The sequence below is a fragment of the Gimesia sp. genome (assembly GCF_040219335.1).
Taxonomy (GTDB): Bacteria; Planctomycetota; Planctomycetia; order Planctomycetales; family Planctomycetaceae; genus Gimesia.
On sequence record NZ_JAVJSQ010000015.1, the window covers coordinates 230,686 to 457,692 of the forward strand.

Annotated in this window: 171 protein-coding genes (1 of these 171 only partly in view); 87 read left to right on the plus strand and 84 right to left on the minus strand. The window is 53.8% G+C overall.

Annotated elements, in window-relative coordinates:
- Both RID21_RS13680 and RID21_RS13685 read right to left on the minus strand, forming a co-directional pair.
- Positions 1–437, minus strand: partial view of an HAD family hydrolase gene (locus RID21_RS13680; protein WP_350189700.1) — the 5' portion only. 259 nt of this gene lie to the left of the window's left edge; only the first 437 of its 696 coding nucleotides appear in the window; it begins with the start codon at positions 435–437; the stop codon falls past the left edge of the window.
- Positions 438–490: 53 nt separating this feature from the next.
- Positions 491–1,327 (minus strand): ExeA family protein, encoded by an 837-nt coding sequence (locus RID21_RS13685; RefSeq protein WP_350189702.1) that lies wholly within the window; start codon positions 1,325–1,327, stop codon positions 491–493.
- Between the two features lie 210 nt (positions 1,328–1,537).
- Between RID21_RS13685 and RID21_RS13690 the strand changes: the two genes are divergently transcribed.
- Positions 1,538–2,254 carry a 16S rRNA (uracil(1498)-N(3))-methyltransferase gene (locus RID21_RS13690; RefSeq protein WP_350189704.1) on the plus strand — a complete coding sequence of 239 codons (717 nt, stop codon included), beginning with the start codon at positions 1,538–1,540 and terminating at the stop codon, positions 2,252–2,254.
- A gap of 7 nt (positions 2,255–2,261) precedes the next feature.
- On the opposite strand, the gene RID21_RS13695 is transcribed toward RID21_RS13690, so the two are convergent.
- Both RID21_RS13695 and RID21_RS13700 read right to left on the minus strand, forming a co-directional pair.
- Entirely contained in the window at positions 2,262–2,642 is a 381-nt protein-coding gene (locus RID21_RS13695) for a DUF5658 family protein (protein ID WP_145438474.1), read from the minus strand.
- A gap of 47 nt (positions 2,643–2,689) precedes the next feature.
- The gene (locus tag RID21_RS13700) at positions 2,690–3,655 is read right to left on the minus strand and encodes a sugar phosphate isomerase/epimerase family protein (RefSeq protein WP_350189706.1); all 966 of its coding nucleotides are present in this window, start codon (positions 3,653–3,655) and stop codon (positions 2,690–2,692) included.
- Positions 3,656–4,042: 387 nt separating this feature from the next.
- On the opposite strand from RID21_RS13700, the gene leuS reads away from it, so the two are divergent.
- Entirely contained in the window at positions 4,043–6,967 is a 2,925-nt protein-coding gene (leuS, locus tag RID21_RS13705; RefSeq protein ID WP_350189708.1) for a leucine--tRNA ligase, read from the plus strand.
- A gap of 132 nt (positions 6,968–7,099) precedes the next feature.
- Positions 7,100–7,612, plus strand: a complete 513-nt coding sequence (locus RID21_RS13710; protein WP_350189710.1) for an SMI1/KNR4 family protein — start codon at positions 7,100–7,102, stop codon at positions 7,610–7,612.
- A 73-nt stretch (positions 7,613–7,685) separates the two neighbouring features.
- Here the strand turns inward: RID21_RS13710 and RID21_RS13715 are convergent, their stop codons facing one another.
- Positions 7,686–8,021: a hypothetical protein gene (locus RID21_RS13715; RefSeq protein WP_350189712.1), complete on the minus strand. Its 336-nt coding sequence runs from the start codon at positions 8,019–8,021 to the stop codon at positions 7,686–7,688.
- Between the two features lie 268 nt (positions 8,022–8,289).
- On the opposite strand from RID21_RS13715, the gene RID21_RS13720 reads away from it, so the two are divergent.
- Together RID21_RS13720 and RID21_RS13725 are read left to right on the plus strand one after the other, a co-directional pair.
- Positions 8,290–8,676, plus strand: a complete 387-nt coding sequence (locus tag RID21_RS13720) for a DUF4303 domain-containing protein (protein WP_350189714.1) — start codon at positions 8,290–8,292, stop codon at positions 8,674–8,676.
- A gap of 132 nt (positions 8,677–8,808) precedes the next feature.
- Positions 8,809–9,153, plus strand: a complete 345-nt coding sequence (locus RID21_RS13725; protein ID WP_350189716.1) for a hypothetical protein — start codon at positions 8,809–8,811, stop codon at positions 9,151–9,153.
- 116 nt (positions 9,154–9,269) lie between these two features.
- Here the strand turns inward: RID21_RS13725 and RID21_RS13730 are convergent, their stop codons facing one another.
- The 6 genes from RID21_RS13730 to RID21_RS13755 form a co-directional block, all read right to left on the minus strand.
- Positions 9,270–9,977 carry a hypothetical protein gene (locus RID21_RS13730; protein ID WP_350189718.1) on the minus strand — a complete coding sequence of 236 codons (708 nt, stop codon included), beginning with the start codon at positions 9,975–9,977 and terminating at the stop codon, positions 9,270–9,272.
- A gap of 221 nt (positions 9,978–10,198) precedes the next feature.
- Positions 10,199–10,594 (minus strand): hypothetical protein, encoded by a 396-nt coding sequence (locus RID21_RS13735; RefSeq protein ID WP_350189720.1) that lies wholly within the window; start codon positions 10,592–10,594, stop codon positions 10,199–10,201.
- Between the two features lie 201 nt (positions 10,595–10,795).
- Positions 10,796–11,839 (minus strand): ankyrin repeat domain-containing protein, encoded by a 1,044-nt coding sequence (locus RID21_RS13740; protein ID WP_350189722.1) that lies wholly within the window; start codon positions 11,837–11,839, stop codon positions 10,796–10,798.
- 414 nt (positions 11,840–12,253) lie between these two features.
- Positions 12,254–14,692, minus strand: coding sequence for a hypothetical protein (locus RID21_RS13745; protein ID WP_350189724.1), 2,439 nt, complete (start codon positions 14,690–14,692; stop codon positions 12,254–12,256).
- A 1,406-nt stretch (positions 14,693–16,098) separates the two neighbouring features.
- Entirely contained in the window at positions 16,099–18,564 is a 2,466-nt protein-coding gene (locus RID21_RS13750; protein ID WP_350189726.1) for a helicase HerA domain-containing protein, read from the minus strand.
- A 96-nt stretch (positions 18,565–18,660) separates the two neighbouring features.
- The gene (locus RID21_RS13755) at positions 18,661–19,125 is read right to left on the minus strand and encodes an acyl-CoA thioesterase (protein WP_145180376.1); all 465 of its coding nucleotides are present in this window, start codon (positions 19,123–19,125) and stop codon (positions 18,661–18,663) included.
- 123 nt (positions 19,126–19,248) lie between these two features.
- Here RID21_RS13755 and RID21_RS13760 point away from each other — a divergent pair, with 123 nt between their 5' ends.
- Together RID21_RS13760 and RID21_RS13765 are read left to right on the plus strand one after the other, a co-directional pair.
- A complete protein-coding gene (locus RID21_RS13760) occupies positions 19,249–20,166 on the plus strand; it encodes a carbohydrate kinase family protein (RefSeq protein ID WP_350189728.1) in 918 nt (305 codons plus the stop codon).
- A 59-nt stretch (positions 20,167–20,225) separates the two neighbouring features.
- The gene (locus RID21_RS13765) at positions 20,226–21,062 is read left to right on the plus strand and encodes a peptidylprolyl isomerase (RefSeq protein WP_350189730.1); all 837 of its coding nucleotides are present in this window, start codon (positions 20,226–20,228) and stop codon (positions 21,060–21,062) included.
- 12 nt (positions 21,063–21,074) lie between these two features.
- Here the strand turns inward: RID21_RS13765 and RID21_RS13770 are convergent, their stop codons facing one another.
- The 3 genes from RID21_RS13770 to serA form a co-directional block, all read right to left on the minus strand.
- Positions 21,075–22,388, minus strand: a complete 1,314-nt coding sequence (locus tag RID21_RS13770) for a homoserine dehydrogenase (RefSeq protein ID WP_350189732.1) — start codon at positions 22,386–22,388, stop codon at positions 21,075–21,077.
- A 228-nt stretch (positions 22,389–22,616) separates the two neighbouring features.
- Complete coding sequence (locus tag RID21_RS13775) at positions 22,617–23,267, minus strand: HNH endonuclease (protein ID WP_350189734.1); 651 nt, start codon at positions 23,265–23,267, stop codon at positions 22,617–22,619.
- Positions 23,268–23,580: 313 nt separating this feature from the next.
- Entirely contained in the window at positions 23,581–25,206 is a 1,626-nt protein-coding gene (serA, locus tag RID21_RS13780; RefSeq protein ID WP_350189736.1) for a phosphoglycerate dehydrogenase, read from the minus strand.
- 311 nt (positions 25,207–25,517) lie between these two features.
- Between serA and RID21_RS13785 the strand changes: the two genes are divergently transcribed.
- Together RID21_RS13785 and RID21_RS13790 are read left to right on the plus strand one after the other, a co-directional pair.
- The gene (locus RID21_RS13785) at positions 25,518–26,912 is read left to right on the plus strand and encodes a TAXI family TRAP transporter solute-binding subunit (protein WP_350189738.1); all 1,395 of its coding nucleotides are present in this window, start codon (positions 25,518–25,520) and stop codon (positions 26,910–26,912) included.
- A 50-nt stretch (positions 26,913–26,962) separates the two neighbouring features.
- On the plus strand, positions 26,963–27,637 hold the full coding sequence (locus RID21_RS13790; RefSeq protein ID WP_350189740.1) for a hypothetical protein: 675 nt from the start codon (positions 26,963–26,965) through the stop codon (positions 27,635–27,637).
- Positions 27,638–27,649: 12 nt separating this feature from the next.
- Here RID21_RS13790 and trmB read toward each other — a convergent pair whose 3' ends face one another.
- Positions 27,650–28,279, minus strand: coding sequence for a tRNA (guanosine(46)-N7)-methyltransferase TrmB (gene trmB, locus RID21_RS13795; RefSeq protein WP_350189742.1), 630 nt, complete (start codon positions 28,277–28,279; stop codon positions 27,650–27,652).
- 126 nt (positions 28,280–28,405) lie between these two features.
- Between trmB and RID21_RS13800 the strand changes: the two genes are divergently transcribed.
- Complete coding sequence (locus RID21_RS13800; RefSeq protein ID WP_350189744.1) at positions 28,406–28,966, plus strand: CinA family protein; 561 nt, start codon at positions 28,406–28,408, stop codon at positions 28,964–28,966.
- A gap of 438 nt (positions 28,967–29,404) precedes the next feature.
- Positions 29,405–31,774 carry a HEAT repeat domain-containing protein gene (locus RID21_RS13805; protein ID WP_350189746.1) on the plus strand — a complete coding sequence of 790 codons (2,370 nt, stop codon included), beginning with the start codon at positions 29,405–29,407 and terminating at the stop codon, positions 31,772–31,774.
- Between the two features lie 87 nt (positions 31,775–31,861).
- Here RID21_RS13805 and RID21_RS13810 read toward each other — a convergent pair whose 3' ends face one another.
- Positions 31,862–32,248 (minus strand): hypothetical protein, encoded by a 387-nt coding sequence (locus tag RID21_RS13810; RefSeq protein ID WP_350189748.1) that lies wholly within the window; start codon positions 32,246–32,248, stop codon positions 31,862–31,864.
- 269 nt (positions 32,249–32,517) lie between these two features.
- Between RID21_RS13810 and RID21_RS13815 the strand changes: the two genes are divergently transcribed.
- Both RID21_RS13815 and RID21_RS13820 read left to right on the plus strand, forming a co-directional pair.
- Entirely contained in the window at positions 32,518–34,191 is a 1,674-nt protein-coding gene (locus tag RID21_RS13815; RefSeq protein WP_350189750.1) for an NAD+ synthase, read from the plus strand.
- 50 nt (positions 34,192–34,241) lie between these two features.
- Positions 34,242–36,584, plus strand: coding sequence for an exo-beta-N-acetylmuramidase NamZ domain-containing protein (locus RID21_RS13820; protein WP_350189752.1), 2,343 nt, complete (start codon positions 34,242–34,244; stop codon positions 36,582–36,584).
- 24 nt (positions 36,585–36,608) lie between these two features.
- Here the strand turns inward: RID21_RS13820 and ppk2 are convergent, their stop codons facing one another.
- Positions 36,609–37,526 carry a polyphosphate kinase 2 gene (ppk2, locus tag RID21_RS13825; protein ID WP_350189754.1) on the minus strand — a complete coding sequence of 306 codons (918 nt, stop codon included), beginning with the start codon at positions 37,524–37,526 and terminating at the stop codon, positions 36,609–36,611.
- A gap of 402 nt (positions 37,527–37,928) precedes the next feature.
- Between ppk2 and RID21_RS13830 the strand changes: the two genes are divergently transcribed.
- A complete protein-coding gene (locus tag RID21_RS13830) occupies positions 37,929–38,750 on the plus strand; it encodes a hypothetical protein (protein ID WP_350189756.1) in 822 nt (273 codons plus the stop codon).
- Between the two features lie 20 nt (positions 38,751–38,770).
- Here the strand turns inward: RID21_RS13830 and RID21_RS13835 are convergent, their stop codons facing one another.
- From RID21_RS13835 to RID21_RS13850, 4 genes are all read right to left on the minus strand, one after another.
- Entirely contained in the window at positions 38,771–39,448 is a 678-nt protein-coding gene (locus RID21_RS13835; protein WP_350189758.1) for a dual specificity protein phosphatase family protein, read from the minus strand.
- 116 nt (positions 39,449–39,564) lie between these two features.
- Complete coding sequence (tatC, locus tag RID21_RS13840; protein WP_350189760.1) at positions 39,565–40,509, minus strand: twin-arginine translocase subunit TatC; 945 nt, start codon at positions 40,507–40,509, stop codon at positions 39,565–39,567.
- Positions 40,510–40,798: 289 nt separating this feature from the next.
- Positions 40,799–42,592 (minus strand): zinc ribbon domain-containing protein, encoded by a 1,794-nt coding sequence (locus RID21_RS13845; protein ID WP_350189762.1) that lies wholly within the window; start codon positions 42,590–42,592, stop codon positions 40,799–40,801.
- 208 nt (positions 42,593–42,800) lie between these two features.
- The gene (locus RID21_RS13850; protein WP_350189764.1) at positions 42,801–43,664 is read right to left on the minus strand and encodes a tetratricopeptide repeat protein; all 864 of its coding nucleotides are present in this window, start codon (positions 43,662–43,664) and stop codon (positions 42,801–42,803) included.
- A 539-nt stretch (positions 43,665–44,203) separates the two neighbouring features.
- Here RID21_RS13850 and groES point away from each other — a divergent pair.
- The 4 genes from groES (at position 44,204) to RID21_RS13870 (ending at position 48,560) form a co-directional block, all read left to right on the plus strand.
- On the plus strand, positions 44,204–44,521 hold the full coding sequence (groES, locus tag RID21_RS13855; RefSeq protein WP_145036124.1) for a co-chaperone GroES: 318 nt from the start codon (positions 44,204–44,206) through the stop codon (positions 44,519–44,521).
- 98 nt (positions 44,522–44,619) lie between these two features.
- Positions 44,620–46,221 (plus strand): chaperonin GroEL, encoded by a 1,602-nt coding sequence (gene groL / locus RID21_RS13860; RefSeq protein ID WP_350189766.1) that lies wholly within the window; start codon positions 44,620–44,622, stop codon positions 46,219–46,221.
- 269 nt (positions 46,222–46,490) lie between these two features.
- Complete coding sequence (locus RID21_RS13865) at positions 46,491–47,747, plus strand: argininosuccinate synthase (protein ID WP_350189768.1); 1,257 nt, start codon at positions 46,491–46,493, stop codon at positions 47,745–47,747.
- A gap of 117 nt (positions 47,748–47,864) precedes the next feature.
- On the plus strand, positions 47,865–48,560 hold the full coding sequence (locus RID21_RS13870) for a metallophosphoesterase family protein (protein WP_145036131.1): 696 nt from the start codon (positions 47,865–47,867) through the stop codon (positions 48,558–48,560).
- A 27-nt stretch (positions 48,561–48,587) separates the two neighbouring features.
- Here RID21_RS13870 and RID21_RS13875 read toward each other — a convergent pair whose 3' ends face one another.
- On the minus strand, positions 48,588–50,006 hold the full coding sequence (locus tag RID21_RS13875; RefSeq protein WP_350189770.1) for an aldehyde dehydrogenase family protein: 1,419 nt from the start codon (positions 50,004–50,006) through the stop codon (positions 48,588–48,590).
- Between the two features lie 344 nt (positions 50,007–50,350).
- On the opposite strand from RID21_RS13875, the gene RID21_RS13880 reads away from it, so the two are divergent.
- Positions 50,351–50,782, plus strand: a complete 432-nt coding sequence (locus tag RID21_RS13880; RefSeq protein ID WP_350189772.1) for a hypothetical protein — start codon at positions 50,351–50,353, stop codon at positions 50,780–50,782.
- A 24-nt stretch (positions 50,783–50,806) separates the two neighbouring features.
- On the opposite strand, the gene rlmN is transcribed toward RID21_RS13880, so the two are convergent.
- The 3 genes from rlmN to RID21_RS13895 all read right to left on the minus strand — a co-directional run bounded on the left by rlmN (position 50,807) and on the right by RID21_RS13895 (position 55,544).
- Positions 50,807–51,913, minus strand: coding sequence for a dual-specificity RNA methyltransferase RlmN (gene rlmN / locus RID21_RS13885; RefSeq protein WP_350189774.1), 1,107 nt, complete (start codon positions 51,911–51,913; stop codon positions 50,807–50,809).
- A gap of 205 nt (positions 51,914–52,118) precedes the next feature.
- Positions 52,119–54,035, minus strand: coding sequence for a hypothetical protein (locus RID21_RS13890; RefSeq protein WP_350189776.1), 1,917 nt, complete (start codon positions 54,033–54,035; stop codon positions 52,119–52,121).
- Positions 54,036–54,344: 309 nt separating this feature from the next.
- Positions 54,345–55,544, minus strand: coding sequence for a DegT/DnrJ/EryC1/StrS family aminotransferase (locus tag RID21_RS13895; RefSeq protein WP_350189778.1), 1,200 nt, complete (start codon positions 55,542–55,544; stop codon positions 54,345–54,347).
- Between the two features lie 594 nt (positions 55,545–56,138).
- On the opposite strand from RID21_RS13895, the gene RID21_RS13900 reads away from it, so the two are divergent.
- Positions 56,139–56,417, plus strand: a complete 279-nt coding sequence (locus RID21_RS13900) for a ferredoxin family protein (RefSeq protein WP_145180423.1) — start codon at positions 56,139–56,141, stop codon at positions 56,415–56,417.
- Between the two features lie 68 nt (positions 56,418–56,485).
- On the opposite strand, the gene RID21_RS13905 is transcribed toward RID21_RS13900, so the two are convergent.
- A complete protein-coding gene (locus RID21_RS13905; protein ID WP_350189780.1) occupies positions 56,486–57,454 on the minus strand; it encodes a dihydrodipicolinate synthase family protein in 969 nt (322 codons plus the stop codon).
- A 100-nt stretch (positions 57,455–57,554) separates the two neighbouring features.
- On the opposite strand from RID21_RS13905, the gene RID21_RS13910 reads away from it, so the two are divergent.
- Complete coding sequence (locus RID21_RS13910) at positions 57,555–58,985, plus strand: sulfatase family protein (RefSeq protein ID WP_350189782.1); 1,431 nt, start codon at positions 57,555–57,557, stop codon at positions 58,983–58,985.
- The gene (locus tag RID21_RS13915; RefSeq protein WP_145438528.1) at positions 58,985–59,200 is read left to right on the plus strand and encodes an RNA-binding S4 domain-containing protein; all 216 of its coding nucleotides are present in this window, start codon (positions 58,985–58,987) and stop codon (positions 59,198–59,200) included. Before RID21_RS13910 ends, RID21_RS13915 begins: the two co-directional genes overlap by 1 nt.
- Here RID21_RS13915 and RID21_RS13920 read toward each other — a convergent pair whose 3' ends face one another.
- Positions 59,201–59,341, minus strand: coding sequence for a hypothetical protein (locus tag RID21_RS13920; RefSeq protein ID WP_197993777.1), 141 nt, complete (start codon positions 59,339–59,341; stop codon positions 59,201–59,203). It abuts the gene before it with no gap.
- Positions 59,342–59,459: 118 nt separating this feature from the next.
- The gene (locus tag RID21_RS13925; protein WP_350189784.1) at positions 59,460–62,045 is read right to left on the minus strand and encodes a hypothetical protein; all 2,586 of its coding nucleotides are present in this window, start codon (positions 62,043–62,045) and stop codon (positions 59,460–59,462) included.
- Between RID21_RS13925 and RID21_RS13930 the strand changes: the two genes are divergently transcribed.
- Positions 62,032–62,445, plus strand: coding sequence for a hypothetical protein (locus RID21_RS13930; RefSeq protein WP_350189786.1), 414 nt, complete (start codon positions 62,032–62,034; stop codon positions 62,443–62,445). The two genes, RID21_RS13925 and RID21_RS13930, sit on opposite strands and share 14 nt — an antisense overlap.
- Positions 62,446–62,451: 6 nt before the next feature.
- The gene (locus tag RID21_RS13935; protein WP_350189788.1) at positions 62,452–63,747 is read left to right on the plus strand and encodes a glycoside hydrolase family 15 protein; all 1,296 of its coding nucleotides are present in this window, start codon (positions 62,452–62,454) and stop codon (positions 63,745–63,747) included.
- 25 nt (positions 63,748–63,772) lie between these two features.
- Here RID21_RS13935 and RID21_RS13940 read toward each other — a convergent pair whose 3' ends face one another.
- From RID21_RS13940 to RID21_RS13960, 5 genes are all read right to left on the minus strand, one after another.
- Positions 63,773–64,942 (minus strand): GTPase, encoded by a 1,170-nt coding sequence (locus RID21_RS13940; protein WP_350189790.1) that lies wholly within the window; start codon positions 64,940–64,942, stop codon positions 63,773–63,775.
- A gap of 6 nt (positions 64,943–64,948) precedes the next feature.
- Positions 64,949–65,779: a type III pantothenate kinase gene (locus RID21_RS13945; RefSeq protein ID WP_350189792.1), complete on the minus strand. Its 831-nt coding sequence runs from the start codon at positions 65,777–65,779 to the stop codon at positions 64,949–64,951.
- A 24-nt stretch (positions 65,780–65,803) separates the two neighbouring features.
- Positions 65,804–66,154, minus strand: coding sequence for an exodeoxyribonuclease VII small subunit (locus RID21_RS13950; RefSeq protein WP_145438537.1), 351 nt, complete (start codon positions 66,152–66,154; stop codon positions 65,804–65,806).
- A gap of 57 nt (positions 66,155–66,211) precedes the next feature.
- A complete protein-coding gene (xseA, locus tag RID21_RS13955; protein WP_350189794.1) occupies positions 66,212–67,423 on the minus strand; it encodes an exodeoxyribonuclease VII large subunit in 1,212 nt (403 codons plus the stop codon).
- 64 nt (positions 67,424–67,487) lie between these two features.
- On the minus strand, positions 67,488–68,270 hold the full coding sequence (locus RID21_RS13960) for a sugar phosphate isomerase/epimerase family protein (protein WP_350189796.1): 783 nt from the start codon (positions 68,268–68,270) through the stop codon (positions 67,488–67,490).
- A gap of 227 nt (positions 68,271–68,497) precedes the next feature.
- Here RID21_RS13960 and RID21_RS13965 point away from each other — a divergent pair, with 227 nt between their 5' ends.
- Positions 68,498–71,179, plus strand: coding sequence for a hypothetical protein (locus tag RID21_RS13965; RefSeq protein ID WP_350189798.1), 2,682 nt, complete (start codon positions 68,498–68,500; stop codon positions 71,177–71,179).
- Positions 71,180–71,188: 9 nt separating this feature from the next.
- Here the strand turns inward: RID21_RS13965 and scpB are convergent, their stop codons facing one another.
- The 13 genes from scpB to hpf form a co-directional block, all read right to left on the minus strand.
- Positions 71,189–71,884 (minus strand): SMC-Scp complex subunit ScpB, encoded by a 696-nt coding sequence (gene scpB, locus RID21_RS13970; RefSeq protein WP_350189800.1) that lies wholly within the window; start codon positions 71,882–71,884, stop codon positions 71,189–71,191.
- A gap of 199 nt (positions 71,885–72,083) precedes the next feature.
- Positions 72,084–73,835, minus strand: coding sequence for a hypothetical protein (locus tag RID21_RS13975; protein WP_350189802.1), 1,752 nt, complete (start codon positions 73,833–73,835; stop codon positions 72,084–72,086).
- A gap of 377 nt (positions 73,836–74,212) precedes the next feature.
- Complete coding sequence (locus RID21_RS13980) at positions 74,213–76,177, minus strand: prolyl oligopeptidase family serine peptidase (protein WP_350189804.1); 1,965 nt, start codon at positions 76,175–76,177, stop codon at positions 74,213–74,215.
- Positions 76,178–76,245: 68 nt separating this feature from the next.
- On the minus strand, positions 76,246–78,021 hold the full coding sequence (locus RID21_RS13985; protein WP_350189806.1) for an SLC13 family permease: 1,776 nt from the start codon (positions 78,019–78,021) through the stop codon (positions 76,246–76,248).
- Between the two features lie 40 nt (positions 78,022–78,061).
- On the minus strand, positions 78,062–79,048 hold the full coding sequence (locus RID21_RS13990) for a 3'(2'),5'-bisphosphate nucleotidase (RefSeq protein WP_350189808.1): 987 nt from the start codon (positions 79,046–79,048) through the stop codon (positions 78,062–78,064).
- 119 nt (positions 79,049–79,167) lie between these two features.
- Complete coding sequence (locus tag RID21_RS13995; protein ID WP_350189810.1) at positions 79,168–80,214, minus strand: Gfo/Idh/MocA family protein; 1,047 nt, start codon at positions 80,212–80,214, stop codon at positions 79,168–79,170.
- Between the two features lie 242 nt (positions 80,215–80,456).
- A complete protein-coding gene (lpxB, locus tag RID21_RS14000) occupies positions 80,457–81,626 on the minus strand; it encodes a lipid-A-disaccharide synthase (RefSeq protein ID WP_350189812.1) in 1,170 nt (389 codons plus the stop codon).
- 254 nt (positions 81,627–81,880) lie between these two features.
- Complete coding sequence (gene rplU, locus RID21_RS14005) at positions 81,881–82,252, minus strand: 50S ribosomal protein L21 (RefSeq protein ID WP_145036180.1); 372 nt, start codon at positions 82,250–82,252, stop codon at positions 81,881–81,883.
- A gap of 249 nt (positions 82,253–82,501) precedes the next feature.
- Positions 82,502–84,058: an Rne/Rng family ribonuclease gene (locus RID21_RS14010; protein ID WP_350189814.1), complete on the minus strand. Its 1,557-nt coding sequence runs from the start codon at positions 84,056–84,058 to the stop codon at positions 82,502–82,504.
- Positions 84,059–84,914: 856 nt separating this feature from the next.
- Positions 84,915–86,678 (minus strand): phosphoenolpyruvate--protein phosphotransferase, encoded by a 1,764-nt coding sequence (gene ptsP / locus RID21_RS14015; protein ID WP_145036184.1) that lies wholly within the window; start codon positions 86,676–86,678, stop codon positions 84,915–84,917.
- 75 nt (positions 86,679–86,753) lie between these two features.
- Positions 86,754–87,098, minus strand: coding sequence for an HPr family phosphocarrier protein (locus tag RID21_RS14020; protein WP_350189816.1), 345 nt, complete (start codon positions 87,096–87,098; stop codon positions 86,754–86,756).
- A 177-nt stretch (positions 87,099–87,275) separates the two neighbouring features.
- Positions 87,276–87,749, minus strand: coding sequence for a PTS sugar transporter subunit IIA (locus RID21_RS14025; protein WP_145036190.1), 474 nt, complete (start codon positions 87,747–87,749; stop codon positions 87,276–87,278).
- A 203-nt stretch (positions 87,750–87,952) separates the two neighbouring features.
- The gene (gene hpf / locus RID21_RS14030; protein WP_145036192.1) at positions 87,953–88,327 is read right to left on the minus strand and encodes a ribosome hibernation-promoting factor, HPF/YfiA family; all 375 of its coding nucleotides are present in this window, start codon (positions 88,325–88,327) and stop codon (positions 87,953–87,955) included.
- A 357-nt stretch (positions 88,328–88,684) separates the two neighbouring features.
- Here hpf and RID21_RS14035 point away from each other — a divergent pair, with 357 nt between their 5' ends.
- Complete coding sequence (locus tag RID21_RS14035) at positions 88,685–88,981, plus strand: FmdB family zinc ribbon protein (RefSeq protein ID WP_145180468.1); 297 nt, start codon at positions 88,685–88,687, stop codon at positions 88,979–88,981.
- 22 nt (positions 88,982–89,003) lie between these two features.
- Positions 89,004–89,804, plus strand: coding sequence for a Kelch repeat-containing protein (locus RID21_RS14040; protein WP_350189818.1), 801 nt, complete (start codon positions 89,004–89,006; stop codon positions 89,802–89,804).
- A 33-nt stretch (positions 89,805–89,837) separates the two neighbouring features.
- Here the strand turns inward: RID21_RS14040 and RID21_RS14045 are convergent, their stop codons facing one another.
- The 4 genes from RID21_RS14045 to RID21_RS14060 form a co-directional block, all read right to left on the minus strand.
- On the minus strand, positions 89,838–91,367 hold the full coding sequence (locus RID21_RS14045; RefSeq protein WP_350189820.1) for a polysaccharide biosynthesis/export family protein: 1,530 nt from the start codon (positions 91,365–91,367) through the stop codon (positions 89,838–89,840).
- Between the two features lie 75 nt (positions 91,368–91,442).
- A complete protein-coding gene (locus RID21_RS14050) occupies positions 91,443–92,267 on the minus strand; it encodes a hypothetical protein (RefSeq protein ID WP_350189822.1) in 825 nt (274 codons plus the stop codon).
- 550 nt (positions 92,268–92,817) lie between these two features.
- On the minus strand, positions 92,818–94,962 hold the full coding sequence (locus RID21_RS14055; protein WP_350189824.1) for a diguanylate cyclase: 2,145 nt from the start codon (positions 94,960–94,962) through the stop codon (positions 92,818–92,820).
- Positions 94,963–95,356: 394 nt separating this feature from the next.
- A complete protein-coding gene (locus RID21_RS14060; RefSeq protein WP_350189826.1) occupies positions 95,357–96,142 on the minus strand; it encodes an IclR family transcriptional regulator in 786 nt (261 codons plus the stop codon).
- Between the two features lie 147 nt (positions 96,143–96,289).
- Between RID21_RS14060 and RID21_RS14065 the strand changes: the two genes are divergently transcribed.
- The 4 genes from RID21_RS14065 to RID21_RS14080 all read left to right on the plus strand — a co-directional run bounded on the left by RID21_RS14065 (position 96,290) and on the right by RID21_RS14080 (position 103,747).
- Positions 96,290–99,349, plus strand: a complete 3,060-nt coding sequence (locus RID21_RS14065) for a DUF1553 domain-containing protein (RefSeq protein ID WP_350189828.1) — start codon at positions 96,290–96,292, stop codon at positions 99,347–99,349.
- Between the two features lie 7 nt (positions 99,350–99,356).
- The gene (locus RID21_RS14070; RefSeq protein WP_350189830.1) at positions 99,357–100,835 is read left to right on the plus strand and encodes a DUF1501 domain-containing protein; all 1,479 of its coding nucleotides are present in this window, start codon (positions 99,357–99,359) and stop codon (positions 100,833–100,835) included.
- 174 nt (positions 100,836–101,009) lie between these two features.
- On the plus strand, positions 101,010–102,356 hold the full coding sequence (locus RID21_RS14075) for an NAD(P)/FAD-dependent oxidoreductase (RefSeq protein ID WP_350189832.1): 1,347 nt from the start codon (positions 101,010–101,012) through the stop codon (positions 102,354–102,356).
- 92 nt (positions 102,357–102,448) lie between these two features.
- Positions 102,449–103,747, plus strand: coding sequence for a hypothetical protein (locus tag RID21_RS14080; protein ID WP_350189834.1), 1,299 nt, complete (start codon positions 102,449–102,451; stop codon positions 103,745–103,747).
- 8 nt (positions 103,748–103,755) lie between these two features.
- Here the strand turns inward: RID21_RS14080 and RID21_RS14085 are convergent, their stop codons facing one another.
- From RID21_RS14085 to proC, 7 genes are all read right to left on the minus strand, one after another.
- The gene (locus RID21_RS14085) at positions 103,756–105,120 is read right to left on the minus strand and encodes a DUF1501 domain-containing protein (RefSeq protein ID WP_350189836.1); all 1,365 of its coding nucleotides are present in this window, start codon (positions 105,118–105,120) and stop codon (positions 103,756–103,758) included.
- A gap of 122 nt (positions 105,121–105,242) precedes the next feature.
- On the minus strand, positions 105,243–106,571 hold the full coding sequence (locus tag RID21_RS14090; RefSeq protein ID WP_350189838.1) for a metal ABC transporter permease: 1,329 nt from the start codon (positions 106,569–106,571) through the stop codon (positions 105,243–105,245).
- Positions 106,571–108,073 carry a metal ABC transporter permease gene (locus tag RID21_RS14095; protein WP_350189840.1) on the minus strand — a complete coding sequence of 501 codons (1,503 nt, stop codon included), beginning with the start codon at positions 108,071–108,073 and terminating at the stop codon, positions 106,571–106,573. Before RID21_RS14095 ends, RID21_RS14090 begins: the two co-directional genes overlap by 1 nt.
- A complete protein-coding gene (locus RID21_RS14100; RefSeq protein ID WP_350189842.1) occupies positions 108,070–108,885 on the minus strand; it encodes a metal ABC transporter ATP-binding protein in 816 nt (271 codons plus the stop codon). Before RID21_RS14100 ends, RID21_RS14095 begins: the two co-directional genes overlap by 4 nt.
- 56 nt (positions 108,886–108,941) lie before the next feature.
- A complete protein-coding gene (locus RID21_RS14105; RefSeq protein WP_350189844.1) occupies positions 108,942–109,931 on the minus strand; it encodes a metal ABC transporter solute-binding protein, Zn/Mn family in 990 nt (329 codons plus the stop codon).
- 117 nt (positions 109,932–110,048) lie between these two features.
- The gene (locus tag RID21_RS14110) at positions 110,049–112,826 is read right to left on the minus strand and encodes a prolyl oligopeptidase family serine peptidase (RefSeq protein WP_350189846.1); all 2,778 of its coding nucleotides are present in this window, start codon (positions 112,824–112,826) and stop codon (positions 110,049–110,051) included.
- Positions 112,827–112,983: 157 nt separating this feature from the next.
- Positions 112,984–113,808 carry a pyrroline-5-carboxylate reductase gene (gene proC, locus RID21_RS14115; RefSeq protein WP_350189848.1) on the minus strand — a complete coding sequence of 275 codons (825 nt, stop codon included), beginning with the start codon at positions 113,806–113,808 and terminating at the stop codon, positions 112,984–112,986.
- Between the two features lie 304 nt (positions 113,809–114,112).
- On the opposite strand from proC, the gene RID21_RS14120 reads away from it, so the two are divergent.
- The 8 genes from RID21_RS14120 to RID21_RS14155 all read left to right on the plus strand — a co-directional run bounded on the left by RID21_RS14120 (position 114,113) and on the right by RID21_RS14155 (position 125,002).
- Positions 114,113–114,934, plus strand: coding sequence for a menaquinone biosynthetic enzyme MqnA/MqnD family protein (locus tag RID21_RS14120; protein ID WP_350189850.1), 822 nt, complete (start codon positions 114,113–114,115; stop codon positions 114,932–114,934).
- The gene (mqnC, locus tag RID21_RS14125) at positions 114,903–116,033 is read left to right on the plus strand and encodes a cyclic dehypoxanthinyl futalosine synthase (protein ID WP_145180498.1); all 1,131 of its coding nucleotides are present in this window, start codon (positions 114,903–114,905) and stop codon (positions 116,031–116,033) included. Before RID21_RS14120 ends, mqnC begins: the two co-directional genes overlap by 32 nt.
- A gap of 154 nt (positions 116,034–116,187) precedes the next feature.
- On the plus strand, positions 116,188–116,958 hold the full coding sequence (locus tag RID21_RS14130) for an ATP-binding cassette domain-containing protein (protein ID WP_350189852.1): 771 nt from the start codon (positions 116,188–116,190) through the stop codon (positions 116,956–116,958).
- Positions 116,955–119,486, plus strand: a complete 2,532-nt coding sequence (locus RID21_RS14135; RefSeq protein ID WP_350189854.1) for an ABC transporter permease subunit/CPBP intramembrane protease — start codon at positions 116,955–116,957, stop codon at positions 119,484–119,486. The genes RID21_RS14130 and RID21_RS14135 overlap by 4 nt, the downstream gene beginning before the upstream one ends.
- 71 nt (positions 119,487–119,557) lie before the next feature.
- A complete protein-coding gene (locus tag RID21_RS14140) occupies positions 119,558–120,784 on the plus strand; it encodes an amidohydrolase family protein (RefSeq protein ID WP_350189856.1) in 1,227 nt (408 codons plus the stop codon).
- A gap of 175 nt (positions 120,785–120,959) precedes the next feature.
- A complete protein-coding gene (locus RID21_RS14145) occupies positions 120,960–122,855 on the plus strand; it encodes a hypothetical protein (RefSeq protein ID WP_350189858.1) in 1,896 nt (631 codons plus the stop codon).
- A gap of 144 nt (positions 122,856–122,999) precedes the next feature.
- Positions 123,000–124,181, plus strand: a complete 1,182-nt coding sequence (locus RID21_RS14150; protein WP_350189860.1) for a hypothetical protein — start codon at positions 123,000–123,002, stop codon at positions 124,179–124,181.
- A gap of 23 nt (positions 124,182–124,204) precedes the next feature.
- Complete coding sequence (locus RID21_RS14155; RefSeq protein WP_350189862.1) at positions 124,205–125,002, plus strand: class I SAM-dependent methyltransferase; 798 nt, start codon at positions 124,205–124,207, stop codon at positions 125,000–125,002.
- 11 nt (positions 125,003–125,013) lie between these two features.
- Here the strand turns inward: RID21_RS14155 and RID21_RS14160 are convergent, their stop codons facing one another.
- Both RID21_RS14160 and RID21_RS14165 read right to left on the minus strand, forming a co-directional pair.
- The gene (locus RID21_RS14160) at positions 125,014–125,547 is read right to left on the minus strand and encodes an adenine phosphoribosyltransferase (RefSeq protein WP_350189864.1); all 534 of its coding nucleotides are present in this window, start codon (positions 125,545–125,547) and stop codon (positions 125,014–125,016) included.
- Positions 125,540–127,270: a serine/threonine protein kinase gene (locus RID21_RS14165; protein ID WP_350189866.1), complete on the minus strand. Its 1,731-nt coding sequence runs from the start codon at positions 127,268–127,270 to the stop codon at positions 125,540–125,542. Before RID21_RS14165 ends, RID21_RS14160 begins: the two co-directional genes overlap by 8 nt.
- A 136-nt stretch (positions 127,271–127,406) precedes the next feature.
- Between RID21_RS14165 and RID21_RS14170 the strand changes: the two genes are divergently transcribed.
- Complete coding sequence (locus RID21_RS14170) at positions 127,407–127,802, plus strand: sirohydrochlorin chelatase (protein ID WP_350189868.1); 396 nt, start codon at positions 127,407–127,409, stop codon at positions 127,800–127,802.
- Between the two features lie 84 nt (positions 127,803–127,886).
- Here the strand turns inward: RID21_RS14170 and RID21_RS14175 are convergent, their stop codons facing one another.
- Positions 127,887–128,810, minus strand: a complete 924-nt coding sequence (locus tag RID21_RS14175) for a DUF1573 domain-containing protein (protein ID WP_228030689.1) — start codon at positions 128,808–128,810, stop codon at positions 127,887–127,889.
- Between the two features lie 1,083 nt (positions 128,811–129,893).
- Here RID21_RS14175 and RID21_RS14180 point away from each other — a divergent pair.
- The 7 genes from RID21_RS14180 to RID21_RS14210 all read left to right on the plus strand — a co-directional run bounded on the left by RID21_RS14180 (position 129,894) and on the right by RID21_RS14210 (position 141,572).
- On the plus strand, positions 129,894–130,685 hold the full coding sequence (locus RID21_RS14180; protein ID WP_350189870.1) for a hypothetical protein: 792 nt from the start codon (positions 129,894–129,896) through the stop codon (positions 130,683–130,685).
- A gap of 242 nt (positions 130,686–130,927) precedes the next feature.
- The gene (gene lpxK, locus RID21_RS14185) at positions 130,928–131,986 is read left to right on the plus strand and encodes a tetraacyldisaccharide 4'-kinase (protein WP_350189872.1); all 1,059 of its coding nucleotides are present in this window, start codon (positions 130,928–130,930) and stop codon (positions 131,984–131,986) included.
- Between the two features lie 313 nt (positions 131,987–132,299).
- A complete protein-coding gene (locus RID21_RS14190) occupies positions 132,300–133,073 on the plus strand; it encodes a hypothetical protein (protein WP_350189874.1) in 774 nt (257 codons plus the stop codon).
- Positions 133,074–133,178: 105 nt separating this feature from the next.
- Complete coding sequence (locus RID21_RS14195; RefSeq protein ID WP_350189876.1) at positions 133,179–135,353, plus strand: outer membrane protein assembly factor BamB family protein; 2,175 nt, start codon at positions 133,179–133,181, stop codon at positions 135,351–135,353.
- A gap of 58 nt (positions 135,354–135,411) precedes the next feature.
- Positions 135,412–136,014 (plus strand): peroxiredoxin, encoded by a 603-nt coding sequence (locus RID21_RS14200; RefSeq protein ID WP_350189878.1) that lies wholly within the window; start codon positions 135,412–135,414, stop codon positions 136,012–136,014.
- A gap of 160 nt (positions 136,015–136,174) precedes the next feature.
- On the plus strand, positions 136,175–136,882 hold the full coding sequence (locus tag RID21_RS14205) for a hypothetical protein (protein ID WP_350189880.1): 708 nt from the start codon (positions 136,175–136,177) through the stop codon (positions 136,880–136,882).
- Positions 136,883–136,988: 106 nt separating this feature from the next.
- Entirely contained in the window at positions 136,989–141,572 is a 4,584-nt protein-coding gene (locus tag RID21_RS14210) for an outer membrane protein assembly factor BamB family protein (RefSeq protein ID WP_350189882.1), read from the plus strand.
- A gap of 69 nt (positions 141,573–141,641) precedes the next feature.
- Here RID21_RS14210 and RID21_RS14215 read toward each other — a convergent pair whose 3' ends face one another.
- Positions 141,642–142,622 (minus strand): AAA family ATPase, encoded by a 981-nt coding sequence (locus RID21_RS14215; protein ID WP_350189884.1) that lies wholly within the window; start codon positions 142,620–142,622, stop codon positions 141,642–141,644.
- Positions 142,623–143,068: 446 nt separating this feature from the next.
- Here RID21_RS14215 and RID21_RS14220 point away from each other — a divergent pair, with 446 nt between their 5' ends.
- The 17 genes from RID21_RS14220 to RID21_RS14300 all read left to right on the plus strand — a co-directional run bounded on the left by RID21_RS14220 (position 143,069) and on the right by RID21_RS14300 (position 160,540).
- Positions 143,069–143,548 carry a CBS domain-containing protein gene (locus tag RID21_RS14220; RefSeq protein ID WP_145036263.1) on the plus strand — a complete coding sequence of 160 codons (480 nt, stop codon included), beginning with the start codon at positions 143,069–143,071 and terminating at the stop codon, positions 143,546–143,548.
- A 236-nt stretch (positions 143,549–143,784) separates the two neighbouring features.
- Entirely contained in the window at positions 143,785–144,345 is a 561-nt protein-coding gene (gene frr / locus RID21_RS14225; protein WP_145036265.1) for a ribosome recycling factor, read from the plus strand.
- 142 nt (positions 144,346–144,487) lie between these two features.
- Positions 144,488–145,675 carry a phosphoglycerate kinase gene (locus tag RID21_RS14230; RefSeq protein WP_350189886.1) on the plus strand — a complete coding sequence of 396 codons (1,188 nt, stop codon included), beginning with the start codon at positions 144,488–144,490 and terminating at the stop codon, positions 145,673–145,675.
- 237 nt (positions 145,676–145,912) lie between these two features.
- Positions 145,913–146,710 carry a phytanoyl-CoA dioxygenase family protein gene (locus RID21_RS14235; protein WP_350189888.1) on the plus strand — a complete coding sequence of 266 codons (798 nt, stop codon included), beginning with the start codon at positions 145,913–145,915 and terminating at the stop codon, positions 146,708–146,710.
- A gap of 27 nt (positions 146,711–146,737) precedes the next feature.
- A complete protein-coding gene (gene queG, locus RID21_RS14240) occupies positions 146,738–147,898 on the plus strand; it encodes a tRNA epoxyqueuosine(34) reductase QueG (protein WP_350189890.1) in 1,161 nt (386 codons plus the stop codon).
- 146 nt (positions 147,899–148,044) lie between these two features.
- The gene (dapB, locus tag RID21_RS14245; RefSeq protein ID WP_350189892.1) at positions 148,045–148,848 is read left to right on the plus strand and encodes a 4-hydroxy-tetrahydrodipicolinate reductase; all 804 of its coding nucleotides are present in this window, start codon (positions 148,045–148,047) and stop codon (positions 148,846–148,848) included.
- Positions 148,849–149,150: 302 nt separating this feature from the next.
- Positions 149,151–149,753 (plus strand): hypothetical protein, encoded by a 603-nt coding sequence (locus tag RID21_RS14250; RefSeq protein ID WP_350189894.1) that lies wholly within the window; start codon positions 149,151–149,153, stop codon positions 149,751–149,753.
- A 56-nt stretch (positions 149,754–149,809) separates the two neighbouring features.
- Positions 149,810–150,637 (plus strand): ExeA family protein, encoded by an 828-nt coding sequence (locus RID21_RS14255; RefSeq protein ID WP_350189896.1) that lies wholly within the window; start codon positions 149,810–149,812, stop codon positions 150,635–150,637.
- Positions 150,638–151,109: 472 nt separating this feature from the next.
- Positions 151,110–152,291 (plus strand): elongation factor Tu, encoded by a 1,182-nt coding sequence (gene tuf, locus RID21_RS14260; RefSeq protein WP_350189898.1) that lies wholly within the window; start codon positions 151,110–151,112, stop codon positions 152,289–152,291.
- A 257-nt stretch (positions 152,292–152,548) separates the two neighbouring features.
- Positions 152,549–154,327 (plus strand): two-component system histidine kinase PnpS, encoded by a 1,779-nt coding sequence (gene pnpS, locus RID21_RS14265; protein WP_350189900.1) that lies wholly within the window; start codon positions 152,549–152,551, stop codon positions 154,325–154,327.
- A 249-nt stretch (positions 154,328–154,576) separates the two neighbouring features.
- Positions 154,577–155,581 carry a PstS family phosphate ABC transporter substrate-binding protein gene (locus RID21_RS14270; protein ID WP_350189902.1) on the plus strand — a complete coding sequence of 335 codons (1,005 nt, stop codon included), beginning with the start codon at positions 154,577–154,579 and terminating at the stop codon, positions 155,579–155,581.
- A 101-nt stretch (positions 155,582–155,682) separates the two neighbouring features.
- Positions 155,683–156,573, plus strand: a complete 891-nt coding sequence (gene pstC, locus RID21_RS14275) for a phosphate ABC transporter permease subunit PstC (RefSeq protein ID WP_350189990.1) — start codon at positions 155,683–155,685, stop codon at positions 156,571–156,573.
- Positions 156,570–157,448, plus strand: a complete 879-nt coding sequence (gene pstA, locus RID21_RS14280; RefSeq protein ID WP_350189904.1) for a phosphate ABC transporter permease PstA — start codon at positions 156,570–156,572, stop codon at positions 157,446–157,448. The genes pstC and pstA overlap by 4 nt, the downstream gene beginning before the upstream one ends.
- Positions 157,449–157,650: 202 nt before the next feature.
- On the plus strand, positions 157,651–158,433 hold the full coding sequence (gene pstB, locus RID21_RS14285) for a phosphate ABC transporter ATP-binding protein PstB (protein ID WP_149340869.1): 783 nt from the start codon (positions 157,651–157,653) through the stop codon (positions 158,431–158,433).
- Between the two features lie 4 nt (positions 158,434–158,437).
- Entirely contained in the window at positions 158,438–159,109 is a 672-nt protein-coding gene (phoU, locus tag RID21_RS14290) for a phosphate signaling complex protein PhoU (protein ID WP_350189906.1), read from the plus strand.
- Positions 159,110–159,142: 33 nt separating this feature from the next.
- Positions 159,143–159,856, plus strand: a complete 714-nt coding sequence (locus RID21_RS14295) for a response regulator (RefSeq protein ID WP_350189908.1) — start codon at positions 159,143–159,145, stop codon at positions 159,854–159,856.
- Positions 159,857–160,252: 396 nt separating this feature from the next.
- Positions 160,253–160,540, plus strand: a complete 288-nt coding sequence (locus RID21_RS14300; protein ID WP_187781996.1) for a (2Fe-2S)-binding protein — start codon at positions 160,253–160,255, stop codon at positions 160,538–160,540.
- 5 nt (positions 160,541–160,545) lie between these two features.
- On the opposite strand, the gene bfr is transcribed toward RID21_RS14300, so the two are convergent.
- From bfr to RID21_RS14315, 3 genes are all read right to left on the minus strand, one after another.
- Complete coding sequence (gene bfr, locus RID21_RS14305) at positions 160,546–161,016, minus strand: bacterioferritin (protein ID WP_145180556.1); 471 nt, start codon at positions 161,014–161,016, stop codon at positions 160,546–160,548.
- 206 nt (positions 161,017–161,222) lie between these two features.
- Entirely contained in the window at positions 161,223–162,038 is an 816-nt protein-coding gene (locus tag RID21_RS14310) for a 3-keto-disaccharide hydrolase (RefSeq protein WP_502892615.1), read from the minus strand.
- Between the two features lie 257 nt (positions 162,039–162,295).
- Positions 162,296–162,532, minus strand: a complete 237-nt coding sequence (locus tag RID21_RS14315; protein WP_145036299.1) for a hypothetical protein — start codon at positions 162,530–162,532, stop codon at positions 162,296–162,298.
- A 637-nt stretch (positions 162,533–163,169) separates the two neighbouring features.
- Between RID21_RS14315 and RID21_RS14320 the strand changes: the two genes are divergently transcribed.
- The gene (locus RID21_RS14320; protein ID WP_145036301.1) at positions 163,170–163,367 is read left to right on the plus strand and encodes a cold-shock protein; all 198 of its coding nucleotides are present in this window, start codon (positions 163,170–163,172) and stop codon (positions 163,365–163,367) included.
- 8 nt (positions 163,368–163,375) lie between these two features.
- On the opposite strand, the gene RID21_RS14325 is transcribed toward RID21_RS14320, so the two are convergent.
- A complete protein-coding gene (locus tag RID21_RS14325; protein WP_350189910.1) occupies positions 163,376–164,248 on the minus strand; it encodes a fumarylacetoacetate hydrolase family protein in 873 nt (290 codons plus the stop codon).
- Positions 164,249–164,546: 298 nt separating this feature from the next.
- Here RID21_RS14325 and purM point away from each other — a divergent pair, with 298 nt between their 5' ends.
- The 3 genes from purM to RID21_RS14340 all read left to right on the plus strand — a co-directional run bounded on the left by purM (position 164,547) and on the right by RID21_RS14340 (position 167,851).
- Positions 164,547–165,623 carry a phosphoribosylformylglycinamidine cyclo-ligase gene (purM, locus tag RID21_RS14330; RefSeq protein ID WP_350189912.1) on the plus strand — a complete coding sequence of 359 codons (1,077 nt, stop codon included), beginning with the start codon at positions 164,547–164,549 and terminating at the stop codon, positions 165,621–165,623.
- Between the two features lie 427 nt (positions 165,624–166,050).
- On the plus strand, positions 166,051–166,569 hold the full coding sequence (locus tag RID21_RS14335) for a PAS domain-containing protein (RefSeq protein ID WP_350189914.1): 519 nt from the start codon (positions 166,051–166,053) through the stop codon (positions 166,567–166,569).
- Between the two features lie 37 nt (positions 166,570–166,606).
- On the plus strand, positions 166,607–167,851 hold the full coding sequence (locus RID21_RS14340; RefSeq protein ID WP_350189916.1) for a methyl-accepting chemotaxis protein: 1,245 nt from the start codon (positions 166,607–166,609) through the stop codon (positions 167,849–167,851).
- Between the two features lie 7 nt (positions 167,852–167,858).
- Here the strand turns inward: RID21_RS14340 and RID21_RS14345 are convergent, their stop codons facing one another.
- The 3 genes from RID21_RS14345 to RID21_RS14355 all read right to left on the minus strand — a co-directional run bounded on the left by RID21_RS14345 (position 167,859) and on the right by RID21_RS14355 (position 170,846).
- The gene (locus RID21_RS14345) at positions 167,859–169,088 is read right to left on the minus strand and encodes a hypothetical protein (protein WP_350189918.1); all 1,230 of its coding nucleotides are present in this window, start codon (positions 169,086–169,088) and stop codon (positions 167,859–167,861) included.
- Between the two features lie 117 nt (positions 169,089–169,205).
- Entirely contained in the window at positions 169,206–169,556 is a 351-nt protein-coding gene (locus RID21_RS14350; RefSeq protein ID WP_350189920.1) for a hypothetical protein, read from the minus strand.
- A gap of 129 nt (positions 169,557–169,685) precedes the next feature.
- Entirely contained in the window at positions 169,686–170,846 is a 1,161-nt protein-coding gene (locus tag RID21_RS14355) for a XylR family transcriptional regulator (RefSeq protein WP_350189922.1), read from the minus strand.
- A 267-nt stretch (positions 170,847–171,113) separates the two neighbouring features.
- On the opposite strand from RID21_RS14355, the gene RID21_RS14360 reads away from it, so the two are divergent.
- Both RID21_RS14360 and RID21_RS14365 read left to right on the plus strand, forming a co-directional pair.
- Positions 171,114–172,229: a Gfo/Idh/MocA family protein gene (locus RID21_RS14360; protein ID WP_350189924.1), complete on the plus strand. Its 1,116-nt coding sequence runs from the start codon at positions 171,114–171,116 to the stop codon at positions 172,227–172,229.
- Between the two features lie 67 nt (positions 172,230–172,296).
- On the plus strand, positions 172,297–177,522 hold the full coding sequence (locus RID21_RS14365; RefSeq protein WP_350189926.1) for a PVC-type heme-binding CxxCH protein: 5,226 nt from the start codon (positions 172,297–172,299) through the stop codon (positions 177,520–177,522).
- 51 nt (positions 177,523–177,573) lie between these two features.
- Here RID21_RS14365 and RID21_RS14370 read toward each other — a convergent pair whose 3' ends face one another.
- Positions 177,574–178,410 carry a sugar phosphate isomerase/epimerase family protein gene (locus RID21_RS14370; RefSeq protein WP_350189928.1) on the minus strand — a complete coding sequence of 279 codons (837 nt, stop codon included), beginning with the start codon at positions 178,408–178,410 and terminating at the stop codon, positions 177,574–177,576.
- A 148-nt stretch (positions 178,411–178,558) separates the two neighbouring features.
- Here RID21_RS14370 and RID21_RS14375 point away from each other — a divergent pair, with 148 nt between their 5' ends.
- Together RID21_RS14375 and RID21_RS14380 are read left to right on the plus strand one after the other, a co-directional pair.
- Entirely contained in the window at positions 178,559–180,337 is a 1,779-nt protein-coding gene (locus RID21_RS14375; protein ID WP_350189930.1) for a tetratricopeptide repeat protein, read from the plus strand.
- Between the two features lie 362 nt (positions 180,338–180,699).
- Positions 180,700–181,218 (plus strand): hypothetical protein, encoded by a 519-nt coding sequence (locus RID21_RS14380; protein ID WP_350189932.1) that lies wholly within the window; start codon positions 180,700–180,702, stop codon positions 181,216–181,218.
- 3 nt (positions 181,219–181,221) lie between these two features.
- Here RID21_RS14380 and RID21_RS14385 read toward each other — a convergent pair whose 3' ends face one another.
- A complete protein-coding gene (locus RID21_RS14385; protein WP_350189934.1) occupies positions 181,222–182,067 on the minus strand; it encodes a SirB1 family protein in 846 nt (281 codons plus the stop codon).
- Between the two features lie 316 nt (positions 182,068–182,383).
- On the opposite strand from RID21_RS14385, the gene tyrS reads away from it, so the two are divergent.
- Both tyrS and RID21_RS14395 read left to right on the plus strand, forming a co-directional pair.
- Positions 182,384–183,607 carry a tyrosine--tRNA ligase gene (gene tyrS, locus RID21_RS14390; RefSeq protein ID WP_350189936.1) on the plus strand — a complete coding sequence of 408 codons (1,224 nt, stop codon included), beginning with the start codon at positions 182,384–182,386 and terminating at the stop codon, positions 183,605–183,607.
- Between the two features lie 182 nt (positions 183,608–183,789).
- Positions 183,790–184,866: a Gfo/Idh/MocA family protein gene (locus RID21_RS14395; RefSeq protein WP_145036334.1), complete on the plus strand. Its 1,077-nt coding sequence runs from the start codon at positions 183,790–183,792 to the stop codon at positions 184,864–184,866.
- Positions 184,867–184,942: 76 nt separating this feature from the next.
- Here RID21_RS14395 and RID21_RS14400 read toward each other — a convergent pair whose 3' ends face one another.
- Positions 184,943–185,575: a CPBP family intramembrane glutamic endopeptidase gene (locus RID21_RS14400; RefSeq protein WP_350189938.1), complete on the minus strand. Its 633-nt coding sequence runs from the start codon at positions 185,573–185,575 to the stop codon at positions 184,943–184,945.
- Between the two features lie 285 nt (positions 185,576–185,860).
- Here RID21_RS14400 and RID21_RS14405 point away from each other — a divergent pair, with 285 nt between their 5' ends.
- The 4 genes from RID21_RS14405 to RID21_RS14420 are packed head-to-tail and all read left to right on the plus strand — an operon-like array spanning position 185,861 to position 190,741.
- Positions 185,861–186,910 (plus strand): rod shape-determining protein, encoded by a 1,050-nt coding sequence (locus RID21_RS14405; RefSeq protein WP_145180594.1) that lies wholly within the window; start codon positions 185,861–185,863, stop codon positions 186,908–186,910.
- 18 nt (positions 186,911–186,928) lie between these two features.
- Entirely contained in the window at positions 186,929–187,894 is a 966-nt protein-coding gene (locus tag RID21_RS14410) for a rod shape-determining protein MreC (protein WP_155364238.1), read from the plus strand.
- A 14-nt stretch (positions 187,895–187,908) separates the two neighbouring features.
- Positions 187,909–188,448 carry a hypothetical protein gene (locus RID21_RS14415; protein ID WP_350189940.1) on the plus strand — a complete coding sequence of 180 codons (540 nt, stop codon included), beginning with the start codon at positions 187,909–187,911 and terminating at the stop codon, positions 188,446–188,448.
- Positions 188,449–188,488: 40 nt separating this feature from the next.
- Positions 188,489–190,741, plus strand: coding sequence for a peptidoglycan D,D-transpeptidase FtsI family protein (locus tag RID21_RS14420; protein ID WP_350189942.1), 2,253 nt, complete (start codon positions 188,489–188,491; stop codon positions 190,739–190,741).
- Positions 190,742–190,753: 12 nt separating this feature from the next.
- Here the strand turns inward: RID21_RS14420 and RID21_RS14425 are convergent, their stop codons facing one another.
- The 5 genes from RID21_RS14425 to RID21_RS14445 all read right to left on the minus strand — a co-directional run bounded on the left by RID21_RS14425 (position 190,754) and on the right by RID21_RS14445 (position 196,276).
- Positions 190,754–192,430, minus strand: coding sequence for an alkaline phosphatase (locus tag RID21_RS14425; protein WP_350189944.1), 1,677 nt, complete (start codon positions 192,428–192,430; stop codon positions 190,754–190,756).
- A gap of 180 nt (positions 192,431–192,610) precedes the next feature.
- Positions 192,611–193,486: an STM4011 family radical SAM protein gene (locus tag RID21_RS14430; protein ID WP_350189946.1), complete on the minus strand. Its 876-nt coding sequence runs from the start codon at positions 193,484–193,486 to the stop codon at positions 192,611–192,613.
- Complete coding sequence (locus RID21_RS14435; protein ID WP_350189948.1) at positions 193,477–194,796, minus strand: STM4012 family radical SAM protein; 1,320 nt, start codon at positions 194,794–194,796, stop codon at positions 193,477–193,479. The genes RID21_RS14430 and RID21_RS14435 overlap by 10 nt, the downstream gene beginning before the upstream one ends.
- Complete coding sequence (locus tag RID21_RS14440) at positions 194,793–195,608, minus strand: STM4013/SEN3800 family hydrolase (protein WP_350189950.1); 816 nt, start codon at positions 195,606–195,608, stop codon at positions 194,793–194,795. The genes RID21_RS14435 and RID21_RS14440 overlap by 4 nt, the downstream gene beginning before the upstream one ends.
- Positions 195,605–196,276: an HAD family hydrolase gene (locus RID21_RS14445; protein ID WP_350189952.1), complete on the minus strand. Its 672-nt coding sequence runs from the start codon at positions 196,274–196,276 to the stop codon at positions 195,605–195,607. Before RID21_RS14445 ends, RID21_RS14440 begins: the two co-directional genes overlap by 4 nt.
- Before the next feature lie 178 nt (positions 196,277–196,454).
- Between RID21_RS14445 and RID21_RS14450 the strand changes: the two genes are divergently transcribed.
- From RID21_RS14450 to glnA, 3 genes are all read left to right on the plus strand, one after another.
- The gene (locus tag RID21_RS14450; protein WP_350189954.1) at positions 196,455–197,393 is read left to right on the plus strand and encodes an STM4015 family protein; all 939 of its coding nucleotides are present in this window, start codon (positions 196,455–196,457) and stop codon (positions 197,391–197,393) included.
- Between the two features lie 19 nt (positions 197,394–197,412).
- Positions 197,413–198,573, plus strand: a complete 1,161-nt coding sequence (locus tag RID21_RS14455; protein WP_350189956.1) for an STM4014 family protein — start codon at positions 197,413–197,415, stop codon at positions 198,571–198,573.
- Positions 198,574–198,727: 154 nt separating this feature from the next.
- Complete coding sequence (gene glnA, locus RID21_RS14460; RefSeq protein ID WP_145180613.1) at positions 198,728–200,140, plus strand: type I glutamate--ammonia ligase; 1,413 nt, start codon at positions 198,728–198,730, stop codon at positions 200,138–200,140.
- A 27-nt stretch (positions 200,141–200,167) separates the two neighbouring features.
- Here glnA and RID21_RS14465 read toward each other — a convergent pair whose 3' ends face one another.
- The 5 genes from RID21_RS14465 to RID21_RS14485 form a co-directional block, all read right to left on the minus strand.
- Positions 200,168–202,555, minus strand: coding sequence for a right-handed parallel beta-helix repeat-containing protein (locus tag RID21_RS14465; RefSeq protein WP_350189958.1), 2,388 nt, complete (start codon positions 202,553–202,555; stop codon positions 200,168–200,170).
- Between the two features lie 249 nt (positions 202,556–202,804).
- Positions 202,805–205,711, minus strand: coding sequence for a beta strand repeat-containing protein (locus RID21_RS14470; protein WP_350189960.1), 2,907 nt, complete (start codon positions 205,709–205,711; stop codon positions 202,805–202,807).
- Between the two features lie 214 nt (positions 205,712–205,925).
- Positions 205,926–209,288: a right-handed parallel beta-helix repeat-containing protein gene (locus RID21_RS14475; protein WP_350189962.1), complete on the minus strand. Its 3,363-nt coding sequence runs from the start codon at positions 209,286–209,288 to the stop codon at positions 205,926–205,928.
- Between the two features lie 377 nt (positions 209,289–209,665).
- Positions 209,666–213,280: a cytochrome c biogenesis protein gene (locus tag RID21_RS14480; protein ID WP_350189964.1), complete on the minus strand. Its 3,615-nt coding sequence runs from the start codon at positions 213,278–213,280 to the stop codon at positions 209,666–209,668.
- A gap of 63 nt (positions 213,281–213,343) precedes the next feature.
- Positions 213,344–214,471: a hypothetical protein gene (locus tag RID21_RS14485; RefSeq protein ID WP_350189966.1), complete on the minus strand. Its 1,128-nt coding sequence runs from the start codon at positions 214,469–214,471 to the stop codon at positions 213,344–213,346.
- Positions 214,472–215,493: 1,022 nt separating this feature from the next.
- Between RID21_RS14485 and RID21_RS14490 the strand changes: the two genes are divergently transcribed.
- Both RID21_RS14490 and RID21_RS14495 read left to right on the plus strand, forming a co-directional pair.
- Positions 215,494–217,278, plus strand: coding sequence for a thioredoxin domain-containing protein (locus RID21_RS14490; RefSeq protein WP_350189968.1), 1,785 nt, complete (start codon positions 215,494–215,496; stop codon positions 217,276–217,278).
- Between the two features lie 190 nt (positions 217,279–217,468).
- On the plus strand, positions 217,469–219,529 hold the full coding sequence (locus RID21_RS14495; RefSeq protein WP_350189970.1) for an isochorismatase family protein: 2,061 nt from the start codon (positions 217,469–217,471) through the stop codon (positions 219,527–219,529).
- A gap of 268 nt (positions 219,530–219,797) precedes the next feature.
- On the opposite strand, the gene RID21_RS14500 is transcribed toward RID21_RS14495, so the two are convergent.
- A complete protein-coding gene (locus RID21_RS14500) occupies positions 219,798–220,712 on the minus strand; it encodes a radical SAM/SPASM domain-containing protein (protein WP_350189972.1) in 915 nt (304 codons plus the stop codon).
- A gap of 275 nt (positions 220,713–220,987) precedes the next feature.
- On the opposite strand from RID21_RS14500, the gene pyrF reads away from it, so the two are divergent.
- Genes pyrF through RID21_RS14515 form a run of 3 tightly spaced genes read left to right on the plus strand, consistent with a single transcriptional unit; the run spans position 220,988 to position 223,597 of the window.
- Positions 220,988–221,929 (plus strand): orotidine-5'-phosphate decarboxylase, encoded by a 942-nt coding sequence (gene pyrF / locus RID21_RS14505; RefSeq protein WP_350189974.1) that lies wholly within the window; start codon positions 220,988–220,990, stop codon positions 221,927–221,929.
- Complete coding sequence (locus RID21_RS14510) at positions 221,926–222,561, plus strand: DNA-3-methyladenine glycosylase family protein (protein ID WP_350189976.1); 636 nt, start codon at positions 221,926–221,928, stop codon at positions 222,559–222,561. The genes pyrF and RID21_RS14510 overlap by 4 nt, the downstream gene beginning before the upstream one ends.
- 34 nt (positions 222,562–222,595) lie before the next feature.
- On the plus strand, positions 222,596–223,597 hold the full coding sequence (locus tag RID21_RS14515; RefSeq protein WP_350189978.1) for a YhdH/YhfP family quinone oxidoreductase: 1,002 nt from the start codon (positions 222,596–222,598) through the stop codon (positions 223,595–223,597).
- Between the two features lie 83 nt (positions 223,598–223,680).
- Here the strand turns inward: RID21_RS14515 and RID21_RS14520 are convergent, their stop codons facing one another.
- A complete protein-coding gene (locus RID21_RS14520; RefSeq protein ID WP_350189980.1) occupies positions 223,681–224,478 on the minus strand; it encodes an HpcH/HpaI aldolase family protein in 798 nt (265 codons plus the stop codon).
- A gap of 62 nt (positions 224,479–224,540) precedes the next feature.
- Positions 224,541–224,885 carry a cupin domain-containing protein gene (locus RID21_RS14525; protein ID WP_350189982.1) on the minus strand — a complete coding sequence of 115 codons (345 nt, stop codon included), beginning with the start codon at positions 224,883–224,885 and terminating at the stop codon, positions 224,541–224,543.
- 501 nt (positions 224,886–225,386) lie between these two features.
- Between RID21_RS14525 and RID21_RS14530 the strand changes: the two genes are divergently transcribed.
- Entirely contained in the window at positions 225,387–226,493 is a 1,107-nt protein-coding gene (locus tag RID21_RS14530; protein ID WP_350189984.1) for a mandelate racemase/muconate lactonizing enzyme family protein, read from the plus strand.
- Positions 226,494–227,007 lie beyond the last annotated feature (514 nt).

Genomic DNA, 227,007 nt, shown 5'->3' on the forward strand with positions numbered 1-227,007 from the left:
TCGTTACGGTCAGCGTGATGATCGCCGTAAGCACCAAATTCGAAAAAGTGGTGCAGATCGTAATGCGTCAGTTTCTGATGCGCGCCCTGCTCAAAATTTCCGGTCAATAAACCCAGGTCGACATGCTCGTGTTCGGCCAGGGTATCCAGAATTTCGCGGATGCCCGGCAGCACGCGTCCCTGGCGGGTCTTCAGATTGGAGGCCAGCAACCTGAGATAACCTGCTTCGAAACGCTTGCGGTTGGCACTGGTGTTTTCGATCTTAAAGTATTCAAACAGATCGACCATGATCGAGTGATCGGTGCGGCCGGCCGTCGGGATGCCCTCGATGGGGGCGGCTACCTGAAATTCGTCTTCCAGCATGTGCAGGATTGAATGCTGACCGGCGCCGCCGGAGTCAATAAGCGTACCATCAATGTCAAACAGGCAGATGTGCATGATGCGTCAGGGTTTCTGTCAAAGAATAAGGGGCTGTTTTGTCTGCCCTTATTCTATACACCCTGGATGGCTTCGGAAATGCGGTTGACGTGTGCAGGTGCACCATTAATTTCACGTTGTGCCCTGCGGATCACTTCGGCGTCGATTTCGTTCAGATTCTGTTCATATCCAGCGAGCAGTGCCAGATCACAGATTTGATTGATTCGGGTCGGGAATCCGTGTGTGGACCGGTGAATTTCTTTAATCGCATCTGTGGTGAAGACCGCGTCGGCACAACCGGAGAGGCTCAGGCGATGCTGAATATAATTTTCGGTCATTTCCGAATCCAGGGCCGTCAGTTCGATCGACAGATCGGAAATCTGTGCGGCACGCTCGGCCTGGGGCGAGTTGGCTTCGTCCATTGTCAGCACAAGCGAGAGACTGGGAAACTGCTGATTGCCGGTGTGCAACAGACGCTCGATGGCGTGCAGTGCCTCCAGGCGGCTCAGATCAACGTGATCTAGCAGCAGCAGGAGTCGACCCTGGGTGAGTTGCATGCCGGTCAGACAGTCGGTGAGCTGTCTCCAGAGCTGAGGCAGCGGGGTCTCATGGGCAGGGCCGAGACGCAGTTGGGCACAGAGTTGCCAGAGAAACTCTTCTTCTCCGAGTCCCAGCAGGTCCAGGTATTCACACTGACAGGAACTGCGGGTCAGAATCTGCTGACAGGCTTTTAACGTGAGTGACTTTCCTGTGCCGGAAGGACCGCTAAACAGACTGCATTTTTTCTGTTCCTCTGCCACGAACAGCAGACGGGCCAGGGCCTCTTCATGGAGTTCACTTTCGAAGAACAGCGCCAGATCCTGTTGTTGAGAAAAGGGTGCCTGTGACAAATTCCAGAAGTCGTAGTACATGATTGAAGTTGACCCGATGAAAATGATGTTTGAACAGATTTGCTCAGATTCTCTGGTCCCGCTGTTACGGAATCCTGCCTTATTGTTAAAATCGGCCAATGACTACTATCGGCATGACCGAACCGTGGCTGCTGAGTTCATTTTCCTCAACTTGCGTAAATTAAAGCCGCACAGTCTCTTCATCAATCAGTGATTTCTTGAGAAACATTCATGACGCATCGTTTTTTTTATGAAGGTTCTTTGGACGACGCGCTCCTCCAACTGGACGGGAGTGAGGCCCATCATCTGCTGCACGTGTTGCGGATGAAGGTGGGGGATGAGGTCCTGCTGTTTAACGGCACCGGAATTGAAGCTGAGGGGCAGATTGAGAAAACGGGGCGGAAAACGGTCGATATCAAGGTCGTGCGTCGTCATGAAATCGAGGCTGAGACACAGGTTCCCCTGATTTTGGCGACCGCGGTTCCCAAGGGAGATCGCTTTCGCTGGCTGGTCGAAAAAGCAGCCGAACTGGGCGTCACCAGGCTCGTCCCCCTGACTACGGAACGGAGCAGCGTCGATCCGGGTGAGAACCGATTGAAAAAATTACAACAGACGATTGTGTCTGCAGCGAAACAGTCGGGCCAGATTCGACTGATGGAGCTGGCCCCGTTACAGCCGTTGAGCGACTTCGTCAAGGAGATCGACCCGGCAGAGCAGCAACTGCTGATCGCCGATCCGCAGGGATCCGCGTGGACGGAACTGAATCTGTCTGAATCGGAGACATCCGCAGCCGGTGTTGTGATTCTGATCGGCCCCGAAGGGGGCTTTTCTGCTGAAGAAGTTCAGGCGGCTGAAGACGCCGGGGCGCAGGCGGTTCAGATCAACGCGGGAATTCTGCGGATTGAGACGGCAGCGCTCCTGATGGCAGGCCTGGTTCGCTTGCCTTAGAGCCTCGTTATTTAAACAAGTAGCCCGAACGCATCAGTAGCACGAAGCTGTAGATGACGACGCCTGCGACGATCAGCGAGCCGAAGTTCAACAGCTTGCGACCGGTCTCCATTTTCTTGCGAGCCACGATCTGGGCAATCACCGTCACCACCGCCACCAGGGAGAACTTGAAGTAGACCATCCCCCGGATGCCCCAGTGGGCGATGAAGTAGTTGGCCAACTGATTGGACTCGCGGAAACTTCCGGTGACCAGCAGCAGGTAGGTCATAAACACATCCAGTGCATTGACCAGGATAAAGATGCAGGTCTCCCGCTCCAGAGGAAGTTGATTCCCCAGGAACGAGCGGCCTGATTTTTTTTCATTGGGTTGCGGATCGGTTTCATCCATGATGGCGTCTCATGCGACCTGATGGGGTATGGGCGGAACGAGTTCCTTCAAACCAGCTTGCGCAGCTGTTTGATGTAGCCGGGAATTGCTTCTTTGGGTGGTTCATCAGCTTCATACTCCAGGACGATGAAGTTCTTGTAGTTTGCGTCCTTGAGAATTTTCACGATCCGGGGAATGTCGGCCGGTTTTTCTTCCCCACGGGCACCCATCTCGACTTTGATCTGGGCATTGATCGCCAGGGGAGCGATCTTTTCCAGGTCTGCGTAGGGATGTTCGGTGCGGAAGTTACCGCTGTCGAAGTTCACGCCAAAGTTAGGCGATTTGTTGATGCCATCGATAATACGCATCATCTGTTCCGGGGTGGAAGTAATGCCGCCATGATTTTCCAACGCGAGGCTGACGCCTTTCTGTTCCGCATACTTCAGCGATTCGTTAATCCCTATCTGGCACATCTTGATGGCTTCTGCTTCGTTGCCTCCCTTGGGAACACGACCGGCGAAGATCCGGATGACGGGCGCGCCCAAAATAGCGGCGTAGTCGATCCAGTTGCGGGTCATTTCCAGCTGTGCGTCGCGGGCATCGCCTTTGGGCAGACAGAAGTCGTTGCCGATGGCGGTGCCGGAGACTTCCATGCCCAGAGAGCCGACGAGATCCTTCGTCTCTTTCAGATAGTCTTCACTGACCGGGTTGGGGAAGTAGTAGCTGGTCAGCTCGCAGCCATCCAGTTTCAGCTCGCCGCAGTAGCGAACGAAATCCATGATATCCATGGTGGCGGGAGTTTTGCGTTTGCGGGGCGTGGGCCAGTATTTCTGCAGATCCCGGTTGAAAGAATAGGCGGCCAGACTCAGTTTGAGATGTTCGGGTGCCGTTTTTTTCTGAACACCGGCGGACAAAACGGTGTCTGTGAACAAAGAACCTGCTGCGAGGGCACCGAAACCGGCCAGTGAGGCTGATTTCAGAAATTCGCGTCTGCTGGTTTCCTGGTTGAATTGGGTCTCTGAAGGAACTGCCATTATGTTTACTCCCGGTCTGAGCCGTGTTCTAGATCGCGTCGCATTAACCATAGCGTTTTCAAATTAATCTACTCGGTCCAAACGGTCCTGGAGACGCTACAGTAAAACTGGACACAGTTTAAGTGTCAAAAATCGGATTGTTCTGGGGCGGATTCTAAGCCCGTCCATTTTGACAAATCGAGGACTGTAAAGAAACCCTCGATCTCAAAAACAGGCAGAATTGCAAAGTTTCCGAGGATAGCTAAACTTACTCTATTCTTGTAGATATCACTGACAGCCAACCTGTCTGTCTGTTACCCTGTACGACCAGGAAAACGTTTCCAGGCTGTTGAATTTTAAATCTTTGACCGGGCCCGTGTGCCCAACGAATCAGGAAGACCGGATACCATGCCTCGCTATGACGCCAAGCGGATTGAAACCAAATGGCAAGCCTATTGGGACCAGCACGAAACCTTCAAAACGGGAGACTTTGTTGAAGGGAAAGACAAGCTGTATGTTCTCGATATGTTTCCCTATCCGTCGGGCGATGGCTTGCACGTGGGGCATCCGGAAGGTTACACCGCCACCGATATCGTCTGTCGTCATGCCCGTATGCAGGGGAAGCAGGTCTTGCACCCCATGGGCTGGGATGCCTTCGGCTTGCCCGCGGAGCAGCACGCGATCAAAACCGGCACCCCGCCACGGATTACGACGCAGAAAAACATCGACACCTTCCGCCGCCAGTTGAAGATGCTCGGCTTCAGTTACGACTGGAGTCGTGAATTCTCCACGACCGATCCCGATTACTTCCGCTGGACGCAGTGGATCTTTTTGCAGTTGTTCGATTCCTGGTTCGACAGTGAATGCAAGTGGACCGGGCCGGACGGGAAAGAACGCACGGGTCGGGCTCGTCCCATCAGCGAATTGCCGATTCCTGAGAAAGTGCAGGCCGCGGGAGAAGAAGCGGTCCGTCGTTACCAGGATCGTCAGCGACTCGCTTACCAGCATGAAGCGCCGGTCAACTGGTGCCCGAAGTTGGGAACCGTGTTGGCGAATGAAGAAATCATCGACGGCAAGAGCGAACGGGGCGGCCATCCGGTCGAGCGGGTCCCCTTGCGGCAGTGGATGTTGCGGATCACCAAGTACGGCGATCGTCTCGTGGACGGACTCGAAGGTCTCGACTGGTCCGATTCGATCAAGTCGCTTCAGACCAACTGGATTGGCCGCAGTGAAGGGGCCGAGGTTGATTTCTTTATCGGCTCGGGAGACCCGGAAGCAGACGTCTATGAGGAATTTGACAACTGGAAAGCGAAGCGTCGCTCAGCAGGCTTTCCGGAAGATCAGGAAGAGGATGTTTTACGGGTTTATACAACCCGTCCGGATACGTTGTACGGAGCCACCTACATGGTGTTGGCGCCCGAGCATCCGTTTGTCGATCGTCTGACCGCAATCGAACAGGAAGAGGCGGTGGAGGCCTATCGGAAACAGGCGGCCCTTAAGAGTGACCTCGACCGGACCGATCTCGCCAAGGAGAAGACAGGCGTCTTTAGCGGCAACTTTGCGATCAATCCCGTTAATGGTGCGCCGATCCCGATCTGGATTGCCGACTATGTCTTGAGCAGCTACGGCACCGGTGCCATCATGGCGGTTCCCGCACACGACTTGCGGGACTGGGAATTCGCGGTGAAATTTGATCTGTTGATCATACCTGTCGTGGAACCGCCGGCTGACTATGAACCGACAAAGGATGAACTGGCTTTAGAAGCCGAAATCGATGGTGAGAAACGCACGCCCTTTTCCGGGTTGGGGACGGCGATTCATTCGCGTGAATTTAACGGCACTCCGACGGCCGAATTCAAGAAACAGATTACCGCGGATCTCGTCAGTCAGGGCGTGGGCAAAGGGGCCGTCAATTACCGGTTGCGGGACTGGCTCTTCAGTCGTCAGCACTTCTGGGGCGAGCCGTTCCCGATCTGGCATGAACTCGATGCGGATGGCAACATCACCGGTTTGATGCGGGCCGAGGCGGCGGAGAATTTGCCCGTCGAACTTCCCGAGTTGAAAGAATTCAAGCCGACAGGCACTCCGGAACCGCCGTTGTCTGTCGCCCCTGAAGAGTGGTTGTACAAAACCGACGCGGACGGCACGCGCTTGATGCGGGAAGTCAACAGCATGCCGCAATGGGCGGGATCCTGCTGGTACTATTTGCGGTATGCCGATCCGAAAAACGGGGAGCGGTTTATTGATCCCGAGATTGAAAAGCAGTGGTTGCCCGTCGATCTCTACATCGGCGGTGGTGAGCACGCGGTGTTGCACCTGCTCTATGCCCGTTTCTGGCATCAGGTGTTGTTCGACCGTGGTTATGTGACCTGCCCCGAACCGTTCCAGAAGCTCGTGAACCAGGGGATGATTCTCGGCGACGTCGAGTTGACCGGCTTCCAGAAAACCGACGGCTCCTGGATCTCCGCGAAAGACGTGGAAGAATCGGATGAGTCCGACACGAAATGGGCCATTAAGAACTCAGGTGAACCAGCCACGCCGATCAAACTCGAATCGGAACAGGTTGAAAAAGCGGGCGAAGATTTCGTGCTCGTGGGTGAACCGGAGATCTTCGTCAACAGCCGCGCGCATAAGATGTCGAAGTCGCGAGGCAACGTGGTCAATCCCGACTTTGTGGTGGACGAGTACGGTGCCGACTCCTTGCGGATGTACGAGATGTTTATGGGGCCACTCGAAGCGACCAAGCCCTGGAGCATGAGCGGCGTGGACGGCGTCTGTCGTTTCCTCGGTCGCGTCTGGCGATTGATCATCGATGAACGTGCCGAAGAGTTGCAGTTGAACGAGAGCGTGACCGACGCAGATCCCTCGGAAGAACAGTTGCGGATTCTGCACAAGACCATCAAGGCGGTGACCGCAGATATCGAGAAGCTCTCGTTCAATACGGCCATCAGCCGCATGATGGAATTCGTGAACGCGATGGGGCAGCAGAAGACGCGTTCGCGTTCGGTGCTTTCTGATTTCCTGCTGTTGCTCTCCCCGTTCGCACCACACATCGCCGAGGAACTCTGGAGCATCCTCGGTCATACCGAGTCGCTGGCCTACGCCGACTGGCCGCAGTATGACGAAGCGTTGCTGCAGGAATCGGTGGTCGAAGTGCCGGTGCAGGTGAATGGAAAATTGCGATCCAAGATCTCGGTTGCCGCCGATGCGGACCAGGCAGCGATGCAGCAGGCCGCGGAGCAGGACGAGACCATCGCCAAATACCTGGAAGGCAAGACGATCGTGAAAGCGGTCGTGATTCCGGGCCGGTTGATCAACTTCGTGGTGAAGTAAGCGGCGGCGAACCGGAGAGCAGCCAGAGGCAGACTTTCAGCCGAGCAGGTTCCGCTGGAGCAGCGGGACCTGCTGCGCTGTTGTTGCGGCTGTGGAAAAATGAAAAAACTGACCTTTTGGGGTATTTAGTTTATGTTAGGCCCTCAATCATTTATACAGAGGTTAATCGCATCAAAAGTAGCGAAACCACATCAGATCCGAGGATGTTCAGAATCGGAGATCAAACGGATTTGTGATGCATCTGCTTTGCCGCTCCCCAATGCATATTTAGAGTTTTTAAGGGTCGCTGGAAAAGGTGCAGGCCGTTTCATGTGGGAAGTCAATCAATATTATGATGATATGCTAAAACTTAATTATGAAGCTGAGGATACACTCGATATTTTTGAAAAAGGTAAATTAATACTACCAAAAAATGCTTACGTATTTTCAATGCGATATGGGGAACAGTTTCTGTTTTTTATTGCTGATGGCACAAGCGACAACCCTTCTGTTTTTTACTATTACGAAGGAGATGGCAAATTTACGGATCTAAAAAAAACGTTCTGGGATGTCATCGAAGGCGAACTGGTAGAGTGGGAAGAAGATTTTCGAAAATCAGGTGATGATCCAAATTCAGCTATTAATCTGTTTTGGAATATGGAGTAAAAAAGTTGCAAGAAATTAAATACGAGCCCCGAAGACGGTTCCTGTTACCTTTTGTCTCTGCAAGATATTGCGGTCAGTTTAGCTCTTTCCACACACCAACACAGATCTTTCCGATGCAGAGGCCGATACCGATGGGCAGCACGGTGATTACCAACCAGAACGTCTTGGGCGTTAGCGTGACAAGTAAGCCGATGACGAGCGACAAAAAGATGGCCTCACCGATGTTTTCAATCGTGAATACGCCCAAGACGGCGGCAATCCCCGCGATGCAGGCTGCGATGGCCGCAGCCTGTGGTAATAGCCAGAACGAGCAGATGCCGAACGTGCCGATCACAGCCACCAAGAATGCAACCGTGTAGACACGCCATGATGGTTCGGGATGCTCAAACTGTTTTTCGGAGTCAGTCATGCGCGAGCTAACGATTGTTAGGCAGAATTTGATTCTGTCTGTCAATCTAGCAGGAGTTTTGTCTAATATCAATAAAAACTTGATGAGCTTGCTTTCGCAGCGGAATGATACAGAATAACAAACGGTGTCAGGAACAAATCGTGGCAAAGCAACACTGGAGCGGATAAATGCTTGAGGGACTGGCGGACCTATTTGAAACTGAGGTCAGAACGACATGCCGACGGTATGATGAGCTGGCACCTCAGGACCCGCTATCGGCATCGGTCTCATGTGTGACGACGGGATCAGCAGTTTTGCCTCGTACCTTCTGTCCGCATCAATGCTCCCGGCAGAGGCGGCAGCGGATTTCCGGTTTAATCCGCTGGACTGGGAACCCTGCAGCGAGGTACGAGAGTTGGCCGAGGTCAATCTGCTCCTGCAACAGGTTCGGAGTGAAGTCGATGATTCGAATTTCCCACAATACGCGCGTCGTGTGTTTGACGCCTGTATTGAAGCGCTGGCTCGACTGAATTTACACGATCGATACGGCTCGGAATTGTTCATTACCATGGGCGGCGTTGATCCGACAGACCTTCTGGAGCACGAGGAATACCGTTTTGTGGAACGGGTGAATCGTCCCGCTACTTATGAGGCCTGGCTGCGTGATTACGCCTAGAAGTTCAATTCTCCATCGGAATTTCTTCGGATCAAACCGGCATTCGGTATTGAAGACTTTGGAGCTTAAGATTCCAATAGAGTGAGGCACTTTACTTCGATTCGCATTCTGAATTGCACAGGAGAGGTTCCGATGTTTCACAAGTCTCACATGGATTCATATAACCACCAGTTTCCTCATGACACACAAGGGTTTGTTCCTCACCCCGGCGATCATTGGCGGGACATGAATTTTGAGCAGGAAGGGCTGGATCCTGATGAGGAGGGGATCTCTGTGGAAGAACACGACCGCCGCGTGGCCTATCTCAATTCCACCTGGTGGCCGGAGGTGCTGAAGCGTGTGGAGGAGGAGAAGCAACGCCTGGAAACGGAGCACGGGGAAACCTTCATCCAACATTGGAAGCACGTACTGGAAGTGCCGTCGTCCCACCCGCACGGCTTCGGTGTGGGCAATCAAGACACCGGGATCGACGACTAGGGATCCAGACGAAGAACCTTAAGTCGAGGTCGTTTAACGGAGCAGTTATTTTGAATGCGGGGGCGACCGCGGGTACGTGTGTGACGCTCCAGTGAGGATCGGGTGGCGTTGGTAATTCAGTTTTCTTTTCTACCTCTATCAAGTTGAAAAGAAATTGCTTCTTTAATCCAAGCCGTAAACTCTAGATCCGTACTGATAAGTTCTTCTTTGTCAATCTTGTATTCCCACACAATTCCGTCACAGTCAAGTAGTTTTGCAGTAGCCCAATAATCAATTTGAAACAATAGCATATGTCTTAATTGTGCCAGCATTTCTAAATCAATGATTGGCCTGCATTCTTCATCATATAAAGAAAGTGACTCGTGTCGCAGCCATTCACTGCATGGTAAAAGAAAAGCGGGCCTTTCCAGACTTTCAAAAACGAGCCCAGGCCATGCTTCTGTAAACGAAACAAAGGCACTTGAAATAGAAAACTTTAATGATTGTTCAATCAAGCCCCAATCAGGTGAGGATAGATCAAGTCGACATGCAATTTGTGGTTCTGTTTCGAAAACAACATACCAACTAGGTGAGTTGATCTCGAGATCTTCTGGCTCGATCTTTTGAAGAGTTATACGGCAATCAGCAGCTGCCTGAGCTGTCCGATTAAATATTATCTCGCCCCCTTTCACATTCAGGTCATGTGGCAAGGCGGAAGGACATGCAAGCCAATCAGAAGAAGATGTCGGAAAGCCAAGCTTCTTGAGTTCTGCTTGTGATGTTGGTCTCGTTATAACAATATGAGCAGCGTCTAGAATGTTATTCCACATCCTATTGATCGGCATTAGAATTGTCCTGTTAATAACCTATTGGTGTATGTGTTTTGTCATAATGCAGAAAATTATTTATTAGCTGATACCATTTTCCGTAAAGTCCAAGAGGGAAAGTCCCTCTCACATGGGGACGAATAAAGGGAGCAAGTCTCTCTTTTAGACGTTAAAAAGATGCCAGAAACGAATTGCGAGATTAGATAACGATTCCTGACACCTTTTTGTGGCGCTGAGTCTTACCAGACTTCTTCCGTGTACGCACACGGCGGTTGCAGGTTGTCGGGGTCGATTGGGTAGGGCATCAGCGGGGAATTGTGTTCCAGCAGATCCACCAGCACATCGACAAATCCTTTGTCCTCCAGCAAAATCATTTTAGCATTCGAGAAATGATAAAACACACAATCCCAGTCATCCGGCTCCCCCAGCGTGCGCCAATTGAAAAAGTCGCCGTCCGGTGTCGTTCCCCATCCGAGCAGTCCTTCCGGTTCCGGATAGCCCTGGAATGGGTGGTTGTTGCCTGACTGCCGATCGTCGTTGTAGCGTCGTGTGGCTGTCGCGATCCAGGTCGAAACGTCTGAGACCTCCCGCAGGTTCCAGATGATTATGCTGCCGCACTCGCCGCCTGAGGGCATGATGCATCCGGACCGTACGTATCAATGAACTGCTTGTAATCGGCCGGCAGTGAAAGACCGAGTTCCGACTCGACGGTCTGCCAGGTTCTTTTAAAACTGTGGGGGTTTGCTGGAGGTGGTAGTAATTCTAGCAGACGTTTCCAATGATCCATCTTGATTGATTCCTGTCGGGATACTTTGAGTCAAAAAGTAAAGAAGGTCTTATGATTCAACTGTTGCTCCTGCCGCTTTGAGCATCTTGCAGATTATCTTACTTTGCCTTGCAAGCTGAAGAGCAGTCTTTCCATTTGGAAGCTGGTCATTTGGATCGGCTCCATGTGCGAGCAGGATTCGTACTCGATCTTCAAATTTTCGATTACTCGCCAGTAACAGTGGGGTCCACCCATCCTCATCCTTGCAAGAAACTTTGGCTCCCGCAGAAAGTAGGATTTCAACACAATCTGGTGCATAGTCTGATGAAGCAGCGAGTTGAAGGGCGGTACGCCCCTCTGGTCCTTCGAAGTTTGGATCAGCCCCGGCATGCAGAAGAATCTTAACCAGTTCTTCGTCGCAAGCCGTTTCAATCGCTGCAATCAGCGGAGACTCTCCATTTGGTAAAACAGCGTTCGGGTCCACTCCTTCGTTAAGAAGCTGGCGTGTTTTCTTCTGATCCAACATCAGAATCGCTTCCAGCAATGGTGGCCACTTTGAGGCATCATATGGTTTCCTGGGTTTGAAAAAGATTTCGCCGGATCTCTCTTGAAACCAGGCAGAATCTAATTCGAGTCCAAATTCATCTACCTGGCCGGAAAATAATTGAACTAAAAATCCTGAGAGTGAAGTATCATAACGCACGAATTTTCGATCCCCAGTAATAAATATGACAGGCCAGGAATCAGGACTCCCATTGGTTAACCAGCAGAATTGCCGACGGGACTCATCTGCTCCCCAGGTAAAAAGTCCAGGAGAACTGGGGAATACATCGAATGGTGAGCCATGATATTCGAGGATTCTCTGCATCTCGACTACATCACGCTTGAAAGGTCTGGCAAATGGGTTAAATACCCTTAGTGAAAAAATCCCCGAGGAATCCTTGAAAGTTCCGCTTCCGTATGTCAAAGCAAAGTCTCGCAAGTCATTTGGCAATATGATTCCCATCTCGCTCTGAATGACATCCCATTGACCGGGTTGCTCAATCTCAGTGAGTTGTTGTGGAGGAGGTACTAGTTCGATCAGTTGTGATAGATCGTTTCCGTTCTCATTCACTGCAATTTCCCAAATTTCAGAGGAGTAAAACAGGGGGTGGGAATCGAATACGGGTATTATGATTACTGCTTTAGCAAACTGTTTTCATCAGCTTAACGATTTTCAGCTACAGGGTCGAGTTTCTTTTTTGTAAAATGCTTGGTTTGGTCTTTGACTGGGGTTCCCTGGGGAGCCTGTATTGAAATCTCAGTCGCCAGGCGGGCGGACACATGGGGCCGCACCCTACGTTTGGGGTGGCTCGGTTGTGGATTGATTTCGTGAGCTGTGACCTCCTGCTCGCTGCGCTCGGCCCGGGTTTCATCCGGGCTCGCCCCTTTTACTTTTCCGTTCTGCCGAGTCAGATCGCCCGATGATAATTGAATTGAGGGTTACACTCTGTGCAACCACTATTGAAATGGCTCAAGATCGCGCTGTTTATCGCAGAAGAAGTTCCAAATCAGGTCGCTGAGTTTTCAATGGAGCAAGTTCGTTTACATTGATGTTCGCTGGGATGATGAGCGTTTTCAGATTCGGAAGCATTCGCAACTGATTCAAACCGGCTGCGGTGATCCTGGTATCATGAATGTCCAGGACTTCCAGACTCCACATGGCAGTCAGTTCTGAGAGACCGGCGTCGGTAATTGGATTCCCCCACAGCGACATCCTTTTGACATCCTTCAGAATCCCAATTTCATCGAGTTGTTGATCGGTGATTCCGGTCTCTGCCAGATAGAGGCGATCAATATTTCCAGCCCAGCGAAGTTGTTTGATGAGGTCGTCGGTGACGGGATGACCTTCGAGATGCACGTAGGTGATCCCGCTGAATTGAGCCTGTTTGATTTTCGCTCCTGCGGCTTTCAGTTGCTCTGAAATCTCTTTGAGCCGTTTTGTGGGGTCGTCATACTTTTGTGGTTTTGCCTTGGAGGTTGGGGCGAGATTGGGGATGTCGCGCTGTGGTAACTTTCGTAGTTCTGCTTTGAGGTTCAAGTCGTCCGCAAGCGATTGAGTGAGTGCTTTGCCGACCGCCTGCGGCCTGGTGATCGAATCAGTGAAGTCGGCTCCGTAACTGACTTGTAGCGTCCCCGGGACTCGACTTGTTGCGCGGCGTAATCCACCGGGCGATCCGTTCACGAATCCGGATTTCGTTTTAATCAGCCAATCATCAGAGTCGTAAAAGAGGAACAATTCTGCCTCCAGATCACCAGTCAGAGTCTGTTCAAAGCCGACAGAGTCACTGACAGTCTCCACCGATTGACGTGGAGGTCCTGGTGAACCTGCGATGAGAAGTTGACCAGGGTGAAAGAGAAATTTTGCCCACTGGCTCAACGAAGTCGCGCGCGAGTAAAGAGTCTCATTTTCTTCCAGATCGAAGAAGCTCAGCTTGCCGCGACTCGGAATGTATCCGGCAATGCTGCCATTCCTGTTCCAGAAGAGATGTTGCCCGGGTAAGTCGGCGCGGTTTTGTTCGAGATCGTCAATTGCCAGTAAAGAAGTCGTGTATTGCATAGTCGAACCGTTGGCTGGCAATTTGTTTCTGATCAACTTATAGGAAGTTGCTGTAATCAAATTCCCTGACGGATTAACGCCGCCGACTCCGATTCCTGAATCAGGAAACATCCTCGTTTGCAGCGACCCTCCAGTCCTGGCATCGATCACTCTGATCTCGTCAATGCCGGCACTACCATCGTTGCCTGGTGTCAGTGCAGCGACGATTTTCGATTCATCTGAGTTCCAACCGGCGTAGATGACTGCTTTGCTCGATCTGGCATAGTCTCGTTCAATTTTACCAGTCTGAAGATTCCAGATGAGAATCCCTCCACCGTTTCCGTCATACCAGTCTCCCACTGAGATAAGCACGTGTTTCCCAGCTTTAGAAAACTGAGCAGACGTGAATGCCCCTTCAAAGTAAGAGTCTCCTTTTTCTCTTTGCAGTGATTGCAGGACCTCGCCTGAGGTCAGGTCCATGATTCTTAATTCATTATCCCGAAGAAGTACTTTGTCTTCAGTTGGATGAAAAGAGCCATAGTCGATATTCTTCAAATGATATTTCAACTCCCCCAGTTTCAGATCCCAGATGGCACTGGGTTGCCCCGGATTCCCCCAGCCTGATTTGCCTGTCAGCAGCCAGCGACCTGATGGCGAGAATGCCAGGGGAAGATGGTATGCTGCCGCAAACAACGACGTCTGGGTGGGGATCTCAATCGTAGGAGAATTCGGTAGCGGTCCGTGCAGGCTTATGGTTTTCTGCTTCGAATCAACGTGCAACCGCCAATGATTCCTTGTGACCCACCAGCGATTGTCTGTTGATGACTGATAGGTCGGCCATTTCTCTTTGGGAGGGGCTTTTTCATGCCGATCCAAGGGCCAGAGTTCCACTTTTCCCTGGGGGTAATTCAACAAAATCTCATCATTCACAAAGTCGGCATCAAGTGCAGTTCGTGGAATAGAGAGCAAGGGAAATACCGTCGCTGTCTCCCAGACGATCACGCGCGGTGTGTACCAGAATTCGCCTGATCCGATGGTGAGAAATCTGCTACCATCGTCGTTGAACTCAACGGTGCGAATTGTAATGGGAGAACAGAACCGTTGTTGTACCTTACCTGTTTTTAGATTCCACAGAATTCCAATGTTACCAGAACCTGCTAACAAGAATTGTTGATCAGGTGAGAGCTTCGCTGCGCTGATTTCTCCCTCTGTCGGAAATTCGTTAAGAGTTTCGCCTGTTTCCAGATTCCAGACACGAATCGTTTCTGGTCCGCAGGAAGCGACGAAAACTGGCTGCCCGTCGTTGATCAACAGGATGTTGGAATAATTAGAGTATTTATACCTGGTGAGGTCGATATCGCGAATGACTTCTCCATTCCGCTTATTCAACAGCCTCACCATCTCTGATGACTTCAATAACACGCGACCGTTTTGCAAGAACCTGGCAGAGAAATTTCTGGTGTTGAACGGATACTGCCGCAACGCGAGTCCCGTTTTCACATCCCACAAAACAGCACTTGCCTGATGTCTCGTCAGCAGATGTCCTGATTCAGGGTCATAGTCGTCAACACGATCGGCAGATGCAAGCCCCCATTGCTGAATGAAGAGTTCCTGTTCCGCAGCGCAAGAATTCCTTGCAAGAGTGGCGATGAACAAAATTAAGCTGATTTCCAGAGTACGATTCCAGGAAAGCATCTCACACTCCATGAAAAATAAATGCCGTGCCATGTCGAGCTTGAAATCTCATATGACAATTTACGTCTGCTGCTCTATTGATGAATTTTGGGGTGATGGCGATCACGGGAGTGCGACAACAGAGCACATAACAACACTCCCAGCCCTTAATTTCAAACTTGACGAAGCACCAGATTGAGATCCATTCTTTGTTGGTGTGCACTGCTTTCGCAATCCATCTTCCTTCAGCTTAGCAATTTTCAGCTACAGGGGTGAGTTTCTTTTTTGTAAAATGGTTCGTTTGGTCGCTGGTTGAGGTTCCTGTGGTTGACTGCATTGAAATCTCAGTCGCCAGGCGGGCGGACACATGGGGCCGCACCCTACGGTTTGGGGTGGGGGGGCGAACGTGGCTTGATTTTGTTAGCTGTGACTTCCTGCTCGCAGCGCTCGGCCCGGGTTGTATTCGGGGGCGCCGGTTCTGGATTTGGGGGCGTGCTGGCGATCATCGTTTCAACCGGGGCTAATGCCCTGCGGCTAATTGGTTTTTATTGCAGTCCGGGTTCCTGACAAGACGGGGGCAGGATTGCTTCGGCTGCTGTTCATTTCCGGTTTGGGGTGGGTGGTTCGAACGTGGCTTGATTTTGATAGCTGTGACCTCCTGCTCACGGGGCTCGCCCCGAATTGCATTCGGGGTTACCCGGTTATTTGAACTGATTTCCTGAATTTCAGACTTTCGTTGTCATGTTGTGTGATCTTGCTGAATGGCTTGTGGGGGTCAAGGGGAATTGTGCTTTGATTCTGATTTGAAAGGGGGGGAGTTGCTGGTGAGTGTCGCGCGAAATGCTCTGAAAGTGCTCCGAAATGATTTGAAATTCTACGAGACATCGGGAACCGGTTCCGTTTGTGCTGGTGAAAAACTGGAAAAATCGACGGCGATTCAGGTGGATCTGAGTCACTGGTGCATCGTGTTCCAGTGCTCGCATCGTCCGCCTCGCGCGCGAAGCACAATTGCGATAAATTACGGTTCGGGAAGAGCCGATCAAGGTCAAACTGTTCAGGGAAATGGAACAGAAGGGAACTGGAAATCGTGAGGTTGTTCTCAAGCCGACTGACGGGGACGCCTAACGGACGTCCCTTTGGTAGAGGGGTTCGCTGATGCCGGTGGCTTCGTCGACGGACCAGGGGAGCCAGGTGAAGGCGACTTCGTTGATCATCAGGTCGGATTTGCGGGGGCGGACGAGGTACTCTTCGATTTCGAGGTCTTCGGGACGGATGGGGGCTTCGAGCGCATCCAGTTCCTGCTGGAACTCGGCTTCGAGCTCCTCGTATTTCTGCTGCTGGACTTTGAGGGCTTCCTTGGCGCGTTCGATGTCGTCGTATTCCTTCGCGGCGCGACCGACGCTGCGGGCCGCGGTGGAGGCTTTGCGGACGTTCGTCGCGCTGGCAATTTTACGACCCATGATAGCACCAAAGATGGTGGTGCCGATGGAGAGGAAGGAGCTCATTTTTTTGTCGCTGTACTGGGACTCTTCGCGGGCCACGCGTTCTTCTGCGGTGCGAATGCGGTTCTGGATGGTCTCGAGTTTGGAAGCGTATTTCGCGCGGAGTTTTTCGATCTGCAGATCGCGTTCTTCGCGCAGGAGCAGTTTGAGCCGGGCGCGGAAGTCGGCTTCGGTTTCGTCCGGATCGGAATAGAGTTTGGGATCGGCGCTGAACCAGAGTTTCAGCGGTCGTTCCTGGTAGAGGTAGTTCTTCAGATCTTTTTCCCAGGTGGTGTATTGTTTGTTGCGAGTCAGAGCGGTGTCGACGGCGGAGAAGCGGGCCTGGTCTGCGGGCTGGTCCTGGTAGTCGAGATCGCCGACGGGGATGGGGGGGGCCTCTTCCCAGAGGCTCTCGGGGACATCGCCGGTGAGGGAGATCAACAGAGCGACATCCTGCCAGAGGTCGACTTTCGATTTGGCATCCGCATAGCGAAGCTTCGCCAGGCCGAGCACACCGGGCCGGTAGACCAGTCTGCTGCCCTGGGGGAGCATGCTGGAGGCGCGGAAGACGCGTTGTTTGATGTCGGGGGGGATCAACGGTGGCTGATCGGGCTCGGCTGCGGTTGTGGGTTCGGCGGTGCTCGGGGCGCTGGTGACCGTGGTTAGCGTTTCGTCGGCGAGCGCCTGCTTGCGGGGATCCATGAGGGTCTGGATCTGTGTGCGGGTCAGGGGGCCACGGAGGTACGAGAGGGCCCAGCGGGTGTGGAAGACGACAGGGGCATCTTCATGAACGTTATGCAGCAGGAAGACGCGGCTACCGAGGTCAGAGAGGATGGCTTCCATCTGCTGACGGTGGAACTGGCTGCCTGCGGTTCCCGAGGCGCTTTCCAGGCCGTCCAGGACGCGGGCTTTGTCTCGCTCGGTCTGCAGACGACCGATGAACCAGGTGCCTGTATTGGAGAGCCCTTTGTAGTCGAGGTCGACGGGGTTCTGGGTGGAGAGGACGACGCCCAGTCCGAAGGCGCGGGCCTGTTTGAGCAGGGTCAGCATGGGCGTTTTGGAAGGGGGATTCGCGGTCGGGGGGAAGTAGCCGTAGACTTCGTCCATGTAGAGGATGGCGCGGAGGCTGGACGTTCCCGACTGGCTGCGGACCCAGGCCAGGACTTCGTTGAGCAGGACGGTGACGAAGAACATCCGCTCGGAATCCGAGAGGTGGGCGATGGAGAGGATCGAGATGCGTGGCTTGCCTGCGCGGGTCGTCAGCAGGTTGGCGATGTTGAGTGCTTCGCCCTGCATCCAGGCTTCGAAGCCGGGGGAGGCGAGCAGGTTGTTCAACTGCAGGGAGAGGGCCATGCGGTCTTTGGCGGGGTAGAAGGTTTCCAGGTCGAGGAATCCGATCTTGTCGAAGGGGGGCGCCTGGATTTCCTGAATCAGGCTGGCGACCGAGAGGTTGCGTTTCTCTTTCCAGGCCTGGTTGAGCAGATTGGAGATCAGAATATGTTCGCGGCTGTTGATCGGGTCGGCATCGATTTTGAGCAGGGCCAGCAGTCCGGAGACGGCGGAGAGGATCCGATCCCGCAGGGCGTCGCTGTCATTCAGGACCGCATCGCTGGGGGCGTCGAACGATTTGAGGACCGAGATGGGGAGTCCGGCGCTGCTGCCCGGCGTGTAGATGGCCATGTCGACGGCGTCACGGAGCCGGGCGATGCGGTCGGCATCCTGCTGCCAGTCGGCGAGGCCTTTCTTCCAGAGGTCCGCGGTTGCGCGGGCGTATTCATCGGGTGTCTTCCCTTTGCGGACCGCTTCGCTTTCTTCGATCCAGGGGCGGAAGTCGGCCGGTTTCAGATCGGGGAAGTTGAGCAGCAGGTTGCCGAGGTCCCCCTTGGGGTCGATGGCGATCACGGGGATGTCGTCGATGGCGGCTTCTTCGAGCAGCGAGAGACAGAGGCCCGTCTTGCCACTGCCGGTCATGCCAACACAGACCGCGTGGGTCGTGAGGTCTTTGCTGTCGTAGAGGACGAGGTTGTCGGTGAGCGACCCGGTGGGGAGATCGTATTCTTTACCGAGGTAGAAGGCGCCTAGTTTCTCATAGGGTTGGTCAGTCATGGCACACCGTGATGGGCAACGGGAAGTGTGATCGGGAAGGCTCGCTGTTCCAGGGAGCTCTGATTGTTAATAGGGTAGCAGGCCGCGATCGAGAAATCACGTTTTGTCCGTGAACTTCTCGGAAAATGCAGTCTGCTCGGGGGCTTCTTCATCGGAGACGACGGAGAAACATTCCGAGACCTCAGTGGGGATGCGGCAGGGGGAGAGGGACTGGTAATTCACGAAGGCCCAGTTGGTCTCTGCCCGAACGAGCAGTTCGGAATCAGCGGGACGGATGATGCGATATTTGCGCAGGGATTTGACCTTCTGCAGATTCGAGATCCAGGTTTGCACGATGATTTCCTGATCGACGAACGCGGGCTGCAGGTATTCGATGAAGTGACTGCGGGCGACCCAGCCGATTCCCTGTTCGCGATAGCGACGGGCGGGCCAGCCGTTGGCACCGGAGTGAGCGACAGCGGCGTCCTGCAGCCATTTGAGGTAAACGACATTGTTGACGTGGCCCAGTCCGTCGATTTCATCATTGGTCACCAAATGATGGTATTCATAAATACGATGCATGGAATTTATATCCCGGAATATGGTATGGTATCAGCAGAGATGAACTGAAATGCTGTTGGACGGGTTTATTGAATTACTGATCAACAGTGTAATTGAAATCAACAAGAATGGAATCGGAGTTCCATGAATAATTCTGCGTCACTCCCGCTGGTAATTGGTTTAGGTGAATTACTCTGGGATTGTTTTGGTGATGACCGCCGTCCGGGCGGGGCACCTGCGAATGTCGCTTTTCAGGCTAATCAACTGGGATGCAGGGGGACCGTTGTCACGCGCGTCGGCCAGGATGATCTGGGTCGGGAACTACTCGATTTTCTGAATAAACAAGAGCTCTCCACGGATTACGTGCAGGTCGATGAGAACTACCCGACCGGCACGGTGACGGTGGAGTTCACCGACGCCAACGATCCGCAGTATACGATTCACGAACAGGTCGCCTGGGATCATCTTGACTTTACCGCTCCGCTGGCGACACTGATGGGGGGCGCCCGGGCCGTGTGCTTTGGAACACTGGCACAGCGCGAAGCCGACTCGCGAGAGGCGATTCATCAGTGCCTGGCAGCGACCAGCGATGACTGCCTGGTGGTCTACGATATTAACCTCAGGCAGAAGTATTACAACCGGGACTGGATCGAGCGATCACTTAAGGCGGCCCGTGTTGTCAAGCTGAACCAGGATGAGGTCGAGGTTCTGTCGGAGCTCTTGGGAGTCTCTCAAGACGACCTGCAGAAGTTCGCGAATCAGGTGCAGGCAGATTACGGAGTCGAGGCGATCTGTATTACCCGCGGTTCAGAGGGATGTCTGATCTACACGGAAAGCGAAGTCTATGATATTCCGGGAACGCCGGTCGAAGTGGCTGATGCGGTGGGAGCCGGCGATGCGTTTACCGCGGCCCTGATTTCGCGACGCCTGTTGGGCTGGCCCTGGGATCGGGCAGCATTGTTTGCCAATCGTGTGGGAGGCCTGGTGGCCAGTCAATCCGGGGCGATGCCGGTGTTGCGGGATGAGTTCGAGCAACTCAGCCGGGAAATCAAAAACAGTTAAGAGAGCTTAATCAGTTGCATTTTATTGAATTCAGTCAGATAAACTTAAGGAAAGATTTGATGTTACGTATCACCCTCTTCGCGTTATGCCTGTTGCTGCCCTGTCTGGTGGGATGTACCAGTGAAACTCCCACGGCCGGCGATGCCGAAGTTCCCGAAGCGGCTGGTGAAAAGCCGGTAACCTCGGATGCCGAAAATTTTCAGGTTCTCTTAAACACCACCAAAGGCGACATCCTGCTGGAAGTACATCCCGCCTGGTCACCTCGTGGGGCAGAGCGGTTCAAGAAGCTCGTCGAAGAAGGTTTTTACAACGATGTGGCTTTCTTTCGCGTGATCGACGGCTTCATGGCCCAGGTGGGGATTCAGGGTGATCCCGCCGTGCATGCGAAGTGGGCCGATAACAATATCATGGATGATCCGGTGATCGAGTCCAACAAACGCGGGTATGTCTCGTTTGCGAAAACAGGGATGCCGGATTCCCGTTCCACCCAGTTCTTCATCAACTTTGGTGATAACTCCAATCTGGACAACATGGGCTTTTCTCCTTTCGCGAAGGTAATCAAAGGCATGGATGTCGTCGATTCGCTTTACAATGGTTACGGTGAAGGGGCTCCCGGAGGAGCAGGTCCCGATCAGATGCGGCTTCGTGCTCAGGGGAATGCATACCTGAAACAGGAATACCCGATGCTGGACTACATCAAAAAGGCGACCGTTGTCGGCGAGAAGCCGGCTGAGGGAGAAGCGAAGCCCGAAGCTGAGAAAGCGGACGGTGAAAAACCAGCCGAGAAAGAAGCGGCGGAAAAGCAGCCTGAAACCAAGGCTGAGGAGAAGCCCGAGGAGAAAAAAGAAGCAGCAGCCAAACCGGAAAAAGAGGCTGCTGCTGAAAAGAAAGAGTAAGGCTGAGACAGATCAGTCGTTGACCGGCATCCGGACAAAGGGAGAGCGGATACAGTCAAGCTGATCCAGCTCCCGGCTGGCTGCCTGGAAACGACCTTCGGTGGTCTGGTGAGTCATGATCACCAGAGGCACAATCGAATAGCTTTCATTGGGATCGACTTCCGGTGCCTCATGCTGAACCAGGCTGGCGATACTGATTTCATGATCGCCCAGCACGTTCGTAATATCTGCCAGAACGTGCGGGCGGTCTTCTACATTCAGCCGCAGGAAGTAGCGACGTGAAATCTCTTCACGCGGCATGATCTTGATATCGTGCCGGGGATTCCACAGGTCCAGTCGCGGAAATGTGAGTGCCGCCCGTCCGACGGCGACATCGATCAGATTCGCGACGACTGCGGAGGCTGTTGCCATCTGTCCGGCTCCCATTCCCGAGAGCCAGATCTTGCCGACCGCATCGCCTTCGAGGGCGATTTTGTTGTAGGCGTCTTCGACATGAGCCAGCGGATTGTCGTTGCGGATCAGAGTCGGCTGGGCATGCATTTCCAGTTGACCATCGATCAGATTGGCGACCGCCAACAGTTTGACGGTGTAGCCGAGTTCGTCGGCGTATTTCAGATCCGCCAGGGATAGCGTATCGATTCCCTGTCGCAGGAACTGATCCAGGCTGACTTTGATACCCAGTGAGAGCTGCACGAGGATCCCCAGTTTCTGGGCTGCATCGGTGCCATCGACGTCCATCGCAGGGTCGGCTTCCGCGTAGCCGATTTCCTGGGCACTTTTGACGGCGTCATCGTAGCTGACATCGTGGGAAAACATCTGAGTCAGGATGTAGTTGCTGGTACCGTTCAGAATCGCTTCGATGGAAGTGATCTGGTTGGCGGACATCGCCTGGGTGACTGTTTCAATCAGAGGAACACCGCCGGCGACGGCTGCTTCGAAGCAGATGCAACGTCCGAGTTCCCGGGCACGCTGATAAAGGCTTTCCCCTTTTTCGCAGAGCAGGGCTTTGTTCGCCGTGACGACATCTTTACCGCTTTCCAGGGCACGCAGCATGATGTCGTAAGCGGGATCAATTCCCCCCACCAACTGGATGATGACATCGATGGAATCGTCATTCAGGACGGAGTCAATATCGTCGGTCAGGACACCCTCAGCCAGCTCAATATTACGGGACCGGGAGAGGTCGCGTACGACGGCCCGTTTCAGATGAATCGGCCGCCCGGCGCGGGTGGTCATCTGCTCGGCTCGTTCCAGAAGAATTTTTGCGACACCGCTACCAACGGTTCCCATGCCAATAATGGCGACGTTTAACGGAGAAGACGACATTCCTGATTCCTGAGGCTTTCTGGTGCGTAGACTTTCAGCGGGGATGTTGATTATTCGTCTCGTAATATAGACGGTTGAGAGAGCCAGTGGAACCATGGCCCGTAAATTCAGCACAAATCGAGCGGAGGAACAGAGGGGATATGTCGATTATGCGGGAGCTGGTGACAGGATCTGAGTGCGGGAGAGGCTGGTAAAGCAGGGGCAGGCTAAGGGGCTGGAGCGGAATGATCAGTCACAGTTGATGAGTTCTTTGGTGCCGACAAAATTTTTCCAGCATTCATATTTCGCCTGTTTCACCTGCTGCAGGAGTACCGGATTCCGGCTGGGCTTGGCCGGTTTCTGCAGAAGTTTCATGCCGGCCTGGGTCGGGGTGCGGCCCCCTTTTTTGGTGTTACAGCGACGACAGGCACTGACAATGTTTTCCCAGCTCATGCCGCCGCCATGCGAGCGGGGGATGACATGGTCCAGGCTGAGTTGTTTGACGTTGAATTTCTTCTGGCAGTACTGACAGCGATAACTGTCGCGGATGAAAATGTTTCGTCGATTGAACTTGATGGTATTGTTGGGGATGCGGTCATAGCGGAGTAACCGGACGACGCGGGGGACCTGGATTTCGTAATTGACGGTGAGAATCCAGTCTTCGAGATCGCTGCGTTCGCTGAACTCCGAACGTAATTCGCTGATTTCGATCCAGGAGCTGAAGTCGTAGTTCATGAAGGTGCCATCTTCGACACTGATGACCTCAGCGATATCTTTGCTGAGCAGGCAGAAGGCCCGCTTGGCAGAGATCACGTGGACTGGCGAATAAGTCTTATTGAGCGCCAGTACGCTCGCCTGCATGGCACTCGAGAGCGCCTTCCCGGAAGTTGCTGAAATCATACGCCGCCCACCCTCCAGATCTCTGAGCAAGGTTATGGCAAACTTTAAGGTACTATAAGAACCGAAGCGACTTAAGTAGATTCAACTATTCGAATTGTCGGGAATGATAACCTAACAGATTCCGCAGTCAATTGGAATTTGTGGAATAAACTCAATTAGGCAGGTACGTACCTCTATCGCAGATATTTTATGCAGGAGGGACCCTGGGGTTCAAATACTTTCCCGGGACTGGGCGGATTTTTCGCTGAAATGGCTAAGCCGCTTCATCGGCTATAAAAAGAACTGATGAAGCGGCTATTAAGCCTGTATGAGCTTACTGCAACCAGGAAAGAGGAGCGGTGGCTGGTGGCATTTTGATGAGTTTTACGCAGGAAACATCTTTGTGGCTGGAGACTTCCGCAATGGCTTCGTCAGGAACATCACCGTCCACGTTCAGCACAGCGATCGCTTCACCTCCGGGCTGATTCTGGAGACGTCCCAGAGCCATGTGGGCGATGTTGACTTTGTGGTTACCGAGCACGGTGCCGATGTAACCGATCAGGCCGGGCACGTCATTGTGACGGTAGATCAGCAGGTTGCCATCGAGATAGCCATCGAGGTAGAACTCATCCAGTTTGGTGAGACGCAGGAAGTCCTGGCCGAAGATAGTACCGGCGGCGGAAAACTTGCCATCCTCAGTCTCAACGGTAGCAGAGATCAGGGTGGAAAGCGTGCCGACTTCGGTAGACTTGTCTTCGGAAATGTCGATGCCCCGATCTTTGGCGAAGACGGTGGCATTCACGATATTGATTTCGGCTTCGAATGAATTGGAGAGCAGACCGGCAGCAAAGCTGGATGTGATCAGCTTGGTCTGCTTCTCGGCAACTTCGCCCCGGTACTGGATCTGTACCTTTTTGAGACTGCCTGAGGTCTGTTGTGACAGGAACAGTCCCAGGCGATGTCCCAGTTCGATGTGCGGTTTGAGGTCCGCCATTTCCGCACCGGAGACCGGAATCATGTTGATGGCGTGCCGGATTTCGTTCTTCGTCAGGAAGTCGGTGATGATCTCGGCTGCTTCCAGGGCGACCATCTCCTGAGCTTCGTCAGTCGATGCACCCAGGTGAGGTGTGGCCAGCATGTTGGGAGCGTCGATCAGGCGACGGTTTTCCGGTGGCTCCTGGGTGAATACATCACAGGCAGCGCCGGCAACTTTGCCGGATTCCAGAGCGTCTGCCAGATCGTCTTCGTTGATGATTCCACCGCGGGCACAGTTGATGATTCTCACTCCGGGACGCATGGTGGCGATCCGCTCAGCGTTGATCAGGTCGCGGGTTTCGTCAGTCAGCGGAGTGTGCACGGTCAGGAAGTCACAGTGTTTGACGATCTCGTCGACTTCTTTGTAAAGCTCGATGCCGTACTCGGCAGCACGTTCGGCTGACATGAATGGATCATAGCCGATGACTTTCATTTCCAGTCCCTGGGCCCGCTGGGCGACAGAGAGACCAATTCGACCCAGACCAATGACGGCCAGAGTCTTGCCGGCGACCTGGGTTCCAGTCAGTTTTTTGCGCTCCCACTTGCCCTCTTTCATGGTGGCATAAGCGGGGCCGATGTTCCGGGCGAGGGCCATCATCAGGGCGATGGTCTGCTCTGCAGTACTGGTGGTGTTTCCGGCGGGGGTATTCATGACGATGATGCCCTCGCGAGTCGCAGCGACGCGGTCGATGTTATCGACACCCACGCCGGCCCGGACGATGGCTTTCAAGCGGGGCTGCCCCTGGAGAATCTCTTCGGTCAGCTTGGTGGCACTGCGAATGATGATACCATCAGCGGACTTGAGTGCTTCCCGTACTTCTTCCGGCGAGAGGCCGGAACGAACGTCAACTTCGATTTCCGGGTTGTCTTCGAGGATTTTGAGACCAGCTGGCGAAAGATTGTCCGTGATCAGGACTCGGTACATGGAATTCACTCACTTATTCAAAATAAGGGATACAGGGCAGGGGAGTTACAATAATCCCCTCATGATACAGAGGTATCGTCCCTTAGCATAGTTCGCCAAAAAATAGCGCCAAGGCAAATGACACTGCAAACTGGGGAATTCAGCAAACAGTTTCAGCACCCCGGGCGTCTGATCCGTTTCTCTGTAACTGAAGCTGCAATTTCCTGCTGAAAAGCAGATAACCGGCCTCAAAACGGGTATGATATTCTGTGCACATTTTACCGTTGGTTATCCGTATTACTATTTTTGAGAATACATCGAAGAAGTGACATATGAGACGTACTATCCTCAAGATCCTGGTTGTCGTTCTCCTGATCTCTCTGCCGGTAATTTTGCATCAGACCTACCGCTGGATGACCGCCTTACCCGATCGGATTACCATCGCCGCCGGTCACCCGGAAGGGCGTTATTACGGGGTCGCAGAACAGCTCAAAGCAAGGTTGCAGGAACAGTTACCGATTGAAGTCGAAATCCTGCAGACAGAGGGTTCGCTGGAGAATATGAAGTTGCTGAGATCAGGCAAAGCCGATCTGGGATTTTACCAGCCGGGGGCTGAGTATGTACTGATCGAACGCAAGCCCGGGCCCGCGGCTCCCAGGCAGGCTGGTCCAGTTGAGACGGACGAAATCTGTTTCATCGCCAATCTGTTTTCCCAGGCCGTGCATGTGATTGTACCCCTCGATTCTGAAGTCAGAAATGTGAATGATCTGAAAGGCAAACGGGTTGCGATCGGGCAGCCGGGCTCAGGCGATCTGGCTGCCAGCTTGCCTTTGCTGGAGCATCTCCAGCTGGACCTGGATGAAATCAAGCCTGCCTACCTGTCGTATCTGGAGATCGAAGAGGAGTTCGGTGAGAACAAGCTGGATGCCGCTATCGTGACGGTTGGTGTAGAAGCGCCGCTCTTACAGAAACTGCTGCAGACCGGTCAGTATCGTCTGCTCGAAATTCCGTATATCGGTGCCCTGACGCGGAGGGAAACTCAGTTCTATCCGTATGAGATCCCGGCAGGCATGTATTCCCGAAAACAAAGCGTCGTACCCGAGCGGAACCTGCCCACGGTCGCCTGTGGTGCTCTGCTGCTTACCAGGGAATCGGTTTCGGACGATCTGATTACGGAGGTAACAACACAGGTACTGCATCAGAATTTTTCCCGGCAGGTGCATCTGAATGAGCTGTCCGCCAAGGGGCAGACCTTCGCCCGCGAGAACCAGGGGTTTCCCATGCACGATGGGGCAGATCATGTCTACAACCCGGAGCTCAAGCCGTTTATGAATTCCGAATTCGTCGAGGCGACCGAAGGGATGCGTTCCTTCATCGTATCCATACTGATTGCCGGTTACTTGCTGTTCCACTGGTTTAGGAAACGCCGAGAAAAATCGAAAGAACATCGACTGGACAGCTACATCAGGCAACTGGTTGAGATCGAGAATCAGCAGATGAAATTCGATGGCAATAAGCTGCAGGATGGTCCGGCTCTCATCGCGTTGCTGGATGACGTAACCAGCCTGAGACAGCATACGCTAAAACAGTTTTCTGCTCACGAGTTGAATGAGGATCGGGCGACAGATGTCTTTCTGGAAATGTGTCACGCATTGAGTGACAAAATTAACGCGAAACTTTTAGGCTGGAAAATTGACCGGCTGGGTGAGAAGATAAAGGACGATTGAACTCTTTCTCTAATGCCGTTTATTCAAGGCTACCCGCCCGGAAGCAGACTATGCTGGCTAATGCCAACCTGATTAATGTGTTACTCATGCTGGCGGTCATGTTCGTCGGCTACCTGTTTATATTGATCCCGATTCTGATCTATTATGCGATTCAGCACATGCGGTCTCCCCAGCTGATCCTGATGCCCGAGGAGGAAGTCTACGATTACTATACCGGTAAATGCGGTTCGGAATCGGAGTGGGCCCGCTCCCGCCAGTTTCAGGAAGCCGGCGTTTATCGCTGGCAGCAGAATTTTATTCTGGTATGGGAACACGTCGAGAGTGCCACCTATTTTCAGGTGACCCTCTCTCCTTACGGGCGGTTCCACAATTTCACGACTCTGTTTGCGGAAGATTATTCACTGCTGACTGCCAATGACCGGGAGTCTCTGATTTTTCCCGCGCCGCCCCGCCGTTTCGTGCAGTCGTTCGGCATTGAACAGATCGAGCCCCTGTATGAGAAGCATGCGTCAGCGGTGGAAGATCTGATCCGGATCAAGCATCTGGAACTGTGTCAGGAGTTTCCGGAGTTTGAAGAATCCTATCTGGCGAGCATGCAGCGCCAGCACGAGCACGTGCGGTCGGTAATGTTTTATCCGGTGCGCGGAATCTGGTGGTATCACATCGATCGGCGGTCCCGGTTTAACCGCCCGATCGATCTACAGCAGGCGGTGCTGGACAACTGAAGTCGTTGTGAATTACTTGCTGAGTTCCCAGAGTCCGCGGTGAATAATCCAGCCTTCCTTGCGTTTTTTTCGTTCAAAGCTGGTCTGGAAATCCATGTCATGTTCCGGGAGTTTTTCCTCGGGGGCTTCCCGTTTGATGAACTGGGGGGCGTGATCCATCAGGTTAACCACCCGCTCGTAGTATTCTTCCACGTCCGTCCAGAAGTGCAGCTCACCGCCATTCTTTAAAGCTTTGGTGACCCGTTCCACAAACACGTCGGTAAAAATCCGGCGTTTGTGATGACGCTTCTTCCACCAGGGATCGGGAAAGTAGACATGTACTTCAGAAACAGAAGAGTCGTGAATGAACTTGTCGAAAGCAACCCTCGCATCTCCCCCCAGCACACGTGCATTGGGACGCTCGGCCTTCAGTAACCGCGTTGCAGCGCGACGTCCCTCGCGGTAGTCGATCTCCATCCCCAGAAAGTTTTTCTCCGGGTGCTCACCGCTGGAATTGAACAGAAACAGACCGCGGCCGGCACCTACGTCCAGAACCACCGGATTGTCATTGCCAAAAAAGGCAGCCCAGTCGAAGGGACCTTCCAGGTCTTCGAGAGTCTGAAAATAGGGTTTGAGGTCTTTGGTCGGTTTCGAACGCGTCATCATGGATTCGTTGTGTTATCGCAGGTGAAGTAAAGGAAATTATTTCTGGTTAGCACACTGTAGAATAGATGGGATGTTGTGTAAATTATCAGCAGAGCCGCAAACGCTGTTTTTGGAGAGATCTGCATGTTTCCCGAGTTTTTGATCCAGTCTGCTGAGGAAGTCAAATCGGCTCTGTCCCGTAACGACCGGAGACTCGTTCTCGCAGAGAGTTGCACCGGCGGACTCGTGGCGACGCTGATGACCAGCCTGCCGGGGATTTCTGATTATTTCTGTGGCTCAGCCGTGGTCTATCGCTGGGACACCAAAATGAAGTGGCTGGGAGTACAGGCGGAGACGTTGAACCAGTTTACCGATGTCAGTCGCGAGACGGCCCGGGAAATGGCTTTGGGTGTCCTGCAGGAAACTCCCGAAGCGACTCTTTCCGCAGCGATCACGGGGCATTTGGGGCCTGGTGCCCCCGAGTCTCAGGATGGGCTCGTCTGTATTGGTATCGCCCGACTGACTTCCAGCGATCTTGCGGTGACGCCGGAACTGGTGTCTGTCGAGGCGCTGCAAAGTGATGCGCTGATCTCAAGTGGACCGGTACAGAATCATCCCGCAGACGGGCTCACGCTGCGCCAGCGTCGCCAGCTGGCAGCCGCCGATCAGATGCTGAAACTGATCGCCAAAGCACTGGAAAGCTGAGGGATATGCCTGGCAGGGTACCGGTCGGCAGATTCGGAATAACCGTCAAGGTTTAACTCTTCGGAAATGTTGTCCTGGTTTGGACACGCGTTACAGCCGGCGCTTCCGGCACGATCTTCATGACAGGTGCGATATTCTGTACTTCCCTTTACACCGGCGCAACGTGAATAACCGAACTATTCATAAAGCCGTGAGTTGTCGTTGCAGGTGGCTTACCTGTTACATTCGCTACGAGCGAGAACCGGACAGGAATCCCTGCACCAGCGACAGCTTGAACTGACTCTCAAAATATCTCAGTCATTCGTGCTCACGAGACGGCTAACCTGAACTAATCGCTCTCGACTCTATTTATTCGAGGATTTCAAAATGAAGCGCTGCAGTATTTGGGCCGCAGTTCTTTCAGCGTCTGTTGCTGTTCCATTTGCCGGTTGTACTCATATGCCCACAGCCATGCTCCCAGCCTCCGCGAAGGCCAAGGTACTGGACAGCAAGATGGAGGTCGCTCAGAATCTGGAAAACAAAAAAGAATTAAAAAAGGCGAAGGAAACCTACGAAGACATCTTCGAAGCGGATCCCAAACGGGCCTTGGCGTGTCACCGCCTGGCGATCGTAAGTTATCGCGTGGGTGAGCGGGAAGAAGCTCTGGAGTACTTCAAAAAGGCGGAAGCACTGACACCGGAGAATCCGGAACTGTTGAGTGACTACGGCTATGCTTTGTACAAGATGAAAAAGCTGAACGAAGCCGAAAAGGTTCTGCAGAGATCCGTCAAGCTGGAGCCAGACAACGAACGCGCCGTGACGCGTCTGGCCACGGTTCTGGGAACCCAGGGGAAAATGCACGAGAGCTATACGCAGCTGTGTAAAATCAGCACCCCCGCCGAAGCCCACGAGATCGTCGCTCATCTGCACGCTCAGCGTGGTGAAAAACGTGAAGCCCTGGAACGCTATCAGCGATCGCTGGCAATGAGCCGGATGGCAGCTGGTGAAAGTGGCGGCTTGAAACGGGGTTCTGCTGAATTCAAACAGAATGAAAAACTGCTGAAACGCGTGCAGATGAATATCGCACAGTTATCCGCAGATCCTGCATTGAAATCGGCCAAACCGGATGTGCAGATGGCACAGCATTCGCGATCTGATGCTGCCAAATCCAAGCTGGAAACAGCGAGTGCAGAACAGAGCTCGTTCCGTAAATTTGAAGTCGCTCAAAAAACAACACTGAAACAGAAACCGGCACCCAAACCCGAACCCACCAGAGAAGACTTCGAGCCCAAAACCGAAGTGGCAGCGACCAATGATTCTCCTTTCCAGGTGATTCGTGATCGCATCGGTAAAAAATCTTCAAAGCAGGATGTCGAGAATCCGTTCCTGGCCGACCCGAGTCTGAGCGAGCCTGCATTTGAGCAGGAACCAATGGAAGTTGCCGAGGTCAAATCGGAAAAGACACCGATGAAATCTCAGGTAGACGACTCAGCACAAAAACGGGAACAGGCAGGTTCCAGACTGAACGAGATTCTGGCCCAGGCTGAAAATCGTTCCCAGCCGGAAGAAGAAGTCACCTTCAGGAGACTGACTGACGAAGCGGTCGCCCAGATGGAATCCGCGAGTCAAGCAGAACGGCAACCGGTTCGGAATGCCGAAGTCCGGGAAACACAGGTCGCTCAAGTGACTGAAAAACCGGCTGCAACTCAGCCCACGCACAAACGTTCTGCTTACGAACTGATGCGGGACCTGCAGACTGAGTTAATCGCTGATTTCACACCGGCTGATGAGCAACGGGTACAGGTTACACCAGATTTCCGACAGGTCGCACAAAGCGAAATGCCACGGGAAACAGAGAATACGTTCGAGCGTCAGCAGCGTGAAGCTGTCAGCAACTCGCCCTTTGAAGATGCTGAAGTGGCCCAGATCGGAACCTGGAATCCCGTCGATCCGAAATCAAAATCGGAACAGGGAAAAATCAGTACGGTTTCCCGGCAGTTCGAAGTTGAGCCGGTACAGCCCAGCCAGAAGCCGATTGTGCAGAACGTGAGTCTCAGCCAGCCTAAGCGGGAAGTCGTACCTCCCAATTCGGCAGCCGCTCTCTGTCCCAATGCCAGCGGTGAAGTCCTGTACCTGGTCAAACAGCTGGATTCCAGCGATGTGCCCGAACTGAAGCAGGCAGTCCAGCGACTGGGGGCAATGGAAGCTGAAGCAATCGCTTCGGTTCCCGCTCTGCGTTCTCTGTCACTGCATGAGAATATGGGCGTGCGGATTCAAAGTGCGTTCTCATTATGGAGAATCGAAGGGAATACGGATGATTCCGTGCCGACTTTGATTGAAGCCATGAATTCCCAGGTGGAAAGTGATCGTTCTTTCGCGGCAGCTGTGCTGTCACAGATTGGTCATCAGTCACAGGAACTGACACCGATTCTGGTTCGCTCACTCTCGGACAGCAATCCTTACGTTCGCCTGCATACGGCTGAACTGCTGGCTCGGAATCCGGACTGGAAATATCAGGCTCATAAGACACTGTCAGACTGCCTGATGTCCAAAGATGTCAACATTCGTTGGCTGGCCTGCTACAGCCTGGCTGATCTGCAACCGGAAGATGACCGTGTCGTAGCGGCCCTCTCGCTGGCTCTGCAGGATAAAGCAAGTCAGGTGCGTGCGGGAGCCGCTTATGCACTGGGAGAGATTGGGCCCTTCGCTCACAAATCAATTCCAGAACTGCAGAAAGCACGGTTTGATACGAACTCAGACGTTCGAACCGCAGCCCGTAATGCCTTGACCCGGGTAAGCCATCGGATCAATGCTCCTTCAGCCAACTGATTGAGTATGTGCTAAAAAGCTCCGAACGGTTTCAGATTCGCGAAAGCAATCTGGAACCGTTTTTTTATGCCCGTCTGAAACCAGAGTTCAGCGATTCTGGAATGCGGTCAGTTGAGGCATCTCAGCCTGACGGTCAGCGTTATGCAGGGGAGTTGCACTGGCCACACGCTGAGGCGGGGGGCATTGCGGGTTGCTGGTCAGATGGCGTTCCAGCCGGCCCTCGAGTGCCTCTTCTTTCTGTTCCAGGATCTGCTGCCGACGTTTCCGCTCGCGGGAATCGGCCAGCGCACCCAGTCCAAAGTATGAGATGACGCCGAAGACGCCCATCATCAGGAACGAACTGTTAGCAGGCACGGATGAAATATTTCCCGTGGCCATACCCAGAATAAAGATACTGATAATCAGGATCGAGGTATGGCTCAACAATGGTCGCCCATTTGCCTGTGATGAAGCTCTTTTTCTAGAATGTGTCATAAGAGATCTCTGTCCCGGGATACTTTGTAAAGGGGAATCAATCTATAATGAGCCTCAACAAATGGCCCTGTTCCCTTGAGAGATGTAGTTCTACTCATCTAAACTTAGGTCGCGTGTCCGCGGTGGTCAAAAAAAAGTCCTGGATTTAGCCTGAAATCAGGAAATTCCTTTGTCTGCTGGCTGAATTACAGCAAGTTTGGATTCCCCTGGCGTTCAGGTCCGTAGGATCCGAATATCTGATGCATCTGTTGCAGGAGTGAAGAGCGTCCGTGAAAATTGCCTTGGCCCAGCTGAACCCGACGGTAGGTGACCTGCGCGGAAACTGTCAGCGAATCTTGGAAGCAGTGCAACGAGCTGAACAGGCCGGCGCTGAACTGGTCCTGTTTTCGGAACTGGTTGTCTGCGGATATCCCCCCAAAGACATCCTGTTGAGAGAAGGTTTCATCGCAGCATGTGACCGGGCAGTAGAAAAACTGGCACAGGATATCCCCGCCAATATCGGCGTGATTGTAGGACATCCGACCGGACGAGATCTTCCCGGCAGACGCATGGCAAACGCGGCCAGCCTGCTCTGTCAGGGAGCTGTCGTGGAATGCGTGCACAAGCTGCTGTTGCCTAATTACGATGTCTTTGATGAACAGCGCTATTTCCGCCATGCCGAGCTGGAGCAGATCCGCCCCGTCACTTTTCGTGGGCTCAAACTGGGCCTGCATATCTGCGAAGACGCCTGGTGGGGGCAACCCGATACCTTTTATCATGATCAGCCGGTGCAACTCCCCGATCCGGTTCGAATCCTCGCCGAAGCCGGTTCCGATCTGCTGATCAACATCTCTGCCAGTCCCTTTGAAATCGACAAACGAAAACGACGGCAGCAGATCATTCAGTCGCATGTGGATCGTTACTCAATCCCTTACCTGTTCGTCAACCAGGTGGGGGGCAACGATGATCTGGTGTTTGACGGACATAGCTTCGTCCTCGATCAGAACAGTCAGCTTCAATTACAGATGGCCGGTTTCAAAGAAGATCTGCAGCTGTTTGATACTGAGGCGGTCGTTGAATCGCCTCTCGAAATTTCACCCCTGTCCCGCGAAGAGCAGTTGTTCGATGCCCTGGTGCTGGGCCTGCGGGATTATATGCAGAAGTGTGGATTCACCGATTGCGTTCTTGGCCTTTCGGGGGGCATCGACAGCGCCCTGGCCGCAGCGGTCGCAGCCGAGGCCATCGGCCCGCAGCACGTGCATGGTCTGCTGCTCCCCAGTCGATACAGCAGCGATCACAGTGTGGCGGATTCACTGGCACTGGCGGAGAATCTGGGCATCAATTATGAAACCGTGCCCATTGATTCAGTGCATCAGGCTTTTGAGAATCTGCCTGTTATCGGCGATGATTTACGCGAAGCACCTGCAGGGCTGGCAGATCAGAACCTGCAGGCGCGTATCCGCGGCGCCAATGTGATGGTTCGTAGCAATCAACATGGCTGGATGGCTTTAGCGACCGGTAACAAGAGCGAACTGGCCATGGGATACTGCACGCTGTATGGCGACATGGCCGGAGGTTTCGCCGTACTCTGTGATGTGCTGAAATGTGATGTCTACCTGGTTTCGCGTTATGTTAACCAGCGCGCCGGCCGTATTGTGATTCCGGAGAACATTCTGGATAAGGCACCCAGTGCAGAGCTGGCACCGAATCAGGTCGATCAGGACTCACTGCCACCTTATGATGTTCTGGACGGGATTCTGAAAGGTTTGATCGAAGACGAACGTTCCGTGCGGAGCATGTCGGAGCAGTATCCACGTGAGACCGTTCAATGGGTTGCCAATCGCCTGGATCGGAATGAATTTAAACGTCGACAGATGCCACCCGGCATTAAACTGTCAGCCCGGGCATTCGGATCAGGTCGTCGTATGCCGATGGCGGCCCGCTTTCACTGGGACGAAGAGTAAGTACTGAAGCATCAATGGAATTCAATTCGCTGGTTAGTAGAGAGTTTTCTATGAAGTATTTCATCCTGTTTATCACCTGCCTCCTGTTTCTGTCAGCAAGTCTTCCCGAGGTTCGCTCGGCTGAACCAACCCGACTGCCGCATGCTCAGGCAGCAGCGGGGATGAACCCACAGAGGTTGTCTGAGATTGACTTTGTCGTCGAGCGTGGTCTGGCGCGAGATTCGATGCCCGGCGCCGTGGTGCTCGTGGGATATAAGGGCAAAATTGTTTTCCTCAAAGCCTACGGCTATCGTCAGGTGAAACCCGAAAAACGGGCCATGACGACAGATACCGTCTTTGACCTGGCCTCCCTGACAAAACCGATCGCGACCGCGACCAGCGTGATGAAGTTAATCGAGCAGGGGAAGTTGAAGCTCAGTGATCCAGTATCGAAATATATTCCGGAGTTTGCCGCCAACGGCAAGCAGGATATTACCATCTATCAGCTGCTGACCCATCAGGGAGGCCTGATCCCGGATAACTCCATCAAAGATTATCTGGATGGTCCTGAAACCGCGATGCAGAAGATTTATGCTCTCAAACTCTACTATGAACCGGGAACACGGTTTGCCTACACCGATGTCGGCTTCATCCTCCTGGGAGATATTGTGAAACGAATCAGCGGAGAATCGGTGCATGAGTTTTCTCAGAAAAACGTTTTCCAGCCGCTGGGGATGCAGGAAACCGGGTACCTGCCGGCAGACGAACTGAAACAGCGGGCCGCGACAACGCAGGAACGGGACGGACACTGGATGCAGGGGGAAGTTCATGATCCGCGTGCATATCGACTCGGAGGCGTCGCCGGGCATGCGGGACTATTTTCGACTGCCGAAGATCTGGCGGTCTACGCCCAGATGATGTTGAATCAGGGAAGCCAGAATGGTACCCGTGTTCTGAAACCGGAAACGATCGATCTCATGACGCGGGGCTATCCTGTCGTCGATGACATCCGGGGTCTGGGTTGGGACAGCCTGTCGCGTTATTCCTCGAACAGGGGCGACCTGTTTTCCCCACGCGCGTTCGGGCATGGCGGATTCACGGGAACTGCGATCTGGATGGATCCCGTTCAGGACCTGTTCGTGATTTTTCTCAGCAACCGAGTACACCCCGACGGGAAAGGCTCTGTCAATTCTCTGGCGGGACGGATTGGTACGATTGCCGCTGCTGCGATTACCGGACAACCGGCAGCGACTGCGGAAGTCAAAGTTGCCTCAAAAGCCAGCCTGGATGTGCTGACCGGAATTGATGTCCTGAAGCGGGAACAGTTCAAGTCATTAAATGGAAAACGCATTGGCCTGATCACGAATCATACCGGGCTCACCCGCGAGGGGGAGAGTACGGTGCAGGTTCTCAATGACGCACCACAGGTGCAGTTGAAAACCCTCTTCAGTCCCGAGCATGGCTTTGCCGGTAAACTGGACGTGTCGAAAATCGGCGATTCCACTGACGCAAAGACGGGGCTGAAAATCTTCAGCCTGTACGGCAAAACGCGAACGCCTACGCCGGAAAGTCTGCAGGATCTGGATGCGCTGGTGTTCGACATCCAGGATATCGGAGCGCGGTTTTATACATATATCTCTACGATGGGGAATGCGATGCGGGCTGCAAAACAGCAGGGCATCAAATTTATTGTGCTGGATCGGCCGAACCCGATCAATGGCGTCGATTACGCAGGACCCGTGCTGGACGAAGGAGCTCAATCGTTTGTCGGTTACCACCGCATACCCGTGCGTCATGGCATGACTGCGGGCGAACTGGCCCGGATGTTCAATACGGAAATGCAGATCGGCGTCGACCTGCAGGTCATCAAGTTGCAAAACTGGAAGCGGGACATGTATTACGACGAGACCGGGCTGACCTGGGTCAACCCGTCGCCCAATATGCGGAGTCTGAATCAGGCCGTCCTGTATCCCGGGATCGGTTTACTGGAGACGACAAATCTGTCGGTTGGACGTGGAACGGATACGCCCTTCGAATGGATCGGGGCTCCCTGGCTGAAAGGCATGCAGCTGGCTGAAGCGTTGAACCGGTCGGGATTGCCGGGTGTACGATTTGTGCCGGTTGAGTTCACTCCGGAATCGAGTAAATTTTCCGGGGAACTGTGTGGCGGTGTGAATTTTATTGTCACCGACCGGGAGCAGTTTCAACCCGTGCAGACCGGCTTGGAGATTGCCATCCAGTTAAGGAAACACTTTCCACAGGAGTGGGAGACACGGAATTTCAATCGATTGCTGGGAAATCAGCGTGTCTTTGATGCTGTGCTGCAGGGAGAGTCTCTGATGCAGATCCGCTCTGGCTACCAGCAGGATCTGGCAGAGTTCGGCGTACGGCGGGCCAGGTATCTCATGTATTAAAGTCGGACCAAGGATCAAAGCAGTCTACCACTCACTGGTGTCGTAGATGACTTCCTTGGACCCAATGATGGCAGAATCGAAGGCCGACACCAGGCTTTCATCCTTGTGTGGATAGTTAATCGCGTTCAGCACATAACGAATGCAGTTCAGCCGGGCGCGCTTTTTGTCGTCGGAACGAATGACAGTCCACGGACAGGCTTTGGTATCCGTCGCCATGAACATCGCATTCTGGGCATTGGTGTATTCGTCCCACATGCCCAGGCTCTTGACATCGATAGGGCTGAGTTTCCACTGCTTCAGTAGATCGGTTTCTCGTGACTTGAAACGGCGGTACTGTTCCTCGCGGCTCACAGAGAACCAGAGCTTGAACAGGTGAATGCCCGAATTCACCAGCATGTTTTCCAGCTGTGGCGCCTCACGGAGAAAGGTATGGTGCTCGGTAGGGCGGCAAAACCCCATCACCGGTTCGACGACGCCCCGGTTGTACCAGGAACGATCAAAGAAGACGATTTCTCCCTCAGTGGGTAAATGCTCGATGTACCGCTGGAAATACCATTGGCCTTGCTGGGTATCGCTCGGTTTGGGCAAAGCGACAACCCGGGCACCTCGGGGATTGAGGTGTTCGGTGAAACGTTTGATCGTGCCCCCCTTGCCGGCGGCATCCCGTCCTTCAAACAGTAACACAATCCGTTCGCCATTCAGTTCGACCCAGCGCTGCAGTTTTAACAGTTCAATCTGCAGCGGCACTAACAGTTCTTCGTATTCCGGTCGTTTTAGTTTCTGGCGATAGGGGTATTTCTCGCAGAGGATATCCCGTTTATGCGCTGCTTTTACCTTGTTCCGGATTTCTTCCGGTACGACATCCTGGGGAAGTTTCCGATGCCAGGTGACCGGCATGAGCGCCGCTTCCTGTTCCTGTTTGTCTGTTTTGGACGAGCCCATGCTGATTCCTGTTCTGCTGAAGTGATACCGGCTGTGGAGAGATGAACAGTAAACTTTATTATGAAGATCCTGTGAGAAAAGTGGAACCGGATTTCGGGTCGTGAGCCGGGTTTGAATTAAAAGGGACGTTGTTTGTTATGTAAGTCGCTTTTATTTATAGAGATAAGTGCTTCGGTGCTGCTGGTCGATTTGTGAAGTTGTCAAGACAGAACGGGGCCTATGATCGCCAACTTCCTCTTGCAGTAAAACGGGCTTTTTTTTACGCTCCCGCTCTCATCTCTCAATTCTTACCCGAAGTACATTCAAAAACACTCACTCTGAACAGACTGAAACCGTGCAGCTTTTCTGCTGCCGACGGTAGCACTCCGTCTCTCTGTTTCAAATCAGGAAAGTATATCTGATATGTGGAGACCACTTCTCATCACAGGCATTCTGGCTGTTGTGCAGCTTGCGGGAAGCAATACCGGTATCGCCCAGGAATTTCGCATCCGGACGACGGTGTATCACCATCAGCCGCAGATCGATCCGACAATCGTCTCGCGGAGTGTTTCCATCTTTCATGCAGAGAAGGTTTACGATCATGTCGACGGACTCGGAGAAGTCACCATTTTCGAGCCGGCCCGGAAACGTCTGATGATTCTGAACGAATCGCGGATGATTAAAACCGTGATCAACTTTGATGAAATCAAGAATGTGCTCAACGTCGCCCAGCATCAGACTCAGGAATACATTCACGATCAGCTCAAAGTCCAGGGAAGCCAGGGAAAGAAGATTGCCTCCGAACTGCAGTTCCAGCTGGAACCACAGTTCAATATTCAGTTCGAGAACAACAAAAATCTGCTGACTCTGGACAGCAAGCTGATTACCTACCGCGTGCAGTGCGTCACACCTGATCAACAGGACGCTGTGGAAACCTACCTGCGTTTTGCAGACTGGATGGCACGCCTGAATTACGTGCTGCACCCTTACACGCTGCATCCCACTTCACGGATTACGCTGAACGAAGAGCTGCGAAGCCGCAAGAAACTGCCCATCGAAGTGGAACTGCAGACTCGCATGGAAGACCCGCTTCACCTGCGTGCCGAGCATAAAATTCACTGGAAGCTGGACCACAAGGATCGTGGCCTGATCCATCACTGGGAAACCCTGCGTAAGAATAAAGATGTAAGCTCCATCACTCTGCAGGAATATCTCCGCAATCAGTTCGCGAATCTGCGGAAGTAATAGAGCTGATTTTCACAGCGTTACTTCCCAATCACAGGAATCTCGGCTGGCGGCTCATACCAGTCGACTTTCTGTTCGAGCCGTTTGGAAAGCTCTGCCAGATTCTGGTTCAGGTAATTGATGAGTGCCTGGTCTTTGTGTGGTTTCCAGTCATAGAGCAATAGTTCCCGATACGCTTCTTCAGGAGACTTTTTCTGGACCAGCATGCGATAAGCGGCGACAACACCACCGGTTCGCTGTGCACCAGCGGCACAGTGGACCAGAACCGGTTTACCCGCTTTTTCACAGCGCATGAGTTCAGCGACCGCTTCCGCGTAATCGTCAACATCACCTGTTCCGTCGCCAATCAGATGCAGCACCTGGTGGTCGATGTGTAATTTCTTCGCCGTTTCGACTTCGGTTTTCAGGAAAGGCTTCTGTAAGTCGCTGCCGTTGAGCGCGATGACCTTTTCGATTTTGTTTTCACGCAGCACAGGCTCAATCAGGTGACTGGAGATCTGGCCGCTACGGTAGATTTTGCCTGGTTCTACGACGCCAAAGCGTTTCGCTACCAGGCGGTCTTCCAGCAGACCCTCCCAGAGTAGTACTCCGCCACCGATCAGTGCGCACACCAGAAGGGAGAATTTAATCAGTTTATGCCGCCGGACTGGTTTTTCGGTGGTTTGCACAGCTGCATCCTGCTCAGTGCTGGTACTCATGGTCTTCCTCATTGATTCGAGTACGGTATCGCGTTTTTCGGGGAATCCTCACCCCGGGCTGAAAGCATTGTAGTCCAACCTCGCGCCGTCTGAACAGGGGAAAATCAGCCCCTGTTTCAGGGGGAATCTGGCGATTCAAAGGGGCTGGCGTTGGCGCTGGGGAAATATTTGCACATCGCGATTCCCAGTCCATAAAGCAGTAATAATGGCAGCATCATCAGCAGCATACTCATCGGATCCGCGGGGGTCATCAGCATCGAGATGATGGAAATCACGAGGATGGCCATCCGGGTTTTCTCGATGTAATCTTTGACCTCGAAGACGGAGATCCGTTCCAGGAAGAGCATAATCAGCGGTAACTGGAAGCTCAGACCGAACATCAGGGGGAGTGTAATCGCAAAGCTGATCCATTCCGAAAGCCGGATCTGCGGATTCACACCCAGGAGTTTATTGAACCCAAGCAGGAAGTTGAGCACAAACGGAAAGACCGCATAGAAACAGAACAGGGCACCACCGAGAAACAGAAAGATACTGATCGGGAGGTAGATATAGACATACTTGCGTTCATGAGGGTAGAGCCCCGCAGCCACAAACAGCCAGATCTGATAGATCACCCAGGGACTGGCCAATACCAGACCGGCGACAAAAGAAACCTTGAGGTAAATCGTGGTAAACGCTTCCTGAACTGCCAGTGTTACCGGCTCTGCCATCGTGTCTTCGATGTTGTTGATCCGGTGCTGATAGTCCTGGAGAATCTTCTGCAGTGCCTTGTTTTCAGCAGTGGGGTTCTCCTGGGCACTCAGGCTTGCGATCAGGTCTTCAATGCTTTTCTGCTGTTCTGGCGACTCTTCTTCGGGGAGCTTGTCCAGATTGTACTCTTTCAAAGCAGAGTCGATGGGAGCCCGCACCACTGCAACGATTTTATGTCCGATAAACAGGGCCAGGACCACACAGATCGCCAGTCCAATTAATGCCTTCCAGAGGTGGATTCGCAGGGCTTCGAGGTGATCTCCGAAGCTCATCGTCGATTCGTCAAATAGATCGTGAGACTGTGGTTTCATCAAACTATGTCATTCTGGAGTGACCAATGCCCGGCGGTACCACGATCAACAGCTTGACTGTAAGGTGAACGGCCATGGCATCGATGAGATGAGTGGGTATGGTTCAGAACAATTGGGATACTGTCACTGGCTCCCGGCAATCCAGCTCGCTTCAGGAACTGAATCAGGAGTACCCACTCTGGTTGCCCGCTGGATGAGCAGGAGGGAAGAGCGGTCAATACTGACTTTATTGTAAACAACCAGACAGGGCTGTCAACCAGCGACTACCGACTGAGGCCGATTTCCGTGATTATGGGACCGCTGGTTCGGCCGGTGCTGCATCAACTGCAGGGTCAGCAGGACCCTCACCAGCATCAACAGCGGCGGGTTCTGCGGCCGGATCTTCCGGGGCCTGAGCGTTCGCATTATTATTCAATTCAGTGAAGATCATGCTGACGGCATGATAGACGAGTCCAATTTGAGTGAGCGTACTGGCTATGAAAAACAGGGTCCAGAGCATCATCGTGCCACCGATTTCCTTGTCTTTCTTGGCATAGATCCAGCCCATGACATATGCGTAAATTGAGACAAAGAAACCCAGAATTGCAAATCCCAGCCCTTCTTTCTGCTTGATCTGGGCAAGCACATTGAACAGACAGCCGATCTGAGCGACCCCCATAATGATGAGCAGAACACGCAACAGAAGCAGGGGCATGAGGGGAATCAGGAAGAACATCGCAATCCCGACCACCACACCGATCCCGATTCCGACCAGCGAAAGCTGCCAGCGGGGAGTCGGGGGGCCCGTTTTCTCCCGTTCGGCTTTCGAAACGTATTTGACTTCTTCGAGCTTGGTGATCAGTTGTAAATCCGGTTTGCAATGGACGGCCAGCAAGCCATTCACCCGGGCATTGTAAATCAGAGTCGGGGCATAAAACGCACAGGCGAACAGCCAGAGAATCGAAGGCAAGATCAGCACTTTGGGCTGCAATTCAACTGGCTTTTTGCCAACCATGGGGCCTTCGACAAAATCTTCGATCTTGTTTTCATCGGCCCATTCTTTGGCGTCATTATCGGCAGCGACGGCCGAGTTATAGCGGACGTTTGAGAAAAATGTATCCAGGTCACTACCGGAAATGGCTCCGATGGCCGCCAGACAACCGAGGGCCGGCAATGTTGTGACAAAGAAGACAAAGCACCAGAACAAGGCTGGTTTCGCGAGAGTTAAAAACACTCTGCCCAGTTTATGAACCAGCCAGCCCGGTGTGGAATCGGCCACAGTCATATGAGGCATCGCCAGGGGAAACATCAGAAATGTCGGTATGAATCCAACGGCAATCAACGCGGCACCGATGGGAATCGATCCGTTAGTGATATAGTAATAGCCGATGGTGCCAAACACGGCCTGTGCAGGCAAACTGAACAGTACGATCCAGAAAATGAACTTCATTCCCAGGGCCGAACAGAGGAAGAAGTCAAAGTTGATCCGTTTGAGTTTATCTTTCTTCTGCAAGGCGTAGCGAACGACTTCGGTCTGAATAAACCAGATCCAGCCTGGAACTGCCATAATGGAGACAAAGGCAATGAATCCCCAGAAAGCTCTCGGTGGAGTCCGATGGCACCAGAACATCATGAAGATGGCACAGAAGAAGAGTGTGCTGGCGATAAACGAATACAGAAAAGTTTTGGTTGCCAGCCCCTTATGATTTCCCAGAAACGTATAAGCATCGCCCCAGGATTTCGAGTAGAACTCTTCGATCGCCGGGCCTTTTCGTCTCCGTTTTTTACGGGTCTTTTCGCTCAGACGACCGGTGGTCAGGTTCACGCCACAGTTGGAGCATTCAATATCTTCTTCATCCGCATCGTGCCCGCAACGGGGACAGATCCGGGCTTCCTTGTCCTCAATCTTATCGATATCAAAACTGGCCAGAAAATCATCCGTGTCCGCTGACTTGCTGGCAGTGGCGGCCCGTTTCTTCCGCTTCTCGCCAGAGGGGACCTTAACCGGTGAGCCGCATCCTTTGCAGCGTACCCGCTTTCCAGCCGCTTCATCTTTGACAGGAAAGGTGGTATCACATTCTTTGCAATGAACCTTGATGGGCATGAATGACCTTCGAGATGTTGAGAGATATCGCTCGTAGTGAAACTGAGCAGAGTCCACCTGTTAAACAGCTCCAGCCAGGGACCGGGATGGGCAATGACAGGATGGACTTGCGCATTTTTCTAATTATCAACAGAGAGAGGGGCAGTTCGCAAGTGGACAGTCATGGAATTTCAGGGGCACTCGATTTCTTGCTGACAGATCTGACGGGTTAATTCAGCAAAGGATCATGCTGCTGGACGGCGAGTATTCGTTGTAATTCATGTAAACGGACGCACGCTTCTTGTTCCGCATTTCCCTGGCTGTTGCATTGGGAGAAACAGTTGATTGCCCGCTGCAGGCAACGCGCGGCGCGTTTCAGACGACCAGTTAACTGGAAAACTTCCGCCAGATGGACCAGGTCCTGTCCCAGGGCAGAATGGTTTTGCGTCTGTTGATGGAGTTGATATGCCTTACGCAGGTAGACGATAGCGCGGAGATGATTACCTTGTAAACCCTGTAGGATACCAAGGTTGCCCCAGTCGGCGGCCTGGGCATCCGCATCGCCGTCAAGTATCTCTCGGCTAAGTGAAATGTTCAGTAGTTGTTCGGCAAGCTGATACTCCTGCTGCAATATCGCGTCGTTGGCCCTGCCTGTCAGATCGCAGGCTGCATGCTCGGACAAATGATGAATTTCTGATTCGAGAGTCTGATGGTCAGCGGAGCGAAGATCCCCCCAGGCGATCGAATATTGCTGAAACTGGGCTGCGAGTTGCGAATACCCCAGTTCACGATAGGCGATCGCCAGGTTGTGGCAGGCGACTGAGCGAAGGGATTTTTCGTTACTCTGGTGTGCATAATCCAGGACCAGCGAGAATGGTTCAATCGCGTCAGCAGTCTGACCCGTCGACAGGAGAAATTCACCCAGTCCCAGCTGGCGTTGCCAGTCTGGTCCTTCAAATTCCTCTGCGTAAAAGAGTGCACGGGCCTGGCCGAACTTTCCCTGTGATGCCAGCTCACGTGCATGCAGGCTCAGGGTATTCAAGTTCAGGTAGGGACTGTTGTTGTCAGATGTAGAGGAATATGGCTCAGGCACGTCTCTCGGTCTCCTGTTATGGATCGTGATTGAAACAGAGAGAGAGTGTGCGAGGAGCTTGAATAAGAATGGAACGGTGTGAACCGCCGCTGATTTGAGAAGATCAGCCCCTGATTGAGAGCTCAGGGAAGTTATTGGGTTGGGTTTGTAGTGATAGTACCTATTTTAACATTTATGTCAATTTGAATTCCCTGGTTTTCTCTGAGATTATTCAGACTGCCTCAGGATCGGATGTCGTGGAGGATGAATGTACTCGCGCTGCCAATATGGCAGCGAATTTGAATTGTGCACGACTGTCCGGCAGCAAACCTGACATGCCTTGATTTCGTCGTGAATTCTTAAGTTCTTATATATTTATGTCTTATGGATTAATCTGTAAATAGGCACGGCGTTCGCATCTAGTCCGGGTACGCTAAGGTCTGCAGTCAGATCTCAGCTGAGAATGTGTTGTTGTGGTCTGGCTTACAGCCACCACAGATCATAAATCACCCCGATGTGAAGACATTTGAGTCGAAATCAAAGCAAACTAGGAGATCCCAATGGCGAAGAAGGCTGCCAAAGCAAGCAAAGGCGCCCGTATTGTCCCTCTTGGTGACAAAGTCGTTCTGAAAAGAGAAGTTGCCGAATCAACCACCGCAGGTGGGATTGTTTTACCAGACAGTGCCCAGAATAAACCACAGCGTGGTGAAGTGGTCGCCGTGGGAGATGGACACGTCAAATCTGACGGAACCAAGCTGCCATTGACGGTAAAAGAGGGCGACCGTGTCATTTTCAGCCCTTATGGCGGAGATGAAATCAAAATCGGCGGAGAAGAATACCTGCTGCTCCGCGAAAGTGACATTCTGGCAACTTACTAGGCTGTCATTGTTGTATTACCGGATCATCGCTCCCCGATCGGGTGCAGCGATGACTCTTCCCTTCATATTTCATACTGCGTACATGGAGATATAGTGAAATGGCAAAGATGATTGCCTTTGATCAGGAAGCTCAGGAAGCGATGCGACGCGGCATCAGCAAGCTGGCAAAAGCCGTTCGTGTCACTCTGGGGCCGAAAGGTCGTAACGTCATTCTCGAGAAAAGCTTTGGTTCTCCGACTGTAACCAAAGACGGTGTATCTGTGGCCCGCGAAATCGAACTGTCTGACAAGTTCGAAGACATGGGAGCCCGCATGGTGCGTGAAGTTGCCAGCAAAACATCTGACATTGCCGGTGACGGAACCACAACCGCGACCATCATGGCTGAAGCGATCTACAACGAAGGCTTGAAGTCTGTTGTAGCCGGCGTCAGCCCGATTGCCATGAAGCGTGGCATGGATAAGGCTGTCGAAGACATCGTGGACAAACTTCACAAGATGTCTATCGAGTGCAAAAACAAAAAGGCCATCTCGCAGGTTGGTAAAGTCGCTTCTAACGGCGATGAAGAAATCGGCAAGATCCTGGCTGATGCCATGGAACAGGTCGGTAAAGATGGTGTGATCACCGTTGAAGAAGGCCAGAGCCTGCACACCAGCTTCGAAGTCGTCGAAGGGATGCAGTTCGATCGTGGTTACCTCTCACCTTACTTCGTGACCGATCCTCAGAGCATGTCTTGCGAACTGGAAGACTGCTACGTGCTGGTACACGAAAAGAAGATTTCCAACATCAAGGACCTGGTTCCTGTTCTGGAAAAAGTGGTTAACGCCGGCAAGCCGCTGCTGATCATCGCTGAAGACATCGAAGGCGAAGCGCTTTCGACTCTCGTGATCAACAAGCTGCGTGGTACCTTCCGCTGCAGTGCAGTCAAAGCTCCCGGTTACGGTGACCGTCGTAAAGCCATGCTGCAGGATATCGCCATCATGGTTGGTGGTCAGGCAATCTTCGAAGACCTCGGTATTCAGCTGGAAAACCTGCAGCTGTCTGACCTGGGCGTCGCCAAGAAAGTGACCGTCGATAAAGACAATACCACCATCATCGAAGGTGGCGGAAAGCCAGGCGAAATTAAAGCCCGTATCGACCAGATCCGTCGCGAACTGGAAAACTCCACCAGCGACTACGACAAAGAAAAACTGGAAGAACGGATTGCCAAGCTGTCCGGTGGTGTTGCCCAGATCAACGTGGGGGCCGCTACAGAAAGCGAAATGAAAGAAAAGAAAGCACGCGTCGAAGACGCGCTGCACGCCGTACGGGCTGCTGTTGCTGAAGGGATCCTTCCCGGCGGTGGCGTTGCTCTGCTGCGAAGCTCTGCTGCCTGCAAGCCGACCGGTCTTTCTCAGGAAGAAAAAGTAGGTTACGAAATCATTCTGCGTGCCTGCCGTGCACCACTGACTTCGATCGCCAACAATGCCGGCGACGATGGCAGCGTGGTTTGCGAAAAGGTTTCGGAACTGGAAGGCAACATGGGCTACAATGCCGCGACTTCCAAGTACGAAGATCTGGTCAAAACCGGGATCATTGACCCGACCCGCGTGACCCGGTCCGCTCTGCAGAATTCCGCCAGTGTTTCAACCCTGCTGCTGACCAGCGATGCTCTGATCGCTGAAAAAGGCAAGGATGACCATGGCGACGACGACCTGCACTAAACGCAGGTTACGTCCCGTTTTTTAATAGATGCGAAAGCACCCGACAGTCATTCTGTCGGGTGCTTTTATCATATCTGTCGCGTCTGTGATGGCTGAACGGTTGTGGAAGGCATCCGGCTTTCAGGCAGCAGTTTTCGTATTTTGCGGCTCAGAATGTTAGAATGTGCGCATTGCGGATGCGTTTCGATCATAGTACCATTTGCATCGTTCGCAGATTCCGTCGAATTCGTTTCTTTACTCCTTCATTTCCAGAAGATTGGTAGAATTTCGTGGCAAGAGAAAAAGTAGTTCTGGCATACAGTGGTGGTCTGGATACTTCCGTCGCCGTTAAGTGGATCAATGAAAAATACGACATGGACGTGATCACTTATACCTGTGATCTCGGTCAGGGTCGCGATGTGGACGGAGTCAAGGAAAAGGCGATCAAAACCGGTGCTGTTGAAGCCGTAGTCGAAGACGTGAGAAACATGTTTGTCGACTTCTTCGTCTGGCCTTCATTGATGGCTGGTACCATGTACGAAGGTAAGTACCCTCTGGCGACTGCTCTGGGGCGTCCGCTGATCGCACACCGGATGGTGGAAGTCGCGAAAGAACACGGAGCGACCGCTGTCGCGCATGGCTGTACCGGTAAAGGTAATGACCAGGTCCGCTTCGATGTCTCCTTCCAGACCCTGGCACCACAGCTGAAAATCATTGCCCCCGTTCGCGAGTGGAAATGGACGCGAACCGAAGAACTGCAGTACGCCAAAGAACATGGAATCGAAGTTGAAGCCACCAAGGAAAGCATCTTCAGTATCGATCAGAACCTCTGGGGACGTTCGGTCGAGGCAGGCATCCTGGAGGATCCGTGGGTGGCTCCGCCGAAAGAAGCTTACAAGTGGACCGCGTCTCCCAACGATGCTCCCGATCAACCAGTAGAACTGGAAATCGAATTCGAACAGGGACGTCCAATCGCCATCGATGGTAAGGAAATGGACGGTGCTGACCTGATCGCACACCTGAATAAAATTGGTGGCGAAAATGGTGTCGGTCGGATCGACCACGTTGAGAACCGTCTGGTCGGTATCAAGAGTCGTGAGATTTACGAAGCACCAGCTGCCGTTATACTGCATAATGCACACCGTGAACTGGAATACCTGACACTCAGTCGGCAGTCACTGCGATTCAAAACGTTCGTCAGCCAGACTTGCAGCGATATTATTTACGATGGTCTCTGGTACAGCTCTTTCCATCAGGACCTGATGGGATTTGTTGAAAAGAACCAGCGGTTTGTTTCCGGAACAGTGCGCGTCTCGCTGTATAAAGGAAATCACACCGTAACCGGTCTGAAGAGCGAACACAGCCTTTACAGTCCCGAACTGGCGACCTACGAAGAAGGCGACCAGTTCCCGCACGAGACTGCCTTGGGCTTCATTCGTATTCACGGACTGGCACAACAGACACAAGCCCGCCAGCAGTTGTTGAAGGGAGAACCGAGTTCGAAACCGACCCGGATTATGCCCCCCAGTCAATCCGATAAATCCTGATCACACCAACCGGTAAATTTCCGTGGTTCAGTTGCGCTGCTCTGACTGTTGCAGCTGACTCCGGAACCCGGTCCCCCAGGCTGTTTTCAGGTTGACTTCAAACAGGATAGTCGCGTGATGGATCAAACGACTCAGCAAGGACGTACGATTGCGATCGGTGACATTCACGGTTGTGATGTTGCGCTGGGAACGATTCTGTACCATCTGGAGCTCAAACGCGAAGATACCGTCGTCTGTCTGGGTGATGCTGTTGACCGTGGTCCGGGCACAAAGCATGTCATTGAAATGCTGCTGGATCTGAAGTCCACCTGTAAGCTCGTGATGCTCAAGGGGAATCACGAAGAGATGATGCTGGACGGACTCCATGGAGGACGCTGGGAGTCTACCTGGTTGCAGCATGGTGGAAAGGAAGCCCTGGATTCCTACGGGGGACGCTATGACCTCATCCCGGAGGAACACCGGATTTTCATGGCCACCGCTCTGGATTACTATGAAACGGACACCGACATTTTCGTGCATGCCACAGCTGTACCGGGAGTGCCGCTGGAAGATCTGACTCCACAGGAACTCCGCTGGGATCGACTCAAAGGGACCGAAGAGCCCGACCCTTCCGGACGACGGATTATCTGTGGGCATACAGCGCAAAAATCAGGGAAGCCGCTGGTCTTTGATGGCTGGGTCTGTCTTGATACAGCCGCCTATCGCGGCAACTATCTCACCGCGATTGACGTGAAGACAAATGAAATGTTTCAGGCCAAGCAGTCCGGAAAATACCGTGAAGGCAAAACCCTGGAACAGTATGTGGTGAAGTAGTCCGCATCGGGCAACGACTTGCGGGGGTCAGTCAGCGAGATGCATTACCACCATCTTTTCTTCGCTCATTTCATGAATCGCGTACTTGGGGCCTTCTTTACCGGTGCCGCTGTGTTTCAGACCACCGTAGGGCATTGCATCGGCCCGCCACTGACTGGACCAGTTGATGTGAATGTTACCGCTTTCGACCTGCCGGGCGAACTTCATGGCCCGATCAATATCCTGTGTAAAGATACCGGCCGACAGTCCGTAGGTGGTGTCATTGGCCAGCCGGACGGCCTCATCGATGTCATCAAAGTATGACAGAGCGACCGCGGGGCCAAAGATTTCGTCTTTAACGACCTGCATCTCCGGCGTAGTGTCGTCCAGAATGGTGGGGGCATAAATGGCTCCCTGTCGCTGGCCCCCGGTAATCAGGCGTGCTCCCTGGCTGACGGCTTCGTTGACCCACTGCTCAACCCGGCTGGCATCCGATTCCCGGACCATGGGGCCGATTTTGGTGCCTTCTTCAAGTTGATTACCGGTCTGCAGCACATCGACCTTGGATTTCAGTAGATCGACGAAATCTGTTTTGACTTTGGAAGAAGTCAGAATCCGCTGTGCCGAGATACAGACCTGGCCTGCATTGGCATAGCCGGCCATCGTAATCGCAGTCGCAGCTTTTTCCAGATCGGCATCGTCCATAATAACCACGGGACTGTTGCTGCCCAGTTCCATTGTCACACGTTTCATGCCGGCCATTTCACAGATTTTGGTTCCGACCTCGTAAGAACCTGTGAAGCTGATTTTGCGAATGCGGGTGTCGGTGCAGATGGCGCGGCCGATTTCTCCCCCGGGACCGGTGACGCAGGCGATCGCTTCGGGAGGCAGGCCGGCTTCGAGCAGGATCTCCGTCAGCTTCAGTGCAGAGAGTGGCGTGTCGCTGGCCGGTTTGATCAGGATCGCATTCCCCGCAGCAATGGCAGGGCCGACTTTGTGGCAGACCAGGTTCAGTGGGAAGTTGAACGGAGTAATCGCAGCCACGATGCCGCAGGGAACCCGCAGGGTGAATCCGAGTTTGTTTTTTCCGCCTGCGTTTCCTTCCAGTGGAATCATTTCGCCGGTCATGCGCCGGGCTTCTTCACCGGAGAGTCGAATCACCTCAGCACTGCGGCTGGCTTCGACCTGACCTTCTCCCAGGATCTTCCCGACTTCCAGGCTGATGGTGCGAGCCAGTTCGTCCTGATGTTCCAGCATCAGTTCCGCTGCTTTCTGCAGGATCACGCTACGTTCATAGGCCGTCATGGATTTCATGATCTGTGCCCCCCGCTCCAGCACACTTACGGCGCTCTGGATGTCCTCGCCGCTCCCCTGGGGTACTGTATCGATGACCGACTGATCAAAGGGGTTCGTCACATTGATTGACTGTTTAGTATCCTGCCACTGGCCAGCGCAAAACATTTTCATCTTGATCGAAACCTTCCGGAACGGAGTAACTCTAGGGAACAAACGCGTCCTTCAAATTCAGAATAGACGTGCGGCAGGAATCTGACAAGCCAGCGAAAGAACCGATTTTGGTTTTGCAGGGGGAATTTGACCTTAAGCTACTGTCAGCTAAGCGCTTAACGAGGCGTTTCGGTGCGGAAATCTGATCTTGGCAGGATACGGATATTCTGCTAAAAAACGGCCCACATTTCATGGGACAGTCTCGTCTCCGAATTCACTTCTCTCCAGTCCTCGGTACTGACTCTGTTTCGCGCCAGTGACGCACTCTCCCAACCTTCGAGACCTTTTATCAGACGGAAATGATCATGGCCAATCTACGATCTATGGCGCCGTGGATGACATGTATTGTCGTCACGCTGCTGCTGAATACGGGATGTGAAACCATGCCCGACTGGGACAATGGTATGGCGAGTGGCACACATCGAGCAGAAAAGCGGGTCAGTCAGGCAGAGCATCAGCGGATGTTATTCCTCACCGATCGTGATCCCGATGCGTTGAACTGGATCTTGAAGCATCGACTGCAATCCGGGATGTCGCGCGCCAGCGTAGAGAAAGAACTCGGTGAAGAAGGGGAATTCCAGGAATCCTCCAAATGGTTGAAGGCCACCGGTGGTTCATTCCGTACGACGGATGACGCGTACAAATGGGGACCGGATAAGACCGGTCGCAGCGTCTACCTGATGTTCCGGGACGACGTGCTGGTTAATTTCCATCCCGAAGATTTTAATCTGGATTAAGCCACTGATTCAGGTTCCTGAATTCTATTGAACCTGAACCATTTCCTTTTCTTTTTCCCGGTTCAGACGCAACTGGCCACAGGCGGCATCGATGTCATCCCCTTTACGCTTGCGGACAGTGACATTCACGCCCCCTTTCGCCAGCGTCATGAAGAAACGATCCACATCGGCCGTGGTAGGGCTCTGGTAGCCTGTCTCTTCAACACCGTTGGCCGGAATCAGGTTCACGTGTGCGTTGCGGTGTTTGAGTAGACCTGCCAACTCGCGGGCATGAGCCGGACTGTCGTTGACGCCGGACAGCAGGATGTACTCAAAGGTCACTCGTCTGCCCGTGGTGACGTAATAGTAATCGGTGGCATCCAGGATTTTCTGAATCCCGATTTTATTGTTCGTGGGAACGATCTGATCGCGGAGGACATCGTTGGGGGCGTGCAGGGAAACGGCGAGGATGTATGATTTGTTGACATCTGCCAGTTCCCGGATTTTTGCAGGAAGACCGACTGTAGAGACCGTAATCTTACGAGCGCCAATCCCCATGCCTCCCTTGTGATTTAAAGTATCCAGGGCAGGAATCAGTGCCGAGAGATTGGCCAGTGGCTCGCCGATTCCCATGACCACGATGTTGGAGATGCGTTCGTCTTCGTCAATCACGCGGTCCAGACGGAGAATCTGTTCCAGAATTTCGCCCATCGACAGATTCCGGGTCAGTCCCAGCAGTCCGCTGGCGCAGAAGACGCAACCCATCGCACAGCCGACCTGTGTACTGATACAAACGGTATTCCGCTTGGGCTCCCGCATCAGCACACATTCGACGTGGTGTCCGTCTTCCAGTTCCAGGAGTAGCTTTTCCGTGCGGTCCTTTGCGGTCTGCTGTTTGACGATCATGGTCGAAAACAGCCGGAAGTTCTCTTTCAGCAGTTCGCGAAACTTTTTGGAGATGTCGTGCATTTCGTCAAAATCGTTGACGCGTTTGGTAAAGATCCAGCGACGAATCTGGTCGGCACGATACGAAGACGAATCGTGATCAATGCACCACTGGGCAAGTTGTTCCCGGGTGAGATCGGTAATCAAGGGGAGTCGACCTGCTTCAACAGGAGAAGCGGTGGACGGAACATTTTCGGAAGAAAGCATGGTTTCTGGCTCAAGCGTGCGTTCGCGGTCGGACTGGACGCGGCGAATCGGTTTCGCAAATAATAAAAGTCGCGATTTGCACCGGCACCGGAAAAGCAGGGCCGGGATACGTTGCTGTCATCATATCGGGGACCGGGGCAGATGACTACTATTTATCGGACCAGATTTCTAATTCTGACCTGGTCAGAACCCGTTTCTGCCGGTTTTACGGTACATTCGTCTCTTCAGGAGGGGCTGGAAAGCTGACTACCGTCCCTTTTTTCCCTTTCTGGACATCCTGCTCCTCCTCGAATGTGCCCGGATCAAAAGAGAGGGCCGGGATTGGCGGAGGAGACTGGGGGATGCCCAGCTCAGGTACATCCAGCGTCGGAAGTTTCGACTTCGTCTCGGCCTGGAGAGTCTGCTCAACGGTGGGCTGCTGCGGACGAGGCTCGTCCTGCGACAGCCGTGGTGCATCCATGGCTGGTTGTGGTTTCTGTCTGACAATGCGTCGCCCGTCGTCAACGATGGCTTTGTCATTGAAGGCGATCCGCTGACCCTGAATTTCTGCACCAACAATCCGGTAGTGCTGGCCGGGAGGTGCTTTGAGTGTGTTCAGAGAATTGCCGACGTCAATCTGTTTGCGGTCCTGTGGGTTTGAAGCCAGCATCAGTTCCAGACTGGACCCGTCCGGATACTTCAATCGCAGTTTAGGTTGCGCACTGGCCAGGCCTGAGTTCGCAAACGGATTTCCAAATTCGGCGACCCGTTCAAATCGGGCATGAACTTCGTTTTGCCCGGTGGCAATTCGGGGGCGGGAATAGGTTTTGTTTGCCATCACCAGCTCCGCCTGAGACATGTGCAGGTGCCAGTTGCCGGTGGAAGCGATGACGATATCGTCTGCTCCAAAATGGAGCTGCGGGTAGACGTAAAGTGAGGATTCAATCTGTGCAGTGGCAACCGGAGGCATTTTGTCTGCCCCCAGAAACATGGCACATTGAATCAACGTAGGGACGGGAACGGATTTCACGACCTTGGGCTGATTCAACTGGGCCATCATTTTCTGCTTATTATTTGTCTTGTAATAGAGCGAAAGCAGGGCGACCGAGCTTTGCCGGGTTTCCAGATCGACGTCCAGATTCCGCAGAATGGCCTCTTCCGCTTCATCGGCCTGCTGATGCTTCTGCAGGATCTGAGAACAGAGCAGGTTGGCTTCCCAGACTTCGCTGGAATAGGTTTGTGATTTCATCGCCATCTGTGCGGCACCCGGTTGCCCCAGGTAGTCGCGAATACTGGCCAGGTTGGCCGTACCCGAAGCCAGCATATCATCTCGCCGGAAATAGCCTTCTCCGATACTCGCCAGTTCGGTATAGGTCTGCGAGGCGGCGAACAGTTGCCCCTGGGCCTGCTGAGTACGGGCGACGTAATACCAGTAGGGAGGATAGTGGCTCATGAAGCGTTCCATACGTTTCAGAATCCGTAATCGCACGCGCGGGTTCTGCTCCTGCATGGCTTCATCCAGCGCATCGAGATCCACATCCCGAATCAGCCATTGATCCGGAATCTTTTTCTCCTGGGCCAGTTTCCAGAAGGTGTCCAGGAAGAGGGTCGATTTGGAGATCACCGTCTCCATACGCTGCTTATCGACTTTCCAGAGGTCGAGGTCTTTCTGCGCCTGGACGTTCCGATAGTCCCACCAGCTGTTGGCACCCGTGCGGACGGCACTGCCAAACTGCAGTGTGAGTACATCGGTCGTGAGTGCCAGCGCGTTGATGGCCACTTTCTGGCGAGCCTGGTAATTATGTTTGTTCTTGAAGTATTCCCGTTCCTGGTCCGCGATCTCGACCTGTGCGATTTCATCGAGTACTGATGAGTAGAGTTTGATGACTTTCTCATCACCGATGCCGTTGAGGTTCAGGTTGTTGAGGATCTTTTCCCGTTCCTCATACATCACCTCTTTCGAGCCGGTTTTCCTGATGCGGTAGAACGCGGCGCGACAGTAGTTGAGCGCAATGGCGGTTTTGCTGGCCGTGGAATCAGGTTCCCCTGGTGTTTCTGCTGCATGTGAGGAGTCCGAAACGGAAACGCAGAACACAAAAGCCAGTATGATCAGAATTATCGGTTTTTGAAAAAGAGTCGGCATGGGCTCTCCTTAACTGCCGATCAACGTCATTATTTTGGCAGGAATTGGGATTGGTTTTTGGATGCTTTGCACATCGATGCAGGAAATTAATTTCATCACTCTAAGCTTACCCTACGAAAGCTAGTCGTGTGGGCGCGTCCTGAATTTTTGTAGGTTTTTCGCCGCTGCAAAATGGAGTCAGGTCCGGTTGAGTAAACTGGGATAACTTTGGTGTGTGGCTGTCTCTGGAGCCTCTGCCGGGCAAAAAAAATCCCCTGACTGCTGGAGCAATCAGGGGATTTTGAAATTTCAGATTGTTGGGATTGCTGATTAAGCAACCTTTCTGACCTGTGATGTCTCTGAATAGAGGGTCGGGAAGTGAGGAGAAGAAAGCCGACCCAGGCTTTCCGCAATTCCGCGAATCACAGTTTCCTGTTGAGTCGCTGTTAATTCAGAGAAAATAGGCAGAGCGAGGCATTCGCTGGTGATCAGTTCAGTGACAGGCAGGTCCCCTTCCTGGTATCCCAGATACTGGAAGCACTGTTGCAGATGCAGGGGACGTGGATAGTAGATCGCACAGCCAATCTGCTTTTCACGTAAGTCGTTCAGCACCTTGTCCCGCTGTCCGCCTTTGACACGGAGACTGTACTGATTGTAAACGTGACGACGGTCCGGCAGCACGGCAGGAGGTTCGATGCAATCCAGCAGCTGGTAGTGACGCAGCAGGGAATTGTACCGACGAGCATTTTCCTGTCGTTCGCTGGTCCACTGATCCAGATGTTTCAGTTTGACCCGCAGAACTGCTGCCTGCAGGGCATCCAGACGACTGTTGATGCCGACTTCAGCATGCTGGTAACCGCCCACGTCTCCGTGAACCCGGAGGCGACGGATTCGGGTAGCGAGATCCGGATCATCAGTGGTAACCAGTCCACCATCTCCGGCTCCCCCGAGATTCTTGGTTGGGAAGAAGCTGAAGCAGCCTACGGTTCCCAGGACACCAGCACGCCGGCCCCGGTATTCAGCGCCAATTGCCTGGGCTGCGTCTTCGATGACGGGAATCCCATTCCGGACGGCATTACGCCAGATGGGTTCCATGTCGGCACATTGTCCAAAAATATGGACAGGCATAATGGCTTTGGTGCGTTCGGTAATCTTTTCTTCGATGGACTCAGGGCACAGATTGAAGCTCACGGGGTCGATATCGGCAAATACCGGAGTCGCACCCACGCGGGCAATCGAGCTGCCTGTTGCAAAGAAGGTAAACGGGCTGGTAATGACTTCATCGCCGGGACCGATTTCCAGGGCCATCAGGGCCAGCAGGAGGGCATCGGTGCCTGAAGCAACTCCGATGGCATTCCGGGAGTCGCAATATTCGGCAATATCACACTCAAATTCAGCGACTTCATCGCCGAGAACGAAAGACTGATTTTCAAACACATTCAGGACGGCATCCTGAACCTCAGTCTTGATTCTCTGATACTGTTCGACGAGATTGATAAAGGGGACAGGTGTGGGGGTGTTGTTTGTCATTCAGCGACTCCATTCGCTATGGAAAACCGGGGAGTTCCGTGCTCAAAAACAGGTAAGTTTGGATGTTTTGAGAGATTTGATGCGGCTTAATTTCGAGTAAGTCGCAGAGATTTCGATCAAACTGAGCGGTCTCCATCCTGGATTACTCAAGGGCGAATCGAAATTTCGTGCGTAGATTATGTCGAGAACCAGATTCTGTCAATATGTGTCAATCCGAAAAAACGCAGGACTCAGGCTGGTCTCTGGAGAAAGAGTGCTAAGCAGATCATCAGGTCTTCTTTGTGGCCCTACCTTTGGCAAACAACGCATGATTATCAGGAAGATTGCCGATAGAAGAAACAGGGGCTGAGCCGGGCCGGGAATATGTAGTCTTGACACCTGATTTTCAGCGTTCTAGGATGAACTGTCCGTTTCTTTCGGAGGCGGGTTGATCAACTTGAGTTTTATCACAAATGACTGCCATTCAGACTCATCCACAGCGAGGTCTGATCGAGCGCGACTGGTAGTTTTTTGATTTTCGAAGTCTATAATACCATTAAACGCTTCGAGTAGATTAATCACATTTAGAAGTGCAACGTCCAGAAAGGAAAACTCATGGCACACGTGGTTACAGAGGCTTGCTTCAACTGCAAATACACAGACTGTGTTGTGGTTTGCCCCGTAGAATGTTTCTACGAAGGGGAATCCATGGTCTACATCAATCCTGATGAGTGCATCGACTGTGAAGCTTGCGTGCCAGAATGTCCGGTAGAAGCGATTTTTCACGAGGACAATCTTCCTGATAAGTGGCAGGATTACATCCAGATCAATGCCGAAAAATCTCAGGAACTGCCCGTCATCACCGAAAAGAAAGAGCCCCTGGCTGATTCGTGATTCGATAAGACAGACTGAATACAACAAGAAACTCCCCATGATCAAACCTGGTCATGGGGAGTTTTTGCTTAGTCGATGACATTGAGTCGCTGTCCCAGTTCGCGCAGAATCTCAATATCGCTGTCGGGGCGCGTCGGGCTGTTCGGATGTGTCTGATTCGTCTTCACCCAACCTCGCAGGTGCAGAAACTGGGCCGCCGAATGCTTGTAAGCCGGCGAAGGGCTGCGGAAGGTGAAATAACCCAGGTACTGCAGCAGGTCGTTCAATTCATAAAACGCCGGATCGCCTGCTTCCCAGTATGCATCCCGTTTCGCGAACAGGTCGGGGGCGAAAGTGCTTAGGCCGAGCAGGTAATCGCTGCCGTACTGGACCATATCGATCCCAAAATCATTTCCCGTGAATACTTTGAAATCGGGACGTTTCTGATCACGGAGCTGCAGTCGCTCCCACTCCGGTTCGCGATGGAAGGATGAGTGTTTGGCACCGATGCATTGCGGGATCTCCATCAGGGCGGCATACGTATCGAGATCGTAGACTGAACCGAAGGGAGCCAGATCGCGGGTCAATTCAAACCCGATGAAGCGGTCTGTGTTGGCGGCAATAGTCCGATAAGATTCGATAATCTGTTCCGGAGCCTGTTCCACCAGACCGAAGGACTGGAAAATGACCGGCGTCCCCCCATACTCCTGGATCAGGTCAATCTTTCGCTGGTAGCCATCCGCATCAAAGTCCGCCCCGGTCTGATCGCCGACAAACGCACCCGCGACGAAAGAGCCCCCGTTGAGTGTCTCACGGGTGATTTTCAGAACTTCGATGAAGGTTGTTTCATCGATGAGATTCACATAGCCGGTGTCCATATTCACGGCAGGGGTGATTCCCAGGTCAGACGTGCGGGCGACATGAGCGCTCAGCGACTCACGATCAATTTCACCCGACTTCAGGTAGGGGAGCAGGACAGCGGAAATCCCGGTCAGTTTTCGACGGGGTTTGATCATTTTAACGGGATCATATGTGGCCGCGGGGGCTGCTTCTGGCATTTGGTTAGTCCTTGCTATATATTGACGTGCGAATTACTGATTTTCAGTGTTTCATGCTCCCGCCAGAATACCAGATCGGCGCTCAATCTTGGAGGCAATCATGAGTTTTCGCTGTCGAGTTTCTTTCGCTTTGCTGTTGATGGCCTGTTTTTCTCCCCTGTTCGGCAGCAGTCTTCATGCAGCCCCGAAAGAAAAACCCAATATTCTGTTCCTGTTTACAGACGATCAACGGGCGGACACGATACATGTACTGGGTAACCCTCTGATCAAGACTCCCAATCTCGACCAACTGGTGCGCAGCGGGTTTGTCTTCAACAACGCCTACTGTCTGGGAAGTAATTCAGGGGCGGTTTGTGTCTGCAGTCGGAATATGCTGCTCAGCGGTCGTACTTACTTTCGCTGGACCGGCCGCTACGCCTCGGCTGACAAACCGAATTTTCCTGATTCCATGAAAGGAGCCGGGTATTACACCTACCATCACGGCAAACAGGGGAATACTGCGGCATTGATTCACAAAAAATTCGATACGACGAAATATGTGAATGATCAACAGGCCCGTCTGCTGGGACAGCCCGGTCAGGAAATCGTGAACGATGCGATCCAGTTTCTGAAGACACGCAAAGACGATCAGCCGTTCTTTATGTACCTGGCGTTTGCCTGTCCGCATGATCCACGTGTGGCAGACCAGGAATACATGGACCTCTATCAGCGCGAATCTATCTCTCTGCCGGCAAACTACCTCCCGCTGCATCCCTTCAATAATGGAGAACAGGTCGTCCGGGATGAACTGCTGGCTGGCTTTCCCCGCACCAAATCAGAGATCCGTAAACACCTCCACGATTATTATGCGGACATTACCGGACTGGATGGACACATCGGACGACTGTTGACTGCACTCAAAGAGAGCGGGGAGTATGAAAACACTATCATTATCTTCTCGTCCGATCATGGACTGGCGGTAGGTAGTCACGGTCTGATGGGGAAGCAGAGCCTGTACGAGCACAGTATGAAAGCTCCCTTGATCTTCAGTGGGCCTGGCATCCCGCAGGGGCAGAGCGACGCGCTGGTCTACCTATATGACATTTTCCCGACGGTCTGTGAAATGGTTGGAACCCAGGTTCCACAGGGACTCGATTCCCGAAGTGTGTGGCCTGTGATCACCGGCGAGCAAAAGCAGACTCGAGATACGTTATGTACCGCTTACAAAGACGTGCAGCGCTCGGCCCGCGACGGTCGCTGGAAGCTGATCACTTATCCGCAGATAAATAAAACACAGCTGTTCGATTTGCAGGACGATCCGGCAGAGACTCGCAACCTGTTCGGCAATCCCGATTACCGGCAGCAGGCAGACCATCTGCTGACGGCTTTGAAAACCTGGCAGAAAGAGGTGGGAGATACCGACGCACTTTCTTCCACCCATCCACAGGATCCGACTTTCAAGGCACCGACAGCTGAGGAGCTCAAGGAACTACAGCAGCGCTGGCAGCCCAAAAAGAAGAAAAAGCGTGCAGTCAAGACGGGAGATAAGTAATGTCACATGAGGAACGTCCCCCGATCCGACTGGATCAGTTTCTGAAACAGCAAGGCGCTGTCGGCACCGGTGGACATGCCAAGGTTGTCATCCAGGCGGGTGAAGTGACTGTGAACGGCGTTGTCGAAACACGGCGTCGTAAACAGCTTGCACCGGGAGATGTCGTCGCGTATGCCGGCGAGCAGTGGCGTGTAGAAGTCACTCAGGAGAGTTAGTCATCTCACTTTGCTGCTGCGAATGCTGTAAAAGCCTCCGATGAGAATAACGCCGACCATCAGTTTCAGGTATTCGGCGGTGGTTGCAGTCCGCCAGGCGTCAAATAGATAATCCAGCCAGCCATCAATCCAGAGTTCCATAAGAGGTTCCCCCGTTCCTGGCCCGCAACGAATTGAGATATGAATAGTCTACCCTGTGCAGCAGCGCATGCCGGACTGAAATCCGGTGGACATATTCAAAGCGGTTGATGGTTGTTTTTCAGAAACGGGGCACCAGCTTCAATGCTTCGATTTTATTCGCTGCTTCTAACAGTCCCTGCTCCTGGGGGGCGAGGACTTTGAGCTGTGCAAAAGTCTCTTCCGCTTCCGGTGTGAGGGTATACAGCAGCTGATACTTAAGAAGTAACTTGAGAATTTCCAGCTGTTTGGGAAATGTAGTATTCACACGTTCCATTAAAGCCAGTGATTTTCCGGGAACCCCAAAGTCTTCGTATTCCTGAGCGAGTTGCAGGATCTCTTCCTTAAGCGGAACGTCATCCTGTCCTGTTTTATCAACAGGATATTTTCTCGGATTATTTAAGAAATTTTCGACGCGGGCCTCGCGCTGAATCATCCCCAGCAGCGTTTGTGCTTCATTTTTTTCCGTTGTCGGGTCTGTTTTCAGAGCGAGCTCTAACTGCTCGGTTGCTTCAGCCGCCCGTCCCTGAGCCAGGTAGATTTTCGCCAGCAGGGTCTGCATTTTTGCCTGGGTTTCAAATTCCAGAGATTCCCTCTGCAGGGCATGATGTAGCTCCGTTTCCGCTTTGTCGATCTGCGAGTATTCCCACCAGGTTCGCGCGAGTTGCAGTGATTTCTTCGCTGCTTTAAGATTTGCTTCCTCCGGTGAGAGTTCTTGCTGATTAGCAATATATTTATGTGACAACTCAATTCCCCGGATCAGGTCACCGCGCATCATTTTCTGACCGGGCATGCCCAGGGCGAGCTGGAATTCCTGAATCGCCTTCGGATATTGTTCTGTCTTAAAATAGCACCAGCCCAGCAGAGAGGTCAGTTTCACATCTTTTACCTGCTGCTCTTGAAGCTGTTTGATGAATCTGATCAATTCCTCATAGTCTTCATTTTTGAACATCTCTTGCGCCAGAGCTGTCTGGAAGGTCGAGCGGTGGGGGAACTGTTCATAAGCCTGTCGAGCGATCTCCAGTGACTCACCGGCTTGCCAGTATTTCTGGCGAATGGTGCCACTCCGGTTGGGTTCGACTTTGAGAATCAAGACGCCTTGCTCGTCGTAGATAGGGTTGAACCGGTAGACCAGATCCTGGTCGAGCAGGTACCACGGGAAGGCGGAAACGATCTCTTTGTCGTACGATGTCAGATAGCGTGCAGAGAATTTCTGAATACTTTCATGCAGCTTGTCAGGACTGACGAGTTCAAAAAACGCCAGCATTTCAAAACGATGAGCCGTTGTGGCAATGGCTGCCTGACGGGTGATGATCCGGTCTGAGGGTTCCGAGTTTTGCTTGAGCCAGGCTCCCGCTTTCGTCCAGTTACTGAATCCGTTGGAGGGCAGTTCTTCGTCATATAACCGATCTGGTTGCCAGACCATCTTCAGATTGGCGTGGACCAGTTGCGTGTCAGTCCAGCAGAGACAACCGACAAAGAGAAACAAAACAAGCGCAGACCCACCTGCAAATATTTTACCGGTGACAGGACGGGCAACCTGAATGTGCCGTTTCAGGGCAGCCCAACCTGAAGGAACAAATGCGAGAACGACAGGCACCAGAGGTAGCATAAAGCGTTCCTGCATCCAGGGCCAAAGGGAGAGGATGCCCACGCTGAACACCAGATAGCCCAGGGCAACAGTTCCGCCACGATTTCGGCGATATAGCATCCCATAGCAGGCGACAGCAATAACTCCTGCTGTCATCAGATAGTACAGCCAGGTTGGTCCCGGCAAGGTGATGATTTCATCAAGAACCATGCCACTGTAGATCGGTCGCATGCCTGGCATATTGGGAAACAGTTGTTGTCCAAAATTCTCAAAGTGAGCACTCAAGCGTTCCCACATGCGAAACGCTGTGCCGATGACTCCCTGCGATCTGATTTCGTTGAGAGCGATACTGGCGTAACCACTTTTCCCCAGTGCCGTATTGCGCAGAATCCATAGGCCGGAGGCAGCTACTGAGCAGGCCACACCCACCAGCCAGGGCCAGCGCGATTTTCGGACCACAGCCCAGCAGGCGACAGCCAGTACCATGGCGATCCCGATCGTGCGGAGAAAGGGAAGGAAGACCAGTAATGCAGTGATTAGAAACAGATCCCGTTTGCGCGGCTGTTCTGGTCTGACTGAAATCAGATAGAGGATTCCCAGAGTACAGGCTGTGAAAGGGATTTCACTCATGATCAGCGTCGAATAGAAGAGCGTGAAGGGATTGACGGCAAACAGAAATGTGATCAGCAGGGCGCCGTAATTAAGTTGCTTGTCAGGCTGGTCTTCTGGTTCTTCAGGCTGACTGAGGCACACGATGTAATAGTACAATAAAGCCAGCAGGAGCAGAGTGGTGAGCAGAACGGTGGCTTTGGCGGCAATGGCATCGTAAGGCGCGATCCAGGCCGCAGGCATAAGCAGGACCGACATACCCGGGGGGCGGTGCGCATAGAGAGGGGCTACCGGAGTATCAATCTCCCGGTAACCGTCGCCGTTAACCAGGGAACGGGCCATGATCACGTAACGGGCACTGTCGGGGCTGAAAAAATATTGCCGGTTCCAGCGTGCGACAGCCAGTCCGGAAAAGAGGAGCAGCAAAAGACAGATACTGATTGGACGAGATCGTATGACACTGGTCATGAAGTTCTATCACTCGAACGAAGTAGGTGAAGAAGAAAAACGGCAGTCATCTGATGAGAATTGCAAATGTCGTACCCTCGTGGCTGAAGCCTCAGATGCAAACCTCGGTTCACTACTTCAGATGACTGAGCGCAGGGTCTTGCCGGTTAGAATGATTCTGTCGGCAGAAATTCCTGTCATCAGGAATGACTGCTTGAATACGGGCTTCACGGCAATGTTGCCAGAAATCAACCATGTTGTTTTTGGGAAACAGAGAATCAGGGGTTTCCCTGGAGTCCTGCCGTTGCAATTTGACGACGATTGTTTCACAATTCGAGGCGCGCAGCGCGGCGCCGTTATAATCCCAGGCGAACGGATTCAGAGGAACAGTCCGCTCGACTCGTTTTTAGAAGTCAGGTGAATCATCATGGATGACAACAGTTTTCTTGCCCTGAAAGAATCATTACAGACCATTGAAGAGACGGATCAGTTAGTCTCATTTCTAGAGTCTCAGCAGACGTTCTCGTTTCCTGCTCTGGAGAACGGTTTGTTCCCTGCAGCCATCGCCCATGAATCGACGGGATATCAGAGCATCTGGGTCCGGGATAATATCCATGTAGCTCATGCATTGAATGCTGTGGGGAAAACGGAACCTGCAAGCAAAGCGGTCGCCACGCTGGCAGAGTATTTTCTCAAGCACCGAGATCGTTTCGATAAGATCATTTCAGGGGAAGCAAATCCTAAAGAAGTGATGCAGCGGCCGCATATCCGTTTTGACGGAAACACGCTGGGTGAAATCGACGAAAAATGGGCTCATGCTCAGAACGACGCACTGGGATACTTTGTCTGGTTGTACTGTTTGATGCTGGAACAGGGATACCTGACGGCGTCCGCTCAATCTCTCGAATTGCTGGCGGCATTCGTACGCTATTTCAAAGCCATCCGTTTCTGGGAAGATGCAGACAGTGGCCACTGGGAAGAAGCACGCAAGATCGAAGCCTCCAGCATTGGTACTGTGGTCAGCGGGCTGATCGCTTTGAAGGAATATCTGAATTGCAGCGATAACTGGGATGACCTGCAGCATCAGCAGACTCTGGTGACACCCGAGATGCTGGACTCTCTCATTGCCCAGGGTCAGACGACACTTGAAGAGATTCTGCCTGCCGAATGCATTCAGGCTGACCCTCTGCTGGCCCGAAAATATGACGGGGCGCTGCTGTTCCTGATCTTTCCCCTGGGGCTGGTCAAAGGAGAACTGGCAGACACGATTCTGGAAGATGTCAGAACGCACCTGATGGGGGATTACGGAATCCGACGCTATCTGGGAGACTCTTACTGGTGTGCTGATTACAAAGAAGTCTTCAGCGAGGATGACCGCACGAGTGATTTCAGTGATGATCAGGCCAGCCGGGATCAATATCTGAAACCAGGACAGGAAGCCCAGTGGTGCATTTTCGATTCCATCATGTCGGTGATTTACGGGCAGCGTTTTCAGGAATCGGGGCAGGATGCTGATCTCGAAAAGCAGCGCTTTCATCTGGATCGCGCTTTGAATCAGTTGACGACATCTGAGTGTCCCTTTGGTCCATATCGTTGTCCTGAGTCGTATTTTCTGGAAAAAGGAAAATACGTTCCCAATGATATTACGCCACTGTTATGGACGCAGGGAAATCTGATGATGGCTCTACATCAGTGGAAACAGACTTTGAAAGCTCAGCTGTAAGTCAGCTCGAGTTGCTGACAGGAGATTAAACCTCTGTCAGCAACTGTTTGATTAAGAGTGTGTAAGCCTGCTGGTCATCTGCATCCAGTGCTGCTGCAGCCTGTCCCAAAAGTTCGATCTGGCGTGATGTGACCGGAAGGGCCGTCTCCTGATCAGGGACTTCGGGAATCAGTTGTTCCACCAGTTTCTCCAGAAACACATCGAGCCCCGCTTTCGTGACTGAGGAAATCCGAATCGCCTGTGGGGGAAGTGGCGCACCCCAACATTCGGGGAGGTCGGCTTTATGAGCCACGATCAGCGACTCAGGCCATTGAGTGAGTAGTCGGTGATCGTCTGGATGCGCAGGTTGGTTGATGTCGATCAGAATGACGCGGGCATCCGCGGCGTTCAGGATCTGCTCGGCACGTTGGATTCCAGCGGCCTCCAGCTGTTCTGCTTCTGCCCGAATTCCTGCGGTATCAGAAAACTGGAATGGCCAGCCGGAGAGCGCCGTGGTCGCTGTCAGCACATCACGGGTCGTTCCCGCTTCGTTAAAAACAATGGACCGTTCATAGCCCAGAATCGCATTAATCAGACTGGATTTTCCGACATTGGGGCGACCGGCGAGTACGACATTCCAGGGGCAGGTCAGGTGTTGTCCCAATTCTTTCCAGCGCAGCAGATCCTGAATCTGAGATTGCAGATGTTCCGAGTCGAAGGAGCTCTGTTCCCCGGGTAGAAGTGCTGTGAAAGCGGATCGTAATAAGCCTTGCGATTGACGCAGGAGAATCTCTGCTGTTCGAAACGTGGTAGCCGCTGCCAGAGCTTCCTGAAGTTCTAGTTCCAGGGCTGTCGCTTTGTGGCTGGCCAGCGCTTGCCAGGTAAGAACGTCACAGCCTTGGGTCTCTAAATCATTCAGGATTCGATTCACCGCCGCCATGCCTCCATGACAGTGAATGTCAACGGTTTCAAAATCAATACGACAGAGAACCAGGTCTTCGGTATTTGAAGTTCCCCAGTATCCATAGACAATCTGGTTCACAACCTGTTCGATCAGTGGTTTCCGGTTGACGGCGTGAAAACAGGAATTCACCAGTGCATTCAGGGCAGAGGTCCATCCCTGAACACGAATGGTAGCGACAGCTCCTCTTCCGCGGGGGGTAAGGAGAGCGGCCTGGCAGGGTTGTTGTAACTGATTTGAGGGATGCGTAGTCATGCTGGTTTATTGAATCCCGCGAATCTGTTGTGCGACCAGTGCCAGCCCCTGGAGTGACAGGAGGGGTTCAAAGTGAACCGATTCATCCAGGTGCGGAGCGAGCAGGGCAGAGCCGCCCCCGGTGAGCAGCACCAGTGGAGCTTCCCCCGATGCGGATTCAGCAAGTATCTGTTTTGTGTGCTGAGTGATGAGTTCGCGGACGGCACCGAGCTGGCCCCAGAACAGACCACTGCGAATGGCGTCGGTCGTATTCTTGCCGAGTACCACGGGTTCAATCTGACGCAGATCCTCAACCGGAATCAGGGGGAGCAGGGCGGTATAATCGTGTAATGATTTCGCAGAAAGTTCAAAGCCCGGTAAAATCGCTCCCCCGGCAAAGCAACCCTCGGTGCTCACAACATCGACCGTGGTGGCGGTTCCGGTATCGACGATGATCGCAGCCTGCGATGTCGATTTTAAACGGTTGGCGGCGACAGCGTTGAACAACCGGTCGATGCCCACTTTACGGGGTTCATCGACGCTAATCTCCAGTGGGAAGTCGTCTGTGTTCAGAACCTCCAGCGGATCGGGGAGCATGGACTCGGGCCAGTCATTGAGAACCCGTTTGATTCCATGCGGATTGGAACCCGCGACCGAACTCAGACATCGAGTATCCGTGGGTTCGAGCCAGTCAGCGATCTGATCCCAGGGGAGAGAATCCTCTACCAGAATTGAGAGCGCATGTTCGACCAACGGAAGCTGATGAGAGGCTCCCAACGGGAGCTCCGTCTTGAGCAGCACAAACTTGATGCGACTGTTGCCGACATCAATCACCAGTTGTCTTAAAAGTTGCGACATGCGTGGCTTCTTTGTATTTCCGGTTTAAAACAGGGTCCGATCCTGATCGTCTTCGTCTTTACTGGAACTGCTCTTTCGTTTGCCTGTTTTTTTCGCCGGGCCTTTGGTATCGACCGAAGCAGTGGAGTCAAACTCTTCCAGCACCGGATTGCCGTCTTCATCAACGCGGGTCAGAATTTCAATTTTCTGCTCAGCAGTTTCGAGTCGCTGGTAACAGGAACGCAGCAGTTTTACGCCGCGCTCAAACTGTTCCATCGATTCTTCCAGGCCGGCAGTGCCTGACTCAAGTGTGCTCACGATTTCCTGAAGCTCGGTCAGCGATTCTTCGAACAGAGGTTCTTCTGTTTGTTCTTTCGTGCTTTTTTTCTTGGCCATGTTATCAGATCTTTATGCAAATGATGGTTATCGATATTCAACAGGATTCAGGAAAGCTCAGGAAGCTTCTTCCGGATCTGGGTGTAACTCCTGAACCTGGCTGGTGATGCTACCGTCAGAAACTTTTGTGGTGATCGTGTCGCCCGGTTGCAGTTGATCGACAGATTTGACGATTTCCGGTGTCGACGCTTTCGATTCTGCTCCGCGACGTGTGATACTATATCCGCGGCTCAGAACTTTCAGGGGACTGAGTGCTTCCAGTGATGATGCCAGATGTCGGGTCTCCGATTGCAGTCGGCTGACCAGTTCGCGGGTACTGCGCTTCAGACGCCGGTCCAGTTCGTCGAGCTGGGATGCCCGATTGTGAATCAGGTCCATAGGGCGTGTCAGCGCGGGACGTCCCGCGAGGGAATCCAGTTGCAGGCGAATCTGACGGGCACGCTGCTTCAGGTTAGTAGCGAGTTGACCTCTCCAGTGAGAGAGCGTCGCCAGGACATCAGTTTGCAGGGGAACAGCCAGTTCCGCGGCTTCACTGGGAGTCAGGGCGCGGCGGTCAGCCACCAGGTCGGCAATGCTGATGTCAATTTCATGACCGACTGCACTGATGATGGGAATGGGACATTCGAAGATGGCGCGGGCGACCACCTCTTCGTTAAAGGCCCAGAGATCTTCCAGGCTGCCCCCTCCACGACCTGTAATAATGGTGTCTACCCCTGGAAGTATGGCAGCGGCTTCAATCCCGGCAGCGATCTGTTCGGCAGCCCCATCTCCCTGCACGGCCACCGGGACGATGACAATGTCAGCGGCCTTCCAGCGGCGGGTGATCACCTGCAGCATATCGCGAACTGCGGCGCTGGTGGGACTGGTTACCAGTGCGATCTTCCGGGGGAAGCGGGGGATTGGCTGTTTGTGTTCCGGATTGAAGAGACCCTCAGCGGCCAGTTTTTCCTGCATCTGGCGAAACGCGAGTTCCAGCGCGCCGACCCCCTGGGGGAGTAACTGTTCGATGTTGAGCTGGTAAGTGCCGCGTGCCTGATAAAGTTCAATCGGACCGGCGGCGACAACTTCCATGCCGTCCTCAATCTGAAACTTGAGTCGGGACGCAGTCCGTTTCCAGATGACTGCACGCAGCTGTGCGTTGTCGTCTTTCAGGGTCAAATAAATGTGCCCGGAACGGGCCACCGTGCAGTTGGAAATTTCGCCAATCACCCAGGTATACGGGAAGTTGGCTTCAATCAGATTTTTAATCTGTCGAGTGGTTTCGGTCACCGACAGTATTTCAGGTTCCATAAGAGACATACAAATGCTTTATCGGGTTAAAATTCAATGGCGATCAGGGAAGGATTGTATTGAGGTAATCGATTCCCCGCCGACAGTCTTCTATTCGCTGGTCGCCCTGCGTGCGATCCACGGCGAGCCAGCCCTGATAGGCGGTTTCCCAGACCAGAGGCAGGAACTGGTCCCACATGACCATACCCCTGCCCAGAGGAACTTCCTGGCCGTCGGTATCCATTTCACGAACGGCATCGCGCAGACGATAGGCGCGAATCCAGGGATGTAGTTCACGGATCGTTGTTTCCGGATTACGGTTGTTGAGAACCATGTCGGCTGGGTCGAGTTCGATACCCAGGAAGCCGGCGTTGACCCGGGAGACCAGATCACGCATGACGGCAGGAGAATTCTTTCCACAAGCGATACAGAGTTCGGTACCAATGTGATTCGAAAAGCGCACAAGATCGTTGAGTACTTCACAGATAAGAGTAAAGTTCCCTCCTTCATCTGTCTGAATGAGCCCCGGATGAATAATCAGGGATGGTGCCTGTAACCGCCAGGCGAATTCCAGGGCTGCGCGGATTTGTGACACTCTCTGGTCCAGGAATTCCGGGTCGACCAGGGCACCCCGGGCAGGCATCCTGAATGAAGCGAGGCTGAGATTGAACTCTTCCAGCAGTTTACGAAACTGACGGTCTCCAGAAGCCCCGAAAGAGGATGGAGTGACTTCCTGTTGTACATCAAGTTGAATCCCGCGGGCTCCGATACGGGCCGCTGTTTTGATAGCATTCCTGATCGGCATGCCGAAGCAGCGGGTGGCAACGGCGAGTTTCAGACGAGACATGTTCTACCTTAAACAAAACGCGAAACGGGTATTTTAACTGAGTCGGATAAACGCAGCAATTCGTGCGACAGGCAAAGTTTATCTAACCGGATGTGAAAAGAGAATGATCTCCCGGCGTTCAGGGAACCGGATTGAAAAAACAGGATTCTCAGCCGGGTTCCCGATAGAGAATCCCTCAAAAAATGGTCGATTATGAGAGAGAGCCTCGAAATCACCCGGGAATTTCCATGATACTGTCATCGCTTCTCACCTGCTACCTTGCGTTGCTGACCGGTTTACCCGTAGAGGGTAATCTCGTGGAAGATACGCTCCCCATTCTGTCATACTCTTTTGAGAATGACCAGGACCGGGATTTCGACGACCTGCCGGACGACTGGTCGCGGCGTAAAGGGCCGGGATATCCACAGTATGTACAAGTCAGCATTGACCGAAATCAGGGACGCACTGGATCTCAGAGTCTGCATATCGGCGTGAACGGGGGCCACGCCACGATCTATTCACCGCCACAGAAGATCGATGGGGATCATGCGTACGTCTTTCGCGGGTATATAAAAACTCAGCGACTCAAATACGATGCAGCCATGGTCTCGATCTCATTTCTGGATCATAAGCGACAACGGGTCCAACATTTTGTGAGCCGACCTGTGACAGGGACCCACCAGGATTGGGTCGAAGTCACGCTGGGACCGCTGACCCCTGATCCCAATGTGCGGTTTATCGTAATCGGCTGTCATGTGGCTCATAATAACCTGAAAGATATTTCCGGTGACATCTGGTTCGATGATTTGTGGGTCGGCAGTCTGCCACAGTTGGATATCCTGAATAACTATCATCGGCACTTTGTCGATCACGATGCGGAAATCCGGGTGAGTAGCCGGATCAGTGGTTTGAATCCCAAAAACAAATATCGCCTCGATCTGGAGCTGATTGACAGCTCAAACCGGAAAATTGCGAGTTCAGCACTGGATCTGGTCACCGATCCCGATGATGTCAAGGGGGCACCCAACAGCAGGTTGCTCGATGGGAATAATCATACCGAGGTCTGGCGACTGAAACCGATGGAGTATGGCTTTTACGAAGTCCGTTCCAAACTGGTTCGGGACGAAAAAGCCATTCTGGAAAAGAAAACTTCCTTTGCTGTGATTGATCTGGTGAATCCCCGTCCCCAGGGAGAGTTCGGCTGGGCGATTTCTGAAGAACATGACCAGTTGCCTGTTTCTGAGTTGCCTGATATCGCAGCGCAAGCAGGAATCAACTGGATCAAATTTCCGCTCTGGAATGTTATGGCGTCGACTGACATTCACCATTCCAGTCGGATCGCGGAGATGCTCGACCAGTGTTCCAACCAAGGTATTACTCCCGTTGGTTTGTTAAATCATCCACCTCGGGATTTACGCTCGCAGTTCGCCAAAGACTGGCAGGGGGTCAGCGGAATATTTACGATGCCCGCCAGTTTCTGGTCCCCTTCACTCGAAGAGGTCTTTGCGCGATACACTTCTTTAGTCAATTACTGGCAGCTGGGGGGAGATGAAGACAAAAGCTTTATCGGAATGCAAAATCTGTCCGAGACGTTGAAGAATGTCAAATCGCAACTGGATCTGATCGGTCGGGATACGCATGTTGGCATTCACTGGGACTGGAAAACGCCGCTGCCTGAGAATCATATGACACACAGCTTTGTCGCGATCAATAATGAGGAGCGTCTCAATGCGGCGGAACTGGCAGTAGAGCTACAGAAGGTGAAGCTGGGATCTGGTATGGGGCCGCACTGGGTTACGCTTACGCCTCTGCCGAAAACCGGTTACGAACCTGAGGAACGGGCCATTGATCTGGTCAAACGAATGGTGACCGCGAAATACATGGGCGCGGATGCAATATTTGCTTCGTCTGTTTTCGATGAGCAGCATGGTCTGCTCAATCAGAATGGCTCTCCCACGTTGTTATTTCTTCCCTGGCGAACAGTGTCACTGGCATTACAGGGAGCGAAGTATATCGGCAGTTTCAACATGCCCAATAAGAGTTCGAACTTCGTATTCGCACGAGATCAGGAAGCGATCGCGGTAGTCTGGAATGAGGAGCCCACGGAAGAGGAAATCTACCTGGGAGAGAATGCCTATGCTACCGATGTCTGGGGAAAACGGATCTCGCTGGAGCGGGATGAGACGACCCGCCGCCATAAGCTGCTGGTGACCCGTTCTCCGATTGTCCTGCGCAAATGCAATCAGCAGGTCGCTTACTGGAGGCTGGCTGCTCAGTTTGAGAAAGGGAAGTCTAAGAGTGAATATGGCGGGCATGCAGATGCGGTTCTGGGAAAGAATACTTTCGCTCAGAGTGTGCAGGGCAAGGCAGTGTTGAATGTCCCCAAAGGCTGGGAAGTCGAACCACGAGAGTGGACGTTTAACGCCGGCACCGGAGAAGATTTCCGCCTGGAGACATTCATGACACTCCCCACGAATGCGAGCCTGGGGAAGAAGGATGTGTCGATTGACTTTGATATTTTTGCCGAGCGAAAATACTCAATTCGCGTGCATCGCTCTTATCATGTCGGGCTGGGGGATATTGTGATCAAGGTCACGGATCGAAAACTCGAGGGGAATGTTCTGGAGATCGAACAGATCATCGTGAATAACACCTCGCCTCTGGAAACACTGCAGTTCCGTTGCAGTCTGTTCATTCCCAGCATGAAGCGGATGCAGCGTTTTATTACCGAGCTCAAAAACGGACAGGACCGGAAGCTGTATTACCTGCCGAATGCGGATCGGCTCAAAGGGAAAGAACTCTGGATCCGGGCAGAGCAGGTGAATGGCCGCCGGATTCTGAACTACCGCTGGACGGTGGGAGAGAACTGGGAAGCACAGGAACCGGTGACTCAGAAAGCGAATAAGCGCCAGACGACACGGGTGCGTTAAAAGGCTGGTTCAGGCAGCTTCGAGGTCTTCTTCTGAATCTTCATCCTCAAAGTCTTCGAAAGTATCAGACTCTTCGACGTCGGATATTTCTTCTGTCTGCTCTTCGGCATCAGTCGAGAGTTCAGCGACTTCTTCGGACTCACTGGTATCTTCAGTTTCCTCAGCGGCCTCTTCCGTCACGGCTTTCGCCGGCTCCTCAGGAGTGGGACGGAGCATTTCGGCCATGGGGAGATCATCCAGATTTTTCAAGCCGAAAATTTCCAGAAACTTGCGCGTGGTTTCATATAGAAAGGGACGGCCGAGCGAATCATCTTTACCACCGATACGAACCAGGCCGCGGTCCATCAACTGCTTCAGCATTTCGGCACTCTGGACGCCACGAACGGATTCAATGTCCGCTCGGGTAATGGGTTGGCGATAAACGACGATCGCCAAAGTCTCCATCGCGGGAGGGGAGAGTTTGAGAGCCGCCTGTCGCTGATGAAGTTTGTTGAGCCAGAACGAGAACTGGGGATGCGTCATCATGCGGTAACCGGTGGCAACCCGCTTGATGTGAAACGCGGACTGGCTGGCCGCCAGCGCGTCGTTGAGCTGGTCGATGAGCTCTTTGGCTTCCTTGGCATTGGCCAGGGTCGCCAGTTGAGCAATCTTTCTTGTCGAGATCGCACCATCTGCCACAAAGAGTACTGCTTCAACTTTTGCCATTTTCAGACTGCGGCGTGTATCCACTTCCTGATCGGTCGCAAACAGCAGACTGCTGGATTGCTCAGACCGTGTCTGAAAATTCCAGAGAAACCCCCGCGCTGGAATTTGTTGGAAAACCGCCTCGGACAGCGATGTGTTTTGGGGGTTTACGAGTCCGCAGGCGTGATGGTGAGATGCTGATCCGGGAAACATATGAAGCTTATCGCACCGTGAAGTTTTGAGAGTAAGTGGCTACCTTCTGGCTGATTTCATCTTCCACTGTCAGTTTCATGATGTGGGGCCCGAGCGAAATATTGCGGGGGATCTCAAATTTATAACTGTGGAAGTAATCCTTACGTACATTGCGGCAGAGATCCTCGGTTGTATCGAAGGGGATCTCTGCTACAAGATCACCGTTGGTACCCGCTTTGAAGATCTGGATCTTTGACTTTAACAGTGTACGGTACATGCCGTCTGCAGTCAGTTCGCTCGTAAAGTTTTCTATTTCTGAATAAACCAGTACGGGACGCCCAGGCGTGTATTCATCACGCTCGAAGCGTTCGTAACTTCCAAAACTGCTGATCTTGTGGCAGAAAGCGACATTCTTGAGTTTCAGGTTTGCCTTTTCCTGCAGGCGGGCGGTTGCCTGACGGAGCTGAGTCACTGTTTGAGTGGCCCGATCGGCAACATCTGGAATAGCCGCTTCATCAAAGTAGTTTGCCACGGCCCAGAAGGTCTGCTGCCAGAATTCCTGATCTGCTGGTTCAATCCCCGGAATCGCTTCCAGGGCACGTTCGTGCTGTCCGGCCATCAGGTAAAGCATGCGGAGGTAAACGTGTCGCTCAATGTAGTTCTGTTTTTCTTCAGGAGTCGAGCCCGGTTGAAGCTGAGCGATTTCTGATTCCGCAACCGAGATCAACTGCTGCAACTGATCTTGCGCCGAAGCACCAGATTGTGCAACAGCCAGGGGGACCATCTGTGGGGCCAGCTCGGCTGATTGTGGATTCATGACCGGTGCTGTTTGTGGATCCGCAGGAACGACTGACAGCGGTTGTGCGGCTGGATTCTGCTGGCCGGTGAAGGCCGTGCTGGTACGAGTAATCCCGTTTTGAATCGCAGACGTCCCCTGATGGATCGCTGACGAAAGTTTTGTTTTCAGTGGACCGACCAGGGGAATGTGATTCAGGCCCTGGCTGATGGTTTCTGATGTTGAATAGCCTTGTGGTTGACCGGGGACGACAGCGGGGAGGCCTGCTTCCGGATTGTTCCCTGCTGGTTCCAGGGTTCCCAGCTGAACTGGGTTGTTCATGTGCTGTACCTGCTGGCTACCGGGAGTAATCTGCCCCGGTGGTGCCATCTGCTGGGCACTGGCCTGTTGCACGACAGGCTGCTGATTACTGACCTGAGGCAGGCTTGTATTCGGAGCCGGAGATCCACCAGGCTGGGTATGTCCCAGGCCGGGTAAATTCACAGGAGCGGCCGGAGTCGTTTTGTGTTCGGCCAACTGTTGTGCCTGCATGCTGTTGACCATTCTACGCGTGCGCAGAATGTTTTTGATCATTTCCGGATCGACGCCCTTGAAACTGGCCAGATACTGAGATCTTTCCTGCGGCGTCGCGTCTTTCAGTTCTTCGTGGATGTACGCCAGCAGTTCGGCGTTATGCGTGGTGACTTTGGCCGGTTTTTTTTCCGTTTGAGTTAACAGTTCCCCAGCTTCTTTGCCGAGTTTCACTGCTGTTTCTTTATCGATTTCCACACCGTTGATTTTGGCAACGGCTGTTTCTTCTTCGGCTGCCGTTTCTTTTTCTGCTTTCTCAGATTTCTCTTCGGAAGAAGCGGACTTTCCCCAGTTCCACGGCGCAACAGGTGCTTTCCAGGCCACGGCCTTGGTACCTGATGTGGAAGCACATCCGCACATCAATAGAGAAAGTAGAACAGCAGGGATGACCATGCTGAGCCGAAATCGTTTCATTATGCTGCCCGGTTTCATGGGGTGAAGGGCTGGAGTAACTGTCGCACGCTGATGGTGCCGAAAGGTAAAACTGTGATTTGGAGGTGATTGAATCTGAGTGAGAGTTGATCCTGATCAGATCCCTGATGGGACAGGAATCGGTTTTTTATGAAAAATCGCGAAATGAAGCAAGATCGATTCAAGAAAGTAGAAACTACTGTCGGCACTCTGTTTTTCGCAGAGCAAAATGCAGAGTCGCGGGGAGGGAGATGTTCTTAAGTGATTACTTAGAAAAGGTTTGTGGTTTGCAGGTGGCATGCGCTGCGTCCTCTCCTTGAGGGGGGAAACGCAGCGGGCATGCCTCTGATTCGATTAACTGAAAAAAACGAATCTCGAAATCAGGGAAGTTCCCAGTTGCTGTCGAAGAGTTCAGCCCAGACCGTTTCATTCTCGAAATTGCCATCTTTGTTCTGTTTGAACTTGATGACGGCGATATCACCCAGCTTGGGGAACAGCCAGGAATTGGAAGCGCGGAAATCTTTTTCATGCATGGTATGCCCGGAATTGATGACCACATACCGCGTCGGATTCAGCGGGTTGGGATAGATCAGGGCAACTCCATGGTCCTTGGTATCATAGGTCTTCCCATTGACGGTGATCTGATCTTTCGACCATTGGATCGGCAGGTCTTCGACAATTTTGGCGATCAACGCATTGGAGCCAGGGTCTCCGAACAGAATCAGGTTCTTGTCGGCGATGGTCTGATCCGTAACCTCTTTATCTGTGATGACGGGAACCTTCCCTCGCAACCACTTGTCGAATTCTTTCTCGAAAAGAGAGAGAACGGATTGCGACCAGGCCTGTTGTTCGGGAGTCCAGGGAGTGCCAGTCCCTTTCACGCAAACAAAGGGCAGGGTGAAGGCGTCGTCGATCGGCCCCTGCAGATTGCGGCGTTTGCGTAGATTCGAGTTTTCGATGAAGGCTTTGGAATCGTCGTATTTGAGCACATCCCAGCCGCTGTTACTTTTGACAAAGTAGACCTGAGGCAGCAGTCCGCTGGCTGCCGACTCCAGCGGAAGCAGGGTCCCGTCCAGTTCGACTTTGGGAGCGATATCACGGGCGATGGAAAGGGCAGCCACATTGTCAGTGGTCAGCTCCAGATTTCCTGATTCCTCATTCAGTCCCCCTTCGACGGTGGTCGGCTCGTACATCTGGTCCAGCTCTTCGATGTTGAGCCATTCGCATTCATTGAACTTGGGAGTGTATGTAATAAAGCGGATCTGCTTGCGGCCCGGCCAGGCGGGGCGTCCCTCTTTGGAGATCTTCAGCAACTGTGCAAGGAAATCCTGATAAGCGGGCATCCGTGACTGATGTGCCGCCTCGGGGCTGATATACAGGGGGATTTTGATATCCAGTTCTTCAGCCTTTTCGACCATCCGAGTGCTCGAGACCAGCTGCTTGTCTTTTCCGCCTCCGTAGGTCACGACTGGAACGTCCGCAGCGTTGAGGGCGTAGTCGATGGAGTCATAAATGTGCAGAGTTTTATCCTGATAGGGAGGCAGTTTCTCTTTATGATTCTGATACTGGTAGAAATCGACAAAGCCCGCTCCCGGTCCCACGCCACACCATTCAGAGGGATAATGCAGTCCCAGATGCCAGGCACCAGCGCCTCCCATGGAGAAACCACGCAGGGTGATCCGCTGTTTGTCGATCAGGTAACGTTTTTTGACATCGGCGATCGCTTCATGTACGTCAACTTCTCCACTCCAGCGCCAACCGTTATCTGTCCGGCCAAAGGGATCAAGGTGCAACCAGTCGTGATCTTTACGCGGTCCTCTGCCATTTGGATGCATGATAAAGAAGACTTCGTTGCGTCTGCCTCCTCGGCCATGCAGTTCCACATGCAGGGGCCAGCGCTGGCTGGATTTCTGTTTGAAGTCTGCAGGAAAGGTCAAAGCATACGGTTGTACGGAGCCATCGATCTTCGAGTAGTATCCGAAGAGCACCGTACCCTTCGGATCAGTCCACTCGGGTTTGCCTGCTGCGAGTTGACTGGCTCGCTGGCGTCCGGTTTCGAGAACCTGGTAGGTCTCTTTGACGTACTGTGGTTTGTAAAATTCCTTGTGGCGTAAAATCCACTCTGCTGCTTTCGCATAAATTTCCACGTCGGCGAGCAGGGAGCGTTCGATCTGGGGATTTTGTTTAAGTGTCTGAATCTGCTGTTGCAGTTCCTGAAGTTCTGCTTCGAGTTTCTTGCGATCTGCAGGAGGTGCGTCCTGGGCAGAGAGAATTACGGGAGCAGATACCAGTAAGGCGAAGAATGCCAGCGCGAGTACAAAGTGGGAGCAGAGGCTGCGATGCATGGAGGAATCCTGATCATGAAAAAAGGAATCGGTACCGAATACGGCGGGTGATTTCTCAATTTACATTATCAGGGATGGAAGGGCCAGACAAGAGGTACGACGATGACTGTCAATAACCAGACAATCAAAGTCAGCGGGCCGCCTATACGCAGATAGTCACCATATTTATACCCCCCGGGCCCGAAGACCATCAGGTTGGTCTGGTAGCCGATGGGGGTGGCGAAACAGGCGGCTGCGGAAATGATGATGGCAATCACGAACGGCATCAGGTCCACACCAAGGGCATTGGCTGTAGCGACCGTGATCGGAAAGATCAGTGTTGCAGTGGCTTTGGCGGTAATCAGATTCGTGAAGACCAGGGTGATGAATGAGAGAATCGCGAGGACGATCAGAGGACTATCGTTAGCCATTCCGGTAAAACCATTGGCAATCAGTCTGGCGGCACCAGAGTTATCGATGGCCTGTCCGATTCCCAGTCCGGCTGCGATGGTGATCAGCACTCCCCAGTCAATCGAGCGTTTGGCTTCCGTGGCACTGCAGCAGCGGGTAGCGGTCATCAGACCGGCAGCCACCATAGCGGCCACAAGCATCGGAATGTTGAACACGGCGACCATGCCGATCATGGCCAACAGGATCAGCCGGGCGATCCAGGCGCGTTCGTGTCTTGGAGGCGTGGAATCTTCGACCTGGCTGACCAGGAAGAATTCACGGGAGTTCCGTTGCTGATCGATGAACGAGGGGTGTGCTTCGATGAGCAATGTGTCGCCTCGCTGCAGTTCAATGTCACCAATCTTCTTATTGATCCGCTGACCATTTCGCGCCACCGCGATAACCGCAGCGTTGTAATTGGAGCGAAACTTCGCGGTGCGGATGGACATGTTGAGAAACCGAAAGCTGTCTGAGACAACCGCTTCAATCAGGCAGCGTTCGGAGCGGGGGCCGGAGAGTTTGAACAACTGGTCGGTGGCTGGTTTGAGGCCGGGGATTTTCTGCAGATCGATGACCGATTCAACAACGCCCACGAAGACCAGCTGATCGTTGGCGGCCAGTCGTTCATTCGAGGAGACCGCGGCGATCACATCATCGGCCCGGTCGATTTCCATCAGGTACATGCCGGGCAGATGACGCAGACCGGCCTGTTCGATGGTTTTGCCTATCAGAGGGCAGCCAGGTTCAACGACCATTTCTACCGTGTATTCTCGAGGATCATCCATGGGAGTGATCGCCGGTTTTCGCTCGGGGAGCAGCCAGCGAGAGCAGACCAGCAGATAAATCAGTCCCGCAACCATGACCGGAACTCCGATCCAGGCGATTTCAAACATGGTCAGTGCAGGGCGATCTGTCTGACTCTGCAGCAGCCCATTGACCACCAGGGTGGTGCTGGTGCCGACCAGGGTACAGAGCCCTCCCAGAATCGCGGCATAGCTGAGAGGCAGCATCAGATGCGAAATGGAGATCCGCATTTTCTTGGCCCAGTCAGAAATGACGGGCATCATCATGGCGACGACGGGAGTGTTATTCAGGAATGCACTCAGGATGGCGGAAGGCACCATCACGCGGGCCTGCGCATCGGTCAGGGATTTCGGATGTCCCAGTAGTTGCTGGCCCGTGAAGGAGAAGCCACCGGTCTGCCGAATACCTTCACTAACCACGAACAGAAACGCGACTGCCAGCAGGCCTTCGTTGGCAAACCCCTGCATAGCCTGATCGACGGGAACGATGCCGGAGACGATGAGAATGGTCAGACCACCCATCAAAATCGTATCAGCGCCGGCACGTAGAAACGTCAGAGAGCAGATTACTCCTGCTAAAACGAGAAACGTGACTACGATGTGCCAGTCCATGTCGGTTAATACATCATCAAAAGACAGATCGATACAGGGATTAAAATTCGAGTTCGTCCAGAGACTGGATCAGGAGCGAGTGCAGGTGTCCGTTGGTGACGATCACGCCCTGATTATTTTTCAGTTCATATCCCTGGTCAAATTGCAGCGGGTTGCCGTGGATATCAGTGACTTCCCCTCCGGCTTCTTCAACCAGCAAAACTCCCGCCGCATGATCCCAGATTTTCTCGCGATAACCGGGGCGTGTGGGCAGCCGCATGTAAATGTCAGCCTCACCCTGGGCGACGACAGCGTATTTAGCCTGACTGTCCAGACGCCGGGGCTCTTTGCTGATCCCCAGTCGTTCCGCCAGCTGCTGAGAGTGGCTGTGTGAACTGTGTCCCGATTCGACGGATTCACAAAAGCGGGATTCCGAAAAATCGGCAGTGGTGGTCACGCGGATGCGTTTCGGCTCCTGTTCGCGAACGAGGGGAAGGGCGTATGCACCTTGTCCAGCGATCGCGTAGTAGAGCGTCCCCGCGGTTGGGTTTTCCCCGGGAAAGGGCAGGTTGGGACAGCCCAGCACGCCGAGTACGATTTTTCCCTCTACGATCAAAGCAAGTGAAACCGCGTACTGTTCTTTGCGTAAAAAGCCTTTGGTTCCATCAATGGGGTCGAGAGTCCAGAACCGGTCGCTGTATGTTTTGGCGCCGCCGTAATCGATCCAGGTACAGACATTTTCAGGAGTCGTATCCTGAATACCGTCAGCAGTCAGTTCTGCGACAATCTTTTCCAGGAACTCCCGGTTTTCCGGTCCTTTCAGTTCAGCGGCATCTTCTTCTCCGATGATCGGATCTTTCGGGAATGCGTTGTGGAGTGCACGACAGATAACGGCCTGACTGCTGAAATCTGCGATCGTAACCGGGCTCTTATCTTTTTTTTCGAGGACTTCATCCGTGATGGCAGATTGAACTGTTCTGCAGATCAAAGCAGCCTGTCTGACTGCCAGGAGTGCCGTCTTTAATTCCTGTTCCAAAGTTTCTGTCATGATTTCAGATCGTTTCGAGTGAAGCTGGCTATCAGGGATACCATCAATATCGACAGGTTCGACTGTCTGTCTTTGAACGCTGTCCCCGTATTATGACGATTTTCAGTCGATCTGCCAGTTTACAGCGGAAGCGCGACAGGCTGATTCTGCTCACAGCTCCGGGCAACAGCTTCGGAAAACTCCATGTATTTGACGCCGGTGGCGAAATCAGTGAAGTGTACGACTTCCTCTCCACGGATGGCACCAATGAATTCCGATTCCACACGCCAGCCGCTGATTTCTTCCTGAGGAACCTGGATTTCTTTGAGCTTATCCTCTCCCATGTGACCAACAAAGATTTTCTCTTCAGGAGTGAATTGAACTTTGATGGTACCGAGGCTGCCATACAGGTGAATCTGCAGACCTGGTCCAAAGAGAATTGTTCCACTCAGGTGATAGATGGCGTTGGCGCCTCCCCGCAGGCGAGACACGATCTGCAGGCTGTCAGGGAGAGTCACGTCGGCGTTGCCCTGGTCTGTCGCTGAGGGACGAACGGGTTCGAAGATTGAAGACTGGGCAAATACGCGTTCGGTGGCAGGCACCCAGCGGCTGAGGGTCTCGTGCAGGATGCCCATAGTGAGCATATTGTTGCCACTGATTTCTTTATCGAGACGCCAGTGCATTTTTTTGCTGTAATCCCAGAAGGCATCGTCGGCCCCCTGAACGATGACTTCCCGCAATTGACCCAGATACTGATGAGAAATCAGCTTGATGATTTCATTGTTGTATTTCAGCCCGAAAGGGCTGGGAACGATCTGGGCGATCAGGTCGGGGCGCGCCTGGGAGACTTTCAGCATCTTGCGCGCTTCTTCCAGGTTACGTGCCATTCTGGCCTCGGTAAGCACGTGCTTTCCTGCTTCGAGTGCCATGCAGGTGATCTCACAGTGCAGATCAGGCCAGGTGCCGATCACAACGGCGTCGATTTCCGGGTCTTCCACAAGTTCCTGCCAGTGGGAGTAGGTTTGCGGAATACCGTATTTCCGGGCAACTTTATCTGTAGAGGCTTGAGTTGAGTTCACAACGCCTGCGAGTTCGACGTCATCAATCGCCTGAAATCCCGGAATGTGTCGCGCTTTTGTATTTGCTCCTGCGCCAACAATTCCAATCCGGATCGTTTTTTTTCCCATTAGTTTAAGTAGTCCCGATAGTCCAAGATGCGTTTTACAGATTGTGATCTTTTCAGCCATCCGGGGCTGGTTTCACCCGGGAATGGTCTGTTACGACGTATCCGACGATTCTAACGAGCAGTTTTCAGGAGGACCATTCACACAAAACAAACAATTGGAGGTTCCCCAGATTCTCATTGGAAAATTGTCGTTTTGTGCCCGATTTAACACGAATTGAATACCGTGGTGTGTTTATGTGTATATCAGGCGGCTGCTTTGGAGCTGATCTGGACTCCGGTATGGCTCAATATGGCCTCTGCTGCATGTGCGGAGGCACCGGGTATGACGGTCTCGTTATACAGCGATGTGAGCTCTGACCGGGCCCGTTCCAGCGCCAGGGGGCTGCTGAGCCACTCAGCCAGGATCGTCGACATTTTAGTCACGACTTTGTTCGGATTTCCCACAGAGGGAAATTCCGGCATGATTTCCCGACCTGCAATCAGGTTGGGGAGTGACATGTATTTGCACGTGATCAGCAGTTGTCCCAGGAAATACATGCCCCAGTGGCTGCGATACAGCACAACGGCTGGCGTTTTGCGGGCCAGCATTTCCAGACTGACCGATCCGGAGACCATCAGGCAGCAGTCAGCGGCTTCGATGATTTCCGGAGTCTTTTTGAGATAGAGCTTCAGTGGTAAATCTTCAGCCTGTTGTTCTCGAATAAAGTTCTGACAGAGTTCAAGGTGTGATTCCCGGTAGCAGGCAATCGGAAAGATGGCGTCGGGAAATTGTTGAGAGAGGCGACGAATCGTCTGTAGCATCACAGGGAAGTTACGCGTGACCTCATTTGTACGGGAGCCGGGGAGTACACCTACAATCTGCGGAGCGGACTGTTTCAACTCGGTAAGGGTGTCCTGTTGCAGCTTCCGGGAAACCACTTCATCAAAGAAGGGATGCCCGATGTAATCGACGTTGATTCCTCGCGATTCATACCATTGTTTTTCAAACTGGAGTCCGGAGAGGATGTAATCCACATTTTTACGGACCCGTCGAATGCGCCAGGGGGCCCAGGCCCAGAGTTGAGGAGGCAGATAATAAAAAACCGGAATACCCAGGGCTTTGGCTTTTTTCGCGACCCACCAGTTGAATCCGGGGAAATCCACAAGGATCACGGCGTCGGGACGCTCCTGTTCAAGGTAGGCGCCGACTTGCCTGATCAGCTGGATGAATTTGAAAATCAGTGGCAAAACGTTGAGAATGCCCATGACGGCATAATCGGTCAACCGAACTTCAAGGTGACAGCCGGCAGCCTGCATTTCTGGCCCTCCGAAGGCGGAGAAACGAGCGTTGGGGCGGCGAGTGCGAATTTCTTCGATCAGGTGAGCCGTGTGCTGATCTCCACTGGGTTCGCCTACTGAAAAAAAGAGATGCATCGAAGTATCCTTACCTGCCGGGGATGCGGTCTGCGGTCCGTCCGAATATCTGAACTGCCCAGTCTTAAAGCCGGACGTCTCAAAAGCCGCATAACGTTAAGTCAAATAACGGTTTTGGGTCAAGGCCGATTTACAGGTCAGGGGCTGGGGATGTGTTCAAATGCAAACAGCCCCCTGAGATTGACTCAGGAGGCTGAGAGTAGATTTCATACTGTGCGCATCAAATAACAGCGTAGGGCACGCGTCAGTTTGACTTAGGCTTCAGTGGCAGCAGGTTCTGTTTCTTGTGCTTCCACAATTTCCAGGCCAGGCACGGTGATCGATTTGATGCGAACGGTGGTGTATTTCTGGCGGTGACCTGTGTGACGACGAGAGTTCTTACGGCGACGGAACTTCTGAATTTCGAGTTTCTCGCCTTTGACCTCTGGGTTCACGACTTCGGCTTCGACCGATGCACCTTCGATGGCCGGGGTGCCGATCGAGCTGGCGCCGCCACCATTGGCGAGCAGCACGCTTTCAAAAGTGATGGAATCGCCTTCTGTTGCTGTAGCACGGTAGTCGATTGTCAGGGTATCGCCTTCCTGAATCGTATATTGATGGCTGCCATCTTCGATTACTACAAACATCCTCAAACCTTCTTTTTTCTTATCACTTGGATCAAATAATTGCTGAAGTCGGATTTATGAAGCAAATGGAATCCGATCTGTATTCAGAATCAAAAGCGCAACGCTAATGATATTATATGGTTAAACACAGCTGCGAGAGTGTGTTTATTCAATCAGCCAGCCAGGCCCTGCGCGGAATCCGTACCTCTCATACGCATAGCGAGCAGGGCATTGTAAAGAGTCACTTTTGAAATTTCGAGTCAGAAGCGACTAGAAATTCACTTCATTTCCAATATCGTCGTAACAACGTGCGGTGAGATGTTCTGGCTCGACATCTGTACGGGCGTTAATTGCGATGACAGTGTTCGATGATTCTTCGAGGCTGTTGATATCTTTGCGTCGTTTATTATTCAGGTAATTAGCCACATTTTCATGTACATTCAGCACCAGCCTCGCGATGTTTTTCTTGTAGACCGTGGTCATCAGGGTCCGCATGACTTCGATGGCCATGCTTTCTGCTGTTTTGACCTGGCCCGTTCCCCGGCAGGAAGGACAGTCTTCGTACATGCTCCTGCGGAGGGAGGGACGAATTCTCTGGCGGGTCATTTCAATCAGACCGAAGGGGCTGATGCGGAGTACTTTAGTGCGGGCACGGTCTCGTTTGACCAGATCGCGTAGTCGACGTTCGACGGACCGACGGTGCTTTTCTTCCCGCATGTCGATGAAATCGATTACGATCACTCCGCCGAGGTCTCGCAGGCGAATCTGGCGGCTGATTTCTTCCGCGGCCTTCATGTTGACTTTGAAAGCTGTTTTTTCAGCATTGTCATCAGCCCGGTAGTTACCACTGTTAACGTCGATCGCAACCAGGGCTTCGGTCTGGTCGATTACGATTGAGCCGCCACCTTTCATGGGCACATGCCGGTTCTGGATGCTGCAGATTTCATCATCCAGGTTGCTGTTGTAGAAAATCGGATCACTGCCGGTGTAGTGCTTAATGCGATTGACGTGCTTAGGCAGGACGACTTTCATGAAGTCGCGAGCCCGCTGGTAAGCCGTGGGTTCGTCGATATAGAGCGTGTCGATTTCGCTGTTGTAGATGTCGCGTATCGTGCGAATCATCATGTCGGACTCTGAGTAGATTTCGACAGGCGCCGGTAGTTTCTTGATGCGCCCGACGATGGTTCCCCAGAGACGGAGCAGGTAATTCAGGTCGCGTTGCAGATCTTCGGCAGAGCGATCAATACCTGCAGTACGGACAATAAAACCCAGTCCCGGCGGAGGTGCCAGCTGTGTCAGGATGGTACGCAGCTGTTTTCTCACGTCTTCATCAGTGATTTTGCGGCTGATGCCAACCCGCTGCAGTCCGGGCATAATGACCAGGTAACGGCCGGGAATACTGATGTAGGTAGAAAGCGTAGGGCCTTTGTTGCCGATCCCTTCTTTGATTACCTGGACCAGCACTTCGCTGCCGCGTTTCAGGATTTCCTGGATCGGTGGTTTGTTGGCGACGCTGCGTTCGTTGATACGGCGGCCTTTGGAGTTTCTACCCCGTGAAGCCTTGTTTTCACCGTTCTCTGTGATGTGTCTGTAGTACTGGTATTCGATATCACTGACGTGCAGAAAGCCATTCCGTCCAACGCCGAAATCGACAAATGCGGCCTGAATACTGGGCTCGATATTGACGACTTTACCCTTGTAGATATTTCCTACCAGGTTTTCGAGGCTGTTGCGCTCGACATACAGTTCTTCGAGAATACCATCTTCAACGATGGCGATTCGACTTTCCTCCGGCTGGAGGACATTAATCAGCATTTCCTTTTTCATGGAATACCCTTTGTCGTGGAACACGACGAATGCAGTATTCCTCAGCAGTCACTGTGGAGACGGACTTTCCACGTCGAGAACAGTCTCTTGTAGTGGAACAGCCAGTCAGTTGCCCTTGCTGAAGCACATAAGTCTCCGGGCGGGCGATTCTCCTGGAGTAAGCCGATGTATCGCTGGTCGATCGACCGTGACGAGGCGGCTTAGAGAGATTCTGGTGGGGGCGACTGGTGAGTCGAATCATTTCCCGAACATTGTCGACGGGCGTGATCGTTCCTGAGAATACTGTAACTGCTCTGGTGTGGCTGACAGTCGGTGTAGCACGTGGCACACAGAACATAAGGCCTGTTGTGCGGGTGGATGACCGTAGCGGGTTAGAGGTCGTTACAGAGGCGGCAGGAACTGCCTGTGGACTTTGAAAGCGTGATGTGCAAGCGGCAGCATATCCCCGTAAGGCGGCTTGAGCCGTCTTCAAAATGATTTGTTCTGAAGGATCAGGGGGGTAGTTCATACTGCTGTCACTGGTGTGAGGGAACGGTTCGCAGGGACTCTGGCAGGCTGCTCGGGAAGAGCCAGCACTGTGTCGGGAACCTGCATTCAGTCTGAATCACACGTAAATGCTTTCGGTTTGGGAAATGACTGTGTCATGCATTTCGTCTTAATTGAATCTGGTTCATACTCAACCCACGCACCACCGAGGTGCAGTGGATGGCAGCGAATCGATTTTTGAAAAACAGTTCGAATCCGCTGCAAAATGTAAACGTAAAAATCGAGGTTGCAGAAGGGGTGAGTTTTCACCTGATCCTGCGGTTAATGTTGTCCTGGTGCTTTTCAGAAGCGTCTGCTTTGAGTTGAGCGCTTACAAAGGAAGCTCTTCATCAAACAGGTCAGGACAGATTTTGTACAATTCTCCTCTTAAATAACTTTCAACGTCGCGGGCCACGTCGATGGTCATCGCATGTGCTGCGATTTCCTCGGCCCGGGCGATTGTCAGATGTCTGATTACTTCTTTTACTTCCGGAATGGCCAGTGGTGTAGCACTGATCTGTCGAATCCCCAGGCCTGCCAGCAGCGGGATCGATTTCAGGTCGGAGCTCATCTGCCCACAAACGGTAACCGGTATGTTTTTTTTACGGGCCGCTTCTACCACCATTTTGATGAGCCTTAAAATCGAAGGATCAGCAGAGTTGTAGAGCGACGAAACGGCGGGATCAGACCGATCCACTGCCAGAGTATACTGAATTAAGTCGTTTGTCCCAATGGAGAAAAAGTCAACTTCTTCGGCAAATTCTTCTGCCAGCAGGGCAGCTGCCGGGACTTCTACCATCATTCCTATCGGAATATTGGGATTGAAATCCACACCCCGTTCTTCGAGATCTTCCAGAACGTCACCGACAATCATCTTGGCCTGTCGCCATTCGAGCAGAGTAGAGATGAGGGGGAACATGATGCGGACATCCCCGTGTACGGCTGCCCGGAAGATAGCCCGGAGCTGGGTTTTGAAGAGCGGCAGGTCTCGCAGACTGAGGCGGACACTGCGGAGCCCCAAAGCCGGGTTCATGCCCTCTTTGGCCAGGTGGCGATAGCCACGAGGAATCTTATCTGCACCCAGATCGAGGGTTCGGATGACAATCGGGCGGTTTTGAGCCGCCTGGACGACGCGACAGTAGGCGTCGTAGTGAATTTCTTCGGTGGGCTCGGTATTGGACTGCAGGTAAAGGAATTCGGTTCGGTAGAGGCCGATCCCGTCTGCGCCCCGTTCGGCACAGTGTTCAACCTCATTAGGGAATTCAATGTTCCCCATGACGTGAATCCGGGTCCCGTCTTTGGTTTCCGAGCGAATTTTACGCCGCGATGCCAGTCGGGCTGCCATCGAACGCTGACGTTCGCCGGTATCCTTGTATCGGGCCAGCGTCTCTTCATCGGGGTCAATGATGATTTCGCCGTTGTTGCCGTCAACAATGACCATATCACCGCCGGAGACATCGGAGAGAAATTCTCCCAGTCCGACAACGGCTGGAATTTCCAGAGCACCTGCCAGAATCGAGGTATGGCTGGTGCGACCTCCGACTTCGGTAGCAAAGCCGAGCACATATTCTTTGGCCAGCCCCGCCGTTTCGCTGGGGGTCAGGTTATTGGCGAGGACGACGATGGGTGTTGTCAGGTTGGATAGTTCTTCGCGTTTTTCGCCCAGCAGTTGTTTCAGCAGCCGCTTTTCCAGATCGATGATATCGCTGGCGCGTTCCGCCAGGTAATTGTCGCCCAGGTGCTGTACCAGCTTTGTGTAACGTCTAAAGACTCGGCTGGAAGCGTGCTCGGGAGAATAGCATTTATCCCGGATCAGAGTCTCGATCTCTTCACGAAGCCGGGGAGAACTGACCATCTGCAGGTGTGCGGCGAAAATGGCACCGTACTGTTCCCCCAGTTTGTCGGAAGCGAGTCTTTCATTTACGGCGATCTCTTCACAGACCGCATCGAGCGCAGAACGCAGGCGAGCGATTTCGGTTTCGATCACATTGACGCTGACGAATTGCCGCGGTATGCGAAAGTCCTCCGCACCCAGAATCAGGGCGGGGCCGAAATTTACTCCCGGAGAAACTGCAATTCCACGTTTTACAAGCATTCAATCAGGGCCTACTATGGCGCTTTCAACAGACAGGCAACCGGTGATGAACCACCGGGTTGGTGTGTTCAGGGGCTATTCAGACAGATCAGAGACTTCTTCAAATTTTTTGTATCCTGATTCAAAAAACTGAACGATTTCTTCCATGAGTTTTGTGGCGTCGTCGCCGACTGCTTCCAGGACCAGTTCGGTTTCCGGGAGTGCCTGCAGTTCCAGCAGGTCATAGACTTCCCGGGCATTAGCTGACCGATCTCCATTGGAAATTTTAAACTCGCAAGAATAGTCACGGGTCATTCTGACAATTTCAGAAATTGGGCGTAAATGCAGACCCTGTTTCATTTTGACGGTGACAATCTGACGGCAAACAGATTCTTGCATGGCACTTTTGATAACTACAGAAGCTGGCTGAAAACAGGCCATGGACCGCTTGTAGGCTGTTGTTTTCAGTGAGGTTTCGTAATTACCCCTTTCCTGTTAGTTTGATCAATCAGGAGTACAGCGAAGCGTATACTCCTCCCAGACAGTCATCAACTCAACTCAGCAGGAAGTGTCAGTTTCAATTGAGCAGGGGCATCCCTGACAATCAGGTCTCTCAGCTTAGTCCAGTTGATTGCTGTCCGCTTCGTTGAGCAGTTCAACAATGTCTTCAATGTTCTTGGACTGGCGGAGAAACTTACAGAAGTTCTGATTCCGCAGGTGGCGAGAAATATTCTCCAGGCCGCGTAAGTGATCTCCTGGACGATCCAAGGGGGAGATCAGCAAAAACAGAATATAAACATCTTCGCCGTCCAGGCTGGCAAAATCGACCCCGTCTGAAGAGAGGGCCACAGCTGCTGTCAGGTTTTCGACAGAAGAATGTTTGGTGTGGGGGACTGCAACGCCGTTACCAATTCCGGTAGATCCCAGTTCTTCCCGTTTGAGAATTGCCGATACGATACCTTCTTCGTCATCAGCCGAAATGCTACCTGCATTTTTCAGGCTGGCGACCATGGTGCGGATTGCTTCTTCTTTGGTTGTCACATTCAATTCCGGAATGATCGCTTCCGAAACCACGAAGTCTGTTAACTTCATGTATTATTCCTTCTAACTACATCTGCAAAAAAGTCGGTGTTTGCGTCCTTCTCGAGGAGAACGGATGGTACGCAAGACATGATTGTTAAATTGTGACGGCCCCGGAAATGGAATCTTTCCTTCAGGGGAGGCTGTTCACACGATATTTAATTGTAAGACGTTTCGTCTCATTCCTCAGCAAAAATCAGACTGCGAGGAATAAATTATTCAGATTCGGTTTCTTCTTCGGATTCGGCTTCCGCCTCAGCCATTCCATTCTCAGCGATTTCATTCATGGGGAGATCGCGGCGGTGATCCTGAATCTTTTGTTTATATTTTTTAATCTGCTGTTCCATCTTGCTCAAAGCGGCGTGGAAGTTGGGTTTAACTTCGTCACCTTCTGCATGCGAAACAAAATTGTGTTTGTGTTCTGCATCAACGAGAATTTCGACCCGGTTCTGGTTTTCGCCTTGATCGATTGTGATCTGGATTGCAGTTACCCGCTCAAAGTAAGTCAGTAACTTCTCAGACTTTTCAGTAATATATTCACGCAGACCATCTGAGACGCTGCCATGACGACAAGTAATCGCAACTTGCACGGAAAATTCTCCTGTTAAAAAAACTACCCACGCTGTGTGTACTTATGTGAGTTTGTCTGGGTTCAACAATAGAAGATGCTAACAGATTCTAGCTGGGCAGGTCCAGATATACCAGCCACTAAATCTCAAGCTCGCGCTGCAAACTTCAGGACCTTTTCCTTGCATGCGGGTTCGGATATGATTTCAATAGATCAGATGAAGTTATAGTCTGTGCAGTCTGCTGTCTGGGGAGGGATTTGTCCCCCAATTTCTCCCGTTTACTCGGAGGGGAATATAAACTGGCAGTGGTCTGATGGCCAGTGTGTCGGCTGGCAGATTCTTGATTTCTGCCCCCTTTTTTGAGGTTATCCGGTAGCAATGCCTACTTATGTGTATGAAGTCGTCAACCCTGATGGGTCGGCTGGTGAACGATTCGAAGTCATTCAACGGATGAGTGAACCAATTTTAACGCAGCATCCAGAGACCGGAGAGCCGGTTCGACGTGTCATTACTGCTGCGAATATTTCCGGAAAATGGTCAGACGCCGAGGCGAAGCGTACCTTAAACGATGACAAACGTCTGGGAGAGCTGGGATTCACTAAGTATGTGAAATCCTCCAGCGGAAAGTACGAGAAGCGGGCCGGCGATGGACCGGACCTGATTTCTGCCGATTAGCTGTTGAGGAGATTTGCTGGTGATGAAACTGCAGTGTGAGTCATGGTTGCTGGTAATTGCTCTGGTCTGTGGACTCGGTACTATCGCCCGGGCGGAAACAAAGCCGGGACAGGCTCCCTATCACAATACCCGCTGTGAGGGAACGTATCCGCATCATTTGCAAGGGGTTTGTGTTGATGGCCAGGGAAATATCTTCTGGAGCTTTACTACTCAGCTCGTAAAAACCAATACTGACGGGAAGGTCCTGATTAAGATTCCGGTGGGGAATCACCATGGAGATCTCTGTCATGTGGATGGCAAAGTCTATGTCGCTGTGAATTTTGGCGATTTCAATAATGCCGAGGGGAAGGCAGATTCCTGGGTTTACGTTTACGATGCGGAGAAACTGCTGCTGATCGGCAAGCATAAGACCCCAGAAGTAATCTATGGAGCCGGGGGAATCGCACAACACGGGGGAAAATTCCTGGTCGTGGGGGGATTACCGAAGGGGTTCAAGGAGAACTATCTCTACGAATACGATCAGAATCTGAAGTTCGTCAAGAAACATGTCTTGGAGAGTGGCTACACTTTGCTGGGAATTCAGACGGCCACTTTTGCGAACCAGCAGTGGTGGTTTGGCTGTTATGGTTCGGAACTGTTGAAGGCCGATGAAAACTATACCTTCAAAGAGAAATTCCCCCTCGATTGCGCGTTGGGCGTTGAGCGTATCTCCGATCAGCTATTGCTGATTGGTCGGGATACACTCAAAGACAAGCAGCACATCGGCGAAGTTCTACTGGCTAAACCCGACGAAAAACAGGGCTTCATCATCGAGAAGAAGTAGTCTCGACTTTCAGCTCTGCTCAGGCAAACCGGTTCAGCGGTTGCCTCCGCCATTCTGGAGATTCGAGGCTGCCAGCCCGAACAATGCACCTTCCAGCAGGTGTCTTTCAATGAAGGCTGCGATCGCTTCAGACTTGGTGTATTGCAGAATGATGTAGTCGCCGGGCTGAATCAGCACACGTTGACTCGGATCGCGGACTGCCTGATAGAGGTCGACCTTAATGGGGAGTTGGGTGCCATTCGGCAGTTGCCGGAGGATGATCGCGTTGCTGGCACTGATTGTCACATCCTGGTTGAGTGCCGAAGGACCTCCCGTTGATTTACCATTGCTGGAATTGTTGCCTCCCTGGGCAATGGAGATGGCGCCCAAAATATCGAGGTCGTAATCGCGGGGCAGCGTGTATTGTCCTCCACCCAGCAGGCCGCCGGTATAAAAGATCTCCGTATCTCGCGACTCAATAAACACCACATCACCATCGTGCAGGATTATGTCTTCGCGCGTGAGGTTGACCTTCTCACCCGGGCTGAGTCGGATCGGGATCTTGACGATGCCGGGCCGCTGCATGGTGGAATCGTTGATCATGGTCGGAGCAGGGAAGTCCCCGGAGTAATAGTTGTTTCCCTCAAACGAATACAGGGGCTGTCCCACCTGGAAGGCTGTGTCTGATGGAAGCTGAGTTGGAGCCGGTAGCGGAGTGTATGAGTCAGAGACCTGTTGGATTTTCTGAGTGTTACGCGGCTCATTCATACTATGGGAACCGGTCTGCACTGGAGGGGGACAGACCGATTGATTCATCTCATTGGCTCCGCCTCGAATAATATAGATCGAGTTTTCTGCATCCAGTCCAGGCAGACCACCTGTTTCTGCCAGGGCATGCAGGACGTCATTATTATAAGCGGGTAAATTGATGACCCGGCCGGTTCCCCGCTTGGAGCGACCAATATTCAGGTTGCCGACGGTGGCTCCCACCAGGTCATTGGCATTTTCCTGGCGAATCACCAGCACCCGATACGAACGTGGCTTCTGCAGGCTGATCAGGATTCGATCCCGTCCTTCGCGAAGAATATCCTTCTCGGTTGTGTATTTGCGGCGAATCGTCTCTTCCAACTGAGTTAGCGTGAGTCCCCGGGCAAACACGGTGCCAATCAGAGGAAGTGAGATTGTACCGTCTTCACGAATGGGAATCGGGTAACCTAATGAAGGCGCGACCTCCTGTGTCTGAGGAAAATGAACGGGGGGGACTTCTTTAAATTGTCCCAGGACGCCTTCGATATAAACTCCCAATACATCTCCTGAGTCCAGCAGGTAGTGTTTGGGGGCGGGTTGACGGAGCAGTGAAAGGTCAATGGTTTCCTTGCCGGAACGGACTTCACCTTTGTACTCATTCGGCAGGTATTGTGCGGGAACGCCTTTGAGTGGATGGATGGCGGCACAGCCATTCAGGGCCAGCAGCAAGACCAGTGCGCACCAGAACTGTCCCCGCTGTGCGAGGTCAGAGGTGTAGAGTCTCAACATTTTGATCGAACCTTTACATTCGATAGTTGCCATGTTGTGTCGTGCCATTCTGTGGTTCATTTCTGCTGTTGATCAACTTGCGACAGGAAAGACTTCCTGTCCTGTTCTTAAACTGTGTCGGGTTTATCGGTAAGGGTAATCTTCAATGATGGAATCGGAATACCGCTGCTGTCCATTCATTAGATTGATCGGGCCTTGAGTGTCTCGTCGCGACCCTGTTCCGGGCAAAGGTGTATACGGGTAAGACTGTAATGAGTACGGGCTGGGGGGCGGATCATCATTGATGTAAGCGGGTAACGCCGGTTCTTTGATCTGAGGACGAATCTGTTTCGCTTTCTGATCAGGCAGAGGCGTATGTTGGATCCCCGTTGAAGGCCTCGGGGCCGGTTTCGCGGGCGGGGGTTGAATTCTGGGTTGTGGAACCAGTGGTCGCGGTTGTGCACTGGGGGTTTTATCAGGCAGACTCTGTACCGGAGGCGGTTCTGGTAAGTGTCTCTGTGGTACTGTCTTTAATGGAGTTTGTGGTCCGGAGACCGGTGGGGGCGGCAGTGTTGTTTCAGACTCATGATGGCGGGGGGGGACCGCTGGTGCAGGCGCTGGGTGTGTTCCTGCTGGAACCTGACTCGGAATGGACTCCTCTGGATAAGCTAAGTTTCCATCCCAGTGTTCCGCGGCTGGTTGCTCCCAACCGGCCAGAGAATAAGGAGTCGCGATCCGATTGTAGTCGTATCGTCCGTCAGCGCGGGCATGTTCTGAGCCCAGTTTGTATCCCGTGAACCATTCCTGCACTTCCATGTAGCCTTCCGGAGTCCGATAGTGGGCAGCCCAGTATTCCTCAGGCGGTACGGGGGGAACAACTCCCGATTCGCCCAGGGCAATGTCCATGTAGGCTTGCTGATAACCTTTTCGAAAGGACTTGGATGGCTTGTCCTGGCAATCGGCGGACATGGTCTTCAGCGATTCTTTGGCACACTTTTTGGCGGCATGTTTTACAAAGAATTTATCGAGATCAGTTTGGTACCCCTCCATAGACCAGTATGGTTTCGGAGAGTACTTGTCATGATGGAAGAGAAAGCATTTCTTCACTCGACTGGAGACCGTCGGGCACGAATCTGCTTCGCCACAGCTGTTATGGGCACAGCCTGTCAGTCCCACCAGAGTGAAAAACAGGAGCAGGGGAATACACCTGAGTCTATCTGAACTCATCAAGCGGGTTTGAATCATGTTGTTTCGAAATCTGGAATCCACAATTAGACCACCGTGCGCAGACTGAGTGTTAAACTATACGGTTGATTTATCGGATGCCGATTCCAGCGATGTGTACGGTTTTTCGGTTCTTGACGATTATCCGGGAGTGCAGGACAGGTAAAATCGTTGGATATTCAATGTTTGACGCAGGGTGCGTGATTGGAAAAGGCTGGCCATTTTGCCTGGTTTGATGCGGGCGGTAGGACGGCAGCGAGGCACAGGCAGAATCTGCCGATCAAGGCTGGCTTGCTCAGTCGGCGACGAAATAATCTTTCAGCAGACGAAAGACACGAGCGGCCCGTTTCTGGAAGACTTCAGGCTGTTTGATCCAGCCCAGGGGAGTCATTCTGATCATGACTTCCACGCGAGGTGTCGCATTTCGTGAGCCGGAAGTGGATTTCCGGGTGGCATTATCAAAGACCAGTTCCACCTCAATAGGGCGGCGGTCATCCGTTTTTCCCCAGAAGGGGAGCAAGCCGGCCTTACCCAGACGCATGACGGCACGGTTCGGATTGACTTCGGTGAGGCGTGCATCATTGTCATTGACAAAGCCTCCGAGCTTGTAAACAACAATATCGGAGGAGATGAGAGCGCTGAAGGAGCTCTCAAAGACCATTTTACCTGCATTGGATTGGTCGGGAGCGACGGCTTCAGGAACCGCGCCTGACATCTGTTCTTCACAGGTCAGGGAGCAGACTCGATTACGCCCTGTTTCTTTTGCCTGGTAGAGGGCATTGTCAGCACGATGGAACAGGCTTTCCAGAGAGTCTCCCGGCTCCAGCTGCGCGACACCAAACGAGGCAGTGATGCGGTTATTGTTTAAATTTTCCAGTTTGAGATTGTTCACTGCCAGTCGCAGGCGTTCTGCTTTCAGTCGTGCATGTTCCAGATTGGTTTCCGGGCAGAGAATGACAAATTCTTCACCCCCGTAACGGCCCACCAGTTCTCCGGAATAGGTTTCATGCTGAAACAGACGGGCCAGTTCAATGAGCACTTGATCGCCAACCGCATGGCCATAGGTGTCGTTGATGTTTTTAAAGTGATCAGCGTCGATGAAGATGATGCTTAGCGGGGCCGTGTTCTGGTTCTGGCTGGCCTGGTTCAGCATGATTGCCAGCTGGGTTTCCAGTTCTCCCCGGTTGGCAACGGATGTCAGTGCATCCTGACTGGCGGCCATTTTCAGCTGGTTGAATTCCTGGGGACGCTTCAGGCTCCGAGACAGATCGCGGAAGATCTCCGCTACGCCGACCAGTCGTCCATCTTCCCCGAACATGGGGACAGATTGCACTTCAATCTGAATCAGCCGGCCATCCGGTCGTTTCAGCATCAGTTCTGTGGTCATTGATTTCCCACTGGCAATGACCCGGTTCATTGTGTGCTCGGATGAGGCGAGCATCGTTCCATCCTGATTCGTCACCGGAACGCTGTGGTTGGTCCAGGCGTTGCCCAGCATGTCGCCAGCCCGCAGGTTGGTCAGTAGTTCCAGACCCGGGCTGAATAATACAAACTGGAAATCTGAATTGACGATATAAAAGCCGTCGTAAAGGCTTTCAATCTGAAACAGGTAAGAGAAAATATTGCTGATCAGGTTGGCTTCCGCGATCTCCTGCTCAGTCAGTGGCTTCGGCTGAAAGTTCCGATTGACCTCCTGAATAGCCTCGTGGAAGGTTTCCCGTTCGGTCTGTTCCCAGCGGGACAGGGCACAGATAATGTTGCCATCGAACTGAGTACCTGCGGCTCCCATGAGAATCGACATGATCTCTTCATGTTTCTTCCCGGTACGATAGACCTGATCGGTGGCCAGTGAATCATAGGCGTCGGCGATCGCCAGGATGCGTGCCCCCTGATGAACCTCACTGCCGATGCATTGATATCCATTGGTCGCCCCACTGAAGTGAAAGCGGGTTTGCGAGAGGATGGTCAATACTTCATGATCGGTGCGACAGGCTTGTAGCACATCGAGACCAATGTGGTGGTAATGCGACATCAGTTCGATCTCATCTGATGTCAGCTTACCTGGCTTGAAAATGATGTGGTCGGGGACGCCGATTTTACCAATATCGTGCAGCAGGGCGGCTACTTCCAGTCGTTTCAGGTGGATGCCTTCCCAGCCCAGATTACTGGCAATGCCTTTGGCCAGGAAAGCGACACGTCGGCAGTGGCCGAGTGTGACGGCATCACGCGCCTGTAGCGCAGTTAATAGTTTGCGCAGGTGTTTTCGGCAGATAACCTGATCAACGTCGTCCGTGTGTTGTATATTGAGTGCCAGTTCATCGGATTCGACCGAAAAAGCAACCAGTTCCCTCAGGATCTGTGAAGAGCCCATATGATAGCTGCCATGCACAGACTGCTGCTGTGGCACGGTTTGACTGTTGGCTATCAGGGAACTATTCATCGGAAAACCTTGACGAGATTACAACCCGAGACAGGTACTGCCCGAACTGGTCTGGCGTAAATTTGAATTTCAATGCTCTCTAAACAGACATTTGCCTGATGCATTTCATCGTCACCCGCATTGAGCACTGGAGTAACTTGCATTCCGAGGAAACCGATTCAGACGGTTTGGTCTGTTTTCAAGGCATAACGGTCATCGCGATGATGGAGATACATCTGAATGACTACCTAAAGCTAGGTCGCGTTACGAAGATGTCAAATTGCAACATCCCTCTGTGAGGATGGATCGCTGGCAAGTGGTAGAGATCGTCTGCGTAGAACGCCTGGCGGGAATGGAGTGGTTCTGTTGGTCGTAACGGCTGTGCAGCCTTTACTGGGGCAGACTGCAGGTGACATCAGGTATTGAAGGCGATCGTGACCTGAGCTGCCCGCGACTGGACAATATTCCCCAGCGATTCGTATTCGTCCTGGGGGATGCGTTCTGCGGGACCGGTAATCGTGAATGCTGCAATGGCAATTCCGTTACGATCCAGAATGGGGGCAGCCACACAGCGAATCCCGGAGAGTCCTTCTTCGTGATCCAGGGCGTAGCCCCGTTTGCGAATCACGTCCAGCTCGTTCAGGAAGGCCCGTTTCGATGTGATGGTGTGCGGGGTGAAACGTTTAAAGCGGATGCGGTTCACCAGGTCTTCGCGTTCATTTTCCGGAAGGAAAGCAGCGATGGCTTTACCCGGAGCACAACTGTAACAGGGAGCCCGGGCACCAATCTCAGCGGAATATTTAAATGGATGCCGAGCCAGCAGCTGTTCCAGAATCACAATTTCCGTATCGATCAGGCAGCAGAGCTGTGTTGTTTCGCCGGTCAGGTCGCGCAATTCCCGCATGGGGCCAATTGCGCATTCCGACAGAGGGCGATCCTGGACACTGGGGGGAATCAACTGCAGGAAGCGATTGGTCAGATAGTATTTTTTTGAAGCAACGTCGCGGGAAAGGTATCCCATTTCTTCCAGTGCTTTCCCGATCCGCAGCAGAGATGCCTGGGGGACAGAGAGTTCCTCGCTGAGTTCGCTGAGCGTACAACCGTGCGAGTGCTTCGCCAGATATTCGAGCAGGGCGATACCCCGTTGCAGGCTGGGGGAGGCGGCAGCCGCCGATTTGTGATTTGTATCGGGAGCGGGCATTGTTGTTGACTTCATATATGAAATAGGTTTCAATGGTGAAATATCTTAAAGGGGCGAGATTAAGGTGTCAAGCACTTTGAGATCGGTTTAAGATGGAAGTTATCGAATCAACACTCCTTTCGAACGGCAGCAGAAAGCAGCTCTAATATGCACGCAGGCGAGAAAGTATGGGTGGCGCTGACGTTGTTCCTCGGGTTGGCTTTACCGGGACTCAGCAGGGCAGACGATCTCTTCGAAACACCTGAGCGTGTGCAGGCGGATTTCGACCGAGTGATCGCTCCGTTGATTGCTGGCCACTGCCTGGACTGTCATGCGGGGCTGGATCCGAAAGCGGGGCTGAATCTTTCCCGCCGCGATCTAACTTTCCAGGGAGGCGAAACGGGAGCTGCGGTAGAAGCAGGTAAGCCGGATGAGAGTCTGCTCTGGCAATACATCGAATCGGATGCGATGCCCCCCGAATATCCCCTGTCTGCGGAAGAAAAGCAGTTGTTCCGGCGCTGGATCGCAGCTGGCGCTCCCTGGGGCACTGATCCCATTGACGCCTTCAGCAAGACAACGGAAAAGCGGGCCGGTTACGACTGGTGGTCGCTGCAGGCTCTGCAAAAACCAAAAGTACCTGTCGCGACTGGGAAACACGAACTCTGGGTAAAGAATCCCATCGATGCCTTCGTCTTGCGGCGGCTGAAAAAGCATGGTCTGCAGCCGCGTGCTGAAGCGGATCGTCGTGCTTTGATCCGTCGACTGTATTATTCCGTAATAGGTCTCCCCCCGGAACCGGAAGAAGTGGAAGCGTTCGTCCAGGATAATTCGGACGATGCTTATGAGAAGCTCGTTGATCGCCTGCTGACATCGCCACATTTCGGCGAGCACTGGGCGCGGCACTGGCTGGACGTAGTCCGGTTTGGTGAAAGCAACGGGTTTGAACGCGATCAGCCACGTGAGAATGCCTGGCATTATCGAAACTGGGTGATTCAGGCCCTGAATAAAGATTTGCCCTACAATCAGTTCGTCAGGCTGCAGTTAGCCGGTGATCTGCTCGAGCCGGACAACCCCGGAGCGGTCAAGGCGACCGGTTTCCTGGTCGCGGGACCCCATGATGTGGTGATTCCACAAAGCACATTGATGCGGGCAACGATGAAGCAGGACGAACTGGAAGATATCGTCGGCGTGACCGCGCAGACATTCCTTGGGTTGACTGTGAACTGTGCCCGCTGTCACGACCATAAATTTGACCCCATCGGTCAGCAGGAGTATTACCAGTTCGCCGCAGCGCTGTCAGGCGTCGTCCATGGAGAACGGAATCTACCCGATCCAGCCTACAATCGAGCTCAACATGCTCTCGCTCAGAAAGGGCAGGCACTGAGTGAAGTTCAGGGACAACTCTTCCAACTGGAGACGGTTGCCCGACAACGTGTGCTGGCGAAACGCAATGCAGGGGAAGACACACCGGGAGTATCGCTGGTATCCTCTCCTATCGCTGCCTGGGATTTTCGTGAAGGGACAGACGACCTGGTGGGAGGTTTAAAGGGGACGCTGCACGGTTCTGCAAAACAGACGCCCGAGGGACTGGTGCTCGACGGGAACCGTTCCTTTTTGAAAACAGAGCCCTTGCCTCATGTTCTGGGGGAAAAGACTCTGGAAGCCTGGGTGAAACTCTCCGATCTGCAACAGCGGGGGGGGGGCGTCCTGAGCGTACAGACAACTGACGGTAATCTTTTCGATGCGATCGTGTTTGGCGAGCAGCAACCGGGACACTGGCTGGCGGGGAGCGATCATTTTAACCGCACAAAGTCATTCCAAGGCCCCGAAGAGAAGACCGCTTCAGAAAAAGAGGTACAGGTTGCCCTCGTGTATTCAGCCGACGGGACTATCACCGCTTATCGAAATGGAGCCGTTTACGGGAGCGGTTACCGCTCTAAAGGCTTGCAGACATTTCCCGCTGGAAAAACAGAAGTCCTCTTTGGTTTACGCCATGGTTCTCCGGGAGGGAATCGACTGCTCAAAGGAGTGGTCAGTCAGGCACGCCTGTATGATCGAGCATTAACGCAGGAAGAAATTCAGGCTTCTGCCCGCTGGGGAGGCATCTTCTTTTCTCAAGAAGAACTGCAGGCGGCTCTGGATGAAACACAGCGCCAACAATGGCAAGGACTGCGCCAGCAGCGTTCCCGTCTGCAGGCAGAAATCAAAAAGCTCCAGGCTGTGCAGCCAGTAAAGGTCTATGCCGCCTTGTCCCGCGATCCGGGAGTCTCACACTTGCTCAGGCGAGGAAGTGTGGCGGCACCGGCTGGCGTGGTTCAGCCGGGGGGGCTGCAGGCAATTCAGGGACTGGATGGTGATTTGCAAGTAGCCGCTGACAGTTCGGATCAGGAGCGCCGCATGAAATTTGCCAACTGGGTGACCGATGCTCGAAATCCCCTGTTTGCACGAGTAATTGTGAATCGGATCTGGCATTATCATTTTGGTCAGGGGCTGGTGAATACACCGAATGATTTTGGTTTTAATGGAGGACGCTGCAGTCATCCCGAACTGCTCGACTGGCTGGCGATTCAGTTGAAAGAGCATGACTGGAGCCTGAAATCGCTGCATCGTCTCATACTGCTCTCGGCAACGTTTCGTCAATCTTCTGAGGTCGATTCGCAGGCAATGCAGGTAGATGCTGACAATCGCTGGTTATGGCGGAAGAGTCCGCAACGGATTGAAGCGGAATCGATTCGGGATTCGATTCTGAAAGTCGCAGGTAAATTGAATCCCGAAGTCGGGGGCCGCGGTTACAAGGACGTCAAATCGTATTTCTTCAAGGGGACCCAGTTCTATGAACCACTGGATCCCGTGGGTGAAGAATTTAATCGCAGGTCGATTTATCGATTTTCCGCACGCGGGGGACGGCATCCGCTGTTGGAAACGTTCGACTGTCCCGATCCTTCTACGACGACTCCCGACCGGGCATCGACAACCACGCCTCTGCAGGCACTGGCATTGATGAATGATTCCTTTGTGTTACGCATGTCGGATCAGCTGGCCGCGCGGGTCAAGCAACGATCAGGTGCCGACACCGGGCAGCAGTTGGAGGAACTCTTTGAATTGGTCTATCAACGGCTGCCACGACAGGATGAAGCAGCGGTATCACGTGAGTTTGTTTCTCAACATGGTCTGTCTGCCTTGTGTCGGGTGCTGCTGAACAGTAACGAATTTTTATATGTGAATTGAAACTGCCATGTCATTTCCAGAGCCACAGCAGAAGAATTTGAATTCGCCTCCGGAAAACGAATTTTTGTCCCGACGTGATTTCTTTTCCTGGGCCGGGACCGGGCTGGCGGGGACGGCACTGATGGATCTGTTACTTCGTCAGCAGTCTGTGCGCGGCGCAACACCGAAGCAAGCTACGATCCCTGCACCTCATTTTTCGCCGCGAGTGAAACGGGTGGTTCATATCTGTCTGATCGGTGGGTTGAGTCATCTGGATTCGTTTGACTATAAACCTTCGCTCAAAAAACTGCATGGCAAGGAAATGCCGACCGACAAGAAGCCCGAGACGTTTTTCGGCAAAGTGGGCCTGTTGCGAAAGAACGATTTTGAGTTTCAACAGCGGGGCGAAAGGGGTCTCTGGATCTCCGAGTTGTTCCCGCACATCGCGGCACAGGCGGATGAGTTAACGCTGATCCGTTCGATGAAAGCAGATTCTGCCAATCATACGCCGGCCACATTTCAGGAGAACACCGGGTTTCGACTCAACGGTTTTCCGGTGCTCGGTTCCTGGCTGTCGTACGGGCTGGGGTGTGAGACCGATGAACTGCCTTCATATGTCGTACTGCCGGATGTCCGCGGCTATCCCGCTGCGGGAACGATTAACTGGTCCAACGGTTTCCTCCCGGCTCAGCACCAGGGGGTTCCCTTCCAGGGCGAAGGTCCCGCCATTCGGGATCTGTTTCCTGAACGGCAGATTTCTGAGCAGACCGAACTCGCCAGTCGACAATTGCTAACTCGGTTCAACCAGGCGCACCTGGAAAGAGCCGGCGCCAACAGTGACCTGGAGGCCCGGATCCGCAGCCACGTTCTAGCTGCAAAAATGCAGTTGGCCGTCCCGCGGGTGACTGATCTTTCAGGGGAGACCGCCGTGACCCGGAGTATGTACGGCTTTGACCGGGAGGAAACCGCTCCTTTTGCCCGCAACTGTCTGCTGGCCCGGCGTCTGCTGGAGCAGGGAGTGCGTTTCGTGCAGCTTTTTTCGGGAGGGCCCTTCGGTTCACCCCGCATTAACTGGGACGGGCATGAGGATGTGAAGCGGAATCATCTGCGGGAAGCGACGCGCATCGATCAGCCTGTCGCGGGGCTATTGAAGGATTTACGTCAACGGGGGATGCTGGAAGACACGCTGGTGCTGTTCTCGACTGAATTTGGCCGGACGCCTTTCACGCAATCAGCTTCAAACACGGTGGGCACAGGCCGCGATCATAATATGAATGGCTTTTCCGTCTGGATGGCAGGCGGTGGTCTCAAGCACGGGATCAGCTATGGAGCCACCGATGAATTCGGCTGGAAATCGGTCGAGAAAGTTGTTCCCTGGCACGATTATCATGCCACTGTGCTGCATCTGCTGGGCATCGATCACACCCGGCTGACCTGGTATCACAACGGGATCGAACGCCGGCTGACCAATGTGCACGGCGAAGTACTTCATGAAATTCTGGCCTGATTTTCATCTGTTTTTATCGATTCTCTTGCGAACCAGCTGATTTTTTCAGGAACTTATTTTGTGTGCATGGACGGATCGACTAGAATAGCTATAGTGTGTTTTCGTGATCGGCATCGAGGAGGGCGCTTACTTCTGTCTGATTGACATTAACGTCCTGTCTGAATAATTACTGAGATGAATACTATACAAAACCCCGGCAGCAAGGCAGACTCTAAAAGGGTCCTGATTATCGGTGGTGGTTTTGCCGGCTTGAATGCCGCGTTAGAACTGGGAGGCGTTCCCGGCGTCGAAGTGACCCTGGTTGACCGCCATAATTACCATCTGTTTCAACCATTGCTCTACCAGGTCGCCATGGCTGGCCTGAGTCCTGCAGATATCGCGACGCCCATTCGCAGCCTGCTGTCCCGCTATAAGAATACCAGTGTCCTACTGGGAGAAGCCCAGTCAATCGATCTGCCCGGCAAGAAAGTTCAGTTTGATTTTGGCGAACTGGAATACGATTACCTCGTCCTGGCCTGCGGTGCGACACACAGTTATTTCGGTCATAATGAGTGGGAAGTTTACGCTCCAGGCTTAAAGAACATCTCGCAGGCCACTGAGATTCGCAAGCGGGTGCTGTCGGCCTTTGAGCATGCAGAGCGGATTACCGACCCTGATGAGCAGAAGAAATATCTGACGTATGTGATCGTGGGTGGCGGACCAACGGGGGTTGAGTTGGCAGGGGCGATTGGCGAGATGAGTCGGTTTACCCTCTCCAAGGATTTCCGTCGCATCAATCCCAGTCATACTCGTGTGATCCTGGTCGAAGCGGGACCACGGATTCTGCCGATGTTCTCCGAAGAACAGGCGAATCGAGCAGCCCGCGACCTGGAGAACCTGGGAGTTCAGCTCTGGACTTCGTCTGTGGTAACTAACATCAACGAAGATGGTGTCGAACTGGGGAGCGAACGAATCCGGGCTGCCACTGTGCTTTGGGCGGCAGGCGTGGAAGCTTCCAAGTTGGGGCAGTCTGAGGGGATGCAGACTGATAACCGGGGCCGCGTGATGGTTGAACCAGACCTGAGTCTGACCAATTATCCCAACGTGTTCGTTGCCGGTGACCAGGCCTGTTATACACACCAGACAGGAAAACCCTTGCCGGGTACCGCACCGGTGGCACTGCAGCAGGGGCGATCCATCGGCCAAAATATCCGTACTGAAATCCAGGGCAAACCCCGCAGTGAGTTCCGTTTCCGCGACAAAGGACAGATGGCGACCATCGGTCGCAGTCGAGCCATTGTCGAGATCGGAAAGTTCAAATTAGCCGGTTTCTTCGCCTGGGTGGTCTGGCTGGTCGTGCATGTTTTCTATCTGACTGGTTTCAAGAACCGGGTGCTGGTCGTCATGCAGTGGGCCTGGTCTTACCTCAGTTTTCGTCGAGGCGCTCGATTGATTGTCGGCAAGGAATGGGATCCGGAGCCGGTGCAGGAGCCGCAGCACGAACACGAAAACGAGGAAGTTCCGGTTTCGTCCGAGCACTAAACTTGTCCTGAAAAAGCCAAAACACTCGTTTTTCGTAGCACGGCGATTTATGCTGAAGGGGATGTTTCATTCCTGATTCAGTCGAGGACGCCATGCCTTACCAGATTGCTCCCTTCCGCTTTGATGTCACTGTGCCGATCGGTCACTCGTTATGCGGAGGCTGGATTCCTGCCGCATCACGCATTGATTCACCGCTGGAAGGGCTGGGGTTTGTGCTCTTGACTGAGTCACAGCCTGTGGTTGTCTGCACTCTGGACTGGACGGGGCTCTGTAACGATGCCCATCTGCAGCTTCGCCAGGCACTGGCGAAGGCCGCCGGCACGACTGCGGACCGCGTGGCGGTGCAGTGCGTGCATCAACACGATGCCCCGTTTGCCTGCCTGGAGACGGACCGGATAGTGCGGGCGCAAGGAGATCTGCCACCCAACATGGATCCGCAGTTTTTTCAGACCTGTCTTCAGCGTGCGGAGACTGCGGTAAAGGAGAGTCTGAAATCACCACGTCGCCTGACGCATGTCGCATCGGCCCAGGCAGAGGTGGAGCAGGTGGCTTCCAACAGGCGGGTGTTAAACGACCAGGGGAAGATCCTGAAGAATCGAAGTGTGGCGGCCAGTAGCGATGATATTCGTGATCTGCCGGCCGGCGTGATCGATCCCTGGTTGAAGACGGTCGCCTTTTATGACGGCAAAGAGAAAGTCGCAGCCTGCTACTACTACGCCGTACATCCCATCAGTTTCTGTTGTACCGAGGGGCATGTAAACAGTGAGTTCGTGGGACAGGCACGCAAGTTGAAGTCGGAGCATGATGCTCCCGATTGCCTGCACGTTTATTTCACTGGCTGTGCAGGCAATATCAATGCAGGCAAGTATAACAACAGTGATCACCACGAAAATCGACCGGTACTGGCCCAACGAATCTTTGCGGCGATGGAGCGAGCGTCCGAACAACTTCGTCCCGAACCGATCAAGCGGCTGCAGTGGACGACCGCCGATTTCCTGCCCCCGGTCAACCGGGCGTTCTCCATCGCTGAACTGGAGAAACAGATCAATGATCACAGTCGACGGGTGGTGCATCGGAACCGGCCTGCTTTCACGCTGGCCTGGTTGCGACGGCATGCCGCTCAGAAGCCGATCACGTTAAGCGGGTTGCACGTCAACCAGATTTCCATGCTGCACCTGCCGGCCGAGCCGTTCATCGAATATCAGCTGCGAACCCAGATGCTCTACCCCGAACGATTCATGGCGGTGGCTGGCTACGGGGACGGCGGTCCCTGGTATCTGCCGACTGCGGAAGCTTACTTCCAGGGGGGCTATGAAGTCAGTGTGGCTTTCAGTGGCCCGGAAGTGGATCAGCATCTGATGCGGGGTATTAAAGATTTGATGCCGGGTTAGCAGTAGACTCAAATCAGCCCGGCGATCGGTTTGCCGTGCGGCAGGATGGGAATCGGTCGTCCTTGATGGTCGACGAGGGAACGCGAAGAATCGATGCCCAGGTGACGGTAGATCGTGGCCAGCATGTCCTGTGGCGTGTGAGGATTGTGTGTCGGGTATTCGGCTTTGGAGTTGGTGGCACCAACGACCTGTCCCATTTTCAGATTGCCTCCTGAGAAGAGGGCCGTGTAAGCCTGCGGCCAGTGGTTGCGTCCCGTCCCCGAGTTGTTGGAAGAGAGTCGGGGAGTGCGACCGAATTCACCGACGGCGACAACCATGATTTTCTTATCCAGGCTGCGTTCGTGGATGTCCTCGATGAGCGTGGCCAGGGCCTGATCCATGTACGGGAGACGGGTCTGCATGTATTTCGCAAAGTGACCGGGGCGTCCCGCGTTGAGAATGTGATCGTCCCAGTTCGTGAATTCCTGCCCGGTCTTCGGGGTGTTGAAGAACAGCGAGACAACGCCACAGCCGGCTTCCGCCAGGCGGCGGGCGAGCAGGCAACCCTGGCCCCACATGTTGCGTCCGTAGCGGTCACGCAGGCTGTCCGATTCACGGTCGATGTCGAACGAACGGGCGGCATCGGGGCTGGTCAACATCTGAAAGGCGAGGTCGCGGAATTTGTCATTGCCGTGCAGGTCTCCCGTGAGATCGAGATCGCTGCGCAGTTGATCGAACTGTTTGAGCAACTGGCGGCGTTCGAGCAGATGCTTCCCATCCATGCCGGCCTGCAGTTTCAGGGAAGGGGGACGGTAACTGGTTGCAGAAGGCTCGGTCGATTCAAAAGGTCCGTGCTGCATGCCCAGGTAAGTGGGCTGGACCATGTAGAACTTCGAGGGTATCGAGACATAGGGAGGCGTTCCCGCATCGGAGAGACCCCGGACAACGCTGGTGACAGAACCGAAGTCGGGATGTTCGCTTTTCGATTGTGAAGTGGGATCCAGTTTGGAAGGACGTTTCCCAGTGAGAACGATGATCCCCCCATCACTGTGAATGCCGACGTCGTGGTGCAGGGAACGGACAAGCGAGAATTTATCTGCGATTTTGGCCTGTCGCGGAAAGAGTTCGCAGATATCCATTCCCGGAACATTCGTGGAGATCGGATTAAAGAGGGAGCGGTAATCCGAGGGGGCGTCGGGTTTGAGGTCGTAGGTTTCCAGTTGCGAGGGGCCACCGTGGAGGAAGAGGAGAATGACGGAAGTTTCCGGTCGGGTCGGGGCGGCTTCACTGCGGAGAGACAGGAGTTGCGGGAGCGACAATCCCCCCAGGCAGAGTGAGCCGATGCGCATGAATTCGCGTCGGTTCACCGGTCCACTGCAGTAATTGCCCGTCATTTGATTTCATCCCGTTCTGGAGCACCCGACGACGTACTCGGGTGGAACTTTGAAATATCAATGAGCGATTATATGTGTGCGGTTTGGAAAATGCCAGAGGAACCTGTCGGGGAGGATCTGAATCAGGGAGCGTGCTCTTCGGGAGGGATCGGGCGACCGTGGGGATCCTGGTCGGTATCGAGGGTGTCGGCGTTGAGGCGGTCGCGAAGTTCCCGGTCGGTAAAATGTTCGAGTTGCTCGGCCTGGCGGTGAATCGTTTCTGTCGACATTCCTGCGTGTTCAACGAGGTAGTGTTCCCAGAGTCGGTGTGAGCGGACGAGTTGTCGGGCACGGTCCCGACCAGTGTCGGTCAGGGTATAGGTTCCGTTGGCGTGTACGAGCTGGCTGTGCCGCACGAGGTAGCCGAGTGTCAGGCTGGTGGGCAACGGCCGGGAAAAGAGAATGTCCCGCAGGTAGAGGGCGTTTGGTTTGAGTTCCGGATCCCGTTCTTCGATGCGGTACATCAGGGCGACGATGTCATCCGCGAGAATCTGCCAGGCCAGAAACTGGCGTCTCAGAAAGACGATCACCACGCCATGTCGGGGGCCGAACAGGGCAGCGATGATAAACAGTAGACCGGCGGCGACCGCCATCATGCCGGCTGTCGAGGTACTCTGAAAACCAAACCAGTAGGGGACGGTGATGGCACTAATGTGCCCGATGATGGCTGAGAACATCGCCAGTAGAACGCTGAGGACCAGCATGACTCCCAGTCGATCGGTGAGCATATAGGCGGCGGCTGGGGGGACGACGAACATGGCGACAACCAGAATATTGCCGACTGCTTCAAAGCTGGCGACCGCGGTGATCGCGACCAGGGTCATCAGCGCATAATGGATGAGCGTCGCATTGAAGCCGGTAGTGGTAGCCAGAGCCGGGTCGAACGAACTGAGCTTCAGTTCTTTGAGAAATAGAATCACGAACAGCAAATTGATTAACAGTACGATTGAGAGCACAAAGACCACCCGGGGAATTTCCCAGCCGGCGACGAGCACGGTGTCGGCGGGAGTGAGTTCGATCGCTCCATAAAGGACGCAACCCGGATCGAGATCCACACGATCAGCTGCCTGGACAATCATCACCAGTCCCAGGGCAAACAGGGAGGTGAAGACGACGCCCATCGAGGCACCTTCATCCACTTTTCCAAAGCCGCGAATCCACTCGGTGAACAGCGCAGTCAAAATGCCGGCAATAACAGCACCGACAAACATGGGCAGGCTGCTGCGGGAGTCACTGATTAAGAAGGCTGCGGCCAGACCCGGCAAGATGGCGTGCGTGATCGCATCGCCGAGCATACTCATTTTACGGAGTACGAGAAAGTTGCCCAGCAGGGCAGTCGCGGCGGCACACAACATGCCCGCGACGATGATCCAGCCATCCAGAGTCCAGCTCCACTGTTCGAGTCCGCCCATCAGGTGGTCCTCCTGAAAGTGGGGGTACTCAGTGATTGAGGCAGATCAATGTCATGTGGACTCTGCAGAATTCCTTCCGTTGACTGACGAACCAGCAGGGATTCCAGTTCGGCGATCACTTCCGGTTCCAGGACATGCTCAATCGCATCGGCATCCTGATCGACTTTACTGGAAGCGACGTCTGCGTAGGTAATCAGGTAGAGTTCCCAGAGGCGATGCTCGTGCACGACACGGGCGGCTTCTTTCAATCCAGAGAGTGTCAGTTGCACGCGATTGTCTGAGAGTAACGTCACCAGACGTTCGTCCTGGGCACTGCGAATGATTTTCTTGAGGGCAGGCAGGGACCAACTCCGCAGCTGCTCCAGGGCAGAGAGTGAGACCGGTGGTGCACTGTCAGTCACGCCGATCGGGAGTTGCTGATGTGCTTCGAGGTATTCATAAAGGCCACGCAACAGGTGCTGGCGATTGACCTTGGTATTCAGTTCATAACGACGGTACTTGCGAACCAGGATCCCACGAGGGACGCCAAAAATCATGCTGAAGAGGAACATGGCTGTCGCGACGAGAACGATCATTGCACCGGAAGGGAGATTGGGGAAAATCGCACTCATGCCCGAACCGAGCATCCCACTTAAGGCTCCCAGCACCACAGCGACCACTGTCAGCCAGAGCATTTTTTCGGTCCAGAAGCGTGCGGCGGCAGGGGGAATCACGAGCAGAGAGATCATGAGAATCAGCCCCACTGCCTGCAGCCCAATGATCGTTACGATTACAACCAGTCCCATGAGGAGTGTGTCGAGCAGTACCACCGGAAAGCCTCTCGAATCGGCGAAGCCTTCATCGAAGCAGAGTAACGTCAGTTCCTTATACAATAACAATGCTACCAGTACACAGGTCAGTCCAGCACCGCCGATCAGCCAGGCATCGCTGGCGATCATGGAGGCGGTTTTCCCATAGATGAATGATTCGAGACCAGCAGCGTGCCCGGTCTGCATTTGCTGTACGATGTTGAGCAGCGCGATTCCCGCGCCGAAGAAGACGCTGAGCACGATGCCGAGGGCTGCATCTTCCTTGAGTCGGGTCAGATTGCGAATCATCAGGATACCGGCAATGCCCAATAGCCCACTAATGGCCGCCCCCGTTAACAGCAGAGGCAGCGATTTACCGTTCAAACCCAGAGTGCTGCCCATAATGAAGGCGATCGCGATCCCGGGGAGCGTCGCATGGCTGAGGGCGTCACCCATCAGTGCGCGTTTACGGAGCAGGGCGAAGCTGCCGATCATGCCAGCGGACATTCCCAGGAGCGTCGTGCCCAGAATGACAACCCGAGTGTTATAGTCCTGCATGAAGAAGACGCGTCGCCAGTCTTCCCAGGCAGGCCATTCAATACTGCGATCGGTGATGGACCGCTGTGTCTGAATGGACTTGCCTTCGGCAGCCAGGAGAATCTGGCCGGGACTCAGCAGGAGCAGCAGAATCAGCATCCGCGCGCTGAGGCTCATAGCGATTGCTCCCGGCGGCGCATCGTTTCGGTGGCTTCTTCCAGCAGGGTGAGTCGGCCACCATAAGTTTTTTGCAGGTTCTCCGGTGTGAAGACCTGCTCGGTCGGACCGTGATCGATGACTCGCATGTTGAGCAGAATGACGTAGTCAAAGTACTCGGGGACGGTCTGCAGGTCGTGATGAATCACGAGGGCCGTTTTGCCAGCCTGTTTCATTTCCTGCAGGATTTTCACAATGGCTTTTTCGGTGGCGGCATCGACGGCAGCGAACGGTTCGTCCATCAAATACAGGTCGGCATCTTGGACCAGGGCACGGGCGAGGAAGGTCCGCTGCTGCTGTCCGCCGGAGAGTTGGCTGATCTGACGCCGGGCATAGTCGGCGATCCCCACGCGTTCGAGGGCATCCAATGCGCGTTCGCGGTGTTTCTTACGAACAGGCAGGCACCAGCCGATCTCGCGGTAGAGTCCCATCGTGACAACATCGAGAGCATCGACGGGAAAATCCCAGTCAACGCTTTCCCGCTGAGGCACGTAGCCCACGCGGTGCCGGTTTTTCTGATATGGTTTACCGAAGATGTTGACGCGGCCCGAGGCCCTGGGAATCAGTTCCATGATGGCTTTGATGAGCGTACTTTTACCCGCTCCGTTCGGACCAATGATTCCGACCAGTTTCCCCGGCGGAATATCGAAGCTGACATCCCAGATTACAGGCTTACGGTGATAAGCGACCGTCAGGTCATACACGGAGAGGGGGATCTCTGCAGGCGATATTTCAGTCTGCGTTATCGGGCTCTGGTTTTGGGACGAATTCATCGAACTGGATCGATTCATGTTGGGTTTGAAGAAAAGTAGAGACTGAGCTGTGTTTCTCAGGGAGTGAGTTTATCCTGCATGCCTTTTTCCGGGGCAGTGCCCCCCAGCGCCCGGGCCACTATGGTGATATTGTGGTCGAGCATTCCGAGGTAAGTTCCTTCGTATGTCCCCGGTTCTCCCATAGCATCTGAGAACAGTTCTCCTCCTATTTCGATTTGATGCCCCTGCGCGCGGGCTCCTTCAATCAGAGCGGTAATATTCTTTTTAGAGACACTGCTTTCCACGAAGACCGCTTTGATTTTTTTCTTCACCAGCAGATCGACGAGTTCGTTAATCCGTTTCAGACCGGCTTCTGATTCGGTGGAGATGCCCTGTACGCCTTGAACATCGAGTCCATAAGCTCGGCCGAAATAATTGAAAGCATCGTGCGAGGTGATCAATGTGCGACTGTCTTCCGGGATCGATTTCAATGTTTCCAGACCGTACTTGTGCAGTTGCTCCAGTTTCTGTTTATAGGAAGCAGCATTCTTCTCGTAGACATCCGCGTGTTGCGGGTCGTATTGTGAGAGGGCGTCTTTGACGGCGTCGACACATTGAGACCAGGCGGAGACGTCCATCCAGACATGGGGGTCGTAGTGACCGCTAAAATCGTCGGGCTCCAGGAGCGTTTTTTCGTTGATCAGTTCGGTCACCGCATAGACCGGTTTATTGCGCGAGACCTTGATCAGGGTGTCGGTCATTTTGCCTTCGAGCATCAGGCCGGAATAGAAGACAACATCTGCGTTCATAATCGCCACAACATCATCGCGACTCGCTTTATGCATGTGGGGGTCAACGCCGGTACCCATGATCTGTTTCACATCGACATATTCCTGTCCCACATTTTTGACAAGATCGGCGACCATTCCCACGGTCGCTGCGACAGGGATCGGGTACTGGATATTGGTTCCGGATTTCTCTTTTTTGGTCTGAGGCGTCGAATTATCCTGTGACTGACAGCCGACCAGACCGATTAACATCAGGGCGAAAGCGAAGAGCTTTCTCATGATAAGGTATGCTCCGGTAAAGGTTTAGTGTGTGCGGAGTGTTTAAATGTAGCCAAGGCTACATTTTTTATAATTTTATAGCAGGTACCCCGGGAATGTCAACTCCGCGGAAATGCATTACTTCTGAGGCTTGAGGTGTTGATCAAAGAAGCCGATGACCGCAGGCCGGAGGTCGCGCTGTTTAGGTTGGAGGTGAAAGCTGTGTGGAGCGCCTTCGATAATGATGAGCTCAGCGGGGATACCACCTTTTTTCAGCGCGGTCTGCAGGAGCTCTGACTGTTCTACCGGGACCAGCGCGTCTCGGTTTCCGTGCAGGATGAGGAAGGGAGGATCATCGTCTGAAGTATGCGATACTGCAGAGGCCTGTTTGCTGAGTGCCTTTTCTTCTTCTGAGAAGGAGCTCAGCAAGTCTCGAGATTTTGCCAGGGCAATCAGGTCATGTACGCCGTACATGGGGACGACTGCCTGAATGCGGGATGAAAAGCCTGCATAAGGTTCTTCAGGTTCGAGCTGTGGATCGTCGCCGGTCACAGCCAGCATCGCGACCAGGTGTCCGCCGGCGGAACCACCGATCGCCCCGATGTGGTCGGCGTCGATGTGATATTTGTCGGCATGTTTTCTGAGAAAGCGAACGGCGGTTTTACAATCCTGCAAGTGGCCTGGCCAGACCTGTTTGAGGTTATCGGTGAAGCGAGAATGTCTTTTTGCCAACTGGTAGTTGATGCTGGCACAGACGTAGCCTGCTTTGGCCAGATTGGTGCCGATGTTGATTTCGCGGCGGGCGCCTTTGTCACCGCCATGCCAGCCTCCGCCATGAATAATCACGACAGCGGGATATGGGCCTTTCCGCAAGTGGGTATCGGGAAGATAGAGGTCGAGTTTTTCCTCACGGCCTGCCCCCAGGTACTCCACGTTTTTTTGAATTTCTACATGGGAAAGTTCACGTTTGACCCGTTCGGAGGGGGAAAGGAACGTGACCCGGTCCCGGCCTGCAAGCTCGGTGAGTTCTTTAATGTCGAACGCTTTGAGCAGACCGAAGCAGAAGAGTTCGGGCGCCTGGCTGACAGCTTTATCCTGTTCGAGTACTTCCTTGAGCGACCCGTAAGAGTCCTGCAGGCTGATACTTGTGATGGCTGCGGGTTCGATAGCACCTGCCACGAGTGTAAAGAGGCTGCTGCGGGGGCCGACGGACTGGATCTGAACGGTGGACTGCTTCTGGTCGGCTTTCAACCAGCGGGCGATGACAGCGAGCTGGCTGGCCTGAATGCCCAGGGGGCGTTCTCCCACGGCAGCGACAAGCAGACCATACAGGAAGTCACGCTGACTGATTTTCGATTCGCCGAAGTAGAAAGGATCGACGGCGAGCACATTCTGTCCTTCAGCCAGCAGCTTCTCTACAGTTCCAGCCAGACTCTGCCGACCTGCATCTGCGACGACGATAGTGGTGGATTTTGCAGAACCTCGTGAAAATTCCACGGCAGGGACGGTCCAGTTCTGATCGACGTTCAGTTTCCAGAAGGTGACTTTGGTGTCGCCTGCTGATTTGTGGTCGACCTTAGTGCCGATGACTTTTGACTCTGGAGCGGAGATGAGTTTTTTGAGTGCTGCCCGTTGTTTTTCAGGTGTGGTCTTTTTCGCGGGGCGAGGCAGATCCTGACTGAGCTTGAGGGCCAGAGTGTGGAAGTCCGCATTGTCAGCGGGGAGTTCGACCTGCAGTTCCTCTGCTGTTTTCAATTCTTCGTCACAGGGGATTTCTTCGACTGGCAGCGGTTTGCCGGGTTCGGAGAAGTGTGCTGAGAGCATGCGATAGAGGGCTTCGCGATTGTCTTTGAGGAAGTTGTGCGTGCCGGGATCGTCGTTGATGTGCTTCTGCAGATTTTCTTCTTTGTCGTAGAGCTTGAAGATTGGGAAGGCGGCCTTGAGCAGTGGGGGCTGGGCGTATCCCGATTCGAAGCAGCAGTTGTCTTTCGAGTTGTTGGTCAGCAAGGTCGGACGGGGGGCCCGCATCGCGGTCAGGTGTGTGTAGTCGGCGTAGAGCGCCAGGTCGTTTGGCGTCTGTTCGGAATCACCCAGGTCTTTGGTGTGATAGTTACGGGTGAGGAAGCTCGAGTATCCTGCTACCGGATTGGAGAGGGTGACCCGTTCGTCGAGGGAGCTGATAAAGATCGTCTGCCAGCCACCCCCGGAAAGACCCGCGACCGCGACGCGCTGGGGATCAGCGTTAGGATGCGCGAGTAAAACATCGAGCCCTTTTTTCATGGAGAGATAAAAGGGAGCGAGCCCGCTGGTGCCACACAGGTCGAGCTGGTTCATCTTGTAGTGCGTGAAGCCGGGAGAGTTGAGCTGTCCCATGCCGAGCCATTCCACGTTGAGAGCGAGCATGCCCCGCTTAGCCTGATTGATACAGCGGACCTGTTTGTAGTCGGCGGCTTTTCCATCATTGCGATCGTGCCCGTTCACGTTCATCACGACGGGAACTTTGCCCGTCAGGTCATTGGGAATGTAAAGCAGAGCGGGGACCCAGAGTCCGGGGACGGCTTCGAAGCGAAGTTTCTGGATTTTGTATTCGGGACCGCCGGGGATGGTCTCGCCCCAGACGACGTTCAGTTTTGTGTCGCGCCATTTGGCTGCTTCACCGCGATAGACGACTTTGTTCAACACCTCTTTGCGAATGCGGTCATTGACCTTTTCCCATTCGGCGACAGTGCTGACTTCAGGCATGCCGGGGACTTTGGGAGCGATAAATGCCTGGACCTCTTTCCATGGCTGATCTTTTTCCAGGATCGGTTGTTTCAGCCAGTTCTGCAGGTCGGGTTCAGCAGCTGACAATCGCGAAATACTGAGTGAAAGCAGGCTGCAGAAGACGAGTAGAGTGCGGACAGAATGGTGCCTCATGGCTGGAACTCCCGATGAATTCTGGTGGGATCTGATAAATCAATATTGATTCATTCTGCGAAAAACAGGCAGGGAACACAAGTTCGTTAGGAAAATTAAAGAAACAGCACGCGCAGTTTGAACCCCGGTGACTGGCCAGATTTCAGCAAGGTTCTGGTCAGGACTTTTTGCCTAATTCGATGGAACGGAGTGTAGCCGCAGCGACGGCGTTCATGAGGCTGCTACGGAGTCCTCCGGATTCAAGGGCGTGGATGCCGGCGATCGTGGTGCCACCCGGACTGGTGACTGCGTCTTTGAGGGCACCGGGATGTTCTCCGGTCTCGAGAACCATTTCCGCGGCGCCTTTGACGGTTTGTGCGGCGAGCTGAGTGGCGACGTGGCGGGGGAGTCCCATCCGCACGGCACCATCGCTGAGGGCTTCGATGATCTGATAAATGTAAGCGGGTCCGGAGCCGGACAGTCCGGTGACGGCGTCCAGTTGTGACTCGGGGACTTCGACGGCGATGCCGACGGTGGAGAGCAGGGAATCGACCAGGCTGGCATCGGCTTCTGTCGCTTTACCGCCCCGGGCGAATGCAGAAGCTCCCTGTTTGACCAGGCAAGGAGTGTTAGGCATGACACGGATCACGCGGATGGAATCCCCGAGAGTCTCCAGGAAGAGTGAGAGTGGAGAACCGGCGGCGATGGAGACCAGCAGTTGTTTCCCGGTAATAGTGCCTTTCAGTTCCTGCAGGACGTCGGGGAGCTGTTGCGGTTTGACAGCCAGGATCACGATATCAGACTGTTCAGCGACAGTGATATTGGCCTCAAGTGTGGTTGCGCCGGTTTCGTGGGCGAAGTTTTCCCGGGCTGACTCGTAAGTGTCGCTGGCACAGACGTTTTCTGCAGAGGTAAAACCGGAGGAAATGAGACCTCCTGCCAGGGCAGTCGCCATGCGTCCTGCACCAATAAAACCGACTTTCATTTGTCTACTGTCTGACATTCTGGGGGGCTTTCTGCTGTCTGTAGCTGTCAATTCGACTGTATTTTGAGGCTATTTCGTGCTGTCCTCAAATTTTCCTTCGGATAGTCCCTGATAGAGAGGACGTAAACTGCTAGAATACTACTATCTGCGTCTACGATATCAATGTAAGCGTAAGTCACTTTGAATTGTAACACCAACGATCGGAATGTGCATCAGTGCCCGTTTCAGACGTGTTGATCCATAAATGCGAGCTGATTGCGAGATGAAGACGGCCGGTTATAATAAGCTGCAAAATGCAACCGGGAATGAAAGCCAAACGAGAATGTCAGACGTGGTTCCCCCCCCGATTCGTGTGGGGGCGGTCTCTTATCTCAATTCGAAGCCACTGATTCAGGATCTGGAAGATCTCGCGGATAATGCTGAACTGATGTTAGATTATCCCAGCCTGCTGGCCGATGATCTGGCAGAGGGGCGAATCGATGTGGGACTGATCCCGTCGATTGAGGTCATTCGCAGTCCCCATTATGAAGTGATCTCAAATGCCTGTGTGGCGACTCAGGGGCCGGTGCTGAGTGTGAAAATGTATAGTCGCGTGCCTCTGGGTAAAATCAAGCGGCTGGCACTGGACATGGGCTCGCGGACGAGTGCGACGCTGGTCAGAATCATGCTGGCGGAACAGTATGGCGTGTATCCGGAAGTGGAGCCGCTGCCGATCGAACAGACCATTGAAGCGACAACCGCAGATGCGATCCTGCTGATTGGTGATCGGGCGATTCATACGCCGAGTGCGAAGTTCGCTGCGACCTGGGATCTCGGAGAAGAGTGGTTGCGCTGGACAGGGCTGCCGTTCGTATTCGCCATGTGGGCCGTCCGTCGAGATCAGGATACCGGATCGCTGGAGACCGCGTTATGTCAGGCACGCGACAAGGGTGTTTCGATGTTGGACGAGATCGCCCGGCGGGAAGCACCTGAGCTGGGCATTGACGTGGCGGTGGCGGAAAGCTATCTGAAGAATAATCTGAGTTTTTATCTGGGATCTGCAGAGCGTTGCGGATTGCAGCTGTTTCAAGAATTAGCCATTAAAACGGGACTTGCTCCCGAGGGGGTTCCTCTTGTCTTCCGAAATTGCATCTCTGCTGGATAAAGCAGTCGCCGGCGAACGTCTGAACCGAGAAGAGGGGCTCAAGCTGATGGAGTCTCACGATCTGGTTGCGCTGGGCAAGGCAGCCAACGAAGTCACGAAGCGACTGCACCCCGAGCCTTACCGGACCTATAACATCGACCGGAATATCAACTATTCGAATTCCTGTACGGCGGTCTGTGATTTCTGTGCGTTTTACCGGAATCCGAAGTCGCCGGACGTGTATGTGCTCAAACCCGAGCAGCTGTATCAGAAGATCGAAGAGACCATCGAACTGGGGGGAGACCAGATCCTGCTGCAGGGAGGTCTGCACCCAACGTTGAAGCTGGAGTGGTATGAAGACCTGCTCCGCGATCTGCGGGAACGATATCCGACCGTAAACGTGCACGGCTTCAGCCCACCGGAGTTGCATCACTTCACCAAGGTCAACAAGCTGCCTCTGCGCGAAGTGCTGCAGCGGTTGAAAGATGCTGGTCTGGGTAGTCTGCCCGGCGGAGGAGGCGAGATCCTCGTAGACCGGGTCCGCAAGGAAATTACCCGCGGGAAAGCGCTGACCGACGAATGGCTGGAAGTGAATCGGGTATGGCACGAACTGGGGGGCATCTCGAGTGCCACGATGATGTTCGGCCATATCGAGACACTGGCTGAGCGGATTGAGCACCTGGATCGTCTGCGTGAACTGCAGGATGAGACGGGCGGCTTTTCGGCATTCATCTGCTGGACACTCCAGCCTGATCATACCGATATGGATTACGTACCACCTGCTGGGGCATTCGAATATCTGAAGACCCAGGCTGTGAGCCGTCTGTACCTCGATAACTTTAAGAATATCCAGTCTTCCTGGGTGACCCAGGGAGAAAAGACGGGGCAGATGGCACTATTCTTTGGCGCCAATGATATGGGCAGCCTGATGATTGAAGAGAACGTCGTTTCCCAGGCGGGAACGACTCATCACCTGACAGTTGAGACAATTCGTCGCTGTATTACAGAATCGGGATACATTCCCCGCCAGCGGAATGTCTTTTATGAATATATCGATGATCCTGATTCTAATGGTCCTGCAAGGGGTTCTGGTCGCGTTCCTCTGCCTGTGCTGAACTGAGAGAAAATCGGTCAGAGAACCAGCTCAGTGCAGCCGATTCGCCATGATAGGTTATGCTTACTTATATTAATGAGATATCGGTAAGCCTCTTCAGTCTGTCGATTTCCTGTTGAAGATCGACAGGTGTATCAGGCAGCAGGAATAATGGACGGATATGATTCACATCGAGCACCTGAGTAAAAGTTTCGATGATTTGCGACGTGGCAGCATTGTCGCACTCGATTCAGTGAGCTTCGATGTCCAGGCTGGAGAAATCTTCGGCCTGCTGGGACCCAACGGTGCAGGCAAGACAACCTGTCTGCGATTGTTGAGCACCGTGCTGCAGCCTACAGCCGGAACCGCGACGGTGGCCGGTTATGATGTGCGAACGCATCCCCAGGAAGTCCGCTCCCATATCGGCTTCATGTCAGGCAATACGGGGATCTATGACCGGATGACGGCCTGGGAGATGGTCGAATACTTCGGGCGCCTGTACGGGATTGAAGAAGGCCCCCTGCAGGAGCGGCTGGAGTGGATCTTTACCACGCTGCAGATGCAGGACATTCGGGACATGCTGGGCTCGAAGATGTCCACGGGGATGAAGCAGAAAGTTTCAATCGCCCGTACGATCGTGCACGATCCACCTGTGTTAATCTTTGACGAGCCGACTTCAGGCCTGGATGTGCTGGTAGCACGAGCGGTTCTGAAGACGGTGGAAGCATTGCGCGAAGAAGGTAAATGCATCATCTTTTCGACACACATCATGCGGGAAGTGGAGAAGCTCTGCGATCGGGTGGCGGTGATTTATAAAGGCACCATCCTGGCAATCGGCAGTATTCCGGAACTCGAGGAACAATATCACGAATCGGATATGGAAGAACTGTTTTTCCATCTCATTCAGAAGCATGAAGATGAGCTGGCGATGAAGGCGCAGACAGACCAATGATACAGTGGAAGAATATCAAGCTCATTTTGATGCGTGAATTACGCGACCAGCTCCGTGATCGGCGGACGCTGTTCATGGTCGCCATTCTCCCACTGCTGCTCTATCCGGCGATGGGCATCGGAATGGTGCAGATGACTGTGATGTTTTCGGAGCAGCCGCGGAATGTCGTGCTGCTCGGGGCGAAGGATCTGCCTCAGCATCCACAGTTGCTGGAAGGAGATCGATTCGTCTCCAACTGGTTTATGAATCCCGCCGATGCGGAAAAATTGCGGGTGATTACCGATGTACCGGTTTCTGAAGATGACCTGTCCGACATTGATAGCGAAGAGCGGGAAAAACTGCTGGAGCAGGCCCATAAACTGGAAGTGGATCTGAAACTGCATCAGCAACTTCTGGATGCCTGGGATCAGTTGCAGGTTCGACTGAGTCAAATACAGACGAAGTTAGCTCAACACCCGAAGCAGCATCAGAAAGAAACGACTGAGGACGGCCCTCAGTCAGAAGAAAAGCAGCAACTGGTTCAAGAGCAGAAAAAACTTGGTACTGAGAAGATCGAGCTGGCTGAACAGATTACCCAGAGTAATGCACGTCTGAGTAAGCAGTTTGCTGAGAGTCAGATTCAAGTTTTGATTCTGTTTCCCCCGAATCTCTCCAAAGAGCTGGAACTGGTCAGTCAAAAACTGGCCCGACATGAGCCGATCGATTTTGATCCGGCCGTCTCCCTGCGTCCACTGGTACTGGAAAATACTGCGGATGAAAAATCGCGGCTGGCATTCACTCGTGTTCAGGAAGCTCTGGATGCCTGGGAGAATGCGATTCTGCGAGACCGATTGAGCCGTGCCCGGTTACCGGAAAATCTGCCGAATCCGATCAATCCGGATGTGATCGACCTGGCACAGGATGATCAGCTGGCTGCAAACCTGTGGAGCAAGCTGTTTCCGGCGTTGCTGATCATCATGGCAGCGACGGGTGCTTTTTACCCGGCGATCGACCTGGGGGCCGGTGAAAAAGAGCGGGGTACGATGGAGACGCTGCTGATTTCACCCGCGCGTCGCACAGAAATCGTGCTTGGTAAATTCCTGACAGTGATGATCTTCAGTGTTTCGACGGCGCTGTTGAACCTGGCGAGTATGGGTTTCACCGGCAAACATATGGTGAATGTGGCAGGCAGTGGCGCGTTGTCGAAAATCGGTGATCTGTCGTTTCCTTCTGCTTCTGCACTATTCTGGATTGTGATTCTACTGATTCCGCTTTCGGCGTTATTCAGCGCCCTGTGTCTGTCACTGGCGACCTTTGCCCGCAGTAGTAAAGAGGGACAGTATTACTTAACACCACTATTGATGGTGACGCTGGGATTGACCGTATTCTGTCTGTCACCTGCTGTGGAGATCAATGCGTTTTACAGTATGATGCCGATCGTCGGGGTGGCTTTGCTGTTGAAAGGAATGCTGCTGTCTGCGGTGAATGCGGGTACCTTATATGTGTATGCGATTCCGGTGCTGGTATCGAGTATCGGTTACAGTCTGCTGGCACTCTGGTGGGCCATCGATCAGTTTCAGCGGGAAGACGTATTGTTCCGGGAGGCGGAACGGTTCGAGCTGGGATTGTGGCTTAAGCACCTGATGCGGACCAAAGACGCCTTGCCCAGTTTTGCGGAGGCCGGCTTCTGTTTCGTGATCATCATGTTACTGCAGTTTGCCGTGATGAATACGATGCGGGATGCGATTCTGACCGCGCCTGAATCGATGCGGGCAGTACGGAGCATGCAGTTGCTGATGATCCAGCAGCTGGCGATCATTGCGACACCAGCGTTGATCATGGGGATCATGCTGACGACCAGCGTGCGGAAGACGTTTCGTCTCTTTTTGCCCAGCTGGGGTTTCTGGGGCGTAGGACTTTTGTTGCCCTTCATGCTGCATCCGTTGTCGCTGGAACTGTCGGCGAGTCTGCAGTGGTTCTTTCCAAAATTGCCACCCGGTGCGGCGGCGATTATCAAAGAAATGTCTGATCCCAATCAGTCTTTGTGGTTTATTCTGCTGGCATTTGCAATCGCACCGGGGATTTGTGAGGAAATCGCATTCCGTGGATTTATGCTGAGCGGGTTTGGCCGCCGGGGCCGCGTCTGGCTGGCTGTGATTCTCTCGAGTGTGACGTTTGGTGTGATGCACCAGATTCCACAACAGGTATTTAATGCGACCCTGATGGGGCTGGCTCTGGGGCTGGTCGCGGTTCACAGTCGCAGTCTGTTTCCCGGGATCGCGTTCCATATGATTTATAATTCGCTGTCGGTATTTCGCGAACGGATCCCGGAAAAATGGGAACCGACACACGGTCTGCAGTATTTTGTCAGTATGCAGCCTGAGGGCTTAAGGTATTCCTGGCCGCTGCTGGTCCTGTGTGCTGTGGTCGCATTTCTGCTGCTGCGGTGGACGATTCTGCAGTCCCGCCCGGCCGTCGATCCGAATAGCTCTTCCACGGATTCTCTGACGTCTCCGACCTTCAACCGTCGACTGACGGATACCAAATAGGTATCGGGCTGATATAATGGGTGACGTCACTGTTATCCCCCGCTGATCTTTGTTTTGAAAAACACAGTCTCTTGGAACGTCAGATCTATCAAGCACGTTGGGTGTTCCCCGTAGCGGGACCACCGCTGCCAGATGCTATCGTCGAGATCGAAGGGACCCGCATTGCGGCCGTCTATGCAGGCTCACATCCTCAAGCGATCGATCTGGGCAATGTGGCTCTGATTCCGGGGCTGGTGAACGCCCACACGCATCTGGAATTCAGTCAACTGCGTGCCCCACTTGAACCAGCTTCCCCGTTCACCGACTGGATTCGGGCGATCATGAAGTCCCGATTTGAGACCGCGCAACCGGTCACGGAACGGATTCAGCTGGGTATCGCCGAGTGCCTGTCGTCGGGAACGACTCTAGTGGGTGAAATTGCGACAAGCGTCGAGAGTCTGCGATTGTTTAATACGGAGTCCCAGGTTCCCCGGGCAGTCGTATTCCGGGAATGCCTGGGGTTTACTCCCGATCGTATCGCGGGGCAGGAGCAGGTTGCCGATGAGTTTCTGGCGGAACCCCTCGCACCAGCGGCAGTCGAGCGGTTATGCCCGGGCTTGAGTCCGCATGCCCCGTACAGTGTTCATCCCGATTTATATCTGAATCTGGTGCAGCAGGCCCGGGATCAGGGAGTGCCTGCCGCTGTTCATCTGGGGGAGACGGCGGCGGAATATGATCTGCTGGAACGCAAATCAGGCGCATTTGTTGACCTGCTGAGTGAGCTCGGGCTGTGGGATCCCGAGATTTTGAAAGACGGGATGCGGATGACCGATTACCTGGCTCCATTGGCAGAATTACCGGCTGCTCTGGCGGTACACGGTAATTATTTTGGCCCAACCGAGTGGGAATTTCTGAGGGGAGCACCGTCGATTTCGGTGGTTTATTGTCCTCGTACGCATCACTATTTCGGGCATCCTGAGCACCCGTGGCTGTCGATGATCGGGCAGGGCATCAATGTTGCGCTGGGGACGGACAGCCGGGCTTCAAACCCGGATTTGAGTCTCTGGAGAGAGCTGCAGTTCGTGCGCGAAAATTATCCGCAGGTGGCGACGGCACTCATTCTGGAATGTGGTACGCTCGCCGGAGCCCGTGCTTTGGGGTATTCCGACGATACAGGTTCGCTGGAGGCAGGAAAAGCAGCAGATCTGGCCCTGATCCAACTACCTGACGATTTTGACGGGGGAACGGATACTGATCTTTTGTTAGATTCCCGTTCTTATGTGGCCCGGGTCATGCTGAATGGGCAGTGGATCAATTGATTTCAACTGAAATCACGTTACCCTATAATGTCTATCTTAACGCAGGTCGCGCATAGCACTACTTTTCAGCTGTTTCGTCATTGCGAAGTGATTCAAAAAAAACGGGCAGGCGGCTCTGTTTTGCCTCTGGTTGGCACAACGGTCTTTGTTGGGGAACTGAATAATGGAAGAAATCATGTCGATTGAATTTGGTCAGGCTGTACCCCAGCAATACTGGTCACTCTCTGATGAAGAGTTTCTGCCCGCAGTCGGCTGGGCATCGAAACCGCGCGGCGACCTGATGAAAGGGGCTCAAGCCGGCGACCTGGAACGGTTCGGGCAGGGTTTGACGGCTGGGTTGAAAGCAATTACCAAGCAGAAAAAGCAGACCAAACACAGCTTGGAGATGATGTGGTCCGTACTCTGGTCGGCAGAGAAGGTTGAAGACACTGGCCGCACTGCAGATCTGATTCATCTGGTGGAGTCTGCGAGCGCGGTGCCCGCCAAGAGCAAAAAGGCATCCAAAGCGGGCAAAAAGAAAAAAGCCCCAGATCTGAGTTGGGACGAAATCAGTCGCCTGTTGTATGGCTGGCTGGAACAGGCAACGCTTTCAGAGCCGATGCAGCCCTTCGAGTTATTGCTCCTGATGGAACTGCTGGAGAATGTCGGCTATCGCCTGGCACCCGCGACTCTGATCAGCACATGGCGCGCCTGCCTGTGTGCCGCAGTGGCACATTGTTTCAAACTGGAAGAGACAGATTTCTCCGAAACCCCGGATGACCAGATTCTGCTCGTCTCCGGTGAAGTACCCTGGCGGGCCAGCTTTCTGTTTGCAGGAGTCGCAGGAGCCAAGAACCTGAGGCAGTTAGGCCAGCAGAACCTGCGGGACGGTTTCTTTGAGCGGACGGATACCGATGGCACTCCCCATGCGGATATGCTTTCACGGATCGACTTCTGGCTGGCAACGATGACGCGTTCTCTGTTTATCGGCCAGGTCTGGAAAAAACGACTCTGGGAAAAGGAAGCACAGGAACGGTTTCAACTCACGCTTCAGGTGCTGGTGGCGACCAGTAATGCCTCCGGAAAACTGGCTTTGTGTCCGATCCATGAAATTGGTCACACCGAATTACTCAGTCTGGCCGCTTATTTTTCTGGTCTGTCGAACCGGAGTGCTGAGCGGATGTATCTGAAGGCATTAAATTCCGGGAAGAAAAAACGGTCGCAGTTCTTTATTCAAACTGACGATTACGCTGCGAATCAGTCAGACTGGTCTGCGCTGGCCGTGATGCGAAATTACTGGTCTGACTCATCAAATCTTTTGATGGTGACCTGGAATGGTGATCTGCCGGCAGTCAGTCTTACCGCACTGGGTAAACAGTTGCTGGAAGGACGGTGGGAGTTCTCTCTGACGGTGGACGGCACCGAAATCAGTGGGGATGGAGAATGGAGCGCTGTCTGCTGGAATTCAGATGAAGATGCTGATTACCTCGAGCTGCAGATGGACCTGGACGGCGGTTATACACTGGATCGTCAGATTCTGTTACCTCGCAATCAGCATTTTGTCTTTCTGTCAGACATCGTGAATGGTAGTAAAGCGGCACGGTTGGAATACCGTTCCCTGTTGCCGATGGTCTCCGGTTTTACCGGTGTCGTGGATGAAGATACGCATGAACTTTCGCTGAAGACCAAAGGACTCGCGGCCCGCGTCTTTCCGCTGGGGCTACCTCAGGATCGGGATTTCTTCTACCCGGGTAGCCTGAGTCTGAATGAGCGGGGACAGATTGAACTGCATCAGGTAGCAGCGGAATCGACAGCCCTGTATGTCCCTCTCGTTATCGACTGGGAACCGGATCTGAAACGTAAGCCAGCTGACTGGCAGAGTCTGACGATCAGTGAAGCGGGAAAGATTTCTCCCCGCGATGTGGCGTCCGGCCATCGGTTGCGGATCGGCAAACATCAGCTGCTGGTCTATCGCAGCCTGAAGAAGGGTGAGGTAGCCCGGGCCGTACTGGGACATCATACCAGTTACGAATCAGTGATCGGACGTTTTGATTCTGATGGAGAGCTGACGCCACTGCTCTTCGTGGAATAATGGGCCTCTGAAATGGCCTGAATCCATGCTTTCTGGATCGACAGGGTACTCAGACGGGCTGGGAACTCTTACAATGGATAGCTTATCGTGCCGTTTTCGGCGTAGATCAGTGAAACTGAAGCGATCAGGATCAAGCGAGGAATCATGTCAGAAGATGTTTTTGCCGCACTGGAAGAGTCACAGCAACAATCTCCGGAATCCGTCCTGGAGCGGCTGATTGAAACATTGACCGCTCAGAAAAACTATCATCGTCTGTTTGATGCGTTACTGATGCAACAGAAACACGCGATGGGGCTGGAAGTGCTACAGCCCACAACCTTCGATAATGTTCCCGATGAACGTAAGAAAGAGTTCGAAGAAGCCTACATCGAGGCGGCCCGTAAAGTCGGCAGTCTGTTTCTGGACGAGAAAATGTATTCCGATGCCTGGCTTTATTTCCAGACAATTCAGGAACCGGAACAGGTAACAGAGGCACTCAGCAAGATCAACCCCCGAACGGTACCCGAAGACAAGGTTGAAGGACTGATTCAGGTTTGTGCGTATGAAGGAGCGAATCCGGAGAAAGGATTCGAGATCATGCTGCAGTCGAACGGGATCTGTAATACGATTACGGTCTTCGACCAGATGAATGCCCAACTCAAGCCAGAGAGCCGGAAAAAAATCGCGCAGCTGCTGGTTGATCAACTTTATACCGATCTCGTCCAATCATTACAGTATCATGTGCAGCAGAAGATGCCGATTGCGCCACCCGCTGATAATCTGCGCGAGTTAATGGCCGGCCGGGACTGGATGTTCGAAGGGGGCAGTTACCATATTGACGTCTCCCACCTCAATTCCGTGGTCCGGTTTGCACGGCTCCTGCCGGAAGACGATCCGCACCTGGCGAAAGTGATCGAGTTGTGTGAATACGGTTCGCGACTGGATCAGCAGTTTCAGTATCCGGGTGAAGCGCCGTTTGAAGATTTTTATCCTGCTCACCTGCATTTCTTCAAGGCACTGGTGGGGGAAGAAAACGACCGGAACCTGGCCATTGGTTATTTCGAGAAGAAGCTCGAAATGGAACCGGATGAAGATGACAAGCAGATGATTGCCTATGTGCTCATCGATTTGTTGACGCGACTGAATATGAATGAGCGGGCCATCGAACTGGCAGAAACGTATCTCAGCCAGTTTGAAGATCCGAATACGTTCTCTTTCACCAGTCTGTGCCGCCAGACAAATCACCTGGATGTCCTGCAGAAAGTTGCGCGAGGCAAGGGGGATCTGGTGACCTTCGCGGGGGCACTACTGGACGCTCAGAACAAACCGCAGCCTCAGGAATCCTGATCCCTGTTTGAAGAGAACAGTCTATGTCTCACCTGCCTCAGAACCGAGCCGCCTGGAACCGGTTGGCAGAAAACCGCAGCCAGTTTACGAAGCTGGCAACCGATGAAGAGTGTCGCAATCCGTTGCAGACGCTGGACTCGCGCGGCTGGCTGCCTGCTTCTGTCGAAGGGAAGTCGGTACTCTGTCTGGCATCCGGGGGAGGCTGGCAATCGATTCTGTATGCTGCAGCAGGAGCTCGCGTCACCGTTGTTGATCTGAGCAACAAGATGCTGCAACTGGATGAACAGGAAGCGCGCCGTCGCGGGTTGCAGGTCAAGATTGTGGAAACATCGATGGATGATCTGTCGATGCTGCACGAGGCTGAGTTCGATATTGTGCATCAGCCGGTGAGTACCTGTTATGTGCCCGATATTGAAGTGGTGTATCGCGAAATCGCGCGTGTGTTACGTCCCGGCGGTCTGTATATCAGTCAGCATAAGACGCCCACCAGTTTGCAGATTACGCATCGGGATCAGCAGAACCGGTATGTGATCGGTCTGGAATACTATCAGCAGGGCGCATTGCCCAAAGTCGAAGACCGGGCCTACCGCGAAGACGGTGCCACAGAGTACCTGCATCGCTGGGATCAACTGGTGGGGGGCTTGTGCCGCACCGGGTTTGTGATCGAAGATTTACGCGAGCCGCTACGGGCTGACCCCAGTGCACCGGTAGGTCATTTTCGCTACCGGGGACGTTTTGTCGCACCTTACGTACGAATCAAGGCACGACGGATTTCCGAAGATACCGGGAAACAGGAATCTTCGTCTCTCTGGGTCCCTTAGTCGAACTGAGCTTATTCGGCGTCGTAATGAATCAGTGAGAAAACATCGCAGCCATTCATCTTCTCGCGACCGTTGAGGAATGCCAGTTCGATCAGAAAGGCACAGCCCACGATTTCCGCGTTGGAGTGGCGGGCCAGTTCGATACAGGCGGAGATTGTACCACCGGTTGCGAGCAGGTCATCTAAGATGACGACTCGGTCATCTGAATGGATGGAGTCGGTGTGCATCTCGAGCGAGTCAGATCCGTACTCCAGTTCGTAGTGAAAGGCTCTGGTTTCAAAGGGGAGTTTGCCGGGCTTGCGAATCGGAATGAAGCGGGCACCGAGAGCCAGAGCCAGAGGCGCTGCAAAGATGAAGCCACGTGCTTCGGCAGCCAGGATGGCAGTAATTTGTTTGTCGCGGTAGTAGTCTGCCAGACGATCGACGACAGCCTGGAATGCCTTCGGCTCGGCCAGCAGAGGTGTGATATCCCGGAACAGGATACCCGGTTTGGGGAAGTCGGGGATCTCACGAATATAATCTTTCAGATTGATCGAGTCATTCATTCTCGGTACTGGCTTTCTCAGGTTCAGGGGTTGGGGTTTCTGCCGACATGTTATCGGGCAGTTGATCCAGATGCTTGCGCGCATTTTCAACGAAGACACTGGCAGCCGGGTCCTGTCCATAGAGGACGATGACCGCACGCCAGACAGCAGCAGCTTCAGCGTATTTCTGCTCTTTCAGCAGAGCGTCTGCCTTGGACATCGATTGCGTGAGCATAATGTAGCGTTGAGCGGTACGGTTAGGGTCCTGCCGGAGATCGTTACGCATCTGGATGGCCAGATCCCGCATCTCCTTCTGTTCCGGTTCGTCCGGGAGCAGTTCGATCAGTGCGGACAGAACAATCTCGGCCTGCATCAGGTTTCCGGATTCCAGGTAATGCTGGGCCAGGGTTATGAACCGCTGCGGTTCGGTCTGCAGGCCAGAGCGTGATTTGCGCTTGGCAGTCATGCCGGCTTTCGAACGGAGCTCATAAGATTGAATGCGACTGAGTTGCTCTTTAATGATGCTCTCGTCTTCATCAGAAGGATTATCCAGCAGGGGGAGCAGGTACTTATCGCGGGCGATGTACCAGTCGGGACCTTCCGGCTGCTGCAGGATCTGTTTAGCGTGCTGCAGCATTTCCTCGCGGGACAGTTCGCGTTCCTGAAACCAGAAGTAGCCACCGGCGATGACCAGGACGAGCAGACCGAGCAGAAACCAGGTGTTGTCGAACAGTTGTCCCAGCCGGGAACCGGTACTTTCGGCTTCGAGCTGTGCCCGCATCAGCCCCTGCATCAGGGTGCCTGAGCCCGCTCCCTGATCGGAGAAGTCTGAGTGAGCCTGGGTGGAAGTCGCTGAATCTGCGCTGGTGCCCGAAAGTGCGTAGGTGTCTTCCGAGGTCGACATCTCATACTTGTTGATCACTTCCTGCAGACGACGCGAGAGCACATACGCATCGGGGTACCGTTTCTGAGGCTCTTTTTCAAGGAGCTGGCAGACGATCTCTTCCAGCCAGACCGGCAGATCGTCCACGTAGCGGCTGGGCCGATCGTACTGGCCGTACTTCTGTTTCTGGATGATGGCCAGCATGGTTTTGCCACTGAAAGGGGGGCGACCAGTGAGCATGACATACATCACCGCGCCAAGTGAATACAGGTCACTCTGGCGAGTAACCCGTTTCCCTTCCGCCTGTTCGGGGGACATGTATTCTGCCGTGCCTATGATGCCCCCGGTGACGGTCAGTTTTTCAGTCGCGAAGAGCTGTGCCACACCGAAGTCGGCCAGCTTGACCGTGTTATCGTCTTTGAGAATGAGGTTGGACGGTTTCAGGTCGCGGTGAATGATACCGGCGTCGTGGGATGCCTTGAGGGCAGAGCAGATCTGAATCGAAATATCGACAACGATTTTCCAGTCGAGCCGTTTGTCGCGGCGGAGACGGTTGGTGAGCGTTTCGCCTTCGACATACTCCATTACATAGTAGTAGATGTCGTTTTCGACTCCGCTGTCATAGAATTCGATGACATACGGGTTGTGCATTTTCTTGAGTGCTTCGATTTCACGATGGAAGCGTTCGACGAAGCCAGCCTCACGGGCCAGGGCACTCGGGAGAATTTTTATGGCAACCTGCTGATCGGTGTGGATGTTCGTTGCGAGGTAGACGGAACCCATGCCGCCGGCCCCGATTTTTTTCCCGATCAGATATTCCCCCAGACGTTCGGGGGCGGATTCATGTTCGTGTTTATTCAAGGTTGCTGCTCGGTTTGAAGTGTGTTGGTCGTCGATAAAAAGCGTCGTCAGACTGTCGGTTGTTCAGTGTCAGGAGACTGGCTGAAGTCTATAATCTCAGCAAGCGAAATGAAAGACGATTTCAGTACACTCTATTATGGATGAATCCATGTCTGATGCAAGAAGGAAGGCTGTTCTGCTGATCGCGCACGGCAGTCGACGTGCGGCGGCAAATCAGGATCTCGTGCGGCTGGCAGAGATGCTGCGGGAGCGGTCTGTGTTTCCAATCATCGAGATCGCTTATCTGGAACTGGCGGAACCGACGATCCCTGAGGGGGCGGAACGCTGTGTGGCTGCGGGAGCGGAGGAGGTGTTGATGCTGCCCTACTTTCTCTCGGCAGGCGTCCATGTGCAGAATGATCTGGAAGAGCACCGGAGTGAATTTACGACACAATTCCCCGGGACCGAGTTTAAATTGTGTGGTCATCTGGGACTGCATCCGCTGATGCTGGAAATTGTACTCGCCAGGTTGCGGGAGGCAGATGAGGAGTGAATTAAACTGTCACTTGTATGTATTTCACCAAGACCAAAAAAAAGGACGCCCCGAAGGACGTCCTTTTTCTCGCAATGAAAACCACTAATTGGTTTTTGTTTCAGCAATCCGACCGAAGGCCTTGAAGGTGATCGGTTCACTGCGACCATCGATGGTCACGGTAAACTCTTCTGAGTATTCACCTGGTTTATCGGGAGGAACGATTGTCAGCGGCAGCACGTGAATGGGCTGAGCTGCTTTCGGCATGCGGATTTTGAATGCTTCATCGTTGGATTCGCATTCAATCTTTGTGATTTCAAATGGCTTTTTGCCCCGCATTACAACATTGACTGTTTTTTCCTGTCCCGGAACCATCATGCCCAGAGAAACGACTTCGGGGGTAATGGTAATGTCAGATTCGACACGGGCTTCGACCAGCAGTGGCACTGTTGTGAAATTAACGTCGTTGGTCTTCAGGATGAGCTGTTCTCGAATTGGACCTTTAGGAGTCTTGGGATCGAGAGTCAGCATGATGTTGTAATTGACGCGACCGCCGCCTCGATTAGTCTCGACAGCCTTGGCAGTGACGTGTGGATTACGGGATTCGATTCCAGTCAGTGCCCAGTCTTCACGGCCCGCATAAGCGAGAGCCACTGTGGTCTCTGCACCTTTACCGACTTCGACAGAACCGAAGTTGGCAGCACCCGGTGTGAAGACGACATCGGTACGGATATACGAAGTAATCGGGATCCGGACTTCAGCATACTGGGGAGCATCAATGGTGATGATCACGTTGGAATCTTTGCGACGCTGGAAGCGGGCGGTATCCATTTTGACCTGGATGTATCCTTCTTCGCCACTTTCCAGGATGCTCTTGGAAGGTTCAGCAGCCGAACAGCCGCAAGTGGTACGAACGTTGGCAATATGGACGGGGTCTTTATAGATATTTTTAATTTTCAGGCGGTATTCGGCATCGGAACCACGGGCGATGACTCCGAAGTCGATTTTGTCTTTATCGAACATCTTCATCGCCCAGTCCTGTCCGAATGATGGGGCAGCATTCAAGACAAATAGACACAGGCTCAGGACACCGAACCGGAAAATACAGTTTTTCAGCATTATTGAATCTCACTTCTGCAAAAAATGAATTAACTTCGATGTATCACTCAAGTCGAGGCGCTGAGACCGATTATTATCCGGCCAGGGACAATCACCGACTTTCAGCACATAACCCTTACATCATTATAGTGCAGAATCCATTCACAGAGACGTTTCACACTATTTGTAAAAACGGGCTCGGTAGGCAGATGACTGTGGTGCCAAAGTTCAGCAGACAGTCGAGATGCACAAGCCTGAATCAGTTAGCCAGTATTATACTGTGTTTCCGTTTCTGAGATCAAATTGGAGATTCAGAACATCAGTAGATGGCATGTGTGTGACAAATACATCAGTCGGCATCGACACTTTGGTTGTGGCAATTTAGTTCGCATACGTTGAATTGTCAATGTTGTCTCTTTCCAGTCGCAACTGCCGGTTCTGGCCGGATTAAGCTGCGTAATCGAACCCGATTCAAATGACCTGATGCGATTGTTCATGATGTCACAAACAGTTTCCATAACTGGCTTTGAGCATTTACTACCCGCAAACGGAATTTTTATTACAACTGGTGAAAATCTATTCAACAGGCTTCTCTATTTGCTGATAACGCTTATAGATTAACAGGCTTCTCTAAAGTGGGTGTGCCTGTTTTTTTGCCAGTTCAGCAGGATGCTTACAGCAGTTCAGCTCAGAGATAGGAAAAGCGGGTTTCTTCGAAATCGAGCCAGCACGCATAGCTCGGAGTGATAGGCTTGAATTACGAGTGGGTTTCCACTCCGGCAAATACAACAGCGGGTCCCCGACGGTTCCCGTTGCATGATAAGGGAGAGGGGATCTCTTTCATTATCAGATCAGTTTCATTCCGAGAGGAGTGCAGGCTGGTCCGTTTCATACCAAAAGTGTGTGAGTGTATTGTTAATTCGAATACAGAAGTGTGTGAGAAACGTCACTGTCTGCGCCGTGGTGGCGGGAATATCAGTTCGGTCTCATTCAAACAGGGAGCGATAGATTCAGATGAAAATTAAAAATACTGCCAGGGCAGGTCTGACCGGACTGCTTGTGCTGGGAATTTCCTGCCTGGTGATCTCAGACCGGCTTGAAGCCGGTCACAAATGTGGTCACTGCAAGATGGGCGGTCTGTCGATGTTCCATAAAGGAGCGTGCTGCAGTCCGTGGCGTCCGGGCTTTAAACATAAATGCGGTCATAAGCACAAATGTGGTTCCGGTTGCGGGATGAGTACCTGCGGCTGCGGAGACTCGTTCGTTGATCAATATTATCAGGGAGTCGTTTATGGTATGGGAAACGTTTCGCAGGGTGGCTGCCGGTCATGCCAGTCTGGAGGTGCTGTGGCTGGTGCTTATGGGATGCCAGCCGGTGGTGGTCTCCCGCCGCAAGCGGGGTTGATTCCCGCTCCGGCAGTCCGACCGACGATTCTGCATTATCCGGGAACGATGGGCATTGCTTATCGTCGACCAACACGGATGATGCCGGCCGACGGTCCGGAGGGGCATCCGCGCGATGCCGGTCTGGATATCTATGCTCCAGGTGCAACCGATATTCGCGTGGTGGCACTGAACCGTCAACGCGATGAGATGGTGGGATATCGTGATCCTGCGAATGATGATATCTGGGAATTTGTGACCAAGCGTCCTTTGATTCCCGGGATTCAGCATGTCTATCAGGTGTATGCGATTTTCCCTGAGACAGGAAATGTTCCCCAGACGAGACGAGTCCGTCTGATCATGGGACGAATCGTCGAACTCAGTTACAAACCGTATCAACCAACTGACGGCACGAACCGGTAAAGTGCCGGGGTTCAGATGTGTTCCTGTCAGCTCGAGCCGGGAACGACTGCTGAACCTGTTCGACTCGATTCCTCCCTGTGCACGCACGCCCTGTCCGGAACGTGGTAGATTCTGATTGATGAAGTCTGGCCGCTGGTTAGCCAGAAAGCTTCGTCTCAGCTATCATGTTCGGGACAGGGCGTGTTTTGTGTAGCACTCTGCCCGCACATTGATTCTGCCAACCCGGGAAGACAGGCTGAATTGTGAACGAGGTTGACTATCTGAGCATCATTTCCGGCGCGCGACATGATTGGCGTGCCCGGTGCCTCAAACCCTGTTTCGGGTTTCTCAGCCTCTTCTATGGAACCGCAGTCACAGTTCGCAACCGTCTGTTTGACTGGGGTATTAAACGGGCACGACCGGTGAGCGTGCCGGTGATCAGCCTGGGAAACCTGACGACCGGAGGGACTGGGAAGACACCGCTGGTTGCCTGGCTGTCTCAGTGGTTTCAAGCAGAAGGGGTTTCTGTCGCGCTACTCAGCCGCGGTTATCGTGCGCTGCCTGGTGAAGTGAACGATGAGAAACTGCTGCTGGATCGACTCTGCCCGCAGGTGCCGCATTATCAGAATCCAGATCGTTGTGCATCCGCAGAGCAGGCTATTGAAGCAGGCGCACGCTTACTGATTCTGGACGACGGGTTTCAGCACCGCAGGCTCGCACGTGATCTCGATATCGTGCTGATCGATGCCGTGAATCCCTGGGGCTACGGTCATCAATTACCGCGGGGACTATTGCGGGAGTCGAAGTCGGGATTGCAGCGGGCGGGATTTGTGTTGATTACGCGTGTGGATCAGTGTCCGACTGAAGCACTGGAGAGTCTGACAGCGGAAGTCAAACAATTTGTGCCCGAGCACCGGATCGCCTATGTGCGTTTTGCTCCCCAGGGTCTGGTGAATGCCTCTGGCGAAACCAGGAGCCTGCATGAAGTGACCGGAAGACAGGTGTGGGGTTTTTGCGCGATCGGGAATCCTCGCGGATTTCAACAAACACTGGTGGATGCGGGAGGCCAGGTTTGCGGCATGCGCGTCTTTGCGGATCATCATCACTATAGTAAAGGCGACCTGCAGGAAATTGGCTCAGAAGCAGAACAGGCGGGAGCCGAGCTGATTTTGACGACGGCCAAAGACCTGGTGAAAATTAGTGAACAAAAACTGTCAGGGCTTCCGGTCTGGGCGGTGGAAATTGGGGCGGAAATCGTGCAGGGAGCGGCTGATTTTGAGGAAATCCTGCGGAAAATGGGGCTGGTGAAGCCGGAGAAATAAGTCTGTAACCGCTGAGTCAGGGGCGAATCAGCTTCAAACCAGTGGAAAACCATTATATATCGGGTTAAATCACGTTAGAGATCCCGAAAATTGCTGTAATCCCGTTTCAGATATACTTGATTTTGGTTCTGCGTTCTGTCATCCTGAGAAGAGAGTAACTTCACACAATGCAGGCCGTTTACCCCGTAAACGAACTTTTCCTGCCAGAAACCTACCAAACTGACGGGCCGCTTAGACTGAATGTGGTGACCGTATCCCTGCCTCCATCATTGGTCTGTTCAATCATAATTCAAATAAACGAGGTGTTTAAGTTATGCAAAAGAAAAATATTAGCCAGGTTCTGCTCGCCGCTGTTTTGATCTCTGGCCTGAATTTTTTCACGCCTGTAACTGCTTCTGCAGAAGGCTGGGGTTCGATTACTGGTAAGTTTGTCTTTGATGGTCCTGTCCCTGAGCGTCCGGTACAGCGAAAGAAAGGCGATCCCAACGTCAAGGATGCGGCTGTCTGTGCAGCTGACACTCATCTGGGAAATGATCTGGTTGTCAATCCTGACAACAAAGGCATCCAGAATATCTTCCTCTACATGCGTCGGGCAAAAGACATTCATCCCGATCTGAAGGAATCCAAAGAAAAGACTGTCGTCTTTGACCAGAAAGGTTGTACTTTCAAGCCTCACGCTCTGATTGTTCGTACTGACCAGAAAGTGATTGTCAAATCTGACGATCCCGTCGCTCACAACACCCACACCTTTCCGATCAAAAACCAGGCTGTGAACTTCATCCTGGCTCCGAAGGACCGTGAAGGAAAAGAAGTTTCCAACCCGATTCCTGAAATTCTGCCCATGCAGGTTAAGTGCGATATCCATCCCTGGATGACCGCCTACTGGTTCGTGGTAGATCATCCTTACGCTGTGGTATCTGATGCAGATGGAAAATTCACCATCAAGAATCTGCCCGCCGGTAAGCAGACTTTCCGGATCTGGCATGAAAAGAAAGGTTACCTGGATCGTAGCTTCAACGTGAACGTCAAGGACGGGGAAACCCTCGACCTGGGCGAGATCAAATACAAAGCATCTGATTTCGAGTAATCCTCTGCAACATCAGAGAAACGTATAGACAGGGCACGTCCGATTGGGCGTGTCCTTTTTAATGCCCTTAGATCTGTTGCTGAATGATGTGGGGTCGTTTTCGCCATGCATAAATCGTGCGGTTGCATCGCTCTACTGGTGCTGGGAGCGATCTTATTCTCGACAGAGATCAGCCTGGCTCAGACAGAGCCACAGGCAGCCGCCGATCAATTCCGCGAATCGGTCTCCCTGGATGTGAATAATGCGGTGCTCAAGAAGATGGGCTCCGTGCAGGATTTTCTGGCAGGCGCACAATGGGAAGATGCGATCAACAGTCTGATCCAGATCTCCCAGGAATACGGCAACACGCTTTATCCTGAATCCCCGGGACGCTATCTGCGGGTGTCCACTTACTGTCAGAACCTGCTCGCGGGTTTTCCCCAGGAAGCGATTCAAATCTACCGGGAAAAAGTTGATCCCCGAGCCCACAGGTGGCTGGAAGAGGCGGAAGCGGAATCGTCGGTCGGCCCGCTGTTGCAGATTGTCGATCAGGCACTGATGAGCAGCTACGGCGATGATGCCCTGTATCGCCTTGGCGAAATCTCCTGGGAACGCGGTGAACTGGGACAGGCGCGGGATTACTGGCGGAAACTGCTACCGCCCGAACCGGGATCTGCAGCGCGCAGCGATACCGGACTCTTCTATTATCCCGATTCCGATTTATCCGTGCCCCCGATTCTGGCGCGTCTGATTCTGGTCAGTCTGTTCGAGGGAAGTTTCAAACAGGCCGAAGCGGAACTGGCCGTGTTTCGCGAGCGCTATCCCGATGCGGAAGGCTCACTCGCCGGTAAGCAGGGGAACCTGGCAGATCAACTTACAGGAATTCTATCAGATCGCGGTCAGGTCTCACTGGCGAATGATCAAGACGAAATGCAGACATTCGCCGGACACCAGACCCGTAATTTCCGGGCGGGACATGCTCTGAACGTCGGAGCCGCAGCCTGGTCGTTTCGTGTGCCTCTGGTCTGGAGCCAGGAATACACGCGGAAACCTGCCTTTGGTCAACGCGTACCACCAGGGCTCTTCCCTGTCGTACATGGGGAGCATATTTTTATTAATGACTCAGAACGCATTTATGCACTCAACTGGAAGACGGGAACGCCCGCCTGGTCTGATGCGGATCCTCAGGCGAGTCCGATTATATATCCTTCCGTTCTGCAGGGGGCAGTGAGGCTGCCGTTTCGCTCTGTTGTGGGAGTCCCCCGGTTTACGATGACTGTTGCCGACGGACGGTTATACGCCCGCATGGGATCGCCGGTTACTTCGGTGGCGAAAGATGAGCGGCTGGGACTGTTTTCGGAACTGGTTTGCCTGGACCTGGATGAGGGCGAAGGCAAAATGCTCTGGAAGATTTCTTCTGCCGAGTTGCGCGAGCAGAATTTTGTCTGGTCGTTTGAAGGGGCACCAGTTATTGCCGGCGATCGTTTCTACGTCGTGTTGCACCGGGGCTTTCCCGAAGTGCAGACGAATGTTGCCTGTTTCTCCACCGAGACCGGGGAGATGCTGTGGAATCAGAAGGTCTGCCTGGCACTGCGGAACATTGAAGAAGGTGTAAACTACATCACCCATCTGCTGCTGACACTGGCGGAGGGGCAATTGTATCTCTCAACTGATATGGGAGCAATCGCATCGCTAAATACAAAGAATGGGAAAATCAACTGGATTGTGACGTACCCTTCCCAAGACGATGTTTCCCGCCGGGAATTGAGCGATCACATGGCAAGTGGTCTGGTCCCCTGCCTGTATGACCAGGGAATTCTATTCGTCGCTCCCCAGGATACGAAAACCCTCATGGCCTTCGATGCGTCTTCGGGACTTATGCTCTGGGAGCGGGAATGGCCGGAGCAGATTCGAAACCTGTTGGGAGTCACGGCGCGGATCCTGGTGGTCAGCGGGAATCAACTGTATGGCATCGATCGGGCAAGTGGGGCGTTACGCTGGAAGGCAGGCTATCTCGATCCGGAGGGTTTCGGCTATGGTCGTGGGCTGCTCGCTGGAGAGAACGTATATTGGCCTTTGAGGGATGAACTGCTGGTCGTAGACATTGAGCGAGGCACGCTCAAACAGAGAATCCCGTTGCAAGCCTTACAGGGAGAAACGGGAGGGAACCTGGTAATCGCGGGGGATCAGCTGTTGATCGCGCAGCCCCGAAAGGTGACCGCGTTCCAGAATCACGGCATCCTCCCCGGGCCACGAAAAGAGAATCAGAATCTGTCTGCAGCGGAGACGCAGGCACGTTGAAAATGTAAGATGTAATGTAGCTCCAACTCCAATTCTAATTTTAGACAAGGTGAATGACATGAAGGTATCGTATCGTAATATCGTCGGCTCCCTGTTGAGTCTGGTTTGTCTGTGTGGTTTGTCTGCCAGTGCCCAGGGACAGGTGAATGCACCTCCCGGAAAAGTGGAAGTCGGCGATGCGGCTCCTGCTTTCACAGCTACAGATGACGCGGGCAAAGGCTGGAAGTCGACTGATTATATTGGCAAGAAAATTCTGGTGGTCTACTTCTACCCTGCCGACATGACCGGTGGCTGCACCAAGCAGGCCTGTGGATTCCGCGATGATATGAAGAAGCTGCAGGGGAAAGACGTGGAAGTCGTGGGGGTGAGTGGTGATTCGGTACGTAATCATCAGTTGTTCAAAAAAGAGTATGATCTGAACTTCACACTGCTGGCAGATGAAGATGGCAGTGTGGCTAAGAAGTTTGGCGTTCCCCTGCGTCCCGGTTCCACGATTGAGCGGACCATCGATGGTAAAAAGGAGAAACTGACTCGTGGTGTGACAGCAGCCCGCTGGACTTTTGTGATCGACAAAGACGGTAAGGTTGCCATGAAGAACACCAAGGTTAAAGCTGCTGATGACAGCAAAGCCATCCTGAAGAAAGTCAATGAACTGAAGTAGTTCCTGCTTCGGAAACCGTTCTTTGGGCCGAAAACTACGGTTCAGAAGCGTTCACTCACCCGTAAAAATCGTCATTCGTACTCGACAGTCAACCGGCTGAGGGCATACAATTGACGGTGCGGGTGAGTTGTTTTTTGTTTGTTACCAGGGAGACAAGCCCATGAACCGTAACCGTTTGAATCAAATCCTGTCTGTCTCCGCCGCTGTGCTTATGCTGGCTGCCATGATGCTGTCAGGATGCGGGAAAACGGAAACGTCGAATAAGACGGCAACGGACGCCTCTACCGAAATGCCGGTCACCAAACCGGAAGCCGAACTGGGGGCAGCAGCGCCTCTCCCGGGATCAGCATCCTCGAAAACTGACATGAGTCAGACAGAGACGGTTTCATTCCAGTCAGGAATGGAAGTCGGAGAGATACCGATGCCGTTCGAAGTGGAAGATGTCACGGGACCCAATGAGGGAAAGACACTGTGTTACCGTTGTCTGTATGGGGAACGCCCTGTTGTGGGGATTTTCGTACGGGAACTGGGACCACAGACCGAGACTCTGATACAGAAGATCGATCAGGAAGTGGCCGCTCACAATGATGACAAGCTGGCTGCATTTGTGGTTTTGCTGACTGAGAATCCTGATGAGCAGAAATCGAAGTTAAAACAGATCGCCAGCGAGAAGAAAATTCGGCATGTACCGCTGACGGTGTATGAAGGCACTGACAGCCCGTTGGGTTATAACGTAAAGCAGGAGGCTGCCGTGAATGTCATGCTCTGGGAGGGCGTTGTTAAAGCGAACCGGGCATTCCGTACCGGGGAACTGGATCAATCGGGCATTCAGGAAGTCGTCGAAGATACCCGCTTGATGGTGAATTAGTTCTGTTGCCGGAGATGTGAGTCCGGTCAGGGCCAGGAGATTCGAAACTCGCTCGAATTTCAATGTTATTTTATTTAGACAGGACGTGGAAACACCGCCTTTGCCTATGTTGTTTGCATCAGACGCTACCAGATTACTTCCAGAACGCACCCGCTGTTTCCTGTATGGGGGCATGCTGATTCTGAGTTTACTGCAGCCCAGTTTCTGTTTCGGGCAGGAGTCCCTGGATGCGTGGCCCAATGGCCGCGATCAACTGGAGCTGTTTCCAGCGAGCCGTCAGTTTTCGAAACGCTACCAGGATGCCCGCCAACTAATCGATGAGAAGAACTATTCTGCTGGCATTCCAGAGTTGCAGGCAATTCTGGATGCCCCGGAAGATTTTGTGGCCATTGACCGGGGCGTGGGCTTTCACAGCCTGAAACGGGCTGCCGAGGATCAACTGGCGGCGTTACCTCCAGACGGGAAAAAATACTATTCGGTGCAGTACGGTCCCACCGCTGAGCAGATGTTGCGCGAAGCACGGGAACAGGACAACCAGGACCTCCTTCGCGAAGTCGTTCGCCGATTTTTTCATACCCAGGCGGGAGCCGATGCTGCTTACATGCTGGGTTCTTATTACTACGAGCGGGGTGATTTACCGGCTGCGGCGCAGTTGTGGGAATCGCTCAGCAAACGGCATGATCTGGCCGCTGAGAAGGAACCACATCTGACGTTCAAGCTGGCGGTCGCCTGGTATCATCTGGGGAACCTCGGAAAAAGCCGCCAGTCGCTGATGAAGCTGGCCCGTGAGACCAAAGATACAGACTATGTCTTTCCGAATGGCAAAAAGGTCGCGTTGTTCCAGGAAGGGCAGAACCCTGTGGCATGGTTATCCCAACTGGTGGGAACGCTGGATCTGAAGGGAGCCCGGGAACAGTCAGACTGGACTCTCTATCGTGGAAATGCAGAGCGAATCGCTTCCGCAGAGTTCGCCGTCCCTTCCTCGAAACCGGAGTGGCAATTTTCCACGATCCGCGATCCATTCTTACAGAACAATCCTAATCTGCCTCCCCTGGAAGCGATCCTGCAGAAACTGGGTGACTTCCGTCGCAAGCATCTGTCGGGTGTATTACCTGCTGCCAGTCCGATTGTGGCGGGCGACACCGTTGTCGTGAGAACACACAATAACCTGAAGGGCTTGGACCTGCAGTCCGGGAAACTGAAGTGGGAGACGACGGTTGCCGATGCGCTATTCCGCGAGATGCTGAAGGATCCGCAGAATTCCGATGAAGAATTTCTGGGTACTCCCCAGACCCCGTTACAGAAATATCTGACGCAGCGAGCCTGGCAGGATTACACGGTCGGCCATTTAAGCTCAGATGGCAAGCTGGTATTCAGCGTGGAAAACGTTGGCTTTATCGGCGGTTTCTATCACTTCAGCCGGGAAGACCAGGAGAGCGTTCTTTCACCCAACTCCTACAACCGCCTGATGGCCTTTGAAGTTGATACGGGTAAGTTTGTCTGGGAACTGGGAGGTCCCCGGTTACAGAACCCGATTAATTACTCGGGACACTACTTCCTCGGGCCGCCGTTGCCCCTGGATGGTAAGCTGTACGCTCTGGCGGAAGAGGGCCGCGAGTTTCGTCTGCTGGTGCTGGATCCGCAGACGGGGAAAACGCTCTGGACGCAGTCGCTGTTCCGTAGCGAGTATCCGATCGCCCGCGATTATACAACGGATCGTCGTCCGCTGGATCATATCCGTCGCCGCATGGGATTGAGTCCTTCGCTGGCCCATGGCGTTCTGGTCTGTCCGACCGGTTCGGGGTGTACGGTGGGGATCAACGCCGTAACACGTCAACTGCTCTGGCGAAATGTGGAGCCACGCAGAAATGCGATTACCTCTTACGCTGCCTTCAGCCGCGATGCGAACGAGAACGCCGAAGGCTGGGCGGAATTCACACCTTTGATTGTGGGTGACCGGGTCCTGTTACAGTCACGTACGGGACAGAACCTGAAGTGCCTGGATCTGTTTGATGGTCGACTGATCTGGTCGCGACCACGGCAGGAATACCTGTTTATCGCCTCGGTACAGGATGGGAATATCCTGCTGGTAGGACCGGGTTCAATTGAGGCACTCAAGTTAAGTGATGGAAGTCCGGCCTGGCCGAAAGCTCAGAAGATTCCCGCTCCCAGCGGACGGGGCATCGTGGTGCGGGATACGTATTTTCTACCTGTGGATACAGGAGAGATCCTGAGTATCCGCCTGGATGATGGCCTGATTCTAGCCCGGACACGGGTCGAGACCGACACGCTAGTGGGAAATCTGTCAGCCGGGAGCGGGATGCTGGTCGCTCAGAATGAGACCGAAGTCGTCGGGTTTCGATCGGCGGCGTCCATCATTGAACAGATTCGTCTGGCGAGTCAGTCGGATCAGCCAGCGAAACAGGCAGAGGCGGAACTCTTGCGAGGTGAGTTGTATCTTTACTCCGGAAATGTGAAACAGGCTCTGGCGAAAATTGAGCGGTCGATTGAGATCAAACCCACTATCCGTGCGCGGCGACTGTATGCAGACATGATGCTGGAAAGTCTTGATCATGACTTCAGTCAGTATGAGAGTCAGATCAGTAAAATTGAACCACTGCTCGTTGATGAAAATCAACAGCGTCGTTTCTTCCAGATCCTGGCGACAAGTTACCAGTCCAAGGGAAATCTGAAAGCGGCTCTGGAGAACTACCTGAAGCTCTCGGAATTGAAGAATCTGTTTTCTACCGAGACTGCCAAGGGGGGCGTTTTTGTTCGCACCGATCGCTGGATTCGTTCGCAGCTCGAACTGTTGATGGTGCGGGCGAATGAAGAGCAACGTCAGGAAATCGATGCATTCTTCTCCAGCTATTATACGAACCATCTGGCCTCTGCCGGTCAGGTTGAACTACAGCGATTCCTGAAGTGCTGTGGTAATCTGCCGGCCACACGTCAGGCGCGAATGCTGCTGGTTGAGCGGCTGACGCAAGAGCTGAAAACGGCATCTCCGGGAAAGCAGTCGGTCTTGCGTCGGCAACTGATGCAGCAACTTGAGCAGCTGCGCAACTCGGCGCAGCCTGTGAGTGCCGCCTTCGCCACTGCCAGACTGGCTGAAATCTATGTATCACTCAATCAATATGCCCAGGCGACTGAGCTGTTTAAGGAGCTGAAGACAAAGTGGCCCGATGTCATCTGTCTGGATGGGAAATCGGGTCGACAAGTGGCGGAAGCCTGGCAGTCAGTTCCGGAGTTTCAGAAACAGTCACATTCCAGGTCAGTCTGGCCTGACTATCCGGCCCAGGTATATCGCGATGAGCAGTCCAAAGGGCAGAACACTTCTCTGCCGGTGGAAATCATCGGACTGACGAATCCGTTGTTCGAAAATCACCGGCTGGAGGTAGGACCGGCGAAAGAACAGCTACTGGCATTCGACGGTGCAGGTAAACCGCTGTGGACCTTCTCACTGGCGGAAGCCGGGATCGAAGTTCCACAGCAGCCTTTCTTCTCGGCCCGCGTGTTCGAGAATTATCTGGTTGTGAATTTTGGGGCCGAGTTTTTTGTGCTGGATGCCATCAATCGGAAAACAGATGGTCAACCAACCCTGCTCTGGAAACAGAGGATGATTGCTGGTCCGCCGAGTCTGCGTGATTACATTTCCATCGAACGCAGTGGTTTGGCGCCGGTGTTACGCGAATATATCACGCGGAATTCGGATCGCGAACAACTGGGACGTATCGGTACGATCAATTCTGAATTCCTCTGCTATCAACTGGGCAGTGAATTAATCGCTGCCGATCTGCTGACTGGGGAAATTCTCTGGAAACGTCAGGGGCTGCCCAACAACAGCTGGCATTTTGGCGATGCGGAGCATGTGATTCTGATGACTTCTCAGAGCCGGACCGAGCCGCGGTACGTGGTACGCAGTGGTCAGAATGGAGAATCGGTCAATGCATTCAAACTGAAGCCGGGGCACTCGGCGATTTTTGCCTTTGAACGCTATCTGCTGACACTGGGACCGCCCGCCGATGATACACGCCGTCTTGAATTACGGGATCTGGTCAGCGATGAAGTGGTCTGGAGTTTTGAGATCAACAAAGATACCAACTATACGCTGGGGCAGAATTATGAGATCGCCATGATGGCAGCGGATGGAACGATTTCCATACGAGACCTGCGGACTGGCGAGAAGAAGGTCGAAGTCAAAGGCCAGGCTGCACCCAATGTGATGCGTGTGCTGCTGCTGGAGAACGAGAAGCAGTACCTGGTGTTTGTCAGTCTGCCTTATGTCGTAAAAAGCAGAGTAACGTATCGTCCTTTGAGTATGACGTCTCTCCTGTTTAACGGGATGTTGTATTCCATCGATCGTGAAACGGGAGAGCTGATGTGGTCTCGGATGCTCGAGGCACAGGGAATCGACTTCACGCAGTTCTTCGATTTGCCGGTGATGACGTTTGGCATCCGTCGGGTTATGGGTATTTCAACTTCTTCGGGAAATCAGGTTGATCTGGAGGTCATCGATCTGCGGGATGGTTCGCAGGTACTTAAAGAGACGACGAGCAGCAATCGTCTGCGAACCTGGGTCGTACCCGATCTGGAGCAGAAAGATATTCTGATCGAACCATTCCAGATCCGGTTGAGTTTTGAAGAACCGCCGGTAGTCGCGCCGAAACCTGCAGCGGCTCCTCAGTAGGGCAGCTCAGGCAACCGGTGCTAATGATCTGAGTCGACGCGCGAGTGCCTGACTGGATTTGATGACGATTTAATAGTTGTCGTCGTCTTCGTCATCCTCGAAGTCTTCAAAATCGTCATCATCCCGGTCCGGGTGCAGGGGGTTATCCGGGGAGAAGAAGAAGTCTCCCAGTCCCATCGGCATCATGTTGCCACCCAGGTTCTGCTGACGCTTTTCTGAGAGAGATTCGAGGTCGAGGGCATCATCACCCAGGCAGCTCTTCAGGGACTCGAGCCAGATGGTATCTTTGCTGAGGGGGTGTTCTTTATCCTGAGCGGCACGTTTGAGTGCCAGTCGCAGCACGTTGATGCCGTCACGGGTTGAGAAATCGAGTTTCAGGCTGTGTGACTGCTGCAGGAAGTCGACGGTCAGGTCGAGCATATGCTCATCGGCGAAGGGGAGATGATAGTGCAGGATCATCTTCTCATCTTCGCGGTTCGGATGTTCGAGAGTGATGCTGGGCTGCAGACGACTGAGGATGTAGTCGGGGATTTCGAAGGTAGACTCATCCTCGTTCATGGTGACCGCACAACGGAAATCGGGATGTGCGGGGATTGTGACGCCGGCGACAATGGATTCGATGTAGCGCCGATGATCGAGCAGTGGCGCGAGACTGGCCCATGATTTTTCATTCATGCGGTTGCCTTCATCGAGCACACAGATGCCGCCACGAATCATGGCACTGACGAGTGGAGAGGCGTGATACTTGATCTTCCCACTTTCGGCGAGTACCGGAGTGACCAGCAGATCTTCAGGTCGTGTGTCTGCAGTACATTGATAGATGTAGAGTTCCTGCTCGCGCGTGCGTGCGCCTGCGATGGCCAGCGAAGTTTTTCCGATACCGGGGGTGCCCACCAGTCGCGGTGTGAGTGGCATATCTTTTTCGTCGATTACCAGCCAGCAGGCGAGCAACTGCTTGAGTGCTTCATGTTGTCCGATCCAGTCGCTGACGGTCTGGTCCGGCCGTCCCAGATGCAGTCCGACACCATCGATTTCCACGCGTTGTGACATTGCCCTGATTTCTATTGTCTGACCAGGGGCTGTGAAACACCGCTGGTGCAGGAGATTCTAAAGTTGAGTAGGCGAAGCCTGATTATAAGCGTCCCGGAGCGTATCTGTCAGGTCTCGACTTCCAGGATGGGGGAGAAATTGGTGTAAAAGGCGCAGGAATCATTTTTTGCAGAAATCGTTAAGTCGTTGAAATTGTGAAAGATAACGCTGGTTAGATCACATGTACGGATACGTGATCAGCGGAAAAGATTTTGAGTAATCAAAAAGTGGTTGGTAAAATGTAAAAGTTTTCCACATTCGATTATGAATAACGTGCCAGGCGTTATTTCATTTCTATATTGAGTTCACACTGATCACATCGTTCTGAAGTCATTTCCTGTCACTGTTTATTGTGTGACTCACTGACCTGGTCTCTAAAATCGCCAATTTAGAAGGGGGGAAAAGCTATGGATAAGCCTGTACTCGCGAAAGACATCATGGTCACGAAGTTAATCACCTTAACTCCGGACATGGATGTACATGAAGCAATCGGGAAGCTGTTAAATCATCGGATTTCCGGTGCACCCGTATTGGATTCAGAACGCAGATTACTGGGTGTCTTTTCAGAACGGTGCTGCATGGATGTGCTGATTAAAGCCAGCTATGAGCAGTTGCCGTCAACGCAGATCTTTCCGTTTATCGATACGGAACCGCGGTGTATCACGGAAGACACGGATCTGTTGACCATCGCGCAGATTTTTCAGAGCACGCCGACACGTCGTCTTCCGGTCGTCCGCGATGGAAACTGCCTGGTCGGCCAGATCAGTCGCCGTGATCTCTTGAAGGCGGAACTGAAACATCTGCAGTTCAAGACCAATCTGCCTCAGGAGAAAAACCTGTTGTATCTGAGTGGCATTATGAACCGGGAAGAGTCACCGATTGCCTGATCGGTCTCCTGTGGCAGAGTAAAAAAGAAGAGTGAGTCTTGCCTGACAAAAACCAGCTGAACCTGTTTCAGCTGGTTTTTCTCGTTCCTGACGGTTTGATTTTCAGAGCTGGTCAACTAAAATCGGGCCAGTTCGCGTTGCTGACAGACTGAACATTTCCGGTCAGTGGGGCGAGCGGTATCCAGTCAGACATCGATTCTATTCAGATAAAGCTAACTATTCGAAGGACTTGCAGCATGGACCAGGCAGAGATTTTACTCGACGCGGAAGAGAGAATGGACAAAGCGGTTCACGTATTCCAGGGTCAGCTGCAGGGGATTCGTACGGGGCGGGCCACCCCCGGTCTGGTGGATTCGATCCGCGTGGATTACTACGGTTCGCCGACTCCGTTGAAGCAGATGGCGAACGTGAGCGTTCCCGAGCCGCAGCAGATTCTGATTCGGCCCTTCGATGCCCAGATGGTGGGAGAGATTGCCAAAGCGATCCAGGCCAGCGATATGGGACTGGCACCGAATACCGATGGTCGCGTCGTGCGATTGAACATTCCCCCGCTTTCGACAGAACGTCGTCGTCAGCTGGTCTCCCGCGTGAAAGAGCTGGCTGAAGAAGCCCGGATTTCGATCCGCAACATCCGCCGGGATGCAAACAAGCATGCTGACCAGTCCGAAAAAGACAAAGTGATGGGGGAAGACGAACGGGACGATACCAAGGATCAGATCCAGGAACTGACCAAAAAGTTCGAAGGTAAAGTCAACAGCATGGCGGATGCGAAAGAAAAGGACGTGATGGACGAGTAGTCCGTCGGTCTTTCAGTAGCCCGCGCTCGCAACTTAAAGTGCTCCCGCCAGAATTAGCAGGAATTCGTCATTTTTCGGACGGGTTCAATACAGTCACATTCTATCTTAACCTCTGTAATCAAAGAGACAGGTTCAAGTTTCCATGGCAAAGAAAACAATTGAAAACGTAGACGTAGCGGGTAAGACCGTATTGATGCGTGTCGACTTTAACGTTCCCCTGGATGACGATCTGAATATTACCGATGATCGCCGGGTGCGGATGGCTCTGCCTTCGATCAAGTCCGTTATCGATCGTGGCGGTCGCCTGATTCTGATGAGTCACCTGGGACGTCCCAAGGGGGATGCCGGTGATGCGAAATTCAGCCTCAAGCCAACCGCTGCCTGCCTGGGTAAACTGCTGGATCAGGACGTCGCCTTTGCGACGGATACGGTTGGCGACGATGCGAAGGCGAAAGTCGCTGCCCTGGAAGATGGTCAGGTACTGATCCTGGAGAACCTGCGGTTCAACGATGGTGAGAAAAAAGGGGATGCCACTTTCGCAGGTGCGCTGGCTGCGTTCGCTGATATCTACTGCAACGACGCTTTTGGTACCTGCCACCGGACCGATGCTTCGATGGTTGCAGTTCCGGAAGCCATGGACGGTAAGCCGAAAGTAGTTGGCTTCCTGGTATCGAAAGAAATTCAATACCTGTCCGATGCGATTGCCAATCCACAGCGTCCGTTCGTGGCGATTCTGGGGGGAGCGAAAGTCTCTGACAAGATCAACGTGATCAACAACCTGCTGGGCATCTGCGACAAGGTGCTCATCGGTGGCGCGATGGCTTACACCTTTGCTTTGGCGCAGGGTGGCAAGGTTGGCGGCAGTCTGGTGGAAGAGGACAAAGTCGAACTGGCCAAAGAACTGATCGCCAAAGGGGGCGACAAACTGATGCTGCCGGTCGACACGCACTGTGGCGACGACTTTAACAGCAACTGCAACAAGCAGGTTGTGAAAGCCGGTGAAATCCCCGATGGTTTCGAGGGACTGGACATCGGACCGGAATCGGCGAAACTGTTTGCTGAGACTGTTAAGTCCGCTAAAACAGTGGTCTGGAACGGACCGATGGGTGTGTTCGAAATGCCGCCGTTCGATGAAGGAACCAAAGCGGTTGCCCAGGCGATCGCAGACAGCGATGCAACCAGCATCATTGGTGGTGGCGACAGTGCCGCCGCGATCCAGCAGCTCGGTTTTGCCAATCAGGTCTCGCATGTGAGTACCGGCGGTGGTGCCAGCCTGGCGATGCTGGAAGGTCAGGAGTTTGCAGCTGTGAATCTGCTGGATGAAGCCTGATTGAATCCCGCTGAATAATCGAGTTTCTCAGACACAGTCCTTCACGTGAGGGACTGTGTCTTTTTGTTTGGCAATGATCTACTCGCAACCCGGGATGAGAGGCGGTAGAATAAATGAAAACTCAGGTTTAATGAGCGTAGTTTTGGTCACTGTCGGGCGAGCTGGCATTGATCCCGGGGTTTCACTGGTGATTATTCAATAGCTCTCATTAGCAGTTGTGAATGGGGAGTGAGGCAAATGGTGACGTCGTTATTCTCAAATGAAGAAATCGAGCGGTTTCAGCGTGATGGTTTTGTGATCGTGGAATCGTTATTCAGTGAGGAAGAAGTGGCGCTGCTGGGACAGATTGGCCGGGCGGACCTGGCGATGCAGCAGGCGACTTTCAGTCGGGATGACGGAGAAGGGGGTGCGGTCAAACTGAGCGTGGAGAACGAAGTCGGCGAAGACATCTATGGTGCGATTGCCGCCGGTCACCGGGTTGTGGATCGGATGGAAGAACTGCTGGGTGATGAAGTCTACCATTACCACCATAAGATGATCCAGAAAGAAGCGAAGGTGGGTGGTGCCTGGGCATGGCATCAGGATTACGGATACTGGTACAACAATGGTTGCCTGTTTCCGGATATGGCCAGCTGTATGATTGCCGTCGATCGGGCGACCCGGGAGAACGGTTGCCTGCAGGTGCTCAAAGGGAGCCATCTGATGGGGCGGATGAATCATGGCAAGGTGGGTGACCAGACCGGCGCAGATCCGGAGCGTGTGGCAGCGGCCTGCGAGCGGTTTGAACTCGTGTACTGCACGCTGGAACCCGGATCGACAATCTTCTTTCACTCCAATCTGCTGCACCGCTCAGACCAGAACAAGAGCAACCATCCGCGATGGGGGTTCATCTGCTGCTACAACACGAAGCACAACGATCCTTACAAAGAATCGCGTCATCCCCGTTATACACCGCTGACGAAGCGGGATGATGCGGACGTGTTGAAAATCGGTCATGCCCAGTGGAAACAGATGCAGGCAGATTCGTCGCTGTGATGAGTGACATGGAATTGTGGGAGCAGAATGGGTAAGAGTGCCGAAACCGCAGGGAATTCGCTGAGCCAGCAGAGTGCGCTGATCAAGCGACTGGCGCGCGAGGTCGGCTTTGATCTGGCCGGGATTGCGCCGGCGGTCACGCCCATTGGTTATCACAGCTTTCTGGACTGGCTGAACCAGGGATACGCGGGAGAGATGAGCTATCTCGAACGTCGTAAAGAGGCTTACGAACATCCACGCTATGTGATGAGTTCCGTGCGCAGTGTGCTGATGCTGACGTTGAATTATCAGACGGAGGAGCCGCCCGAGGTGACAGGAACTGAGGCGCGGGTTTCGCGTTATGCCTGGGGGACGACCGACTATCACAAGGTGATACGCAAGAAGCTGAAGCAGCTGTCGCGATTGATTCGCGAGCAGTATCCCGATTGTGAAACACGAGGCGTTGTCGATACTGCGCCGCTGCTGGAGCGGGACTTCGCTCAGTTGGCAGGACTGGGTTGGATTGGAAAAAACACGCTGCTGCTCAACAAACGGGAGGGAAGCTGGTTTTTTCTAGCGGGGCTGCTGCTGAGTGATGAGCTGGAATATGACGAACCGCAACAAACAAGCCATTGTGGCACCTGTACGCGGTGCCTGGAGGCCTGTCCGACCGATGCGTTCGTGGAAGCGGGGACGCTGGATGCGCGGAAGTGCATTTCGTATCTGACGATCGAACTGCGAGATCAGCCAATTCCAGCAGAGTTACGACCGGGGATGCAGGACTGGATGTTCGGCTGTGATGTGTGCCAGGATGTCTGTCCCTGGAATCGGAAGGCACCGATCAGCGGAGAACCAGCGTTCCAGCCGGTCGAAACGTTTACGCCCGTTGATGCTTGCGAACTGCTGACACTGGATGAAGCTGCATTTCAGGAGCGGTTCCAGAGTACGCCGATGTCGCGGGCCCGTCGGGCGGGGTTGCTCCGGAATGCAGCCATCGTACTGGGGAACCGGGGAGATGAGAGTGCAGTGCCGGCATTGTTGGGAGTACTCAATGATGATGAGTCGCTGATTCGAGGGGCTGTGGTCTGGGCGCTGGGACGGCTGGGAGCTCCGACCACGGTTGAGATGCTGCAAACCCGTCTGGAAATTGAGACCGAAACAGATGTGATTGAAGAACTCAAGCAGGCACTCAGCAGGCTGGTGAGTTGAGGCGAATAAACTGGAAAATGCGGGGAGAAAGTGGCGGGCTCTGATGGAAAAGTGGCAGTGCGTGTATTACGATCTGCAACAGAGTTAAGCCAACAAAAAATCTTTGGTTCGAATATCAGAACGTTATTGTGAATGGGAGCAGTGAGATGGGCGATCAACTTCTTGTCGGAGTCAATGGAGCCAGCGGTCGGATGGGACAGCGGGTGGCTGTGCTCGTATATCAGGATCCGGATCTTAAGCTGGGGGCTGCCCTGGAATCGGAGTCTTCTCCTGCCTTGGGGAAAGACGTGGGTGAAGTTGCCGGCATCGGTCCTGTTGGCCTGAACATTACGTCTGAGTTGACTGACCGCGTGGATGTGATCATCGACTTTTCCCTGCCGGCCGGACTGGTGAAAATCGCCGGGGTCTGTGCTGAACGGCAGATTCCGCTGGTCGCCGCTACCACCGGATTGACACCGGAACAGCGAAACGAAGTGCTGACGGCATCACAGACAACACCCCTGATTCTGGCCCCCAATATGAGTGTGGCTGTGAATCTGATGATGAAGCTGGTGCGGGAAGCCGCCCATTCGCTGAAGAATACTCCCAGTGGGGTTGATGTGGAAATCATCGAACGTCATCACCGTTTTAAAGAAGATGCTCCCAGCGGGACTGCGTTACATTTTGGTGAAATCATTGCCGACGAGATGGGACAGACTGAACACATTCACGGGCGGGAAGGTCGTCCCGGCCCGCGTCCGGTCTGTGAAATCGGCTATCACGCATTACGGACCGGCGACAATGTGGGTGAGCATACGATTGTCTTCGGTATGATGGGGGAGACGATCGACCTGACAGTCCGCGGCCATACCCGTGACAGCTATGTTTATGGCGCCCTGATGGCGGCCAAATATCTGACAACCCAGAAGGCAGGGATCTATACAATGGCGGACGTGCTGGGCCTGGGCTAAGTCTCGTTCTGTCAAAAAGTTATACCACGAAAATAATGCTGCCGGTATCGTTCAATCGTGCCGGTAGTTTTTGTTCCCAGTAACAGGTGTCACCGGTTTATTTTGGTAAAGCTTCCCGTTTTACCAAGTCTGTGAAATGATCAAGAGTGATACACCCGGTAACCGATACAAGAAGAGCGTTGACTGCCTCTCGACAGAACAGATTGAGGGGGAGAACGGACACCGTGTCCTGTCTAACCGGAATTCAGGGATTGAATTCTGATCTGCTGTCAAAACAGAGTCCCGTCTCGAAGGATCGAGTCATGAGCTGGCTGAAGTCTCTCAAATTCAAAAGCGTTCTGAGTCTCATCTCACGAGATTCCTCTCAAACCGAACGCCGGCCTCGCTTTGGTGTTCGCTGGAACCAGACGGCTAAAGTCTTCGTCGGTTTGATCGCCAGTGTCTGTTCAATGATGGCACTGATCTCCTTCTTCGGTTCGCTGGAAGAACCTTCTGTGGAAGATAAGCTGCTTTCCGATGCCGAGTCGCTGGCACCGGATCTGGGAAGCGGGGATGAACTGTCGATGGAATTTGGTCTGGATGCAGAGCTGCCGCTGCAGGAAGCGGTTGCTGATGTGGAAGCAGCCATGGGGGAAGTACAGACGGTTTCTATGGAACAGGCAGCAGGCAGCGGAGAGACCGGTTCGGGAGTCTATCATGCGTTGGGGCGCGATTATGGAGATCAGCAGACGAGTGGACGCGTCGAGCAGATTTCTGGAGCGCATCCCATTTATGTGTCGGGTAACAGGCAGTCCGGGGGTACGCAGAATGCAAGCAGCTCCGGGGCTGCCTGGCTGACTGGAGAAATTGAAGAGCTCGAGCTGCCAACAGTGCGCAGCGCTGCTGTTCCTTCAAGAAATTATTAAGAGAACAATTAAGCGGAAGTCTCAGAACTTTTAACCATTCGCGGGAATCAGAGTCGATGTATCAGAGTTACTGGAATCTGCAGAGCGGCCCTTTCGAAGAAAAGATGGACGCTGGGTATTTTTATGAGAGCCACCCGCATCAGGCCGGACTGCTGAAGTTGCAATACCTGGTGGAGAACCGCAAGGGGGCCGGCCTGCTGGTCGGAAGCCCGGGCAGCGGGAAATCCTACCTGTGCCACGTGCTGAAAAGTCAGCTTGCGGAGCGGCATCAACCGTTCGTACAACTGGTCTTTCCCCAGCTTTCACCTGTCGAGCTGATCTCATATCTCGCGGTTGAGTTAGGGGCGGAAGAGGCGGGCATCGAGCCGGGAGTTACCGGTAAGGATCGAATTATCCGCGCCTTGCATCGGCAGTTACAGCTGCTTTGTGATCAGGGGGCACAGCCCGTGATTGTGATCGATGAAGCCCATCTGATTGCAGACCAGCGAATTTTCGAGACATTGCATCAGTTGCTCAATTTCCAGCAGACCTCCGATGTCGACTTCACGCTGTTGCTGGTAGGAGACCGGTTGTTGCTGAGTCACCTGCAACGATCCGCGCAGCTGGATGACCGCATTTCGGTCCGCTGTCTGCTCAGACCGTTTTCTGTGGAAGAGACACAGCAGTATGTTGAGCATCGTCTGCAGGTCGCCGGTCGGACCGAACCGGTGTTCGAAGCATCTGCATTCCAGACGTTGTTCGAACTGACGCAGGGGAATCCGCGGAAGATCAATCGTTTGTGTGATCTGGGGCTGCTGGTCGGTTATGCCGACGAACTGCCGCTGATTACCTCAGACGTCCTGGAAGCGGTTTCAGAAGAACTCGTGACCTCCATTCCAGACTGATACTCATTCAGCGGAATAATTCTATTTAGCGTAGTATCATCTACAGTTGAGTATATCGATTAAGTTACGCGCTGACCTGTTTCGCAGGGCAGCGCGTTTTTTTTGTGAACCTGCTTCTGTGCTTTGGTGTCTGCTTCCCAACGGGTAATGCTACCCCATTAATTCGTACAGGGAAAAACCATGTTTCACTTCTTCTCCAGCGAGAGTTCATCGAGCAGCTCGTCAGAATCTGACGGGACGGGGTCGGTGTGTGAAGTGTGAACGTCGACATTGAATGAATTCAAGCCCGTCCGATTCTTTGATCGGACGGGCTTTTTTTATTGGTATGCCCCAGTTGGGGCGAGGCTCGCATTTTTTCGTTGCATCAGCCGATCTGGCGCTGCACGGGCACAAAAAGGCTGCTGAGGCTGCTCACCTCTTCAGCTGGCCGGCAGATGTGACACACTCCTCTTGAGAAAGGAGGCTATGAGCAATGGTTCATAAAGTTCATGTGAATATGGGAACGATCGGTCATATCGATCATGGAAAGACAACGCTGACGGCTGCGATCTTGAAGGTGCAGGCACAGCGTGGTCTGGCGCGCGTCAAGTCGTACCAGGAGATCGCCCGCGGCGGTATCGAACGCGATAAAAACAAGACTGTGACGATCCTGGCGTCGCATGTGAAATACGAAACGGACAAGCGGACGTACGCGCACATCGACTGTCCGGGACACGCGGATTACATCAAGAACATGATCTCCGGTGCAGCCCAGATGGATGGTGCGGTGCTGCTGGTCTCGGCCGCCGACGGTCCGATGCCCCAGACACGCGAGCACATTCTGCTGGCGCGGCAGGTGGGTGTTCCGCACCTGGTCGTATTTCTCAACAAGTGTGATCTGGTGGATGATCCGGAGCTGATCGAACTGGTAGAGCTGGAGCTGCGGGAAATGCTGACGCATTATGGCTTTGCTGGAGATGAAGTTCCCTTTATCTACGGTTCCGCGAAACTGGCCGATGCACGTCCGGATGATCCGGATGCCTCCCGGTGTATCCACGACCTGCTGGAGACGCTCGATACCTACGTGCCGGATCCGCAGAGGCTGACTGACAGGCCGTTTCTAATGTCGGTCGAAAACGTGTTCAGCATCATGGGCCGCGGGTCTGTGGTGACGGGTAAGATCGAACAGGGGCAGATCCGTCCCGGCGATGCGGTCGAGATTGTCGGTCTGTGTGAAGATACGCGCACTGATGTTGTGACTTCGGTGGAGTCGTTCAACGCACTGGTCGACACGGGCTATGCCGGCGACAACGTGGGCTGCCTGTTGAGAAAGACGAACTACTCAGAAGTTTCGCGGGGTCAGGTGCTGGCAGCAGTTGGCACTGTGACGCCGTATCGAAACTTCGAGGCGGAAGTTTATGTATTGAAAAAGGAAGAAGGGGGACGGCATACGCCTTTTTTTGATGGCTATACGCCCCAGTTTTTCTTTCGTACGACGAACGTCACGGGAACCGCACGGGTGGAAGGCCAGGCAGATCTGGCCATGCCCGGTGACGGTGTGACACTGAACGTGATGCTCAACCAGCCGATCGCGCTGGCTGAGGGGGACCGGTTTGCGATACGCGAAGGCAGCAAAACGGTCGGTTCGGGAGTGGTCACACGCGTGATTGCCTGATGTGGGTGCCCCTGGTCTGCCTTGGTGGATCAGGGGCATTTTACTGGAGCAGCAGTGCTGTTCGTGGCCGTGTTCTGTTGAAGTCTGCGTGAAAATGGGGGACAGCCCTTGCGAAATACAGGGGGGCGGGTTCACAATAGGCCAATTCATTTCAACCCGATAGGGAAATCTCGTTGCGTGTGGGAGTGAAAACAGGCCAGCTTAAAAGTGGTCTGACATGATTCCCTGCACGGACCGTCAACAAGGTAAATGTCTGAATGTGGTCTTCGCGTCTGTTCTGGAAACTGTTCCTGGTTTATGCCGGTCTGAATATTGCTTCCGCGATTGTATTCGTGCTGATTGTTTCGGGACGTCAGAAGACCCAGGTGGAAGACCAGGTGCAGCAGCGTCTGCATGACTCAGCGGTGATCATGCGGAGCAGCATGGAGGGGGTCTTCGACAGAGGATTCTCTGAGCAGCTGCAGATCAAAGTTGAGAAGCTGGGGGCCGAAACCGGTACGCGGATTACACTGATCGATATGGACGGGGTCGTGATTGCCGATTCGGATCAGAGTTCACTACAGCTGGTTCGCGACATGGAGAACCATAAAAACCGGGTGGAAGTTATCAAAGCGCTGGCGACAGGTTGGGGGACTTCTGAACGGAGAAGTCCGACGCTGAGTGAACCCATGAAGTATTATGCGCTCTTGTACAGGCATGATGGCGAGCCTAAGGGGGTGGTGCGTGTTTCAATTACGATGTCCAAGATCCAACTGGAGATCGCGTCGATTGAGAAGCTGATCTGGAGTATTGCGCTGCTGGTCAGCTTTACGGTGATGCTGATCACCTACTGGGTGGTCGCCCGCATGATCCGTCCCCTGACGATTCTGACCAACGCAGCCGAGTCGATTGCCAATGGGGATTACGATCAGAAACTGTATTTCCCCCAGCATGATGAACTGGGAATCCTGGCCCAGTCCTTCAACCATATGAGTAAGGAGATGGCCGAACGCGTGCGTCAGCTGCAGGCGAGCGGTGATCGTCTGAGTACCGTGCTGGAGGGGATGGTCGAAGGCGTGATCGCGACCAATGAACGACAGCATGTGCTGTTTGCCAATGAGTCGGCGGGGCGGTTATTGTTTTTCTCGCCGGAAGAGGCACAAGGGAAACCGTTATTTGAATCGGTGCGAAATCATCAGCTGCAAAAGGCGGTGACAGAGGTGTTAAAAACCCTGGAACCCCAGCGGATGGAAGTGGAACTCGAGAGTACCAGCGATCGGATTCTGGGGGTGACCACGACTCCGCTGCCCGGCACTCCCTGTCCGGGTCTGGTGATTGTGTTATTTGACATGACCGAGTTGCGGCGGTTGGAATCATTGCGTCAGGAGTTTGTCGCGAATGTCTCACATGAATTGAAGACGCCTTTGAGTTCCATTAAGGCGTACACGGAGACCCTGATTCGTGGTGCGATGGATGATCCGGAGATCAGCAAAACTTTTCTGATGCGGATCGAAGAACAGGCAGACCGTCTGCACCAGTTGATTCTCGACTTGATCAGCCTGGCGAGTATCGAATCAGGAAATCAGGTCTTTGATATTATCAGTATCGAGCTGCGTCCGTTTGTTGAGTCCTGCCTGGTAGATCAACAGACTGTGGCGGAGTCGAAGCAGATTGAGCTGATCATTGAAGAGCAGGAGCCCGGTTTGCGAGTCAAAGCTGACGAAGAAGGCTTGCACCAGATCCTGGGGAACCTGATCAACAACGCGATCAAGTACACGCCGGCGCAGGGAACGATTACGATACGCTGGCAGCGTGATGAAGGTAACATGGTGTTAATGCAGGTGCAGGATACCGGGATCGGGATCGAGGAGAAGCATCTGGCCCGTCTGTTCGAGCGGTTCTTCCGGGTCGACAAAGCGCGTTCACGTGAATTGGGTGGAACCGGGCTGGGGCTCTCCATTGTGAAGCACCTTGTACAATCGTTTAATGGTACGATTGGTGTGACCAGTAAGGTCGGGACAGGAACGACGTTTTCTGTCCGTCTCCCCCGTGGCTGAGATCGGGGTTGAGTGTGATAAGTGCTGTGTAATTCCTGTGTTAGGATGCGCATTTTCGGTGGTTGAGTTGTTCCGGAAAGATTAAGTACTTCACGATTTCTTAATATAGTCTTAACAAATTGCGGGTATGGTAACACGCGTCTGAGAGAGGCTACAGGTGCCCGTTCGCTCTGAACGGCGGTGTGGTCTCTGAATCAAAGCCAAAAACCATCTTATTTAACTATATCGCAATTGGGAGAAACACACACGATGATCACGACAAACAAGGGGAAAGTATGGGGGCTGCTGTGTCTGGCCATTGGCGTTTCCCTGATTGGCGTTGGATGCAACGGGAACAGCGACGGCCCGGCAGCCAAGCAGGCTGGATCTGAGCCAGGAGCGGAAGCACCTGCTGAGGGTGGCGAGAAGCTGGAAGGCAGTGTGAAAATCGATGGCTCCAGCACCGTGTATCCCGTGAGTGAAGCGGTTGCCGAAGAGTTTCGTGCAGTGCAGCCCAAGATTCGTGTAACGGTTGGTGTCTCCGGTACCGGTGGCGGTATGAAGAAATTTATCGCAGGTGAAGTCGATATCTGCGATGCATCTCGGGCGATGAAAGAAAAAGAAGCCAACGCCTGTAAAGAACAGGGAATCGAGTTCATCGAACTGTCAGTCGCGTTTGACGGTCTGGCTGTGATCGTGAACCCCAAGAATGACTGGTGCGATTGCCTGACCGTCGGTCAGCTCAAAGAACTGTGGCGTCCGGAAAGTGGCGTCAAGCAGTGGAAAGACCTGGATCCCAAGTGGCCTGCCAAGGACATCAAGCTGTACGGTCCGGGAACTGACTCGGGTACTTTCGATTACTTCACTGAAGCAATCGTTGGTGAATCCAAGGCCAGCCGGGCTGACTACACTGCCAGTGAAGACGATAACGTGCTGGTGACCGGTGTCTCCGAAGACGCAGATGCCCTGGGTTACTTCGGCTACGCTTACTACGAAGAAAACAAAGACAAACTGAAGCTGCTGGCTGTTGATGGTGGCAAAGGTTGTGTCAAACCTTCACTGGAAACCGTGCGGAACAATACTTATGAGCCACTGTCCCGCCCGCTGTTCATCTATGTGCGGAAGTCTGCTCTGGAGCGACCTGAAGTTGTTGCCTTTATCAAATTCTACATGGAAAACGCTGCAGCTCTGTCGAAAGACGTGGGTTATGTGCCCGTCTCAGAAGAAGTTCAGAAGAAGAACATGGAAACCCTTAATGGAGCTTTGTCGAAGTGACAAACGAACGTTCTGACGCAGGACAACCAGTTGAAGTCAACGGGGGGGAGGCAGCGGTCGCAGGGCTGCCTCGCCCTGCGTCTCTTGAAAGTGCGAGTGGTGTGTGGAACCGTCTGCGTCCTGTGTATGAGGGCCTGGTTCACTTCTCGCTGTTTATCTGCGCCAGTATTTCAGTGCTGGTGACCGTAGGCATTGTGATCATTCTGCTGTACGAATCGGTCAAGTTCTTCTACGACGTGCCTGTGCTGGAGTTTCTGACGGGGACTGAATGGACTCCGTTGCTTAAGCCACAGCACTTCGGGATTCTGCCTCTGCTCTGTGGGACGATGCTGGTGGCCGGCGGTTCCGCGATTGTGGCGGTTCCCATTGGTTTGGGGACGGCGATTTATCTGAGTGAATATGCATCTCCCCGCTTCCGCGACATCGTGAAACCAATCCTGGAAATCCTGGCCGGTATCCCATCGGTCGTTTATGGATTTATGGCAATTGTGTTTGTGTCTCCGATCATCCGCCAGATTTTTCCCAGCGCCGGCGTATTTAATGCAGCCAGTGCCTGCGTCGTGGTGGGGATCATGATCCTGCCGATGATCATTTCTCTGAGTGAAGATATTCTGCAGTCGGTCCCGATTTCATTGCGGGCAGCAGCTTCTGCGCTGGGAGCAAACAAATTTGAAGTGACAGTACGAGTGGTCCTGCCGGCTGCGATGTCGGGGATTATTGCCAGCTTCCTGCTGGCCATCTCCCGTGCAATTGGTGAAACAATGGCGGTGACTCTGGCGGCAGGGGCGACACCCAAACTGACCCTGAATCCCCTGGAAAGTGTTCAGACCATGACCGCTTATATTGTGCAGGTGAGTCTGGGAGATACACCTGCAGGCACGATTGAGTACCGTACAATTTTTGCAGTCGGCCTTGCCTTGTTTGTTACAACAATGACGATGAACGTGATTGCTCAATATATTCTCTCCCGAGTAGGAGAACGCTACGAATGAGCACAAAAATCGATATTTATACTAAGAGACGCCGCGGGCGTATCGTGAACGGGATGTTTACTGCGGCCTGTTTTCTGGCCACGATTTCCTGTGTGCTGGTGCTGCTGGTTTTGATCTGGAATATCATTCTGCAGGGTAAAAGCTGGTTGAGCTGGGACTTTATCGAGTCCCTGCCATCACGGTTCCCTGAAAAAGCCGGTATCAAGACAGCACTGTGGGGCAGCATCTGGCTGATCTGTCTGACGGCCCTGTTTTCGGTGCCGCTGGGAGTAGGGGCTGCCGTTTATCTCGAAGAGTATGCTCCGCGGAGCCGCTGGCGGAAATTGATTCAGTTGAATATTGCGAATCTGGCCGGTGTGCCTTCCATTGTTTATGGAATTCTGGGGCTGGGACTGTTCGTCCGGACGCTGGCTTTTGAGCGGAGCGTGCTGTCCGGCGCACTGACACTGACCCTGGTTGTATTGCCGATCATTATTCTGGCGTCCCAGGAAGCGTTGCGGGCGGTACCGGATTCGATCCGACGTTCGGCTTATGCTCTGGGGGCGACCCGCTGGCAGACGGTGTGGTACCAGGTGCTGCCGGCTTCCCTGCCGGGGATTATGACGGGAGTGATTTTATCCCTCTCGCGGGCACTGGGAGAAGCGGCACCTTTGCTGGTTGTCGGGGCGATGGCTTATGTTCCCTTTGTACCGGAAAAATTATCGGATGAGTTTACCGCTCTACCGATTCAGATTTTCAACTGGACCTCGCGGCCGCAGGAAGAGTTTCATCATCTGGCGGCAGCCGGGATTTTAGTACTGCTGGTTGTACTGGTCAGCATGAATGCCGTAGCGGTGTTCGTGCGGCATAAATACGGAAAAAAGATTCGCTGGTAAGAGAGGGAACCTGGCGATCGGGAAAATACGAAATTCTCCCGCACATATTTGATTTCGATTATCTATAATAGTATTCAGCGGGGATAACCAATTTATGGCTTCAACACCCTCGGTTAAAAATAATATGCAATCACCTGATAAAGCAGCCTCCACTCATTCACAGGGTCCTGTCGTGCGGCCTTCGATTCCTGAAGGTAAAAGCATGCGGACTGCCGATGAGTTGGCGCAGGCTACTGAAAAGATCAGCGTGCGTGACCTGTCATTTTATTATTCCGATAACCGCGCTTTAACTGATATTTCGCTTTCGATTCCTGAGCGGTGCGTGACTGCGTTCATTGGCCCCTCAGGCTGTGGAAAGTCGACGTTTCTCCGGTGTCTGAACCGGATGAATGATATGATCGAAGGCACCCGGGTCGAAGGCGAGATCCTGCTGGAAGGTCAGGATATTTATTCCAGCCGCACAGACATCGTGACCTTGCGGAAGCGGATCGGGATGGTATTCCAGAAGTCGACTCCATTTCCGAAATCGATTTTCGATAACGTGTCGTTCGGTCCCAAGATCGCGGGGATCCGTAAAAAGAAAGATCTGTACGAGATCGTCGAGCGCTCTCTGCAGCGGTCAGCACTGTGGGATGAAGTCAAAGATCGCCTGAGCGATTCTGCATTGAACCTGTCGGGTGGTCAGCAGCAGCGGTTATGTATCGCCCGTGCTCTGGCCAACGATCCGGACATTCTGTTGATGGATGAACCGGCGTCGGCACTCGATCCGGCTTCAACGGCACGGATCGAAGACCTGATCTTCGAACTTAAAGAACAGTACACGATTGTGATCGTTACGCATAACATGCAGCAGGCGGCTCGTGTGTCCGACCAGGCTGCCTTTTTCTATCAGGGGCTGCTGATCGAATCCGGAGCGACGGAAGAGCTCTTCACGAATCCCAAGAAACAGCAGACCGAAGACTACATTACCGGCAGGTTTGGATAAGCCAATGACAAAACATTTACAGCGTGATATGGAATCACTGGAGCGGGAAATCATCACCCAGTCATCGCTGGTGGAAGAGATGATTTCTAAAGCCAGTCGCGCGCTTTACGAAGTTCAAGTTGATCTGGCCAATGAAGTGATTGAGCAGGAACGGGCAATCAACGAGAGTGAAGTGAAGATTGAGGAAGACTGCCTGAAGATTCTGGCGCTGCATCAGCCGGTGGCCGTCGATTTGCGCGAGACGGCAACGGTGCTGAAGATTAACAATGATCTGGAGCGTATTGCCGATCTGGCGGTGAATATAGCTGAGCGGACCATCGGTCTGTCGCATTATCCGAATTTCCACATTCCTGCTGCCCTGGAACCCATGACCAAAGTTACGGTTTCGATGTTACGCGACGCGATTGACGCGTTCATCGATTTCGATACCGATAAGGCCCGTGAGGTCTGTAAACGTGATGATATTGTCGACGGTTACAACCGCGAGATTATCAATGAAATCTACGGATTGATGCAGACCGATCAGAGTCTGATTAAGCCGGCATTACATTTTTTCTCTTCTGCGCGCCACATTGAACGTATTGCCGACCATACTACAAATATTGCGGAAGATGTGATTTACCTGACCGAGGGCGAAATTATCCGTCATCGTCACAAAGAAACATTTTCCACCTGACCCGCTTTTACAGAGGTGTTATAAGAAAAAGACATGTCAAAGAAACGCATTCTTGTGATTGAAGATGATCGTTCTCTCTCTGAAGTTCTCGCATACAATCTGCGACAGGAGAAGTACGATGCCGTGGTGGCCCTGGATGGGATGGACGGGTTACGGCAGGCCCAGTTGAAAACGCCTGACCTGATTATATTAGACCTGATGTTGCCTCAGATGGACGGACTGGAAGTCTGTCGCAGACTGCGATCAGACCCGGTAACATGCAATGTGCTGATACTGATGCTGACCGCGAAATCTGAAGAGACCGATCAGGTCGTCGGTTTCACGCTGGGGGCTGACGATTACGTAACCAAGCCGTTCAGCGTCAAGATTCTGCTGGAGCGGATCAAGGCTCTGCTTCGTCGACGTGAAAGCAATGGCGAAGCCTCAGATACCATCGTGAGCCAGGGAGTGATGATCGACCGCCGGCGTCACCGGGTGATGATTGACGATGTGCCTATCTCTCTGACCCGCAGTGAATTCGAACTTCTGGAAGCGCTGGTTCGTCAGCCGGGGCGAGTGTTCTCCCGTTCTGAGTTGATTGATGCGGCTCTGGGAGACGATGCCCTCGTGCTGGAGCGGACGATTGACGTTCATATCCGGGCTCTGCGTCAGAAACTGGATAAGCACGCGGAGTTGATTGAAACGGTGCGTGGAGTTGGTTATCGATTCCGTGATCCTGACACCGCATTTAAGAAACAGACGACGTAAATCGTTTGGCAGAAGGCTGAAACGACATTAAACAGGTCTGCGAGAGCAGGCCTGTTTTTGTTTTGCAATTGGGTGTCAGTACTTAAGTACCTGTTCTGGCTGGGGTAGGGGAGAAAATGCACGGGATAAGTGTACTAAGTATCACATGAATTGGGGTTTCTTTCTATCTGAACTGTCAAAAAGATGTAGAAACGGTAGTTGACAGTCTAACGAAGGTCGATATACTAGTCTTAGTTGAGACTGAGTCTCATGATCGACATTCCACCAGGTCCAAGCCTGAGATCGGGGTTCCAACCGTTTCCTACCTGAGGAACTCCGGGTTTTTCAAGATCACTATCCACGTAAAAAAAGCGTCTGCCACCATGGATGCGACAGACGCTTGGGTATAAGTGTAAGATGTCTACAGTAACCGGAAGCCAGATCGAGCGTGTGGGAGCCACCCCGGCCCCTGAAGTTGCACCACGCCGCCGTTTTCTCTGCCACTGTCTGAAAGTGACTCCAGATCAGGTCCAGCAGTGTATTACTGAGACCCAGGCAGAGACCGTTCACGAAGTAACCCGCGGTTGTGGTGCTGGAAAAGGCTGCACAGCCTGCCATTGCCGCATTAAGGACTTGCTGGCAGGGCTGTGTGATGACTGTGGACAGTCCAAGCGACGTTGTCTGTGTGCCGCTCAGCCGGTTTAAGCCTGCTATTCGCGAATCTGCTCAGCCAGGTAGTTCTGAATGCCGACCTGTTTGATCAGTTCGAGCTGTGATTCGCACCAGTCGATGCTTTCTTCTGACTCGACGACCATCTGATCCATCAATTCACGGCTGCCGGCGTCTTTTTCCTGTCGGCAGAGTTCGATGGCTTCGTTGTAGGTTGAGACCCCTTTCGTTTCCAGTTCCAGGCTGTTCTGGATCTGTTCTTCAACAGTCTTACCCACGCGAATGACATCGTAGCGGGCGATTTCCGGAACGCCATCCAGATAGAGGATGCGGTCGATGACCTGCTCGGCATGTTTCATTTCTTCGATGGATTCGTCGTAGAAGTGCTTGGCCAGTTTGTCAAAGCCCCAGTCTTTGCACATCTTGGAAGAGATGAAGTACAGGTTGATGGCGGTGAGTTCGATTGTCAGGCCATCGTTTAATGCGTCGATTACTTTCTGGCTACCCTTCATTGGTTCTGCTTTCTCAATCTTTCTTTCCTGCCCCTGCCGAATTCCGGGCCGGAGCAAATGTTGTTGATAATATTTGACTACCGGTAGTATTCGTAATTGGCTCCACTTGTACCAGAGTGAATCTGGCGAAAAATGTCTATTTATATAGATTGAAACGAGATCTCTGACTTCGTGGAGTTCGCAGCGGAGATTTCTGAAACCGGTTCTCAATTACTGCTGTTTTCGGGGGCGAGATTGAGCAGTTCCACTTTTCGGAACTGAACCGGGTGACTTTCCGACTGCAGGGAAATGGTTCCTTTATCCAGCATGATCGGGGCGCCCTGTTCGATCAGCTTCTGGGCATCGGCGTCTTTGGGGTCGAGTTGGGGCTTGGTGTACGAGAGGACGGTTTCCCCGTCAATGACGTGTTCGATGATCTTGTTGCCTTTGACTTCGACATCAACGGTCACCCACTGATCGCCCCGATAGGTTTTGGAAGAGGAGTCGATGCAGTGTGGCATGAAGAGCTTGTTGTCCATGACGACGTTTGTGCCCGGGGTGCAGAGGTTGGCAGTGCTGCGTTTGCCCTTCGGTTTCCCACCCAGCAGCTGGACTTCAATGGAAACCGGAAAACGCTGGTCAAGGGACATGCTTTCGGGGCTCTGGCCGTGGACCATGATGCCGCTGTTGCGAAAGGCCCAGCCTGGCCCGCCTTTGACCTGGTCGCCGATGAAACGATATTCCACGCGGATGATGTAGTGAGAAAAGGTGTCTTTGTAGAAGATGTGACCGAATTTTTCATCGAAGGCATCGTAGTGCTCATAGTCGACGGTGAGTAGCCCGTCCTTTACCCGAAACGTATCTGCATAATTGACGCCTGGTTCATAACCTCGGATTTTGACCGTCCAGCCATCCAGGTTTTTCCCGTTGAACAGGGGGATCCATTTTTCCTGCGGTGCTTTCTCTTCAGCAGAGAGAGTAGCAGGCAGGCAGAGCGTCAGGCAGAGAGACAGACCGGCAATGAGAGCAGATGCGGTTTTCACGGTTTCATTCCTTCAGGCAGTCGGGCGATGGAGTCGGGTTCAAAAGTCAGCAGGTCTCCCTTCGGGGGAGAGGCATTTATTATAGGTGATGATAAGGTAAATAGCACGTTTTGGCATTAAAGAATGCGTGATTTGGATTCGCAGTTTGCAAAGTGTTCAGCCAATAAAAAAACGCCCGTTAAATTAACGGGCGTTTCTTTAATTTACATCAGGCCGGAGGCCTGTGGCTGACCTGGCGGTCGGCCGGCTGATGAGAATCAGCCTTCTTTCTTAGCCTCTTCGCCACCTTCTGGTACTTCTGCACCAGCACCACCGGTGGTGGAACCAGCTTCAGGAGCTTCGCCTGCAGGTGCTTCGCCTGCGGGAGCTTCAGCAGCGGGCTCTTCAGCAGGTGCAGGAGCTTCGGTAGCAGGCTTGCCGCAACCAACGGCCCAGATTGACATGCTGATGGTGGCGGGCACGACGAACAGTCGGCTCAGTTTTGTGAAAGACATTGAGTTGTCCCTTCCGATTTCGTTGTTCAAAAAAAGTGAGTCACTTGCATTCTGTCAATGAAGACATTCTGTCTAGAAACATTAAAAAATGAGCACCCCCAGATTTCAAGCGCCATCGAGAAACTTTAGATCAGTTTTCAATTTGAATAGTGAGAAACTGAGGTTTTTCTCGCTCTGAGAAGCTGGCTTTACTGCAACCGGTTTGCTGGTTATAGCGAAATCGCGGGGCGTTGGCAGGGTTCAGGAGTGTGCTGAGAGGTGTTTGGTGGATTGCCAAATTAATACAAAAAGGTCAAGATTAATATCATTTAATCCATGAAAAACTGGCAAAAATGAGGGAGAAACTGTTTTTCGAATTCTCAAAATTTTTATAAGAAACTTTGATATAACAGTTTGCTAATTTGTTCCGGGTTTGTCACACTAATCTCAGTTCTGAGAATTTGATTCTTATTCAAGTAAGTGTCCAGTTTACTCAGGGCTAATATCCGTTCTTATTTTTGCGTCATAATACGCTGAGCGTATTTTTTTCAGTGCGTCACTATTTTACGAACGTGTTTTCTTGAAGTGGTGATCAATTACGAGTGACAATAAACTCCGTTTTATTGTCGAGAGACTTTTAAGTTAGAGGATGGGCTACATGGCCACTGGAACAATCAAAAAAATTACTGAAAAAGGTTTTGGCTTCATCAACGATGGTCAACAGGATATCTTTTTTCATCTCTCTTCACTGGACGGAATCACGTTCGATCAACTGGTAGAAGGCCAGACTGTTGAATTCGAAAGCGAAAAAAGCGATCGCGGTCTGCGAGCTGTTCGCGTAACAACATCTGAGTAATTCTACTATCAGTTCCACGCTTCCACAGAATTGCGTAGTGCTCCCAGTCCCTGAATCTCTACATCAACCTGGTCTCCAGGTTTGAGATAGACAGGTGGCTTGCGTGCCATGCCAACTCCTGGTGGCGTTCCGGTAAAGATAATATCGCCTGGTTCCAGTGTCATAAACTGAGACAGGAACTGCACAATTTCTTCGATTGTGAAGATAAACTTATCGGTACAGGAATTCTGCATCACCTCTCCATTCAACGTCAGTTTAATGGAGAGGTTGTTTGCATCCTCGATTTCATCCGAGGTGACCAGATAGGGACCGATCGGTGCAAAGGTGTCTGGTGTTTTACCTAACAGCCATTGTCCGCCCGGACGTCCGATCTGCCAGTCGCGTGCGGAGACATCGTGTCCGTTCATGTAGCCGGCGACGTATTCAAGTGCGTTGTCCAGGTTCGCATTGCGACATGTCTTTCCGATGACGACGACCAGTTCGGCTTCGTAGTCTACCTCTTTGGCCACTTCCGGAATACGAATCGGCTGATCGGGACCTGTGACGGAAGTCGTGAATTTACTGAAGCAAACCGGTTCATCGGGAAAGGCCATGCCTGTTTCCTCGGCGTGATCGCGATAGTTCAGGCCGATGCAGATGACTTTCCCCGGTTGTGGAATCGGAGCGCAGAGCCTACCGGTAATCTGTCGGTCGGCCTCCACCGCCTGTTTCGCAGCTTTACAGGCACGTTCGAGCCCATCTTCCAGACTGAGCACGCCCTTTAATGAGGGGGGCAGTGTGTCGTCGAATGCACGCACATCGTAGAAGGTCAACTGACCCTCCTGGTCGGTAACGGAAACAACGGTCGGACCCTGTTCTGTGTGTAAAGTGGCTAACTTCATACCCGAGTACTCCCTTCGACGACTGGTTGTAAAACATCAAAAGCTCTTGTTCAGCAGTCGGAAATCTTATGCTCTTGCGCTGATGAGATGTAGTGAACGTCAGCATCATCTCAAGCAGAAATGTGAAAGTATCCCCGCCGGGTCCGGGTTTTCCAGTTATGGGGTTTAAATATCCGATACGCATGATTTCCATCTCCAGCGGGGATTGCTATGCTGTGAGCAGTGGGTCTGTTCTGCAGAACGGATCAGATCTGACACGCGATTTTGAACTCTTCTTTATCTACAGCGACTGAATATTATGGCCAAAGCGACCTATAAAGATGCCGGCGTTGACCTGGATCTCTATCAGAAAGCCATGTCCTCGATTACTCCCCTTCTGGCAAAAACTCACGTCGCACAGAAATCCAGGGTGATGGAACTCCCCGGTGGTTTCGCGGGGCTCTTTCGTCTGAATAATCCTCAACCCGGTCCCGCTGGTCGGCAGTACGAAGATCCTGTCCTGGTCTCCGGGACCGATGGGGTAGGGACTAAGATCAAAGTTGCGATCCAGGCGGGAATCTACAATACGATCGGCATCGACCTGGTGGCGATGTGTGTTAATGACTGTCTCTGCCTGGGAGCCGAACCCCTGTTTTTCCTCGATTACATCGCGCTCGGAAAAGACGATCCCGAACGGCTGGTCGAATTGATGGAGGGGGTCACCAAGGGATGCGTGCTTTCCAAAGCGGCTCTGCTGGGGGGAGAAACCGCGATCATGCCTGACCTGTACGGTGATGGGGATTTCGATATGGCCGGATTCTGTGTAGGCGTTGTCGAACGCAACCAGGTGCTGGACGGTCAGGCGATTCAATCGGGCGATGTTGTTCTGGGTCTCGAATCGAGCGGCTTCCATTCCAATGGCTTTAGTCTGATCCGTAAGGTCGTATTCGAAATGGCGGGCCTGGATGTCAACGATCAGATTGAGGAGTTGAATCAACGGACGGTCGCCAGTATCCTGCTCGAGCCAACCCGGATCTACGCGGACGCCATTAACACCATCTTCCAGAGTTTTCCTGATAAGATTGTGATCAGCGGCCTGGCCCACATTACCGGGGGCGGACTGGTGGAAAACGTGGAACGAATTCTGCCTCAGAATCGTCGGATCGATCTCAAGCGTTCTGCCTGGGAAGTGCCGGCTGTCTTTGACTGGCTGCAGTCACTGGGGGATATTGACGAAGCCGAAATGTTCCGCGTCTTCAATATGGGAATCGGTCTGGTTGCCATCGTCCGGGCACAACATGCAGAGGCCGTGCAGGAAAAACTGCAGTCACTCCAGATTCCTTCGCACGTTCTGGGGAAAGTTACCCAGGGCGACAAAGAAGTAACTCTGAGCTGATTTTCAAGCTTCAACTTTCCTACCAGACCGCGATCGCTATGCGCGCGTTTCAGGGTACATCTGAGCGGTTACGATCGAGAGCCCCTGTCAGCAGGAGGGCTATGCCGCTTCTTTGGGGTGGTCGCATGTTTAATGGGGGAATCAGGACCCCGACCTTGCGTGTGTGACTCGAATTTTTTTAATGGCTCGCGCAATAGTTTGGTTTCTTTTGTAATTTCCGGAACGCCAGAGGTTCGAAAAGGGATATATGACCAGAGTGTCCAGAAATGGCACTGTGTTCTATGTCAGGGAGCCTCCGATCGCATGATCCGGTCAGTGCCGGTCTCTAGTCTGTTCGCGTTCCCGTCTCCAGGCGGTGTACTCCGCCGTCAGTTGATTGTCTATTGGGGACAATCTTTACTGAGTTCGCTGCACAGGGAAGGCACACATGGAACACCCGATTCCAACCGGTCAGGAACGCACATTTGCAGATCATGAGATTATCGTCAGCAAGACGGATCTCAAGGGACGCATTACTTACGCGAATCAGACCTTTATCGAGATCTCCGGTTACACCGAGGAAGAACTGCTGGGACAGCCTCACAATCTGATCCGTCATCCGGATATGCCGCGCTGTGTGTTCAAGCTGTTGTGGGATACGATTCAGGTGGGTGAGGAGATCTTTGCCTATGTCGTCAATCTTTGTAAGAACGGCGACCATTACTGGGTGCTGGCCCATGTTACTCCTACGTGGAATCTGTCCGGCCAGATCAGTGGCTATCACTCCAGTCGCCGTGTGCCCGAACGCAAGGCTTTGGATAAAGTGATTCCCCTCTACCAATCTTTGAAGCGGATTGAAGGCGCCAGCTCTGACTGGCGAACCGGGATGCAGAATGCAACCGTGGAACTGCTGTCTCAACTGGATGCAGTCGGGATGGAATACGATGAGTATGTCTTTGCCCTATAACTCTTAAGACAGAAGATTGAGACCCCGGAGGGACCCCATGCTGAATCTGGATGCAGCCGCGCAGTCGACTGGAGAAGAACGTTCCACGTCTCCTCTCACGCATGAGGAATATGCGGAACTGGAACATTATCGCCGCTGGGTCAAACAGCTGGCGGATGTCTGTGAATCTGCAGCGGCAGGGAATCTGGAGGTTCGCCTGCTGCATATCGATGCGGACGGTGATCTGGGGCGCGCGCTGGTTTCGGTCAACGGGCTGCTGGATTACACGGACGCGTTTGTACGCGAATCCAAGGCTTCATTGAACGCCGCTGCTCACGGAAAATTCTTCCGCAAGGTGTTGCTCAAAGGAATGCGGGGTACATTCCGTCATGCTTCTGAAGTGATTAACGAGGCGGGCGAAAAGATGAAGTACCAGGCAGAGGAACTGCAACAGTCTGAAACCAGACGTCTGGAGATGGCGGATGAATTCGAGCAGGAAGTACAGGGGATATCAACGATTGTTTCCGCAGCCGCTACACAGCTGCATGCCACGGTTCAGTCTTTGAAATCCGTGACCGAACGGGCGATTCTCGAAACGACTATGGCCGTCGAATCGATCGACCAGACCGCACAGAATGTCGACGTGGTGGCGGATTCGACGGTGCAGTTGAATCAGTCAATCCAGCAGATCGACGACCGGGTCAAACAGTCTACGGAGGTGGTGCAGCAGGCGGTCAATGAGAGCGAGCATGCCCGTGAGTTCATGTCTGGGCTGGTGGAAGCGACGAATGACATCGGTTCCTTTGCCAAGATGATTGCTGATATCGCGAAGCAGACGAATCTGCTGGCATTGAATGCGACAATCGAAGCGGCGCGTGCCGGCGAGGCGGGAGCGGGGTTTGCGGTAGTGGCTTCTGAAGTAAAAAACCTGGCACAGGATACCGCGCGGGCCACCAATCATATTACCGAGCACATTCGTCAGATCCAGGACGTGGTGCATGACGCGGTGACGAATATTGCGACCGTGAGCAGTACGATCCGTAAAGTAGACGAGATCAGCGAATCGATTTCGACGTCGATTTCCGAACAAAGCCAGGCGATTGCGACGATTCATCAAAACGTCAAAGACGCCGCTGGCAAAACGGTTTCGACATCGGAGACCGTCAAGCGTGTTTCCTCCACGGCTTCGGAGACCTTTCTCTCCACGAGTGACCTGGTCAATGCTGCCAACGATATTGCCCGACAGTCTGAGAGTCTGAATGCGGCCGTCAACCAGTTCCTGATGACGATCCGATCGAAATAAAAACGGCTCAGAGTTTGAGGTGGATCTGGTTCTTCTCCAGATGCCGGACAATCAGCCATGTGATCCAGAAGAAGAGCAGGAAACTGCCCCAGGCGTACCACCAGGGAGCGTCTTTTGTGGCGAAGGGCTTGATGGATTCCATGACCAGGTCGTGCAGGATGTAGGCGGCCAGTGCGTTGGTTCCCAGCGTGCGGAACAGGGGAATATTCAGGTTGCCTCGATCACAGGCGAGGTGAAACAACAGGTAGACGAACAGTGACAGTCCCGCTGAGAAGACGAGGTACGAAAGCGTTCCCGCCCGTTGGCTCATCATCCAGTAGTTCCATTTTCGCTGATCCTGCTCCGGCGGTTTGACAAACGGAGGTTCCGCCAGATAAGCGGAGAACGGCTCTCCCTCTTTGGCTTTGAATTGCGCTTCCGTAGGAATGACCGGATGGATGGCCAGTTTCAGATCCTGGTTGCCAGCCATGGATTGATCTATTGCGGGCACATCATAGAGACGGGTCCCACAGGAAATGATCCAGCCTGAAAGCATCAACGCACACGACCAGAACAGGATGGGCTTGATGCGGGGCAGTCCTTCTGCTTCCACGACCCAGTCGCAGGCGAGCGTGCCGATGATGGCGGGGATAGTCCAGGTCAGAAAGCCCAGCGGTCCGCCGTCGATGCCGTTGGGGGGCGAGTTGACCCAGGTGAAATAAAAGTAGTACGAGAGCACCACATGCGCGGCAGCGGAAAAGAGCATATAGGCGATGCGCACGGAGGCGCGGGCGCGGATCACGGGGGTGATCCAGAGCGAGGTGACGGCGATGTGCATCAGCGTCTGGAACCAGTTACGTTTGAGTGGATCGGCAATGGCGCCCCAGACGCCGATTGACTGCAGTTCGCTCCAGCTTTTCGCGACCGGTGAGACGCGGTAGATGATCAGCGAGACCAGCACCAGACCCAGCAGACGTCTGACTACCCGCAGGTAAGCCGAGACGGCCCCCTGGGTCTGTATCCGTCTGCCGAAGGTCAATCGATAGGCAAAGCCGACCGCGAACAGGAAGTGGGGCATGATCGTGTCGGCGTAGCTGCAATAGGTATTGTGATGCTTGAGCACGACCGGGCAGAGGATGAAGAAGCCCATGTAGTTCACAAGGAACATGCCCGCTACGGTGTAGCCCCGGAACTGGTCGAGGGAGACGATGCGTTTCCGGTTTTTGTCAGCGGTCGCAGCCGGGGCGGTGTCTGTCATGCTGTTTTATCAATTCGTCGAGATTAAGGAAAAAGCAAGTGTGCTAAGTATTAATCTCTACTAATATACGGTTTGCTGGACGAATTGAAACAGGATAGTTCTGAATTTGCTGAACCCTCAACAGATATTAATACCCAGCACTTCGGTGAGAAAGATCAACCAGATGACGAACCAGGCTACAAAATTCGCTCCCGCCTGAATGATGGCACTGACCAGGCCCAGGATCAGATCGGTAACTCGGTTCCCGATGAGATGCAGATGGAAGTTTCCGATCAATAACAGGACCGCCCCCACGAACATGATGACCCACGCCGGTCCGACCATCAAAAGGTCCATTCCATGTGGGGTGATGTTGAAAACCTGTTTGACGAGGTACGCCAGGAACATGATGAGAAATTCTCCGCCCCAGAAGATGGTGTAAGCCAGCAGATGGAACCGTTTAAAGCGGGATGCTTGAGATTGTTGCATCGGAGTGACCTCTCGTCTGAATGTGGAAATTGGAGGGACGGTGCGGCAGTAATACGATCGGCTCTCTGATTCAGGCGGGAGAAGCAGCGAAAGATCACGCGTGGATCTGATATTTTTTGAGAATGCAGTTCAACGCGTCTGTTTTTGTTCGCGGCGGAACTGGCCGGGGGTGGTGCCGGTCTGTTTTTTGAAGGCGACGTTCAGATATTCGGAGTGGCGAAAGCCGGTGCGGCTGGCGATTTCGATCAGCGGGAGTTCGGTTTCTTCGAGCAGCTGTTTCACGCGATCGAGGCGGATGCGCATGATCTCTTCGTGCGGTGAGCGGCCGATGACTTTCTGGAAGCGGCTTTCGAGAACCCGCCGGGAGAGGGGAACCGACTTTAAGACGTCCTGCACGTTGATGCCTTCGCAGGCCTGCTGGCGGATGAAGCGGACGGCGTCGGAGATCAGTTTGTCGTCGATGGCCTGAATATCGGTGGACTGACGCGTGGCAATTCCCAGAGGCTTGATGAGATGGGCGTCTGAGGAGACCGGTTCGCCGGCGATCATACGATCAAGCAGGGCGGCTGCTTCGTAGCCGGTGAGGCGCGTGTTGGGGATCACGCTGGAGAGGGGGGGCTCGGAGAGGTTACAGAGAATTTCGTCATTGTCCACGCCGATGATGGCGACTTCTTCGGGGACAGAGACGTTGATGGTACGGCAGACATCGAGCAGTTGTTGCGCTTTAATGTCGTAACAGGCCATGATGCCGACCGGCTTGGGGAGTTGCAGGATCCAGTCAGCCAGGCGTTGCTGTTCGGCTTCCCAGGGGGGCGCCTGTTTGCGACCGGCGGTCTGCGGATAGGAGTGACAGGTAAAGCCGGCGTCCTGGATGACGTTCTGGAAATGATCTTCCCGCCAGCGGGACCAGTTGAAGCGATGATCGCCACAGAAGGCGTAGTGCTCGAAGCCGCGTTCGATGAGGTGTTGCGCGGCCAGAGAGGCGATGGCGCGGTCATCGGTTTCTACCCAGGGGAGCGAGGGGGCCAGACGGGCGGCACTCACATCGACAGCCGGGACGCCGGAGTTCACGACGGCTTCGGCGGTCTTCGTGTTTTCAATTCGCGCGATGATGCCGTCGCCGTGCCAGCTGTTGAGCCAGTTGACGGGGACATTGCCTCGACCATGCTCGGGGAGGTAGATCGACCAGGAGTGGTGCTCGTGAATGTAAGCCATGATGCCGCGTAAGAGTCCGCGGGCATAGGAGTTGGATGATTCGATGAGCAGGGCGATTGAGGGGCGTGATTTCATAGAGCCGGTTTCGGGCGGAATTGAGGGCGACGTAAATGTAATATTCTTAAAGGGATTCCGTGACAGCTCGTCTGGCAAACGGTCTCAAACCCCTGATAGCATGGATGAGGGCAGCTTTGTTGTGCGGTGAAATATCTCAATTTATTATGCGCAAGTTTACATGGTACTCGTTCAGGGGGCATTTACAATAAAGAAAATGGGCCGGGTTCCCCTGATGAGGTAACCGGATCAAACAGAGAGTCTCTCCTGCAGCGTAGAAGGAATGCCATGAGTGAGAAACAGATGAATGTCGCGATTGTCGGTCTGGGATTTGGTGCTGAGTTCATTCCCATTTACCAGGCGCATCCGAATGCCAACATGTATGCGATCTGTCAGCGATCAGAAGATCATCTGAACGAGATCGGCGATACGTTCGGGATCGAGAAACGTTATACCTCTTACGATGAGCTGCTGGCGGATCCTGATGTGGATGCCGTCCATATTAACACGCCGATTCCCGATCATGCTCCGCAGTCGATTAAAGCGTTGAAGGCAGGGAAGCATGTGGCGTGTACGGTGCCGATGGCGACGACGGTGGCGGAGTGCGAAGAAATCGTCAAGACGGTCAAAGAGACCGGACTGAAATACATGATGATGGAGACGGTGGTTTACAGCCGCGAGTTTCTCTTCATCAAGGAGATGTATGACAAAGGGGAGCTGGGCAAGATTCAGTACATGCAGGCCAGTCACCCGCAGGACATGGAAGGCTGGCCCGAGTACTGGGAGCGGATGATCCCGATGCATTATGCAACGCACGTGGTGAGTCCGGTGCTGGGGATGGTCAACGGTCGGGCTGAGTATGTGAGCTGCTTTGGTTCCGGGACCGTGAACGACGACATCGCGGAAAAGTCGGGTAACAAATTCGCTGTGGAGACATGTCACATCAAGATCAAGGATTCCGATATCGCGGCTCACATCTGGCGGTTCCTGTTTGATACCGCGCGGCAGTACCGGGAATCGGTAGACGTGTATGGCACGAAAAAATCATTTGAGTGGCCTTTGATCGAAGGGGAGAACCCGGTGCTGCACACTGCGAAGAAGCCGGAACCCGAAATTCCCGAGCGTGTGGAAGTGCCCGATTACGCACATCTGCTGCCGCCTGAAATTCAGAAATTCACCCGGGCGATTCACGACGCGGATCATCTCTCGTTCCTGCAGGGGGCCGGGCACGGCGGTTCGCATCCGCATCTGGTGAATGCGTTCCTGAAGTCACTGGTGGAAGACAGTGATCCCTGGCCGAACGCCCCGCTGTCTGCGAACTGGACCAGTGTGGGCATCCTGGCGCATGAGTCTGCCGTGGCAGGGGGCGAAATTCGCAAGCTGCCCGAGTTCACACTGGAATAACTGGCGTACGTCACTGTTAGCATTTGATATATCGACATCATTCACATAGATATTCGAGGGGACCGTTATGGCTCGTTACTCCCTGTTCCTGTTATCGCTGATTCTGGCGGCACCGCTGGCTGCTGCAGAGGAGTTCACGCTCCACCAGTTTGACCGTCTGCAACTGGGTGATAAGTTCTATGCAGAAGGGGCGACCTTCGGCGATCTGAACCGGGACGGTCACCAGGATCTGATTTCCGGACCGTACTGGTACGCGGGGCCAGACTTCAAAACGAAGCACGAGTACTATCCGGTCAAGGAATGGAGCATCAACGGCTATTCCGACAACTTCTTTGCGTTTGTGAATGATGTCAACAAGGATGAGTGGCCCGACATCGTGATCATCGGGTTCCCCGGTAAGGAAGCTTACTGGTATGCGAATCCGCAGAAACAGTCGGGGCACTGGAAGCGGTACCTGGCGCATCCGGTGGTCGATAACGAGTCGCCCACCTATACCGACCTGACGGGAGATGGAGAGCCAGAGCTGGTATTCCACACGGGGGGACAGCTTGGCTATGCGGGGCCGGGGAAAGATCCGACGAAGCCCTGGAGCTTTCATGCGGTCTCGCCCAATCTGAAGTACGGTCGCTTTACGCACGGGCTGGGTGTGGGCGATGTGAATGGTGACGGAAAGCAGGACATCCTCGAGAAGAACGGCTGGTGGGAACAGCCGGCTGATCTGCAGAAAGCCGGTTTCTGGACACGGCACCCATTTAAGTTTACTGGTGCGGGCGGTTCTCAGATGTATGCCTACGACGTGGATGGCGACGGGGACCAGGATGTAATCACCAGTAAGGCGGCCCACGCGTATGGTCTCTCCTGGTTTGAGAACGTCAAGAAAGATGGCGAGATTACGTTCGTCGAGCATCCGATCATGGGGAGCAAGCCGGAAGAGAACAAGTATGGCGTAGTCTTCTCACAGCTGCACGCCGTCGATCTGGTGGATATGGATGGCGACGGCATCAAGGATATTGTAACCGGGAAACGATTCTGGGCGCATCAGGGGCATGATCCGGGGGCGAAAGAACCACCGGTCAATTACTGGTTCAAAATTGTGCGGACGCCAAACGGTGTGGATTTTCTGCCTTACCAGATCAATGACAAGTCGGGAGTGGGAACCCAGGTGGTCGCCGGCGATGTGACGGGGAACAAGCTCCCGGATCTGGTGGTGGGGAATAAGTCGGGTACGTATCTGCTGAAGCATAAAAAAGTGAAAGTAGACGAGGCAACCTGGAAAAAAGCACAGCCGAAAAAGTATGTGCCCAAGAAAGTCTCGGTGAAGAATGAACTCAAGCCGGGCGAGCATTTCGCTACGAACGCAGACGGGCGACGGTTGAATCTCGATTTTGAGACCGGTGATCTGAAAGACTGGGTTGCGGAGGGAGAGGCATTCCGTTCGCAGCCGGTCAAAGGTGATACGGTCAAAGCCCGCCGTCGAGATATGGTGAGCAATCACCAGGGGCAGTACTGGGTGGGTACCTATGAGGTGCTGGAAGATGTGCCCGTGGGGACGCTGTCTTCGGCTTCGATTAAAGTGACACATCCTTATGCCACGTTTTATGTCGGAGGCGGGAGTCACGATTCGACGCGGGTCGAAATTGTAGACCGGACGACAAACAAGGTGATCGCGAAAGCCAGTGGTCGCAACAATGAGCGTATGCACCAGGAGTTGGTGGATCTGACGAAATACCAGGGGAAAGAGATCTTCATTCGACTGGTGGACCAGCATAAGGGCGGTTGGGGGCATATCAACTTCGATCATTTCCGCTTCCACGACAAAAAGCCCGCACAACTGGAAGTGGCGGACAGTGGAGCCCCCGCGCAGGAGCATACACAAAAGTATGACGGTCTGCCTGGTAAGAAGGCGGCGGAAGTGATGTCGGTACCGGACGGGTTTTCGGTCTCGCTGGTTGCTGCCGAACCCGATGTGCAGCAGCCGATCGCGATGACGATTGACGATCGCGGGCGTTTGTGGGTCGCGGAATCGTATGCCTATCCCAGCAAGCAGCCGGAAGGAAAAGGGAAAGATCGAATTCTGATTTTCGAAGACAAAGATGCCGACGGCAAATTTGAGACGCGAAAGATCTTTCAGGAGAAGCTGAACCTGGTGAGCGGTCTGGAAGTCGGCTTTGGCGGCGTGTGGGTGGGGCAGGCGCCCTACCTGCTGTTCATTCCCGATAAGGATGGCGACGATAAGCCAGACGGAGAACCAGAGATTCTGCTGGACGGCTGGCATTACGAGGATACACACGAAACGTTGAACTCGTTCATCTGGGGGCCGGACGGCTGGCTCTACGGCTGCCATGGTGTGTTTACGCATTCCCGGGTGGGAAAGCCGGGCACGCCCAATGATCAGCGAAAGCCGATCAATGCCGGGATCTGGCGGTATCATCCGACGCGGCACGAATTCGAAGTCTTTGCGCACGGGACGAGTAACCCGTGGGGTGTGGACTTCAACGATCAGGGGCAGTGCTTTCTGACCTGCTGTGTGATTCCGCACCTGTTTCATATCGTGCAGAACGCGCGTTATCGCAGACAGGCAGGGCAGCATTTCAATCCTTACACTTACGACGACATTAAAACGATTGCGAAACACCGGCACTGGACCGGCGGACAATGGAACCAGTCGGACCGGGTCGCTTCCGACCGGGTAGGCGGGGGACACGCGCATGCCGGGGCGATGATCTACCTGGGAGGCAGCTGGCCGAAGAAGTATCGCAATCAGTTGTTCATGAACAACATTCATGGTGCCCGTTTAAATCAGGATCAGCTGGCCCGCGAAGGGTCGGGGTATATTGGCGATTTTGCTCCCGATTTCCTGTATGCGAACGATCGTTCCTCACAGATTCTGTATCTGCGGTACGGTCCGGACGGGCAGGTCTATTTCATTGACTGGTACGACACGAACCAGTGCCATCATCGTGAATTTCAGAAGCACGACCGTTCGAACGGGCGTATTTTCCGCGTGGCTTATAACAATGCGAAGCCGGTCAAAGTTGATCTGCAAAAACTGACGAGTGCCGAGCTGGTCAAGCTGCAATTGCACGAGAACGACTGGTACGTGCGGCAGTCCCGACGTGTTCTGCAGGAGCGGGGAGCCGACCCGGAAGTGCACGCACAACTGGCGGAGATTGCCTTCGGTAATGACGACGTGACACGTCGCCTGCGTGGGTTGTGGGCTCTGCATGTGACGGGGGGACTTTCGGAAGCGAAAGTGATGCAAGCTTTACAAGACCCGAGCGAATTTATGCGGGGCTGGGCGATTCAGCTGGCGCTGGAAACGGGCGTGCCGTCAAAGCAGTTGTTGAAAACAATGGAAACACTGGCGAAGCAGGATCCTTCACCGGTGGTGCGTCTCTACCTGGGTTCGGCGGCCAACCGGCTGCCACTGGATCAGCGGGCGGGAATTCTCAAAGGTCTGGTGAGTCACGCGGAAGATCAGCACGATCATAATCTGCCGTTGCTCTACTGGTATGCCCTGGAGCCGCTGGCACCGCATGACATGCAGCAGGCCTATGCCCTGGCGAAAGATGCGAAGATACCGCTGATCGAGTCGTACACGTTGCGGCGGATTGCGGATATCGGAACGGAAGAGGCGGTCGCTTTTCTGGTGGAACAGCTGGGAGAAGCGCAGACTGCGGATGAGCAGAAAGTGTTTCTGGATTCGATTAACAGCGCATTGCGGGGACGACGCCAGTTTCCGATGCCGGCGCCATGGAAGAGAGTGGGTAAACGGCTGATGGCGAGTCAGGATCCGGTGGTGAAGTCACGTTCGCTGTCGCTGGCGGTGACCTTTGGTGACCCGGCGGCGATGCAGGAGTTACGGGAAATCGTCGCAGACCAGAAGAACGATCTGGCGGGACGGAAGTCAGCCCTGGATAGTCTGCTGGGAGTCCGCGATCCGCAACTGGTGCCGATTCTGATTCCATTGCTGGACCAGAAGGGAATCCGCCGCGAAGCGCTGCGGGGGCTGGCCGGTTACCCCGATGCGGCGATCGCGACGGCGATACTGGAGCGGTATCCGCAGTACGATTTGAATGAAAAGCGGGACGCGTTGAATACACTGGCAAGTCGTTTGAATTTCGCGGAGCAGCTGGTGACTGCGGTCGAAGCGGGCGAAGTGCCTTCCAAAGATCTGTCTGCGGAAATCATTCGTCAGCTGGGGAATCTCAAAGATAAAGAACTGAATGCCAGGATCGGTAAGGTATGGGGCGTTGTCCGCGAATCGGCAGCGGATAAGAAGAAGCTGATCGCCAGCTATAAGAATATGATCGAGCGACCGCATCCGACGCCGGACATAAACCTGGGACGGGCGATTTTTGCGAAGACCTGCCAACAGTGCCATAAGCTGTTTGGAACAGGGGCCAGCATTGGTCCGGAACTGACCGGTTCAAACCGGGCCAACCTCGATTATCTGCTGTCGAACGTGGTCGATCCGAGTGCCGTGATGGCAAAGGATTATCAGCCGGCCGTGATTATCACGGAATCAGGGCGGATTATTACCGGGATCATCAAGAAGGAAGATAAGAACGCGGTGACGGTCGCGACGGCGAACGAGACGGTGATCATCCCCCGTGACGAAATCGACGAAATGAGCCTGAGTGACAAGTCGATGATGCCCGATAATCTGTGGAAACAGCTGAGCCGGGTGGAGGTGCGTTCGCTGGTCAAATATCTGGCGAGCCCCGGACAGGTGCCGATGAAGGCGACGCCGGAGAATCTGAAGCAGTTCTTTAACGGTCAGGATCTGACCGGCTGGACGGGCGACAGTCAGCTCTGGTTCGTGGAAAACGGTGAGATTGTAGGCCGTTCGCCGGGGATCAAGCGGAATGAGTTCCTGGTGAGTGACATGCTGGTCGGTGATTTCGAACTGAAGGTCAAAGTGAGGCTGACCCCGAATGCAGGGAACAGCGGGATTCAGTTCCGCAGCAGTCTGCAGCCGGGAGGCCATGTCAAAGGGTACCAGGCCGACGTTGGTGCTGGCTGGTGGGGCAAGCTGTATGAAGAACATGGCCGGGGCCTGCTGTTTAAGGAATCCGGCGAGCAGCATGTCCGTGAAGGGGAGTGGAATGAATACCGGGTGGTTGCTGTCGGTCCGCGGATTCGGACTTACATCAACGGTAAATTGTGCACGGATCTGAATGACCCCCAGGGAGCCAAGTCCGGCATTCTGGCGTTCCAGATTCATTCCGGTGGGCCGATGGAGGTCCGCTTTAAGGATCTGGAATTGCGACTGGATCCTCCCCGGGATTAAAGAAAGCTTGACGACAGGCTGGTCGCTCAGCGAGTGGTCCAGCCTGTGTGTTCACTCAAAAAAGCCGCACTCCCGCAGGTAAACCACACTCTGCTTGACGCGGTTGTGGTGTTCTTCCAGCGTCAGCTCCGGTTCCCCTGCGATGCCTTCGATTTCCAGACTGTAGGGGCCATTGAAGTTGTTGTCTTCGAGGATGTAGCGGATCTTCAAGAAGTCGACGCCTCCCGCTTCGCCCAGAGCGGTAAAATTCCAGTCCTTGAATTTGCAGTAGGAATCCTTGAGGTGCACGTGTTTGACCCAGGTGACGACCTCGTGCAGGGACTCCAGGACATTCGCGTGCTCGTTGTAGTAATTGATGTTGCCGGTGTCGAAGTTGAGTCGCAGGTTAGGGTGATCCAGATCCTGCATGGTGCGGAGCATCCCGGCTGCGTTGACGCAGATGCCGGGGTGCGTTTCAAAGCAGTAGGTGATGCCCTGTGCTCCCGCGTAATCGCCGATCTCGCGGAGATGCTGGTAGAGGGTGTCGCGATCCGATTCCTGTTCGATTTCTCCCGCGCCGCCTACGACGAGTCGGACGCCCAGCTGATGAGCGAGGTCGAGCTTTCGTTTCGTCTTCGTGACGACTTCCGGATCGAGGGGATTGCCGGTGGTGATGTTGCAGCTCGAGAGTTTGACATGGTGTTGTTTCAACAGATCTTTGACGTGCGCGATCTCCTCAGCGGTGGAGGCTTCCGTGAGCAGCGGCGTCTCTTTGAAAAACGAGGGGACGCCGTGGTTTTTGATGTTGAGTTCGAGGTGATCGATTCCGGCATCGCGGATGTGTTCGATCGCGGCGACGGGACCAAAGCGACCATAGGAGTTGGTCAGGCAGGAAACGAGGGCGGCCATGCATTCGACTTTCTATATCAGTGATCAGCGAACCGTTATTGCAGTACTGCTTTCAGCATGTTACTTTGACTTCAGATGAAATTCAAAGCTACTAGCCTAAAGTCCTGGAGCGGAGCTCGCTTGGCACAGGCACGGATGGAGTTCTCGGATGTCTGAGGTTCAGGAATTACTCAATACCGCGTTGACGCATCACAATGCAGGGCAACTGGATCAGGCAGAAGCTGTCTACCAGCAGTTGCTGGAACAGGATCCCCGTCACTGGGAGCCCCGCTACTACCTGGGAACACTGCAACTGCAGCGGGGGCAACTCGATCTGAGTATTCAGAGCTTCCTGAAGGTGATTCAGCTCAATCCGGAACTCCCGGACGCCCATAATAACCTGGGTGTGGCCTATCATGCGATGGGTAAATGGCAGGAGGCCGGTCAGTCTTTTGAACACGCACTGCGTCTGAATCCCCATTATGAACGGGCCTATTATAACCTGGGCAGCCTGTTTGAGAGCCGCGGGCTGTTGGACGAGGCGGCTAAATGTTTCCGGAAATCATACGAAAACAGCGGTAGCCCCGAGACCTATGAGAAACTGGCCGACCTGTTAAAAGTGGCACGCCGTTTTGCGGAAGCGGAAGTGATCTACCGGGAACTGTTAGAGCAGACACCCGGGGATTTCAATCGCTCCATGAAGCTGGCCTATGTGCTGGTGCTGCAGCGTCATTACCCCGAGGCGGTGGAACTCTATGAGGCGATGCTGGAGTCTCACCCCGGTCATTACCAGATTCTGGTGAGCCTGAGTTACGTGCTGGAATGCATGGGGAATATCTCGGCGGCGATCCAGACTGCGGAGCGTTCCATTGAGGCGGCCTCCGATCAGCCCGAGGGATATAACAACCTGGGGAACGCGTTGCGGCTGGCGCATCGCTTCGATGAATCCTGTGTGAACTTTGAGAAAGCATTAGAACTGCAGCCTCATTTTCCGATTGCGGAATTCAATCTGGCGACCACCCGCATGCTGACAGGCGATTTGCAGGCTGGCTGGGAGGGGTATGAACGTCGGTCCGAGATCGATGCATCAACGCGAATGAGTTATCCTGGACCCGCTTGGCAGGGAGAACCGCTGGAAGGGAAATCGATCTGCCTGTGGTGCGAACAGGGCTTCGGCGACACTTTGATGTTTATTCGTTTTGCCAGCGAATTAAAACGTCGCGGGGCAGGACGGGTACTGGTACTCATTCAGCCGGAACTGGCTGGTCTGTTAAAGAGCGTTGAGGAGATTGATGAACTGCTGGTTCCCGGAGATCCGGTTGTCGAATGTGACTATCAGTGCTCCCTGTTGAGTGTGCCTCGTTTTCTGGAAACCAGCCTGGAGACGATTCCCGGCGAGGTGCCTCTCTTTCAACCTGCCGCGGATCGGACGGCACACTGGGGCGAAGTGCTCTCAGCGTTGGAAGGCAAAAAAGTGGGTTTGAACTGGAGCGGGAATCTGCAGTTTCCCCGGGATGAATTCCGCTCGATTCCACTGGAGCAGCTCTCGCCTCTGCTGGATGTGACTGGCGTACAGTTTGTGAGCGTGCAGCAGGTGAATGGCTTAGACCAGCTGGCGTCATTTGAAGCGGCCGGAAAACTCTGGCAACCAGGTCCGGAGTACCAGGCGGAGGTTGGCGATTTCACTGAAGCGGCTGCTTTGATGAAAAATCTGGATCTGATGATTACCACCGATACGGCCTGTGCCCATCTGGCGGGAGGTCTGGGTGTACCGGTCTGGATTCTGGTCTCGCGTCTTCCTGAGTGGCGCTGGTTGCTGGATCGGAGTGACAGTCCCTGGTATCCGACGGCGCGTCTCTTTCGGCAGGCGGAACTGGGCGAATGGGGGCCCGTGGTTGAGGACGTGAAAGCGGTACTTGGACAAAAGTCCAGTCAAGAGGCTTCCTGATTTCCAGTGAAAATGCAAAATGAGTGATCCGCCTCATCTCGTCTGGGATGAACGTTTTCTCACGTCGTAACCTCATATGCGACTGGCGTCTTTGCCGATTAGAGAAGCAGGCGTCTCAAGTCCGGTTATGCGGCCTGGACCCGATTGCAGGGAAAACAGAGGCTTTCGGGCTGTGTTGTTCTGCTGGAACAATTTGACCAGAAATTCTTTGCAGGCTAGATTTCTGGTATCTCTCTCCCTGAAACCCCGTCAGGCATGTTTCAACGAATGCAATTCTCCCGACATGACTGAAATCAATTCAAAATATTCCGGGCCGTACAGCTCTGGAGTCCTTTCTGATACGTTTAGCGATGAGTAAATCAATGCGAGATATGATCAAGGTGCCTGCGAGAGAACCTGTCTCATCCCCTCAGATCGAGGATGCGATCCGTGAACTCAGTCCGGACAAGCGAACGGCGTTTCTGCAGGAGACTCAGAAGTTTCCCTGTCTGCGACGGATTCCCGAGTTGAACAAGCTGGCGGATTCGATTGTCGCCAGCTGGAACCTGGAACCGTTTTCCTTGAGCAGTCGCCGATGGCATCGGATTCCCTGCGAGCGTCAGATCGGTCTGGCCTTCTTCGACCCGAAGACCAAATCGCTGAGTTCGGAACTGACCATCGTCGAGTGCCGGAATCTCTCGATCGAAGGCATCTCCTTCTTTCACGATATGCCGATTCTGTCACGCGAGGTCGCGATCACATTCGACGTGGAACAGACAGAGCGGGAGTTTATCGTGGTCAGTCTGGCCTGGAGTCGATTTTCTAAAGCGCATCTGTTCCAGAGTGGTGGGCGATTTCTGTACCAGATCGGCATGGATGCGAGTCTGTCTGAGACAGGCTGAGCTTCAATTCCACTGCGCCAGTTCGGCATGCACTTTCTGCAGTATGAGCTGGAGGTCATCCTGTTCGGATTCGGGACAGCTTTTGAGGCAGTTTTCCAGTAGTTCGACGGAGAGGCCGAGTTTCTGCGTTTTGAAACTGAGTGCAGCCAGCTCCTTCTTATGTGTACTGGAGAGTGGGTGCAAGGCACACAGTCGTCGCTGCACATTCCAGGCACGTGCGAAATCCTGACGCTCTTCATGAATGCGTTTCAGGTTCATCAGCATACGAATGATGATTTCCCGATGGGTAGCCGGCTGTAACAGGCGTTTTAAAACACTCCGGGGGAATTCTCCGAGTTCGCCCAGTCGGTTCAGACATTCTTCCTCGCTGTAGATCGTCCCTTTCGAGTAGGGATCGATAAACAGGGGGCCATCCTGTGCATCGTAGCGAACCAGGAACTGCAGCGGGGCGGCGACACCGTGAATGTCGATGCCCAGTTCTTTGCCGACTGCCATGTAAATCAGGGAGAGCGAAATCGGCAGTCCCTGGCGGCTTTCGATGACGTGATTCAGGTAGCTGCCTTCCGCCTGATGATAGCAGATGGTATCTCCCCCCAGTCCGTGCTGACCGGCTAGGCACTGGACAAGGCATTGCACCAGTGCGCGGTCATCTTCCGCGAGGGCGACGCGGCCCGAAAGTTCGCAGGCGCGCTGGCGGACCCAGATCAGAACGTGTTCAAAGACGAGGTCTGGTTGATCATCGCGGGCCAGCTCGAGTGCGGCTTTAGTGAGATCAATCTGCTTGTCGTGGTGCAGGAGCCGGGAAAATTCGGGATCCTGTTTGAACTGAAATATTTGCTTAAGGTCCATCAGAGACGAACTTTGTCAGGAGGAACGGGCAGGATTCGGGAAAGAGTCAGTTGCAGACGGGGAGGACATCTGCCGTGGAACTTATTTTTAACCGATGATCGCGGCTTCGATCAATGCCACTTTTTTGCTTCAGCGAAAAACGGGGATGGTTTGTAAAAAAGACAAGCTCCCGGGGACGGAGTCGGTCTCCCGGGCTGATCAGTCAAAATAACAGACATACAGCGTCCTGCTTTGATTGACGCTCGCGGGGCGAGTCGACACAATGAGCAGGACCCTGTAACTGATTCCCTGATTTGTGAGAAAAGTCTGAGATACAATGCAATTTTTGCCTGTGGAAGAGCAACTGGCTATTATCGGCCGTGGTGTGGAGAAGATCGTTCCCGAACAGGAACTGGCAGAAAAACTGAAATGGAGCCGCGAGACCGGCACGCCTTTACGGATTAAATACGGAATCGATCCGACAGGGATTGACCTCCATTTAGGTCACACGGTGCCGATGCGGAAGATGCGTCAGTTTCAGGAGTTGGGACACCAGGCGGTGATCATCATCGGAAATTACACGGCGCTGGTAGGGGATCCCTCCGGGCGTGATGAAACCCGGGCCCGTCTGACAGCCGAGCAGGTCGAAACGAACGCCACTGATTACTTGAACCAGGTGGGGAAGGTGATCGACCTGGACAATGCCGAAGTCGTCCGGAACGGGGACTGGTTCAGCAAGATGAACTTCGCGGACATCTTGGAACTGTGCAGCAAAGTGACAGTGGCCCAGTTGCTGACGCGCGACGACTTTTCGAAGCGTTATAAGGAAGAGGCGGCGATTTATCTGCACGAGTGCCTGTATCCGATTATGCAGGCCTGGGATTCAGTCGAGATTAAAGCAGACGTCGAGTTGGGAGGAACGGAGCAGCTGTATTCGTTCATGCTGGCGCGGGACCTGCAGAAAGACCAGGGACTCCGACAACAGGTCAGCGTGATGTCGCCGATTCTGGTGGGCACCGATGGCGTGCGTCGAATGGGGAAAAGCCTGGGGAACTACATCGGGATCAGCGAAGCCCCGTATGAGATGATGAAAAAATTCATGCAGCTCTCAGACGACAGCATGCAGATGTTCTTTGAGCTGCTGACAGATTTCCCGCTGGATGAAGTAAAGACGATTCTGGAGGGGCATCCCAAGGAAGCCAAGGTCAAGCTGGCTAAAACCATTATCACCGAATACCACGACGCGGCTGCAGCAGATGATGCCGCCGAACGCTGGCAGCGGGAGATTGGCTCTGGCGGAATGCCTTCCGATATTCCCGTAGTACAGATTTCGAAATCCGATCTGAACGAGGACGGAACTCTGGCGGCAGCGAACCTGCTGAAGGTGACCGGCCTGTGTGGTTCAACCAGCGATGCTCGACGTTCGATCCAGCAGGGAGGTGCCAAAATGGGGGCCGAGAAGGACCGGATTGAATCACATGATCAGGCGATTCCCGTGGAGTCGGGTCTGCTGTTATGGGTGGGCAAGAAACGATTCTGCCAGGTGGATCTGGTCGATTAAGTCAAGGCACTTTGTATTCTCTGTGCGTTTCTATTTGCAATCAGGGGAAATGATTCCGCGCGGATTGCATTCATGAGGAATACTTCGTAAAACGTGGTATTAACGATCGCGCAGTAGAATCGTGCTTCACCGTAGCGGGTGAAGTATTACATATTTCAAAAGAAACACAGAAAGCAACAGTTATGGCAACAGGATTTGGAATTGTCGGCTGTGGCATGATTTCGAATTTTCATGCAAAGGCGCTCGAAGAGATTCGGGGTGCCAAGCTGGTCGCCTGTTATGATCAGTTTCCAGCATCAGCTGACAAGTTTGCAGAAGCGAATGGTTGCACAGCCTATCATGAGCTGGATGAGATGCTGGCCGATCCGGAAGTGGACGTCGTCACCATCTGCACCCCCAGTGGAGCCCACATGGATCCGGCGGTCGCTGCGGCAAATGCCGGCAAGCACGTCGTTGTGGAAAAGCCGCTGGAAATCACTCTGAAACGGTGTGATGCGATCATCGACGCCTGTAAGAAAAACAAAGTTCAACTGGCGACGATCATGCCGTCCCGCTTTGGCGCTGCCAATGTGGAATTGAAGAAGGCCATCGAAAAAGGCCGCTTCGGCAAGCTGACCCTGGGCGATACCTACGTCAAATGGTGGCGGACACAGGAATATTATGACAGCGGCGGATGGCGCGGTACCTGGAAACTGGACGGCGGCGGCGCTTACATGAATCAGGCGATTCATAACGTCGACCTGTTGTTCTGGTTCATGGGTGAAGTAGCAGATGTGAACGGGATGACCGGCACCCTGGCTCACGAGCGGATCGAAGTTGAAGATACCGGCGTGGCTACCATTCGCTTCAAGAATGGTGCCCTGGGTGTGATCGAAGCGACCACCAGTGTTTATCCCGGTCTGCTCAAGAAGACGGAAATCTCGGGTACCGAGGGAACCGTGATCATTGAGCAGGACGACGTACTGCACTGGGAGTTCTCCAAAGAACAGGCCCGTGATGCGAAGATCCGTGAGGAGCTGGGTAAGTCGACCGGTAACACCGGCGGTGCCAGCGATCCTTCGGCGATCTCTTACGCCGGGCATATGGAACAGTTGAAAGACTTCATCAAGTCAATCAAGACCGGCAAAAAGCCACTGGTAGACGGTAACGATGGTCGTAAGAGTGTCGAAATCATTCTGGCGATCTATCAGTCTTCCTGGACCGGCAAACAGGTTTCACTGCCTCTGAAGCGGGATCCCCGGATTCCGAAGAACAAGTAAATCTGGAACGGATGCCAATTAAAGCAGGACGGGTTAAGGAGAGCCCGTCCTGCTTTTTTTACGGACTGTGTGTGATTCAGTCAGCAGCGGTCTCAGCTGTCTGTTGGCGGTAGATGCGGATGAGCATCATGAAGCAGAGGAAGTCGTAGACGGTGTGTGTGGTGATCGGGATCAGCAGGTTCTGAGGCGTGAAGAGGATCAGCAGCAGGCTGAGGTAGACGCCCATCAGCGATGCGACGATGACATAGACGCGGGTGACCGAGTGTAGAATGCCGAAAAGCAGATTGGTGAAGATGATGGCATAGATCACACCAAACTGGTTGGACCAGGATTGCAGAACCCCGCGAAAGAGCAGTTCTTCTCCCAGGCCGATGAAGATGCAGAGGATGAACACTTCCAGCACAGACGCCTTGTCAATGCGGGGGCCGATTTCGTCGAGCAGAAACTGATTGATCTTATGAAATGCCTGGAAGGGGAGTTTCATCGTGAGCAGAAAGAATCCGAACATAGGCAGCGCAGCGAGCGTGCCGATGATGAGTGCCGACCAGCTCCAGTTCAGATTCGCCAGCGGGTTGATATCCAGAGCCCAGCCAAATCCGAAAGCAGCGAGGATGATGCCGATGGAGAACAGGGAGCCGCCCAGAATTAAAAGTTGCTGATCCTGGGGTGGATTGTCATCCAGTTCTTGTTCGTCGTCCGGGTTCGACATCGGGCAGGGGTTCACTCTCTAAGTTCAAGGATAATGGGATTATAGCGGTGCCGGGGGGGAATCCAACTCCCGAAATGCTATCCAGGATTGCCAGGTTTTCCTGTTTTAAAGGCGATGTATTAGTTTCAAAACTGCATCTTGCAGAAACTCACCATCTCGAATACATTTTCCCAATCTTAACAGGATGTTATGTGAATCACAGGCGTCTCGTCGGTTGATCGATGAGATTGTCGACTGTTTCTTATCCACTCAGTTCTTCTTTTTCCATGAAGCGGTAGTGCAAGGATGCTGCACCGTTTACGTCAATGGCTCTGTCCTGATTTGGCGATCGATCTGGGAACGGCGAATACACTCGTTGCGATCCAGGGCGAGGGGATTGCGCTGGACGAACCCTCGGTAGTGGCGTTGCATAAAGGCAGCCGCAAGATTCTGGGCAAAGGAACCGCAGTCGGAAAGCTGGCCAAGCAGATGCTGGGGCGCACGCCGGACAGCATCATCGCGGTACGACCTCTGAAGGACGGTGTGATCACCGACTTCGAACTCTGCGAGTCGATGTTGCGGTATTTCATACTCAAGGCCCGTCATCATTCGCGTGGTTTGCGACCGCGGGTTGTGATTGCAGTGCCGGGCAGTATCACGCCGGTCGAAAGGCGCGCCGTGTTCAACAGTGCCGAACGAGCAGGCGCCGGCCGGGTCTATCTGATTGAAGAATCCAAGGCGGCGGGCATTGGTGCCGGGCTGCCGATCTCTGAACCGATGGCGAGCATGGTTTGTGACATTGGTGGCGGGACGAGTGAAGTTGCCATCATGAGTCTGGGCGATACGGTAGTCAGCAATTCGGTGCGGATTGGCGGCGACAAGTGCGATGAAGCGATCGTGGAATACATGAAGCAGCATTTCTCGTTGCGGATTGGAGTGCAGACCGCAGAGGATCTGAAGCTGGAACTGGGCAGTGCTTATCCGTTGGAGCAGGAATTGACGGGTGAGGTTAAGGGCCTGGATACGATCAGCAGTATTCCGCGGAAAGCGATTGTGACCAGTGAAGAATTACGCGATGCGTTGCATGGTCCGCTGGAGTCGATTCTGAACTGTTGTAAACAGACCATCGAACAGTGCAAGCCAGAACTGGTGGCGGATCTCGCGGATAACGGCATGGTCCTCACGGGCGGTGGTGCTCTGCTGCGGGGACTGGAATATTACATGAGCGAACAGCTGGGGATTCCGGTGCGGGTGGATGAGGATCCACTGCGGACCGTGGCCCGCGGAACGGCGATCTGCCTGGAACATCTGAGCCAGTGGCGGCATGCCTTTGATAATGGCGAAGGTGACTTTTAAAAGGACGGGCCCGGATCGATGAAACGCGAATCCCGATCAGCAGAGATCAAGCTGGTACTCCTGGCGGTGACCATCGGGGTTGGTCTGTACGTTGTTCCGCAGGAGTACTCCAGCCGTCTGTCGAACCTGGTGCGGGATGCGGTGCGTCCCGGATTGTCGCTGGTACAGACTTTGAAAAAACGGGATGTCCCGGAAGTCAAAACGAATGTACCTGATGGTCGAGTGGAACAACTGGAACGCGAACTCGCGGCAGTGGAAGAAGAGAACCGTCGACTCGCGCTGGAACGGCTGCGGCTGGCTGAGGAACTGGCTCAACTCAGGCGTACGGGGGCTCCCGATTACGACACCCATCAGAGTGACCGTTTGCTGGTTCCCGATCTGATTGAGGCCAACGTTCTGGGAGAAGCATCGATTGCACTCCTGAGAGAAGGACGGTTGTTGAATCAGGGCGGTGCGCAGGGCGTATTTGAATCTTCGTTTGTGCTGCAGTCGGATCTGCCTGTGATCGATCAGGGAACGGCGCAGGGTGTGAAAGCAGGCTACTCGCTTTATGCGGGACAGGCGGTGATTGGCAAGATCAGCGAAGTCGGCAAGTGGACGAGTACGCTGATTCCGATTACATCGGTGAACTATCGTGGCTCAGCCCGGATTGCCCGTAAGACCGAACAGGGGCTGCAACTGGGGACAGATGGGATCCTGGTGGGACGCGGTGAAGGAAAATGTGAACTGTTACAGATCCCGCCGACCGAATCGATCCAGGTGGGGCAGGAAGTCTACACGGGGGAAGTCGATCGTGAACTTCCCCTGAGCATGCAGTCGACGCTGGGGCAGCCGATGTATTACGGGCGGGTGATCGAAGCCGAGCTTCCCCGCGGGGCACCATACTGGAAGATCGTTGTGGAACCGGCGGTAAAGCTGTCTGAAGTGCACCAGGTGAGTGTGCTGCGACAGATTATCAATCCGCGACGGCTGCTGGCGAACTGAGAAAGGAATCGACGTTGAAATTCTTCAGCTTACTGCTGCTCTGTTATCTGGCAGTGATTGCCCAGGTCGGGCTGGCGTCCGAAATGATTGTGGCGGGCAGCCGTCCCAATCTGCCGCTGGTCGTGCTCTGCCTGGCGCTGTTCTGGTTACGGGATGCGCAGGTGTTTTTCTGGGCGATTCTGGTCGGCATCATCTGTGAAACCTTTGATGATGCCCATCCGGGAACGGGTGTGCTGGTCGTGACCGGGCTCTGCTGGTTCGTCTATCGCATTCAGGTGCAGTTCGAACTGCGTTCGCTGGTGAGTCGTGCGTCAGTCTTCACCACGATGGCGCTGGCCTTCGATGTGATGTTTCAGATTGTGAATCAGGGGAGCTTACCTGCTGCGGAGACGTTGAAGAGTCTGCTGCCTGTCTCTGCAGGGAATGCGCTCTATTCGTCCGCGGTGGGACTGTCTGTTTTGCTGCTGTGCAAGATCGGTAAGGCACTGTTGCCTGTGTCCGGTGGTTCCTCGCTTTCGGGAACACGTGCTTATACCTCTCGCTATTCTCATTGATGAGTGTCCCTGACAGGGGACTTGAGGAACTGATTGTCTGATGCGAAACCGTCTCGGCAATGATCATATGACACTGGAAAACGAGGCCGCGGGCCAGTCGTTTCAGGTGGATCGTCTGCCCGGCGTTCGCGTGTTTCTGCTGGGGTTGATTCTGGTGGTCCCCCTGCTGGCGGTGAGTGGACGGTTACTCTTCATTCAGATGATGAATGCAGAACACTTTTATTCGCAGTTCGGGAAAACGACGGAATCCTTCGAAAGCATACCGAGCCGTGACGGGCGGATCGTTTCCATTGATGGTCGCGTGCTGGCACTCGATGTCGAACGTTTCGACCTGCAGGCTCATTACCGTTGGCTGGAAGAGCCGCCGAATCCGAGGTGGCTCAAACAGCAGGCGTTGACGCTGCTCGAACCGGTGGAACGCCGCAACCGGGAGAAGGTTGAGGCGGCGCAGGAGAAAGTGCTGGCGCGACGACAGCAGTTATGGGACGAACTGGCACAGGTGATGAAGACCAGTCCTGAAGAACTGCAGACCTCATGCAGGGACGTACAACAACGCGTTGAGACGATTATCGAAAGTGTGAATGAGCGTGCCTCTCAAAAAGAAGGGGCGAGTTCGTCCGACGATTCTGATGTGGAAACGCAGGCCTCAGCAGAGCAGGATCAGCTGCAGAAATTCTGGACGCTGTTCAAAGATGCCTTAACGCGGCCCCCGCGTCGACCACGGCGTGAGCGGATTGTGGTGCGGGAAGAGCTGGATTATCACACCCTGGCTTCCGGGATTCCTCGGGAGATCGCCCTGGCCATCTCGGCACATCCGGAGCGGTTTCCGGGCATACATATCCAGGTGGCGACGTTGCGGGAATATCCACAGAAAACGCTGGCACCCCACGAGATTGGGATTCGGCATCGGATTGATGAGAAGACTTTGAAGTCTCGGCAGCAGCGGTTCCCTGAGGGAGATCCACTGGATTACAAGGAAGGCGACCGGATCGGCAAGATGGGGGTTGAGCGAACCTACGACCGATACCTGCGCGGCCTGCGAGGCTTGAAAAAAGTGGTTCGGAACCGTCAGGGGGAGATTATCCGTACCGAAATTATCCGCGAGCCGAAATCAGGCGATGACGTAGTGCTGACTTTGAACACGGGACTGCAGGACCAGGTGCAGGACTTGCTGGATGAATCACTGCAGGAACTGCGCGAGGGAACCGAGGAACAACCTGCGGAACAGACCGACCCTGCATCCGGTGGTTGTATTGTCGTACTTGATGTTCGCACCGGGGCGATCGTGGCGACGGCTTCCGCGCCGCGGTACGATCTGAATCTGCTGCTGCATCCGACCCCGGAAGAGTGGCAGGCCGTATTGAATGATCCGCGACGACCATTGTTTCCCCGGGCGACACAGATGATGTTGCCCCCCGGTTCGACATTCAAGGCGCTGACTTCGATTGCCCTCATGGAAAGTGGTAAGGTAGACCCCGATGAACCTTTTATCTGTCGCGGGTATCTGGATCGTCCCGATCGGCACCGTGACTATATCTACCGACATTATGGCGTGGGTCATAATGAACTGACTTTGACGCGGGCGCTGCGGGAATCTTGTAACGTCTATTTCTTCCAGGCGGCCCGGACGATGGGACCGGAGGCGATTCATCACTGGGCCGATCAACTCGGATTCGGCAAGCCGACGGGGATTGATATCCCGGGAGAGCGGGGCGGTCATCTGCCTGATCCCTCACCACCGAAGTCTGAGAAGAAATCGCCCTGGTATCCCGGGGACACGCTGGGCATGGCCATTGGTCAGTCGCGGCTGACGGTGACGCCCCTGCAGATTGCGCGGCTGATGGCGGTGGTGGCCAATGACGGGGAAATGGTCGTGCCTCATTTAGCGCATAGCGTGGTGCCTTCCGCGGAATCATCCACGACGACGCGGCAGATGATTTCGTATCCGCGCCGATACGTGAGTGGCATTCATCCCGGCACGCTGGAACGGGTGCGGGAAGGTCTGACCGAGGTGGTCGCGCATCCGCGGGGGACCGGTTATAAAACGGTGCGTCTCAAAGAAGTTACGATTGCCGGTAAAACGGGGACAGCAGAGACCGGGGGCGGCAAGAACGACCATGCGTGGTTTGCGGGGTTTGTACCCGCGCAGCGACCGAAGTACGCGTTTGCCGTGGTGATCGAGCATGGCGGATCGGGGAGCCGTGTCGCGGGGCCGGTGGCGCAGAAGCTGGTGCGAGCGATGCTCGATACCAGCGTGCTGCAGCCAACACAACCGAAGTTGCAGGCGAACTGAAGTCAGCCTGCGTTACTTCTGTTTTTTCGCACTGGGAGGAATCAGGGCCTCGGGCTGATCGATGTGCAGGTAGTGCCCATGATCGGCGGTGAGGATCACGACGGTGTCCTTCCAGTTGCTGTTCTTTTCGACCCAGTCGGTGATGACTTTGAAGGCGGCTTCCCCGCTTTTGACAGCTCCGATGGAGTTGTCGAGATTGTTATCATGGTTGGCCCAGTCGACATCGCCGGCTTCGACCATCAGCCAGAATCCTTTTTTGTTCTGACTGAGCACATCGAGGGCTGACTCGGTCATATCGGCCAGGGTGGGGTTTTCCTTGATGTCGGCAGCTGAGTATGTTTCGGCGCTTGTCTTGCCGGGCGCGGGCTGGTAGTCGCCGTCCGCTGTCTGGAAGGGAAGGTGAGCCGCATGAGCTCCGACGCCGTACACACCCAGCAGGCGGGTCTTGTTTTTGATGGCGTCTTGTGTCGCTTTCTGGAGGCCGGCTTTTCCTTCCGCGCCGTCCGTTCTGAGGGCGACGGTGTATTTTCCACCGTTTTTCACATCGGCCTGCTTAATGGTTTCTTCAGCGATATACTTCCAGCCGGGAACGAAGTTCTTACCGTCTGACTTGCTGCCTGAGGGTTTGGCTTTAGTGCCATATCCGCCGCCGAGCACGACATCGAGACCGGGGAGCGGTTTCTCGGGATGTGAGATGGAAGTCTGTCCTACGAGGTCGCGGGCCAGGTCCTGGTAATCGTTGCGGCTGACGTTGTGTGCGTAGGCGGCAGCGGGGGTGGCGTGCGTAATCGGGACACTGGTGACGACGCCGACGGAATAGCCGTCCAACTGTGCCTGGTGAGCGATGGTCATCACTGGGGCTCCGGTTGGATCCACGTTGATGGCATTGTTGTAGGACTTGATTCCCGCGGTCATCGAAGTGGCGGTGTTTGCCGAGTCCGGATAGGCGTGCTCTCCATAATTGTTGCTGGGACTGCTGATCAGATATTTGATATCGTTGCCGGGAGTCCAGGGGTTGGGGCCTCCTTTTTCCGCATTATAGCCACCCCGAATTGTACCGCCTGGATTGAGTACGGTCTGCTTATCAACATCCACGTTGGTGGCGGCATTATGAGGAGCGGTCACCATGTAGCCGAACTGTGAGGTGCCTGTAGCAGGGTAGTCCTGGAAGAGGAGACCAGTGCCGCGTCCACCTTTGTACTTGTCACCCTTGGAGTAATACAGGGCAGCGGCCTTGGTCGTCTGCCAGTCCATGCCGTCAAAGACGAAGAGAATGATGTTCTTCTTACCGGCTTTCAGAGCTGCTTCCTGGATATTGTAGAGGTTGGTCTGGTCCAGGTAGTCTGCCTTGGGGTTTACAGTGTTGGCAGGCGAGTAACCATAAATGGCTTCCAGCTTTTTCGAATCGCGATAGGGGCTGTTCACACCGGTGTAAGAATTGAGATCAATGCCCTGGCCGGCGTCTTTGGTGCCGAAGGTGTAGACGGGAATCAGCCGCAGCGAATGGTTGGACCATTGGATATATTTTTCGGGTTCGAGCCCCCAGTGTGCAACGGGGCTTTTCTTGTTACGAATGGCTTCGGTCTGGAGCTTGCGAATATGATCTGCCTCCGGTTTTTTGGCGGAGACGGGTAAGCAGATTGCAAGTAAAGTCAGCGCGAACAGGCTGGATACAGCAGCGCGTTTCATAGTTTCCTCAAGTCGTGTTGTAGCGGTTGAAATCGGACTAAGAAGTATGGGCGGGTAGTACAATATTATAGGGGCAGGCGGTCCGGGTTTGTAAAGCGTGGGACTGTGAAGCGTGTGTGAAGTTTTTAAGATTCACGGCGTCCTGTGCTTTGTTTAACGACTTACGAACTGCACGGAAAGTTATTTTGCCGGACGCAGCTCAAATTCCGCGGGGATGCGTTCCAGAACACCGCCCGTGAAGACCTGGTAAAGCTGCAGTTCATCCATGTGTACATAACCGATGTGACAGCCACAGGTCTGGTTTGAACAGGGGCGATCGACGAGCGTGTCTGCAAAACCGGGTTCATAAATGTTTCCCAGTGGCTGTTTGATGAAGTGGCAGCGATAGATGTCGCCGGCCCCGTCGACCGAAATCACACTGGATCCGCAGCGGCAACTGCGTCCGAGGCTCGCATGATATTGGGTGTTGAGCTGAAACAGCGGGTCGATGGCCGTGAAACGCTCCAGCAACTCGCCTCGATAATCCACGCCGGAACTTTTGGCAGCGTTGACCCAGAGATAGATATTGTCGGGAAGTTCTGCACGCAGCCGTTCGATCTCGGGCAGATCATCGGGGAGCCCGACTGCACCGACGCTGTGTGCGACGCCGAGCTCGGTCAGTCTGCGTGACTGTGAGAGAAAGCGGGACCGCGTTGTCTGCGAGGGGTGAAAGGTACACCAGAGTGCGAGCCGGGAGACGTTGGCGTTTTCAATCCAGTGCAGATCGTAAGAGAGATTGGTCTGTGCAGCGACTTTCTCAATCTGAGGGAGGCGGGTCAGTTCACAGATGGCTGATTGATACCAGCGACGGGTGAGCGCTTCTCCCCAGGGGGTAAAGAACAGGGAGAGCGAATCTTCGCGGCGGCCTTTGACCCAGTCCACCAGGCGTTCGAGGGCGAGTCGGTCGGTTTTCAGTTCCGCGGCGGTTTCGTGGCGCTTGGCGAAAGGGCAGTAATGACAGTCGTAGTTACAACTGGAGAGAGGACCGCGATAGAGGATGCTGAGTTTCAGTGACATTGAAACGTCTCCATACGCTGCAGGACCTGTTCCGAGTAGAGCCAGGGGCCGATGGTGTCCGATCGTTCGAGACCGGCGGGGGTGAGAATGATCGCATCGGCGGTGATGCGAGCGAGCCCATATTCTTCCAGTTCCCGCAGATCGGGGAAATGGCTGAGCACATCTCCGCCGAAGGTTCGCGCGTAGAAGTCGCGGGAGAGGCCGGTCGTCTGCAGAAGCGACATGATCAGAAACCGCCGCTGCTGTTCCTCTCGATCCAGTTCCACTCCATAGTGGGCCGAGGCGAAGGTTTCCGGTTCCTGTTCGAGATAGTGTGCGATGATGGCCGCCACACCACTGCGGCCGACCGCGTATTCACTGGAGTAATGAATGCGGCTGGTATAGGAGCGGGCGCCGCAGCCCAGGCCGATCATGCCATCGGTCTGACAGCAGTACTGTGTGTCGTGAGGCTGGATCGCATCTGTCCGGCGAAACATGCGGAGTGAGTGTTGCGTGTAGCCTTGTTCGAGCAGGAAGTCCCTGCCGGTGCGGTAAAGTGTCAGGCGATGGTCGTCCCACTGTTGTGGTTTGCGTCCCAGGCCGGTGAGCGGGCGGACATACAGGGGATAGAGATAGAGTTCTTCCGGCTGGAAGGTGAGTGCCTGCTGAAGCGAGTCGCGAAAACTGTCGATCGTCTGTCCGTCGGCACCGTAGATCAGATCGAGGTTCAGTGTGGGAATGCCGACATTGCGAACCAGTTCCAGCGCCTCAAGAATTTCACGTCGTTTCTGCGGACGTCCGATGCTGAGGGCCTCCTGTTCGTCAAACGACTGGATGCCGAGACTGATACGGTCGATTCCCTGGTCGTGTATCAAATTTACTTTTTCCGCCGTCAATGTCGCGGGGGAAGCTTCGAGGCTGCAGGGGAGTTGTGCCGGGCCGGTATTCAGTTCTTTCTGGAGAATGTCAAACAGCTGTGCGAGTTCATCCGTCTCGAGATATGTGGGAGTGCCGCCCCCGATCGCGAGTTGAGGAAAATGGAAGTCGGGCAGTTGATCGCGAACCTGCCGGGCCTCGATGCGGAGTTGCTGCAGATATTGAGCTGCGAGATCGTCCTGGGGATTCGAGAGGGTAAACAGGTTGCAGAAACCGCAGCGGTATTCGCAGAAAGGAAGATGTAGATACAGTGATAAATCAGTGCGGTCTTCCGGTTCCCAGATCTGCTGGAGGGGCAGTGGTCGTGCGAACGGGCGATAAGCGGACTTGTGCGGATACGCGTAGCTGTAAGCGAGGTAGGGCGTTTCCGCGAGCAGTGTCTGCAGATGGTTCATGCGGGACCTCCGGTCTGGGGGAGCAGGCATTCGAGATAGGGGACATCCCAGACCAGCGGATGTGCGAGTCGGTGTCCCTGGTAGCCGTCTTCGCCGAAGGTGGTGCCATGGTCAGAGCAGATGATACAGAGTAGCGGAGCCCGCTGTTGCAGGGCTGTGATCAGGGGACTGAGTTGTGCGTCGGCATAGGCGAGGGCCGCGATCTGGGTTTCAACGGAATCTGCGAGCGCACCTTCTTTGAAAATACAACTGGGCTGATGCGTGGCTGAAACGTTGAGGAACAGAAAGAGACGTTGCTCAGCCGGTAGCTGCTGGAGCCGTTCGAGAGTGAAATCGATCTGGTGCCTGGTGGAGTGCCGGTCGGTCACCCCGAAGGACGGATACCAGTGGCTTTCCTGGAACAGTCCGGGCAGGGCATTGCCCAGCGGACTCTGTTTGTTGAAGAAGCCGACGCCGCCGATACAGAGCGTGTGGTAACCCTGTTCTGCGAGTCCGGAAACGATGTTGTCTGAGGAAAAGACACAGGTCTCTGGGGCGATGGTTTCACTGCCGGGAAATTCGAGGGCGAACAGTCGCGGATGTTTGCCTGGTGTCACGGGAGTCGGGAGGAACCCGGCGAAAAAGGCCTGGTGAGCAGCATAGGTGAAGTTACCAGGTGAATGTCTGCGTTCCCAGCCGGTCTCGGGGAGCAGGCGGGCCAGGTTGGGGGTCAGTCCCTGCTGCAGCGCATGGGTTGCGACATCGAAGCGGAGCGAATCGAGGGTCAGCAACAGGATGTCGTGTGTGCCCAGGCAGGCGCGTGCATCAATCATGGTACCAGACATTGTAGTGAATCGAGTGAAGAAATCTGACAGTGCGGCTGGGGGAATTCCCCGGGGAATGTGCGGTCCAGTTGCATCCAGCAGGTGTGCATACCAATCGCCCGGGCGCCGGAGATGTCCTGATGAGGATGATCGCCGACGAACAGGGCCTGCTGGGGAGTGACTCCCAGTGCCGATAACGCCTGTGCAAAGATGGCTCGATCCGGTTTGGCTGTACCCGTTTCTTCTGAGATCCAGATGTGATCAATCAGTTGATCGATGCCCGCAGCCGCGATTTTTGCCCGCTGGAGTTCCGCGGAACCGTTGGTGATGACGGCCAGCGCGAAGTGCGGTTGCAGCCGTTGCAGGAGTTCCAGGCAGAGAGGATCGGGGTCAATCATCCGGGGCAGTTTCTCGCGGAAATCTGACCAGAGTTCAGCCGGAGTCCAGTCAGGAAAACAGGTCGTGGCGGCCCAGTCGAAGAATGCGGCGCGGTCTTCGTAGCCCAGTCGGTCCCGGGCCAGAATGGTCAGGAGCATCAGTTCGAATTCATCCTCAGGCAGGGGCGGGGACGAATCTTGCAAGAGCTGTGTGAAATAGCGACGGACCGCTGCACTGCGATCGAGGAGCGTATTATCAAGATCAAACAGAATTGCTTTGATATCTGCATTGGGGAGCATGGGATTCCGCGAAGGCCGCCTTTGTGTGTTTGAGAATGATGATCCCTGGGCCCCGTCATGCCGAGGTGAAGACCCTGTGAATTTCCAGTTGCAGAGGATTGCATTATTGAACTGTTCTATTGTATAAGTGTTTGAGAAGATGTCAATTCGTCACCAGCAGTACTATGAGGAGCTTTCAATGACCATCGATTCTCATGTGGATGAATTCGGGGGCTTGCCTGTCAGGGAATTCGAACCGGAAACGGGTATTCAGGATGCGTCGGGCGTGGCCTATCGACTCACGCTGGGATACGAGCGGGAACAGGAGGGGATGAAATTCTCCGATCTGCTGGAGAAGTATCTGAGTCATCCTCAGATCGGCAATGTCACTGCACTGGTGATTGGCTGCTGGGATGGAGCTTATGAGGGATCCGGGGCAGAGACCGTCGTCGATCAGCTGCTGGACTCCAGCGATCTGCTGACCGGGTTGCGGCACCTGTTTTTTGGTGACATCACATTTGAAGAAAGCGAAATCTCCTGGATCGGCCAGGCCGATCTGTCACCGCTGCTCAGATCGTTTCCCCAGCTGGAGGAGCTGCGTATCCGGGGAGCGAACGACCTCAGCCTGGGACGGGTGAATCACGAGCATTTGAAAACACTGATTATCGAAGCGGGGGGACTGGGAGCAGATGTCGTTCAGGAAGTGACTGCTGCTGTTCTCCCGGAACTGGAACACCTGGAGCTGTGGCTGGGGACGGACGAGTATGGTGGAGATGCCAGCATAGCCGACGTGGAGCCGTTGTTGACCGGTGCCCTGTTTCCCAAACTGAAGTATCTGGGACTGCGGAACAGCATGTTCTCGGATGAGATTGCCAAGGCGATCGCAGCGGCACCGATTCTAAACCAGATCGAGGTGGTCGATCTGTCACTGGGGACCCTGAGCGATGAGGGAGCCCAGACCCTGCTGGACTGCAATCGGTTGAACCAGTTGAAAAAGCTGGATCTGCATTTTCATTATCTGAGCGATGAGATGTGCAAAAAGTTGAGCGAGCTGGATATCGAAGTCGATGTCAGCGATCAGCAGGAGCCGGATGAGTACAATGGCGAACTGAATCGTTACTGTGCGGTCTCTGAATAAGGGATTGTGAACCGGTTCGATGTCCTCACAGTTCGTCATTATTGGTAACCCGGAGAATCGAAGGGTCCACCTGTTTCTACAGGCCCTGGAATCACAGGGGCAACCCGCGGCCCGTGTCGTTTCGTATGAACGACTGCTGCAAGACGTGGATTGTCTCCGGGATATCATTCGACCGGGCGACATTGTGCGGATCGAGTCTCCCGGAGAAAACTTCACCGTCGAAAAAGGACTGCTGGCTCGAGGTGTGGCTGCCGCCGAAGTAGAAGGAAACCCCTTTCTGTCTTCGCATCAGATCGAGAGGCTGGAGTATGACCATGGTTTGATTCTGCATCCGCGACAGTGGTACATGGGCTATTGCAGCCTGCTGATTCAAATCGGTAAGTGTCTGTCGGGGATAGCATCCATCAGACTGTTGAATCCACCGGCTGATATTCGGGAGCTGTTTGATAAACGGGCCTGTCATGCCCTGTGCAGGGAGGCGGGGTGCGCGGTTCCTGAGGCGTTTCCGGAAGTTCATACGTTCGAAGAATTGCTGGCGGTCATGCAACAGCGGAATGAGCGTCGTGTTTTTCTCAAACTGGCGCATGCTTCTTCCGCTTCGGGTGTGGTGGCGCTGCATCAAAATTCCCGCCGGATCGAAGCGATCACCTCTACGGAGCTGGTGATGCAGGACGGGCAGACGCGACTCTATAATTCCCTGAAGGTCCGACGGTACACCGATCTGAAAGAAATTCGCACGCTGATCGACGAACTGTGCCGGGAAAGGGTGCATGTGGAGCGGTGGATGCCCAAAGCGGCGCTCAGTCATGGCAGGACGTTTGATCTGCGAGTGGTGGTGATCGCTGGTCAGGCCCGGCACACTGTGGTGCGGGAGAGTCGGAGCCCGCTGACAAATCTGCACCTGGGGAACCGGAGAGGCGATGGTGAGCGGCTGCAGGAGCTTCTCGGTCCCGAGCGGTGGCGTGCGTTGATGGAAGTCTGTGAGCAGGCAGCGGGTGTTTATCCGGAGAGTTTCCAGGTGGGCGTTGATCTGCTGCTGACCCCCGGATTTCGTGAAGCACTGATTTTGGAGCTGAATGCGTTCGGGGATCTGCTGCCCGGGATCCTGTGGGAAGGGGAGGAGACGTATCAGAGCGAGGTCAGTTCTCTGGTGACGGACTATGCGGGTCCTAAGGGTTAAACCTCGCCGCGAGGGATGCGGGTGAGTGTACATGATTTCCCATGTGCCTGATTATTGTGCAAATTTCGGGAATGGTATATGTTTTGCATTATTAAGTTATTCAGTAATCACATAGAATCTTCGATGAATGACTTACTTGAATCAGGATACAACGATGACTCCTCGGGAAGTGCTCGCCCTCTGTCGTGAACGGGAAATTCAGGCCATTGACCTGCGGTTTATGGATTTTCCCGGGACACAAAAACATTTTACGATTCCTGCTAAGATCTTAGTAGAAAAGAGCTTCGAAGACGGTTTTGGCTTTGACGGCTCTTCGATGCGGGGCTGGAAAGCGATTAACGAAAGCGACATGCTGGTTGTTCCGCAGCCGGATACTGCCTTTGTTGATCCCTTCATGCCCAATACGCTGGTGATGACCTGTAACATCCAGGACCCGATCACGCGCGAGGATTATGCCAAAGATCCGCGCAATGTTGCCCGAAAAGCAGAAAGCTACATGCGGTCCACAAAAATCGCGGATGTAGCCAATTTTGGCCCCGAAGCGGAGTTCTTCATCTTCGACGATGTTCGTTTTGACCAGAATGAACACGAATGCTATTACCATGTGGACAGTATCGAAGGACAGTGGAACCGGGGTAAGGCGGGCAGTGGTCCCAACGCCGGTTACAAGATCCGACACAAAGAGGGTTACTTCCCGGTACCCCCGGCTGACACATTGCAGGAAGCCCGTACTGAAATGATGCTGGCGCTGATGGATTGCGGCGTCGATGTGGAGGCCCAGCACCACGAAGTGGCGACCGGCGGTCAGTGCGAAATTGACATGAAATACGCTCCGCTGTTAAAGACGGCGGACAACCTGCTGCGCTACAAATATATTGTGAAGAACGTGGCGGCCAAGTATGGCAAATCCGCGACGTTCATGCCGAAACCGTTGTGGAACGATAACGGCTCGGGGCTGCATCTGCATATGTCACTCTGGAAAGAGGGCAAGCCTTTGTTTGCGGGGTCCCGTTATGGGGGGCTCAGCGAACTGGGGATGTATGCGATGGGCGGAATTCTCAAACATGCTCCTGCGTTGTTTGCGTTCTGCTGTCCTACAACGAACAGTTACAAACGTCTGATCTCCGGTTTTGAAGCACCGATCAATCTGACTTACAGTTACCGCAACCGATCGGCGGCAATCCGGATTCCGGTCCACAGTCCACATCCGGAAAACAAGCGGTTTGAATTTCGCTGCCCCGATTCGTCTTCGAATCCGTACCTGGCGATGTCGGCAGTACTGATGGCGATGCTGGACGGGATTCAGAACAAGATCGATCCAGGGCATCCGCTGGAAAAAGACATCTATGATCTGAAACCCGATGAACTGGCCGAACTGCCGGGAGTTCCAGTTTCGCTGGAAGAGTCGTTGCAGGCTTTACGCGACGACCACAAGTTCCTGCTGGTGGGTGATGTCTTCACTGAAGACGTGATCGATACCTGGATCTGGTATAAGACCAGCCACGAAGTGGCCGCTCTGCGTGAGCGTCCTCATCCCTTTGAATTCGCGATGTATTACGACATCTGATCGCGGGCCTGTCGGAAGCGATATATCCTACGGGAAGCAGTCCGCGATATTGATGACATTTCCAGTAGTGATTACAGGGACGTTGTTGTTGTTCGTCGAGAGGTTCGGCAGATCTTCGATTTTGATAACGCCTCCGAAGTTGGTGCTGAATTCAAACAGATGATACGCGGTGTTGTTTAAGATCTCCATACAGAGTTCGGAGCCGGAATCTTCCGAGTAGATCAGCAGGTCTTCGGCGGTATTTGCGCTGTTGGTGAAGTTGTTCTGATTGATGCGCATCCGGGCTGCTGCTCCGGATTTCACGTCGGTCCGCAGGTTGTACTGGTTGGGTCCGAAGGTGTTGTCCGTGAGGAAAATGTCGTGGCTGGTGCCCAGACCGATGTCGGCGATGAAGCCATAGGCGAAGACTTCTGAATCATCGGGATCCGAGATCAGGTTCTGGCTGACGTTGGTAGTAGTGGCTCCTGCGGTCTGCAGTTCGAGCCAGATTGCCCTGCCGAGTGTCGCGTGGTCGTTGGTGACGATTTTGTTATCGATGATATCCGTCATCGCAGAGCCGTTCAGATGACTGACCTGAATGCCGTTAAAGATGCCAGATCCCGTGAGGGGACCGTCTTCATTAAAAATGGTATTGCCGGAGATGGTGGTGTGTGTGGTGCCGGTCGAGTTGCCCTGATACTTGATACCTCCTGCGAGAGAGAAGTCGAAGCCGGTAATAATATTGTCGCGGATGCGGGTAGTAATATCCCCGGCGTTCGCGGTGATATTGATGCCGTAGTCGGAGCCCTGGACTTCACTGGTGATCGTGTTGCGATCGATGTCGATCTGGGCGTCATTATTGACGGAGACGGAAATGGCGTCGCCGAAGACAGCCGGGCCTGCGTCGCTGGCCAGACTTCTGAGGGTGTTATCCGCGATGACGATCCGGCCGGAACTGTTAACGATTTCAATCATGTCGTCATCGATGGCTTCCAGTGTGTTGTTGCGGATGAAGATGTCGCGTGCGTTTTTCAGGAAGATGCCGTTATTGGCATCGTTGGTGATTGTGTTGTGGGTAATTGTGATCTGCTGCGCACCGTCGGCCCTGATGGAGGGGCTTTCGTCAATTGTGACAATCCGGAAGCCGGAGAGCAGGGTGCGATCATTCATGGTAAAGCTGCCGTTGATCTGCGGGAAGAGTCCGGTGTTGGAACCGGGCAGCAGCTGCTGACCAAACTGGGTGTTGATGAACTGGGCGGGGCCTGAAGACATCACCTGTGTACCGGGGGCGAGAGTGAAGTCGCCGGTTTCGGAAGTGCCGCGATGATCGAAGACGATCAGATCACCTGCCTGGGTGCGTGTGTCGTTAAACGCTTTGGTGAGTGTTTCGTAGGGATCTTCAAAAGAGCCATCGCTGTTGCCCCCCGCGGCGACGTGCATGAAGTAGTAGGGATTGCCGGTGGCGGGATTACGAATGAGTGTATTGCTGGCGCTGGCGTGTTCCTGATTATCGACGACGATGGCGCGAAGTCGTTCGGGGCTTTCGCCGAGACGATCCCGGGCGGTGAGGTCCATGCGGGGACCGTTTTTGAGTCCGGTGATGCTGGGCCACTGGAACGAGACGGAGAAGTTGACAGTGGTATCGAAGACGCGGTCGTTCTGGACGCTGAGGTTGAGGGCGACCTGGTCGTTGATGCGGCTTTCGATGCGGGACTTCCAGCCCCAGGCCTGTTGACTGCCTTGCGCCTGGAAGTGGTACCAGCCGGCGAAGGCACGGACGTCGGTATTGAAACCGGTGAGAACTCTGCGACCGGCTTCCATGTCGACGCCGGTCATCGCGGCCTGGTAAAAGCGGGTGAGCGTTCCCCCGTAGAGGTAGTGGCCGGAGAAATAATAGTTGCCTGTGCCGGACATGCTGGAGCCCCACTGCTTCCGCCGGGTGCCTGTGGGGACATACCAGTTGAGGCGGCCTTCCCAGAAATCGCCGATGAGTTCAGCCCCACCTGAGACCTGGCTGAAGTTGGCGTAGCCGGCGTTCCGAGTATCGTAGTAGAGGTACGCGCCGACGGTGTGTTCCCATTCGGGAAGATAGCGGCGGGCACCAAAGCCGACGTTAGAGCCGAGGTTCGTGCTGTCGGAGTCGATCAGAAGTCGGGCGTCGAGGAAGAACAGCGAGTTGCTGTCTTCACCTTCGAAAAGGGGCAGGAAGCCGTCGAAGGATGAGAGTCCGCCGATGCGTCCAATGGTATCACCGGCCTGGTAGCGATAGCCGAAATGGGGATGGTAGCGTCCAAACCAGTCGGCATCCCCAAAGAGTTCCGCCACATCTGCCTGGACATTTTCTGACTGCGGCGCAGGGCTGGTCTCCTGTGTGCTCGCCAGTAAGCTCAGAGGTAAGCAGAAGAATGTGAATAATCCCAGCCAGGCCCGCTTCATGGAATCTATCCCGTAGATGCTCTCGTCTAAATCAAAACCGTTGAAGTTTTTTTCGACGAGAGACTACAGGGGCTTCAATCAGGATACGTTAAATGTATACGGTTCCTGACAGTTGTTCTGGTTGGTTAAGCTGGGGGCAATGGGCGGCGGCTGAGCGTTGTGACATATCAGTGCTGGTACAATTGTGAATGCTTTCAGCAGGGAATCAGTCTTGCATGCAGCCTGAGTTTCAGCAGAAATTGCCGGTTGTTATGGGGCATTCTGCACATTTCCGATGGTCGTGATTGAGGCGCCGTTATTATTGATCTGCAGGTTCGGCAGATCCTCAACAAGTATCTCTCCCCCCAATACGGCTTCGAAGTACAGAGATGTATCGGTGTTGTTCCCCGTTACATCCAACAGAAGCGAATTCGATCCAAACGAGGTGAAGACATCAAGTCCTCGTCCGCCAATCCCGGCGCTGCCGTTGAGGATGTTGTCGTGGATCTGGACGTTGGCAGAAGCGCCAGATATTGTGTCCGCCACGATCTCGATGCCGTCATCAAAGACTCCCCCGTATTGAGCAATCTTGTTTTTATTTATGAAGAGAGTGTTGTTTGTACCCCGATCAATGTCCACGGCAATCCCGTCGGTAAACAAGGCCAAATTATTGTCATCAGAGATAATGTTCTCTGTGATATAAGAAGTCGTGGTCCCTGTTGTATTCAGGTTGAGATAGATGCTGGTTCCAAACAGATTTCCGACATCGTCTGAGTCGATCGTGTTCTGCGAGATCGTCGTCGTGGCAGAACCATCATCGTAAATCACGTTGATCGCATTTCCAAAGGCCCCCGCGGTATTGTTGATTGTGTTGTTGGAAATGTTGGTGGTCATCACCCCATTCGCAGTACCGTGGAATGTGATGGCATCGCCGAAGGCGCCAATTGTGTTGGTGATGGTGTTACCGGTAATCGTGGTGTCTACGACGCCGGTTGAGTTACTGGTAAAATCAATCCCATTTCCGAAGGCGTCCACGAAACTAGTAATCTGGTTGTCTCTGATGCGTGTCGTCACATCCCCGGAACTGGCTGTGACTTCAATTCCCGAACCGGCAAGCGCAATCACACTGGTAATGGTATTGTTGTCGATGTCAACGTTCGCATTTCCATTGAGGGTGACGTCTATACCGGTACTAAAGGCAGTTACAATACTTCTGATTGTGTTGCCGCTGATGGTACCGTTTCCACTACCACTCACCGAGATGCCATCAGAGTCGGCATTGTTGATCGTATTGGAAGAGAAATTGAAGTTGTTGACATTCACCCCGTTGATACCGTATGTACTGGGTGAATTGATCGTGGTGTTTTTGATGGTGATATTATTCGAGTTGACGATTTGGACGCCTGAGAACCCACTGTTATTGAATGTCCCGCCGTTGAGTGTGACGCTCCCGCTTACATTATTGATATCCAGCGGTGCCAGAGTGGTGTTGCTGGTGTTCAACTCGGCGATTGTGATATTCGCTGAGCTGTCGTCGATATCCACGGCTGTCGATCCATTGGTGGTTGTGATTTGACCGAACTCAATTGTTCCGCCAGAATTCGCAATTACGACCGCATTACCGTTGGTATTCGTAATGGAGCTGTTGGTAAAGGTCACATCAGCCGCGTTTTGGCTGCCCGTAATTGATACGCCCAGCCCATCCGTTTTTGTGAGGGGGGTTTGGTCGAATGTGGCGGGGCCTGTTAAATTTGTCAGACTGATAGCCGTACCAGCTCCGTTATGATTGATCGTATTGTTCGAGACCATCAGGTTCCCCACGCCATTGGCAATAATCGAAGAACCAGCACCAGTGGTGGTGATATCAAACCCGGAGAGGACACTGTTATTGCTCATCGTGAAGCTACCCGTGATGTCCGGGTTAATACCGGTACCGGAGTCGGGCAGCTGGAGCGATCCGAACTGGGAGTTGATGAACTGTGCGGGTCCTTCGGAGAGGACCTGTGTATTGTCAGCCAGGACGAAGTTACCGGTTTCCGAACCGTCGCGGTGGTCGTAGACGATCAGGTCGCCAGCTTGAGTCCGTGGATCAGCGAAGGCAGCGGCGAGGGTGGCGTAGGGATCTTCGTAGGAGCCGTCACTGTTCCCACCGGTGGCGACGTGCATGAAGTAATACGGGTTGCCGGTTGATGGATTGATAATCAGGCCGCCGTTAGGATCCTGGACTTCCTGGTTGTCGACGACGATGGCACGAAGCCGTTCGGGGCTTTCACCGAGACGATCCCAGGCTTTGAGATCGGAGCGGGGGCCGTTGCGGAGGCCGGTGATGCTGGGCCATTGAATGCCGACGGAAAAGTTGACCGTGGTATCGAAGACGCGGTCATTCTGCACGCTGAGATTCAGCGCGACCATATCCGAGATGCGGCTTTCGACGCGTGATTTCCAGCCCCAGGCCTGGGGGCTTCCGGATGCCTGGAAGTGGTACCAGCCCGCGTAGGCGCGGAGATCCATGTAGTCATTGGTGTAGAATTTGGCACCCGCTTCCATGTCGAGGCCTTTCATCGCGGCCTGGTAGTAACGGGTGAATGTGCCACCATACAGATAGTGGCCGATGAACTGGTAGCTGCCACCATTGTTGACGTGCGTGGTTGCATACTGCTTACGTGTAGTACCGGTGGGGACGTACCAGTTGAGGCGGGCGTCCCAGATATCACCCAGGGTTTCAATACCGCCGGAAATCTGATCAAAGTTGGCATAGCCGGCGTCGCGGGTGTCATGGTAGATGTAGCCCCCGATGGTCCGTTGATATTCGGGCAGATACTGACGGGCGCCGAGACCCACGTTGGAGCCGAGGTTGTGATTGTCGTCACCCAGAAGCAGGCGGGCGTCGATGAACATCAGCCAGTCACTGTCATCGCCTTCCAGTACGGGGAAGAAGGCATCGAAGGATGAGAGTCCACCGATGCGACCGATGGTGTCTCCAGCCTGGTAACGGTAGCCGACATGCGGGCGATAGCGGCCGAACCAGGCAGAGTCGCCAAACAGTTCGCTGACATCGCCACTGACCTGGCCTCCTTCGAAGCCGGGGTCTACCGGTTCGGGATCGAAGGTATCTGCAGAGAGTGGGCTGGCGGTGCCACACAGGACTAACAGCAAGGCGAAGTACAGTCGTTTCATGGATTCCATTCCAGAGAGAGTACGGTGGTTATCTGGAATATTCGTCTGTCACTACTTTCGATCTGAACGGTAAAATCCTGCAGGTCGTCAGAAGGGGATACTGTGTGTTGTACAGATCGGCTCAGTCAAAGCTGGTAAAAGATGACGGTTGGCGGGATGGTATGCCGGCTATGAAATCAGTGGGAGATTGTGCAGTATTCGGGGAGTGTCTGGATTAAGGCAGGAGCCAGTCGGTGGTGTTCTGGTAGGATCCGAGCCCCAGCAGGAGCACGATTGCGTTGCTGTTGTTGGCGGAGAGATTGCTGATGTCTTCAATCTTCGTGGTAGCTCCCAGGCCGCTGAGGAAGTTGAGCGTAGTCAGCAGGCTGGTGTCATTCCCGTCGACCTGCATACTGATGGTGTTTGCATTCGCGACGCTGACATTGAGCCCGAAGTTGAGCAGGCCGTAGATCTGGTTGTCGTGAACCTGCACATGGGCCACATTGCTGACGCCGCTGTTACCCATGCGAATCCGAATTCCGTCATCCAGAATGTCGGTGGAACCGCCGAGCTCATTATTTGTGACATGCACGATGGTATCGTTGGTACCCCGGTCGATGTCGACAAAGATGCCGTCATTCAGCAGGCCTGCAAGGGCGTCATCGGAGACGATGTTCTGATCGATGAAGGTTTCGGTGGCTCCGGTGGTATTCAGATTCAGATAGATGCCGCCATTCATCAGGTTGAGCAGGTCGTCGGAATCGATGGTGTTGGAGACGATACTGGTCGTGGCGGAGCCGGCGTTATAGCGGACGTCGATGGCATCCCCAAAGATTCCCAGCGTATTTTCGACCGTGTTACCGCTGATAGTCAGGTTCGTGGTACCAGTGGAATTTCCGGTGAAATGAATCGCATCGCCGAAGCCGTTGGCAACGCTGGTGATCTGGTTGCCGCGAATGTTAATCGTGGAATTACCGGCGCCTGTCGTGACATCAATCCCGTTGCTGCCGATCGTGAGTATGCTGGAGATAATGTTGTTGTCGATGTCGAGGCTCGCATCACCGGAGGTTGAAACTTCAATCGCGTTGTCGAAGGCACTGAGCAGGCTGCGAATGGTGTTACCGCTGATGCTGCTGGTGCCGGTGAGATTCTGCACATAGATCCCATCCAGACTGACGTCGATAATCGTATTGCCGTTGAGATTCAGGTTATTCACGTTTTGAGCATAGATCCCGTAAGTGGTCGGGGTCTGCATCGTCACACCCTGGATGGTGACATTGGAAGAGTCGGTGATCTGTGCGCCTGCAGTTCCGATGCTGGTGAAAGTTCCTCCGTTGAGTGTGAAGCTGCCGGTCTGATTGTTGATGACCAGTGGACTGGTGGCGGCGTTATCGCTGTTGAGTTCTGCAATGGTGATGTCAGCATTACCGCCGTTGATATTTGCTGAAACAGCTCCGTTCGTGGTCGTGATTGTTCCCAATTGAATGGAACCGCCGGCATTCTGGATGTCGATTCCTTCTCCGTCGGTGTTGGTGATGTCACTGCCAGTGAATGTGATGTTCGCATTACCGCCGGAAATCGAAACGGCGAGACCATCGTCTTTGGTGATGGGGGTTTGGTCGAAGGTGACGGTACCGCTGGAATCGGTCAGACTGACGGCGGTGTCTGCACCAGCATGATTGATAGAGCTGCTGGCCACCAGCAGGTTGCTGGTTCCCGTTGCAGTAATCGAAGTACCTGTCGGATTGGACGCGGGAGTGTTGATGGTCAGGTTGCGGAGCGTGATCTCGGTGGAATCGGTCAGCTGCACCCCGGCGACGCCACTGTTGGTAATCGTACCCTGTTTGACTTCCAGGCTGCCGGTCAGCTGATTGACGGCCAGGGCGCTGTTCGAGGCATTTGTACTGTTGAGTTCGTCGATGGTGATGTGCGCCGTGCTGTTGTCGATGTTCACCGCAGTCGTTCCACCGGTTGCGGTGATTGAACCGAGCTGAATGGTGCCGCTGGAGTTCAGAATATCAACGGCGTTGGCACCAGTGCCTGTGATGGTGCTGTCAGTGAAAGTGACATCGGCGCTGCTGTTGTGGATGGAGATCGCGGTCCCGCTGGTTGCGGTGATGGGGCTTTGATTGAAGGTAACGGGCCCCGTCAGGCCATTCAGATAAACGGCACTGCCTGCGTAAGAACTGTTGATCGTGTTCTGTGAGATCAACACATTGCCCACGCCATTGGCGGTGATGGCAGGGCCACTGCCGTTGATCAGATTAAAGCCGGTGACTTCGGTATTGTGATGCATGGTGAAGCTGCCGGTGATCTGGGGAATCAGACCCGAGCCCGAGTCGGGAATCTGCAGCTGTCCGAACTGGGTGTTGATGTACTGTGCAGGCCCGGTCGAAAGGACGCGTGTATTCTGAGCGAGCACAAAGTTGCCGGCCTCGGAGGCATCGCGATGGTCGTAGACGATCAGATCACCCTGTTGTGTTCGTGGATCGGCGAAGGCCTTGGCGAGTGTTGCGTAAGGATCTTCGTAGGAGCCATCACTGTTGCCGCCGGTAGCGACGTGTGTGAAGTAGTAGGGATTCCCGGTAGCAGGGTTGATGACGGGAGTTCCGTTAGGATCTTCCACGCTCCGGTTCTGTACGACAATGCTGCGGAGGCGTTCGGGAGTTTCCCCGAGTCGATCGCGGGCAACCAGACCGGCGGCGGGGCCGTCTCTCAGTCCGCTCAGGCTGGGCCACTGCACGGAGACGGCGAAGTTGACTGTGGTCTGGAAAATGTCATCGTGCTGCACACTGAGGTTGAGGGCCACGAGGTCCGAGATACGGGTTTCGACGCGTGATTTCCAGCCCCAGGCAGTGTCACTGTCCTGTGCCTGAAAGAAGTAGCAGCCTCCAAAGGCACGCAGGTCCGTCTTGTAGCCGGTGAAGACGCGAACGCCGGTCTCCAGGTCGGCCCCCAGTAGTGCATTTTGATAATACCGGGTGATCGCTCCGGTGTAGAGTTGATGATTGACGAAGCGGAAGGTGCCTCCGGGAACCAGTTCTTCGCCCCACTGTGACTGCGTCTGGCCGGTGGGGACATACCAGTTGACCCGCGTTTCAAACAGGTCGTCCATGATTTCAAAACCGCCGGAAATCTGCTGGAACGAAGCCAGGCCGGTATCGCGTGTGTCGTGATAAACGTAAGCACCGAGGGTCTGATTCCAGCCGGGCAGGTAGCGACGGGCACCGACTCCGAGATTCGAGCCGAGGTTGTTGTTCTGATCGTCGAGCAGCAGTTGTGCGTCGACGAAAATCAGCCAGTCACTGTTGCAGTCTTCCAGCACGGGAAAGAACAGATCGAATGAGGAGAGCCCCCCGGTACGGCCGATGGTATCACCCAGCTCATGCCGGTAGCCGAAGTGGGGATGAAAGCGACCGAACCAGGCGTGCTTGCCGAACAGTTCTGCGACGTCGGCATTGTAGCTTTCGTCGGTGGCATCATAGCTGACCCGGCCCGGACTCTCTTCGTAGCCGAGGTGATACGGATCGAAGGCAGCGGATGCCAGGGGGGGACTGGCAACCAGCAGAACGGTGATGGCAAGGTAGTGGCGGAGCATGTCGACTTTTCTGAAACGGAATCCCTTCACAGCTTCGAGTCTTCATGCCTGATTGTCGTCGCGCGTTTGTGGTGCGCTGCAAAGTTATGATTTTAAGGAGGGATCTACCACAGCATCGGATGGGCGAAATTCGCGTCAGTCAAGATAGGGATAAGAGACAAAGCGATACTGTGCGAGTGTTATCCCTCATTCAAAAAGGAATGAGGGATAGGCCTGTGTGCGTGAGGAGGTTTTTCCGTGAAAACCAGTGGGAAAGGTCTGTTTTACAGGGGGAAACAACTGCAGTGGGTCTAGAGGGATTGGCCTCAGGTTCTGTTGAAGTGGACCGTCAGACGGGCGGATTTCCGTCGCATACATAGACGGAAATCCGCTGTGACTTATGCCTGGCGTTGTTTGAAACTCCACCACTTTCGCTGCGGAATCAGACCGATGCCGATGACGGCCAGCTGTGAGAGCATGAACAGGCCGAGTGCCAGCAGTACGCCTTCGGTGAATCCGTAGGAGTGCAGCCCTACGCCCAGTTCGTTAACGCCGAACCAGGACCAGCTGGTGACGATGTTCCCGCCGATCGAAAGGATGGCCATGCCCCGATCTTTGACCATGCCACCCCAGCGGGCGTGCAGGACAAGGGCATTCCAGAGCACGATAATCAGTGCGCCGTTTTCCTTGGGATCCCAGCCCCAGAAACGGCCCCAGGAATCGTCGGCCCAGAGACCGCCGAGTACGGTACCGAAGAAGCTGAGGATGATGGCAAAGCAGAGCACGCCATACAGCATGCGAATGATTTCTTTACCTGCATCGGCTGTCATGCGGGGCGTTAAGGTTCCCCAGAGGATATAGAACACTCCCAGGAGACCAGCTACAAAAGTCGCAGCGTAACCGAGGGTGATGCAGACCACGTGAGTGGCGAGCCAGAACTGTGTATCCAGCACAGCCTGCAGAACGGCCATGGTATCGCCATCACCGGCAAGCATGTGCGCGATCAGCAGTGTAGAGAAGCCGGCGACTGAGGCCAGCAGGTTTCCAATGCCCATGTGATTGATCCGTTCAATCACGATCCCCGCCAGTACCGCACCCCAGCCGATAAAGACGGCAGAGGAGTAGAGGTTGGTCACCGGGGGGCGCCCCGAAATGTAGATGCGGGCAATCAGCGCGAACGTGTGTACCACGAATGTGAGCACGATCAGCCAGAAGGCGGCACTGCCCAGCGGTCGCTGCAGGAACAAGAACGAGAGGCAGACCAGCACAAACGCGAACAGATACAGCACGGCGGCATAGTAACAGGGTTCAAAGTGATTGTAGAACGCTTCGAAGTCGATCTTATTCAGGCTGGTATGTGGCAGATCGGCGCGGTTCCGACTCAGCCAGCTCTGGTAGTCGCGGACTTCTTTGTTGAAATCGGTGACATTATCGCGTGAATAGGCGACGAGAATTGCCGTCCAGGCCTGGGTGGCTTCATTTTCTTTTTCGTTATTGACGCTGAGGCTCAGCAGATCACGCAGCCAGGATGCGGAATAGGTCTGCCACTGATCGTCGGTGGCGGTTTCCGGTTTCTGGTCATCTTTGTCTTCCAGGAGCTTGGGAGGAATCGCCAGCGGCGGATTACGTTGTGCCAGCATTTCCTGTCGCCGGAAGGCTTCCATCACATCCTGACGTGCATTTTCCGGACGGATCTGTGGCGGATTAAAGGCCTGCATGAGCAGATCGACAATACCGATTTTCTTTTCCAGTTCCAGCACACGGGACTGGAAGAGACTCGCCTGGCCTTTGCCTGCCTTGCGGGCGAGTTCGGCCTGCCGGGTGAGCTCGGGCAGTTTTTCGATGAAGTCTTCGAAGGAATAACGAAACCCTTCGCGGCGTTTGAGACCCAGCACGGTGAGCAGTTCCGGGTTTTCAATACGGAAGACCCGGTGCTTGAACGAAGCTTCCGGATTGGCGATGGTATCGAGGAACCATTTGATGGCGGGCTGCGTTTTACCGTCTGAATCTTTGAAGGTCTGCTTGCCTGAGACAATCCGCAGACTGTTACGGGCCAGAGTGTCGATGGGTTTGGCGCGTCCCTGGTAGAGGACGGGCAGTTCGCCGAACTTGTAGAGATTCATCTGGTTGGCGTCGGGTTTCCGCACAACGGCTTTGCCCATCAGGTAGCCGCCAAAGATGATGAAGATGGTAATCGGAATCAGATATTTCTGGAGTTTTTCGCTGCGCAGTTTGCGCTGGAGTGCGGGAGTCATTTCTCCCGACTTGTCCGCGGCGAACTCTTCAATCGCTTTAGGTTCGGTGCGCTGTTTTTCGCGGCGGCCGAGATAGCGGAGCAGGGTGATCATGAAGTGGTAGAACATGCCAACCACAACGATCATGCAGGAGACATACGGGATCATCCAGCCCATGTTGGTGACGACAGACAGGGTTGTCGTTTCTTCGCCCGTACGGGGATCCTGGTGATAACCACTCTGGTAGAATGTTTCGCCACTGTAACGCAGGGGGTTATTCATCCAGATGTGTACATCGCGGTCGACGTTGCGTTCGTTATCGACGAGGCGGATATCGGAAGAATAGTTCTGCACCGTGCTGGTACCGGCGTAATCATCCTTGCGGACATCGATCAGTTTGACGGTGTAATCTTTGTAGTAGCGTTTGAACCGCAGGAAGAGCTCATAGGGAGTACCATCGACGACGACCTGTTCGCCGAAGTCCCGCAACGAGAGGTCGAGGCTGACCAGGTAGACTCCCAGAGACTCTTTGCTCTTTTTGTCGATGATTTTGATGTAAGCTGCCGGGATGTCGACTCCGCCTCCCATATCGGTTCCGGCGGTATTCCGTGCTGGCAGGGCGATCCATTCTTTACCGACGCCGGTTGTGGCGGGATTGTCGGCTGCTTTTTTCTCTTCAGCGGTCAGCGACGAAATCTTGCGGAGCGACGAGTTCTGATAGTAGTGAATCAGTTCGTAATCGAAGGGGAGTGCGGGGTCTGAGACGACGCCTTCACGGTTTTTGAGCAGGATCGATTTGGGGATGACGGTGACGCGATCTTTCTGGGGATCGGTTTTGTCGATGACGGCCAGTTCAATCTCGCGGATATCCTGGACAAAGTTGGTTGTCTGACCTTCGGAGACGGTCATCTGTGTTTCCACAGCCATGGTGCCCACAATCAGTTCGCTGAGCATCATCAGGCCGACACCGGCGTGCAGGAGCACAACCCCGGCCCGTTTCTTAAAGAGTGGAATACAGCCGGCGAGCAGCACGATACCGACGAAGGTTGCTTTAATCAACTGCCAGAGAATCCGCATGGACGAATCGCTGAAGCGGGCGGCATCCCCTTTGGAGATAAACCAGGCGGTCAAAAATCCGAGCATGATAGCACCGCCGAGTGCGAGACCACGTTCGACTTTGCGATGTTTGGGGAGCATGAAGAACAGGGCCAGGCCACCGATGGCAGACAGGGCGAGTCCTGCTTCAAAGAGCCACCAGAGAACCTGCCAGCTCATGACCGAATATTCCTGGAACCCGTCTTTGTTCGAACCGCCGGCGATGACCAGCCAGGTGAGCAGCAGGCCGACGCCGATAATGCTCCAGCCGATGGTGCGTGCTTTACCTTTACCCTGTACTTTAAAACGAAGCAGGTGGGCTGCCAGCAGGTTGACGCCCATCATGAAACCGATCAGCCAGCCCCCCGGAAAGTAAAAGAACCCAGGGATGCTGTCCGGTTTGATGCCGGGGAAGAAGGAAGGAGGGAAGAAGATTTTGAATTCGATGCGGGCGATGGCGGTGCGGAAGTATTCGTCGATCACAACCCAGATATCTTTTTCGACCTGGGCCAGAGTTCCGGCCAGGATGATAAAGATGGCCATCGCGAACAGGGCCACGGTGATTTTCAGTGAGGCCAGGGGCGTCAGGAAGTTCAGAAAATGCTTATTGAAATTCGCGGAACCAGAGCCGGACTCGGGCGAGGCAGTTTCGTGAGATGTTTCCGGGAGGGTATTCGTTGACATACGGATTTCCTGAGGGTCAGACTCAAAAACTAAAATGGATTGTGTGGTCAGGCCGGGGCCGGACTATTCAAAACGGATGGACTTCACAAACTCTTTGAAGTTCGCTTCCTCTTTTTCTGCCAGCTTTGCGGGGCCGGTAAATTTCACGAACCAGGCCAGATTGTCCCGGTAGATGATGGCACCCAGAATGGCCGGTCGTGGTGTTTCGCCTTCGGGGCCGATCAGTTTGACATAGGTTGCTTCGAGATCCCCGGCTTTGAGTTGCTCCGAGTTCCCCGACAGATCGGCGTCGGTAATGGCTTTGAGTTTCACCTGGTCACGCCAGCGGTTGATATTCGGGAGCAGGGGAGAACTGTCTTTGGCGAGATCGATTACAGTGACTTCGCCGGTCTCTCCGTCGGCAGAGACATTGAAGGCGGCTTTCCGCATGCCTCCGCTGCGACCGGGTTTCCAGCCTGAGGGAGTTTCGTATTTAATCTGTGCGGCGGCAGCCGGCGGCGTGGAAGCAACTGGGCCTCCCGGTGCGGGCATGCCACCACCCATCATGCCGGAAGCGAAGGGAGCCCGGCTCATGGGGTTGTCAGCCATCTTGCCATCCAGGCTGACGACCGTGATTGTTTTATCGCCGGCTTTCAGCGTGAACTGTTCCTGGTCCAGACTGGGAGAAACGCCTTCGGCTGCTGTGAGGTCTTTTTCGGTAATGGGAGCCAGACCCACCTGGTCACGCCAGCGATTGACGTTTTCCAGTGTGCCACTCGGCGGCAGGGGGATTACCGACATTTCGAGTGGGGGATCTGAGTCTTTGACTTTGAGGGTGGCAAATCGCATGGAACTGCCCGGTGTCTGGGTCCAGTCTGCAGGGAGCTTCCATTCGGGCTGACCTGCTTTGAGGGTCACCGATTTGAGGAATTCGATGAAGGTATCAAACTGAGAGGCGACCTGTTCGGGAGCCCCGGTCATTTTGAAGAACCAGTTTTGTCCATCGCCGGGCAGGATGGCTGCCAGCATGCGGGTCGGTTTTGCTTCTGCAGAGGTGGCCTGTGCCGGACCGAGGTCGGCTCCTTCTTTGGGGACTTCATAGGTATGAATTTCATCCTGTTTGCCACAGCCGATCGGCAGGAGCAGCAGGGGCATCAGGAGCAGGAGCGGGAACGATTTCATGGGCAGGGTTTGTCTTTCGGGTCGATACATGGCGGCTTGGTCCAGGTTTTCTACGGCCTGAGAGTCGAAAATGACTGGCAAATCAACTGATCGGGCTAAATCCGGGTGGTTTTGAGTTCGATGTCAGCAGACTGACAGAGGTACTGTCGTTGTGTACAAGGCAGGTGTTTGAGGAGTGGTTCACGCCTCAAGGGGCATAAGTTGTTTCAATAATAGTGGTTATGTTAAAACAACACGGCCCCGGATACCAGAGTCACTCTGCTGGGGACCACTGACTATTATAGTTGCCGTAAGACCAAAAAGTACACAACCAGTTTTCGAGTCCTGACAAATTCCCCGGTATTGGAGGACGCTGGCCTTTAAAATCGGCCCCTCGGGCCAGAGCTTAAAAAACTCGAAAAATCGCGTAAAAATTACAATGCCTTGCAAAAAAGTCACTAAATCGGCGATTCTGAGAAGCGATTGTAAAAGCTTCCACAGAAATTCCTGTTTACAAGGAATAATCTTTAATGTATTTACGCGTTCTCGCTGATTTTTCGCAAAATAAATTGCGATTCTGGTATGCGAGGTGCGTGATTCAAAGTGACCCGTCACAAATGGGATTCTGAATTCCATTTCTATTAAATAGTACACGAACGTACGGAACCGACAATTCAATCGAATCAATGTCAGCGGTTATGGAAGACCGGACACGATTCACCCCAAACTGACCCAAATTCCCAGTTGTTCATGGGAACCAAAACCCCAGGCATGGAAGCCGCACCGTGAAGCTGATTTCACACAGACTGCCGGTTGACGCTCTCAACCCGGCCGTGAAAGTTCGAACTGTCGAATCTCTTCTTATCGAGAGGGGGCTCAAGCAGTTTTTCGCTCACACAGAGATTGTGCTGCAATCTCTGCGCACTGCTTCTCTGCTCACGACGACCTCAGCGGTTGTCTGCTCTGTCCTCAGTATGTGTTCCACTTCCTGCGGCGAGCATCGAACAGATACCCCTTTCTCAAATTTTAAAACGCGTTGCGCGTTGAAACCAACGATTGTGAGGAGTTGGTAGATGAGATTATTAGCGACATTCGTATTCACTTTTCTGATGATGACCGGTTCTGCACTGGCAGCTGCTCCTAAAGGAGTTCTGCTGGATTTCACTGCGACCTGGTGTGGCCCGTGTCAGAAAATGAGTCCGCTGGTTTCACGTTTGAAACGTGAAGGCTATCCAATCAAGAAAGTCGACGTCGATCAGGAACCTGAGCTGGCCCGACGTTTTAATGTTTCCAGCATTCCCGCCTTTGTGCTGGTAGTCGATGGTAAAGAGGTGGCTCGTTCTGTCGGTGCCACAACGGAAAGTAACCTGCGTCGGATGCTGGCCCGGATTCCTGCAGCGGAACCTGCTCAGCCCGAACGGTCACAGCCCCGTAACCCGGTCGTCTTCGCATCCAATGATCGTCGCAGCAATCAGGCTGAAGAAGCCCCGATTCAGCTGGCACAGGATCAGAAGCAGCCCGAAAAGAAATCGCGCGGGTTCAATCTCCCTTTCTTTGGGAAAAACAAATCGGAAGACGATTCGGTTCCTGTAGAAGAGCCCGTGATTCGGGCCCAGTTTGGCGATGCTCCCAACGATCAGTTCGCGGAAGCCGCTCCCCAGGAAGAAATCATCAACTGGCGCGCGAGCACGGTTCGCATTCGTGTCAAAGACAAAAAGGGAATGGACCTCGGTTCGGGTACTGTGATTCACAGTGCCGTCGGTCGGACCCTGATCATGACCTGCAGTCATATCTTCAGCGACATCAAGTCTGATTCCATAATTGAAGTCGATGTCTTCCAGGGCGAAAAGTACGACACTTATGTGGGTACCCTGGTCCGGTATAACCTGGAAGCCGATGTGGGACTGATTTCAATTCCCACTTCGGGTGTCGTGGCTGCTGCGAAAGTGGCTCCACTGGAAGATGAAGTCAAAGCGGGTGACGTCGTTGCTTCCCTGGGTTGCAGCAGTGGAGAACTGCCGAGCCTGGAGAAAATCAAGGTGACCGAACTCAACCGTTTCCTGGGGCCGGACAACATCGAATGTACGGGAATGCCCGTGCAGGGACGTTCGGGCGGGGGACTGTTTAACCGCTCCGGCCAACTGGTGGGTGTCTGCTTTGCCGTTGATAAGGAAGACCGCCGTGGTCTGTATGCCGGTCTGCCCGTGGTTCATAAACTGCTCGACGAAAGCAACCTGACGGCCCTTTACAAGCAGCCTGCCGTTCAGGAGTCCGCTCCGGAAACCAAGTTCGCCATGTCGGAAGCAGCTCCCGCAGCCCAGGCGGCTCCCAACCAGCAACTGCTGGATGAGTTTCTGAACCGGGCGATGCCTACTAAGAGCCAGCCGCGTCAACAGGTGACCTCGGCAACCACCGGTAATCCGGACCTGTCCCAGCTGCAGGCGGCATTGGATCAGGCAGGGGAAGCAGAAGTGGTCTGCATTATCCGTCCGCTCAACAAGCCCAAGTCAGCCAGCCGGGTGGTGATCATCAACAAGGCCAGTTCCAAGTTCGTCTCTTACCTGTCGGGCGAAGTTAGTAATCAACCTCAGCCGACCTCAGCCCGCTTCCAGCCTAAGGCCAACCTGTCGGGAACTCCCCGTAATACAGTACGTCGTCAGCGGGATGAACGTATCAGCCGGAGCCTGCCCCGGGCCAGTAAGACACAACACCTGGTAGCCAGCCCTGCTCAGTCGGAAGATGCCATGTTCCGTCCTCCTTCCTCTTTCACACAGACGGCTAAAAAATCAACGCCGGACAGCCTGCAGAACAGTGCTCCGGTCCAGCGTTACCGTCGTTCTGCCGAGTCGCGTCGCTAAACGCTCACTCGTTTACTGAGAACATCTGATCCAGTCTGAATCCTCGTGTGGTTCAGGCTGGATTTTTTTGTTTCTGGCTTTCGGACTTTTGTTCTGCTACGGTGGCTTTTTAGAATAGAGATTCTGCGGAATACCACCGGGGAGGGTTCAACCTGTTCCCCTCAATGTGCCTGCCACCAGGAGACATCACGTGAAGCTGTTCTGTAAACTGTCCGTCTGTCTGGGCCTGTTGTTGACTTATACCAGTCTGCTGTCTGCAGAGGATCTGCAGTTGAACCTGCGATCTCAGTCCGAGACCAGCAAAGGCTCTGGGCGTTATCATCGACTGGAACACCAGGAGAGCTGGGATCCCGAGCAGACGGCGATGATCGTCTGCGATGTCTGGGATTACCATCATTGTCTGAATGCGGTCCGGCGACTGGAACAGTTTGCACCGCGGCTGGATCAGCTGCTCAAGACGGCTCGCGCACAGGGAGTGACCATCATCCACGCCCCCAGTGATTGTATGCCCGCTTATGAGGGGCACCCGGCGCGTCAGCGGGCGCAGCAGGTCACGTTTAAAGGACCGATTCCCGAGGGCATCGAAAACTGGTGCTCGAAGATTCCCAGTGAAGAGCAGGCCGTGTATCCCCTCGATCAGTCGGATGGGGGTGAGGACGATGATCCGGAAGAGCACAAAGCGTGGGCCGCGAAGCTGAAGTCGCTGGGACGCAATCCGGCACTCCCCTGGCAGAAGCAGTCGCCGTTGATCACGATTGACAGTGAAAACGATTTCATCAGTGATAAAGGGGATGAAGTCTGGCGGATTCTGGAGAGTCGCGGCATCAAGAATGTGATTCTGACCGGCGTGCATACCAATATGTGTGTCCTCGGTCGTCCGTTCGGTTTGCGGCAAATGGCACAGAACGGGAAGAACGTAGTGCTGGTGCGGGACCTGACCGATACGATGTATAACCCGCAGCGCTGGCCTTACGTGAGTCACTTTACCGGCAACGATCTGATTATCTCGCACATCGAAAAATTCATCTGTCCCACGATTACGAGCGATCAGATTCTGGGAGGGGACGAATTTGTATTCAAGAAAGATGATCGACCGCATCTGGTGATCATCATGGCGGAGCAGGAGTACGAGACTGAGGTCAGTCTGCCGAAGTTCGCTGCAGAGAACCTGGGCAAAGCGTTTCGTGTGAGCCTGGTTTTCGCTGATGACAAGGAGCGGAATAAGATCCCGGGGATCGAAGAGATCAAGGATGCGGATCTCGTGTTGTTCAGCGTACGCAGACGTGTACTTCCGGAAAAGCAGATGGCGCTGATCAAGAAGTATGTCGCCGCGGGTAAGCCGGTGGTGGGTATCCGCACCGCGAGCCATGCGTTTTCACTGCGCGGGAAAGAGCCGCCGAAAGGATACGCGGACTGGCCTGAATTTGATGCGACGGTGTTTGGCGGCAGCTATCACGGCCATCACGCGAATGATCTGAAGTCGATCGTGACGATCAATCCAAAACAGAAGCAGAACCCGATCCTGACGGGCATTCCCGACAAACCGTTCCCGCAGGCGTATTCGCTGTACGAGGTGACTCCGCTGGCGAAAGGGACGACGGTACTGATGACGGCGGAAATCAAAGGGAAGCCGGTTGAACCGGTGGCCTGGACGTTTCAACGGAAAGACGGTGGCCGTTCGTTTTACACGTCGTTGGGACACACGGGCGATTTCCAGCAACCCGAGTTCGTGCGGCTGCTGGCTAACGGGATCTACTGGGCCGCGGGTCTGAATCCGGAGAAAGTGAAACTCTCCGACAAGGTGAGCCTGCGTGGTGCACCGCACTGGACGGTGGTTTCTGTGCCCGAGTTCAAGAAGCCGACAGGGACCGTAGAGAGTCGCTGGTATCGGTGCGTGGCCCGAATGCCGAAAGCGTGGCTGGCTGGTGAGCCTTTACAGTTAAAGGTACCCACGTCTGCCGGGAACACGGTTCAAGCCTGGTTAAACGGAACGGCTCTCAAGCAACGGGGCGACGGTTTCGTGATCGCGCCGGAGATGGTGACCGTGAACGATGCGAACCTGATTGTCGTGGCGGTTTCCGGGCGTGATGCGGGAGCCGATTTTGCATCGGTGCCTCAACTGGTTTCTGCCAGTGGTGCACTTCCCCTGGCGGGACGCTGGCAGTATCGATCGGGCGATGATCGTGCGTTTGCAAACATGCCTCTGCCGGCTAAGTTCGGTACGGTGACGGATATTGTTTTTAAACCGTGAAGGTGTGGGAAGCTTAGTACCAACTGGTTTCAGATGGCAGGAGTGATTTGCAGGAGCATCCGGAAGATTTCCCTGTCAGTTTCCAGTTCGCTGCGCTCACCCCGAATTGCATTCGAGGCTACTCTTTGAATTGGGGACGCTTGATCTGGAATTCACTGTCTGCTCGCTATTTAGACCGGACACATGGCACCCGGCGTTTGCTACCATTAAATGAAATCTTCGCTGGAGATTTTACCGGCGGCTGGCGCCGTGCCGCTCAGTTTTCGGCTCACATGAACGTACAACGGTTGCAGGGTTCGACGCTTAAGCGGGAGACTGTAGACTCCCGGAGGCGTCGGTATTCGGGAGAGTTGTAGATCTCCAGGACATTCTGATCGTTGGCGTTGCCGATGGTATATTCCGCCTGACCGTCGGCACAGCAGTGGGCGACTTCGCCGGTCGCAGTGATCGAGAGTTCGAACCAGCGTTCGCAGCCCATGTTGGGTACATTGTTGACTTCGAGTCCCTGGACCTGCCCGATCCATTCCATACGCGGGAAGACACTCGATTTGAACAGGGGATAGTTGATGTTGACCCACTGCACGAATTCCAGGTCGGCGGCGGTGCCGTCACCTACGCGGGAAAGGACAACCGGAAAGGTGACATCGCCTTCCATGAAGGCATCGTGAATCATTTCCAACCGCTGTCGCGTACGCTGATAGGGGAGGCTCATCACCCGTTCGTATTCTGCTTCGCGATGATCGTTGAAGGAGATCCAGAGGTACTGGATGTTTTTGATTTCCTGCAACTGCTCCAGCTTGTCTTCCGTGATCGGGGTGGAGTTGGAGGTCAGCGCGATCTTTGCCTGCGGGAGCAGGGTGTTGATCTTTTCCAGAACGTCAAACAGGCGGACATCCAGAAACGGTTCGCTGACTTTGAACGGCGAAATCTGCAGGTTCATTTCCTGGGGAATGGCGGTCAGCTCGTTCAGGATTTTGTCGATGAGCTCATCGCTCATTTTAGTGTGCTTGCGGTTCAGATCCGGGTAAGGACAGAAGTTGCAGCTGGCGTTGCAGCGGGCCTGGGTCTCCAGATGAACGTTGCGTGGATAGTCCATGTAGAGGGAATGCCGCATGCGGGCGATGCCTGCGTCGTATTCTGCTCTCTGATCGCCAAATTGGTAGGGGGTGATGACTTCCAGCATTTTGTCGACTCTTCCATGAATCAGGGACAAGCGGAATATGGTTTGTTGTGCAGATCGGGGAGTGGCTGTTTTCAGTCAATGAGAGCTTCCGGTCCGAATCCTGTAGAACAGTTCCCTCTGTCCGTTTCGGCTGGTGAAAACTCTGCCATGGATCGGGATTTCAAAAACCCTCATTATTCCATTGTCGGCTTAATTTAGTATGATTCATGAAGGAAAACCTCGAACCTTCTGATATTGAAAATGTCCTAACTTGTATCTCTGAAAGCAGTTAACTGATGCACCACTTTTCTGATCGTCTGAATGCCGCCATCCGCAGTAAAAAAACACCCGCTCTGGTCGGCCTGGACCCCCGCTTTGACTGGCTTCCCGAGGAGATCGTCTCTGCTGCGGAAGCGAAACATTCCAGCAAAGCGGAGATCGTCGCGGCTGCTTTTGAAGAGTTCTGTTTCCGCATGATCGATGTGGTCGCTCCCCTGGTGCCGGCGGTCAAGCCGCAGGCCGCGTTCTTTGAAGAATGGGGGCCCGCCGGTTGTCTCGCGCTGCAACGTGTGATTAAGCGGGCGCGTGAAACGGGGCTGGTTGTGATCTGCGATGCGAAGCGGGGAGACATCGGCTCGACGGCAGAAGCGTATGCCCGCGCGTACCTGGCAGGCGAAGATCCGGAGAGTGCCATCTGGGCAGCGGATTGTCTGACAGTCAATCCCTACCTGGGCAGTGATACGCTGCAACCGTTTGTGAAAGTGGCCGTCGAACGGGGGGCGGGGATTTACGTGCTGGTCCGAACGAGTAACCCGGGTGCGGGGACCTTTCAGGATCGGAAAACAGATGGTCATACCTTGTATGAATGCGTGGCGTCGGTGGTGAATGATCTCGCTTTGAATACAACGGGCAACGGACACTACGGGGCCATTGGTGCGGTGGTGGGAGCGACCTATCCTGAAGAGCTGACACAACTGCGGGAACTGATGCCGCATGCTCCGCTGCTGGTGCCCGGTTATGGGAGCCAGGGGGCGGGAGCCGGCGATGTCGCGGGGGCCTTTGATGCGGAAGGGCTGGGAGCGATCATTAACAGTTCGCGGGGAATCAACTTCGCGATTCGTAAGGAACCGTATTCCGAGAAATTCGCTCCGGAAGAATGGGAGCAGGCAGTGGAAGCGGCCACGCATGATATGATCGCCGATCTGGCCGAACACACGCCCGCCGGGAAGCTGCAATGAGCGACCACGCGAAGTCGTTTGCAGAAGCGTCACTGCATCTGCGAGAAGTCGATCACCGACTCAAGCCGGTGATTGATAATATTGGTGTCTGTTCGTTGAAGCCTTATCGTTATCGGTTTGCTCTGCTGCTGCGGTCGATCGTCTCACAGCAGATTTCCACGTCCGCAGCCCGGACAATTTATAAACGTCTGCATGCGTTGACCGGAAAAGGGCAGCCGAGCGCGGAAAAGATCATGCAGCTCTCTCACGAACAGCTGCGTTCGGTAGGGCTCTCGGCGCAGAAGGCGAACTACGTGCATCATCTGGCTGAGATGGTGCTGGAGAAGAACGTACGCTTGCATAAACTGCACCAGATGACCGATGATGAGGTGACCGCGGAGCTGGTGCAGGTCAAGGGGATCGGGCAGTGGACGGCGCAGATGTTTCTGATGTTCGGACTCTGTCGTCCCGATGTCTTCCCGCATGACGACCTGGGAATTCAGAACGGCATCCAGACGATTTACGAACTGGAGACCCGTCCCGACAAGCAGACGTGTATCGAAATCGCTGAACTCTGGGCGCCTTATCGGACGGTGGCCAGCTGGTACTGCTGGCGGGTGCTGGAAATGGAAACGCCCGACGGTCCGTGGTAAGTATATTTATAACTCTGACAAAACCGGATCTATCATGACAAATTCCTTTCGCTGTTTTCAGGTTAGTCAACAGGAACCCAAAGAAATTACAGCTGATGTTGTCTCAGCACCGTATAACAACCTGCCTGACGGTGAAGTGACGATACGCGTCGTTTATTCGTCGGTGAATTATAAAGACGCTCTGGCGGCGATCGGGAATCCCGGCGTGGTCCGTCATTTTCCACATGTGCCCGGAATCGATGCGGCGGGCATTGTGGAGTCTTCCGACTCCGATCAGTTCCAGGCGGGAGACAAAGTGGTTGTGACCAGCTATGAGCTGGGAGTCGAACGCTGGGGGGGCTGGTCCGAATTGATTCGCGTCAAACCGGAATGGATTGTACCGCTGCCTGAAGGGCTTTCACTGAAAGAGTCGATGATTCTCGGAACCGCAGGACTGACGGCGGCGATGTGCGTCGACAGTCTGCTGCACCATCATATCAGGCCCGAGTCGGGCAAGGTGCTGGTGACGGGGGCTTCGGGAGGTGTCGGATCGTTCGCCCTGTCGCTGCTGAAACGATGTGGATATCAGGTGACCGCTGTCTCTGGTAAGCCGGAATACCATCAGCGATTGCTCGATCTGGGAGCTGACGAAGTCGTCGATCGACTGGCAATTGATATCAACTCGGACCGACCTTTACTCAAAGGGCACTGGGCGGCTGCCATCGATACGGTGGGCGGCTCTCTGTTGAGCCATGTGATTCGCTCGATACAGCCCCAAGGTTGTGTGGCCGCCTGTGGGAATGCGGGGGGCGCGCAGCTGGATTTGACCGTGTTCCCATTCATTCTGCGGGGAGTGACACTCGACGGGATCGATTCGGCCTGGTACCCGATTGAAAAGCGGGCTGCACTCTGGCAGAAGCTGGCGACCGACTGGAAGCTGGACGATCTCGAATCGCGGGCGAAGGTCATCACACTCGACCAGGCACAGCAGACGGTCGAGAGCCTGCTGGAAGGGACGCACCAGGAACGGACGATCATCCAGGTGGGAGCCGAATAGCGGCGGTATCCGGCGCAAAGCAAGAGGCCATGCCCACGAAGGGCATGGCCTCTGATGCTGAGTTGATTTTAATGGTCGCTGGTTTAGTAGCGGGCCAGATCGGCGGTGTCGGACTTGAGATTCAAGCCGGTGACGATCCGCTGGGCTTCGTTGACCATGAACTTGACTTCACTGCCACAGGCGATGAACCGCCAGCCTTCGGCGATACGCTGTTCGACGGCTTCGACAGTCTGCACGTGCAGACCGACGGGGGTGCCGGTCTTTTTGCCGGTTTCCAGAATCCGCTGCAGCATGGCTTCAAGTTCATCGGGTGACGGATGCACGCCGGTGGCTTTGCTCATCTGGAAGGTGAGGTCGTTGGGACCGACGAAGATAGCGTCAACGCCTTCCAGGCTGTAGATCTCTTCGGCGTTTTCGACTCCTTCGGGGGATTCGGTCTGCAGGACGACGAGGATTTCATCGTTCGCGTATTTGTAGTAGTCGCCTGCGGTGGCATCGAAGTTCATGGCGTGCAGTACGCCGCCTACCGAACGGTTGCCGATCGGCGGATATTTCACGGCGTCGATGACCTCTTTGGCCTGTTCGACGGTGTTGATCATCGGGGCGACAATCCCGTGGGCACCGGCGTCGAGGGCCCGCTTGATGAGTTCATATTTTCCGAGCGGAACCCGGCAGAGGGGGACGCAGCCGGCATCTGCGATGGCACCGAAGAGGAGTGCGGCCTGCGACCAGTCGATGGGCGAGTGTTCCATGTCGACGGTCAGCCAGGGGAATCCGACGCGGGCCATCAGACGGGTCATCATTACATCCCCGGATGAGAGCCATGTTCCAACCTGAGGTTTCCCCTCACTTAATGCTGCTTTGACCGGATTCTTTTTCATCAGTCTGAATGTCTTTCCTGTAATCTATTTGAAATTGAAGTGATCTGATACCAGATGTTAATTCACCCATTCTCGACAGGCTCATAGTGGATTGCAAGCCAAACGCTTTCCTGGTCGACGGCGGTCGCTTCGACCCGGTGCAGACAATGCGCGGGAATGTTCACTGCATCGCCGGGAATGAGCGTCCGTCCCTCGGTTTCGCCCTCAAAACGGAGTACGGCTGACCCCGAGAGCAGAACCACCCATTCGGCGTGTTCCTGATCGTACCACTGTCCTTCCCGCGTGGACTGCCCGGTCGAAACAATGCGTTCCACCCGGCAGGACTGACCCCGGAAGAGGTGTTCGAAGAGCTCCTCGGTTGGGGGTGTGGCTTGCGGCGTGAGCAGGTTGGTGATTTCAGGAATCATGGCGGTACCTTGCAGGGGGCGAAAGGGGACGGAGTTGAATCTTCCTTCTGTTTTACTTTACGGGAGGCGGGGCGGGGTCACAACCGTGGATTTTTTCTATCACGAAAAACGCGAAAGACACGAAAAGGTTCGGGTGGGATTGCTGGAAAGTGGGGGCTCTCAAATGAAGGAAACCGAACCGGGGGTGGTCTCGGATGTAATCCGATATTGCCGGAGGCAACAGGAGGTTGGAGGGGGATTATCATGTGGTCAGTGGACGTACCTCATTTTAAGGTTAATAGTGTTGGTAGCTCTGTTATGAATTGTTCTGGTGAGCTGCAACCTCCTGTTCGCTGCGCTCACCCCGAATTGCATTCGGGGCTACCCTTTTTATACCCACTGTTGGGTGAGCCAGCATTGCCCTTACTTTTACATGGACTGGTCTGCTTGTGGGTCTTCTGGGGAAGTGGTAGCATGAGATTCTCGCCCGACAACTGATTTCCCCTGCCTCTGGAGCCTCCGATGAAGATCACTGGCGTTGAAACGTTTCTGGTTGATGTCCCGCTGCAAGTTCCGGTTTCGCCTTACCAGTCGCGGTATATTTCTTCAATGACGACGGGCGCTCTGCTGATTCGCCTCGAGACTGATGCGGGTATTACCGGCTGGGGCGAGACGCCGCAGCGGCTGTCGTTTCAAGGTGCGGTCAGTTTTACGGGCGAGGAAGCCGAGTACTTCCGGCCGATTCTGCTGGGGAAGGATCCGACTGACATTGCTGCCCTGTATGCGGATTGGGGGATGGGGGACGAGCCTTATCGTCAGTCGCTGGCAGAAATGGCCTGCTGGGATATCCTGGGGAAACAGGCGGGGCTGCCGCTGCATCGTCTGTTGGGCGGACTGTACCGGGATCGCGTGGAAGTAACCTGCTGCATGGGGATTCGCGGTCCCGAGGAGGCGGCTGCGATTGCGAAGCATTATGTCGACCGGGGGTTTTCCACCATGAAGACCAAGGCGGGGCGATCGCCGGAAGAGGATCTGGCGATGGTGCGGGGGATTCGTGAGTCGGTGGGAGACAAGCTCAATCTGCGGATCGACCCCAACATGGGGTACACGCCGGAAGTGGCACTGCAACTGGCCCGCGATCTGGAACCGTACGAGCTGCAGTATTTCGAACAGCCGATGCATAAAGACCTGCTGCAGGAATCGGCGGACATCCGCAAGCAGACGACGACGCCACTGGCGTTGAATGAATCGGTGACGACGCTGGAGAATGTCCGCAAGATTCTGGAACTGGATGCGGCGGAATACCTGCTGCCGGATACGTATCAGTGCGGCGGGATCTGGGCGGTGAAGCTGGTGGGCGAAGTGGCGGCCTCGGCGGGTGTGCCCTGTATTTTTCATTGTGCCCACGACCTGGGGCTCCGCACAGCGACGATGCTGCACATGGCGGCTTCATCTCCCAATTTCCCGCTGGCGAATGACTGCACCTATTACAGTCTGGAGAACGATATCATCACCGAACGGTTTGAGATCAATGAGGGCACAATGGCGGTGCCGACCAAACCGGGGCTGGGTGTGGACGTTGATGAGGGGATGCTGCAGAAGTACCTGGTGGGGAGTTCGCTGGGGTGATTTACGGTCGCTGTCCGGCCAGCTGACAGGTGGCACCCATGCGATTATTTCTACCACGAAAAACACGAAAGGCACGAAAAGATTCGGGTGGAAAGTGGGGGTTCTCAAATGAAGGACACCCAACCAGGGTGGTATCGGATGTAATCCGATATTGCCGGAGGCAACAGGAGGTCTCAGGGTGATTATAAGGTGGTCAGTAGATATACCTCATTTTAAGGTTAATTGTGTTCGTAGCTCTGTTATGAATTGGTCTGGTGAGCTGCGACCTCCTGTTCGCTGCGCTCGGCACGGATTGCATCCGTGCCCACCCATTTTTTGAGCGGAATGGCGCTAGCCACCGGTAAGTGGGTTCCGCGCTGAAGAAATTACCGGCGGCTAGTAACTCCGATTACAAATAGTTTCCCACCAGAGCAAATTGTTGCCATTGCTTCCTGGTTTTCCTGAGTTCTCTCCAGGTGCGGGGGCGTTCGATCTGCTGTTGTTTCTGTGTGCGGTGGCCGGTATACGTCCAGCG

Bases quoted from the DNA above. Each gene is read 5' to 3' on its own strand.
- RID21_RS13685 (WP_350189702.1), bottom strand. From the start codon at position 1,327: ATGTACTACGACTTCTGGAATTTGTCACAGGCACCCTTTTCTCAACAA.
- RID21_RS13690 (WP_350189704.1), top strand. From the start codon at position 1,538: ATGACGCATCGTTTTTTTTATGAAGGTTCTTTGGACGACGCGCTCCTC.
- RID21_RS13695 (WP_145438474.1), bottom strand. From the start codon at position 2,642: ATGGATGAAACCGATCCGCAACCCAATGAAAAAAAATCAGGCCGCTCG.
- RID21_RS13700 (WP_350189706.1), bottom strand. From the start codon at position 3,655: ATGGCAGTTCCTTCAGAGACCCAATTCAACCAGGAAACCAGCAGACGC.
- leuS (WP_350189708.1), top strand. From the start codon at position 4,043: ATGCCTCGCTATGACGCCAAGCGGATTGAAACCAAATGGCAAGCCTAT.
- RID21_RS13710 (WP_350189710.1), top strand. From the start codon at position 7,100: ATGTTAGGCCCTCAATCATTTATACAGAGGTTAATCGCATCAAAAGTA.
- RID21_RS13715 (WP_350189712.1), bottom strand. From the start codon at position 8,021: ATGACTGACTCCGAAAAACAGTTTGAGCATCCCGAACCATCATGGCGT.
- RID21_RS13720 (WP_350189714.1), top strand. From the start codon at position 8,290: ATGTGTGACGACGGGATCAGCAGTTTTGCCTCGTACCTTCTGTCCGCA.
- RID21_RS13725 (WP_350189716.1), top strand. From the start codon at position 8,809: ATGTTTCACAAGTCTCACATGGATTCATATAACCACCAGTTTCCTCAT.
- RID21_RS13730 (WP_350189718.1), bottom strand. From the start codon at position 9,977: ATGCCGATCAATAGGATGTGGAATAACATTCTAGACGCTGCTCATATT.
- RID21_RS13735 (WP_350189720.1), bottom strand. From the start codon at position 10,594: ATGCCCTCAGGCGGCGAGTGCGGCAGCATAATCATCTGGAACCTGCGG.
- RID21_RS13750 (WP_350189726.1), bottom strand. From the start codon at position 18,564: ATGACTGACCAACCCTATGAGAAACTAGGCGCCTTCTACCTCGGTAAA.
- RID21_RS13755 (WP_145180376.1), bottom strand. From the start codon at position 19,125: ATGCATCGTATTTATGAATACCATCATTTGGTGACCAATGATGAAATC.
- RID21_RS13760 (WP_350189728.1), top strand. From the start codon at position 19,249: ATGAATAATTCTGCGTCACTCCCGCTGGTAATTGGTTTAGGTGAATTA.
- RID21_RS13765 (WP_350189730.1), top strand. From the start codon at position 20,226: ATGTTACGTATCACCCTCTTCGCGTTATGCCTGTTGCTGCCCTGTCTG.
- RID21_RS13770 (WP_350189732.1), bottom strand. From the start codon at position 22,388: ATGTCGTCTTCTCCGTTAAACGTCGCCATTATTGGCATGGGAACCGTT.
- RID21_RS13775 (WP_350189734.1), bottom strand. From the start codon at position 23,267: ATGATTTCAGCAACTTCCGGGAAGGCGCTCTCGAGTGCCATGCAGGCG.
- serA (WP_350189736.1), bottom strand. From the start codon at position 25,206: ATGTACCGAGTCCTGATCACGGACAATCTTTCGCCAGCTGGTCTCAAA.
- RID21_RS13785 (WP_350189738.1), top strand. From the start codon at position 25,518: ATGAGACGTACTATCCTCAAGATCCTGGTTGTCGTTCTCCTGATCTCT.
- RID21_RS13790 (WP_350189740.1), top strand. From the start codon at position 26,963: ATGCTGGCTAATGCCAACCTGATTAATGTGTTACTCATGCTGGCGGTC.
- trmB (WP_350189742.1), bottom strand. From the start codon at position 28,279: ATGACGCGTTCGAAACCGACCAAAGACCTCAAACCCTATTTTCAGACT.
- RID21_RS13800 (WP_350189744.1), top strand. From the start codon at position 28,406: ATGTTTCCCGAGTTTTTGATCCAGTCTGCTGAGGAAGTCAAATCGGCT.
- RID21_RS13805 (WP_350189746.1), top strand. From the start codon at position 29,405: ATGCCCACAGCCATGCTCCCAGCCTCCGCGAAGGCCAAGGTACTGGAC.
- RID21_RS13810 (WP_350189748.1), bottom strand. From the start codon at position 32,248: ATGACACATTCTAGAAAAAGAGCTTCATCACAGGCAAATGGGCGACCA.
- RID21_RS13820 (WP_350189752.1), top strand. From the start codon at position 34,242: ATGAAGTATTTCATCCTGTTTATCACCTGCCTCCTGTTTCTGTCAGCA.
- ppk2 (WP_350189754.1), bottom strand. From the start codon at position 37,526: ATGGGCTCGTCCAAAACAGACAAACAGGAACAGGAAGCGGCGCTCATG.
- RID21_RS13830 (WP_350189756.1), top strand. From the start codon at position 37,929: ATGTGGAGACCACTTCTCATCACAGGCATTCTGGCTGTTGTGCAGCTT.
- RID21_RS13835 (WP_350189758.1), bottom strand. From the start codon at position 39,448: ATGAGTACCAGCACTGAGCAGGATGCAGCTGTGCAAACCACCGAAAAA.
- tatC (WP_350189760.1), bottom strand. From the start codon at position 40,509: ATGAAACCACAGTCTCACGATCTATTTGACGAATCGACGATGAGCTTC.
- RID21_RS13845 (WP_350189762.1), bottom strand. From the start codon at position 42,592: ATGCCCATCAAGGTTCATTGCAAAGAATGTGATACCACCTTTCCTGTC.
- groES (WP_145036124.1), top strand. From the start codon at position 44,204: ATGGCGAAGAAGGCTGCCAAAGCAAGCAAAGGCGCCCGTATTGTCCCT.
- groL (WP_350189766.1), top strand. From the start codon at position 44,620: ATGGCAAAGATGATTGCCTTTGATCAGGAAGCTCAGGAAGCGATGCGA.
- RID21_RS13870 (WP_145036131.1), top strand. From the start codon at position 47,865: ATGGATCAAACGACTCAGCAAGGACGTACGATTGCGATCGGTGACATT.
- RID21_RS13875 (WP_350189770.1), bottom strand. From the start codon at position 50,006: ATGAAAATGTTTTGCGCTGGCCAGTGGCAGGATACTAAACAGTCAATC.
- RID21_RS13880 (WP_350189772.1), top strand. From the start codon at position 50,351: ATGGCCAATCTACGATCTATGGCGCCGTGGATGACATGTATTGTCGTC.
- rlmN (WP_350189774.1), bottom strand. From the start codon at position 51,913: ATGCTTTCTTCCGAAAATGTTCCGTCCACCGCTTCTCCTGTTGAAGCA.
- RID21_RS13890 (WP_350189776.1), bottom strand. From the start codon at position 54,035: ATGCCGACTCTTTTTCAAAAACCGATAATTCTGATCATACTGGCTTTT.
- RID21_RS13895 (WP_350189778.1), bottom strand. From the start codon at position 55,544: ATGACAAACAACACCCCCACACCTGTCCCCTTTATCAATCTCGTCGAA.
- RID21_RS13900 (WP_145180423.1), top strand. From the start codon at position 56,139: ATGGCACACGTGGTTACAGAGGCTTGCTTCAACTGCAAATACACAGAC.
- RID21_RS13905 (WP_350189780.1), bottom strand. From the start codon at position 57,454: ATGCCAGAAGCAGCCCCCGCGGCCACATATGATCCCGTTAAAATGATC.
- RID21_RS13910 (WP_350189782.1), top strand. From the start codon at position 57,555: ATGAGTTTTCGCTGTCGAGTTTCTTTCGCTTTGCTGTTGATGGCCTGT.
- RID21_RS13915 (WP_145438528.1), top strand. From the start codon at position 58,985: ATGTCACATGAGGAACGTCCCCCGATCCGACTGGATCAGTTTCTGAAA.
- RID21_RS13920 (WP_197993777.1), bottom strand. From the start codon at position 59,341: ATGGAACTCTGGATTGATGGCTGGCTGGATTATCTATTTGACGCCTGG.
- RID21_RS13930 (WP_350189786.1), top strand. From the start codon at position 62,032: ATGACACTGGTCATGAAGTTCTATCACTCGAACGAAGTAGGTGAAGAA.
- RID21_RS13925 (WP_350189784.1), bottom strand. From the start codon at position 62,045: ATGACCAGTGTCATACGATCTCGTCCAATCAGTATCTGTCTTTTGCTG.
- RID21_RS13935 (WP_350189788.1), top strand. From the start codon at position 62,452: ATGGATGACAACAGTTTTCTTGCCCTGAAAGAATCATTACAGACCATT.
- RID21_RS13940 (WP_350189790.1), bottom strand. From the start codon at position 64,942: ATGACTACGCATCCCTCAAATCAGTTACAACAACCCTGCCAGGCCGCT.
- RID21_RS13945 (WP_350189792.1), bottom strand. From the start codon at position 65,779: ATGTCGCAACTTTTAAGACAACTGGTGATTGATGTCGGCAACAGTCGC.
- RID21_RS13950 (WP_145438537.1), bottom strand. From the start codon at position 66,154: ATGGCCAAGAAAAAAAGCACGAAAGAACAAACAGAAGAACCTCTGTTC.
- RID21_RS13960 (WP_350189796.1), bottom strand. From the start codon at position 68,270: ATGTCTCGTCTGAAACTCGCCGTTGCCACCCGCTGCTTCGGCATGCCG.
- RID21_RS13965 (WP_350189798.1), top strand. From the start codon at position 68,498: ATGATACTGTCATCGCTTCTCACCTGCTACCTTGCGTTGCTGACCGGT.
- scpB (WP_350189800.1), bottom strand. From the start codon at position 71,884: ATGGCAAAAGTTGAAGCAGTACTCTTTGTGGCAGATGGTGCGATCTCG.
- RID21_RS13975 (WP_350189802.1), bottom strand. From the start codon at position 73,835: ATGAAACGATTTCGGCTCAGCATGGTCATCCCTGCTGTTCTACTTTCT.
- RID21_RS13980 (WP_350189804.1), bottom strand. From the start codon at position 76,177: ATGCATCGCAGCCTCTGCTCCCACTTTGTACTCGCGCTGGCATTCTTC.
- RID21_RS13985 (WP_350189806.1), bottom strand. From the start codon at position 78,021: ATGGACTGGCACATCGTAGTCACGTTTCTCGTTTTAGCAGGAGTAATC.
- RID21_RS13990 (WP_350189808.1), bottom strand. From the start codon at position 79,048: ATGACAGAAACTTTGGAACAGGAATTAAAGACGGCACTCCTGGCAGTC.
- RID21_RS13995 (WP_350189810.1), bottom strand. From the start codon at position 80,214: ATGGGAAAAAAAACGATCCGGATTGGAATTGTTGGCGCAGGAGCAAAT.
- lpxB (WP_350189812.1), bottom strand. From the start codon at position 81,626: ATGCATCTCTTTTTTTCAGTAGGCGAACCCAGTGGAGATCAGCACACG.
- rplU (WP_145036180.1), bottom strand. From the start codon at position 82,252: ATGTTTGTAGTAATCGAAGATGGCAGCCATCAATATACGATTCAGGAA.
- RID21_RS14010 (WP_350189814.1), bottom strand. From the start codon at position 84,058: ATGAAAAAGGAAATGCTGATTAATGTCCTCCAGCCGGAGGAAAGTCGA.
- ptsP (WP_145036184.1), bottom strand. From the start codon at position 86,678: ATGCTTGTAAAACGTGGAATTGCAGTTTCTCCGGGAGTAAATTTCGGC.
- RID21_RS14020 (WP_350189816.1), bottom strand. From the start codon at position 87,098: ATGGCCTGTTTTCAGCCAGCTTCTGTAGTTATCAAAAGTGCCATGCAA.
- RID21_RS14025 (WP_145036190.1), bottom strand. From the start codon at position 87,749: ATGAAGTTAACAGACTTCGTGGTTTCGGAAGCGATCATTCCGGAATTG.
- RID21_RS14035 (WP_145180468.1), top strand. From the start codon at position 88,685: ATGCCTACTTATGTGTATGAAGTCGTCAACCCTGATGGGTCGGCTGGT.
- RID21_RS14040 (WP_350189818.1), top strand. From the start codon at position 89,004: ATGAAACTGCAGTGTGAGTCATGGTTGCTGGTAATTGCTCTGGTCTGT.
- RID21_RS14045 (WP_350189820.1), bottom strand. From the start codon at position 91,367: ATGGCACGACACAACATGGCAACTATCGAATGTAAAGGTTCGATCAAA.
- RID21_RS14050 (WP_350189822.1), bottom strand. From the start codon at position 92,267: ATGTCCGCCGATTGCCAGGACAAGCCATCCAAGTCCTTTCGAAAAGGT.
- RID21_RS14055 (WP_350189824.1), bottom strand. From the start codon at position 94,962: ATGAATAGTTCCCTGATAGCCAACAGTCAAACCGTGCCACAGCAGCAG.
- RID21_RS14060 (WP_350189826.1), bottom strand. From the start codon at position 96,142: ATGCCCGCTCCCGATACAAATCACAAATCGGCGGCTGCCGCCTCCCCC.
- RID21_RS14065 (WP_350189828.1), top strand. From the start codon at position 96,290: ATGCACGCAGGCGAGAAAGTATGGGTGGCGCTGACGTTGTTCCTCGGG.
- RID21_RS14070 (WP_350189830.1), top strand. From the start codon at position 99,357: ATGTCATTTCCAGAGCCACAGCAGAAGAATTTGAATTCGCCTCCGGAA.
- RID21_RS14075 (WP_350189832.1), top strand. From the start codon at position 101,010: ATGAATACTATACAAAACCCCGGCAGCAAGGCAGACTCTAAAAGGGTC.
- RID21_RS14080 (WP_350189834.1), top strand. From the start codon at position 102,449: ATGCCTTACCAGATTGCTCCCTTCCGCTTTGATGTCACTGTGCCGATC.
- RID21_RS14085 (WP_350189836.1), bottom strand. From the start codon at position 105,120: ATGACGGGCAATTACTGCAGTGGACCGGTGAACCGACGCGAATTCATG.
- RID21_RS14090 (WP_350189838.1), bottom strand. From the start codon at position 106,571: ATGGGCGGACTCGAACAGTGGAGCTGGACTCTGGATGGCTGGATCATC.
- RID21_RS14095 (WP_350189840.1), bottom strand. From the start codon at position 108,073: ATGAGCCTCAGCGCGCGGATGCTGATTCTGCTGCTCCTGCTGAGTCCC.
- RID21_RS14100 (WP_350189842.1), bottom strand. From the start codon at position 108,885: ATGAATTCGTCCCAAAACCAGAGCCCGATAACGCAGACTGAAATATCG.
- RID21_RS14105 (WP_350189844.1), bottom strand. From the start codon at position 109,931: ATGAGAAAGCTCTTCGCTTTCGCCCTGATGTTAATCGGTCTGGTCGGC.
- RID21_RS14110 (WP_350189846.1), bottom strand. From the start codon at position 112,826: ATGAGGCACCATTCTGTCCGCACTCTACTCGTCTTCTGCAGCCTGCTT.
- proC (WP_350189848.1), bottom strand. From the start codon at position 113,808: ATGTCAGACAGTAGACAAATGAAAGTCGGTTTTATTGGTGCAGGACGC.
- RID21_RS14120 (WP_350189850.1), top strand. From the start codon at position 114,113: ATGTCAGACGTGGTTCCCCCCCCGATTCGTGTGGGGGCGGTCTCTTAT.
- RID21_RS14130 (WP_350189852.1), top strand. From the start codon at position 116,188: ATGATTCACATCGAGCACCTGAGTAAAAGTTTCGATGATTTGCGACGT.
- RID21_RS14135 (WP_350189854.1), top strand. From the start codon at position 116,955: ATGATACAGTGGAAGAATATCAAGCTCATTTTGATGCGTGAATTACGC.
- RID21_RS14145 (WP_350189858.1), top strand. From the start codon at position 120,960: ATGTCGATTGAATTTGGTCAGGCTGTACCCCAGCAATACTGGTCACTC.
- RID21_RS14150 (WP_350189860.1), top strand. From the start codon at position 123,000: ATGTCAGAAGATGTTTTTGCCGCACTGGAAGAGTCACAGCAACAATCT.
- RID21_RS14155 (WP_350189862.1), top strand. From the start codon at position 124,205: ATGTCTCACCTGCCTCAGAACCGAGCCGCCTGGAACCGGTTGGCAGAA.
- RID21_RS14160 (WP_350189864.1), bottom strand. From the start codon at position 125,547: ATGAATGACTCGATCAATCTGAAAGATTATATTCGTGAGATCCCCGAC.
- RID21_RS14170 (WP_350189868.1), top strand. From the start codon at position 127,407: ATGGATGAATCCATGTCTGATGCAAGAAGGAAGGCTGTTCTGCTGATC.
- RID21_RS14175 (WP_228030689.1), bottom strand. From the start codon at position 128,810: ATGAAGATGTTCGATAAAGACAAAATCGACTTCGGAGTCATCGCCCGT.
- RID21_RS14180 (WP_350189870.1), top strand. From the start codon at position 129,894: ATGAAAATTAAAAATACTGCCAGGGCAGGTCTGACCGGACTGCTTGTG.
- RID21_RS14190 (WP_350189874.1), top strand. From the start codon at position 132,300: ATGCAAAAGAAAAATATTAGCCAGGTTCTGCTCGCCGCTGTTTTGATC.
- RID21_RS14195 (WP_350189876.1), top strand. From the start codon at position 133,179: ATGCATAAATCGTGCGGTTGCATCGCTCTACTGGTGCTGGGAGCGATC.
- RID21_RS14200 (WP_350189878.1), top strand. From the start codon at position 135,412: ATGAAGGTATCGTATCGTAATATCGTCGGCTCCCTGTTGAGTCTGGTT.
- RID21_RS14205 (WP_350189880.1), top strand. From the start codon at position 136,175: ATGAACCGTAACCGTTTGAATCAAATCCTGTCTGTCTCCGCCGCTGTG.
- RID21_RS14210 (WP_350189882.1), top strand. From the start codon at position 136,989: ATGTTGTTTGCATCAGACGCTACCAGATTACTTCCAGAACGCACCCGC.
- RID21_RS14215 (WP_350189884.1), bottom strand. From the start codon at position 142,622: ATGTCACAACGCGTGGAAATCGATGGTGTCGGACTGCATCTGGGACGG.
- RID21_RS14220 (WP_145036263.1), top strand. From the start codon at position 143,069: ATGGATAAGCCTGTACTCGCGAAAGACATCATGGTCACGAAGTTAATC.
- frr (WP_145036265.1), top strand. From the start codon at position 143,785: ATGGACCAGGCAGAGATTTTACTCGACGCGGAAGAGAGAATGGACAAA.
- RID21_RS14230 (WP_350189886.1), top strand. From the start codon at position 144,488: ATGGCAAAGAAAACAATTGAAAACGTAGACGTAGCGGGTAAGACCGTA.
- RID21_RS14235 (WP_350189888.1), top strand. From the start codon at position 145,913: ATGGTGACGTCGTTATTCTCAAATGAAGAAATCGAGCGGTTTCAGCGT.
- queG (WP_350189890.1), top strand. From the start codon at position 146,738: ATGGGTAAGAGTGCCGAAACCGCAGGGAATTCGCTGAGCCAGCAGAGT.
- dapB (WP_350189892.1), top strand. From the start codon at position 148,045: ATGGGCGATCAACTTCTTGTCGGAGTCAATGGAGCCAGCGGTCGGATG.
- RID21_RS14250 (WP_350189894.1), top strand. From the start codon at position 149,151: ATGAGCTGGCTGAAGTCTCTCAAATTCAAAAGCGTTCTGAGTCTCATC.
- RID21_RS14255 (WP_350189896.1), top strand. From the start codon at position 149,810: ATGTATCAGAGTTACTGGAATCTGCAGAGCGGCCCTTTCGAAGAAAAG.
- tuf (WP_350189898.1), top strand. From the start codon at position 151,110: ATGGTTCATAAAGTTCATGTGAATATGGGAACGATCGGTCATATCGAT.
- pnpS (WP_350189900.1), top strand. From the start codon at position 152,549: ATGTGGTCTTCGCGTCTGTTCTGGAAACTGTTCCTGGTTTATGCCGGT.
- RID21_RS14270 (WP_350189902.1), top strand. From the start codon at position 154,577: ATGATCACGACAAACAAGGGGAAAGTATGGGGGCTGCTGTGTCTGGCC.
- pstA (WP_350189904.1), top strand. From the start codon at position 156,570: ATGAGCACAAAAATCGATATTTATACTAAGAGACGCCGCGGGCGTATC.
- pstB (WP_149340869.1), top strand. From the start codon at position 157,651: ATGCGGACTGCCGATGAGTTGGCGCAGGCTACTGAAAAGATCAGCGTG.
- phoU (WP_350189906.1), top strand. From the start codon at position 158,438: ATGACAAAACATTTACAGCGTGATATGGAATCACTGGAGCGGGAAATC.
- RID21_RS14295 (WP_350189908.1), top strand. From the start codon at position 159,143: ATGTCAAAGAAACGCATTCTTGTGATTGAAGATGATCGTTCTCTCTCT.
- RID21_RS14300 (WP_187781996.1), top strand. From the start codon at position 160,253: ATGTCTACAGTAACCGGAAGCCAGATCGAGCGTGTGGGAGCCACCCCG.
- bfr (WP_145180556.1), bottom strand. From the start codon at position 161,016: ATGAAGGGTAGCCAGAAAGTAATCGACGCATTAAACGATGGCCTGACA.
- RID21_RS14315 (WP_145036299.1), bottom strand. From the start codon at position 162,532: ATGTCTTTCACAAAACTGAGCCGACTGTTCGTCGTGCCCGCCACCATC.
- RID21_RS14320 (WP_145036301.1), top strand. From the start codon at position 163,170: ATGGCCACTGGAACAATCAAAAAAATTACTGAAAAAGGTTTTGGCTTC.
- RID21_RS14325 (WP_350189910.1), bottom strand. From the start codon at position 164,248: ATGAAGTTAGCCACTTTACACACAGAACAGGGTCCGACCGTTGTTTCC.
- purM (WP_350189912.1), top strand. From the start codon at position 164,547: ATGGCCAAAGCGACCTATAAAGATGCCGGCGTTGACCTGGATCTCTAT.
- RID21_RS14335 (WP_350189914.1), top strand. From the start codon at position 166,051: ATGGAACACCCGATTCCAACCGGTCAGGAACGCACATTTGCAGATCAT.
- RID21_RS14340 (WP_350189916.1), top strand. From the start codon at position 166,607: ATGCTGAATCTGGATGCAGCCGCGCAGTCGACTGGAGAAGAACGTTCC.
- RID21_RS14345 (WP_350189918.1), bottom strand. From the start codon at position 169,088: ATGACAGACACCGCCCCGGCTGCGACCGCTGACAAAAACCGGAAACGC.
- RID21_RS14350 (WP_350189920.1), bottom strand. From the start codon at position 169,556: ATGCAACAATCTCAAGCATCCCGCTTTAAACGGTTCCATCTGCTGGCT.
- RID21_RS14355 (WP_350189922.1), bottom strand. From the start codon at position 170,846: ATGAAATCACGCCCCTCAATCGCCCTGCTCATCGAATCATCCAACTCC.
- RID21_RS14360 (WP_350189924.1), top strand. From the start codon at position 171,114: ATGAGTGAGAAACAGATGAATGTCGCGATTGTCGGTCTGGGATTTGGT.
- RID21_RS14365 (WP_350189926.1), top strand. From the start codon at position 172,297: ATGGCTCGTTACTCCCTGTTCCTGTTATCGCTGATTCTGGCGGCACCG.
- RID21_RS14370 (WP_350189928.1), bottom strand. From the start codon at position 178,410: ATGGCCGCCCTCGTTTCCTGCCTGACCAACTCCTATGGTCGCTTTGGT.
- RID21_RS14375 (WP_350189930.1), top strand. From the start codon at position 178,559: ATGTCTGAGGTTCAGGAATTACTCAATACCGCGTTGACGCATCACAAT.
- RID21_RS14380 (WP_350189932.1), top strand. From the start codon at position 180,700: ATGCGAGATATGATCAAGGTGCCTGCGAGAGAACCTGTCTCATCCCCT.
- RID21_RS14385 (WP_350189934.1), bottom strand. From the start codon at position 182,067: ATGGACCTTAAGCAAATATTTCAGTTCAAACAGGATCCCGAATTTTCC.
- tyrS (WP_350189936.1), top strand. From the start codon at position 182,384: ATGCAATTTTTGCCTGTGGAAGAGCAACTGGCTATTATCGGCCGTGGT.
- RID21_RS14395 (WP_145036334.1), top strand. From the start codon at position 183,790: ATGGCAACAGGATTTGGAATTGTCGGCTGTGGCATGATTTCGAATTTT.
- RID21_RS14400 (WP_350189938.1), bottom strand. From the start codon at position 185,575: ATGTCGAACCCGGACGACGAACAAGAACTGGATGACAATCCACCCCAG.
- RID21_RS14405 (WP_145180594.1), top strand. From the start codon at position 185,861: ATGCTGCACCGTTTACGTCAATGGCTCTGTCCTGATTTGGCGATCGAT.
- RID21_RS14410 (WP_155364238.1), top strand. From the start codon at position 186,929: ATGAAACGCGAATCCCGATCAGCAGAGATCAAGCTGGTACTCCTGGCG.
- RID21_RS14420 (WP_350189942.1), top strand. From the start codon at position 188,489: ATGCGAAACCGTCTCGGCAATGATCATATGACACTGGAAAACGAGGCC.
- RID21_RS14425 (WP_350189944.1), bottom strand. From the start codon at position 192,430: ATGAAACGCGCTGCTGTATCCAGCCTGTTCGCGCTGACTTTACTTGCA.
- RID21_RS14430 (WP_350189946.1), bottom strand. From the start codon at position 193,486: ATGTCACTGAAACTCAGCATCCTCTATCGCGGTCCTCTCTCCAGTTGT.
- RID21_RS14435 (WP_350189948.1), bottom strand. From the start codon at position 194,796: ATGAACCATCTGCAGACACTGCTCGCGGAAACGCCCTACCTCGCTTAC.
- RID21_RS14440 (WP_350189950.1), bottom strand. From the start codon at position 195,608: ATGATTGATGCACGCGCCTGCCTGGGCACACACGACATCCTGTTGCTG.
- RID21_RS14445 (WP_350189952.1), bottom strand. From the start codon at position 196,276: ATGCTCCCCAATGCAGATATCAAAGCAATTCTGTTTGATCTTGATAAT.
- RID21_RS14450 (WP_350189954.1), top strand. From the start codon at position 196,455: ATGACCATCGATTCTCATGTGGATGAATTCGGGGGCTTGCCTGTCAGG.
- RID21_RS14455 (WP_350189956.1), top strand. From the start codon at position 197,413: ATGTCCTCACAGTTCGTCATTATTGGTAACCCGGAGAATCGAAGGGTC.
- glnA (WP_145180613.1), top strand. From the start codon at position 198,728: ATGACTCCTCGGGAAGTGCTCGCCCTCTGTCGTGAACGGGAAATTCAG.
- RID21_RS14465 (WP_350189958.1), bottom strand. From the start codon at position 202,555: ATGAAGCGGGCCTGGCTGGGATTATTCACATTCTTCTGCTTACCTCTG.
- RID21_RS14470 (WP_350189960.1), bottom strand. From the start codon at position 205,711: ATGAAACGACTGTACTTCGCCTTGCTGTTAGTCCTGTGTGGCACCGCC.
- RID21_RS14475 (WP_350189962.1), bottom strand. From the start codon at position 209,288: ATGCTCCGCCACTACCTTGCCATCACCGTTCTGCTGGTTGCCAGTCCC.
- RID21_RS14480 (WP_350189964.1), bottom strand. From the start codon at position 213,280: ATGTCAACGAATACCCTCCCGGAAACATCTCACGAAACTGCCTCGCCC.
- RID21_RS14485 (WP_350189966.1), bottom strand. From the start codon at position 214,471: ATGTATCGACCCGAAAGACAAACCCTGCCCATGAAATCGTTCCCGCTC.
- RID21_RS14490 (WP_350189968.1), top strand. From the start codon at position 215,494: ATGAGATTATTAGCGACATTCGTATTCACTTTTCTGATGATGACCGGT.
- RID21_RS14500 (WP_350189972.1), bottom strand. From the start codon at position 220,712: ATGCTGGAAGTCATCACCCCCTACCAATTTGGCGATCAGAGAGCAGAA.
- pyrF (WP_350189974.1), top strand. From the start codon at position 220,988: ATGCACCACTTTTCTGATCGTCTGAATGCCGCCATCCGCAGTAAAAAA.
- RID21_RS14510 (WP_350189976.1), top strand. From the start codon at position 221,926: ATGAGCGACCACGCGAAGTCGTTTGCAGAAGCGTCACTGCATCTGCGA.
- RID21_RS14515 (WP_350189978.1), top strand. From the start codon at position 222,596: ATGACAAATTCCTTTCGCTGTTTTCAGGTTAGTCAACAGGAACCCAAA.
- RID21_RS14520 (WP_350189980.1), bottom strand. From the start codon at position 224,478: ATGAAAAAGAATCCGGTCAAAGCAGCATTAAGTGAGGGGAAACCTCAG.
- RID21_RS14525 (WP_350189982.1), bottom strand. From the start codon at position 224,885: ATGATTCCTGAAATCACCAACCTGCTCACGCCGCAAGCCACACCCCCA.
- RID21_RS14530 (WP_350189984.1), top strand. From the start codon at position 225,387: ATGAAGATCACTGGCGTTGAAACGTTTCTGGTTGATGTCCCGCTGCAA.